We start from the raw sequence: 221,774 nt of genomic DNA, 5'->3' as shown, positions 1-221,774 counted from the left end.
GCAGGTCGAGGACGGGTTCGGCCAGGGCCGGATCCAGGCCAGCGCGCTCGGCGGCGCGATGATGGCCGCGACGGTCGCCGGCGGCAAGTCGATCACCCCGAAGCTGTGGCACGACCTCGACACCGTCGTCGTCAAGGGCTACTCGCCGCCGCCCGCGGCCGTGCTGGGCGAGGTCCGGAAGATGATGCGCGCGGTCGTCACCAGCGGTACCGGCAAGGCGGCGGCGGGCGCCGGGAGCGTGTTCGGCAAGACCGGCACCGCCCAGTTCGGCGACGGGCAGCAGGCCACCGGCTGGTTCGTCGGCTACCGCGGGAACGTCGCCTTCGCCGTCGTCCTGGAGAACTCGAACGACTCGGGACCGGCCGTGCAGCTGGCCGCGAAGTTCCTCAAGGGCGTCTGACGCTTCGGCGGCCACCGAAGCCGGCGGGTCGTACCGTGGGGACATGGAGACGATCGCGTTGGCGGAGGTGGCCGCGGTGCTCGCCGACCCGAGCCGCGCCACCATGTGCCTCGTCCTGCTGGACGGGCGGGCGTGGACGGTCGGCGAGCTGGCCAAGGCGGCCGGGATCGCGCTGTCGACGGCGAGTGAGCACGTCACCCGGCTGGTCGACGCCGGGTTCGTCGCCCGCGTGAAGCAGGGGCGGGCCAGTTACGTCCGGATCGCCGACCCGCGTGTCGCCGAGCTGATCGAGCACCTGGCCCAGCACGCCGAGCACCGGCCGGTGACCGGGCTCAAGTCGTCGGTGCGGGTACGCCGGCTCGGGTTCGCGCGCACCTGTTACGACCACCTGGCCGGCCAGGTCGGCGTCGCGCTGCGTGACGGCATGCTCGCGGCCGGGCTGGTCAGCACCGACGCCGGGCTGACGCTGACCGGCCGCGGCCAGGAGGTGCTCGACGAGCTGGGCGTGCCGGTGCCGGACGGGCGGCGCGCCCTCCTGCGCGACTGTCTGGATTGGACGGAGCGCCGCGATCACCTCGCCGGGTCGCTGCCCGCGGCGTTGCTCGGCAAGGCCGTCGACGCCGGCTGGGTCGCCGCCGAAGGCCATCGCGCGGTGAAGGTGCTGCCCGCGGCGGAGAAGCCGTTCGCCGCGCTCGGCGTCGATCTGGCGTTGCTCCGGCCTTAACACACCGGTTGTCCGACTCGTCCCAGTGGTACACGAAGGAGTTAACCCGGCCGCTTCACTATTCTGAGGGCCCCACAGCACTCGGGAGGGAGGCGGCATGGACCAGCTTCCCGTGCTGCTCGGCGTCGGCGGTGTCGTCCTGCTCGCCTCCGTGCTCGCCGTGCGCGTCTCGATCCGGCTCGGCCTGCCCTCGCTGCTGCTGTACCTCGGCATCGGCGTCGTGCTGGGGGAAGCCGGTTTCGGCATCCGCTTCGACAACCCCGGCCTGACCCAGTCGCTCGGCCTCGCCGCGCTCGTCATGATCCTCGCCGAAGGCGGGCTGACGACCCGGTGGTCGGCGGTGAAACCCTCGCTGGGCATCGGAATCGTACTGTCCACAGTGGCCGTCGTGGTCAGCATCGCGGTCACCGGCGCGGCCCTGCACTGGCTGCTGGGCCTCGACTGGCGGCTCGCGCTGCTGTGGGGCGCGGTGCTCTCGTCGACCGACGCCGCGGCCGTCTTCTCGGTGCTGCGCACGGCCGGGATCGGCAAGCGCCTGGTGGGCGCGCTGGAGCTGGAGTCCGGCATCAACGACGCGCCGGCCTACATCGCCGTCGTGGTGCTGGCCGAGGGCACCACTGTGGACTGGACGCTGCCGTTCCTGGCGGTCTACGAGCTGGCGGCGGGCCTGGCGATCGGGCTGGCGTTCGGCTGGCTCGGCGGCATCGCCCTGCGGCGCGCCGCGCTCCCGGCGACCGGCCTGTACCCGCTGGCCACGGTCGCGGTGTGCGTCGTGGCGTACTCGTCCGGGCAGCTGCTGCACGCGTCGGGCCTGCTCGCCACGTACGTCGCGGCGCTGGTCCTGGGCAACTCGCGGCTGCCGCACCGCTCCGACACGCTGTCGTTCGCCGAAGGCCTGGGCTGGCTGGCGCAGATCGGGCTGTTCGTGCTGCTCGGGCTGTTCGCGTCGCCGAGCCGGCTGCTCGAGACACTGGTGCCGGGCCTGGTCGCGGGCGCCGTCGTGCTGCTGCTGGCCCGGCCGATCTCGGTGGTGCTCTCGATGCTGCCGTTCCGGCTGCCGTGGCGGGAACAGGCGTTCCTGTCGTGGGCCGGCCTGCGCGGCGCGGTGCCGATCGTGCTGGCGATGATCCCGCTGTCGGAGGGCCTGCCGGGCGCCCAGCGCCTGGTCGACGCGGTGTTCGTGCTGGTCATCGTGCTGACGCTGCTCCAGGGCGCGACCCTCGGCCCGCTCGCGCGCTGGCTGGGGCTGTCGAAGAAGTCGGAGGCGTACGAGATCGACGTCGACTCCGCGCCACTGGACGAGCTGGGCGCCGAGCTGCTGCAGGTCCGCATCCAGCCGGGCTCGAAGCTGCACGGCGTCTACCTGTCGGAGCTGCGCTTGCCGGTGGGTGCGACGGTGAGCCTGGTCGTGCGCGCGGGCTTAGGCTTCACACCGCAGAAGACGAGCCGCCTGCAGGAGCACGACCAGCTCCTGGTGGTCACGACGGCCACAGCCCGCGACGACGCCGAGCGCCGGCTGCGCGCGGTGGACCGCGCCGGCCGCCTGGCCCGCTGGCGCGGCGAGTCGGGGATCTGACGCGGTTCGCGGTTTGCTTGGCCGGTGTCCGCTCTGTCTCGCGGCGATGTCGCTCGCTGGGGTGGTTGGTGATCGAGTCGGGCCGCTGGGTCGCGCGGGTCGTGGCTGATCGGATGCTCGATCTTGCCGGTGCGTCTTCCGCGTCGGCTTGCTTGAGATAGGTGGGGCCGGTTGCCTGCTTGGCCGCCGTGCCGTCCGCTGGGCTTGCTTGAGGCGAGTGGGGTCGATCGGCGGGTGGCCCGCTTGGTCGCCATGCCGCCTGCGTCGGCTTTGAGGTGAGCGGGGCCGAGCGCGGATTGCCTGCTTGGCCACTGTGCGGTCCGCTGGGGTCGCCGGCGCTGCGAGTCGGACCGCCGGCTCGTTCGCGGGTTGGGCGGAACCGTGTCCGCTCGGCTCGGCATCGCCGCCGGGCTGTCCGCGTCGGTTTGCTTGAGGTGAGCGGCGTCGATCGCGGGTTGCCCGCTTGGCCACCGTGCCGTCTGCTGCGCTCGGCGGTCGCGAGCCCGGCCGGCCGCGAGTTGTCCACATCCACTCCAGTTGTCCACAGATTTCCGGCACCCACGTTTTTGCAGGTCAGCGGCGGTAGACTGGACAGGGGACGCCCCCCAGGGAGTGGTGGGGGCTGCGTTCGGGCCGGGCGGTTGTCCGGTGCCTGTCCGCTCTTCGCGTCGACCTGGTGATCTTTTCCCGCGAGGGTGAGTGATCCTCACAAAAACCTCACCTGATCTTCCCTGCGTTCCCTCTTTTGGCTTACTCTGCGCTCCATTCATTACCTCGAATGGGCGAACGTAGAGTCAAAGGAGTACGCCGGGTGACGAAGCGATACGTGCGTGGGGCCGGGCTGGTCGCGGGGATCGTCCTGGGTGTGGGGCTCGCCGCCGCTCCGGGGGCGGCCGCTGAGGTGGGGCCCTTTCCGGTGCTGGCGCTGCCGTTCAAGGCCGGCCAGCAGGTGTACTCCGCCGGCATCCACTCCGACGATGGCAGCACCGGCGTCGAGAACGCCCTCGACCTCAGCCCGGCCGACAAGACCGTGCGGGCGCCGCTGGCCGGGACCGTGCACCTGCAGCACTGCGCGGGCGGCGACTGGGTGACCATCGACCACGCCGGCGGCTGGCGGACCGGGTACTACCACATGGAAGGCATCAAGGTCACCGACGGTGAGCAGGTCGAGGCCGGCGACGTGCTCGGCTCGACCGGCAACGCCCTGCCGTGTGGTGGCAGCAGCACCGGGGCCCACGTGCACTTCACACTGTGGACACTGCCGGACGCGGCCGACTGGGACGGTCTCGCCTACAGCCAGGTCTCGACCACCGTCGCGGCGGCGCACGGTGAGCCGATCGACGGGAAGACGTTGGGTGGCTGGCTGTTCACAGCGGGCGCGGACCAGTACACCGGCACCGCGACACACCTCTCGGACCACGCCGTGACGCAGCTCCCGGGCCGTTTCCGCGCGAAGCCCTGACGCTTCTCCATTCCTGCTCGACTTGTGGTCGGTGTCTCAGAATGTGCTGTGGGGGCTGGTCGTCACGCCGATTCTCGGTTACCTTTTGAATCAGGTCATGAGTGCCAGCGTCAAGCCCCGGCTTGCTGGCCGGCAACCCTCCTACCGCGGTGGGGTGCCCCGGGTGAAGACCGGGCCGGTCGCGCCGTGCGACCGGCAAGCGCGGGCCCCTCGCCGGGGCCCCCCGGAACGCCGAGGAGGCTAACGATGACTCTCGCCATCGACCGCACCAGCACACAGACCCAGGAATCCCTTGCGTCCCAAGGTATTCCCACGGTCGCTGGTGCCTCGCTGCGAGTTCCGCTCGTCACCGGCGGAGACATCGGCTACGCCAATCTCGACCACGCGGCCAGCGCGCCCTGTCTCGACGCCGTCCGCGTGGCCGTCGACGAGTTCCTGCCCTGGTACGCGAGCGTCCACCGCGGCGCGGGCTTCGCCTCGCAGGTCTCGACCAAGCTCTACGAGCGCACCCGCGCCACGCTGCGCAGCTTCGTCGGCGCGCGCCGGACCGACACGGTCGTGTTCACCCGCAACACCACCGACTCCTTCAACCTGCTCGCCCGCAGCCTCCCGCCGCGCACCGCGGTGATCGTGTTCGACACCGAGCACCACGCCGCGCTGCTGCCGTGGCAGGGGCCGAACGTCCGGCGCCTGCCGACCCCGCGCACCCGGCTCGCGGCGGTGTCCGCTGTGGACGAAGCCCTCGCGGAATCCCCGCAGGGGCCGCGTTTGGTGGTCCTCACCGGAGCGTCCAATGTGACCGGTGAGCTGCTCCCGGTGGCGGAGATCGCCGCGGTGGCCCGCCGGCACGGCGCCCGCATCGCCCTCGACGCCGCCCAGCTCGCGCCGCACCGCAGGATCGCCATGCAGGACCTGGACGTCGACTACGTCGCCCTCTCCGGCCACAAGCTGTACGCGCCCTTCGGCGCGGGCGCGCTGATCGGCCGCGCCGACTGGCTGCGCGCCGCCCGGCCCTACCTCGCCGGCGGCGGCGCGACCAAGCTCGTCACCGAGGACGCCGTCGTCTGGAACACCGGCCCGGAGCGGCACGAAGCCGGTTCGCCCAACACCGTCGGCGTGTACGCGCTCGGCGTCGCCTGCGAAACCCTGAGCCGCAACTGGGCCGCCGTCGAAGCGCACGAGCAGGCCCTGCTCGTCCGGCTGCGCAGGGGCCTCGAGGGCATCCCGGGCTGCTCGGAGCTGCGGCTGTTCGACGCGCCGGTCGACCGCGTCGGCACGGTCAGCTTCGTCGTCGCCGGCTTCGACCCCGGCTGGCTCGCGGCGGTTCTCTCGGCGGAGTACGGCATCGGCGTCCGCGACGGCGCCTTCTGCGCCCACATCGCGGCCAAGCGCCTGATCGGCGTCACCGGCGGCGAAGGGCAGCAGGCGGTGCGCGTCAGCCTCGGCCTGGGCAGCACCGAGGAGCACGTGGATCGCGTGCTGCTGGCGCTGCGCCAGATCGTCGCCCGCGGCGCGCGCTGGGGGTACACGAAGGCGGGCGGCCGCTGGGCCCCGGTCGGCGACCCGCGGGAGCTGCCGCCGTTCTGCTGAGCGTTAGCCTGGGCCGATGGGGCGGCAGTGGATTCCGTTGGCGTTGCTGGGTTTCGCGGAACTGGTCCTGGTGACGGCCGAACTGTTCCACCGGTCGGCCGTCACCGCGGAACTGACGGCGCGGTTGCCACCGGCGACCGCCGGCTACGTGGGCCTGTTCGGCTTGACGATCGACGGTTACGGCACCAAGGCCCGGTTCCTCAGCCTCGATGACACCGTCGTGGCCTACGCCGGCGGCGCCGGTCCGGCGTGGCAGTACGCACTCATCGCGGCGTTCCTCGCCATGGTGGTCTCCTACGCCGTGGCGGGCGGGCTGCGCGCGAGGACGGTGGTGGCGTCGATCGTCGCCGTCGTGCTCGCCGTCCCGGTGCTGGACCTGCTGCTGTTCAGCCGGTTCGGTCTCGACGCGGCCACCCGCGGCCCCCTCCTGGCGACGCTCGGGCTCGCGCTGGTCGCCTGGTACGAACGCAGTCCGCTGGTGCTCGCGATGGCCGTGGCGCCGGTGCGGTGGCCGTGGTGATCGCGGACCTGCCGGGCGCGCTGATCTCCGCGACCGTGCTCGTGGCCGGGGCGTTCGCCGCTACCCTGCCCCGATGGGGGAGGGACGGCGTTTCTGGTTCCCGCTGGCGGCGCCGGGGTTCGCCCAGCTCGTGATGGCGGTCGTCGCGCCGGTGCCGGCGGCGTACGAGCGCAACTGGTTCCTGATCGCCGTGGCCTTGGTGTTCGCGCTGGTCAGCCTGGTGTTCTCGACGCCGGTGACCGGGGCGCCGAGCGCGGCGGGGGTGCTGTTCGCCGCCGCGTTCGCGGTCCTCCCGCGGCGTCCCCGCGACACTGCCGCCGGGGCACCCTGACCAGGCGTGGACAATGGACCGGTGAGCACCGAGTCCAGCGCTGGAGAACCCGACACCGACGCCGCCGCCGAGGCGGTGCCCGAGCCCGTCCAGGAGACGCCGGAAACCCCGGCGGCGACGGCGGCGACGCTGCCGAAGCGCCGGGTGGGCTGGGTGTTCGCCGTCGCGGTGGTGCTCTGGGCGATCGACCTGATCACGAAGAACCTGGTCACCGCCAACCTGGAGGGCAAGGAGCCGGTCCGGATCCTCGGCGGCCTGATCTACCTGCAGGTCATCCGCAACCCGGGTGCCGCGTTCTCGATGGCCACCGGCATGACGTGGGTGCTGGCGCTGGTCGCGCTCGCCGTCGTCATCGCGATCATCTGGATCTCGCGGCGGCTGCGCTCGATCGGCTGGGCGATCGGCCTCGGCCTGGTGCTGGCCGGCGCGCTGGGCAACCTCACCGACCGGATCTTCCGCGCACCCGGCGGGCTGCAGGGCCACGTCGTCGACTTCATCTCGGCGTTCGCTCCGAACGGCAAGGGCTTCGCGATCTTCAACATCGCCGACTCGGCGATCTGCGTCGGCGGTGCGCTGATCGTGCTGCTGTCCCTGCTGGGCAAGGACTACGACGGCACGTCGACCAAGGACAAGACCAAAGACAAGAAGCAGGCCGAGCCGGCCGCGGAAACCAAGCAGGAGGACCAGGCGTGAGCTCGCGGATGCTCCCGGTGCCCGACGGGCTCGACGGGATGCGGGTCGACGCCGGCCTCGCCAAGATGCTCGGGCTGTCCCGCACGGTCGTCGCCGAGCTGGCCGAGTCCGGCGACGTGCTGCTCGACGGCCACCCGGCGGGCAAGTCGGACCGGCTGGCCGCGGGCGGGCTGCTGGAGGTCACGCTGCCGGAGCCGGCGAACCCGGTGGAGATCGTCGCCGCGCCGGTCGAAGGCATGCAGATCCTGCACGACGACGACGACATCGTGGTGATCTCGAAGCCGGTCGGCGTCGCCGTGCACCCGAGCCCGGGCTGGACCGGCCCGACGGTGGTCGGCGGCCTCGCCGCGGCGGGCCTGCGCATCGCGACGTCCGGCGCGGCCGAGCGCCAGGGCGTCGTGCACCGGCTCGACGCGGGCACGACCGGCGTGATGGTGGTGGCCAAGAGCGAGCACGCGTACACCGTGCTGAAGCGCGCGTTCAAGGAACGCACGGTCGACAAGGGCTACCACGCGATCGTCCAGGGCCACCCGGACCCGACGCGCGGCACCATCGACGCCCCGATCGACCGCCACCCCCGCCACGACTACAAGTTCGCGGTGGTCCAGGGCGGCCGCCCGAGCGTGACGCACTACGAGGTCGTCGAGGCGTTCCGCGCCGCGTCCCTGGCGCACATCAAGCTCGAAACCGGGCGCACGCACCAGATCCGCGTGCACTTCTCGGCGTTGAAGCACCCGTGCGTCGGCGACCTGACCTACGGCGCGGACCCGGTGCTGGCCCGCAAGCTGGGGCTGAACCGCCAGTGGCTGCACGCCAAGACGCTCGGTTTCGCCCACCCGTCGGACGGCCGCTGGGTCCAGTTCGAGTCGGAGTACCCGGACGACCTGGCGAACGCCCTCAAGATCCTGCAGGACGAGAGCTACTAGTCCTCGATCGACCAGATGAGCGTTCGTTCGTCCGGTTCCGGCCGCGGGCTCCAGCGGACCGAAACCACCCGGGTCGTGTCCGGCAGCACGTACACCGTGTGGCCGCCCAGGGTTTCGCCCGGTTTGACGCCGATCTTGTGCGGCGGCCGCGAGGTCAGCGAGACCGGGGCCTTGCCGATCGTCTTGCCGTCGACGGTGAGCAGCTCGAGGTAGTTGTCCGGCAGGGACGCGAACGGGATCGCGCCGCGGTTGGTGATCTCCGTGTGGACGACCACCGAGCGCTCGCCCTCCTCCAGGCGGTAGCCGGCCGCGCCGAACAGGAAGTCCGCCGGGTCCTGGACCTCGAGCAGCTGCACCGTCAGCTGCTCGCCCTCCAGGCCCTGGGTCTCCATGACCTCGCCGAGCCGGCCCTTCTTGCCGCCGGGCGCGCCGGCCGGGCGCGCGGGCTCGTCGCCGCGGGCCCACGACGCCGTCTGCGGCACGCCCCACGTGCTCACCACGGGGTCGGGCCGCGCCGGGGGCGGCGGAGGAGCGAACTGCTGCTGCTGTGGCGGCCGGGGCGGCGGGCCGGGGTAGCGCCCGGACGGCGTGCCCTGGACGTTGTACGGCCCCGAAGGCGCACCCTGAACGTTGTACGGCCCGGACGGCGCGCCTTGAACGTTGTACGGCCCTGAAGGCGCGCCTTGGACGTTGTACGGCCCCGAGGGCACCCCTTGGACGTTCGGCGGTGGCATCGGCACCGGCTGCGACGGCGGGGCCTGGGCCGGGAACTGCTGCGAGCCCGGCGGCCGGTTCGCCCACGACGGCGGCGACGCCGCGATGGCCGCGCGCAGCCCGTTCGGGTCGCTTTCGACGCCGACGAGCAGGGGCAGCCCGCTGCCGGACAGCGCGACCAGCCGGTAGGCGACTTCGCGGGGATCCATGCCGACCTTGGCCGCGAGCTCGTGCACGGCCGCCTTGCCCAGCTCGGCGAGCGCGGCGAGCAGGCGGGTATCCACGGGATCGGTCACAGCCACTCGGTGCACGCTACCGCCTCGCCCGTCCGGTCGCGTCGAAGGCCGTCCGCCCCCGGGCGGCGAGCGCGCGTTCCTGTCGGTGATCTCCGTTAGGGTCGCGAACGAGCACACCATCGACGCTGGGGGTCCTGCCCATGACCGCGGTCACCGAACTCGCCGACGAGTTCGTCGAAGCCCTGTACGCCGCCGATCCGCTGATGCCCGCGCTGCTGGGCACGCGCCCGGCGGAGCCCGGGCTGCCGGACGTCACGGCCGCCGCCGAACGGGCCCACCGCACCCAGCTCGCGGAGTTCGCCGAGCGCGCCCGCGCGCTGGACCCGGCCGGGCTGTCGGCCGAAGACCGCGTCACCCGTGAGGTCCTGATCACGTCGGCGGAAGACCGGATCGCGGCGATCGACTCCCGGCTGACCGAGTTCACCGTGACCGACATGTTCACCGGCCCGGCGGCGATGCTGCTCACCGCGCTGCCGATGACGTCCGTGACCGCGGGGGCGGCGGCCGATGCCCAGCTGGGGCGGCTCGCTGCGGTGCCGGAGTTCCTGCGCCAGGCCGCGCAGCGGCACACCGAAGGCCTGGCCGACGGCCTGACCCCGGTGGCCCGCCTGGTCGAGTCCGCCGTCGCGCACGTGGACCGCTACCTCGCCGACCCGGCCGCCGACCCGCTGCGCCGCCAGCCCGCGCCGGACGAGGAGTTCGCGCGCCGGCGTGACGAGCTGCTCGCCGACGTCGTCCGCCCGGCCTTCGCCGGGTACCGCGAGTTCCTGGTCACCGAGGTGGCGCCGCACGGCCGCCCGGACGACCGGCCCGGCGTGTCGTGGCTGCCGCGCGGCGAGGAGATCTACGCGCGCCAGGCCCGGCTCCACACCACCACCGACCGCGCCCCGGCGGAGCTGCACCAGACCGGCCTGGACATCATCGCCGCGCTCGCCGTCGAGTACCGCGAGCTGGGGGCCAAGGTGTTCGGTACCGGCGACCTCACCGAGATCTTCGAGCGCTTGCGCACCGACCCCGCGTTGCGCTGGACCAGCGGCGAAGAGCTGCTGGAGACGGCCCGCGCGGCCATCACCCGGGCCGACGCCGAGGCGCCGAAGTGGTTCGGCCGGATCCCGCCGCAGCCGTGGACGGTCGAGGCGGTCCCGGAGGACGCCGCGCCCGGCGCGCCCATGGCGTACTACATCCACCCGGCGACCGACGGCTCCCGGCCGGGCATCTACTTCGCGAACACCTACGAGGCCACCGAGCGGCTCCGGCACACAGCGGAGACGACGGCGTTCCACGAAGCCGTGCCCGGCCACCACTTCCAGCTCAGCACCGCGCTCGGCCTGACCGACCTGCCGCTGCTGCGCCGCATCGGCGACTTCACGGCCTACACCGAGGGCTGGGGCCTCTACGCCGAGCGGCTCGCCGACGAGATGGGCCTCTACTCCGACGACGTCGCCCGGCTCGGCATGCTCGCCGGCGACTCGATGCGCGCGGGCCGGCTGGTCGTCGACACCGGCCTGCACGCGCTGGGCTGGAGCCGGCAGCAGGCCGTCGGCTACCTGGTCGAGCACACGCCGATGGCGCGCGTCGAGATCGAGGCCGAGGTCGACCGCTACATCGCGTGGCCGGGCCAGGCCCTGGCGTACATGGTGGGGCGGCTGGAGATCCAGGGCATCCGCGCGGCCGCCGAGCGGCGGCTGGGCACCCGGTTCGACATCCGCGCGTTCCACGACGTCGTGCTGGCCGGCGGCGCGCTGCCGCTGTCGGTGCTCGCGTCGGTCGTCGACGAGTGGGTGGCCGGGCACGGCGACACCGTCGGCGCCCTGGCGGACGAGTTCGTCGCGCTGATGTTCGAGCACGACCCGCTGGCTCCGTCGGTGCTCGGCCTGCCCGGGGACCACGACCGGCTGGCCGACCAGACCCGGGCAGGCCAGGAGCGCTTCCGCGCGGCCTACACCGCGCTCGCCGCGCGGGCCCGGGCCCTGCCGGCCGGGGAGCTGACGCCGGAAGAGGCCGTGACGCGCGAGGTCATCGTCGCCTCCGCCGAGGTCGAGGCCGATCGGCTCGCCTCGCGGATGACCGACATCGCGGTCAGCACCGGCTTCACCTCGCCCGCGCTCGGCCTGCTCATGCAGCTGCCCTTCTACAAGCTGGACGACGAGAAGAAGTCGCGCGGTTACCTCGCCCGGCTCGCCGCGATCGAGCCGTTCCTCGCGGAGCTCACCGAGCGGCAGCGCGAAAGCCTCGCCGACGGCCTGGTGCCGCCGGCCCACCTCGCCCGGGTCGGCGTCGAGTACATCGACCGCTACCTCGGTTCGCCGGACGGCGACCCGTTGAAGGCGGACACGGCCGCGGCGGTCGACGGCTTCGAGGCCGAGCGCGACCGGCTGCTCGCCGAGGTCGTCCACCCGGCGTACGCGCGCTACCGCGACTTCCTGCGCACCGAGGTCGAACCGGCCGGGCGGCCCGAGACGGCGCCGGGCATCGGCCACGTCCCGGGCGGCGCCGAGCGGTACGCCGCGATGATCCGCGCGGAGACGACGACCGAGCGCACCGCGCAGGACCTGCACGACACCGGCCTCGCGCTGATCGAGCAGCTCGCGGGCGAGTACCGCGAACTGGGCGGGAAGGTGTTCGGCACCACCGACCTCGCCGGGATCTTCGAGCGGCTGCGCACCGACCCGGCCCTGCGCTGGCGCGACGGCGACGAGCTGCTCGCCGGCGCCCGCGACGCCATCGCCCGGGCGGAAGCCGTGGCCCCGCAGTGGTTCTCGCGCGTCCCGGCGGAGAAGTGCGAGGTCGCGCCGGTCCCCGAGGCGGACGCCGCGAGCGGCACGATCGCGTACTACCTGCAGCCGTCGCTCGACGGGTCCCGGCCGGGCACGTACTACGCGAACACCTACGAAGCGGACAAGCGCCCGCGGTTCACCAGCGAGGCGATCGCGTTCCACGAAGCCGTGCCGGGGCACCACTTCCAGCTCAGCCTGGCGCAGGAACTGCGGGAGCTGCCGCTGCTGCGGCGGATCGGCATGTTCAACGCCTACGCCGAGGGCTGGGGGCTCTACACCGAGCGGCTCGCTGACGAGATGGGGCTGTACTCCGACGACGTCTCGCGCTTCGGCATGCTGACCCAGGACTCCATGCGCGCGGGCCGGCTGGTCGTGGACACCGGGCTGCACGCGCTGGGCTGGAGCCGGCAGCGGGCGATCGACTTCCTCGTCGAGCACACGCCGATGGCTCAGCTCGAGATCGAGGCCGAGGTCGACCGCTACACGGCGTGGCCGGGGCAGGCGCTCGGCTACATGGTCGGACGGCTGGAGATCCAGCGGCTGCGCGCGGAGGCCGAGCAGGCGCTGGGCGAGCGGTTCGACATCCGCGGGTTCCACGAAGTCGTGCTGGGCCACGGGATGCTGCCGCTGACGGCCCTCGCCAAGGTCGTCGCGGACTGGGTGGCGGGCAGCGCCGAGGACACCCCGGACAGCCTCGCCGACGAGCTGGTCGCGGTGAACTTCGAGCGGCAGCCGGTCTTCCCGTCGGTGTTCGGCCTGCCCGGCGACCACGACAAGCTGGCCGACCAGAGCGCCGAGGCCGAAGCCCGCTTCCGGGCCCGGTACGCGGACATCGCCGCGCGGGCCGAGGCACTCGACGTCACGGGGCTGCCGGCCGCCACGCGGATCACCCGGGAAGTCGTGGTGTCGCAGGCGAAGACCGAGATCGACGTGATCGACTCCCGCCGGTCCGACGTCGCGGTCAGCGACGGGCTCGCCGCACCCGCCCTGGAACTGCTGCTCTACCTGCCGCAGACGGTGCTGGACAACGAGCCGAAGGTGCGCGGCTACCTCAGCCGGCTCGCCGGCATCGGGGACTACCTCGACGCGCTGATCACGCGCCAGCGCGCCGCCGTCGCCGAGGGCTTCGTGCCGCCGGAGTTCCTGGTGCGCATCGGGATCGGCTACGTCGAGCGGTATCTCGGCGCGCCGGCGAAGGACCCGCTGAAGGTGACACCGCCGTACGCGCTCGACGGCTTCGAGGCCGAGCGCGACCGGCTGCTCGCCGAGGTCGTCCGCCCGGCCTACGAGCGCTACCGTGCGTTCCTGGCCGACGAGATCACCCCGGCGGCCCGGCCCGAGACGTCCGCGGGCATCGGGCAGCTGCCCGGCGGCGCCGAGCGCTACGCGGCGCTGATCCGCGCGGAGACGACGACCGAGCGCACGGCGCAGGACCTGCACGACACCGGCCTGGCGCTGATCGAGCGGCTCGCGGGGGAGTACCGCGAGCTGGGCGGGAAGCTGTTCGGCACCACGGATCTCGCGGAGATCTTCGACCGGATCCGGACCGATCCCGCGCTGCGCTGGCGCGACGGCGAGGAGCTGCTGGAAGGCGCGCGCACGGCCATCACACGCGCGGAAGCCGTGGCGCCGCAATGGTTCTCGCGGGTCCCGGCGCAGCAGTGCGGCGTCGCGCCGGTGCCCGAGGCGGAGGCGACGAGCGGCACGATCGCGTACTACCTGGAGCCTTCGCTCGACGGGACCCGGCCGGGCGTCTACTACGCCAACACCCACGAGGCCGAGAAGCGCCCGCGGTTCACCAGCGAGGCGATCGCGTTCCACGAAGCCGTGCCGGGGCACCACTTCCAGCTGTGCCTCGCCCAGGAGCTCACCGGGCTGCCGCTGCTGCGGATCATCGCGCACGTCAACGCGTACGCCGAGGGCTGGGGCCTGTACGCCGAGCGGCTCGCGGACGAGATGGGGCTCTACTCCGACGACGTCTCGCGGCTGGGCATGCTGACGCAGGACTCGATGCGGGCCGGCCGGCTGGTCGTCGACACCGGCCTGCACGCGCTGGGCTGGAGCCGGCAGCAGGCCGTCGACTACCTCGTCGAGCACACGCCGATGGCTCAGCTCGAGATCGAGGCGGAGATCGACCGTTACGCCGCGAACCCGGGCCAGGCGCTCGGGTACATGGTCGGGCGGCTGGAGATCCAGCGGCTGCGGGCCGAGGCCGAGCGGGCGCTGGGCGAGGCGTTCGACATCCGCGAGTTCCACGACGTCGTGCTCGGCAACGGGACGCTCCCGCTCCCGGTGCTCGCCACCGCCGTCGCCGATTGGGTGGCCGCGCGCGCCGCCCGGGACGAGGAGTGACCGTGACCTGGCTCGAACTCGCCGACGACACGCCGTTCGGCCTGGACAACCTGCCCTACGGCGTGTTCTCCGTGGGCGGGGCACCCGAGCGCCGGATCGGCGTGCCGGTCGGCGACTGGGTGCTGGACCTGACCGCCGCGGCGGCGGAGACAGCGGCGTCGTTCGCGCCGCTGCTGACGTCCGGGGTGCTGAACCCGCTGCTGGCCGCCGGGCCGGCGACGTGGCGGGAGGTGCGCGAGAGCGTCCGGGAGTGGCTGACCGAGCCGCGGTACGCCGATCAGCTGCGGCCGCACCTGGTGCCGCTGACCGAGGTGACCACGCACCTGGCGATCGAGGTCGCGGACTACGTCGACTTCTACTCCAGCGAGCACCACGCGCTCAACGCGGGCAAGATCTTCCGGCCCGACGCGGTCGAGCTGCCGCCGAACTGGAAGCACCTGCCGATCGGCTACCACGGCCGGGCCGGCACGGTGGTCGCGTCGGGCACCCCGGTCGTCCGCCCGAACGGCCAGCGCAAGCCGCGCAACGCGGACGCGCCGGCGTTCGGCCCGTCGCAGCGGCTGGACATCGAGGCGGAGGTGGGCTTCGTCGTCGGCGTCCCGTCCACCCTGGGCACTCCGGTGTCCACAGAGGACTTCGCGGCGCACGTGTTCGGCGTCTGCCTGGTCAACGACTGGTCGGCCCGCGACCTGCAGGCGTGGGAGTACCAGCCGCTGGGCCCGTTCCTGGCCAAGTCGTTCGCGACGTCGGTGTCGCCGTGGATCGTGCCGCTCGACGCGCTGGAGCACGCCCGCGTCGCCGGCCCGCCGCAGGACCCGGAGCCGTTCGAGTACCTGCGCGCCAGCGAGAAGTGGGGCCTGGACCTGGCCATGGAGGTCCGGCTCAACGGCCACCTGGTGTCGAGCCCGCCGTTCGCCACGCAGTACTGGACCGCGGCGCAGCAGCTGGCGCACCTGACGGTCAACGGCGCGAGCCTGCGCACGGGCGACCTGTACGCGTCGGGCACGGTGACGGGCCCGGAGCCGCACCAGCGGGGCTCGCTGCTGGAACTGTCCTGGGGCGGCCGCGAACCGTTCGAGCTGCCCGACGGCACCACCCGCACCTTCCTGGAGGACGGCGACGAAGTCGCGATCACCGCAACGGCCCCCGGCCCGAACGGCACCCGCATCGGCTTCGGCGAAGTCCGAGGCACCGTAGTCCCCACCTGACCCCGGACCCGTCACCCGCGTGACCGAACCCGGAACTCGCGTGATCAGAGACGTGACTCGCGTGATCGAACCCGGAACTCGCGAGTCACGGGCTGGATCACGCGAGTTCCGGCCAGGATCACAAGAGATCCGGGCTGGATCACGCGGGTTCCGGGCCGGGTGAAGCGAGTTTCGGTTTGCGGCACGTGAGGCCTGGGCCGTGAGGATTCACCCGCAGTGGTGTCCGGACTGCGGGGGACACCTGCGGATGAGAGGGTCGGCGCGTGCAACGTGGAGCGGTGAAGGCCGTCGTGAGCAGGCCGTTCCGGCGGGCCGGGGCGACCCTGGCGCGGTACCGGGAACGCGACGGTGACCACTACGCCGCCGCGATGACCTTCTTCAGCCTGCTGGCCCTGGTGCCGCTGATCATGGTGGCCGTCTCGGTGGCCGGGTTCGTGCTGGCCGGCGACCGGCTGCTGGCCGCCGAGCTGGACCGGGTCATCGCCGCCTCGCTGCCGCCCGAGCTCGGCGGGCAGGTCACGAACGTCGTGCACACCGTCGTCGGCGAACGCGGGCGGATCGGGATCCTCGCGCTGGCCGTCGCGGTCTACTCGGGCTGGAGCTGGATCAGCAACGTCCGCGACGCCGTCACCGCGATGCTCGGCCAGGAACGCACCCCGCGACCGCTGCTGCGCGGCATCGCCGCCGACGTCGTGGCGCTCGCCGGCGTCGGGATCGCGATGGCCGTCTCCTTCGGGCTCGCGTCGCTCACCGGCGCGGCCGGCGCGTGGCTGCTCGACCTGATCGGCCTGACCGGCGGTTTCGCGCACGTCGTGCTCGTCGCGGGCTCGCTCCTGCTCGGGCTGGCGGCGAACTGGCTGGTCATCGCCTGGTGCCTGGCCCGGCTGCCGCGCCGGGCGCTGCCGCTGCGCTCGACGCTGCGCCCGGCCGGGGCCGCCGCCGTCGGGCTCGGCGCGATCCAGCAGGCCGGCGGCCTCTACCTGCACCTGCTCGGGCGCTCACCGGCCGTCGCGACGTTCGGCACGCTGGTCGGCGTCCTGCTGTTCGGTTACCTGATCGTGCGCTGGCTGCTGATGGTCACGGTGTGGATCACCGTCCGGGACGACCCGCCGGCCGGCACGCTCGGCGCCGACGTCCGGTACGCCGGCACGACGCTCGGGGCCGGCGCGTCGGCGGAGCTGGTGGTCCGCACGCTGACCGGCCGGTAACATCCGCACTAAGCGCTTGCTCACCACAGGAGGACGTCCATGAAGATCGGGACCGCGGTCAGCTACTCCGGAGGCTTCGCCGACAGCGTCGCCGACGTCGTCGAACTGGAGAAGGCCGGCCTCGACATCGTCTTCGTGCCGGAGGCGTACTCCTTCGACGCCGTCAGCCAGCTCGGCTACCTCGCCGCGAAGACCGAGCGCGTGCAGCTCGCGTCCGGGATCTTCCAGATCTACACGCGCACGCCGACCCTGACCGCGATGACCGCCGCCGGGCTCGACTTCGTCTCCGACGGCCGCTTCATCCTCGGCCTCGGCGCGTCCGGCCCGCAGGTCATCGAGGGCTTCCACGGCGTGAAGTACGACGCGCCGCTGGGCCGCACCCGCGAGATCGTCGAGGTCTGCCGCCAGGTGTGGCGCCGCGAGCGCGTCGTGCACGAGGGCAAGCACTACACGATCCCGTTGCCGCCCGAGCAGGGTTCCGGCCTCGGCAAGCCGCTCAAGCTGATCAACCACCCGGTGCGCGAGCGGATCCCGGTGCTGCTGGCCTCGATCGGGCCGAAGAACGTCGCGCTCACGGCCGAGATCGCCGAGGGCTGGCAGCCGATCTTCTTCCACCCGGAGAAGGCCGCCGACGTCTGGGGCGCGTCCCTGGCCGAGGGCCAGGCGAAGCGCGACCCGGCGCTGGGCGAGCTGGACACCTACGTCACGGTCGCGCTGGCGATCGGCGACGACGTCGAGGCGCTGCTGGACCACGTGCGCCCGGTGGTGGCCCTCTACGTCGGCGGGATGGGTGCCCGGGGCAAGAACTTCTACAACGACCTCGCCTGCCGCTACGGCTACGAGGCCGAGGCGAAGCTGATCCAGGACCTCTACCTCGACGGCAAGAAGGCGGAGGCCGCGGCCGCGGTCCCGCTGGAGCTGCTGCGCGCGATCTCCCTGGTCGGCCCGGCGGGCTACGTGAAGGAGCGGCTGGCCGCGTTCGCCGAGGCGGGCGCGACGACGGTGATCGTCAACCCGCTGCAGCCGGGCCGCGAGGGCCGGGTGGCGGCGGTGTCGCAGCTGCGCGAGCTGATCGGCTGACCCCGCGCGCTCAGCTGGGCACGGCGTAGACGGCGACGCGCTGGCTGGTGACGCCGGCGCTGTCGAACGTCCCGTCGCTGGTGATCAGCCGCAATTCGGCCCCGGTGCCCTCCGGGGCGATGAGCGTGCTGTCCGGCTCGTCGGGCGGGAAGACCTCCGTGTGGCGGACGGCGAAGCTGGTGTCGTGGCCGGTTTCGTCGCGCACCACGATCTCCGCGCCGGGCATCAGGGTGCCGAGGCCGGCGAACGCGCCGTTCGCGTAGCCGAAGCCGGAGTGCCCGGACAGCACCGCGACGCCCGGGCTGCCCGGCGCCGGGCCGTCGGCGAACCAGCCGACGCCGTACGCCGTGCCGGGCTGCTCGCGGCGGCCGCCGGCGGCCCGGCCGAGGTCGACGATGTGGTCGAGCGTCTGGTGGAGGTCGGGGATCCGCAGCCCGGCCGGCGGGGCGCCGGACGGCACCGAGGCGGGGCGGCCCGGGTCCGGGGCGCCGGCGGGCAGCGAGGTGTCCGGGGTGAGCACGAAGGTCACGCCGACGAGGACGCCGACGAGCCCGGCCACCACGGCGAGCACCACGCCGACGGGCCGCACGAGCTCGGATCGCCGCTCGGGCCGTTCGCTCACGTTCGCCTGCTCCACACCTGTTCGATGTCTCAACAGTCGCAATCCGCTGAGTGGCGTTACCGAATCGTGTCCAGTGGTGTCGAGGTTCACTCGATTGGGTTATCTGCCTGTGATCTGCGCGTCAGAAAGGCCCGTTGAGAGCGGCAAAATGCGTCAATGTCCGGCACCGTGAGGGGAGATCCGCCAAAATAACTGGTTTCGACCGGTCGGACTGGGGATATTCACCAGGCGGAAGTGAGGTGCGCCGAGCTGTGCGGAAAATCGAAGAGCCGGAAGCGGGCACAGTGGGCGTGCTGGACGTCGGATCGTTCAGCGCCCGGCTGGTGGTGGTGCCGGTCGCCGGCGCGTCCCTCGCGCCGGTGCTCAACCACCAGACGCGCCTGCGCCTGGACCGCGAGCTCGACGCCCGCGGCCGGCTGACCGCCCGCGGCATCGCCTCGGTGACCGCCGCCGTCGCGGCCGGCATGACCACCGCCTACCGCCACGGTGTCAGCAGTGTGTACCCACTGGCGACGTCGTCCATTCGCGACGCGGTCAACTCGGCCGACGTCGTCCGGCACGTCGCCGGCGAGACCGGCGTCGAGCTGCAGTTCCTGTCCGGCCGCCGCGAGGCCGAGCTGGCCTACCTGGCCGCGCGCCGCTGGTACGGCCCGAAGGCCGGGCCGCTGCTGATCCTCGACATCGGCGGCGGCACGGTGGAGCTCGCGGCGGGCTGCGGCGAGCAGGCCACGTTCGCGAAGTCGCTGCCGATGGGCGCGCGTTCCCTGACCCGCGACTGGCTGCCGACCGAGCGCGTCTCGGGCAAGCAGGTGAAGGCGTTGCGCGCGTACGCGCTGGACCAGGCCACCGCCGTGCTGGGGGCCGCGGACATCGCGGGCCACCGCACGGTCGGCTGTTCGAAGGTCCTGCAGCAGCTCGGGCGGCTCGCGGGCGCCCGGCCGGGCAAGTCCCGCGACCTGCGGCTCGACGACCTGCGCGCCTGGATCCCCCGGCTGGCCGCGATGCCGACGTCGAAGCGGGCCGAGCTGCCGGGCATCTCCCGCAACCGCGCCCACCAGGCCCTGGCGGGCGCGATCGTGGCCGAGGCCCTGCTGAGCGTCGCCGGTGGCCAGGTGACGATCTGCCCCTGGTCCACGCGTGACGGCCTGCTGCTGTCCCTGCGCGACGACGCCGCCAAGGGCCACCGCCGCGGTGGCCGCCGCGGCCGGGTGCAGGTCGCCTGAATCCCGCCGTCCCCTGGTCGTGGCCGGGAAAACCGGGTATCCCGGAAGGTATGAGCCAAACGCAGCGGTCCCACGGCAAGGACGACGAAGACGACGAGCTCCTCAAGCTGCCCACCGCCGGGCAGCTGACGCACGACGTGCCCACCACGCCGGACCCGGACGTCAAGCCGGCCGGCACCGAGGAGATCCCCGACCCACCCGGCCGGGACGCGGTGAGTGACCTCCCGCAGTGACCGGTCGCCGGAGTCCGTGAATGCCACATCCAGGGACGAGTGGTCCCTCGATGTGGCATTCACGGACTTTCGAGGTCAGCGGCCTTCGGCGGTGATCGGGTTGGACGGCTCCTCGAACTGACGCAGCTTCGACGTGTCGCGCCGCATCGGGGCGCGGCCCGGTGGCTGGTGCGGCGGGTCGCCCGCGTCGATCTTCGGGATCGCGAGCCGCTGGGGCTCGACGGTGACCGTGACGCGCTCGCCGTGGTGCAGCACCTGCAGCGGCTCACCGGCCAGCACGTGGTAGGTGGCCTGGTCGGGATCGATCTCGACCTGGAACCGCGTGCCGCGGAACATCAGCCGGAAGGTGATCCGGTCCAGCTGCGGCGGCAGCCGCGGCGCGAACGCCAGCACGCCGCCGTGGTCGCGCAGCCCGCCGAACCCGGCCACCGCGCCCTGCCACGCCCCGGCCAGCGACGCCATGTGCAGGCCGTTGCGGACGTTGTTGTGCACGTCGTGCAGATCGGTCAGCGCGGCCTCGGCGAGGTAGTCGTAGGCCAGCTCCAGGTGGCCCACCTCGGCCGCCACCACGGCCTGCGTGCCCGCCGACAGCGAGGAGTCCCGCACCGTGCGGGCCTCGTAGTAGGCGAAGTTGCGCGCCTTCTCCTCCATGCTGAACGAGTCCCCGCACATGTGCAGCGCCAGCACGAGGTCCGCCTGCTTCACGACCTGCTTGCGGTAGAGGTCGAAGTACGGGAAGTGCAGCAGCAGCGGGTAGTGCGCCATGTCGGTGCCCTCGTAGTCCCACTCGTCGTGGTCGAGGAACCCCTCCGACTGCGGGTGCACGCCGAGCTCCTGGTCGTAGGGCAGGTACATCGCCGCGGCGGCGGCGCGCCACGTGTCGAGCTCGACGGTGTCGACCTCGAAGTGCGCCGCGATGTCGGGGTGCCGCTCGCACGACGCCGCGGCCGCCAGCAGGTTCCGGCGCGCCATCAGGTTCGTGTAGACGTTGTTGTCCGCCACCGCCGAGTACTCGTCCGGCCCGGTGACGCCGTCGATGCGGAACGCGCCGTGCCGGTCGTGGTGGCCGAGCGACGCCCACAGCCGCGCGGTTTCCAGCAGCAGCTCGACGCCGTAGTCGCGCTCGAACTCCTCGTCGCCGGTCGCGTTGAGGTAGCGCAGCACGGCGTCGGCGATGTCCGCGCTGACGTGGAACGCCGCCGTGCCGGCCGGCCAGTAGGCCGAGCACTCGGCGCCGTTGATCGAGCGCCACGGGAACGCCGCGCCGCGCAGGCCCAGCTGGTGCGCGCGTTCCCTGGCTTTGTCCATTGTGGAGTGCCGCCAGCGCAGCGCGTCGCGGGCCGCGTCCGGCATCGTGTAGGTGAGCACCGGCAGCACGAACGACTCGGTGTCCCAGAACGCGTGGCCGTCGTAACCCGGGCCGGTGAGGCCCTTGCCCGCGACCGCGCGGCTTTCCCCGCGGGCACCGGCCTGCAACAGGTGGAACAGCGCGAACCGGACGGCCTGCTGCAGCTCGGGATCGCCGTCGATCTCGATGTCCGAGGTGGCCCAGAACTCGTCGAGGAACTCGCGCTGCTCGGTGAGCAGGCCCTTCCAGGTGGTCTGCCGGGCCCCGGCCAGCGCGGCCTCGACCTGCGAGCGCAACGCCGGCACCGAGCGCTGCGCCGACCAGCCGTAGGCGAGGAACTTCGTGATCCGCAGCCGGCCGCCCTTGGGGACGTCGACCGCGACGGTGAGCCGCGCGAGGTCCTCTTCGGAGTGGATCCGGGCGCGGATCCCGTCGTCCACCTCGATCTTGTGGTCCATCGCCGCGGCCATCCGCAGCCCAGAGCGGCGGGTCTGGTGCACCAGCACGGCGTTGTAGTCGGTGGCGCGGTGGAACTCGCCCACCAGCGGCGACTCCAGCGCCGCGGCCACCCGCGGGTCCCGGGTGTCGGACTCGATCGGCTCGTTGGCCAGCAGGTCGGACTGCACGACCAGCTGCAGGTCCTCGTCGAGCGGCTCGACCTCGTAGCGGATCGCGGCGATCGCGCGCTGGGTGAACGACACCATCCGCTCGGTGCGCACGCGGACCCGGCGCCCGGTGGGCGAGGACCACTCGGTCGTCCGGGTCAGCGTGCCGCGGCGGAAGTCGAGCACCCGGTCGTGCGCGGTCGCCGCGCCGTAGCGCATGTCGAGCGGCTCGTCCTCGACCAGCAGCCGGATGATCTTGCCGTCGGTCACGTTGACGACGGTCTGGCCCTCTTCGGGGTAGCCGTAACCCGCCTCGGCGTACGGGAGCCCGTGCTCCTCGTAGAAGCCGTTGAGGTAGGTGCCGGGCAGACCGCGCGGCTCGGCTTCCTCGAGCGTGCCGCGCAGCCCGATGTGGCCGTTCGACACCGCGAAGGCCGATTCGGTGCGCTGCAGGGCGTCGACGTCCATGCCGCGCCACCGCAGTTCCCACGGCGAGCACTCGTACCCGCGTGGTTCGTCGCTCATTCAGTCCTCCAGCAGTTCGGCGAGGTCGTCGACGACGACGTCGGCGCCGTGCGCGCGCAGTTCTTCGGCCTGGTCGGCCCGGTTGACGCCGACGACGTACCCGAACCCGCCCGCCTTGCCGGCCTGGACGCCGGACTGGGCGTCCTCGAACACGGCGGCGTGTCCGGGCTCGACCCCGAGGGCTTCGGCGCCGGCCAGGAACGAGTCCGGCGCGGGCTTGCCCTTGAGGTGCTGCTCCCGGATGGTGAGGCCGTCGACGCGGGCTTCGATGTACTTGCTCAGGTCACCCGCGTCGAGCACCTTGGCGCCGTTCGCCGACGACGTCACGACGGCGATCCGGAGCCCGGCGGCCTTGACCGCTTCGAGGTAGCGGATCGAGCCGGGGTAGGGGCTCACGCCGCGTTCGTCGATGATCTTCAGCACCAGCTCGTTCTTGCGGTTGCCCACGCCGTTGACGGTCGGGGCGTCGACCGCGTCGTCCGGATCGCCTTCCGGCAGCTCGATCCCGCGCGACTTCAGGAATTCCCGCACCCCGTCGGCGCGGGGGCGGCCGTCCACATAGGTCGCGTAGTCCTTGTCCGTGAACTCCTGGAACCCGGCGCCGTCGCGGGCGCGCAGATATTCGTCGAATGTCCGTTTCCAGGCCTCACGGTGGAGAACCGCAGTTCCGGTCAGCACCCCGTCGAGGTCGAAAAGGCACGCGGTGATGGTTTCCGGCAATCCCGTCATGCCCGCACGCTACCGGTCATCGCCGGGGTTCGCGGGCTCTTCGGGGTGCGGTCGCACCCGATGGATGAGTTCGTGCACGGTGGCGTCGGCGAGCCGGTAGCGCACCACCCGGCCGGTGCGCTGCGTGGTGACCAGCCCGTGCGCCCGCAGCAGCCGCAGGGCCTGCGAAACCGCCGTGTCCGTCATGCCCGTGACCGCGGCCAGGTCGGTGACGCTGATCTCCCGCGCGTAGTGGATCGAGACGAGCAGCGCGAGCCGCGAGGGGTCGGCGACGACGGAGAAGCGCTGGGCCCACTCGGCGATGACGGCGCGGTCGCCGAGCCCGTCGGCCGCCGCGGCCACCCGCTCCGGGTCGATCAGCTTGCGGCCGGGGTCGGTGCTCACCCCCGGATGATTCCACCTGGGGTCCGGGCGGACCACCGGTGGCCTGGGTCACGCGCCGCTTGACGCTGCCGGGGGTTCGGACGACGCTGTCGGATTAAGACGCTTGTCATAGTCCGCTCGCCCGAGGAGTCCAGATGACCGATGTCGCCGCCGAGGCCGGGACCAGCTCGAAGACCATCACCTGGCAGGACCCGCTGCCGACCGCCCGGCTCGGCCGCACGATGACCGGCTTCGAGTACCTGACGGCCATCGCCGAGGGCCGCATCCCCGGCCCGCCGATCGCCGCGCACTTCGGGCTGCGCTGGGAAAGCATCGGCCACGGCGAGGTCGTCGCGGTCCTGGAGCCGGACGAGTCGATGTACAACCCGATCGGCATGGTCCACGGCGGCGTCGCGGCCACGATGCTGGACTCGGTGGTCGGCTGCGCCGTGCACTCGACGCTGCCGGCGGGCGTCGGCTACTCGTCGGTGGAGCTCAAGGTCAGCTACCTGCGCGCGATCCACGCGGGCCGCGGCGAGATCCGCGCGACCGGCCGCGTCGTGAAGGAGGGCTCGCGGATCGCCTTCGCCGAGGGCGAGATCCGCGACGCCGAGGGCAAGCTGCTCGCCACGGCGTCGGGGACCTGCGTCATCACGCGCTAGCGAGCTTCCTTGACGTCCCAGTGCTCCACGAGCAGGCCGTTTTCGACACGCAGGATGTCGACGACGGCGTAGCTGCTCCCCGGCAACTGGACGCGCAGGTGCACCGCGACGAGGTCGTCCTCGGCGACGACGTGCTCGATCGTCGTGGTCCCGCCCATCAGCGGCGAGTTCGCCACGGCTTCGGCGAACGCGTCACGGCCGGAGGGGAGGCCGGGGCTGTGGGTGACGAAATCGGGGTGCAGCACGGCTTTCGCGGCGTCGATGTCCTTGTGCACGAACAGGTTCTCGAGGCATTCGACGACGATTTCGCGGGTTTCGCTCATGGCGTTCATGGTCGGCTTTCCGCGGGCGGCCGTCGATTACGCCGGAGGTAATCACCTCGGGGGCCGGCCGCTCTGCCGCGCGGACTTCGCGTCGACTGCCCAGGTGCCCCTCACGGCTCGATAGTCAGGCCGCGCCCACGCGGCGGTCGAAGACCAGGCCTTCGGCCGCCCGCAGGCCCACGCTGATGGCGCCCGTCAGGACCGCGTCTTCGCCCAGCTCGCCCTGGACCACCTTCGGCACCAGCGGCGTGAACGCGCGCAGGGCGCGGTCGATCGGCTCCAGCAGGAGGTCGGCCGCCGTGCCCATGCCGCCGCCCAAGACGATCAGTTCCGGGTCGATCACCGCCGCCACCGAGGCCACCGTGTACGCCAGGCGATCCGCTTCCGTCTCCACCGCGCGGCGGGCGAGCTCGTCGCCTTCGCGGGCCAGGCGGAACACCTCGCGGGCCGATTTCGCGGTGCCCAGGCCGAGTTCGCGCGCGCCGCGCACGACCGACTGGGCCGCCGTCGCCTCTTCGAGGTGGCCGCGGGTGGGCGGCAGGCCCGGGGAGTCGGCCGCGCGGGTGCGGCCGTACGGGAGGTAGCCGATCTCGCCCGCCGCGCCGGTGGCGCCGCGGAACACCCGGCCGTCGACCATGATGCCCATGCCGACGCCGGTGCCGATCGTGATGCAGCCGAACACCGCCACACCCCGCGCGGCGCCGCTTTCGCCTTCGCCGACGGCGGTGAGGTTCGCGTCGTTCTCCACCACCAGGCCCGGGCCCAGCGCGGCCTCGAGGTCGTCGATCAGCCCGGCCCGGCCCCAGCCCGGCAGGTTCGGCGCGTGCCGGAAGCAGCGCTTGTCCGGGTCGGCGACGCCGGGGGAGCCGACGACGCGGACAACGATGTCGGCCGCCGTCAGGCCCGCCTCGGCGACGGCGTCGGCCGCGATCCGGCCGACCGTGGCGACCAGCGTCGCGCCGGAGCGGGCGGAGTTGCGTTCGTCGCGGCGCGCCACGAGCGTCCGGCCGAGGTCCGAGACGGCGACGCGGATGTGCTCGCGGCCGATGTCGACGCCCAGCACGTACCCCGCGGTCGGGTCGGCTTCGTACAGCACGGCGGACCGTCCGGTACCGGTGGAGGTGTGCCCGGTCGGGCGCGCCAGCCCGGCCGCCTCGAGCGCGAGCAGCGCCTGGCTGACCGTCGGCTTCGAGAGCCCGGTGTCCTTCGCGACCTGCGGCCGCGTCGCCGGGCCGCTGCGCCGCAGCAGGTCCAGCACCGCGCGCTGGTTGATCTTCCGCATCCCGGCGGGGGTGCCGACCGTGGGGATTTCTACGCCGGCCACCGGTGCCCGCCTCCTGTTGTCCTCGTGCTCACTGCCAACCTATCCGCCGCGCCGCCGCCGGGGACGGGAATTCCGCCGGAAGGCCGTCCGTTGAGCCGACCATGAGCACTCCGGTACGCGGGCGGGTCCGCGTGGCACAAGGCGCGAAGCGGGTACGGGTGTTCCTCGGCGGGCAGAACGTCGCGGACACGGTGCACCCCCTCCTGGTGTGGGAAGTTCCGTACTACCCCACGTACTACTTCCCACGCGCGGACGTGGAGAGCGGCCTCCTCACCCCCTCCGGGCGGACGTCGCACTCGCCCAGCCGGGGAGAAGGTGTTCTGTCGACGATAAAGGTTGCCGGGTCCGAGGCGGTGGACGGCGCGCTGGAGTACCCGGATTCGCCCATCGAGGAGCTGCGCGGCCACGTGCGGTTCGACTTCGCCGCGTTCGACTGGTTCGAGGAGGACGAGCAGATCTTCACCCACCCCCGCGATCCCGGGGTGCGCGTCGACATCCTGCCCAGCTCCCGGCACGTCCGGATCGAGGTCGACGGCGTGACCGTGGCGGACACCGTCCGCGCGCACCTGCTGTTCGAGACCAACCTGCCCACCCGCTACTACCTGCCGCGCGTGGACGTCCGGATGGACCTGCTCGAGAGGACCCAGACCGTGACGCACTGCCCGTACAAGGGGGCGACGGAGTACTTCTCGGTGACCGGGCACGAGGACCTCGCCTGGAGCTACCCGACGCCGCTGCCGGAGAGCACCCGCGTCGCCGGGCTGGTCGCGTTCCTCGACGAGAAGGTCGACGTCTACGTCGACGACGTCCGGCAGGAGCGGCCCAAGACCAAGTTCGCCTGACCGCTCACGCGTCCGGCAGCCAGTGCCCGTGGAACCCCGCGGGCACCCGCTGCGGCAGGTGGACGGCGGCGACCGGCGCGGCGGCGACGTCCCCGGCGTCGAAGACCACGAGGTCACTGCGGTCTTCGGCGGCGTCGTAGACGTAGGTGAGCAGCCAGCCGTCGCCGCCCGCGGCCGGGACGAACACGGCCTCGCCGGGGGTGCGCCCGGGCGCGAAGACGTGCTGCTCGACGCCGCCGGTGTGCAGGTCGTGGCGGCGCAGGAAGCTCTGCTCGCCGTCGCGCCCGCCCTGCGTGACGTGCCCGAACCGGACGTCGGAGCCGGCGAAGCGGTCGTCGATGCGGGGGAACTCGGCGGGCCGCTCGTCGAGCCGTTCCTCGGTGACGTGGCCGGTCGCCGGGTCGAGCGTCCAGCGCCACAGCACGCCGCGCGCCGGGTCGTGCCCCGCCCACCACAGGTGGTCGTAGCGGACGACGTGCACCACGATCCGGCCGTCGGCGGTGTCGTGCGCGTTGAGCGTGTGGAAGACGTAGCACGGCTCGACGTCGAACCAGCGGACACCGCCGGCCGGGTCGTCGCGGCGCAGCACGCCGAGGCGCGCGCCGTAGCCGGCGTCCCAGCGGTAGGGCATGCCCTGGCCGACCGACGCCGGGTCGAACACCACCGGCAGGTCGTAGAACACGGCGTGCGACGCCGTGAGCGCGAAGTCGTGCATCATCGTCAGGCCTGGCACGTCGATCGGCTGCTTGACCACGAGCTTCCCGCTCGCGTCGGCCCGGTAGTAGCTCACGTGCGGCGCGGTGATGCTGCCGTAGCCGAAGAAGTGCAGTTCCCCGGTGGCAGGGCAGATCTTCGGGTGCGCGGTCATCGAGTCGGCCAGCTCGCCGCCGAAGTCGTACGCGCCCACGGTGTCCAGCTCGGTCGTGATCTCGTACGGCAGCGACGACTCGACGAGCGCGAGCGTCCGGCCGGCGTGGTTGACGACGTGCGTGTTGGCCGTGCTGGTGCGCAGGTTCCGGGAGCCGTCGGCGTTGTAGAGCACGGCGTCGTCGTCGCCGAAGCTCTCGGTGCGCACCCAGCGGTTGCGGTACCAGGCGGCGCGGCCGTGCTCGAGGCGGACGCCGTGGAGCATGCCGTCGCCGGTGAACCAGTGCTTGCTGCCGGTGCGCGGGTTGGGGCCGTTGCGCAGGTACCAGCCGGTCAGCTCGGGCGGCAGCGCGCCGGTCACCGGCAGGTCGAACGCGGTCAGCTCGTCGTGGACGGGCGTGTACGCCCCGGTGAGGTGGAAGTCGGTCGTGGTCATCGGGTCACGCGGCTTTCTGCGCGCGGGCGCGGACGATGCGCGGGTAGCGGACGGTGAAGGCGACGGGGACGGCGAAGCCGAGGACCTTGAGCACGATCAGCGCCGCCGTCGCGTGCGGGGCGTAGTGCAGCAGCGCGATCCCGGCGAGGCCGGTGACGGTGAAGCTCACGGCCCACACGAGCGTGATGATCAGGTTGACGCGTTTGAAGCCCGGGTTGTCCCACAGCTCCGGCGGCGTCATCGTCTTGGCGATGCCGAGGGTGAACGGGCGGCGCAGGAGGATCGAACCCCACGCGGTGAGCGCCAGCCAGGCGTCGGTGAGCGCGCCGGTGTAGGTCTTCAGCGGCGACGCCGGGAAGCTGAACGCGACGACGGTGAGCAGCGCGAAGAAGGCGAGCGCGCTCAGCTCGATGATCAGCGTGGCCGCCTTGCGGCCTTCGCGGCGGGCCACGGCGAGCAGGACGGCGGCCAGCACGAGCCCGGTGAGGGCCGACCAGCGCCAGTCGAACTGGGTCGCGACGACCGCGAAGGCGATCCACGGGATGAAGCTCTTGAGGTAGTTCACGGCCGGTCTCCCCATGACGTTCCAACTATGACATGTCGAAGCTAGAGGGTCATCATTGGACATGTCAAGAGTGGAAGGTAAGATGAGGACATGAGCCTTCGACACGCGGTTCTCGGCATGCTGGACGAGGCGCCGGCCAGTGGTTACGACCTGCTGAAACGCTTCGAGCAGGCGATGTCCAACGTGTGGGCGGCGACGCAGAGCCAGCTGTACGGCGAACTCGGCAAGCTCGAAAAGGCCGGCCTCATCCGGGTCCTCGCCGAGGGCCCGCGCGGGCGCAAGGAGTACGAGATCACCGAGGACGGCCGCGTCGAGCTGCGGCACTGGCTGGTCGAGGTGAAGCCCAACCGGTCCCCGCGCAACGAGGTCCTGCTGCGCGTCTACTTCCTGGGCTCGGTGTCGCCGGAGAAGGCGAAGGAGTTCATCGAGTACATGGGCGAGAACAGCCGCCAGCGCGAAGAACGCCTCACGGAGCTGGAAGCGTCGATCGACTGGGGCGACGACAACGAGGCCCAGTACGGCCGCCTGGTCCTGGAGTGGGGCAAGCGCTTCTCGGCGATGAGCCGCGAGTGGTCCGAATGGGCCGTCAAGCAGATCGAGTGACTCGCGTATAACGCCCTGCACGGCACTGCTTGGCCGGGTCGGCTCCGACGTCGGCTGGACCGGCCGGCGCACTCGCTTGCGCCGTCCGGCACTGTGGCGGCGCACACATTCGGCGGCTTCCGCTGTCATCTCGTCACAGAGATGGCCTGACACGACTACGCCGCGTTGACACCCACCGAGGTCTGGCACCGGTTCGTCGAGCTTACCGCGCGCGGCTCGTCGCAGGACCTGGCCGGGCTCGTCGCCGCGACGACGGCGATCTGGGCCCTCATCGACGACCTCGCCGAAGCGCTCACGACGTCCTATCGGGACACGACGGCGGAAGTGCTGGTGGCGCACCAGAACCGGCGCTCGGCGCTGGTCGAGGCGCTGTTCGCCGGCGGCTCCGCGACCGAGGGCACGCTGTGGGACATCGCCCGCGTGCTCGACCTTTCGCTCGACGGCAGGTTCGTGGTGGTCGCCGCGGAGACCCCGCGGCTGGGCCACGAACCGCTGCCGCAGATCGAGCAGCGGCTGCGCGAACGGCACCACGCGTCGGTCTGGCGTCTCAGCCCGGACCTGCAGGTCGGCGTCGTGTCCCTGCGCGACCCGAGCGCGTCGAAGGCGATCGTGGAGCTGGTCCGCGAGCACCCGGTGGGCCGCGTCGGGATGAGCCCGGTGTTCACCGGCCTCGCCCACACCGCCCGCGCGCTGCACCTCGCGCGGGTGGCGCTGTCGAGCCTGGCGCCGGGCACGCCGTCGCTGGTGCAGTTCACCGAGTCGCCGCTGGCCGGGCTGGTGGCCAGCTCGCCGGAGGCGTCGGTGCAGCTGGCCCACCACGTGCTGCAGCCGATCCTCGACCTGCCGGGCGACGACCGGAACGTGCTGCTGCTGACGCTGCGCGCCTGGTTCGACTGCCAGGGCTCGACGAAGCTGACGTCGGAGCGGATGTTCTGCCACCCCAACACGATCCGCCACCGCTTGCGCCGCGTCACCGACGAGCTGGGCCGCTCCCTGACCGACCCGGCGGACATCGCCGAGCTGGGCGCGGCACTGCGGGCGCTGAACCTCTTCCCGGAAGCGACCCACCTCCCCGCACCGCGCTAGCCGGTCGTCACGGCTTTCAGGTCGCTCCGTGGCGAACGTCGGCGCCCACTAGACGCTTTGACGCGAGCGCCACTTTCCCTAGGAAAGATGCGACACCTCACGTGGGCTTTACATCGCCGTGTTGCCCGGAAGGCTCACGACGCCAGCAGTTCGCGGGTGCGGGCCTGGTCCGCCGCCGAGCCGAAGGGCATCACCAGCAGCTCCGTCGCGCCCGCGTCTTCGAGGGATTTCACCTGGCGCCGCACGGTTTCCTCGTCGCCGATGATCGCGCTGTCCGACGCCTTCGCGTAGCCGTCGCGGTCCAGGACCGCGCGGTACGCTGGGACGCTCGCGGCGGCGCCGTAGGTCTCTTCGACCCAGGCCCGGCGTTCGTCCACTTCGGACGTGACGCAGATCAGCTGCCCGGAGACGATCCGCGACGCGGTCCCCAGTGCCGGCACCACGAACTCGCCGATGGCCCGCGGGCCGGCCCAGGTCGTGATCACGCCGTCGGCCAGTTCGCCGGCCAGCCGCGTCGACTTCGGGCTCACCGAGCCCACCAGCACCGCGGGCCGCCCGGCGCCGGGGGCGTTAACGCCGCCCGCCGCGGTGAGCGTCTCGCCGTGGACATCCGCCTTTTCCCCGCGCAGCACCGGGTTCAGCGCCTGGAGGTACTCACGCAGGTGCCGGATCGGGCGGTCGTAGGAGTAGCCGAACTCGTGCTCGACGATGTACCGGTGGCTCAGCCCGACCCCGAGGTGGACCGGCACGCCGGTGGCGGCCTGCACGGTCAGCGCCTGCGCGGCCATGGTGATCGGGTGCCGCGGGTAGGTCGGCACGACGCAGGTGCCCAGCTCGATCCCGGGCGCGGCGGCGCCGAGCGCGGGCAGCGCGGTGAGGGCGTCCCAGCCGCCGCGTTGCGCCAGCCACAGGGTCTGGTAGCCGAGCTTCGCGGCTTCGCGTGCTTGCGTGGTCATGGCGTCGAAGCCGACGCCGAGTTCGTCGATCAGGATTCCGGTGCGCATGTGTTCTCCCAGTGTGTTCAGTACGCGCGTTCGAGCCGTTTCCGGTCGAGCGCGACGGATTCGGTGAAGAGCGCGATGGCCCGCGGCGCGACCGCCCGCAGCTGCGTCGTCGAGACGGCCACGGGTTCGAAGGCGTGGGCGACGGTGTCGGCGATCAGCGCGGGCTCCGCCGGGGGAACGCCGACGAGGAAGCCGTGCAGTACCGCGCGGTAGGCGACGGCGAGCTCGCGGGCCGGCCGGTCGGTGCGGAGCAGGTCGTTGTCCGCCAGCAGCTCGAGGTACTCGACGAACGCCTCGTCGTGGCGCGGGTCGAGCTTGTCGTGCAGCTTCGGCAGGAGCTTGCCGAGGGTTTCGGTGTCGTCGGCGTAGCCGGCGCGCAGCAGCGGGCGGGCCAGCACGTTCGTGTACTGGACCTCGGTCAGCGTGGCGAGCCGCGCGGCGAGCGGGTCGGCTTCGAGCGCCCGCACCAGGTCTTCGATGCTGCGGACGGACTCCCGCAGCAGGACGGCGAGGAACAGCTCCTCGCGGTTCTTCCAGTGCAGGTAGACGGTCCCCTTGCCGACGCCGGCGCGTTCGGCGACGTCCTCGATCGTGGTGCGCCGGTAGCCGGCGCGCAGCAGCAGCTCGGCGGCGGCGTCGAGGATCCGCTCGGCCCGTTCGGCGCGGTCTTCGGAAGGAGGCATGCGGCCATCATATGACTGAATACGAAATCTGGTCAAACGTCAGGCCGGGAAAACGGCGAGGCGCGCAGCACCCCGCCGTCCCGGTCGGTGGTCGTCAGCCGTCCGACGACCGCTTCCAGAGGTTGATGTCCGCGTCGGTCGCGTGGCCGTCGATCTCGGTCAGCTCCTCGGAGCTGAAGTCGAGGTTGCCGAGCGCGCCGACGTTGTCCTCCAGCTGCTTGACGCTGCTCGCGCCGATCAGCACCGACGTCACGCGGGCGTCGCGCAGCGCCCAGGCCAGCGCGAGCTGGGCCAGCGACTGCCCGCGGCGCCCGGCGATCCCGTTGAGCGCGCGGACGCGGCCCAGCCGGTCGTCGTCGAGGGTGTCCGGGTCGAGCGACTTGCCCTGCGCCGCCCGGGAGTCCGCCGGGACGCCGGTCAGGTACTTGTCCGTCAGCAGACCCTGCGCCAGCGGGGAGAACGCGATGCAGCCCGCGCCCGCGTCCGCCAGCGTGTCGAGCAGGTGGTCCTCCTCGATCCAGCGGTTCAGCATCGAGTACGACGGCTGGTGGATCAGCAGCGGCGTGCCGAGCTCCCGCAGCAGCCGCGCCGCTTCGGCCGTCCGCTCCGAGCTGTACGACGAGATCCCGACGTAAAGCGCTTTCCCGGCGCGGACGGCGCTGTCGAGCGCGCCGACCGTCTCCTCCAGCGGCGTCTCGGGGTCGAACCGGTGCGAGTAGAAGATGTCGACGTAGTCCAGGCCCATGCGGCCCAGCGACTGGTCCAAGGAGGACAGCAGGTACTTGCGGGAGCCCCACTCGCCGTACGGCCCGGGCCACATGTCGTAGCCGGCCTTGGTGGAGATCACCAGCTCGTCGCGGTAGGGCTTGAAGTCGGTGGCCAGCAGCCGCCCGAAGTTCTCCTCGGCCGAGCCGAACGGCGGGCCGTAGTTGTTGGCCAGGTCGAAGTGCGTGATGCCGAGGTCGAAGGCGCGGCGGGTGATGTCGCGCTGGGTCTGCAGGGGCTTGTCGTGGCCGAAGTTGTGCCACAGCCCGAGCGAGATCGCGGGCAGCTTCAGCCCGGACCGCCCGCAGCGCCGGTAGGGGATCGAGTCGTATCGGCCGGAAGCCGCAACATAGGTCACGCGGCCGATGCTAACCGTCCGGGACGCGCTCGCCAGTCCGGTAGAGTCCGGGGTGAGCGAGCGCTTAGGAGGCCATCGGTGGGCACCGGATTCTTCACCTCCGTCGACGACGTGTCGGCGAAACTGGCCGAGGCCGGCTACCTGGCGTCGAAAGCGGTGGCGACCACGGTGTTCCTCGCCGACCGGCTCGGCAAGCCGTTGCTGGTCGAAGGCCCCGCCGGCGTCGGCAAGACCGAGCTGGCCAAGGCCGTCGCCCAGGTCAGCGGCTCGCGGCTGGTGCGCCTGCAGTGCTACGAGGGCATTGACGAGGCTCGCGCGCTGTACGAGTGGAACCACGCGAAGCAGCTGCTGCGGATCACCGCCGGCCGCGACGAGACGTGGGAGGACGCCCGCACCGACATCTTCGGCGAGGAGTTCCTGCTGCGCCGCCCGCTGCTCACGGCGATCTCGTCGGACGAGCCGACCGTCCTGCTCATCGACGAGACCGACAAGGCCGACATGGAGGTCGAGGGCCTGCTGCTGGAGGTGCTCGGCGACTTCCAGGTGACCGTGCCGGAGCTGGGTACGATCACCGCCACGCGCGCGCCGTTCGCCGTGCTGACGTCCAACGCGACGCGCGAGCTGTCCGAGGCGCTGCGCCGCCGTTGCCTGTTCCTGCACATCGACTTCCCGGACGAGGACCTGGAGCGCGAGATCGTCCGGCTCAAGGTGCCCGGCATCGACGACGCGCTGGCGGATTCCGTCGTCCGGGTGATCGCCGCGCTGCGCGCGATGGACCTGCGGAAACTGCCGTCGGTCGCCGAGACCATCGACTGGGCGCGCACGCTGCTCGCGCTGGGCGCGACGACGCTGAGCGAGCAGGTGGTGCGGGAGAGCCTCGGCGTCGTGCTCAAGCACCAGGACGACATCACCAAGGCCGGCGCCGGGCTGCAGCTCGAACAGGTCCTGGACGCGTCGTGACCGGCGGCGTGCCGGAGCGGCTCGCGTCGTTCGTCAAGGCGCTGCGGGTGCAGGGCATCCCGGCGGGTCCGGCCGAGACGGTCGACGCCGCCGCGGCGCTGGAGGTCCTCGGGTTCGACGACCGCGAGCTGGTCCGCGAGGGCCTGGCCGCGGCCCTGGTCCGCCGTGGCGGGCAGCGCGCGGTGTTCGACGCCGCGTTCGACCTGTACTTTCCCGCCGGGATCGGTACGCCCGAACGGGCCCGGTCGGACACGACCGTCGAAGAGCTGCGGGAGCAGCTCGCGGCGGCGTTGACCGCCGGCGACGAGCAGGCCCTGGCGCAGCTGGCCGGGCTCGCCGTCGACATGCTGGGCCAGTACGGCTCGTCGTCCGGACCCGGTGGCGGCTTCTCGGCCCACCAGACCCTCGACCGGCTGCAGCCGCAGACGCTCATCGCGCGCGTGCTCGCGGCGATGCGCGGCGGCGGGGCGCGCGGCGAGTTCACCGACCGGCTCGACCGCGACGAGATCCGCCGTCGCGTCGAGGGCTTTCGCGGCCAGGTCCGCACCGAGGCCCGCCGCCGCGCGGCCGAGGTCCGCGGCCGCGAGCGCGTCGCCAAGCACGCCATCGCGCCCGCGGCGGACCGCGTCGACTTCCTCATCGCCAGCCGCAGCCAGCTCGCCGAGCTGCGGCGCACGATCCAGCCGTTGTCCCGCAAGCTGGCGACCCGGCTCGCGGCCCGCCGCAAGCGCACCACGCGCGGGCAGATCGACCTGCGCCGCACGCTGCGCCGGTCGCTCTCGACCGGCGGCGTGCCGCTGCGCCCGGCGTACCGGCACCGCCGGCCCGGCCGGCCGGAAATCGTGCTGCTGTGCGACCTTTCCGGTTCGGTGGCGGGGTTCGCGAACTTCACCATGCTGCTCGTGCAAGCGCTGCGCGACCAGTTCAGCAAGATCCGCGTGTTCGCGTTCGTCGACAGCGCGGACGAGGTCACGCACCTGGTCACCACCGGCGTCGCCGACCCGGAGAAGCTCGGCGCGCGCATGCTCGCCGAAGCCGCGCTGGTGCGCTGGGACGGCCACAGCGACTACGGCGGCTCGCTCGCGCAGTTCACGGCGAACTGGCTCGACGCGGTCGGCCCGCGGACGTCGGTGCTCATCCTCGGCGACGCCCGCACCAACGGCGGCGACCCGAACCTCGACGCCGTCCGCGCGATCAAGTCGCGCGCCCGCCACGTCTACTGGCTGAATCCCGAGCGGCGATCGCTGTGGTCGACGGGCGACTCGGCGGCGCTGGAGTACGCCGACGTCGTCGAGATGCACGAATGCCGCACGGTGCACCAGCTCTCGACGCTGGTCACCCGCCTGCTGCCGGTGTGAGCCACGCGTCGATGCCGCGCAGCATCCCGGCTTTCGTCGTCTCGGGCGCGAACGACGCGTGCACGCTCGCCCGGGCGAAGTCCGCCATCACGGCGTCGTCGTAGCCGAAAGCCCGTTGGACGCGGGCGTATTCGCCGGCCAGCTGCGCGCCGGTGACCGACGGGACGTCGGTGTTCAGCGTGACCCGCAGGCCGGCGTCGAGCAGCCGGGGGAGCGGGTGCCCGGGCAGCGACGGCACCAGGCCGAGCGTGACGTTCGACGACGGGCAGACCTCGAGGGCGAGCCCGCGGTCGCGGACCTCCGCGGTCAGCTCGGCGTCGTCGAGGACGCGGATGCCGTGGCCGAGGCGTTCGGTCCGGCCGATTTCGAGGGCTTCACGGATGCTGTCCGGCCCGGCGTCCTCGCCGGTGTGGTGCAGCAGGTGGATCCCGGCCGCGCGGGCCTTCTCGAAGAGCGTCGCGAACGGCCGGAGCGAGTGGTTCTCCTCGCCGGCCATGCCGATCGCGAACACGTCGTCGTACTTCAGGGCGAGGGCGAGGGTGCGCTCGGCGCGGTCGACCGACCGGCGGCGGGAGTGGTCCAGCAGCAGCCGCCACTCGATGGCACCGCTGTCCTTGAGTCCTTTGAGGACGGACGCGAGCGGCATTTCCGGGTCGCCCAGGCGTTCCCCGTGGGCGGCCGCGGTGAACGTGATCTCGGCGTAGCGCGTGCCCTGCGCGGCTTCGTCCGCGCAATACTCGCGGGCGATCCGTTCGAAGTCCTCGGGCCGTCGCAGGCACGACCGGATGAGCGTGTTGTAGTCGGCGAAGGCGCGGAAGCCGTCGAAGACCGGCTGCTCGGCCGGGACGTCGACGCCGTTGGCCGCGCCGAGCTCGCGGAGCGTGCCCGGCCGGATCGTGCTCTCCAGGTGGACGTGCAGGTGGGCCTTCGGCAGGGCGGCCAGGTCGCGCATGATCACGAGCGTAGGGGGCCGAGGCCGGCGTCCGCGCGCGAATTTCCGGTCGAGACGCAACTCGTGGGTTGCGTCTGGCGACGTCTCGTGCAACTCTGTGGTTGCACGGGAAACCGACTCAAGGGGATGAAGATGAACCAGGACCAGGTCGAGCAGGAGATCGTGATCGACGCGCCGGTCGAGCGGGTGTGGGCGGTGCTCACCGAGCCGGAGCACGTCGGCCGGTGGTTCGGCGACGGCACGCCGGCGCCGGTGGACCTGCGGCCGGGCGGGATCATCCGCCTCGACCACGGCGACCACGGCACCTTCCCGACCAAGATCGTCGCCGTGGACCCGCCGCGTGCGCTGTCGTACCGCTGGGCCAGCGGGTTCCCGGGCGTGGTCGCCGACGAGGACAACTCGACGCTGGTCGAGTTCACGCTGTCGGCGGAGGGCGGCGGTACGCGGCTGAAGGTGGTCGAAAGCGGCTTCACCACCCGCGCGCCGTCGCCATCGCCGTCGCCGGACGACACCCGCGAGAGCCACGAGCAGGGCTGGACGGCGGTGATCGCCAAGCTCGGGGAGCTGTCCGAGAAACTGGCGGTATGACGACGGAGCCCATCGCGGCCGAAGAGGTCTTCGCGGCCCTGGCCGACCCGACCCGGCGCCGCCTGCTGGAGCTGCTGTCCGGGCGCGGCGACGCGACGGCGACGGAGCTGGCGGCGGACCTCCCCGTCACCCGGCAGGCCGTGGTCAAGCACCTCGCGGTGCTGGATCAGGCCGGCCTGGTGACGGGCCGCCGCGACGGCCGCGAGCGCCGCTACCAGGTTCGGCCGGCCGGGCTGGCGGCCACGGCGCACTGGATGAACGAGGTGGCCGCCCGGTGGTCGTCCCGGTTGTCGGCGATCAAGCGCCTGGCGGAGCAGGCCGAGCAAGACTGACGCCGCCCGCCCGGCCCGTAACTCGCGTGATCGGGCCCGTCACCCGCGTGATTGGGCCCGTGATTCGCGTGATCGGGCCCGGAACTCGCGAGTCACGGCTTCGATCACGCGAGTTCCGGCCCCGATCACGCCGGTTCCGGCTTCGATCACGTGAGTTCCGGCTTCGGACACGCGAGTTCCGGCTTCGGACACGCGAGTTCCGGCTTCGGGCACGCGAGATCGGGGTGCGGGGAGACCGGGTGGTCCGGCGGGCCGGAGGTTTGGCGGAGGTCACACGGGGAACCTCTGGGGGGTTCGTCCGCGTTGTCAGGATGACCGTTACCGATGAGGGAGGACCACCGTGGCTTTCATGCGCAAGCTCACCGTGCTGGCCGGAGCCGCCGGCGCCGCCCGCGCCTACGCCAAGAAGAACCCCGAGAAGGTGAACCAGGCCGTCGGCAAGGCCGCCAAGTTCGCCGACGACAAGACCAAGGGCAAGTACCACCAGCAGATCGCCGGCGTCGTCCGCAAGGTCAGCACGGTGACCGGGCCGGACGGGCGGCCGGGGCCGGCCGCCCGCTAGACCCGGGTCACTCGGCGGACAGGGTTTCGAGCACGCCTTCGCCGTACTTGGCGAGCTTGTTCTCACCGACTCCGCTGACCGTGCCCAGGTCCGCCAGCGACGACGGCCGCTGCGTGGCGATCTGGCGCAGGGTCGCGTCGTGGAAGATGACGTAGGCGGGTACGCCCTGCTCCTTCGCGACGCCGGCCCGCCAGGCTCGCAGCCGTTCGAACAGCGGGGCCGCCTCCGCGGGCATGTCCACCGCGGGGGCGGCTTTCCTGCTGCCGCCACGCGCTTTCGGCGGGGCGGACCGCTCGGGCTCGCGCCGCAGCATGACCTCACGGTCGCCGCCCAGCACCTCGGCGCTCGCCTCGGTGAGCACCAGCGAGCCGTAGTCACCCTCGACGGCGAGCCAGCCCTGGGCGAGCAGCTGCCGTACCACCGCGCGCCACTCCGGCTCGCGCAGCTCGGTGCCGATGCCGAACGTCTTCAGCGTGTCGTGCTGGAACTGCGTGACCTTCGGCGTGGACTTGCCGAGCAGGATGTCGATGACCTGCCCGGCGCCGAACTTCTGGCGGCGTTCGTTGCGCAGCCGCACGATCGTGGACAGCAGCTTCTGCGCGGGGATCGTGCCGTCGAACTTCTCCGGCGGGTTCAGGCACGTGTCGCAGTTGCCGCAGGGCTCGGCCTTCTGCCCGAAGTAGTCGAGGATCTGCACGCGGCGGCATTCGACCGTCTCGCACAGCGCCAGCATCGCGTTGAGGTGCGCGCCGAGCCGGCGCCGGTGCGCGTCGTCGCCCTCGGACGTGTCGATCATCTTGCGCTGCTGCACCACGTCCTGCAGCCCGTAGGCCAGCCAGGCCGTCGACGGCAGCCCGTCGCGGCCCGCGCGGCCGGTCTCCTGGTAGTAGCCCTCCACGGACTTGGGCAGGTCGAGGTGCGCGACGAACCGGACGTCCGGTTTGTCGATGCCCATCCCGAACGCGATCGTGGCGACCACGATCAGCCCGTCTTCCCGCAGGAAGCGCGACTGGTGCTTCGCGCGGATCCGCGAATCCAGCCCAGCGTGGTACGGCACGGCCGGGATCCCGTTCTGCACCAGGAACTCCGCGGTCTTCTCCACCGAGTTCCGGGACAGGCAGTAGACGATCCCGGCGTCACCCTGGTGCTCGGTGTGCAGCAGCTCCAGCAGCTGCCGCTGCGGCGAGTTCTTGCCGACGATCCGGTACTGGATGTTCGGCCGGTCGAAGCTCGCGACGAAGTGGCGGGCCTCGTCGAGGTTCAGCCGGGCCGCGATCTCCTTGTGCGTGGCCGCGGTGGCGGTCGCGGTGAGCGCGATCCGCGGCACGTCCGGCCAGCGCTCGTGCAGCGCCGAGAGCTGCAGGTAGTCGGGCCGGAAGTCGTGGCCCCACTGGGCGACGCAGTGCGCTTCGTCGATCGCGAACAGCGAGATCTTGCCGCGGTCGAGCAACCGCACGGTGGCTTCCACCGAAAGCCGTTCCGGCGCAAGGTAGAGCAGGTCGAGCTCACCGGACAGGAACGCCGACTCGACCTCCTGGCGGGCCGCGTAGTCCTGGGTGGAGTTGAGGAAACCCGCCCGGACGCCGGCGTTGCGCAGCGCGTCGACCTGGTCCTGCATCAGCGCGATCAGCGGCGAGACCACCACGCCCACGCCCGGCCGCACCAGCGCCGGGATCTGGTAGCACAGCGACTTCCCGCCGCCGGTGGGCATCAGCACGAGCGCGTCGCCGCCGGCGATCACGTGCTCGACGATCGCCGCTTGTTCGCCGCGGAAGCTGTCGTAGCCGAACACCCGGCGCAGGGTGTCGAGGGCTTCGGAGTCCGTTCCGGCTTCGAGGTGGGTCTCGGTGGCTGCCACCCGGCCGAGTCTAGAGCCGGGGTACGACAACTTCCGTGCGCCCTCTCCGGCGTGCCGGAACAGGCGCTCAGGCGGGCCGTCCCCGCGGAAGCCGCGTGATCCGCGACCGGACCCGTCCCCGTCACAGCCGGGTGACACACTGGAGCCGATGGACGAGTACTTCCCGGTGACCGACCTGGCCGCGCACTTCGGCGGCGAGTGGCGGCTGGACCGCGAGATCCGCACCGCCGATGGCGAGCCCGCGGGCGAGGTCACCGGCACCGCCACCTTCACCGAAGAGAGCGGCGTGCTCGTCTACCGCGAAGCCGGCGAAATGCGGCTCAACGGCTACACCGGCCCGGTGACGCGCACGCTGCACTACCGGCCCACCGCGCCCGGCCGGGCCGACGTCCACTTCGACCACGGTGGCTTCTTCCACGAGCTCGACCTGCGTGAGGGGCACTGGCGGACCGACCACCCCTGCCGCGACGACCTGTACCGCGGCAGCTACCGCGTGCTCGACGCCGGCCGCTGGCGCCAGGAGTGGGCGGTCCGCGGGCCGGCCAAGGACCACGTGATCGTCACCCGGTTCAGCCGGCCGCCGGGCTGAGCAGGTCGGCCAGGTCGATCCGGCGCAGGAACTCACTCCTGATCCGGTCGCCGACCTCCGCGACCAGCCACCCGCCGTCGTCGGCCGGGTCGATGTGCGTCCGGAACGGCCGCTGCCCCTTGGGGAGGTCCACCACGCGCGCGAGCTCTTCGGCGACCGTCGCGACGTCGGCGCCGGCCGGGGTGATCTCGGCCAGCTTCGCCGCGACGTGGTCGGTCAGGCCCGCGTAGCGCTCTTCGTAGGCGGCCGCGACGTCCGTGTCGGCCGGGTGCCCGGAGTTCGGGAAGTGGTTGGTGCCCGAGGTGAACGCGCCGGGCACGATGATCGCGGTGTCGACGCCGAAGCGGGCCACCTCGGCGGCGTAGGAGACGGCGAGGCTGTCCATCGCCGCCTTCGCCGCGAAGTACGGCGCGAGGTAGGGCGGGGTGCCGCCGCGGACGCTGCTGCTCGACACCCACACCAGCAGCCCGTCGCGCTGCGCGCGCAGGTGGGGGAGGGCGGCGCGGTTGACGCGCTGGGTGCCGATCGCGTTGGTGTCGTACAGCTGCGCGAGCTGCTCGGCGGTGAACGCCTCGGCCGGGCCGAGCACCATGTGCCCGGCGTTGTGCACCACGACGTCCAGCCGGCCGTGCTCGGCGACGATCGACGCGATCGCGGCGTCGGCCGACTCCTGGCTGGAGACGTCCAGCTCGACCGAGCGCAGGTCCGTCTCGTGCTCGCGGGCGAACGCGGCGGCGGCGCCGACCTGCGGCGCGTTGCGGCCGCCGGTGTCGCGCATGCCCGCGTAGACGGTGTGGCCGGCGCGGGCCAGCGCCCGGGCGGAGAGGGCGCCGATCCCGCTGGAGGCGCCGGTGACGACGATGATCATGGCTCTTTTCCTTTCCGGGTAAGGGTTTCTCAGACGATCCCGCCGTTGGCGCGCAGCACCTGGCCGTTGACCCAGCGGGCCGGCCCGGCGAGGAACGCGACGACCTCGGCGATGTCCCCGGGCTGGCCGAGGCGCTCGAGCGGCGGCTGCTTGGCCATCCGGTCGATGGTCTCCTGGTCCTTGCCGTCCAGGAACAGGGCGGTCGCGGTCGGCCCCGGGGCGACGGTGTTCACGGTGATGTCGCGCCCGCGCAGCTCGCGCGCCAGGATCATGGTGATCGCCTCGACCGCGCCCTTGGTGGCGTTGTAAATGCCGTAGCCGGGCAGGTTCAGCCCGAGCACGGACGTCGAGGTCAGGACGACCGCGCCGCCGTCGCGCACCCGCTTCGCGGCCTGCTGGGCGACGGCGAACGTGCCGCGGATGTTGGTGCGGTGCACCCGGTCCAGCACGTCGAAGTCGGTGTCCGCGATCGGCGTCGGCGCGGTCATCACGCCGGCCAGGTGGGCGACGACGTCGACGCCGCCGTAAGTGCGCTCCGCGGTGTCGAACAGGTCCGCGACCGCGTCGAGGTCGGCGACGTCGGCCTTGACCGCGATCGCCCGGCCGCCGCGCTCGGTGATGGCCGCGGCGGCGGCGTCGGCCTCGGTCTGGTTGCCCGCGTAGTTGACGACGACGGCCATACCGTCGGCGGCCAGGCGCTCGGCGACCTGGCGGCCGATGCCGCGGGAGCCGCCGGTGACGATCGCGACGCGGGGTTCGGTGGTGCTCATCGGTGCCTTCTTCCTCTCGGGTGGCGCTGGTAGCGCCGCTTCCATCTTGCTGTTATCGACGATAGCACTCGAACGTTAACGACGCTAGTTGTGAGTTGTTATCGTCGTTACATCGTGGGCGCCTTCCCGGGGTGTGGGCATCCGGCGGTACCGGCATCCGCCGGACGGCCGAATCGGAAGTCCGGGCGCGCCAACGGGTTTCGGAGCCGGTGGGGCGGGAACCCTTGGCATATCGGGGAGCTCGACATCCTTTAAGGAGTTTTGTGCGATGCCCACATGGCTGATCGTCGTGATCGTCGTCGTGGCCGTCGCGGTGCTCGGCGCCGTGATCTGGCTGGTGACGCAGGAGATGCAGCGGAAACGCCTGCAGCAGCGGTTCGGTCCGGAGTACGACCGGACGGTCGAGGAGAAGGACAGCCCGCGGGCCGCGCAGCGTGAACTGGCCGAGCGGGAGCGCCGCCACAAGGAGCTCGACATCCGCCCCCTGTCGGCGTCGGCGCGCGAGCGCTACACCCGGGAATGGGCGCAGGCCCAGGAAAACTTCGTCGACCACCCGGCCGCCGCGGTGGCCGAGGCCGACCGCGTCCTGGTCTCGCTGATGTCCGACCGCGGGTACCCGACCGAAGGCTACGAGCAGCAGCTGGCCGACCTGTCGGTCCGGCACGCCAAGACCCTCGAGCACTACCGCGCCGCCCACGCGACGCAGCACGAGCGCAGCGGCGCGTCCACTGAGGACCTCCGCGACGCGATGGTGCACTACCGCACCGTGTTCGAGGACCTGCTGACCGACGGCTCCGATGGTTCGGACAACGCGGACGCCGCGGCCGACGACCACCACGAGCGCCGCAACGGTCACGACCACAACGGTCACGACCACAGCGAGCACGACCGCACCGCCCAGGACGGCACCGCTGTCGCGGCGGACCGCACCGCCGGTGCGCCGGACCGCACCGAGCACGACCCCAGCGAAAAGGTACGAGACCGCGACGGCGTACAGCCCGAGCGGGAAGCGTCCGCACAGCCGCGGACCGAGTGGAACGGAGGACGCTGACCATGACCGATCACCTCACCCGGCACAGCGCCGAACAGGACGACGACTTCGCCCGCGAGGGTGACGTGCGCGAGACCGGCGCCGGCGGGCTCGCCGAGCACGGCGGGACGGACTTCCGCGAGCCGGTCGCCGAAGACCACGGGGACGACCAGGCCCTGAGCACCGCCGACCTGGCGTCGGCGACCGGCCGGCACGACACCGCCACGGACACCACGGCGGACACCAGTGCTGACACGGCCGCTGACACCACCGCGGGCACCGCTGCCGGCACCACTGCCGCCACATCGGACGCTCGCGCCGACTCGGCGCGGCCGTCGGCCGACGACGGCGCCGACCAGCAGCCGTTGATCGACGAGGAGAAGGTCACGGGCTTCCGCGACCGCTGGCAGGGCGTCCAGACCGGCTTCGTCGACGACCCGCAGAAGGCGGTCCGCGAGGCCGACGAGCTGGTCGCGGGCGTCATCAGCGCGCTGGCCACGACGTTCGCCGAGCACAAGAGCGAGCTGGAAGGCCAGTGGCAGCACGGCGAGCCGGCCACCGAGGACCTGCGTCTCGCGCTGCGGCGCTACCGCTCGTTCTTCGACCAGCTGCTGCCCCGCTAGCCACCACCGGTGCCGGCGTGCATGATCGACGCACGCCGGCACACCGGTGTCCGCGAACGGGGAGGGCAAGCCGATGAACGTGGCCGATCTGCTCACAGACGGCTTCAGCAGGGTCCAGGGCTCCGTGCACGCGGCGGTGGAAGGTCTCACCGCCGAGCAGCTCGGGGCCCGCCTCGACGCAGAGGCCAACTCGATCGCCTGGCTGGTCTGGCACCTGACCCGCGTCCAGGACGACCACGTCGCCGGCGTGGCCGGGACCGAGCAGGTGTGGACGAGCCAGGACTGGCTGACCCGGTTCGGCCTCCCCTTCCCGGCGGGCGACACCGGCTACGGGCACCGCCCGGCCGACGTCGACGCGGTCCGGGTCGAGGCCGAGCTGCTCACCGGGTACTACGACGCGGTGCACGAGCAGACCCTCAAGTACGTCCAGGGGCTCGACGGCCAGGCCCTCGACCGGGTCGTCGACGAGGCCTGGGACCCGCCGGTCACCCTCGGTGTGCGGCTGGTGAGCGTCGTCGACGACGACATCCAGCACGCCGGGCAGGCCCAGTTCGTCCGCGGCGTCCTCGAACGCCGCTAGTCAGTCCTCGTAGCCGTCGCCGCGGTGGTCCGGGAGCCGTTGCGGCCCCGGACCGGCGGCGCCGAGCCGGTCGCCCGGGTTGGCGAGCCGGCACTTCGACAGCGACATGCAGCCACAGCCGATGCAGTCGCCCAGCTGGTCACGCAGCTGGGCGAGCTGCCGGATCCGCGCGTCCAGGTCCTCCTGCCAGCAGCGGGAGATCCGCGCCCAGTCGGCGCGCGTGGGGGTGCGGTCGTCGGGCAGCAGCGCGAGCACCTCGCGGATCGCCGACAGCGGCATCCCGACCCGTTGCGACATCCGGACGAACGTCACCCGCCGCAGCGTGTCGCGGCAGTAGCGGCGCTGGTTGCCGGCCGTGCGCCGGCTGCGGATCAGCCCCTCGTCCTCGTAGAAGCGCAGGGCCGACGCGGGCACCCCGCTGCGTCGCGACAGTTCGCCGACGGTGAGGTCGGGCAGCCTTCGGGCTGTGGCGTTCACCATGCTCCCAGCCAACCACAGCCGCGCGCTTGACTTCAAGCGAGCTTGAAGTCTCATCCTGACCCGGACGGCAACAACGCCGCTGTGTCAAGGAGGAAGCGTGTCCGAAGTTCCGGTACGGGTCGCCGTGATCGTGGGAAGTGTCCGGGAAGGACGGTTCGGCCCGGTGGTCGCGGACTGGCTGGCCGCCGTCGCGGGCGAGCACGGCGGGTTCGACGTCGACGTGGTCGACCTCGCCGAACCGGACCTGCCGCTGGCGATGCCGGCGTTCGGGAGCACGCCGTCGCCCGCGGTGCTCGCCGAGGCCGCCAAGGTGACGCCGCGGCTGGCGGCCGCGGACGCGTTCGTCGTGGTCACCCCGGAGTACAACCACAGCTACCCGGCGTCGCTCAAGAACGTCATCGACTGGCACCGCACCGAGTGGGCCGCGAAGCCGGTCGCGTGCGTCTCCTACGGCGGCATGTCCGGTGGCCTGCGCGCGGTCGAGCACCTGCGCGCGGTCTTCGCCGAGCTGCACGCGGTGACCATCCGCGAGACGGTCAGCTTCCACGGCGCGCACACCCGGTTCGGCGCGGACGGCGTCCCGACGGACGACAGCGCGGGTGTCGCGGCGAAGGCGCTGCTGGACCAGCTGCAGTGGTGGGCGCGCTCGCTATCCGAGGCCCGCGCGGCCCGGCCCTACCCCGGCTGACGCGGGGTCGTTCAGAACGCCTGGCAGGTCTGCGACGGGAGCTGGAAGTCGGAGCCGGCGAGGGTGATGGCGCCGTCGGCCACGTAGCCGCCGTCGGCGACCAGGGCGGCGACCGCGGTGCAGACCAGCTGGTTGACCGCGATCTGCGTGAGCCGCTTCAGCGGGAACGAGAAGGTGATCGTCGTGGGTGTGCCGGAGCTCAGCGTGATCGGGCCGGTTTCGGCCGGGAGCATCGTCGCGTAGCCGTCGGCCGTCTCGGCGTAGGACGGGCCGCCCAGCAACGTCGCCAACGCTTCGGAGACGCCGACCGCGTCACCGGTCGACCGGGTCACCGGTGTCACCCGCCCGTCGAGGACGAAGTACAGCGTCAGGTCGGTGCCGAGCCCGTTCGTCGCCGGGTTCCGCAGGGTCGGCGCGGGGCCGGCGGGGACGACCGGCGTCGGCTTGACGCCGCACGCGCCCACCAGGAGCAGCGCGGCCAGGACGAGGAGCTTCTTCACCACGCCTCCCGGGGCAGGCGCAGCTCGAACCGGGCACCGGTGCCGGTGTTGACCGCGACGATGTCGCCGCCGTGCAGGCGGGCGTTCTCGCGCGCGATGGACAGCCCCAGCCCGCTGCCCTCGGACCGGGCCCGGGCCGTGTCGGCCTTGGTGAAGCGGTCGAACACCCGGGGGAGCACCGCCTCCGGGATGCCCGGCCCGTGGTCGGTGACGGTGAGCACGATGTCGCCGCCCGCTGCCCGCACGGACACCTCGACCGGCGGCGCGCCGTGCCGCAGCGCGTTGCCGACCAGGTTCGCCACGACGATGTCGAGCCGCCGCCGGTCGAGCCGCGCCGTGATGCCGGGCGGCAGGTCGGCGACCACGTCGGCACCGGGCTCCCAGCCCCGCGCGGCGAGGCTGTCGGTGACCGCGGCGGCGACGTCCAGGTCTTCCCGCCGCAGCTCCGCGCGGCCGGCGTCGAACCGGGAGATCTCGATCAGGTCCTGCACCAGCCGGGTCAGCCGCCGGGTCTCGGCCGACACCAGCCGCGCCGCGACCGCGGTGTCCGGTGGCAGCTGGTCGGCGTCCTCGTCGAGGACGTCGGTGACCGCGTTCATCGCGGCCAGCGGGGTGCGCAGCTCGTGCGAGACGTCGGCGACGAACCGGCGCGCCTCGGACTCCATCGTGCGCAGCGTGCCGACCGTGCGCTCCAGTTCCGCCGCGGTGTTGTTGAACGTCGTGACCAGCTGCGCCAGCTCGTCGGAGCCCTTCACCCGCAGCCGCACGTCCAGCTTGCCCCGGCCGAGCTGGCTCGCCGCGGTGTTCAGCGCCCGCACGGGCCGCAGCACCTGGCGCGCGGCCAGCAGCGCCAGCACCACCGCGAACGGGAGCGCCAGCGCCGAGGTCTGCCAGGCTGTGCGGGACAGCTCGTCGATCGCGGCCTGCTGCTGGACCAGCGACACCATCGTGTAGACCTCGATGCCGCTGGTCCGGCCGCTCGTCCCGGTCTGCACCGGTACGCCGACGAAGAACTGGGGGAAGCCCTCGGTGTCGACCCGCTGGAACTGGATGTTCGTGCTGACGGACACGGCATGGCGCAGGTCGGCGGGCACGCTGTCCACGCTGATGCCCGAACCCGAGCGCAGGCCGTGGTAGACGACGACGGCGTTGCTGGACTTGAGCGCCGTGCCGAACGCGTCGAGGCTCGCCTGGGTCGGCGGCAGGGACACGGTCGGCAGGTACGCGACGATCTGGTCGCGCAGCTTCAGCATCGTCTGGTCCTGGAAGCCGCCGAGGATGGCGTTGCGGGCGGAGACGTAGCTGGCGCCCGCCGCGGCGGTGGCGCCGATGATCATGATCACCGCGAACGCCGCGACCAGCCGGGGTCTCAGCCCGGCGAGCCACGACCGGATCCGCGAGGTCACGACCGGCCGAACCGGTAGCCGAAGCCGCGGACGGTCTGCACGTACTCCGGCCTCGCGGGCACGTCCTCGATCTTCGCGCGCAGCCGCTGCACGCAGGCGTCGACCAGCCGGGAGTCGCCGAGGTAGTCGTGGTCCCACACCGACGAGAGGATCTGCTGGCGGCTGTACACCTGCCCGGGGGTGCGCGAGAGCTCCAGCAGCAGTTTGAGCTCGGTCGGCGTCAGCGAGACCGGGGTGCCCCGCTTCGTCACCTCGAGCCCGGCCCGGTCGATCACCAGGTCGCCGTGCCGTTCCTCGGGGGCGGGCTGTTCGGTGGGCCGTTCGCTGACCGCGCGGCGCAGCACGGCGCGGATCCGCGCGTCCAGCACCCGCGGTTCGACCGGCTTGGCCACGTAGTCGTCCGCGCCCGCTTCCAGCCCGGCGACGATGTCGAAGTCGTCGCTGCGCGCGGTCAGCATGACGATCGGGATCGGCCCCGACGCCCGCATCCGGCGGCAGGTCTCGAAGCCGTCCATGCCGGGCAGCATCAGGTCGAGCACGACGATGTCGGGTCTGCGGAGCACGAGCAATTCGATGCCGGCCTCGCCCGACTCCGCGGTGTGCACCACGTGTCCCTGCCGGCGCAGGGCCAGTTCCAGTCCCTCCCGCACCGCCGCGTCGTCCTCTACCACCAGTACCTCGGCCACGGCGCCATTATTCGGAAAACCGCACGTCGTGGCGACTCAGGGCGATCTTGTAGCAAAACCATGACATCGTGCTGACGGGATCTCGAAATGCCGGCTCCAGACTCGGGGACATGGCAGTGATTCTTTTCGAGGCACCCCCCACCGCCCGCCCCGCGCGGCACGCCCTGGTGACCCGGGCCACGTCCCGTACCGCGGTGCTCCTCGCGGGCACGGCCGGGTTCGCCCTCGCCTTCGTCGCGGCCTACCTGCTCTTCGTCCGCACCGAGGCCGGGCGCAGCGTCGAGAACGGCGTCGTCCGCAGCGCCCAGTCCGCGGGCTCCACCGTGAGCTGGGCCCAGCCGCTGGCGGACCTGGACCTGGTGGTCGTGCTCGGCGGCGTCGCGGTGCTCCTCGTGGTGATCTCCCTGCTGCGGCGCCGGTTCGCACTCGGCGTGACGGCCCTGGTCCTGCTCGCGGCCCCGCTGGTGGTGGCGCAGCTGCTCAAGCTGTACGTCCTGGACCGCCCCAGCACCGGCGACCGGCTGGGCGTGGCCGCCCACAACAGCTTCCCCAGCGGGCACGTCAGCGCGGCGATGGCCGTGCTGCTGGCGCTCGCGATCGTCCTGCCCCGCCGCTTCCGCCTGCAGGTCCTGGTGGCCGGCGGGATCGGCGTCGCCTGGGTCGCGGCCGCGGCCGTGGCGCTGGGCTGGCACCGGTTGAGCGACACCGTCGGCGGCTGCCTCCTGGTCGCCGCGGTCACCTGCGCCGGGGCGGCGGTGGTGTCCGCCCGCCGCCCCGACGGTGACCGCGTGCCGCTGGTCCCGGTGCTCTGCGGCCTGCTGGCGCCGCCGGCGCTGGTGCTCGCCGGCTTCGCGGTGCTGGCCACGGCGACGTCCGGCGCGGCCCAGTTCGTCGCCGCGATGGTGCTGGCCGCGCTGTCCGCGATGGCGGTCGTGCTGCTGCTCACGGGCCCGCTGCGCCGCGTCGCGTTCGACCCGGCCGAGAGCCGGATCCGGCGGCTCCGGCGCCGTTGACCCGACGCCGCTGACCCAAGGCCGCTGATCCGCCGGCCAGCGCCCAGCGGCCGCCGCCGGAGCCGCCCAGCCGCCGCCGGAGCCGCCCAGCCGACGGCGGCCGGAGCCGGTGCCGCTGATTCGGCGGCCGGTTCCAGCGGCCGGAGCCGGTGCCCGGGTTCTCCGGCGAGCGGGCGTCCTGCGTGCGTGCGGGCGGGCTGTCCGGCGGGCGTGCTGTCCGGTCGGGCGAGGGAGGACCGGATGTCCAAGGATCCCGGCCGGTTTCGCCCGGCTGCGGCCGAGGTTGCTGCCGCGATTGCGGGCGTCACGCGTGATTCGCGGGGCATCGCGCGTGATCGGGGAGTCATCGCGTGTGATTGGAGGGTCGACTCGCGTGATTCGGGGGTCGACTCGCGTGATTGGGGGGTCGACACGGTGCGTTGGGTGGCGGGCCAGTTTTGGGGGATTGGCCCGCGACAGGCGTTCTTGCGGGGCTTAGCGTCGGGGACATGCACCCGAGGCTGGCCCATGACCTTAACGCTCTGCCTGATCTTCTTGATGCCACGCGGAAACTGGCCGGGGAGGCGCTTGCCGGGCTGGATGGGCGGGCCGCCGCTGTGCCGCCTGGGGTGGCGACGCCGGCTCCGTTGCCGGTCGAGGGGGTCGGAGGACTTAGGGCGTTGGACGAGTTCGCGCAGCGGTGGGAACCCGGGTTCGCCGCCAGTGCCGGGCCTCGTTACCTCGGGTTCGTGACCGGTGGGGCGACGCCCGCGTCGCTGGCCGGGGACTGGCTCACCGCCGCCTACGACCAGAACCCCGCCAGCGGCATGGACTCCTCGGCGCAGGACCTGGAGCGCGAGACCGTCGGCTGGCTCGCCGAGCTGTTCGGGCTCGGCGCGGAGTTCTCCGGCGCCTTCGTCACCGGGGCCACGATGTCCACCGTGACCGGGCTCGCCATCGCGCGGGAATGGCTCGGTGAGCGGGCCGGCGTGTCCGTCACCGACGGCGGCGCCGCCGCGCTCGGTCCGGTCACCGCGCTGTCCGGCTCGCCGCACTCGAGCATCCCGAAAGCGTTGTCGTTCCTCGGGATGGGCCGGTCCGCGCTGCGGAAGGTGCCGGTGCTGCCGGGGCGTGAAGCCGTCGACGTCGCGAAGCTCGAAGCGCTCGACGGCCCGGCCGTCGTCGTCGCCAACGCAGGCACGGTGAACACCGTCGACTTCGACGACCTGCGCGCCATCGCGGCGCTCAAGCGGCGCCACGACTTCTGGCTGCACGTCGACGCCGCGTTCGGCGGGTTCGCCGCCCTGGCCCCGGAGCACGCCGCGCTGACCGCGGGCCTCGACCAGGCCGACTCCGCTGTCGTCGACCTGCACAAGTGGCTCAACGTGCCCTACGACTCGGCCGTCCAGTTCACCCGCCGCCGCGACCTGCAGCTGCGGGTGTTCAGCAACAACGCCGCCTACCTCGGCGAGATCGGCGAGACCCCGGACTTCCTGCACCTGACGCCGGAGAACTCCCGGCGGCTGCGCGCGCTGCCCGCCTGGTTCTCGCTCGTGGCCTACGGCCGGGACGGGCACCGCGAGATCGTCGAGCGCTGTGTCGCGCTGGCCCGGGACCTCGGGCAGCGCCTCGACGGCTCGCCGCACTGGCGGCTGCTCGCGCCGGTGCGGCTCAACGTCGTCTGCTTCACCGCGGCCGGGGACGTGACCCAGGCGCGGATCGACGCCCTCGTCGCCGGGATCGCCGCGGAGGGCACCACGTTCCTGACCCCGACGGTCCACGACGGCCGCCCGGCGCTGCGGGCCGCGTTCAGCAACTGGCGGACGACCGCGGCCGACGTCGAGCGGGTCTTCGCCGCGTTGGAGCGGGTGGCCGCTTAGCTGCGGTCCGACTTCGGCATCAGGTACTTCCACGGCGACGCGCCGGTGCCCAGCTCGCACGGCACGTGCACCAGCGCCGGGCGGCCCGAGGCGAACGCCTTGTCCAGGGCGCCGCGCAGGTCGTCCGGGGTGCGGGCGGTGAGGCCGAGCGCGCCGAACGTCTCGGCCAGCCGGGCGAAGTCCGGGTTGCGCAGCCGCCCGCCCAGCGCCCGGCCCTCGAACAGCCGTTCCTGGTCGAGGTGGACGTTGCCGTAGTAGCCGTTGTCGAACACCACGGCCACCACGTTCAGTCCGTATTGGACGGCGGTGGCCAGCTCCTGCGCGGCGAACATGAAGCCGCCGTCACCGGCCACCGACACCACCGGCCGGCCGGGGAAGGCGGCCTGCACGCCCAGCGCCGTCGGGTAGCCGAAGCCGAGCGTGCCCTGGTGGCCGCAGGTGACGAAGGTGCGCGGGGTGTAGACCTCGAACCCGAAGTAGGACGCGAACCCGACCTGGCAGATCTCCTCGACGAAGAAGCCGTCGCGGGGCAGCACGTCCCGGATCGCGCGCAGGTACTCCAGTTCCGGGCCGACGTCGGAGAAACGCTCGGCAACGTTCGCCTTCAGCTCGGTGAACTCCGCGGTCCGGTCCGTCCGTTGTGGACCGACGGCGGCATCCAGCGCCGCCGCGGCGTCACCCGCGTCGGCGACGATCGCGACGTCCGCCTCCAGCCGGGTCGCCTGCCGCGGGTCGATGTCGAGCAGGATCGTCTTCAGACTCGCGGGTTTCTCCGGCCAGCGGAACCAGGACAGCTCCATCCGCGAGCCGATGCCGATCACGACGTCGGTCTCGGGCCACCGCTCGAACCCGGACACGCAGGTGAAGCCGAGCGGGTGGTCGTCGCCGACGATCCCGCGGCCGCCGCGGAACGGCACCACCGGCGCCTGCAGCCGCTCGGCCAGCGCCCGGACCGCGGCGGCCGCGTGCCGGGCGCCGCCGCCCACCATGATCATCGGATTCTTGGCACCGGCCAGCAGTTCCGCTGCCGCGTCGATGGCCTCCGGATCGACGATCGGGCGGGGAAGCGGCAGTGGTCCGGTTACCTCGGCGGGGGCGCGCAGGCCCAGGACGTCCCACGGGACGGCGAGCGAGACCGGCCGCGGTCGCCCGCCCGCGGCCTCCCGGAACGCCGTCGCCAGTGCGTCCGGGACTTCGGCCGGGTGCTCGACCAGTGCCGACCACTTGGTGATCGTCCGCAGGGTGGCGAGCTGGTCGGGCATCTCGTGCAGGTGCCCGAGTCCGCGGCCGAGGTAGGCGCGCGGGATCTCGCTCGTCAGGCACAGCACCGGCGCGCTGGCCCCGTGCGCCGAGAGCATGGCGGCCGAGGCGTTGAGGACGCCGGGCCCCGGCACCACCGTGTAGACGCCGGTCCGGCCCGTCGCCTGCGCGTACCCGAACGCCATGTAGGCCACGGTCTGCTCGTGCCGCGCGCCGATCACCCGGATGCCGCCGGTGCGGGCCAGGCTGTCGAACAGATCGTAGGTCTGCACGCCGGGCAGCCCGAACACGGTGTCGACGCCGTGGGCGCGCAGCCCGCCGACGATCAGGTCGGCCGCGGTGGGGGAAGGCGGGGACATCGGCATCGGCACGGCCTCCTGGGCGTCGTCCGTCGGCGGAACCATATATGGTTTCCTACATGATCAGCGCCTCCTCGGGAAGACCGGCGGTCACCAAGTCCCAGCTGGCCTACGAGACGATCAAGGCCAGGATCGTCGACGGCCGCTACGGGCCCGGGTACCGGCTGGTGCTCGACCAGATCGGTCGCGAGCTGGCCGTCAGCGCGGTGCCCGTGCGCGAGGCCCTGCGCCGGCTCGAGGCCGAGGAGCTGATCGAGTTCGAGCGGAACGTCGGGGCCCGGGTGATCGCCATCGACCCCACCGCCTACCAGCACGCCATGCAGACGGTGGCGATCGTCGAAGGCGCGGCCACCGGGCTCGCCGCGCCGCTGCTCACGCCGAAGATGCTCGCGCGGGCCCGCGCCCTCAACGACCGGATGCGCCACAGCCTCGCCGAGTTCGACCCGCTCGCGTTCACCGCGCTGAACGCGGAGTTCCACGAGGTGCTCTTCAGCGCCTGCCCGAACCCCAACCTGGTCGACCTGGTGCAGCGCTGCTGGACCCGGCTCGCCGCGGTCCGCGACAGCACGTTCGCCTCCGTGCCGGGGCGGGCGCCGCGGTCGGTGGCGGAGCACGACCGGCTGCTCGACCTGATCGAGGGCGGGAGCGACCCGGCGGAGGTCGAGCAGTACGCGCGGGAGCATCGGCTGGCGACGCTGGCGGCCTACCAGGCCCGGGAGCGCTGAGCCGTTCGCCCGGGGCCTCGGTCAGGCCGGCGGCGGCCGGTGAGTCAGCGAGCCGGGTTGTGGCGTGGCTTGATGCGGACCGCCGGCAGTTCCGGGGCCGGCAGCCGTTGCGGGGTGCCGGTGTAGCCGGTGACGCTGCCGAACTGGTCGGACTCCGCTTGCCACGCCTCGCGGAAGTCCGCGATCTCCTCGTGCGTCCGGCCGACGAAGTTCCACCACATCAGGATCTCTTCGTCGAACGGTGTCCCGCCGAGCACCAGGAAGCGCGCGGGCGTGGACCCGTTGTTGCTCAACGTCAGGCGGCGCAGGCCGGTGCCGACGTAACCCAGCTCCGCCGCGCGGACGGCGGTGCCGGCGACGGTCACCGCGCCGGAGTCCACGAGGACACCGTGCTCGAAGTCCGGGTCGACCCCGAGGGACATGTGGGCGTCCGGGTGCAGCACCAGTTCCGCGCCCAGCAACGGGGTGAACGTCGGGATCGGCGACGTGCGCCCGGCCAGCGACCCGAGGAACACCCGGATCTCCGCGCCCTCGATCCGGTTCACCGACGGCACGTAGTGGTGGAAGCCGCGGGCCGTGTGCCGGTGCCGCTCGGGCAGCGCCACCCAGAGCTGGACGCCGTGCAACGTCTTCGTGGCTGGGGTCGAGACCTCCGAGTGGCAGATGCCGTGGCCGCCGGTCATCAGGTTGAGCTCGCCGGGCCGGACCATCGCGTGCGTGCCGAGGCTGTCGCGGTGCTCGACTTCGCCCGCGAACAGCCAGCTCACCGTCTGCAGGCCGGTGTGCGGGTGCGGCGCGACGTCCATGGCGACGTCTTCCGGGCCGTAGTGATCGGCGAAGCACCACGCGCCGATCAGCGAGCGGGACCGCTGGGGGAGCGTCCGCCGCACGCGCATCGCCCGCGGGCCGCCCAGCGGTACTTCGCGCGGGGTGAGGACTTCCACGGCGGGACGCTGCGGGTCGGCCACCTCGGGCCGGTCGCCGCAGGCGAGCTCGGCGGGGTCGGCCTCGATGTTGCTCATGCCGCCACCGTACTTGCGTTCTGGAGTTGTCAAACACCTCGGCCGCTCAGGCGGCGGGCCGCTGCTCTCCGGTGACGATCGCCTGGCCGGCGGGCGTCAGCACCGCCGGCACGAGCTCGCCCGGCCGCCCGGTGCAGGTCGCGCTGATCAGCCCCAGGTGGGCCAGCGCGTGCGCGGCGAACTGGTCGCCGCACGACAGGCCGTCGATGAAGAGGTCGGGTTCGCTGCTGCACGACACCAGGCCCCTCCCGGCCCCGACGGCCCGCAGCATCGCCAGCATGCGGTGGTTCACCAAGGGGTGCACCGTCGTCCGTGGCTTTCCGTCCCCGTCCATCCCGGCCCCTCCCGCTCGTGGTTCGGCATCGTCCTACTCATGCGTCGAACCAGATGACGGGACTTCGACATCACATCCGGTACCGGCCCGGCCAGAGCGTGTGCCTCATCGTCGCTCCGGCCGGTCCAGCCGGGCTCGACTTCCCGTCGACAGTCGTTCGGAAGGGAGTCGGGAGCGGATGGGTACGGCCGGGCTCAGAAGGGCGGTTCCCCCACCCCGGCGGCCACCGGTTCTGGCATCCAGGCGCCGCCTCCCACGCCGTCGCCGACCCGGACGGCCTTGGTCACCTTCGCCGTGGCGTACCGCAGCGACGGGCCGATCTCGTCGACGTCCAGTTCCAGCACGGTGCGCTTCTCGCCCTCCTTCGTGTCGTACGACCGCTGTCTCAGCCGGCCGTGGACGACCACGCGTGCGCCGCGCCCGAGCGACTCCGCGACGTTCTCCGCGTACTGCCGCCACACGCTGCAGCGCAGGAACATCGCGTCACCGTCGCGCCATTGGCCGGACTCGCGGTCCAGCGTGCGCGGCGTGGACGCGACCGTGAAGTTCGCGACCGCGGCGCCGGCCGGGGTGAACCGCAGCTCGGGGTCCGTCGTCAGGTTGCCGACCACCGTGACCAGCGTTTCGCCTGCCATCGGATCCTCCTTCTCCTCGGGTGCGGGGTGCACCGCTCTCGCCGACGAGCAGAGCACGGGGGACCGACAATTCCGGGCGGAGGCGACGAGTCGCCGTCCCCCGGCCGAGGTGGTTGCATGCCGCCATGCCGACGGCGTTTCAGAAGGAGCTCGTCACACTGGCCCACCGGCTCGCGGACCTGTGCGGGCTGGTCGCGGGCACGCTCGAAGTGGCCACGCGCGCCCTGCTCGAAAGTGACCTCACGCTGGGCGGACGCGTGCGGGAACAGGCCGCGGCGGTGACCGCGCTGGGGGCCGCCTGCGAGGACCAGGCGTGCGCGCTGCTGGCCCTGCACGCCCCGCGCGAGGAGGACGTCAAGGCGGTCGTCGCCGCCGTGCACACGGCCGCGGATCTCACTCGGATGGGTGGTCTCGCGGGCGAGGTCGCGGACCGGGTGCGGCGGGTGCCGGTGGACGCGCGGCCCGCGTTCACGCGGCTGGCCGCGCACGCGGTCGCCGCCGCGCGGGACCTGCAGAAGATCCTCACCGGAGCGGACGCCGGGCTCGCCGAAGCCGTCGAAGGCACCGAAGCGGCCGAGCGGGAGCTGCGCGAGTGGGCCGGGTCGCCGGAGCGGCCGCACGGCGCGGTCGACGTCGTGCTGCTCGCCGCGGCCCACGTCCGGTTCGCCGGGACGGCCGCCCGGATCGCCCGCCGGGCCGGCGGGTTCGCGCGGCTCCCGGCGGTCAGTGCCTAGTGCTCAGCGGCCCTGCTGCGGGAACTCGCCCTGCTGGGGGTTCGGGCCCGGCTGCTGGAAGCCCTGCGGCTGCGACGGGTGCGGCGGCTGGAACCCCTGCTGCGGGAACCCCTGGGACGGGTGCTGCGGGTAGGGCTGCGACGCCTGCTGCTGCGCCTGCTCCTCCTGCGCCTGCAGCCGGACGGCGTCCTCCTTCGGGATCCGGTTCTCGATCCCGCAGAACGTGCACTGCGCCGTGTACTTGACGTGGATCGGGAACAGCGGGATGAAGAAGAGGGTGAACTTCGTGACCGACTTGCGGACGGCGTGCGAGGCGGGGTTGCCGCAGCGGCCGCAGAGGAACGTCGTCATCGCCAGCACGAAGATCCTCGTGCGGTAGCCCCAGATCAGCATCGTCTTCTCTCCTGTCGGTCCTGCGTTCGCCGGGGAGCCTGGCACACCGGCGCGCCGGGCCGTGGAGGTTTCGCCAAACCGGCCGGACGGGTTCCCGGCAAAGCGGACATACGCGTACCCGGAGGGCCGGTTCGCGTACCCCGGGAGTCGGTTCGCGTACCTGGAGGGTCGGCTCGGGGCGCCGGGACTAGATTCACGATCATGCCGAGCGACTTCAGCCTCAAAGCGATGAACGCCGTCCACCGCGGTCTGATCAAGATCACCGGCGGGCGGCTGGGATGGAACGTCTCCATGCCCGTCCTGGAGCTGACCACCGTCGGCCGCAAGAGCGGGCAGCCGCGGTCGGTCATGCTGACCTCGCCGCACCAGGAGGGTGACGCGCTGGTCGTCGTCGCCTCGCGCGGGGGCGACGACACGCACCCCGCGTGGTTCCTGAACCTGCGCGACAACCCGGACGTCGAGGTGTCGGTCAAGGGCGCGCCGCGGCGGCCGATGCTCGCCCGGGTCGCCGACGGCGAGGAGCGGGCCCGGCTGTGGCCGAAGATCACCGCCGAGTTCAAGAACTACGCGGGCTACCAGACGAAGACCGAGCGGGAGATCCCGCTCGTGTTCCTCGAACCGAAGTAGGTCACGACCGGGCCGTCAGGTACGCCGGGTCCGGCCCGGGGATCTGCTGGTCGGGCACCCCGGCCAGCAGCTGGCTCATGGCGTGGAAGTACGGCGGCGCGGCGACCGTGCCGCCGAACGCGCCGTGGCCGCAGTTGCCCAGGTGCACGGGCGTGCCCGGACAGATCTCCCGCGGGTGCGAACCGTCGGCGAACACCATGGACGACACGGCGTAATCGTCGACGCCGCCGACGAACGCGACCGACTCGCTCTGCTGGGTCGTGCCCGTCTTGCCGATGTCCGGGCGCGTCCAGCCCGCCGCGTGCGCGGCCTGGGCCGAGGTGCCGCTCGTGGTGTCCTTGCTCAGGCCCGCTTCGAGCGTGTTCGCGACGCCGGCCGGGATGACCTGTTCGCACGCCTGCTGCGGCACGGACACGGCGTTGCCGTTCCGGTCGGTGACCGACAGGATCGGGTTCGGCGGGCACCAGACGCCGCCGCTCATCAGCGTCGCCGAGACGTTGGCCATCTCCAGCGGGCTGACCGGGCTGTTGCCGAGGGTGAACGAGAGCAGGTTCTGGAAGTACTTCGACTGCGGTTCGTTGTACTGCGGGTTCGACGACTTCGGGTCGGGCACCGCACCCGCGTCGTTCGTCGCGAGGGTGCTGCGCAGCCCCAGCTTCTGCGCCATGTCGAGCACGGCGGGCATCCCGACCTCGTTCTCGAGCCCGACGAACGCGACGTTCGGCGACGTCGCGAGCCCGTCGGCGAGGGTGATCGGGTCGGCGTAGTGGCCGTCGTTGTGGACGGTGTAGCAGGCGGTGTGGCTGTCGGCGTTCGGCGGCGTGAAGCACTGGCTGTCCGGGTTCGGCAGTGGCGTGTCCAGGCCCGCCTTGCCGGTGACCATCGCCGCGGCCGAGGTGAAGATCTTGAACGACGAGCCCGCGCCGAACTCGTTGCTCGCGTCGGCGACGATGTCGGTGGACGTCTCGCCCTTCGCCGGGTCGGTGCCGAAGTTCCGGTTGGCGACCATGGCGAGGACCTGGTGTCCGCCGTCGGTGCCCGGCTGGACGACGGCGAAGGTGTTGGCCACGCCGTCCTGGGTGGTCGGCACGTTCGCGTCGACGGCGTCCTTCGCCACCTGCGAGACGCGGGGGTCCAGCGTGGTCTTGATCGTGTAGCCACCGGTCGCGAGCTGGTCCGGCGTGAAGCCGGCGTGCGCGAGGTAGGTCTCGGCGTAGGTGCAGAAGAACCCCGCGTCCGGCGCCGCGCCCATGCACGTGCCGGACGGCGTGACCGGGCCGCCGGGCAGGAGCCCGAGCGGGGCGTCCTTGGCCGTCGCGGCGTAGGCCGCGGGCAGCGAGCCGTTGGTGACCATGTCGTCGATCACCGTGTTGCGGCGCTGGGTCGCTTTGTCCGGGTGCGAGTACGGGTTGTAGATGCTCGGGTTGTTCACCATTCCGGCGAGCAACGCGGCCTGCGGCACGGTCAGTTTGTCCGCCGTCGTCCCGAAGTACGCTTTTGCCGCCGCGCCGACGCCGTATACGGTTCCGCTGAATTCGACCACGTTGAGGTAACTGGCCAGAATGTCGTCCTTGCTCATCGTGTCGTTGAGCTGGACGGCCATTTTCGCCTCGCGCAGCTTGCGGGCGAGCGAGTCCTCGCGGTCGGCCTGCTGGGCCGCCGGGTCGGTCCGGTCGACGACGTTCACGAGGTAGTTCTTGACGTACTGCTGGGTGATCGTCGACGCGCCCTGCAGCGACCCGCCGGCGCTGTCGTTGACCGCCGCCCGTGCCATGCCCTGCAGGTCGACGCCGCCTTCGGTGTAGAAGCGGCGGTCCTCGACGCCGATGATCGCGGCCTTCATGGTCGTCGCGATCCCGGCCGCGGTGACCGGCAGCCGGTACTGCGAGTACAGCGTCGCGATCGGGGCGCCTTCGCGGTCGGTCACCGTTGTCGTCAACGGCGGATCGGCCGCCGCGAGCTGCGCGGAAATGGCGTCGACGGAATCGCTGACCTCATTCGACAGCAGGCCGGCGCCGATGGCGGCGGGCGCCACCGTGCCGGCCGCCAGAATTCCGGCGAGCACACAAAAACCGACAAAGGGGACCACGCCCCGGCCACGATTCACGGAATCGAGATTAGCCATTTCCGGATAAGGCCTCCGTTCGGTGAGACATGTGCCTCACCGGGCCAACCTGCCGAGCAGGGCCGAAGCGACCGAAATCGCGGCCACCGTCGCTACGACGAGGACTGTGAAGTCGAGCCCGAGGTGGGCCGGGGTGCCGATGAGCAGCCCGCGCAGGGCGTCGACCTGGTAGCTCAGCGGGTTGACGTGGCTGAGCACCTTGAGCCAGCCCGGCATCAGGTCCACCGGGTAGAGCGCGTTCGACCCGAAGAACAGCGGCATCGTGATCGCCTGCCCGATGCCCATCAGCCGTTCGCGGGACAGCACGACCCCGGCGATGACGATGGACAGGCAGCAGAAGAACGCCGAGCCGAGCACCAGCACGACGGCCATCGCGAGCAGCTTCAGCGGGTTCACGGTCAGCCCGACGCCCAGGATCGCGGCGAGGATCAGCACCATCAACGCCTGGACGAGCGCGCGGACCCCGGCCGCGAACGCCTTCCCGGCGACGAGGGCCGCGCGCGGGGTCGGCGTCACCAGGAGCTTGGCGAGCACGCCCGCGTCGCGTTCCCAGATGATCTGGATGCCGTAGAAGATCGAGATGAACAACGCCGACTGCGCGAGGATGCCGGGCGCCAGGTAGTCGAGGTAGGGCGTCGAGCCGGTCGGGATGGCCTTGAGCCGGGTGAACGTCTCGCCGAAGATCAGCAGCCACAGCGCGGGCTGGATCGCGCGGGTGAGCAGTTCGGTCTGGTCGCGGCGCAGCTTCTGCAGCTCCACCAGGCACATCGCGCCGACGCGCGCGGCCAGGATGCGCAGCTGGCGCAGCGGGCCGGGGTCAGCCGAGACGGCGGGCGGTGCGGCGAGTGGCACGGACACTGCGGATCCCTCCTTCTTCACTCGCGAGCCGGTCGCCGGTGACCGCGCGGAAGACGTCGTCCAAAGTGGACTCGGGTCCGAGGTCGGCCTCGAGCTCGGCGGGGGTGCCCAGCGCGCGGATCTTGCCGGTGTGCATCAGCGCGACGCGGTCGCAGTACTGCTCGGCCTCGTCCATGTAGTGCGTGGTGACGAGCACGGTCATCCCGGTCTCGGCCCGGATCTGCGCGATCCGCTCCCACACCGCCGAGCGGGCGACCGGGTCGAGCCCGATCGTCGGCTCGTCGAGGATGAGCAACCGCGGGGAGCTGACCAGGGCCTGGGCCAGTTCGAGGCGGCGGATCATGCCGCCGGAGTAGCCCTTGGCCGTGCGGTCGGCGTCGCCGGTCAGGCCGACGAGGTCGAGCGCGCGCCCGACCTCTTCGGCGCGCCGGGCGCGGGGGACGTCGAAGAGCCGGGCGAACAGGGCGACGTTCTCGCGCCCGGTCAGCGCGCCGTCGGCGGACAGCTGCTGCGGGACGTAGCCGATCAGCCGCCGCACGGCCATCTTCCGGCGGGCGACGTCGAGGCCGCACACCGTGATCCGGCCGGGCCCGGTGGGCAGCAGCGTGGTGATCATCCGCAGCGTGGTGGTCTTGCCGGCGCCGTTCGGGCCGAGCAGGCCGAACACCTCGCCGGGGTGGATCTCCAGGGCGACGCCGTCCACCGCGCGGGTCGCGCCGAAGGAGTGGGTGAGGTCGGTGCACCGCACCGCGGGTTCGGTCACGGCCGCTCCTTAAGGATGCCCATGAGCTTTTCCAGTGCCGGCAAGGCTTGTTCGATCACCGCTTTGTCCTCTTCGGACAGTCCGGTGAGGGCGTCGGCGACCAGGCCGGTCCGGGCGCGGCGCCAGGCGGCCATCCGGTCGGTGGCCGCGGCGGTGAGCTCCAGCCGGGTCGCGCGCCGGTCGAGGGGGTCGGGTTCGCGGTGCAGCAGCCCGGCTTCGACGAGCTGGTTGACCAGGGTGCTGACCGAGTTGGCCGCCAGGTGCAGCTCGCGCGCGGCCGCCGCGACGCCGACGCCGGGGTGGTCGGCGACCACGCGCAGGACCTCGACCTGCGCGCCGGGCAGGGGAAAGCCGGGGACGTCGGCCCGGACCCGGCGGCGCACCACCCGGCGGATGCCCTGGACGGTGCCCAGGAGCCGTTCGGCGAGTTCGGTCATGCGCCCAAAGTAGCTCTGACTCAGAACTATTAGCAATGCTAAATGTCTGGTTGGCGAGAAAGCGGGGGGAAGGTCCGGATCAACGGGGGAGGCGGGCGGCCTCGGCGAGGGCCAGGTCGAGCAGGCCGGGGAACCGCGCGTCGAACTCCTCGCGCCGCAGCGCGTTCAGCCGTTGCGTGCCGCTGTCCCACTGCTTCAGCAGGCCGGCCGCGCGGAGGATCTTGAAGTGCCGCGACGCCGCGGGCTTGCTGACCGGCGGCATGATCGCGCCGCACGACTGGCCGGGTGCGCGGGCGAGCATGGCGATCATAGTCAGCCGGTGCGGGTCGCGCAGGGCCTCGAGCGCGACGCCGAACGAGACGTCCTCGAGCGCCGGGTGCTCGAGCGGGGTCGCGGTGCGGCTGGCCATGGACCGAGTATCCCTCGTGGTTGCGGGTTCGCGGGATCGTGTGCCATGGTCGATGTTAGCTGATTGGTTAACATGAAGGAGTGCTCGCGTGCTCGTCTACCGTCCCGGTCCGGCCGGAAGCCTGGTCCAGCTGGAGGAGCCCGTGCCCGAGCCGCAGCGCGGTGAGGTGCTGGTCCGGGTCCGGGCGACGTCGCTGAACTACCGCGACCTGCTCATCCTGAACGGCGACCACTTCACCACCGGGCCCGGGAACCTGATCCCGGTGTCCGACGCCGCCGGCGAGATCGCCGCGGTCGGCGAGGGTGTCACGCGCTTCGCGGTCGGCGACCGGGTGATCAACACCTTCCACGCGAACTGGATCGGCGGCCGCCTCCCGGCCGCGGAAACCCTGCGGGGGTACGGGAACGCCCAGGATGGCTGGCTCGCGGAGTACCGCGCCGTCTCCGAAAACGCGCTCGTCGCGCTGCCGGAGTCGCTCACCCACGAGCAGGGTGCGACGCTGCCGTGCGCCGCCGTCACGGCCTGGACGGCGCTCCACGGCGGCACGCCGCTGGGGCCGGAAGACGTCGTGCTCACCCTCGGCACCGGCGGTGTCTCGCTGTTCGCCCTGCAGCTGGCGAAGGCGCACGGCGCGCGCGTGATCGCGACGACGTCGAGCGCGGCGAAGGCGGCCAAGCTGACCGAACTCGGGGCGGACACGGTGATCGACTACACCGGGACACCCGAGTGGGGTCAGGCCGTGCTCGACGCGACCGGCGGCCGGGGCGCGGACCGGATCGTCGAGGTGGGCGGGCCCGGCACGTTCGCGCAGTCGCTCGTCGCGGCCGGGACGCACCACGCCGAGATCGCGCTCGTCGGGTTCGTCGGCGCGGGCGGGGCGCCGATCGGCTTCATGGACCTGTTCCGCAGCGGCGCGACCGTCCGGAAGACCTGGGTCGGCAGCCGTGAGGACACCGAGGACCTCGTGCGGCGGCTCGCCGTCCGCCCGATCGGACCGGTCATCGACAGCGTTCACCCGTTCGGGGACGCCGACGCAGCGTTCCGGCACTTCGCGGGCCGGGGGAACTTCGGGAAGGTCGTCATCACGACCCCGTGAAAGGGGTACCGCTGATCGGCTGAACCACTGTGACGTCGACCGTTCGGCGGCACCCCGGCGCCGTTCGCCGCGTGATCGGCCGGTTCCGGACCGGAATCGCCGGGGCGGGGAGCATGCTGTCCTTTCCGACCCCGCGACCCCGCACCTGACGTCCACTGTGGACACTGCCAGCGTGCCCGGCCCGGCGTCATCTCGACCGGAGAATGGACACCCCGCCCGTGACCCTGCTGGACAGCAAACTCGTCCGCTGCTGGACTTCCCGCCCGAACCTGCAGTCCCTCTACAGCCTCGCCGCGGCCGCTCCGCGGGTGCGCGGCGCGCTCGGCCTGATCCCGACCGGCGGCGGCACGCTGAGCTTCAAGGTGGACGGCGACGCGCTGGACCGCACCGAGGCCGAGCTGCTCGCCGCGACGTCGGCCAAGCTGCCGGTGCACCCGCTGGTGACCCAGGACCTCTACGGCCGCTCGACGGTCCGCTGCTGGCGCCGCAACCGCGACCTGCGCGTGCTGACCGGTGACCTGGTGGACGTCGCCGACCGGCTGGCGCGGGCCGGCTACGGCGGCGCGCTGCGCTTCGCGAGCGTCGAGTTCGCCGACCCGGACGGCCGCCGGGACGGCCGGCTGCAGCTGGTGTACCTGTTCGGGCGCGGCACTTTCCACGCCGCGGCGGCGCCCGGGACGGGCACCCTGGACCGCGCGCTGGAGCTGCGCGCCCGGGCCGCGCTGCACGGCTCGCTCCCGTTGGAACCGCACGCGCACCGCCGCTTCGTCGTCTGAAAATTTCGCGTTTGGCGTGGTCACGGGCTTCTGCGAGGATGCTGCTCCGGCCGACCGAAGGAGAGCGCCATGGCTTCCCGTCTGAACCCGTACCTGAGCTTCGAGGACAACGCCCGCCAGGCCATGGAGTTCTACGAGACGGTGTTCGGGGGCAAGCTCACCGTGCACACGTTCGGGTCATTCGGCGCCCCTGACGGGCCGGAGGCCGAGAAGGTCATGCACGCGCAGCTGGACACCGACGGCGGCTACACGCTGATGGCGTCCGACACCCCCGAAGGGATGGAATACCAGCCGGGCACGAACATCACCGTCAGCCTCAGCGGGGACGACGCCGACGACCTGCGGACCTACTGGGACAAGCTGAGCGCGGGCGGCACCGTGACGGTTCCGTTCGAAAAGCAGGCGTGGGCCGACGAATTCGGTTGCTGCATCGACAAGTTCGGCATCCCGTGGATGGTGAACATCGGGCACTAGCCCGATCCGGGGCGTTGCAGCCGGCGCCGTCGTCGGTGACGATGGAGGACCGGCGTGCCCGAGACCGCGCCGGGGCCGAAGGAGGCCCGATGGCGGGTTCCCCCTGGACGTGCGCGCAGTGCGGCGCGGTCAACGACGCCGCCGCGCAGCGGTGCGGCACCTGCGCGAGCCTGGCCCCCGGCCGGGCCCGCGCGCGGGCGCTGTGGGTGCTGCTCACCCTGATGGTGGTCGCCGCCGTCGCGGTGACCGGCGTCCTGCTGTTCGCCGGGCGCCCGAAGTCCTCGCCTGCCGCGTCCGGGCCGTTCCCGCAGTACACGACACCCGCGGTGCCGACGACCAAGACGGTCGTCACGACCGCGAACGGCGTCACCCCGCCCGCTCCGCCCGCGCTGTCCTCGGCGTCGGCCCCGCCGTCGACGTCGTCCACCCCGGCCGGGAAGCCGTGCCCGGGTGACGCCGCCCGCTACCTGCCCGGCGGCGCGGGCACGGCGCTGCTCGTGGGGGAGACGGTCAAGTCCGTCGTCACGGTCTGCAAGACCCCCGACGGCCGGATCTTCTACGACGGCCAGGCCCGCGGGCAGGGGGCGTCGGACGACACCCACATCACGCTGCCGGCCCAGCCATCGGGCGACGGCTTCGTCGCGGTGAACGGCCAGTACAGCTACCAGGTCGGCGGCGGCAGGCTCGTGGTGTCGGACGGCGGCCAGGTGCTCTCGGACGACGAGCTGACCACGGTCGGCTGAGCGCGCGCTCACGATGTGGGAGCGGCGGCGCGCGGCGGGGCTTTCGACGCATCCTGGCGGGTGATCACCCGAGCCGGAACCCCGAGGTAGCGCATGTCTTCTCCGCTGGACAACCCGACCTGGACGTCGCTGGCCGGGCCGCACGCCCGCTTCGCCGAGCGGCAGGGGCGCGTGCTGCGGTACCCGGAAGACGTCGCGCCCTTCCTGGGGCTGCCCGACGACCCCGGGGAGCAGGACTGGCGCGACGTCGCGACGCTGGGCGGGCCCGGGGCGACCGTGGTCGTCGCCTCCACCTTCGCCCGGCCGCCTGCCGGGTGGGAGGTGATCGAGGCGCTGCCGGGGGTGCAGCTCGTCGACGAGGGGGTCACGGCCGCCGAAGACCCGGAAGCCGTGCGGCTGGGGCCCGCGGACGTGCCGGAGATGCTCGACCTCGTCGCGCGGACGCAGCCGGGGCCGTTCCGGAAGCGGACCGTCGAGCTCGGCACCTACCTCGGGATCCGGCGTGAGGGCGCGCTCGTGGCGATGGCCGGGGAGCGGCTGCACCCGCCCGGCTACACCGAGATCAGCGCCGTCTGCACCGACCCGGCGTTCCGCGGGCAGGGCCTGGGGACGCGGCTCGTGCACGCGGTCGCGTTCGGCATCCGCGCGCGCGGCGAGACGCCGATGATGCACGCGGCCGCGCGCAACACCTCGGCGATCCGGCTCTACCAGTCGCTCGGATTCGTGCTGCGGCACCGGCCGGACTTCGTCGCGGTGCGGGTGCCGGCCTGAGTCAGGCGCCGGTCGACGAGCCGGGCCGGACGATCATCAGCACGGTGACCGCGGCCCAGAGCAGGTTGAACACCCCGGTCGTCATGCCCAGCCGGCTCACGGTGCCCGGCGTGGGCGCGGCCAGCTGACGCCGCTGGCCGGGCAGCACCACGAACGCCAGCACGGCGGCCGCGACCGCGGTCAGCCCGATGGACACGATCAGCCACGGGTCGCCCATGACGTGCATGGTGCCCGCGACGCCGAAGCCGAACACCGGCACGGCGACGGCGACGTAGGCGTAGACGCGGCAGATCCGGTGCAGCACGGTCACCGTGGTGAGATCGCCACCGGCGGCGACGCGGCGCACGGCCGCGGGGAACATGCTGGCCGCGACGGCGACCGGGCCGACGGCCAGGATCGCCGCCAGGACGTGCACCGAAAGCAGGAACTTCGACACGGAACTCCTCAGTCGTGCGGGGACGAGCCGAAGTTATCGGCCCGGCCGCGACACCGGGAGTGGCTGGAATGCCAGATAGCGCCGGGATCTGGCCAACGCCCGCCGGGTCAGCCGTCGAGGTCGGCCAGGCCCGCGTAGACGTCCGGCCGCCGGCGTCGCAGCCAGGCCGCCAGGGCCAGCCCGGCGACCAGGGCCACCGCCAGCAGCCACGGCAGCAGGGCGATCGCCGGCGCGTCGGAGCCGGCGAGGGTGGGGAAGTTGAGGATCGCCAGGGTCGTCACGGCGATCAGGCCGAGGCCGCCGAGCGCGGGCGCCACCGCCGTGCGCCAGAGGCGGGGGTCGCGCCGGCGGCGGAAGAACGCGACCACGGCGATCCCGGCCATGGCCTGCAGCGTGATGATGCCCAGTGTGCCGATGCCGGTCATGCTGGCGGTGAGGTCGGCCAGCGGGTCCAGCCCGGCCAGGGCGTAGGCCGCCGCGATCGCCGTGGCGACGAGGATCTGCGTGCCGCTGGCCACGTACGGCGCGCCGTTCCCGGGGTTCGTCCGGCCGAGGACGGCGGGCAGCACGCGGGCGCGGCCGAGCGCGAACAGGTACCGCGTCGCGGAGTTGTGCAGCGCCAGCAGCGCGGCGAACAGGCTGACGACCAGCAGCAGCATCATCACGTCGGTGAGGACGGGGCCCAGGTAGGTGCCGCTGATGGAGAACACGAGGTCACCCGCCGAGAGGTGGTCCCGCGCGGCCGCCCCGGCCTGCTCGACGCCGGTCGCGCTGACGACCGCCCACGTCGTGACCGCGGCGAAGACGCCGATCAGCACGATCGCGGTGTAGGTCGCGCGGGAGATCGTCCGGTGCGGGTCGCGGGCCTCCTCGCTGAACAGGCCGGTCGCCTCGAACCCGACGAAAGCGTTGAAGGCGAACAGGAAGGCGATCCCGGCCGAGCCGGAGAACACCACGCCGGGGTGGAAGGCGTGGACGTCCAGGCCGGTCCGGACGGCGATCGCGACGTCGAGCACGAGCAGGATCGACACCTCGAGCACCAGCGACACCCCGAGCACCTTCGCGCTGACGTCGACCCCGCGCCGCCCGAGCGCGAACACCGCGACGGCCGACACGAGGCTCCACAGCGGCCACGGCGTGTGCCACCCGAAGACCTGCTCGACGACGTTGGCCGTGAAGAACCCGCTCGTGCCGACCGCGCCGGCCACGAAGCAGTTGTAGCCCAGGAGCGCGACGAGCGCCGCGACCAGGCCGAGCGGGCGGCCCAGCCCGCGCGTGACGTAGCCGTAGAACCCGCCCGCGCCGACGACGACCTTGCTCATCTGGGCGTAGCCGACGCCGAAGAGCACCAGGATCACCGCGGCGAGCAGGAACGCGCCGGGCATGCCGCCGCCGTCGCCGAGGGCGATCCCGAGCGAGGCCACGACGATGATGCCGGTGAGCGGGGCGACCGCGGCCAGCACGAGGAACACCACCCCCGGCGTGCCGAGGGCGTCCCGGCGCAGGGCGCCCGCTTCCGATCCGGCCATGGACGTCTCCTCCGCTGCGGCACCGATGCCCCGGCATCGTGCGCCGCGCGGCGGCCCGCGGTCTTGCCCGGCAGCGCAAGGCCGTTGTCGCGGGACGCCTAGCTGGGCACCCACAGGGTGACGCGGGTGCCGCGGCCCGGCTGCGAGTCGACCGTGCCGCGGCCGCCGACCTCGGCCAGCCGCGCCATGATGGACTGGGTGATGCCGAAGCCGGGCGGGCGGTCCTGGACGTCGAAGCCCTGGCCCTGGTCCCGCGCGACCACCGCGATCCCGCCGTCGCGTTCCTCCACGCGCAGCACGACCTGCTTGGTCCCGGAGTGCTTCACGGTGTTGCGCAACGCTTCCCGGACCGCCTCGCACATCGCGGTCCGGCGGTCCTGCGAGAGCTGGTCGTCGTCGGCGAAGTCCGCGGCGACGAGCTGGGTGCGCAGGCCGTCGCGGGCCATCTCGGTCGCGACGTCGGCGAGCTCGACGGCGAAGCCGCGCGACGAACCGGACTGGACGGGCTCGGTGATCTTCCGGCGCAGCTCGGCCGCCTCGGCCTTGGCGACCGAGCGCAGCTCCTTGAGCCGGGCGACGGCCTGCGCGTCGTCCCCGGGGGCCGAGATCGCCAGCGCTTCGAGGGTCTGCAGGACGCTGTCGTGCATGATGCGCCGGGTCCGGTGGCGCTCGGCCTCGCGGCCGCGGCGCAGTCCGATGTCGAGTGCGAACCGGGTGCCGACGCCGAGCAGGATGAGGATGCCCGCGCCGAGCACGATGGCGACCGCGAGCGCGATCATGCAGCCGACCGACCGGGTCAGCACGAGCGGGTCGTCCAGCGGGAGGCCGCCGGCCAGGGTGAGCGCCGAGCGGAGCGGGAGGGCCGCGGCGAACAGCCAGAGCGCCGTCGGGATGCCGGAGGTGCCCGCCCACATCGCGACCGCGCCGACCAGCCACGTCCAGGTGACGTCGACGGCGAACGGCTGCACCGCGGCCGGGGCGCTCACCGCGACGGCGAAGTTGAGCGCCACGCCGATCGCCAGGTCCAGCGCGAGGGCGCGGCCGGTGACGCGGCCCCGCAGGCCGCCGGCCCGCAGCACCCACACCACGGCGGCGGTGTTGACGACGACGGCGAACACCGTGGCCGAGAGCACCGGGCCCAGCCCGAGGGAGCCGTTGGCGGCGGTGTACCCGATGAACACCTTGATGAACGTCGCGATCCGGTAGGCCAGCGGCACGACGACCCAGTAGCGCGAGGCCCGCGCGAGCGTCGCGGCGCCGACCGCGGCGAGGTCGGCCCCGTCGGCGTCCGGGTCCGCCGTCTCCACGGGCGTGCCGTTGCGCAGCAGCGTGCGGACGTACGCGCGCGGCGGCGCGCCAAAGCCCGCCTCGGGCATCGATGTCCCCATTCATCCGGCCGTCCGGGCGGCCTGAGCCTGACAGCGCGGCCAGGGCACAGTCAACCGTCCGGCTGACAAGTCTGCCCTGGTGGACCAAAGCCCGCCGTACGAGCGGGCGGCCGGGACGTGATCAGTAGGTGGCCCCCGCGTGGAATGTGGTGTCCTCGCCGGTGTAGGCCAGCCAGCCCGGCGAGCCGGTGGTGGCGAAGCGGTACCAGGCGCCGTTCAGGTCGTGGGCCAGCTGCCGGGGCGCGTGCTCGCCGAGGAGGCCGCGCGGCCCGGACAGCACGTCGAGCGCGTCGAAGACGAACGGCAGCTCCAGCCCGTGGCACGCGCCCAGCCGGCCGTCCATCAGCGGGGAGCGCCACTCGAACTCGTAGCGGTAGGTGCGCCCGGCGTGGTTCTCGGCCAGGTCCCGCACCGAGTCGCGGAAGACCAGGTCGGTCAGCGCGTCGACGAGCACCTCGCCCGCCACGCGGTCGCCGCCGAGGCCGTAGCGCTGCAGGACGCCGGCCGGGTCGGGGTGCGACACGGCCAGCGACGCGACGGCCTGGTCGTCGGTGACGGCTTCGAGCACGCCGGTCGGCACCAGGTAGAGCCGCATCTCCTCGCGGCAGCTGCCGACGATCAGGTCGACGCCGGCCCCCGCGCCCGCCTTGATCGCCTTGCCCGGGTGCTGCGGCAGCACGTCGTCGCCGACCATCGGCAGGAACGGGCTGATCCCGTAACCGCGGTCGTAACCCAGGGCGTCGCGCAGGTCGGGAGCGCCGCCCGGGCGCAGCACCGCGTCCTGGGCGTCGAGCAGCTGCTCGGTCGACACCTTGCGGAACGCCTCGGCGGTCGCCTCGACGCGCAGCTCGTCGGCGACGACGCGGGCGAGCCGCCGCGCCTCGACGACGCCGCGCACCATGTCGGGATGTCCACTTTGGACGATGGCCCGGCGGAACAGCTCGGTCGCGAGCGGCGAGGCGAGCAGGCACGCGACGCTCACCGCGCCGGCGGACTCGCCGGCCAGGGTGACGTTGTCGGGGTCGCCGCCGAACGCCGCGATGTTCTCCCGCACCCACCGCAGCGCCGCCAGCTGATCGCGCAGGCCCAGGTTCGTCACCCCGCCGTCCAGCGGCAGGAACCCGTCGACGCCGAGCCGGTACTGCACGGTCACCAGGACCGCCCCGGCCCGCGCGAACGCCGTGCCGTCGTAGACCGAGGCCGAGCCGGTGCCGCCGATGAACGCGCCGCCGTGCACGAACACGAGCACCGGCAGCCCGGCCGCGCCGGGGTCCGGCGTCCAGACGTCGACCGTCAGGTACTCCGGCCCCGGCCGCCAGCCGGGGCCGACGACCGGGCTGAGGTCGAGGCCCGGGAAGTCGCGGTGGCGCTGCGGGGCGGTCGGCCCCGGTCTGCGCGCGTCGCGGACGTCCTCCCACGGCGGTGCCGGCACGGCCTCGGCGAACCGCAGCTCGCCCTCGGGCGCGGCGGCGTACGGCACGCCGCGGAACCGGGCGACGCCGGCGGCGGTGAGCTCCCCGCGGACCGCGCCGGACGTGGTGGGGACGACGGGCTCGGTCATGCGGGGGTCCCTTCGTGGAAAACCTTGCCGGGGTTGAGGATCTGGTGCGGGTCCAGCGCCCGTTTGACCGCGCGGTGCAGCTCGAGCACCGCCGGGCCGAGCTCGCGCGTCAGGCCGGATTGCTTGAGCAGGCCGACGCCGTGCTCCCCGGTGACCGTGCCGCCGAGGTCGAGCGCGTCGGCGATGATGTCGTCGAACGCGGCCTGGGCGTTCTTGCGCGCGGTCTCGTCGCCGGGCGGGGTCACCAGCAGCGGGTGCAGGTTGCCGTCGCCGATGTGCGCGATGTTGGCGATCACGACGTCGTGGCGCAGCGCGGCCCGGTCGATCCGCGCGAGCATCTCGGGCACGGCCCGCGTCGGCACGCAGACGTCCTCGGTGAGCACCGGCCCGAGCCGTTCCAGCGCCGGGTAGGCCAGGCGCCGGGCGTCGAACAGCGCGTCCGCCTCGGCCTGGTCGGTCGACTGGGCGGCCCACGTCGCGCCGGCCTGTTCGAAGCATTCGAGCAGCACGGCGGCTTCGTGCTCGCCCTGCGCGCCGGGTGCGTCGGTGCGCCCGAGCAGCACGACGTTCGCGTCGGTGCTCAGGCCCATGTTCTTCCACGCGTCGACCGCGGCGAGGCAGTGCCGGTCGACGAGTTCGAGCGCCGAGGGCAGCACGCCGCGGGCCGCGACCGCCGCGGCGGCTTCCCCGGCCGCGACCGTCGTGTCGAAGTAGCCGGCCACCGTGCGCTCGGCGGCCCGCGCCGGGCGCAGCCGCACGGTGACTTCGGTGATGACGCCCAAGGTGCCTTCGGAGCCGACCATCAGCCCGGTCAGGTCGTAGCCCGCCACGCCCTTCGCGGTGCGGCGGCCGAGCCGGACGAGCTCGCCGGTGCCGGTCACGACCTGCATCGCCAGGACGTAGTCGCGGGTGACGCCGTACTTGACGCAGCAGACGCCGCCGGCGTTGGTCGCCACGTTGCCGCCGATCGTCGACCACGGCGAGCTCGCCGGGTCCGGCGGGTACCAGAGCCCGCGCTCGGCGCAGGCGGCGCGCAGGTCGTCGTTGACCACGCCGGGCTCGACGACCGCGAGCCGTTCCTGCTCGTCGATCTCCTTGATGGCGCGCAGCCGGTCGGTCACCAGCACCACGCAGCCTTCGACGGCGTTCGCGCCGCCGGACAGCCCGGTGCCGGCGCCGCGGGTGACCAGCGGCGCGCCGTGCCGGATGCACTGGCGCACCACGGTCTGGACCTCTTCGGCGGTGTGCGGCCGGACCACGACGACGGGCAGCGCGCAGGGCGCCCATTCGGCCTCGTCGTGGGCGAAGCTGCGCAGCACGTCCGGGTCGCGGACCAGGCGGTCGGCCGGCAGGGCGGCGGCCAGGTCGTCGATCAGCATTCTCGGGGGACTCCTCGGTGTCGCCCGTCAGCCTAGGACTGTGGAGGGGCCGCGTCATGGGCGAATCGGCCCGTGATCGTCGCGGAAGGGTAACGGCGGGGCCGGCTGCCCCGGAGAGGTGAGTCCTGGTGCGCAACTCAGCAGATGGACGTGACTTTCCGGCACCGCTCGGTGACACCACGCGAGGTCGCCGGACCGGCGCCCGGCCGCGATGTGTCCTTTGTGGACACACTCGCCGCCGCACCGCGGAAACGACGACGGCCGCTCCCGGACGACGTCGAGCGTGTCATCGGGGAGCGGCCGCCGGGGTCGTTACTTCGACTGGGCCTCCGCCAGCAGGTCCTCGATGGTGATCGGGATGTGGCGGACCCGGACGCCGGTGGCGTTGTACACGGCGTTGGCGACGGCGGCGGCCATCCCGACCGTGCCGATCTCGCCGAGCCCCTTGGCGCCCACGGCGTTGTGCAGCGTGTCCGGGTACTCGACGAAGTGGACGTCGACCTCCGGGATGTCCGCGTTCACCGGGAGCAGGTAGCTCGCGAAGTCGCCGTTGGCGAGCCGGCCGTTCGCCTCGACCTCCAGGCCCTCGTGCAGCGCGGCCGACACGCCCCAGATCATCCCGCCCATGAGCTGGCTGCGGGCCGCCCGCGCGTTGATGATCCGGCCCGTGTCGAAGACGCCGAGCATCCGCGACACCCGCACCTCGCGCGTCCACTTGTGCACGCGGACCTCGCAGAACTGCGCGCCGAAGGAGCTGAAGGAGTGCTTCGTCAGCTCCTCGCCGGGAGCCGACGAACCCGTCACCTCGAGGGAAGTGCGGCCGACGGCGCGCAGCAGCTCGCCGAACGTCATCGACTTCCCGTCGGCCAGCACGCGGCCGTCGGCGTAGGTGACTTCGGCGCCCGCGAACGGTGCGCCCGGGTCGGCCGCCAGCGCCACCAGCTCGTCGATGGCCTTGGTCGCGGCGATCATGATGGCCGTGCCGACGCTCGCCGTCGCGGTCGAGCCGCCGGAGAGCCCACCCGGCGGCAGCGACGAGTCACCGAGCTTGGGCACGATCTTCTCCGGCGCGATGTCCAGCGATTCGCCGCCCACCAGGGAAAGCACGGTCAGCAGGCCGGTGCCGGGGTCCGCGCCGCTCGTCGCGACGACGGCGGTGTCGTCGGCCTGCAGGGTGATCCCGACGGTCGTCGGGAAGCGCAGGGCCGGGAACATCGCGGTGGCCGTGCCGAGGCCGACCTCCCAGTCGCCGTCGGTGTGCCCGTGCGGCTTGCGGTGCTCCCAGCCGAACCGCTGCGCGCCGATCTGGAAGCACTCGTCGAGGTGCTTGCTCGACCACTGCAGGTCGTGCCCGGGCGGCGCGGTCGAGTTGTTGCGCATGCGCAGCTCGATCGGGTCCATGTCCAGCGCGACGGCCAGCTCGTCGATCGCGCTCTCCAGCGCGAACGACCCGGGTGCCTCGCCGGGGGCCCGCATGAACGTCGTCGGCGGGATGTTCAGCGGCACCACCTTCTGGCTGATGTGCAGGTTGCGGGTGGCGTACCACTCGCGGGACGTGCCGTGCGACGTCGGCTCGACGAACGCGCGGTGGATGTCGGTGCTGCACCAGGAGTCGTGGCGCAGGGCGACGAGCGTGCCGTCGCGTTCGGCGCCGAGCGTCATCTTCTGGACCGTCGCCGCGCGGCCCGCGGTCGCGGTGAACACCTGCTCGCGGGTGAGCGCGGCCTTCACCGGCCGGTCGAGCGCCCGGGCCGCGGCGGCGGCGAGGAACGCCGGCGCCGAGGTGCGGCCCTTGCCGCCGAACGCGCCGCCGACGTACGGGTTCAGCGCGTGCACGGCCGCGACGTCCAGCTGCAGCGCGCTCGCCAGTTCCTGGGCCTGCAGGTGCGCGCCCTGGTTTCCGCTGTAGACGGTCAGCTCGCCGTCGTCCCAGACCGCGACGGCCGAGTGCGGCTCCATCGCGGCGTGGTTCTGGGTCGCCGTGTGGTAGGTCGCTTCGACGATCACCGGGCTCCCCGCCAGCGCGTCGTCGAAGGATTCGACGCCGTCTTCGAGGACCTCGAACGTCGACGGGGTGCCGTCCCGGCCCGGCGGGGCGTCCTCCGCCGCGGCGAGGCCGTCTTCCAGCGACGTCAGCGCCGGCTTGGCGCGGTAGGTGACCTCGACGAGCATCGCCGCGTCGCGGGCCTGCTCGAAGGTCTCCGCCACGACGAAGCCGATCGCCTGGCCGTAGTAGGCGACTTCCTTGTCCTGCATGGGCACCCACGTCTCGCCGAACAGCGGCGAGACCGGGGTGCGCAGCTCCAGCGGGTCGAACGGGGAGTACACGCCGAGCACGCCGGGCGCGCTCTTCGCCGCCGTGACGTCCATGGCTTCGAGCTCGGCGTGGGCGACCGTGCTGAGCACGACGTAGCCGTAGACCATGCCGGGCACGTTGTGGTCGGCGCCGTACTTGGCCCGGCCGGTGACCTTCACCGGCGCGTCGAGACGGGCGGCGGTCATCGGGCGGTCCCCTCGGTCAGCTCGAGCAGGGCGCGGATCAGGGTCCGCTTCAGCAGCGGCACCTTGAAAGCGTTTTCGGACAGCGGCCGGGCCCCCTCGGCCGCGCCGGACACGGCGGCCTCGAAGGTCGCCTGCGTGGCGGGCTTGCCGCGCAGGGCGTCCTCGACGGCGGGCAGCCGCCACGGCACCGTGCCGACGCCGCCCGCGGCGATCCGGGCGTCGGCGATGACGCCGTCCCGGACGTCCAGCGCGACGGCGGCGGAACACAGCGCGAACTCGTAGGACTGCCGGTCGCGCACCTTGACGTAGGTGGAGTTCGCCGCCCAGGCCAGCTCGGGGACGACGACCTCGGTGATCAGCTCGCCGGTGTGCAGGTCGTTCTCCACCTCGGGCGTGTCGCCCGGCAGCCGGTAGAACTCGGCCAGCTTCACCGTGCGGGTGCCGTCCGGGCCGGCCAGCCGCAGCTCGGCGTCGAGCGCGACCAGGGCGACGGCGACGTCACTCGCGTGCGTCGCCGCGCAGGAGTCGCTGCTGCCGAGGATCGCGTGCATCCGGTTGGCGCCTTCGAGTGCCGGGCAGCCGCTGCCGGGCACGCGCTTGTTGCACGGCGTGGCGACGTCGCGGAAGTACGAGCAGCGCGTGCGCTGCAGCAGGTTCCCGCCGATGCTGGCCATGTTCCGTAGCTGCTGCGACGCGCTCAGCAGCAGCGCGCGGGAGATCGCCGGGTACACCCCGGGGTGCGCGGCGATGTCGCTCATCCGCTCGAGCGCGCCGAAGCGCAGCCCATCGGTGGTGTCGATGCCGCGCAACGGGACGTTGTTGATGTCGAGGACGTGGCGCGGGGTGAGGACGTTCAGCTTCATCAGGTCGACGAGCGTCGTGCCGCCGGCGAGGAAGGTGCCGGGCGTGGCGAGGGCGTCGTCGAGGGTGGTCGGCGCGGTCAGCTCAAAGGGACGCATCGACCCGCCTCGCCTGCTGGACCGCCGCGACGATGTTCGGGTAGGCCGCGCACCGGCAGAGGTTGCCGGACATGAACTCGCGCACGTCGGTGACGTCCTGCTCGACGGCCGCGACCGCCGACATGATCTGGCCGGAGGTGCAGAACCCGCACTGCAGCGCGTCCTGGTCCACGAAGGCCCGCTGCACCGGGTGCAGGTCGTCCCCTGTGGACAGTCCTTCGACGGTGGTCACCGGCTGCTGCACGGTGGCGGCGAGGGTGAGGCACGAGAGCACGGGCCGGCCGCCGACGTGCACGGTGCAGGCGCCGCACTGGCCCCGGTCGCAGCCCTTCTTCGGGCCGGTGACGTCGAGGCGCTCGCGCAGCGCGTCGAGCAGGGTCACGCCGGGATCGACGTCCAGGTGCTCGGTACTGCCATTGACTTCGAGTGAGATGTCCACTGGTCTCTTTCCGCGGATCGTCCGGGTGGGGAGCTGGCGGCGTGGTGGGAGCGTGGTGTACCGGATACTCATCCGCTTCACCTTTTCGCGAGGTTAGCGGATTACAATCCGGCTCGCAACGAACCCGAAAGCTGGAGTTGCTCCAGGCCGGGGCGGCGCTGCACTAGATTACCGGCGAACGGATCCACCACCGGGAGGGACGATGACGAGCGGCGCGGCAGGCTCTACGGGTTCCGTCAGCCCCCGGCGCGCCGACACCCGGCGCAACCACGAGCGCATCCTCGTCGCGGCCGGCGAGTCGCTCGCCGCGACGGGCGAGGTCTCGTTCAACGCGATCGCGAAGCACGCCGAAGTCGGCGTCGGCACGGTGTACCGGCACTTCCCGACGCCGGAGGCGCTGATCCTGGCGGTCTACGAACGAGAGGTGCGCCACCTGGTCGACGTCGTCCCGGTGCTGCTGGAGAAGTACGCGCCGGCGGAGGCGTTCCGCGTCTGGGCGACGGACCACCTGGCGCACTACATGATGACGAAACGCGGGCTGGCGGACGCCCTGCGCGCGGCGACGGCGTCACGCGGCGAACTGCCGGCGAGCGCGTACGAAGCGATGGTCGGCGCGGTCTCGACGCTGCTGGCGGCGACCACCGAGGCGGGCGTGGTCCGCGCGGACCTGGATCCGGTGACGGTGCTGCGGGGGCTCGGCGGGCTGCTGCACCTCGACCCGAACGGCCAGTGGCGGCGGGACGCGGCGGCCCTGGCGGATCTGCTGTGGCGCGGAATGGCCGCGCCCGGCGCGGCGGCCCGCGGCTGAAATCCACCGGCATTCACCCGCGGTGAGCTGGGAAATGACAACGGCTGTCCGGTTGGCGTTTCCTGAAACAGCCGAGCCCGGAAACGACCGAGCCGGAATCAGGCGGCCGGCCGGAAGGATATCCACCGGCGGCGAGTGAGCAGTGTCCTCGCCGCCGGTGGATCGGCCTTCGTGATCGCTCCCCAGAGATCGGCCGGCACGGCACTACTTCTTCGCGGCGGCGACCTTCTTGCGCGGCGCCCGCTTGCGCGCCGGCGCCGGGGCGGCGGCCTGCAGCTGCGCCTCGTCGTAGGCGTTGACGATCTCCGAGGACAGGCGGCCCCGCTCGGAGACGTCGTAGCCGTTCTCGTTGGCCCAGGCGCGGATCGCGCGCGAGCGCTCGCGGTCGGCCGAGCTCGCCGCCGTCGACTGGCCGGTCGCGACGCGCACCTTGCGGCCACCGGTCTTGCGGCCCGCCGCGATGAACCGGGAGAGCTCCTCGCGCAGCGCGGCGGCGTTCTCGTCGGAAAGGTCGATCTCGTAGCTGACGCCGTCGAGGCCGAACGGAACGGTGTGGCTGGCCGGGCTGCCGTCGATGTCGTCCAGCATTTCGACGAGGACCTTCTGGGCCATGGGGCTGCTCCTTGAACGTTGGTGTCCGTAGTGCGACTGTGACCGAACGCACGATAAATGCCCGATCCACTGTGGAGCGTAGCAGTCGACATACCGACGCGTACGTTGTCGATCGAATGAGCTAATCAAGTGTCGATATAATTCGCTCTTTGTCTCGGGGAAACGACGGGGACGGCCGGATGCCGTCGTTTCGGTACGTCGAACTCGAGCGAGCGCACATCGGTCCTTTGTGGACCACCGGGCCGTCGTGGTCCGGAATCGCCGACGCCGGGGAGAGCGCGGCGGCTTTCCGCTGATGACGCTGCGGTGAACGGAGAGTGAACAGCCCAACCCGGCGCGTAGGACCGGGCGTCCGGCGACACGCCGCTGTGAGCTGTTGCGCCGAACGGGTGACACCGCCGCGGGCCCGGGAGTGCGGTACGGTCGGCCGGCAGCGGTTCAACCGGCAGCCGTCGCACCCCGAGACCCACGACCCCGTCAGGGGCCGGTGTGGGACTGGACTGGTGCACGAGCGGTTTGGCCTCACGGTTCCCCCAGGAGGCTTCGCCTATGACCATGATTCCGCTGCCCCGGCCCAGAGACCCCGCAGGTCACGCGGCCATCGCGAGTTTCGACGTGCTCACCACCGCCGACGCCGCCGTGCTCTCGGCCACCGGCGAGCTCGACATCAGCGTCACCGATCACCTCGCCGGCCTCATCGAGCGGGAGCTCGCCTTCCGGCCGCGCGCCCTGGTCGTCGACGCCTCGGCCGTGACGTTCTGTGCCGCCCGGGCGCTGACCGTCCTGCTCAACTCCGCCGCCGACGCCCACGCGGCCGGCGTGCCCTTCGCCGTCGTCACCCGCAGCCGCGCGGTGCTGCGCCCCCTGAGCGTGCTCGGGCTGGAGCGCGTCCTGCCGCTGCACGCCGACCTTTCCGAGGCCCTGGCCTGGCTGACGCTGCTGCCGGACCTCACGACCGGCTAGCTCGGCCCCGCTCGCCGCTTCGCACTAGCTCGCCCGCGGGCAGGGCTCTTCCGTCTCCGCGCAGCGCAGGCGGCCCCACACGAGCTTGCCGTCGTCGTGGTGGCTGACGCCCCACGCGAGGCACAGCTGGTCGACGACCCGCAGGCCGCGCCCGCCGTCCCGGCCGGGGACCCGCAACCGCGGTTCCCCGGTGCCGACGTCGGCGACGGCGACGGTCACCTCGCACGGCCCGCAGGTGCAGCGCAGCCGCAGTTCGACCGGCCCGCCCGCGTGCAAGTAGGCGTTGTCCAGCAGTTCTCCGACGATCAACAGCGCGTCCAGCCGATGCAGGTCCCCGAGCGCGGTCATCCGCGACTCGGCCCACATCCGGGCATCGGCGAGACCTGACGGGTCGGTGCCGGCCACGTCCAGGGTCTGCCAGCCTGGCTGGTCCGCCGTGGTCCAGTTCACAGGCACGATGTGACTCCTCCCGAGGGCGCGCACCCGGGGGCGCGACGTCCTCTACCGAGGAGGGTTACCCGGGCCGGCGGCGGTTACCCGCGAATCGGCACATCGGGTTCCGCCCGGGTGACGGCGGACGGGCGGGTCCGCGGGCCGAACACGGCCAGGACCACCGCGCCGACCAGCCAGGTCCCGGCGATGAAGAAGAACACGCTCCGATAGCCGCTGCCGGTGTAGAGCGCGGCCACGATCAGGGGACCCGCCGCGTTCGACAGCCGCCCGAGCCCGTAGGAGACACCGGTGCCCAGCGACCGGCTCCGCGTGTCGAACAGCTCGGGGGAGTAGGCGTAGCCGAGGGCGGTGTAGCCGCGTTCGAACAGGTTCACCAGGAACCCGAAGACCACGATCAGGACCGGGTTGAACGTCAGCCCGTAGAGCAGGCCGCACAGCGCGATGACCGTGCCGAAGGCGACCAGGCACCACTTGCGTTCGAACCGGTCGGTGACCAGGGCGGCCAGGTACGACCCGAGCGGCGCGCCGACGGTCGTCAGGGCCACGTAGAAGACCGACTTCTCGACGCTGAAGCCCTCCTGGGCCAGCAGCGTGGGCGCCCAGCTCGAGTAGCCGAAGAAGCCGATCGTCTGCGTCACCCACACGACGGTCAGCAGCAAGGTGGGGTACAGGTACTTCTTCTGCAGCAGCAAGCGCAGTGGCGCCTTCGTCACCGGAGCTTCTTCGACGGGCGGCTCGGGCTCGGGCAACGGCCCCTGCTCCGCCGCGACCTGCTCTTCGATCTCCCGCAGGATCCGGTCCGCCTCGGCGTGGTCGCCGCGGCTCTCGTGCCAGCGCGGTGACTCCTTGAGGCGCCGGGTGAAGAAGACGAGCAGCACGCCGAGCGCGCCCCACAGGTAGACCAGCCGCCACGACCAGTCGTTGATCGGCACCACCGCGCTGGCGATCAGGTTGGTGACCGGGGTGCCGCAGATGCCGATCACGATCGCGTAGGCCTGGTACTTGCCGCGGCTGGCGGCCGGGTACAGCTCGTTGACGTAGATGACGGCCACGACGGTCATCGCCGAAAGCCCGGCCGAGGTCAGGACGCGGAACACACCGAGGGAAACGACGTCCCACGAGAAGACGGCGGCGAAGGAGAAGACGCCGAACCACAAGGTCGTCCACAGCAACGCGCGTTTGCGGCCCCACCGGTCGGCGAGGCCACTCGCGATGACCGCGCCGAAGAACATCCCGACGAACGACAACGAGGTGACGTAGGCGACCTGGTCGACCGTCACGCCCCACAGCTTGATCAGTTTGGGCGCGGTGGTGGCGAAGCTGTTGATGTCCGCGAACTCGAAGAAGTAGGCGAACGAGACGGCCAGCAGGGTGATCTTGTGGAACCGGGAGATCGGCAGGCGGTTCAGCCGGTTCAGGGAGTTGGCTTGCTGCATGGGAGTTCCTGTCGCTCAGGCGTCAGTCATTGCCGGGCCAGTACAGGTGCGCCGGGTTGGCCACGAGCAGCTTCCGCTGCTGCTCAGCCGTGACCGCCACTTGCGGCACGTAGTCGACCAGCAGGCCGTCGTCCGGCATGTGGCCCAGGAGGTTGGGGTGCGGCCAGTCGCTGCCCCACAGCACGCGGTCGGGGAACTCCGCCACGACGCGCCGGCCGAACGGGACGACGTCGCGGTAGGCGTGCCGCTCGCCGCCGAGGGCGGGCGGCCCGGTGACGGTCAGGCGCTCGGGGCAGCTGACCTTCACCCAGACGTCGTTGCGCTCGACGAACCGCAGGAAGCGGCCGAACTCCCGCCCGCCGACCGGCTGTGTGACGTCCGGGCGGCCCAGGTGGTCCACGACGAGCGGGGTGGGCAGCGAGCCGAAAAACCCTGCCAGCTCGGGCAGGTCGACGCTCTCGAAGTAGAGGACGACGTGCCAGCCGAGCGGGGCGATCTTCTTCGCGATGGTGGCCAGTGCCTCGTGCGGGGCGGCGTCGACCAGGCGTTTCACGAAGTTGAAGCGCACGCCGCGCACCCCCGCGGCGTCCAGTTCGCCCAGCTCGCGGTCGCCGACGTCCGGCCGGACGGTCGCGATCCCGCGCGCCCGGCCGCCCGCCGCGCGGACGGCGTCGACCATGGCGGAGTTGTCCGCGCCGTGGCAGGTGGCCTGGACGATGACGTTGCGTGAGACGCCGAGGTGGTCGCGCAGGGCGAAGAGGTCGTCCTTGCCGCCGTCGCACGGGGTGTACTTGCGTTCCGGCGCGAAGGGGAACTCGGCCTGCGGGCCGAAGACGTGGCAGTGCGCGTCGACGGTGCCGGGCGGCAGCCGGAACTCCGGCTTCGACGGGTGGGCGTACCAGTCGAGCCAGCCGGGGGTTTTCGGTTCGGTCATGGGGCTTCCTCACCGGCCTTGGCGCGTCAGCAGGGCGTCGAGGCGGGGGTAGACGGCACGGGCGTTGTGCTCCCGGATCGCGGCCAAGTCCTTTTCGGACAGTTTCGCGGCCTCGACGTAGCGCCGGGTGTCGTCGAAGTGGTGGCCGGTTGACGGGTCGACGTCGCGGACGGCGCCGATCATCTCCGAGGCGAACAGGATGTTCTTCGCCGGGATGACGTCGAACAGCAGGTCCGAACCGGGCTGGTGGTAGACGCAGGTGTCGAAGAAGACGTTGCCCAGCAGGTGTTCTTCGAGCGGCGGCTTGCCCAGGGCCAGCGCCAGGCCGCGGAACCGGCCCCAGTGGTAGGGCACCGCGCCGCCGCCGTGCGGGATGACCAGCCGCAGCGTGGGGAAGTCCGCGAACAGGTCACCCTGGAGCAGCTGCATGAACGCCGTCGTGTCGGCGTTCAGGTAGTGCGCGCCGGTGGTGTGGAAGGCCGGGTTCACGCTCGTGCTGACGTGGACCATCGCCGGGACGTCGTACTCCACCATCTTTTCGTAGACGGGGTACCACGAGCGGTCGGTGAGCGGCGGCGCCGTCCAGTGGCCGCCGGAGGGATCGGGGTTGAGGTTCAGCGCGACGGCGCCGTACTCCTCGACGCACCGCGTCAGCTCCGGGACGCAGGTGGCCGGGTCGGCGCCGGGGGACTGCGGGAGCATCGCGGCCGGCGCGAACCGCCCGGGGTAGAGCGTGCTGACGCGGTAGCAGAGCTCGTTGCAGATCGCGGCCCACGCCGACGACGTCGCGAAGTCCCCGACGTGGTGGGCCATGAAGGACGCGCGGGGCGAGAAGATCGTCAGGTCGATGCCGCGTTCGTCCATCAGCCGCAGCTGGTTCGGCTCGATCGTCGCCCGCAGTTCGTCGTCGCTGATCCGCAGGTCGGCGCGGTCCGGCGCGGGCCCGCCGGCCAGGGCGGCGACCTGCCGCTCGCGCCAGGCGGCCAGAGCCGGCGGCGCGGTGGTGTAGTGCCCGTGGCAGTCGATGAGCATGACTCGCACCCTAATCGTCGATGAAATTGTTGACAATATCTACGACGAAAAGTTCTGCGGGAAGCGACCAGCGGAGAGGTTCAGTCGAGGTCGAGCAGGGGGGCGGCCATGCGGTCGACGTACGCGCCGAGCGCCTCGCGGTCGGCCGCGGTCAGGGCCTTCGTGCCCACTTTGCCGCGCAGCACGGCGATCCCGGTGATCACCGCGGCCAGCAGTTCCGCGCGCAGCTCGCGGTCCGGGCCGCTCAGGCGCGGGGCCAGTTGCTCGCCGAACGCGCGCTCGATCCGCTCACGCACCACGGCCCGGATCATGTCGTCGTTCGCCGCCGTCACCAGGCCCGAGAGGTCGCCGGGATGCTGGGCGCCGACGTTCAGGGCGCGCTCCAGCAGGGCGCGGGGGAGATCCTTCAGCGGGGCGTCCGCCGTCACGGTGTCGGCCGTGTCCCAGCCGTGGCCCGCGGCCTCGGCGAACAGCTTTTCCTTCGAGCCGAAGTAGCGGTAGACCAGCGCCTGGTTCACCCCGGCCCGTGCCGCGACGTCCCGGGTGCTGGTGCCCTCGACGCCGTGCTCGCTCAGCAGTGTCCGAGCGGCGGTCAGCAGTGCTTCCCGGGTGGCGGCCGCGTCGCGGCGGCGTGCGCGGGGTGCCGCGGTGTCCATCGCCGATCTCCGTTCGTCGGGGTTTTCGCAGTGTAGACCAGCGCAAACGCGCTGTGAGCGTGATCACCGCGGGGTTAAGTAGTCACTCGTTGACTTGGCTTCCGGCACCTGGTTACCGTGTAAGTCGTCAGTTGACTACAAAGTCATCGCATGGAGGTCCCTCGTGTCCGACACCCTCACCGCCCCGGCACCCGCGCACCGCGCCCGGCGCGCGGAGTCGCATCCGACGGCGGTGCTGCTGGTGCTGGCGCTGTCGACGTTCGCGATCGTCGTCATGCAGAGCATGGTCATGCCGATCCTGTCCGGCCTCGCGCAATCGCTGAACGTCTCGATGGCCGACGTCTCCTGGGTCGTGACCGTCAACATGCTGTCCGCGGCGGTGTTCACGCCGCTGCTCGGTTCGCTCGGCGACAAGCTGGGCCGCAAGCGCGTCCTCATGGCGACACTCGCGCTGACCACCCTCGGCTCGGTGCTGGTGGCCGTCTCGACGTCGATGGGCGTCGTGCTGGCCGGTCGCGCGTTGCAGGGCATGGGCTTCGCGGCGATGCCGCTCGCCATCGGGATCGTCCGGTCGATCTTCCCGCCGGAGCGCGTCCCTTCGAGCATCGCGCTGCTGAGCGCACTCACCGGCATCGGCGCGGGCGCGGGCCTGCTCGTGTCCGGGCTGCTGGTGCAGGCGGGCGTGTCGGCGCAGGGCATGTTCTGGATCTCGGCGGCGGTCACCGCGCTCGGCCTGCTCGGCACCGCCGCGCTGATCCGGCTGCCGGAAACGGCCGGCAAGTTCTACGTCGACGTCTTCGGCCTGCTGACGCTCGCCGGCGGCCTGGTCTGCCTGGTGCTCGGCATCAACCGCGGGCCGGCGTGGGGCTGGGGCTCGGCCACCGTCCTCGGCCTGTTCGCCGGCGCCGTCGTGCTGCTGGTCGCGTGGGTGGTCGTCGAGCGGCGCGTGCGCGAACCGCTGGTCGACATCGCGATGATGCGCACGCCGGTCGTGCTGGGCACCAACATCGCCACGTTCCTCACCGGCGCCGGCATGTACGGCGCGTTCATCCTGGTGATCCAGTTCGTCCAGACGCCGGGGCGGTTCGGGTACGGCTTCGGGTCCGACGCGCTCGGCGCGGGCCTGACGCTGCTGCCGATGACCGCGGGCACGCTGCTCGCCGCCGGCGCGGTGTCGGTGCTGATCCGCCGCGTCGGCCCGAAGTGGCCGATGGTGATCGGCACGGTCGTCGCGACCGCGACGTTCGCCTTCCTGCTCGCCTTCCACACCGAGCACTGGCACTTCTACGTCGCGACCGGCCTGCTCGGCCTCGGGCTGGGGCTGGCGTTCGGCGCGATCCCGACGTTGCTCAACAGCGGCGTCACCCCCGCGCAGACGAGCGTCGCCAACAGCGTCAACCAGACGCTGCGCTCGATCGGCGGCTCCATCGGCACGGCGGTGGCGTCGGCGATCCTGGCCGCGACCCTGCTGCCGGGCCTCCCCCTGCCCACGGTCGGCGCGTACACCACCGCGTTCACCGTGTCCGGCGCGATCTGCGTCCTCGCGGTCGTCGCCGCTGTGTTCGTCCCGTACCGGCACCGTGCCGTCAACACCGCCGAGGAGTCGTCATGACGAGGGCCTATCCCTTCAGCGAGCCGGAAAAGCTGGACATCGAGCCGCTGTTCGAGCAGCTGCGCACCGAAGAGCCGCTGAGCCGCGTCACCATGCCCTACGGCGAACCGGCCTGGCTGGCGACGCGCTACGAGGACGTCAAGGTGGTGCTGGGCGACCCGCGCTTCAGCCGCGCGGCGGCGACCGGGCGCGACGAGCCGCGGCTGCGTCCGCACCTGCCGCCGCCGGGCAACATCCTCAGCCTCGACCCGCCGGACCACAGCCGGCTGCGGCGCCTGGTGATGAAGGCGTTCACCATGCGCCGGATCGACGCGCTGCGGACGCGGGCGCAGGAGATCGCCGACGGGCTCGTCGACACGATGCTCGCCCAGGGCCCGCCCACCGATCTGGTCGAGGCCTTCGCGCTGCCGTTCCCGGTGACGGTGATCTGCGAGCTGCTGGGCGTCCCGTTCGAAGACCGCGGCGACTTCCGCGTCTGGTCGGACGCGTTCCTCTCGACGACGAAGTTCACGCCGGACGAAGTCCTCGACGCGATGACGAAGATGAACGAATACATGGCCGGCCTGATCGCGCAGCGCCGGGAGACGCCGCACGACGACCTGCTCGGCGCGCTGGTCGTGGCCCGCGACGAAGACGACCGGCTCTCGGAGGAGGAGCTGCTGTCGCTGGCGCAGACACTGCTGGTGGCCGGCCACGAGACGACCGCGTCCCAGATCCCGAACTTCGTGTACGCGCTGCTCACGCACCCGGGCCAGCTGGCGCTGCTGCGCGCGGACCTGGGCCTGGTGCCCAAGGCGGTGGAGGAGCTGATGCGGTTCGTCCCGCTCGGCACCGGCGCGGGCATCGCGCGCTACGCGACGGAAGACGTCGAACTGGGCGGCGTGACGGTCCGGGCGGGGGAACCGGTGCTGCCCGCGCTGGCCTCGGCCAACCGCGACGGCTCGGTGTACTCGGACCCGGAGGTGCTGGACCTGCTGCGCGGGGAGGCGACGCACATCGGCTTCGGCCACGGCGCCCACCACTGCCTGGGTGCGCCGCTGGCCCGGATGGAACTGCAGGTCGCGCTGGACACGCTGCTGCGGCGGCTGCCGGAGCTGCGGCTGGCCGAGGGCGAGGCCGGCATCGGCTGGAAGCTGGGTCTGTCGACGCGCGGGCCGCTGCAGCTGCCCCTGGCCTGGGGCTGAGCGACCCCGTCCCGCACCCGGCACGCGCCGGGTGCGGGACCGGGCTCAGCGCACCCGCGTGAGCGGGATGCGGTGGAACACGATGGTTTCGTAGGGCCCGGCCGTGCCGGTCTCGTAGAGCAGCCCGGCGGTGAGCGGGTCGGCCTGCACGAGGTCGGAGTACGCCGCGGGGCCGGTGGTCAGCGTCCGGCCCGGGGTCCAGGTGCGCCCGCGGTCGGTGCTCAGCCGCAGCTGCATCACCGTGCGCGTCGCGGGGTCGGAAGGGCCGGAATACAGCAGCAGCCACGGGATCGTCGTCTGCAGCACGCTGCCCTCGACCTTCGTCCCGGACAGCGACGGCTGCGCCCGGTACGGCCGCACGAGCGTCTGGCCGCCGTCCACGCTGTAGCCGTCGACCCGGTGCTCGGCCGCGGAACCCTGGTTGCGGCTGGAGAAGTAGAGCGTGCCGTCGGGCAGCTCCGTCGCCGACGTCTCGTTCGCGGCGACGACGCCGTCGGTGCGGTCGTCGGTGAAGCCGATGTGCCAGGTGCGGCCGTCGTCGTCGCTGTAGAGGTCGTGGCCGCCGTAGTACTTCGCCTCGGTGCCGACGTCGGTGGAGCCGGCCGGTGGCGAGCTGGAGTGGTTGGCGGGCACGACGATCCGGCCCGCGTGCGGGCCGTGCCGCAGCAGCGTGGCGTGCCCGGGACCGGTGGCGTACCACCGCCAGCCGGGCCGTTTCGTGTCCGCGGTGATGTCGCGCGCGGCGCTCCAGGTGCGGCCGTTGTCGCCGCTGCGCTGGACGAACACCCGGCGGGTGTCCTGCTCCGACGCCGCGCCGGTCATGATCTGCTTCTCCGAGACGAGTCCGTTGTGGACGGTCAGGAGGACGAGGTCGTCGTTGCGGGCGAGCACCGGCGTCGGGTTGCCCGCGGTGGCGTCGCCGTTGGTGGTCACCACGGAGAGCGGGCCCCAGGTGCAGCCGCCGTCGCGCGACGAGCGGGACACGGTCTGGATCGCGCCGGAGTCGCCGGCCGAGTCGCGCCGGCCTTCGGCGAACGCCACCAGCGACCCGTTCGCGGCGCGCACCACCGCCGGGATCCGGAAGGTGTCGTAGCCCTCGGTGCCGGAGGTGAACGGCACCGAGGACGCGCATCGTCGGTCGGCGGCCGCGGCCGTTGGGGTGAAAGACAGCCAGACCACGGCCGCGGCCAGCAGGATCGCGCCCGCTCGGCGTTTCGATGACACCGGTTCCGCCTCCTCGCTGAGGGGATGGGGTGGTAGGACATGGGATGTCCGACGTCCTATGACCGACAACCTAGGGAGGCGGTGCGCGGTTCGTCAAGGACTACGCTGAACCCGAGCGCGCACGAGGAGGACCGTGGACCACCGGAAGCACTTCGCCGACATTCACCGGCGTCCCCAGCTGTACGGATTGGACGGCAGCTACCACGACTACTGCACGTACCTGCTCGGTGTGGACGCGGGCCACGACGGCGGACTGCTGACCGGCTTCAAGGAGTCGCTCGTGCCCCGCGTCGGCACCGGCGACAACCTGACCTGGACGTCGCTGGTGCTGTACCTGGCCTTCCCCGGCCGCACGTCGGGGTGGCACGACGAAGCGGCGGGTGACGGCCGTCAGGTCGCGGTCGACCTGCTCTTCACGCTGCTGGACGAATTCCTCGAGACGCGATCCCGGGCGCGCGGCACCGCCGCGATCTTCGCCGGGTACCTGGCCTGGCGCGAAGCCCAGCCGTGGGCGCGCCCCGCGTCACTCGGCCAGGTCGTCCCAGCGGACCAGGATCGCGGCGGCGAGCAGGCCGGCCACGACGATCTTCCCGATGATCAGCAGCGCGCTCGCGCCGGTCACCTGCCCGAGGTCCAGTAGCACCCCGGCGAGGGCCGCCCCGGCGAAGACCTTCGCGCCCCAGCGCCGCCGGAAGCCGACGGCGACCACGCCGGCCAGCTGCACCGCGGAGGCGAGCAACGCCAGCACGAGCAACGGCGACGTCTCGGCACCGTGGTCGATTTCGCCGGCCAGGACGGCGATCTGAAGGACCAGGACCACGGCCGTGCCCAGCCCGAAGAGGACCAGCATCACCGGCAGGAAGACCCGCCCGGCGGTGCCGCCGGTGGCGGGTTCGGGCACACGACGACGAGGCACGGCGAGCCTTCCGCTCCAGCGATCCGGAACCTCCCACCGTGCCGGAAACCGGCGCCGTTGACCATCGGGCATTCGCCGTAGCCGCGGTGCCGGGCGGTCGTACCGCCCGGCACCGGTGGTCACGACGCGCTGCAGAGGGTGCCGTTCAGGGTGAACGCCGTCGGCAGGATGTTCGGGCCGCCGTAGTCGGCCGTGAAGCCCGGGTCCGCGCTCGCACCCGGGGCCAGTGCCGTGGCCGACGTGACCGTCACCGTGGTCCCGGTCTGGGTCCAGGTGCCGTTCCAGCCGCCGGTGAGGTGCTGCCGCGCGGTCGGCCAGGTGAAGGTCAACGTCCAGTTCGGCGCCGGTTCGGTGCCCGTGTTGGTGAGGTGGACGCCGCCGACGAAGCCGCTCGACCAGTCGGTGACGTCGGACATCGTGGCCGCGCACGTGCTCCGCGCCGGCGCCCCCGTGGTGAACGTCAGCGACGGCGACGCCCAGGAGACGTTGCCCGCCGTGTCCCGCGCCAGCACGTTGACCGTGTACCGGCTGCCCGGGACGAGGTTGCCGACGGTGAACGACGTGCCCGCGGTCTCGCCCCACGCCTCGCTGGTCGTGCCTAGGGTCCGGTAGACCTCGTACTTCGCGACCGGGTGGCCGCCCGGCGCGGCCGCGGGCCAGGTGAGCGTCGCCGAGCGGTCGGTGACCTGGCCGGCGGCCACCGGACCGGGTGCGGCCGGTGCTCCGGTGACCGCGGCCGCCGGGTGCAGCACCAGGGTGGTCAGCGAGTACGGCGGCAGCGTCCGGCTCGTGCTGCTGCCGCCGGTGCCCTCCGCGATCGACGTCGCGCCGTTGGTGAAGGTGTACACCTTCGACGCGCTTGCGGCCGGGGCGTAACCGGCGTAGTCGACGGCGACCGTGTGGGCGGTGCCGGGATCCTTGTTGACCAGCAGCACCGAAAGGTCGCCGTCGGGCCGGCGGGCGGCGTGCGCGGTGACCAGCGGCGCGCTCGTGCCGGCGCGGACCAGCTGGTCGCCGGGGCGGGCGAAGAGGCTCAGCATCTTCAAGCCGTAGTAGGGCGCGAAGGGCGTGTTCAGCGGCGGCTCGCAGACGTCGCCCAGGCACGTCGCGCTGGAGAGCATCCCCATGTCCCCGTAGTCGGTATGACCCTCCACTGTGGACACCTGGGACGCGCCGTTGTGCGTGTCCCACCAGTCGACGGTGAACACGCCGTTCTCCAGCATCGTGCTGTACGTCTCGGCGGCGAACAGCGCGCCGGGCTGGGTGTCCATGCCGACCGAGGTGTTGGTCTCGGTGAGCGCGACGCCGATCCGCCCGGGGTTCGCGCCCGCGTACTGCGCGATCTCGCGCCGGACGACGTACATCATGTCGTCCACCTGCTCGGGCTTGGCGAGCGCTTCCGCCGCCGTAGCGCCGCCCGGGTACCAGTGCAGGACGACGAAGTCGACATGGGGACCGGCGATCGACAGCACGGTCTGGTTCCAGTCGGCGGTGTCGCCGTCGCCGACGATGCCGTCGGGCCAGTTCGCCGGGGTCGTCAGCACCGCGCCGATCTTGACCGACGGGTCGACGGCCTTCATGGCCGCGGCGTAGGCGACGACGCCGTCGGCGTAGGCCGTGGGGCTCTTGTCGGCGTGGTTGTCGGCTTCCCAGTTCGCGCCGTAGTGGCCGTTGCCGTACAGCTCGTTGCCGATCTCCCAGTAGCGCGCGCCGTAGCCCTTGGTGACGTTGGCGTACCGGACCCAGTCCGCCGCTTCCTGCGGGGTGCCGGTGCCGTAGTTGGCGATGATGATCGGCTGGGCCCCGGTGCGCCGCGCGCCGCCCATGAAGGTGTCGAAGTCGGTGTCCGGTGCGACGTAGCCGCCCGGCGCCGTGTTGTCCTTCCAGTGGTAGATGTCGCCGTAGGAACCGCCGGGGTAGCGCAACATGCGCACGCCGGCGTCGCCGAGCAGGCCGGCCACGGTGTCGGTGCCGAGCTGGCTGTCCCAGACGGCGTGGTTGGCCCCGAGCGCGGTGTCCGCCACGGTGGCCAGGCCGGCCCGCGCGTTCACCGTGACGGTGACGTCCGGCTCGGCCGCGGTGGCGGGGGCGGCCCCGGCCAGGCCCGCGGCGAGCAGGACCGCCGCGGCCGTGACGGCGCGGCGAAGTGGTCGAGCTGTCATGAAGAGTCCATCCCTCACTCGTCCGGATCGAACAGAATGCAAGATGGCTGAGAGCGCTCCCAGAGAGCGAACCACCGGCGCTGCCGGAAGTCAACGCCGGGACGGCCGGTTCAGCGGGTCGCCGCGTGCTCGCGCGACGCGGTGCGGACCAGACCCGCAGTGGTGCGGGTTCGGCCGTGCAGGCCGAGGACCGGGCGGTGGCGGGCGGTTCAGCGGGCGCTGGTCCGCGCGACGCGGCGTCAACGGGGCCGGCGGCGGTGCGGGTCGGCCGGATTGGGGGCACGGATCGTTGGTGGGGGCGAGGACCCGGCGGTGCAACAGATGCCGGCCGCGGCGTGGACCGGTGGGCGGCGGTGCGGATCGGCCGTGCGGCGGTCGCGCGAGCGAGGTCGGTGTGGCAAGTGGGTTGAGAACCCGGGTGGTTCAGCGGGTCACGGCGTGCTCGCGCGACGCGGCGCGCACCAGGCCGGCGACGGCGCGCGACCGGCTGTGCGGCGGCCACGCGATCACCGTCGTCACGGCGGGCGCGTCGACGACCGGCACGGCGGCGAGGTCCGCGCGCAGGTGGGTGCGGCACGACTCGGCGAGGATCACCGTGGTCCGGCCGAGCGCGATCAGCTGGTAGAGCTGGGTCAGGTTCCGCACCTCGGCCCCCGGCCCGTCCGGGTAGCCGCCGTCGGGACGCGGCCAGCGGGCCATCGGGAGGTCGGGCAGCGCGGCGACGTCGGCGGTCCGGACGTGCGACCGGCCGGCGAGCGGGTGCCCGGCCGGCAGGATCACGACCTGCCCCTCGGTGCCCAGCTCCTCGGTGTCGAACCCGGCCGTCGAGTCGTAGGGCCAGTGCATCAGCGCGACGTCGGCCTGCCCGTCGCGCAACAGCCGTTCCTGCTCGCGGGCCTCGCACAGCAGCACGTCGACGTCGGCGGCGTCCGGCTCGGCGGCGTACGCGGCGAGCAGTTCCTTCAGCAGGTCACCGGAAACGCCGGCCTTGGTGACGAGGACCAGGCCGGTCCGGCCGGTCGCGGCCCGCCGGGTGCGCCGCTCGGCCGCGGCCAAGGCGCCGAGGACGGCGCGGCCCTCGGCCAGCAGCACGGATCCGGCGTCGGTGAGCGTGACCGAGCGGCTGGTGCGCTCGAACAGCGTGACGCCGAGCCGCCGTTCGAGAAGGCCGATCGCGCGCGACAGCGGGGGCTGGGCCATGCCCAGGCGCTCGGCCGCGCGGCCGAAGTGCAGTTCCTCGGCGACGGCGACGAAGTACTGCAGCTCGCGCGTCTCCATGGCCTCACGCTACATCGATACCGGCCGGGTATCGATCGCCGACGCGGATGGTGTTGGTGCCCGGCCGCGGCGCGGCCAAGCTCGAGGCCATGAGTGAAAAGACGATCGCGCTGGTCACCGGCGCCAACAAGGGAATCGGGTACGAGATCGCGGCCGGCCTGGGTGCGCTCGGCTGGAGCGTGGGCGTCGGCGCCCGCGACGAACAGCGGCGCGAGACCGCCGTGGCGAAGCTGCGCGCGGGCGGCGCCGACGCGTTCGGCGTGCCCCTCGACGTGACCGGGGACGCGAGCGTGACCGCCGCGGCCGCGCTGCTCGACGAGCGCTTCGGCCGCCTCGACGTCCTGGTCAACAACGCCGCCGTCGTCGGCGGTTTCCCGCAGGAGCCCACGAAAGTCGGCCTCGACACCGTGCGCGCGGCCGTGGAGACCAACGTGTACGGCGTGATCCGGGTGATCAACACGATGCTGCCGCTGCTGCGCCGCTCGGCGTCGCCGCGGATCGTCAACCTGTCCAGCGAAACCGGCTCGCTGACCCGGCAGTCCGCGCCGGACGCCGACTTCGGGTTCCTGTCCGCCGCGTACATGCCGTCGAAGACGTTCCTCAACGCCGTCGTCGTCCAGTACGCCAAGGAACTGCGCGACACGAACATCCTGATCAACAACGCCTGCCCGGGTTACGTCGCGACGGACCTGAACGGCTTCCGCGGCGTACGCACCCCGGAACAGGGCGCGGCCACGGCGATCCGGCTGGCGACCCTGCCGGCCGACGGCCCGACGGGCGGCTTCTTCGACGACGACGGCGTGGTGCCCTGGTAGCGAACAGGTTCAGCTCGACGCCGGGTCAGGTGCGGTACGGGCCGTGGTTCCCGAGGTCCGGGCTGACCTGCGGGCCGGCGGCGTCCGGGTCGCTCCCGGGGAAACGGGTCCGCGCGCGAGCGTCCTGCCGCCGGCGGACCAGCGCCGACAGCGTCGCCGCGTGCGCGACGGCCAGCAGGAGCAGGAACACGCCGATCCGGCCGACGAGCGCGGGCGCCGAGCCCGACCACCCGGGGCCGATCACCGAGAGCAGGGCCAGCAGGCCCAGCGCGACGAGGTGGAAGACCGTCACCACCATCGACGCCGTCGGCCCGCCGCTGCCGCCGTCCGGGCCGCGCAGGTAGCGCCGGCCGTCGCGGTGGAGGACCTGGCCGTCCGCCACCACGAAGATCAGCCCGATGATCAGGAACCCCAGCAGATCGTTGCCGGCCATGGCCGCCTCCTCGTTTCGGGTGGGGTACCCGCGCACCGCGCCGCGACGGGCCCCGGCCGGGTCGTTCACCGCATCGAGCGAGCACACCACTCGGCGGGCGACCGGGACCGGGTCCGTGGTGCGCCACCGGTCTGGTTCCGCCGGATCACCGCGGGATACAGTGCGCGCGGTTGAGAACGCAGCCACCGGTGGCCCTGCCTGTGCGGGCGCCGTTACGCCTGATCCGGTGGCCTGTGTGCGGGCGGCTTGGTGAGGCCTCATTCGAGAGAGGCTCGATGTCGTGACCGCTCCTTCGGTCGGCTCCACCCGCGTCACGGTGCCACCGCTTTCGCTGCCGCCCGCGGTCAACCGGCTCTCGGTGCTGCTGGTCGAGGACGACGACGGCGACGCGCTGCTGGTCGAGGAGATGCTCGCCGACGTCCCGGTCGAGGCCGAGCGGATCACGCTGCTGCGGGTGGCGACGCTGGCGGCCGCGCTGCCGCACGTCGGCGGCGTCGACTGCGTGCTGCTCGACCTGCAGCTGCCCGACGCGTCCGGCCTGACCGCCCTCACGACGTTGCGCCGGCACAGCCCGGGCAGCGCCATCGTGGTGCTGACCGGGCAGAACGACACCGCCACCGGCGTGGCCGCCGTCGCCGCCGGGGCCCAGGACTACCTCGGCAAGGACCAGGTCGACGGCCCGCTGCTGATGCGCGCCATGCGCTACGCCTGGGAACGGCGGCGAGCCGAGGGCGCCGAACAGCGGCTCCTGGAGCAGCAGCTGCTCGCGGGGGAGAACGCGCGGCTCGAGCGCGGCCTGCTGCCCACCCCGCTGCTCGCCGACGACGGCCTCGGCCTGGCGGTCCGCTACCGCCCGGGCCGCGACGGCGCGTTGCTGGGCGGCGACTTCTACGACACGGTCGAGCTCGCCGACGGCACCGTCGAGGTGATCATCGGGGACGTCTGCGGGCACGGCCCGGACGAAGCCGCGCTGGGTGTGGCGCTGCGGATCGCGTGGCGGGCCCTGGTGCTGGCCGGGCTGCCGGCCACCGAGGTGCTGGCCACGGTCGACCGGGTCTTGGTGAACGAGCGGATCGAGCCGCTGTTCGCCACGGCGTGCATGGTCACCGTGGCCCCGGACCGGACGTCCGCGCGGATGGTGCTGGCCGGGCACCCGCCGCCGTTGCTGCTGGGCGGGGCCGCGCCTGCGGAGTTCCTGGCCTCCGACGGCCTGGGCCCGCCGCTGGGCCTCCCGCTGAAGCGGCCCCGGCGTCAGACCGAGGTCGCGCTGGCGCCGGGCTGGTCCCTGCTGCTCTACACCGACGGCATCTTCGAGGGCCGGTCCGGCGGCGGCGATCGCCTCGGCCGCACCCGGATGGCCGCGCTGGCCGGTGAGCTCCTCACCGGGCCGGGTGACGCCGGTGCGGCGCTGGACGCCCTGATCGGCCGCGTCCAGCAGCTGAACGACGGCCCGGTGGACGACGACATCGCGCTGGTCCTGCTCACCCAGCGGCCCGACGGCGGAGCCCGATGACGCGGGAACGCGCGTCCTGGCCGCTGCGGCGCTGGGCCGGGGTGCTGGCGCTCGTCGAGGCCGTGCTGCTCGTCGGCGCCCTCGCGGGCGGCGCGATCGCGCTGTCCAGCCTCGACGACGCCCGGAGCCGGCTGCTCGACGTGGTGGGGCCGCAGCTGCTGCAGGCCAAGGCCCTCTCGACGGCGCTGGTCGACCAGGAGACCGGGATCCGCGGTTACCTGCTGACCCGGCAGCAGGAGTTCCTCGAGCCGTACCGGGCCGGGCTCGCCGACCAGGACCGGGCGGTGGCGGAGCTGCGCCGGCTGGGCGCGACCCCGGACACCACCGCGGGCCGGGACCTCGCCGCGGTCCTGACCGGCGCCGACGCGTGGCGCGGTGCGGCCCTCGCCCAGGCGGCGCCGGGCGGGCCCGCGCCGACGTCGGGGCAGGTCGAACAGGACAAGAAGCTCTTCGACGCGCTGCGCGGCCGCCTGACCGAGCAGGACGCGCACCTCGACGCCGCCCGGATGGACGCCCGCGCGGACCTCGCGGCCGCGACGAATCTGCTGACCTGGATCCTCGTCACCATCGCCGTGGTGATCGCGGCGGCGTTCGTCCTGCTGTTCGCGGGCCTGCGCCGGGCCGTGGTCGGGCCGATCCAGCAGCTGGCCGCCGCGGTGCGCGACACGGCCGCGCGGGACCTGCACCGGCCGGTGGTGGCGACCGGGCCCCGGGAGGTGCGCCAGCTCGGCGCCGACGTCGACACCATGCGCCGGCGCATCCTCGAAGAGGTGGCCGAGCTGGAGCGGGCCCACACGCTGCTGGAGGCCCGGACGCACGCCCTGGAGCGGTCGAACTCCGACCTGGAGCAGTTCGCCTACGTCGCTTCGCACGACCTCCAGGAGCCGCTGCGGAAGGTGACGAGCTTCTGCCAGCTGCTGGAGAAGCGTTACCACGACAAGCTCGACGAGCGCGGCGAGCAGTACATCGGGTTCGCCGTCGACGGCGCCAAGCGGATGCAGGTGCTGATCAACGACCTGCTGGCGTTCTCCCGCGTCGGCCGCCGCGGTGGCGAGCCGGTGGCGGTCGAGACGGCGGCGCTGGTGGCCACGGCCACGGCGAACCTCGAGAGCGTGCTCGCCGACGCCGGCGCGCGGGTGAGCGTCGCCGACGGCCTGCCGCCGGTGCGGGGTGAGCAGTCGCTGCTGACCGCGGTGTTCCAGAACCTGATCGGCAACGCCGTCAAGTTCCGCGGCGAACGGCCGCCCGAGATCACCGTCGGCGCCGAGCGCGACGGCGCCGACTGGGTGTTTTCCGTGACGGACAACGGGATCGGGATCGACCCGCAGTACGCCGAGCGGATCTTCGTGATCTTCCAGCGGCTGCACGGCCGCGGCGACTACCCGGGCACCGGGATCGGCCTGGCGATGTGCCGCAAGATCGTCGAGCACCACGGCGGCCGCATCTGGCTGGACACCGAAGTCACCGAAGGCACGTGCTTCCGCTTCACCCTCCCCGCACCCGTGGCCCCGGAACTCGCCGGTGCCGTCGACGAAGAACAGGACGCGGCATGACCCAGCCCCCGGAACCGATCGACGTCCTGCTCGTGGAGGACGACCCCGGCGACGTCCTGATGACGCGGGAAGCGTTCGAGCACTACAAGATCCGCAACACCCTGTCGGTCGTCTCCGACGGCGAGCAGGCGCTGCAGTTCCTCCGGCGCGAGCCGCCCTACGAGGACGCGCCGCGGCCCGGCCTGATCCTGCTCGACCTCAACCTGCCCCGGCGGGACGGCCGTGAGGTGCTCGCCGAGGTCAAGGCCAGCCCGGAGCTGCGGAGCATCCCGGTCGTCGTGCTGACGACGTCCGAGGCCGAAGAGGACATCGCGCGCAGCTACGACCTGCACGCCAACGCCTACGTCACCAAGCCCGTCGACTTCGACAGCTTCGTCGAGGCCGTCCGCCAGATCGACAGCTTCTTCGTCACGGTGGTCAAGCTTCCGCACTGAGCCGGTCTTCGAGCACGCCCGCGAGGGCCGCGGCGATGAGCGCGACGGCCCGGTCCTCGTCGTCCGCCAGCCGCCGCAGGACGTCCTTCGCGAGCGCCGGCGGCATCTCGGCGAAGGCCTGGGTCAGGCGGATCCGCACCGCCGAATCCGCGGTGGGCGCGGCCAGCTCGGCGGTCAGCGCGCTCATGATCCGGTCCGCGTGGCCGGCGTCCCGGGACAGCGCTCCGAGGAGCTCGGCCGCCTCGACGTCGTTCGTGCCCTCGACCACCATCGTGACGAGCGTCGGCACGGCCGCGGTCTCGCCGCGCGTGGCCGACGCCAGCGCGGCGTGCCGGCGCACGGCCGGGTCCGGGTCGCCGAGGGCCGCCGTGAGCAACGCGGTCGCCTCGGCGCCGGCGAACCCGGCGATCGCCCGGACCGCGCGCCGCCGGACGTCGACGTCCGCCGAGGTCATGCCGGGCGCCAGGCTCGCGACGCCGTCGCCGCCCGCCCGCGCGAGCGCCCACCGCAGGGCGCCGGCGACGTTCGGGTCGGCCTCGGCCAGGACCGCGCCGGCCAGCAGGTCGGTGGGCAGCGGCACGTCGTCGGCCGGGGCCAGGACGGCCTGCTGCCGGCGCGCGGCACTGGCCGAGTCGAGCCCGCGCAGGAGCTCGATGATGCCCAGGACGTCCGGCCAGCCCTCGGGCGCCGAAGCGTCGACCGCCCGGAGGCGGTCGAGCAGCTCCCGCTCCCGCCGCAGCCGGTCTTCGGTCCGCCGGATGAGGTCGCCGACCAGCGTGGCCGGCGCGAAGGCGGGATCCTCCAGCGCCCGGCCGATCTGGCGCAGCGACAACCCCAGTGACCGCAGGCTTTCCACGTGGAAGATCCGGCGGATGTCCCGGGCCGCGTATTCGCGGTAGCCGCCGACGGTGCGCCCGGTCGGGCGCACCAGCCCGAGGGTGTCGTAGTGCCGGAGCATCCGGCTGCTCACCCCCGAGCGGCGCGCCACCTCGCCGATCAGCACGACGTCCCGCCCGAGTGCTCCGGGCCGAGCGCGACGATCCGCTTCGCCTCGTCGACGCCCGGGTCGAACGCGGCGTCCGGGTCGCGCAGCAGCCGTTCCGTGGCGCGGGCGTGCGCCCGCACCGCCGGGTCGGCACTGGCCAGGCCCGGCCGCAGCGCCGGCTCGACGACGTCGCCGAGCGCGACGAGCGCCCGGCTGAGGCTCAGCCGCACGGTCCGGTCGCCGCGACCGAGCTGCGTGACCAGCTCCGCGGCCAGCGCGTCCCGTTCGCCGTCCGGGACGAGGACGACGGCGGCGCGCCAGGCGCTGCGCGCGACCTCGTCGTCGGCGTCGCGCAGCAGCGCCGGCGTGATCGCGGGCCACGTCGCGCGGTCGCCGATCTTGGACAGCGTGTGCAGCGCCTGGCTGCGGGCCTGCGCGCGCCCGGACCGGAGCTCCCCGAGCAGCCTGGGCACGGTGACGTCCGCCGGGAGCCGGGTCAGGGCCCAGGTGAGCATGTCGCGCACGAAGAAGTCCGGCTCGATCGCGGACCGCGCCACGAGCGTGTCGGCGAAACCGGGCTCGGCGCGCGTGCCGGCCTCCAGGGCCGCTTGCAGCCGCGTCGACGAGTTCCCGGCGCCCAGCGCGTCGAACAGGGTCGGGTTCACGGTGATCACCTCCTGCGCCCAGTGAAGACCTTGTCACGGTGTCAAGGTCAAGGCGCTTGCCAGTTCTTTGACAGGTGTCTATAAAGTGCGGGTGAGCATCGACAGCCGCGACCCGCGGGCCGCCCGGTCGCGGGCGGCGTTGTACGCGGCGGCCGTGCGGCTGGTGTCCGGCCGCGGCAGCGCGAGCGTCCCGGTGACCGACCTCGCCGAAGTCGCCGGCGTCAGCCGTCAGCTCGTCTACCTGCACTTCGCCGACCGGGACGGGCTGCTGGTCGCCGCGGCGCTCGACCTCGCGCGGCGCGAACTGCTGCCTGCCAGGGAGTCCGGGCGCGCCGCGGTGCTCGCCACGGCCCGGCACTTCGCCGCGCACCGCGCGTTCTACCGCGCCCTGCTCACCGGCCCGTGCGCGTTCGCGCTGACCACCGCATTGGGTGAGCTGCTCGCGCCGGTCAACCGCCACGCCGTCCGGGCGCTCTTCGGCGACCGCGTGCCGGCCGGGACGGTCGACGACCTCGCCGTGTTCCTCACCGGGGGCGCCGGCGCGGTGATCAACGCCTGGCTGCTCGGCGCGGAGGAAACGCTCGATCCCGAGGACCTGGCCGACCGCCTCGGCCGCATCCTGCACACCCTCGGCGGACCTTCGGAAGAGGACGCATGACTCATCCCGAGCTCACGATGGAACTGGTGGCCAGGCTGGAGGTGCTGATCGCCGAGCCGATCGACGCCGGGGTGACGCCGGCCGGGCACCGGCGCGTCATCCCGATCACCGGCGGCCGCGTCGACGGCCCGCGCGTCACCGGCGAGGTGCTCGGCATCGGCGCGGACTGGAGCGTCGTGCGGGGTGACGGCGTCGCCGCCGTCACGGCGAAGTACCTGATCCGCACCGACGATGGCGTCGTGCTCACCGTGACCAACACCGGCGCGTTCACCGCGCCGGGGATCGTCACGAGCCCGCGCATCGAAGCGCCCGAAGGCCCGTATGCCTGGCTCAACGACGCCGTTCTCATCGGCACGCTCGTCCCGCTGCTGGACGGCGCGCGGCCGCGCGGGGTTTCGCTGCAGTTCCACCAGGTCCGCGTGAAGTGAGGTCGCCCGTGTCGATCCTGTCGATCTTGTCGAAGCCGTTCGTCGCAGACGGGGTGGCCCGCCTGCTGGGGGCCGCCGCCACACGCGCGATCAAACCGCGTCCGCTGTTCCCCGAGATTCCGGGCCGCACCGGCGAAATCACGGTCCCGACCCGGCACGGCCCGATGGCCGCCACCCTCTACCGCCCGCCGGGAGACGCCCGCGGCGTCTACGTCAACGCCCACGGCGGCGGGTTCGTGATCGGCGCCCCGATCGGCGACGACCCGCTGTGCCGGTACCTCGCCGAGCACGCCGGGGTGTTCGTGGTCAACGTCGACTACGCGCTCGCGCCGGCCCGGCGGTTCCCCGTGCCGTGCGAACAGGTCCACGACGCGCTGACGTGGGCGGCCGCACCCGAGCGCGAGTGGGCCGGCGGCCGGCTGTGCGTCGGCGGCCAGAGCGCCGGCGGCTCGCTCGCGGCCGCGGCGTCCCGGCTCGCGCTGCGCGACGGCGGTCCGGCGATCGCGTTGCAGGTGCTGCACTACCCGCCGCTGGACCTCGTCACCCCGGCCGCGGCCAAGCCCGCGCCCCGGGGCGCGGTGATCCGGCCGTGGATGGGGGAGGTCTTCGACACCGCCTACATCCCCGACGCCGCCCGCCGCACCGACCCGCTGGCGTCGCCGGCGTGGGGGAGCAACGGCGACGGCCTGGTGGGCATCGCACCCGCGTTGGTGATCACCTGCGAGTACGACCGGCTGCGCGCCGAAGCCGTCGCCTACGCGGCCAAGCTCGCGGAAGCCGGCGCACTGGTGGAGCACTACGACATCCGCGGCGTCGACCACGGGTACGACCTCATGGCCGGCGACCCCGAGCTGGTCCGGCGGGTCTACGCGTTCCTCGCCCTGCACGTCGAACGCGCGGTGACGGCCTGAGCGGTGTCCTCAGGGCACCACCAGCACCGGCCAGTGGCCCGCCCTGATCAGCTTCGTGGCCACCGAACCCGCGAAGCGGTGACCCGCCTTCTGCGACGCGCCGACGACGACCGTGTCCACCTGGCAGCGGTCGGCGGTGTCGCGCAACGCCGTGTACGGGTCGCCGAACATCTTGAGGAGCGTCACCGGCACCTCGAGTTCTTCGGCGCCCGAACGGATCTGGTCGCGCAGCTCGGTGTAGACCTGCCACGTCGTGTCGTGCTCGACGGCGGCGGCGACCGGCGGCCCGAGGGTCGTCAGGGCCGAGTGCCGCGCGATGAAGGCGACGATCAGCCGGCCGCCCTGGCGTCGCGTCAGGCCGAAAGCGTAGGCCGCCGCCCGCATCGCGGTGTCGGAGCCGTCGACCCCGGCCAGGATGGCCCGCGCCGCCGGGCCCCGGCGCGGACCGAACCGCTCCACAGTGGACTCGAAAGCACTGGACTCGAAGGCACTGGACCCGGACGCGTCGAGCTCGGCGGGGCTCATCGTGGCCACCTACCCCGCGACCGGCTCTTCGGTCTTCTGCTCGACGTCGATCGTCGTGCGCAGGGTGATCGGCTTGAGCAGCAGCGCCGCGATCACGCCGACGACCGCGACCGCGGCGGAGATCAGGAAGATGTGCGCGGTCGCGTCGCCGTAGACGGTGTGGACGACCGCCTGCACCTGCGGTGGCAGGGCTTTGAGGTTCAACGCGCTGACGCTGCCGGTCGACGCCTGGCCCGCGGGCACGTGCAGCGCCGCGGACAGGTCTGCCGTCACCCGGTTCGCCAGGACGGCGCCCAGCACCGAAATGCCGATGGTGCCGCCGAGCGACCGGAAGAACGTGACCGACGCGCTCGCCGAGCCGAGGTCGCGCAGGGGCACGTCGTTCTGCACGGCCAGCACGAGGTTCTGCATGGTCATGCCGACCCCGACACCGACGACGGCCATCGCGACGCCGATCAGCCACAGTGACGTGGCGTGGTCGACCAGGCCCAGCACGAGGAACCCGGCCACCAGGATCACGCTGCCGGCCACGATGTAGGGCTTGATCTTGCCGGTGCGGCTGATCAACCGGCCGGAGACGGTCGAGGAGACCAGCACACCGGCCATCATCGGCATGGTCAACAGACCGGCCTCCGTGGGCGAGAAGCCGCGGCCGATCTGGAAGTACTGGCCGAGGAACACCGCGCCGCCGAACATCGCCATGCCGACCGCGAGGCTGGCGATGATCGCCAGCGCGGGGGTGCGCTGGACGACGATCTTCAGCGGCACCACGGGTTCGCGGACCTTCAGCTCCACCAGCACGGCCAGCGCGAGGAGCACGAGACCGCCCGCCACCATCACGGCGGTCTGCCAGGAGCCCCAGGCGAACGTGTTGCCCACGAAGGAAACCCAGATCAGCAGGACGCTCACGCCGGCGGCGATGAGGCCGGCGCCGAGGTAGTCGACCCGGACGTCGTCGCGGCGCACGGTCTCCAGCTTGAGCGTGCGCTGCAGGACGACGAACGCGAGCGCCGCGATCGGCACGCCGACGAAGAAGCACCAGCGCCAGCCGAGCCACGGCACGTCCACGATCAGGCCGCCCAGCAGCGGGCCGCCGACCGTGGCCACCGCCATGACGGCGCCGAGGTAGCCGTTGTACCGGCCGCGTTCCCGTGGCGGGATGATCGCCGCGATCACGACCTGGACCAGGGCCTGCAGGCCGCCGACGCCGATGCCCTGGAACGCGCGGGCGGCGATCAGCTGCCCGGTGTCCTGGCTGAAGCCGCTGATCGTCGACCCGGCCACGAAGATCACGATCGCGACCTGGACCAGCGTCTTCTTGTTGAACAGGTCGGCGAGCTTGCCCCAGATCGGGGTCGTGGCCGTGGCCGCCAGCAGCGTGGCCGTGACCACCCACGTGTACTGGGTCTGGGTGCCGTTCAGCGAGCCGATGATCAGCGGCAGCGAGGTCGAGACGACCGTCGAGCTGATCATGGCCACGAACAGCGCGAGCAGCAGCCCGGACAGCGACTCCAGCACCTCGCGGTGCCGCATCGCGCCCGCCTCGTTTCTCTCCGCTTTCACAGGACTCCTTCACGTCTCCGTAAATTATTGCCCACTGTGCAAACTTGCGCAATGGGCAATGCGAGCCCGTCGTTAAGCTGACGGCATGGACACCCTCGACACGCTGCGCACGCGCAAGAAGGCGGCGACGCGGCAGTCGCTGCACGAGGCGGCGCTGCGGCTGGCGGTGGAGCGCGGCCTCGACGGCGTCACCGTCGAGGACATCGCCGACGAGGTGGGCGTGTCCCGGCGGACGTTCTCCAACTACTTCGCGAACAAGGAAGACGCGATCCTGCACGCCGACCGCGAGCGGACCCGGGAGCTGGTGGCCCTGGTCGAGAGCCGGCCGGCCGGCGAGGAGCCGTGGGCGGCGCTGCGGGCGGCGAGCCGCGGGCTGTACCAGGCGCGGCCCGTGCCCGACCCCCAGTGGGTGGCGCAGCTGCGGCTGCTCCGGCGGCACCCGTCGCTGCTGGCGCGGCAGGCCGGCGACCAGATCGCCCTGGAACGCGACCTCACGGCGGTGCTGCTCGCCCGCCGCGGCGGCGTCGACGACGAGCTGGCCCGCCTCATGACGGCGACGTTCCTCGCGGTCGTGCGGACCGGAATCGTGCGGTGGCTGGAAGGTCCGGGCGAGCAGCCGCTGGCCGAGGTCGTCGACCGCCTGCTGAGGCGCGTCCAGCTGCGCTGAGCACCGGCCGCCCGCGGTGTCGAATGGCGGCGTACGTGTTCGTGGTGGAGGTGAGGCCGGTACCCACACACCGCTCGTGAGGAGAACGCCATGACCGCCACGTACTTCCGGGAGCACGTGGCGATGCTGGCCGCGAGCCCCGCCGAGGTCTCCGATCCGTGGGTCACGAGGATGCGGAACGGCCGCACGCAGGAGCTGGTCTACCGGCCCACGGTGCACGCCGCCTCACGGTGATGGTCCGGTTCGCGAGTAATCGCCGGTCGTCCGGGTAACCCCGGGAGGAGACGCAGTCGTCGGCTCCCCATCGCTCGGCAAAGGACCTCATGGACGACCCGGACCATTCCACTCGTGAATACCGCTTCGAGGCCGGTGCCGTACCCGACCTGGCGGCCATGCGGGGGTGGTTGCGACGCGTGCTCGCCGGCGCCTCGCCCGACGGTGTCCAGGACGTCCTGCTGCTGGCGACCGAGCTGGTCACCAACGCGCTGGATCACGCCCACGGCGTGCAGGCCCTGCGCGTCCGGTACCGGGCTCGCCGGTCCCCGGTCCGGCTGGAGGTCGACGACTCGCGGCCGGACCTCGGGCTCCGGCTCGGTGGGTCGTCGCCGGACGACACGCGGGGGCGGGGGCTCCTGCTCGTCGACGCGGTCAGCCGCCGGTGGGGCGTCGTCACGCACGGCACCGCCGGCAAGACGGTGTGGGCCGACGTCGTCGCCGGCTGAGCCGCGCGTGCTCCGGGCGTCACGGGCAGGTGATGACCTGGCCGGCGTAGGTCAGGCCGGCGCCGAACCCGAACAGCAGCACCGGTGCGCCGGCCGGGATTTCCCGTCGTTCGAGGAGTTTCGAGAGGGCGAGGGGGATGCTGGCGGCGGAGGTGTTGCCGGATTCGGCGACGTCGGTGGCGACGACCGCGTCCCGGGCGCCGATGTCGCGGGCGAGGGCGGCGATGATGCGCGTGTTGGCCTGGTGGGTGACGATGCCGCCGAGGTCGCCCGGATCGATCCCGGCCTGGGCACAGGCTTTCCGGGCGATCGGCGCGAGTGCGGTCGTCGCCCAGCGGTAGACCGCCGCGCCTTCCTGGCGGAAGGTGGCCGGCAGGCTGTGCGGGCCGGGTGAGCCGAGGGTGATGCTCTGGCCTTTGGCCGGGTTCGAGCCCCAGACGACCGGTCCGATCCCGCCGATCCTGTCGATCCCGTCGGCCGCTTCGACGAGCGCGGCGCCGGCTCCGTCGCCGAAGATGACGCAGGTGGAGCGGTCGGTCCAGTCGAGGAAGTCGCTCATCTTGTCGACGCCGACCACGATCGCGCGCTGACTCGCTCCCGCGCGGATGGCGTGGTCGGCGGCGGCCAGGGCGTAGGAGAATCCGGAGCACGCGGCGTTGAGGTCGAACACGCCGGGCTCGGCGATCCCGAGCCGCTCGGCGACCTGGGCGGCGACGCCCGGCATCCGGTCGAAGGTGGTGCAGGTCGCGACGATCACCAGGTCGACGTCCGAGGCGGTCCGCCCGGCCCGGCGCAGCGCGTCGCCCGCCGCGGCGGTGGCCATGTCGGCGACCGACTCGCCGGGGGCGGCCAGGTGCCGGGTGCGGACGCCGACGCGTTCGGTGATCCAGGCGTCGGAGGTGCCCAGGGCGGCACTCAGCTCGTCGTTGGTCACAAGACGGACGGGTTGGTAGTGCCCGAAGGACACGGCTCTGGTGCCGGGGTTGGGGGGTGGTCACGAGGTGGTTCGTGACGGCGAGCGGAACGGTTTGCGTTGCGCGGCCGGGAATCAGGTGGCTTCCATGTCCACACCGGACACTTTGGCCGTAAGCGGCACGGCCGGCACAACCGGCTCGGCCGGAGCCTGCGCCGGATCCAGGACGAACCGGGTCAACGCGGCGCGGGGATCCATGCCCCGCAGCTGATTGAGCTCCCGCAAGGGTTTGCGCAGCTGCTCGAACTCGGGCCCGACCTCGTCGGTGATCTGCTGCTGCATCGCGCCGAGGGCGTTCTTGCCCTTCACCACGGCTTTGCGGACGGTGGTGAGCGCGCCGGGCAGCCGTTCGGGGCCGATGATGAACAGCGCGGCCACGAGCAGGACGAGCAGGTGCTCGGCGCTGAGTCCGAACATCGTGATCTCCTTTCCGGACAGGACGCGGTGGGTGCCGGATTCCCCGACGGAACCCGGCACCCGCCGCGGCCGGTGCTCAGTTGGCGGCGCTGGTGTTCACTTCGCCGTTGACGCCCTTGGGGAAGAATCCGCCGGAGGTGGCGGCCTTGTTCGTCAGGTACACGATGTTGAGGACCTGACCGGGTGAACGGCTGTAGGCGATGCCGTTGGCGTCGGTGGGGACGATGTTGGCGTTGCCGTGGCTGTCGATGACGCCCTGGTCGTCGTCGGTGGGCCCGTCGAGGCTGTCCCGCGCGTTGGACAGCTTCACGCTGGCTTCCCGGAGGTCGCGGCCGAGCAGGCCGAGCCCGAGGATGCCTTCGCTGTGCTGGTAGAGGGCGCTGCGGATGTTGGCCGCGTGGTAGGCCTCGACGGCGAGGATCCCCGCCGCGGCTTCGAGGTAGGTCTTGTTGGTGATCAAGGGCGCGGCGCCCTTGTAGGCCGTGACGCCGACGTCTTCGAACAGGAACGCGGCGAGCAGGAAGTTCTCCTCGCACGCGAAGGCGTCGAAGCTGCGGCCGGGCTTGACCAGACCGGCCGCCTGGGCCGCGGCGGTGAAGCTGGACTGCAGGTCGATCGCGGGCCGGCTGACGGCGGCGGAGCCGAGGGCGGAGCGCAGGAACTGGACGTGGGCCTTCTCGTCGCCGGCGATCTCCTGCGCGTACTGCTTGGCGGCCTTGGTCTTGAACTTCACCGCGCGGCCGCCGGTGACGCCGCCGCGGGTGCCGGTGCCGGTGGTCATCGCGTCGGCGAGGCCCTTGCCGGTGACGGCGTGCAGGTAGAACTCGGCTTCGAGGTACTCGAGGTTGAGCGCGAAGTTGAGCACCGCCCCGTCGCTCACCCCGCTCGCCGCGGCCGCCGCGGCGGCGGCCGGTCGTGCGGTGGCCGCGGACGCGGTCCCGGCGGTGAGACCGCCGAGCGCACCGGCGCCGACGACACCGAGGCCGGTCATGCCGGCGGCCTTGAGGAAGCGGCGGCGGTCCTGGTCGTTCTCCGCGCTCCGGTTGATCATCGAAGCGGCGTAACGCTTGCCAAACACGGACGAACTCCTCCCCGCCCGCGCAGGGCGGGCGTAACCCATCGTCGGATTCCCGGCGCTGGGCGGATCCTTCGTGGACCTTCCCCTTTCGGGGCCGCGCCGATCGCGGATTGGTGTGGATCGCCGGATCGGGTGATCGTCTTCCACCGAGGTGTCGGATCGGGAAGACCGGGTACACCACCGGCAATTCGGGCGATACCGTGACAGCGGGAGGAAACGACGTGACGACCGGAGTCTTCGCTGTCCCGGCCGGGCTTGACGCCGCCCGGCCGGTCGCTCTGGTGTACCGGGTGGCCCGCCGGACGGGTGCGTCCCGCCGGGCCGCGCGCCGGCTGTGCGTGCGGCTGCTGCCCGTGGTGCCGGGCGAACCCGCCGCGGACGTGGCTTCCGCGCGCAGGATCCGGGTGCTGGTGGTCCGGGCGCTGCGGGCCGAGCTGGCGCCGCGGTGCGACGCGGCGCTGCTGGAGGCGGCCGTCGCCGACGCCGTCCTGCTGGACGAAGTGGCGTTGTTGCCGCCGCGTCAGCGGTTCGTGGTCCGGGAGATGGCGCTCGAACGTCGCTCGCTGGCCGAGGTCGCCGCGACGACCGGCTGGACCCGGGCGCAGGTGATGCGCCTGCTCAACGCGGGTCTGTCGTCGATCACCACGCGTGTCCACATCGGTCACCTGCCCCGGCAGGCGAGCACGACCTAGCGGACTCCGTGCCTGCCCAACGGCACGAGGCCCTCCGGCGTGCCGGAAGGCCTCGTGCGGTGACCTAAAAGGTCAGTGGGGCAGGTGGAAGTCGTTGCCGGAGCCGATGGACAGGTGGCTCAGGTCGGCGCCGATGGAGCCGCTCAGCGCGCCGTCGCCGATGTTGCCGACGACGTCGTGGACGTCGGAGACGCCGGAGAGGTTGCTGTGCGAGGCGATGTCGCCGACGTGGCTGGTGACGTCGCCCAGGTGGGTGGTGACGTCGCCGAGGGTGCCGTTGTGCGAGACGTCGCCCAGGTGCGCGGTCGCCTGGTTCACGACGTCGCCGACGGTGTGCTCCAGGCCGGTGTTCGCGCCCAGCGAGCCGGTGAGGTCGCCGATCGTCGAGCCGACGCCCTGCGCGCCGTCGACGGCCGAGGTGAGGCCGGAGATGTTCTGCAGGCCCGAGGTGAGGTTGCCGCCGTCGAGGGCGCCGGTGACGTCGCCGCCGGCCACGTGCCCGGTGACGTCGCCGACCGCGCCGGTCACGGTGGTGACCGGGTCGAGCTGGCCGCCACCGACGTGGTCGATGCTGCCGGCGAGGTCGCCCGCGGCGGAGAACGGGTCGGTGATGTTCTGGGTGAGGGCGGTCATCCCGCTCACCGCGCCGAGCACGTTGTTCTCGGAGGTGGTGTCGCCGAGGGCGAGGTTCTGCGTGAGGGCCTTGAGCTGCTCGATCGCGCCGGCCTGGCCGGTGATGGAGCCGAGGTCGAGGCCGTTCTCGCCACCCAGGTTGCCGACGGGCGCGAAGTCGAGCACGAGCGGGAGGATGTCGTGCAGGTCGGCGCCGGAGATGTCGCCGAGGCCCGCGTCGTTCAGCGTCTGCTGCGGGTCCTGGCCGAACGAGCCGCGGGCGGACGGGTCGTTGAGCAGGTTGAGCGTGAATTCGTACAGCGACTGCGCGGGGTTCATCGACCAGGCTCTCTGTGGGGGACAGGTGACGTCGCCGATCACGGGGATCATCGACCGCACCGACGCTAAGGCCGGGCCGGTGGCGGCCACATCAGGTCTGACGCCTAGTCACGATCTTGACCACCCCTGAGGGGGACGCCTCAGCCGTTAGGGGATCGGGCCCCGGTGTGGTCTGGGTCTCGTCCGCGAACCCGGGGTCGAACCGCCCATCTGCGCGCCCCTGCTGGCCCGAACCTCTTGCGGTGACCAGAACGGGTCGCCGGGTTCGGAGGTGCGACCGTCGTGAAGGAGCTGCTGCCCACGCAGCTGCGTGACCTGCTGACCGGGATCGCCACCCGTCCGGCCGACCCGGTCCGGGTGATCCTGTCCGGTCCGCCCGGCCACGGGAAGTCGACGATGCTGAGCGCGATCGGCCGGCACTACCGCGACGCCGGCGTCGCGGTGATCGGCCGGGACGCGCTCGCCGAGCGTCCGGTTCCGCCCGGCGCGGCGATCCTGCTCGACGACGCCGACACCCTCGACGGCGCGGCCCGCGCCACCCTCGTCGGCTTGGCCGGGGCGACGGACCGGCTGGTGCTCACGCACACGCCCGGCGCGTCGGGCGCCCTCGCCGCGGAGCTGATCCTCCCCGGCACCCGCCACATCCGGCTCACCGCGTGGACCGCCGACGACATCGCCCGGTTCGCCCAGGAGACGCTCGGCCGGTCCCTCACGCGCGATCAGGCCGCGTCGGCTCAGCGGGCCACGGCGGGACTGCCCCGGCTGGTGACGCACTGGCTGCGGCTGTCCGGCGCGGGGGAGCTCATCGACGAGCTGCGCTCGGAGCTGGACCTGCTCGGCGAACCGGGCCGGACCTACCTCGTCGTGGCCGGCGCCGGGAGCGGCCGTGACCTCGAGCTGCTCGCGGCGGCGCTGGACCTGGACCGCGACGACGTCTCCGCGGTCGTCACCCGGGTCCGCGCCGCCGGGCTCCTGGCGGCCGGCGACAGCGTGCCCCCGCTCGTCGTGCGCGCCCTGCGCGAGCACGTCGGCGTGGACCGCCAGCTCACTGTGCTGGTCCGGATGCTCGACGTCCTGCTGGCCGCCGGGCAGCCGGTGCTGCCGGTCGCCCGCGAACTGCTGCGCCTGGGGGCCGCGGGCGAGGTCGTGCGGGCCGGGCTCGAGGCCGCGGCCGCCGAGGCGCTCGCCGGCGATCCGGCGCTCGCGGCCGACCTCTACGCCGCCGCGGCTCGCGGCGGCAGCTCACGGACGCGGCTGGCCCACGGCTGGGCCGGCGCGTCCGTCCGCGCGGGACGGCTCGACACGGCACTGGCCCTCGGCGACGAGCTCCTGAACTCCGCCATGCCCGAAGACCGGACGCGCGGTGCGCTGGTCGCGGGGACGGTCATCGCCCGCCGCGGCGACCTGGCCCGCGGCGCCGAGCTGCTGCGCTGGTCGGGGGAGCCGGGCGCGAGACGGCTGGCCGATCTGGCCGGCATCGCTCTCGGCGAGGCGAGACCCGGCGAACCGGAGGCCGCCGGGCCGCTCCCGGCCTACGGGCACGTCGCCGGGCAGCTGCTGGACGGGATCCGGGAGTCGGTGTCCGGCCGTCCCGAAGCCGCGCTGGCGACACTGCTGGCCGCGGCCGACTCCGCGGCGGCCGGCGGCACCGGTCACCTCCTGCCGGACTCCCCGGCCGCGCTGGCCGCCCTGGTGGCGGTGCACGCCGCCGAGTTCGACCTCGCCCACGGCGTCCTCACCCGCGCCGCGGGCGGCGACCGGCACACGCTCCTGCTCGGCTGGACCGCGATGCTCCGCGGCGACCTGGCCGCCGCCGGAACCCACCGCGCGGCCGTGCGCGGCCCGCTGGCTCCACGCGACGAACTCTTCCTTCACGCCCTCGAACTCGGGCTGGCGCGGCGCAGCGACACCCCGGACGCGGTCCGCGCGCGCTGGCCCGCGGCCTACGAGGCGATGATGCGCCAGCCGGTCGACCTGTTCACGCTGCTGCCGCTGGGCGAGCTGCTCGTCGCGGCGGCGCGGGTCGAGGAGAGCTTCCGCGTCGCGTCCCACCTCGCTCGTGCCGTCGCGCTGCTGGAGCGGCTCGGCTCGCCTGCTCTGTGGTCGGCGTGGCTGAACTGGTCGATGTTCCACGCCGCGGTCGTCACCGGGGACCGCGAGACCGCCCGCGAGACCCTGCGCCCCTTCGCCTCGGCGACCGGACGGCTGGGGCCGGCTCTGGCCGCGGCCGGTGACACGTGGCTCGCCGTGCTGGGCGGCACCGTGGACGGCGACGCCGTGCTGGCCGCCGCGGAGCAGTTGCACCGCGCCGGGCTCCGGTGGGACGCCGCGAGGCTCGCCGGGCAGGCGGCGATCCGCGCGACCGACCGCACCGCGATGGTGACGTTGTTGCGTGCGGCCAAGAGATTCTCGGCCGGGGGCACCGCCACGCCGGCCACGACGGACACGGCGGCCGCGACCACGCTGACCCCGCGCGAGCGCGACATCGGCCGGCTGGTCGTCGAGGGCCACACCTACCGCGAGATCGGGGAACAGCTCCACATCTCGGGCAAGACCGTCGAGCATCACATGGCCCGCATCCGCGGCAAGCTCGGGGTGACCGGCCGGCGCACGATCGCGACGGTGCTGCGCGGCATGCTGGGCGAGACGGTCTGACCGCTTGCCGGGCGCGGAAATCGCGTCGGGGAGGGCCGGTCGCCGCCACGGCCCTGGAGTGATCCGGCGGTGGCGACGACCGGCGGAACGCCGCCGCTTCGGCGTTCCCCGGCGGCGGACTCGTGCAATCCGCCGTCAGGCTTTCGGGCGCGCTTGTCCAGCGCGCACAACGCGACCGCCGCAGCTCCGGTCGTCACCGGGCTGCGGCGGTCGTCGTCACCGGGCCACCCGCAAGGGAGGTAGTGGCGGCCCGGAAGTGCTTACTGCTTGTTGGTGCCGGGGGTCAGCACCTTGTCGATGACGAAGACGGTGGCGTTCTTGGTGGGGATGTTGCCACAGAGGATCTTCGCGCCGTTGACGGTCATGTTGTCGCCGGTGCCTTCGATCTTCAGCGGGCCACCGGCGGTGTTGAGCGAGTCGAGGGTGCCGGCGGCGGCGAGGCCCTTGGCGTCGTAGCGCTTGCCGACGACGTGGTACTGCAGGATCGGCGACAGCTCGGCCGGCTTCCCGGCGAGCTCGTTGAACTTGGCGTCACCCAGCGCGGCGAAGGCCGGGTCGGCCGGGGCGAACACCGTGATGGCGGGGGCGCTGTTGAGGGTGTCGACGAGGTTGGTGGCCTTGACCGCGGCGACCAGCTTGGTCAGCAGCGGGTTCGTCGAGGCGGCCGAGGCGACCGGCTGCGGGCCCATCGAGTCCAGCGAACCCGGCGCGGAGCCCTGCGGCAGCTGGGAGCAGGCCGGACCGAAGACGTCGGCGTTGGTGGTCATGCCGTCGGCGGCGGCGGCCGCGCTGGTCGTGGGGGCGGCCATCGAGGACGACGGGGCCGGGGCGCTGGAGCTGCCCGAGGAAGCGGTGTCGCTGCTGCCACACGCGGTCAGGGCCAGGGCGGCAGCCGCGGCGATGCCGATGCCGGCGACACGAAGCTTGGTCACAAAGATCACTCCTATTGAGCGGCTGAAGCAGTCCACTGTGGACTACCTGGTGCCGGTGGTCCGGCCCGACCGCCGGAACGTTTCGGCGGTTCGTCGTGCTGGGATTCGCGGCCGTCGCGCCGGCGGACGGGTCCGGTCGCACGATTTACCCGATCAGGTGAACGGACGTGCTTCCGGAACGCCCGCCGACGAGACCACGGCGTCCGGTGTGGACCGTGCTCGCCGGAAACTCCGCTCGTCACCCACAGGCGTGGTCCACGCTCCGGCGCCCGTCTTTCACTCGCGACTGCGGCGAACGACCAGTGATCCCGCCGGGATCGAATCCGTTGTTCGTTCGAGGAGAAGGAGATCCACCGTGAGCACACTCCGCCGTCGCGTCCTGGCGACCGCCGCACTGCCGGCCGCGGCACTCGGCTTCCTGCTGATCGCCCCGGGAGCGGCGTCCGCCTCCACCACGACTCCGCAGGTGACGGCCGCGGTCGCCGATCACCACCACCACGACCACGGCCTGAACCTGAGCATCCTGCTCGGCCTGCGGATCACCGGCGGCCACCACGGTCACGGCGGTCACGACGGTGGCTGCGACGACGGCCTGCTCGGCGGCGGTGGCCTGCTCGACCTCGGCTGAGCTGTTCCTCGTACCCCGGAACGGGCGGGGCACCGGATACCTCCGGTGCCCCGCCCGTTTTGTCGTCGGCCGGAACGCGTTACCGGGGAAGGCTGCAGCGGCAGCCGCCGCTCGCGTGGCAGATCATGCCCTCGGTCTCCGGGATCCGGCTGTAGCGGGTGCCGTCGTCGAACTCGACCTCGATGATGTCGAGCGGGTCGACGTCGCGGACGGTGCCGCGGCTGGCCCGGCGCGCGCCCGTCGCGGGATCGGGTGCACTGAACACGACGACCCGGTCACCGCGGTGGAAGTGGTTCCACTCCCAGCCGTTGAGGTCGTACCACGTCCCGGTGAACGCGCGCGAGACCATCGACACCGGCAGGTCGAGCGTCATCGCCACCCGGATCATCGCCTCCGGCGGAATCAGCTCGGCGGGCCGTTCGCCCGGCCGGAGCCAGTCGCCCAGGGAGGGCAGACCGGCCGACGCCGCGATCGAGCGCGGCGACCGGCCGGGTTGGTGGCGGTCCAGCAGCACCGCGACCCGCGTCCGTTCCATCTCCGCCTCCTCCCCACCGGGATCCAGTATTCCGCATCTGCGGGTCGAAGAGATCTTTCGAACCGATAACGCGGCAAAAAGTACCCACCTGGAGCCGCGGCTGCCGCGAATGACCGACGCAGGCCCTCGGACGACGGGCCGGGGACTTCGGAGGAGTGCGGCGATGTGGACCTTGATCCTTATCGGTTTGCTCGGCGGGTTGATCACGGGGGTGTCGCCGTGCATCCTGCCGGTGCTGCCGGTCGTGTTCTTCGCCGGTGGAGCCAAGAAGACGGCCGACGGTGAGCCACCGCCGGAGCAGGACGGGGGCGTCGCCCTGGCCACCAGGAAGCAGCAGCGGGCCCGCAACCGGCGGCCCTACGCGGTGATCGGCGGGCTCGTGCTGAGCTTCACCGTCTTCACCCTGCTCGGCTCGTTGCTGATCAAGGCGCTGAACCTGCCGGACGACATCCTGCGGATCGTCGGCCTGGTCGTGTTGTCGGTGGTCGGTCTGAGCCTGCTGATCCCGCCGTTGGAACGCTTGCTGGAGAAGCCGTTCTCGAAGCTGCCGCAGCGGAAGGTCAACCCCAACGGCGGTGGTTTCGGCCTCGGGCTGGGGCTCGGGCTGCTGTACGTCCCGTGCGCCGGGCCGGTCCTGACGGCGATCACGATCGCCGCGGCCAACGGGAAGATCGGCGTCGAGACCGTTGCTCTCACCGTGTCCTTCGCGATCGGTGCGACGGCGCCGTTGCTGGTGTTCGCGTTGGCGGGGGCCAAGATTTCGGAGCGGGTGAAGTTCTTCCGCAAGAACAACGGCAAGGTCCGCGCGATCGGCGGGGTCGTGATGCTGCTGCTCGCGGTGGCGTTGTACTTCGACCTGCCGTCGCTGCTGCAGACCAAGCTGCCGAACTACACGGGTGCGTTGCAGGAGAAGGTGGAGGGCAGCGACGCGATCAGCAAGCTGCGGCTGTCGAACCTCGGTGACGCGAGCAACCAGGCGCTGGACAAGTGCGCGAACAACGACCAGGGTCAGCTGCGCGACTGCGGGCCGACGCCGGAGTTCGAGAACATCGACGCCTGGATCAACAGCTCGCCGCAGACGATGGCCGGGCTCAAGGGCAAGGTCGTGCTGGTCGACTTCTGGACGTACTCCTGCATCAACTGCCAGCGCAGCATCCCGCACATCAAGGACCTCTACTCCCGTTACCAGGCCGACGGCCTCGAGGTCGTCGGCGTGCACACGCCGGAGTTCGCGTTCGAGCACGACAAGGGCAACGTCGAGGCCGCGACGAAGAAGTTCGGCATCACCTACCCGGTGGCGATCGACAACGAGACGAGCACGTTCAACAACTTCCGCAACCAGTACTGGCCGGCCCGCTACCTGATCGACGCGACCGGGCAGGTCCGGTACTTCAAGCTCGGTGAAGGCGACTACGACCAGACGGAGAACCTGGTCCGGCAGCTGCTGCAGCAGGCCAAGCCGGGCGTGGCGCTGCCGGCGCCGGGGGACCTGCCCGACACCAGGCCGACGGACGAGCGCACGACCCGCGAGACGTACCTCAGCCGCGGTGAGCTGCCGAAGACCTACGCCCCGGGCGGAACCCCGCTGGCGCTGGAGAAGGAAGCGACGTACGCGTTCCCGCCGGCGGTGCCGGACGGCAAGGTCGCCTTCGCCGGCAACTGGACGATCGACTACGAGAAGTCCACAGCGGGCGCGGGCGCGGAGGTCCGCCTCGGCTACACGGCCAGGAGCACGAACCTGGTGCTGGCGGGCGAGGGCACGGTGACGATCGCGAACGGCGACGGCCCGTCACGCACGATCAAGGTGTCCGGGACGCCGAACCTGTACCGCTTGACGCAGACGCCGGACCTGCACACCGGCCAGCTGACGTTGACGCTCAGCCCGGGTCTGCAGGCGTACTCGTTCACCTTCGACTGAGCACGCGAGGACCACGGAAATGCTTGAGGGACAAGAAGAGACGCAGGACCTGATCATCGTCGGGTCGGGTCCTTTGAGGAGAAGCCATGTTGGAAGTCACTGACGCCAGTTTCGCCACCGACGTCCTCCAGAGCGAGAAGCCCGTTCTGGTCGACTTCTGGGCGACCTGGTGCGGGCCGTGCAAGAAGCTCACGCCGGTGCTCGAAGAGATCGCGGCCGAACAGAGCGACGTGACGTTCGTGAAGCTCAACGTCGACGACAACCCGGACACCGCCCGCGATTACCAGGTGATGTCACTCCCGACACTCATCCTGTTCCAGGGAGGCAAGCCGGTGAAGCAGATCGTGGGCGCGAAGAAGAAGGCCGCACTGCTGTCGGACATCACCGGCGCCCTGTAGCCGCGCCCGTCATCCGCATCGGGTCCGCGGCACTGGCGGGGGCGGGCACGGCATCGGCAGGCACGGAAGCCGGTCCCGCCCAGTCCTGCGAGATCGGCGCCACGTACTCGACAGCGCTGTAGTCCGCGAGCGGGACTGTCCGACGGGGTACAAGGTCACCCTCTGGGGCGTGTTGACCCGCTAGCGGCGGCAGGCCTCGACCAAGACGGCGGGCACGGGCACGGTGTCAGGTGCCGATCGCCAGCAGGACGACGTCGTCCTCGTGGCCGGCCGGCTCCACCATGTGTGCCAGTGCGGCGTCGGCCACGGACTCCGGGGCTTGGCCGGCCAGCCGGGCGAGCAGCGTGCGGAGGCGGTCGATGGCCTGGTCGAGGTCTTCGCCGCGGCGTTCGATGAGGCCGTCGGTGTAGAGGAAGACCAGGTCGCCCGGCTCCAGGGTCCGTCGCTGGTCCGTGCGGTCGCGGGTCCGGAAGCCCAGGTGGCTGAAGAGCGCGTCGTGCTCGGTGAGCAGCTCCGTGCGGCCGTCGGCGTGGACCAGGATCGGGGGCGGGTGGCCCGCGTTGGTGCTCGTCAGCCCCCAGCGGCCGGTGCCGTCCGGGCTCAGGTGCGCGTGCAGCAGCGTGCCGCTCGCGGGGATGTCCAGCCCGGTCAGGGCGGCTTCCAGGGCTTCGACGGTCGCGGCCGGGCCGGCGTCGGGCAGGTTCCACGCGGTCTGGCGCATCATGCTGCGGACCTGCCCCATCAGCGTGGACGCGTGGACGTCGTGGCCGGTGATGTCGCCGACCGTCACGGCCAGGGCCGGCGCGCCGGGGAGCGGGACGGCGTCGTACCAGTCGCCGCCGACTGCTTCGTCGGCCTCGGACGGCCGGTAGCGGGCCGCGAGCCGCAGGCCGGGCACCGACGGCAGGTCCGTGAGCATGGCTTCCTGCAGCTCGCGGGCCACGCTGATCCGCCGCTCGAGCTGGCGGACGCGCTCGAGGGCCTGGGCGGTGTAGGTGGCCAGGGTGGTGATCACGGCGCGCTCGGCGCTGTCGAGCGTGTGCGGCCGGTCCCAGCCGAGGGTGAGGACGCCGAGGACGTCCCGGTCACCGACGAGCGGTGCGCAGGCCGTCGCGTGCAGGCGCAGGTCGCGGTAGAGCCGCCCGACGGCGTCGGGGAACTCCGCGTCGATCGCGGCCGGGTCCTCGTAGCACAGCAGCCGTCGTTCGCGGAACGCCTTCGCCGTGGCCAGGGCGGCGTCGGCCCGGAAGACGCCGAACTCGGTGTCGGCGAGGGCCGGGCGGCCCGGCTCGGGCACCCGGCGCAGCATCCCGCCGGGCTCGGCGACGACCAGCCCGATGTAGGTCGGCCGGTGCTCGGCGGAGACGAACCAGCTGATCTCGTGGCGGATCTGCTCCAGCGTCCGGCTCCCGGCCAGCCCCTGTGCGGCGCTGAGCAGGATCTCGTTGCGGGCGTGGGCGCGGTCGAGCTGGGTGGCCAGCTCGTCCCGGCGGTCGCGGTCGCGCTTGCTCTGCCGGGTGGCCAGGCGCAGGCGGATCTCGGTGGCGCACATCGTCGCCAGGTCCGTCAGCGTGGCGATCTCGTCGCCGGTCCAGGTCCGCGGCCGGGTGTCGATCGCGCACAGCGAGCCGAGCACGTGGCCGTCGGTGTCGGTCAGCGGGATGCCCGCGTAGGCGACGACGCCGAGGTCGGGGATGGCCAGGTTGTCGCTGGTCAGCGCCACGGTGCGGGCGTCGGTGAGCACGAGCGGTTCCCCGGTGATCACGACGTGCTGGCAGAACGAGTGGCTGAGCGGGGTGTGGCGGGCGGTGGCCCACGGCTCGGGGAGCCCCTGCATGCCGGGGAAGACCTGGCGGTCCGGCTCGACCAGCGACACCAACGCCACCGGGACCCGCAGCTGCACCCGGACCATGGCGGCGAACCGGTCCATCGCGCTGTCCGCGCGGGCCGAGAGCCCGCTGTCGTGCAACGCGCCCGTCCGCCCCGGGTCGCAGAGGACCAGGTCGGGTCTGCCGTCCGGCACCGGGCTCGCCTCCCCGTCTCCGGTCGGTCCGGAGCACCAGGACAGCGTAAGTGGTGGGCCCGGGCGGACCGGGCGAGCGGGGCACCGGATCGCGGTACCCCGCTCGCCCGCCTCGCTGTGACGACGGGTCCGGTCAGGCCAGCGGGAGCCGCGCCACGGCGGCGGTGGTCGGCTGCGGCGAGCCCGCCGCGGGCTCCGTGGTGATGGCGACCCGGTCGGTGTCGCCCGGCAGGACCGCGCCGAGCGTCCCGTCGCCCGCCGGCAGCAGGCCGGCGGACTGCGGACCGCGCGGGCCGATCAGCCAGACCTGGTAGGCGTGCCCGGCGTCGAGCGCGGGCAGCCCCGGCGCGGTCACGACGACCCGGCCGAGTGACCGCGAGAGGGTCGCGGTGGCCGCGCCGGCCCGGACGGTGACGGCGTCCGAGGCGTTCTGGACCTGGGCGGACCCGGCGACCGGAACGGGTGTGGTGCCGGTCTGCGACAGGCCGATGCCGACGCCGCCGACCAGGATCGCGGCGGCGGCCGCGACCGACGCGGTGACGATCGTGGCGCGCTTGCGCCACGTCCGTCGCGCGGCGGCGGGTGCCACCTGGGGCGGGAGCTGCCGGGTTTCGGCGACCGCGGTGAGCACCCGGCTGCGCAGGCCGTTGCCGGGGACCGCGGTCATCGCGGCACCGAGGCGCGCGGCGGTCTCCCGGAGCTCACGGACTTCCGCGGCGCAGGTCCCGCACTCGGCCAGGTGACGGTCGAAGGCGGCGCGTTCGAGGTCGGTGACGGCGTCGAGGACGTACGCACCGGTGAGGGTGTGGGCTTCGGCGGTGGTCATCGGGTCGCTCCCAACGCGTCCCGCAGGCGGATCATGCCGTCGCGCATGCGGGTTTTGACGGTGCCGATCGCGACGCCGAGCTTTTCGGCGACCTCCCGGCAGGTGAGTCCGTGGAAATAGGCGAGCAGGATCGACTCCCGCTGCAGATCGGTGAGCACGCCCAGCGCCTGCCGGACCAGGTCGCGGTCCACAGTGGACATCGTCGACTCGGCGACGTCGTCGTACGGGCGTCGCATGTCCAGCAGGTCGGATCGTTCCTGCCGGTTGCGGGCGGACTGCTCGGAGCGGACCCGGTCGATGGCCCGGCGGTGGGCGATCGTCAGCGCCCACGTGCTGACCTTCGCCCGCGCGGAGTCGAACTGGGCGGCCTTGCGCCAGATTTCGAGCAGCACCTCCTGGGTGACCTCTTCGGACTGCGCGCGGCTGCGCAGGACCTGCATCACGGTGCCGAAGATCGGGCTCACGAGCTGGTCGTAGAGCAGCGCGAAAGCCTGCTCGTCGCCCAGCGCGGATCGCCGGAGGAGTTCTTCGGGCGTGGCGGGCGCGTTGTCCGGGTGGGTGCCGGTGGGTCGATGGAGGAGGGTTACGGTGGTGGCGCGTGCGGCGGCGGCCATGAAAATCCTTCCCGGCCGGAGCCGAGCCTGTGACGCAGTGGATCGCTGCGAGCGGCCTGTCTTCAGATGTTCGAGGTCGACCCCGGTGCGTATTGGTCGTTGTTTCAGCTGAGCTTCCGGCGCCCCTTTCGGGTGATCGTGGGTGTCGGGAAGGTCACGGCACCAATACGCTGGGCGGGTCAGAGCCGAACGCTGGGTATGACCGCAACGGAACTGGCTCGCCCCGAGACACCCGCACCACCGGGGAAGACGCGGCTGCGGTTTTTCGCGGCCGCTTTCACCGGCGTCCTCGCCCTGGCCGCCGCGCTGGCGGTCGGGCACCTGGTCGCGGGGTTCATCAGCATCAACGCCTCGCCCTACCTGGCGGTGGGCAACGGCGCCATCGACCTCACGCCGATCGAGCTGAAGGACTTCGCCGTCCGCACGTTCGGCACCTACGACAAGCTCGTGCTGCTGGGCAGCATGGCCGTGGTCATGGTGGGGGTCGCCGCGCTCGCGGGTGTCCTTTCGCGACGGTCGCCGGTGCCGGGCACCGTGCTCATCGCCGTGTTCGGCCTGGTCGGCGCGTTCGCCGTCTACCAGCGCCCGGACCTGAGCGCGGTCGCGCTGCTGGCCCCGGTCGCCAGCCTGATCGCCGGCGTCGCGGTTTTCCTTCTCCTGCACCGGATCGCGCCGCGCGTGTGGCGCGACCCGGAGACGGACGAGAAGACCGGCACGTCCCGGCGGCGGTTCCTGATCGGCGGCGCGGGTGTCGTCGTGGGTGCCGGCGCGGCCGGTCTCGGCGGGCAGCTGATCAGCTCGTCCCGTGACGCCACCGCGTCCCGTGAGGCGGTCGGCAAGCTCGTCCCGGCGCGCACGGCGCCGATGATCCCGGCGGACGCCGACTTCGCCAAGCTGGGCACGCCGCCGTTCCTGACGCCGAACGACAAGTTCTACCGCGTGGACACGGCGTTGTCGGTGCCGCAGGTGCGGACCGAGGACTGGAGCCTGCGGCTGCACGGCATGGTCGGCCGCGAAATCCGCTACAGCTACAACGACATCCGCAACCGGCCGCTGGTCGAGCGCACCGTCACCATGACGTGCGTGTCCAACGAGGTCGGCGGGGACTACGTGTCGACGTCGAACTTCATCGGCGTCGACCTGGCCGACCTGTTGCAGGAAGCCGGCGTGGAACCCGGCGCCGAGCAGCTGTTCTGCACCAGCGTCGACGGCTGGACGTCGGGCACGCCCGTCGCGGCCGCCCAGGACCGCGGCCGCGGCGCGATGCTCGCCATCGGCATGAACGGCGAGCCGCTCCCGCTGGAACACGGTTTCCCCGCCCGGCTCGTCACGCCCGGTCTGTTCGGCTACGTGTCGGCGACGAAGTGGGTCGTGGACATCGAGGTCACGACGTGGGCCGCGCGTCAGGCCTACTGGCTCAAGCGCGGCTGGAGCAAGGAAGCGCCGATCAAGACGGAGTCGCGGTTCGACTCGCACCGCGGGTTCGCCAGCGTCCCCAAGGGAAAGACGCGCGTCGCGGGAGTCGCCTGGGCGCAGCACACCGGGATCGAGAAGGTCGAGGTGCGCGTGGACCAGGGCCCGTGGCAGCAGACCACGCTGTCGCAGGAGGTCAACCTCAACACCTGGCGGATGTGGTGGACCGAGGTCGACCTGCCCGCCGGGGTGCACCAGGTGTTCTGCCGCGCCACCGACAAGTCCGGCTACACCCAGACCGACATGCGCGCGGGCACCGTTCCCGACGGCGCGACCGGCTGGCACAACGTCACGTTCACGGCCGCCTGAGAAAAACTTCCCCGAAACCAATCCGGTTCCCCGGGGGTTCCGAATCACCAGCAACAAGACGGAAACCGCTGAAGTTCCGTTTCCACCGCGTAATCCTCTGGAGTGAATTCATGAGCAAGCTTCGTATTGCCGGAATCGGTCTCACCGCGGCTGCCGCCCTGGCCCTGACCGCGTGCAGCGGCAGCGACACCGCGTCGTCGGGCAGCTCCAGCGCCCCGGCCCCGGCTCCGACCTCGTCGGCGGCCGCGCCGTCCTCCAGCGCCGATGCGGGTGCTTCCGATGGCATGACGACCAACGCCGACGTTTTCGGCCCCGCCTGCAGCCAGCTGCCGCAGGGCTCTTCGCCCGGTTCGCTGGACTCGATGGGCCCGCAGCCGGTCGCCTCGGCCGCGTCGACGAACCCGCTGCTGACCAAGCTGGTCGCCGCGGTCAAGGCCACCAACCTCGTCGACACCCTCAACAGCGCCCCCGCCATCACGGTGTTCGCCCCGGCCGACCCGGCCTTCGCCGCGCTGGGTGACGCCAAGTTCAACGAGCTCGCCGGGAAGCCGGCCGAGCTGTCGCCGATCCTGCAGTACCACGTCGTCGGCAAGCGCTACGACGCCAAGGGCCTCGCCGCCGCCGGCACCCTCGACTCGCTCAACACCGCCGGTGGCCCGCTGAAGATCGAAGGCACCGGCGACAACATGACCGTCAACGGCGCGAAGATCCTCTGCGGCAACATCCCCACCAAGAACGCCACCGTCTTCGTGATCGACAAGGTCCTCACCCCCGGCACCAACAAGTAAGCTTCTTCAGCCGGTCGTCGCCGTAGCCGAATCTCCATGGCTACGGCGACGACCGGTTTTCCGCGTTCGGCGGCAGCACCGGGGAAGCGGGCGGGCTCCACTTCTCTTCGATGCGGCCGAAGTGCCAGACGGCGAGGGCGGCCAGCCAGGTGACGACGAAGAGCCCGACGATCAGGAAGCCGATGTGGTCGAGGTCCACGTGGGCGACGACGGCGACCGGGCCGGTGATGCCCAGCTTGTCCACGAGCAGGGACAGCAGCTCGATCGTGCCGACGATCAGGGCGACCGCCACCGAGAGCGCCGTGATCACGAGGTTGTAGAAGATCTTGCGGACGGGCCGCGCGAACGCCCAGGCGTAGGCGAAGTTCATGAAGCACCCGTCGATGGCGTCGAACAGGGTCATGCCGGCGGCGAACAGCACCGGCAGCACCAGGATCGCGTACCAGGGCAGCGAAAACGCGGCCGCGCCCGCGGCGAGCACCAGCAGGCCGATCTCGGTGGCCGTGTCGAAACCGAGTCCGAAGAGGACACCCACGGGGTAGCTGTGCCACGGCTTGCGCACCGCTTTGGTGACGCCGCCGAGGATCCGGTTCAGGAAACCCCGCTTGTCCAGCTGTTGCTCCAGTTCCGCCTCGTCGAAGTCGCCGCGTCGCATGCTCCGGAAGACGCGGAGGATCCCGCCCAGCACCACGAGGTTCAGGATCGCGATCACGTACAGGAACACCCCGGAGACCGACGTGCCGATCAGCCCGGTCGTCCGGTGCAGGGCGGATCCGTCGTCGCCCACCTGGCCGGCGAGCGCGCGAACCCCGAGTGAAAGCAGCAGGCACAGCAGGAAAACGACCGTCGAATGGCCGAGGGAAAACCAGAAACCGACCGACAACGGCCGTTTTCCGTCGGCGATCAGTTTGCGGGTGGTGTTGTCGATCGCGGCGATGTGGTCGGCGTCGAACGCGTGCCGCATGCCGAGCGTGAAGGCCGTGACCCCCAGTCCCAGGCCGAACACCCCGGACGTCCCGAGTGCGTAGTGGCGGGGTGCGACGACCAGGCCGAGCACGCCCCAGCCGACGAGGTTGAGTGCCAGGATGACCGCGGCCATACCCGCGATCGATGCGCGGTCGCGGCGGGACAGGGCGCGCCGGATGGTGGTGTTCTTCGGGATCGCGCTCATCGCCGCCTCGAGTTCGGGGGACTTCGGGGGACACGGTGGAGCAGGGAATATCGGTGACACTAGACAGATGAACAGGTCGAAAGCAACGGCCGGAATGTTCACCTGTTCGGGAGTGAACCGGACCACACACGGCTCCGAATGGGATCGTGCTTGCCCGGAAAAACGGGCCCGGAGGCTGTTTCCGCATCGGGCGGGAACGACCCGGAACGGCACCGGCGACGGTGCCGTCGGTGAAAGGTCTGCTGCATGCCAGTACTGCTCCCGTCCCGCCGGACCCGGCGTGTGGGCCTCTCCCTGCTCGCGGTGGGGAGTGTGGTGCTCACGAGCGCGCTGATCGGCCTGGGCACCGATCTCGCCGCCGCGTCGAGCCACCGCGAGGCGCCGCTCATCGCCGGGGACCCGCCGGTCGACAACACCGACGTCTACGCCTTCGTCAGCCCGGACAAGCCGGACACGGTCACGCTGGTCGCCAACTGGTACCCGTTCGAGGAACCCAACGGCGGCCCGAACTTCTACCCGTGGGCCACCGACGCCCACTACGACATCAACATCGACAGCGACGGCGACGCCAAGCCGGACCTGACCTACCGGTGGACGTTCAAGACCGACGACCGCCGCGGGAAGTCGACGTTCCTCTACGACAACGGCCCGGTCACCTCGCTCGACGACCCGAACCTGTTGTTCCGCCAGAGCTACGACCTGGACGTGATCGACAAGTACGGCCGCTCGAAGAACGTCGTGCACGCCGGCAAGACCGCGCCGTCGAACACCGGTGCGGCGTCGATGCCGAACTACGGCGCATTGCGCGATCAGGCCGTGACGAACCTGCCCGGCGGCGGCAAGAGCTTCGCCGGCCAGGCCGACGACGCCTTCTTCCTCGACCTGCGCGTCTTCGACCTGCTGTACGGCGGCAACCTGTCCGAGGTCGGCCAGGACACCCTGCGCGGTTACAACGTCAACACCATCGCGCTGCAGGTGCCGAAGTCGGCGCTCGCGTTGAACGGCAACGCGGCCCGCAACCCGGTGATCGGCGTGTGGAGCGACACCGAACGGCAGTCGCTGAGCATCAAGACGCCGGGCAAGAACACCCAGGCCGGCCCGTACGTCCAGGTCTCGCGCCTGGGCAACCCGCTGGTCAACGAGGTCGTCGTGCCCGCCGGGCTCAAGGACAAGTTCAACGCGCTGACCCCGGACCAGGACCACAACGTCCCGGAGCTGGTCGACCGCGTGACCTCGCCCGAGGTGCCCAAGCTGATCCAGGCCATCTACGGGCTCCCGGCCCCCGCGACCCCGCGCAACGACCTGGCCGAGATCTTCCTGACCGGCGTCACCACCAAGGCCGGTGGCCCGATCAAGGCGGACCTCAACTCGCAGCTGAACAACGCCGACGTCAACGCCAAGAAGTTCACGCCGTCGGAGATGCTGCGGCTCAACACCGCGGTGCCGGTCGCGGCGAACCCGAACCGGCTCGGCGTCCTCGCCGGTGACCTGCAGGGCTTCCCGAACGGCCGCCGGCTCACCGACGACGTCGTCGACATCGAGGTCCAGGCGCTCGAAGGGGCCGCGCAGACCGGCGTCATCGTCCCGGCACTGGCGACCGGGGACAAGGTGAACGCCAACGACGTGCCGTTCGGGAGCGCCTTCCCGTACGTCGCGCTGCCGCACAACTCCGCGGTGAACGCGGGCGGTGGCGGCGGAGGCGGGGCCGTCGGTGGAGGTGCCACGTCCGGAGGAGCCGCCGGTCCCGCTGCCGGCACCCCGTTCCCGGTCAAGCCCGCGCTCGGCGGCCTGGCCGCCGCGGTGCTGCTGGGGTCCGGCGTGTGGTTGCTGCGCCGCCGTCCCGGTACCGCGGTCGAATAAGTCCACCGACGCCGGTGGCGGGTGCTCGGCACCCGCCACCGGCGTCCGGCCGTGAGGTCCCCGAATGTCCGAACGCTCCACCCGGTCACGCCGGATCCTCGCCGTCGTCGTGCTGGCCGCCGGTGCGGTGGTGCTCGTCGCCAGCGTGTCGGCCGGTCAGTCCACGCCCGCCGCGGGGCCGGCGCCGGTTCCCGTCGCGCAGGACACGCTCGCCCACAGCATCGGCGTCGCGCAGGACAAGCTGCGCCGGACGCCGCAGGACCCGCTCACCTGGGCCCAGCTGGGCAGCGCCTACGTCGAGCAGGCCCGGATCACCGCCGACCCCGCCTACTACCCGAAAGCCCAGGGCGCGCTGGAGAAGTCCCTGCGGCAGCAGCCCGACGGCAACGGCCCGGCGCTGATCGGGATGGGCGCGCTCGCCAACGCCCGCCACGACTTCGCCGCCGGCAAGACCTGGGGTGAACGCGCGGAAGCCGCGTTGCCCGACACCGCCGAGTCCTACGGCGTGCTCGCCGACGCGCTGACCCAGCTCGGCGACGCCGGCGCGGCCACCGACGCGATCCAGCGGATGCTCGACCACAAGCCCGGCGTGTCCTCCTTCACCCGCGCCTCCTACGACCTCGAGCTGCACGGCCGGGTCGACGACGCGCGGGCGGCCCTGCAACGCGCGGTCGCCGACGCCACCAGCCCCAGCGACGTCGCCTTCTGCCGCTACTACCTCGGCGAACTCGCCTTCAACTCCGGCGATCTCGACGCCGCCGCGGCCGAGTACGACCAGGGGCTGGCCGTCGACGCGCGGAACGTCTCGCTGCTGGAGGGCCAGGCCAAGGTCGCCGCCGCGCGCGGCCGGGTCGACGACGCCCTTGCGGGCTACCGCGACATCGTCGCCCGGGTGCCGCTGCCGCAGTACCTGCAGGAGTACACCGACCTGCTCGTCGCGGCCGGCCGCGGGCCCGAGGCCGAGCAGCAGTTCGCGGTGCTCGACAGCCAGCAGCGGCTCTTCGCCGCGGCCGGGGTCACCGACGACCTGACCGCGTCCGCCGTCGCCGCGAGCCGCGGCGACAACGCCGGCGCGCTGGCGCACGCGCAGGCCGAATGGGGACGCCGGCAGAACGTGCTCGTCGCCGACGCCCTCGGCTGGGCCCTGCACCTCAACGGCCGCGACACCGAGGCGTTGACCTACTTCGACCGCGCCGCCTCGCTCGGCGGGCGCACCGCGACGTTCGCGTACCACCGGGGCATGACGCTCACGGCGCTGGGCCGCAACGCCGACGCCGTCGCCGCGCTGTCGGACGCGCTCGGCACCAACCCGTACTTCTCCCCGCTCGGCGCCCCGGACGCGCGCCGGACGCTCGACCGGCTCAAGGCGGCGCGGTGAAACGGCTCGTGACCGTCCTGTTCGGGCTGCTGGCGCTCGCGCTCCTCACCGCGCCGGCCGCGGCCGCGCACCCGCTCGGGAACTTCACGGTCAACCACTACGACGGGCTGACGCTGCACCCGGGCACGCTCGACCTGCTGTCCGTTGTGGACAGTGCGGAGATCCCGACGGTCCAGGACAAGCCGGCCGTGGACACCGACCACGACGGCGTGGTCAGCGCCGCGGAGTCCGCTGCCCGGGCCGCCGTCGACTGCGCGGCCCTGCTGTCGGCCACACCCGTCACGGTCGACGGCCGGCTCGTGCCGCTGACACTGAACTCCAGCACCCTGGAGTTCCCGCCGGGCCAGGCGGGGCTCGCGACGAGCAGGCTCACCTGCGCGATGTCCGCGCCCGCTCGGCTGGACCGGGCCGCGACGCTGACGATCCGCGACGGCTTCCGCACCGACCGGATCGGCTGGCGCGAGATGACAGCCGTCGGCGACGGCGTCCGCCTCCCGGCCGACGGGCTGCCGACGTCCAGCGTCAGCAACGAATTGCGCGCCTACCCCGACGACCTGCTGGCCGACCCGCTCGACGTCCGCGAGGCCACCCTGCGCGTCGAACCCGGGGCCGGCGGGGGTGCCGCCGCCGACGTCGCCCCGCACCTCGGGCCGCTGGACGCGGTGGTCGGCACGGTCACCCGGACGTTCACCGACCTGGTCGGCACCGACGACCTGACCCCGGCGGTGGGCGCGCTCGCCGTGCTGCTGTCGCTGCTCCTCGGCGCGTCGCACGCCGCCCTGCCCGGGCACGGCAAGACGCTGATCGCCGCTTACCTGGCCGGGAAGCGCGGGTCGACGCGGGACGCGCTGGTCGTCGGCGCGACGGTGACGGTGACCCACACCGCCGGGGTGCTGCTGCTGGGGCTGGTCATCAGCGGGTCGAGCGCGCTCGCGGGGGAGAGCGTGCTGAGCTGGCTCGGGGTGGCGAGCGGGCTGCTGGTGACGGGCATCGGCGCTTGGCTGCTGGTGTCGGCGCTGCGCAACCGCGCGAAGCAGGTGCAGGAGGAACCGGTCCTGGTCGGTGCCGTCGCCGGAGCGGGAACGCACGGTCACGGCCACGGGCATGGGCACGGCCACGGGCATGGGCACGGACATGGCCACGGTCATGGGCAAGGCTTCGGGCGTGGGGGACTGATCGGGATGGGGGTCGCCGGGGGACTGGTCCCGAGCCCGTCGGCGCTCGTCGTCCTGCTGGGCGCGGTCGCGCTCGGCCGGACGTGGTTCGGCGTCCTGCTGGTCTTCGGTTACGGGTTCGGCATGGCGGCCACCCTGACCGCCGTCGGCCTGATCCTGGTCCGGCTGCGCGACCGCCTGGAGACGATGCGCCGCATGGACCGGCTGCGGGCCCGGGCCGCCCGGTTGTCCGGCTGGATGCCGGTGCTCACCGCGACACTGGTGCTGGTGGTCGGGCTCGGCCTGGCCGTCCGCGCCGCGACGGGAAACGGATGACGATGCGCGCGATCGCCGCACTGGCCTGCTTTCTCCTGCTCGCCGGGTGCTCGGCCGCCCGGCCCGATCCGGGGCCGGTGTTCGACAACGAGGGCAACCAGCCGGTCGGCTGCATGAAGCACCAGCCGGCCGGTCCGGGCGCCCGCTACCGCGATCCGGCGCAGGTCCGGACCGACGAAACCCTGCCCCTGCTTCGGTATTACACCGCCAACGGGCGGAAGCCGTACTGCGACCGCGCGGCGCCGTCCGACGCCGACCGGGCGTGGGCGGGGGTGTACGTCACCCTGGGTGCCGACCGCGCGAACGTCGCGGGCGTCCTGGGCTGACGGCCCTCAGCGCGGGATCAGCTCCCGGAGCTTGGCCGCGGCCAGCCGGACGCGCGACTTCACGGTGTTGACCGGAATCCCCAGTGCCGCGGCGATTTCCCGGTAGGACATCCCGTCGATGTAGGCCCGCGTGAGCAGGATCTGCTGTTCCTTCGGCAGTTTCGCCAGCGCGTCCCGGAGCCGGCGGACCTCGGCTCCGGTGAGAGCCTGCTCGCTGGGATCGGGCTCGGTCGGGATCAACGCCTGGCGGGCGACCAGGTTGTCGCGTTCGCGCGCCGCTTGTGCCGCGCGCACCCGGTCGACGGCCCGCCGCCGCGCGATCATCGTGACCCAGCGGGCGCCGGTGCCCTGCGCGACGTCGAAGCGGGCCGCCGTCGCCCAGAGTTCGAGGAACGTCTCCTGGGTGACCTCTTCGGACTGCGCGTGGTCCTGCACCACGCTGTACACGATGTGGAAGACCAGACCGAAGAATTCCCGGTACAACCGGTCGAAGGCGGAACGGTCTCCGCACGCCACCCGCTCGAGCAGTTCTTCCATGGCCGCGATTCCTGTCTCGGCAGTCTGAACGACAGAACGTGAACTCGTTTCGAGCAGCGGGGGCCGGGCTGCCTGTCCATGAAGCGTTCGAGGCATTGGCGCGTCGAGCTTGGTCCGGGCCGGCGCCGCGCGACGCGTGGACGGACCGGTGCTGCGGCTACTGGGCCATCAGAGTGATCCTCGCGGGGATCGGGTCAGGGGATTTCTCACCCTGATCCGCGTTTCGCCGCAGGTGGTGGGGGATGAGCCCGGAGATTCCGCGCGCTCGGGCGGCCGGCCGGGTCGCCTTGCCGGGTGAACCCGATCGGGTGGGCCTCCGAACCATGGTGGTCGGTGGACACCGATCCGAGATCCGGCCGAGGCGGTCCGACCCGGGGTGCGCGGCAACCGGTGAGGTTGCCGCCGCCCTCGGGTGATCGCCGGTTTCGCTGACTTTCTTCCTTGCTCCGGCCGGATCTCACCAACGAGCCTGCTCGGCTTCGAGCCGGACGCAGCGCGCAGAGAGCGTGGTGTCGAATGCGATCTTTCAGGAACGACAGGGTTTTCGGCGGTAAGCCGGTGCTGGGTATCGCCACCGAGACCGACCGCCGGGCCTTCCTCCGGATGGCGGGTCTGGTCGGAGTCGGCGCGACCCTGGTCGCGGGCGGCCTGGGGTCGGTGGTGACCGCGGCGATCGCCGCGCCGGCCGCCGGCGACGCGGGCGATCTCGAGATCCTCAACTACGCGTTGACACTCGAGTACCTGGAGTCGGACTTCTACACCACGGGGCTGGCGAAGAAACTCGTCAGCGGCCGTGAGCTCGAGCTGATCACCGAGATCGCCGACCACGAGAGCGCGCACGTCACGGCGGTCACGGCGCTGATCAAGCAGCTCGGCGGCACCCCGGTCGCCAAGCCGGCGATCAAGTACCCGGACGAGACGTTCAAGGACAAGGCGGGTTTCCTGAAAGCCGCGTCCACCTTCGAAGAAGTCGGCGTGACGGCGTACCACGGTCAGGTCGGGCTGATCAAGAGCGGTGACGTGCTGGGCGCGGCCGCGTCCATCGCCGGTGTGGAGTCGCGGCACGCGGCCGTGCTGGCCTCGCTCATGGGCGGCGCGCCGTTCCCCGCGCCCATCGAGAAGCAGCGGACGAAGGACGAAGTCCTCGCCATCGTCAAGCCGTTCCTCTCCTGACTTCCCGACCTCGTAAGGAAAGCACTCATGAACAGGCGTGATCTCATCCACGGGCAGGCCACCGACGTCTCGCCCCAGCTGGCACTCGGCGCGCTCGGCAACCGCTGGGCGCTGGCCCAGGCCGGCGACTTCGGCAGCGACCTCGACGTCCTCAACTACGCGCTGACGCTGGAGTACCTGGAATCGGCGTTCTACGTCCAGGGCAACAAGGCCGTCGCCCTTTCCGGGGCGGAAGCCGACTACCTCAAGCAGATCCAGTCCGACGAGGAGTCGCACGTCACGACCCTGACCGCGACGATCAAGAAGCTGGGCGGGACCCCGGTCGAAGCGCCGATGGTGAACTTCGGGGCCGCGTTCGACAACCGCATGAGCTTTCTGACGGCCAGCCACACCTTCGAGAACGTCGGCGTCGGCGCGTACCTCGGTGCGGCGGGCTTCGTCAAGGACAAGACCATCCTGCAGGCCGCGGCGGGCATCTTCGGTGTCGAAGCCCGGCACGCGGCGATCGTCGGGAACCTGCTCGGCCTGCCCGCGAAGGGCGGGGTCTTCATGGGCAACACCGAGACGCCGAAGGACAAGGCCACCGTGCTTGCCGCCGTCGCGCCGTTCCTGGTCGCCACGCCGACCGTGCCGAAGGGCGCGCCGGCGATGGGGGCGGGCGGGGCGAGCGACGACCAGACCGGCGTCGCCCTCACGGCCACCGGAGCGGTCCTGGTCGCCGGCGCGGCGGCGGTCGCTGTGAGCCGCCATCGCCGTCCAGGCGACGACGAAGAAACCCGTGGCTGACCCGGTTCCCGAGCCCGGCGGGCGTCAAGCCGACGCCCGCCGGCGCCGCCGCGTGCTCCTGCCGGCGCTGGCGGTGGTGCTGGCCCTGACCGGCGGCGGCCTGGTCTGGGCCGGCGTCACCCACAAGCCCGGCCAGGCCCCCGTGGCCGCGGCCGGCAGCGTCCCCGCGCCGACCACGACGACCACGACGACCCCGCCGCCCACCACCGGCCGCCCGGCCCCCCGCCCGACGGTGCCGTTGCCCCGGTCGACACCGGTCTCGATCCAGGTGCCCAGCATCGGTGTGGACAGTTCGCTGCTGTCGCTGGGCCTCAACCCCGACCGGACCGTCGAGTCACCCAAGGACTTCAGCAGGGCCGGCTGGTACGACTACGGCCCGACCCCGGGCGAGGCGGGCGCCTCGGTCATCCTGGGCCACATCGACTCCTATCGCGGCCCGGCCGTGTTCTACCGGCTGTCCAAGCTCACGCCGGGGGCCCAGATCAACGTCCGCCGCAGCGACGGCAAAACGGCAACGTTCACGGTCGACGCCCTGAGGCAGTACCCGAAGAGCCGATTCCCGGCCGAGGACGTCTACGGAGCGGTCGAGTACGCGGGTCTACGCCTGGTCACCTGCGGCGGCGAATTCGACCGGGCGGCGCGCAGCTACCTGGACAACATCGTCGCCTACGCACACCTCACGGGCACGAGCTGAGCAGCCCGACGCGAATCGGTACCCGAGGTCGTTCGTCCACACAGGACCGTGACGGATGCCTCGGCGCTTGTGTCACGCCTGGACCAGCCGGATGCTACGGGCGTAACGTGCGCGGAATGGGCGTCGAACCTCGTGGCCGCCCGGCACCCCGGCTCCGCGCCGTCGGCCGGCAGTGACCGGCTCGTTCTGGTGGGACCTGCTGATCGGCGCCGCCGTCGCGCTCGTGCTGGCCTGGCTCGCGCTGATCGTCGCGCTCGTCGTCGTCCGGCCGCGGGGCGGTCTCCTGCGCGAGGCCCTGCGGCTGCTGCCCGACGTACTGCGGCTCATCCGGCGCCTGGCCGCGGACCCCGCCCTGCCCCGCGGCGTCCGGATCCGGCTCGGCCTCCTGCTGGTCTACCTCGCCATGCCGATCGACCTGATCCCCGACTTCATCCCGGTGCTCGGCCACGCCGACGACGCCATCATCGTCACGGCCGTCCTCCGCGGCGTCGTCCGCCGCGCGGGGCTCGACGCCGTGCGCGCCCACTGGCCCGGCACCGACGACGGCTTCGCCGCGGCGGCCCGCCTGGCCGGAATCCGCACCCCGGCGAACTGAACGTTCCGCTCGTGCGGGGACGGTCGCCGTTCGTCCGTGATCCGGTACCGGTCGTTCGCGATCGGTTGCCAGGTCCGGCGCGGGGCGAAGAAGGTTGCGGGGAAAGCCGAGCTCGGGAGGGACATGTTCGTTCACTGTCTCGGAGTCGCGGCGGGCGGCGGATATCCGCAGTGGAACTGCGCGTGCGCCGGCTGCCGGAAGGCCCGTGCCAAGCCCGAAGCCGCGACGACCCACGCCGGGATCGCCGTCTCCGGAACCGGTGAGCGGTGGTTCCTGCTGAACGCGACCCCGGACGTCCACCACCAGATCGCGGCGGATCCCGCGCTGCACCCGGGCCCGGAAGTCCGCGAAACGCCGGTGGCCGGGGTGCTCCTGACGGACGCGGAGTTCGATCACACGATCGGCCTGCTGGTGCTGCGGGAGGGGTCGGCACTGACGGTGTACGGGACTTCGCCCGTGCTCGAAGCGCTGACCACGTCCTTCCCGGTCCGGGACCTGCTCAGCGATTACGCGGACCTCTCCTGGTCCCGGCTCGACACCGGCCTGCCCCTGGACCTGGACGACCGGTTGCGCGTGACGGCCTTCCCGACCGGGTCCAAGCCACCTCGCTACGTCGGGCGTCCGTGCGCCTCGGCCGAGTGGGAGGTGGGCTTCCGCCTGGAAGACCGGGTGACGGGCGGAACCGTGGTGTACGCGCCGACGCTGCCCCGGTGGGACGCGGCGTTCGCCGAGCAGGTGGCGTCGGCCGACTGCGTCTTCCTGGACGGCACGTTCTGGACGGACGACGAAATGTCCGGCCAGAGCGCGGGAAAACGGACCGGGCGCTCGATGGGACACCTGCCCGTCGGTGGCGCCGACGGCTCCGCCCGCGCGCTGGCCGCGCTGCCGGCGAAGCGGAAGATCTACACCCACATCAACAACACGAACCCGATCCTCGACGAAGAGTCCCCGGAGCGACGCCGGCTGACGGACCTGGGCATCGAGGTCGGTCGAGCCGGCCTGGAGGTGGAAGTGTGAACGCCTGGTCCTCGGAAGCGACGGAGGAGTTCGAAGCGCGGCTGCGGTCGATCGGGGAGAAGCGGTACCACCACCTGCACCCGTTCAACGAACGGATGCACGCGGGCTCGCTGACCGAAGAGGAGTTCCGGGGGTGGGTGCGGAATCGCTTCTACTACCAGGTGAACCTGCCGGTGAAGGACGCGTTCATCCTGACCAAGCTCCCCGACCGGGACGACCGGCGGCGGTGGATCCAGCGCATCATCGACCACGACGGGCGCACGGGGGACGAGGGCGGCCTCGAGAAGTGGGTCCGCCTGGGCGAAGCCGTCGGGTTGACCCGCGAGCAGCTGTTCGACGACGACACGGTGCTGCCCGGCGTGCGCTTCGCCGTGGACGCCTACGTGGACTTCTGCCGCCGGCGGCCGTGGCTGGAGTCCGTGGCGTCGGCGCTGACCGAGCTGTTCGCGCCGGATCTGCTCAGCCGCCGGATCACCGACGTCGAACACCACTACCCGTGGATCGCGCCGGAAGGCCTGGACTACTTCCGGGCCCGGCTCACCCAGCAGCCGAAGGACATCGCGCACCTGCTCGAACTGGTGCTCAACCACGCGATGTCCCGGGAGCAGCAGGACGCCTGCGCGCGGGCGCTGGAGTTCAAGTGCGACGTCCTCTGGAGCCTGCTCGACGCCGTGCAGCTCGCGTACGGCAAGAGGTCGTGATGGACACCGGCGACCTGACGGCCACGCCCCGGCTGGCCACCAAGGCGGTGCTCAAGCACGACAGCGTCCGGGACGTGGAGCTGCTCCTGCTGCCGGAACGGGTCGTGCTCCTGAACAAGTCCGGCGCGGCGATCCTGGGACTCTGCGACGGCAGCCGGACCGTGCGGCAGCTGGTCGAGCGGCTCGAGCACGACTTCGAGGCGACCGATCTCACCAGCGACGTCATGGCGTTCCTCCAAGACGCCAGCGGCCGGGGCTGGGTGGTGGTCAAGTGACCGCGCCGCCGCCCTACGGCCTGCTGGCCGAGGTCACCCACCGGTGCCCGCTGCACTGCGTCTACTGCTCGAACCCGCTGGCGCTGCTCGATCGGCAGGACGAGCTCGGCACCGAGCACTGGCTGCGGGTGCTCGGCGAAGCGGCCGGGCTCGGCGTCCTGCAGGTCCACTTTTCGGGCGGGGAACCCCTCGTCCGCGGCGATCTGGAGACGCTGGTCGCCGAGTGCCGCCGCCTCGGCCTGTACACGAACCTGATCACCAGCGGCCTCGGGCTCACCGAGCGCCGGGCGGAATCGCTCGTCGCGGCGGGGCTCAACAGCGCCCAGCTGAGCATCCAGGGTGACGCCGCCGAGGCGACGGACCTGATCGCGGCGAGCAAGCGCTTCGACAAGAAGGAGGCGGCCGCGCGCGTCATCCGCGACGCCGGGCTGCCGCTGAACATGAACGTCGTCCTGCACCGGCTGAACCTGGACCGGCTGGACGCGATCATCGACGTCTGCGTGAAGTGGGGCGCCGAACGGCTGGAGCTCGCCAACGCCCAGTACTACGGCTGGGCGCTGCGCAACCGCGAACCGCTGATGCCGAGCAAGGCCCAGCTGGACGAGGCGGTCGGCGTCTACGCCCGCCGGAAGGCCGAGCTGGCGGAGCGGCTGGAACTGCTCTGGATCCTCCCGGACTACTACGAGACCTACCCCAAGCCGTGCATGGGCGGCTGGGCGCGCACGGCGCTGACCGTCGCCCCGGACGGCGTCGTCTACCCCTGCCCGGTGGCCGCCGGGATCACGACGATGGAGTTCGCTTCGGTGCGCGACCACGACCTCGCGTGGATCTGGACGAAGTCGGCCGCGTTCGAGGCGTTCCGGGGCACGGACTGGATGCCCGACCCGTGCCGGAGCTGCCCGCGCAAGGAGCTGGACTTCGGCGGCTGCCGGTGCCAGGCCTTCGCGTTGACCGGCGACGCGGGCCGCACCGACCCGGTGTGCAAGCACTCGCCGGACCACCACCTGGTGGCGGACGCCCTGGACCGGGCCAACCAGGAAGATCCCGGCGGGCGGCTCGTCCACCGCAGGCCGACGGTTCCGGCGCGCGAGCGGTAGTCCCATTCGTGGGCCGCGGAGCGCCGTTCGGCACCGGTTGCCGACCGCTGGTCCAAGATCGGTTGTAGCGCCTCCACCGGATCCCAGATGCTCTTCGATGTCCGCGAAAGAGGAGGAAAACATGCAGTGGGAAACTCCGGAGTACACGATCGTCGAGGTGTGCGCTGAGGTCACCGGCTACTTCTACCGGGGCTGACAGCAGAGTCCCCGCGTCGGCGTGAGGCCCCGGCTCCCGGGGCCTTGCGCCACCCTGATCACTCTCACGAGGTGGTTCGAGTGACGCTTGAATTCCTTCCGCTGATCGCCCTCGCCTTCGGTCTCAGCCTCGACAACTTCCGCTCGTCGATCGCCATCGGCACCATCCCGTTCGGCTGGCGGCGCGCTCTGCAGGTGGCCCTCGTCTTCGGCGTGTGGGACGCGGTGGGGCCGCTGCTGGGCGGATTCCTCGGCCACTTCCTGGGCGACTTCCTCGGTGACTGGGCGGAGTACATCGGGGCGGCCGCGCTGGGGTTGTACGGGGTGTACTTCATCGTCGGGGCGATCCGGCACCCGGAGCCGGAAGACATGGACCACCCCTGGGTGACGCTCTTCGGGATGCCGCTTTCGCTGAGCATCGACAACTTCATCGCCGGCACCAGCCTGGGCATCGCCGGGTTCTCGCTCGTGGTCCCGATGCTGGCCTTCGGCGGCATGACCGTGATCATGTCGTTCGCCGGCCTGTACGTGGGGCGGCTGGCCGCCAAGGTCGTCCGGGTCCGGTCCGACCTGTTCAGCGGGATCGCGCTGCTCGGCGCGGCGATCCTGCTGCCACTGGCCTTCGGCTGAACCGTGGGTGACACCGGATGCCCGAGAACCCCGACACCCACGTCTACCGCACCTACGACGAGGTCCTGGGCACGACCCGGGCGGCCCGGCGGCGGAACCCGCCGGTGGCGAGCGGCGACGCCAACGACTGGTGGCCGCACCGGGTCGACCTGACGGCCCTGCGCCGGCGCCCGCCCGCGGACTTCGGCTACGCCGCGGAATTCGCGACCGTGGACCTCGGCGAACTGGCGCGGGACGTCGACGACATGCTGACGACGTCCCAGGACTGGTGGCCCGCCGAATTCGGGCACTACGGCCCCCTCGTGCTGCGCATGGCCTGGCACGCCGCGGGCACCTACCGCGTCAGCGACGGCCGAGGTGGTGCAGCCGCCGGGATGCAACGCTTCGCCCCGCTGAACAGCTGGCCGGACAACCGGAACCTCGACAAGGCGCGCCGGTTGCTGTGGCCGGTCAAGAAGAAGTACGGCCGCCGGATCTCCTGGGCGGACCTGATGGTCTTCGCCGGCAACCGGGCACTGGAGTCCATGGGCTTCAAGACTTTTGGGTTCGGCGGTGGCCGCACCGAGGTGTGGGAGCCCGACGAGACGTACTGGGGTCCGGAACGCAAGTGGCTGGCCGAAGAGCGCTACAGCGGCCTGCGCGAGCTCGACGAGCCCCTGGCCGCCACCGAGATGGGGCTGATCTACGTCGATCCGCAGGGCCCGGCCACCAACCCGGACCCGCGGCTCGCCGCCCGCGACATCCGGGAGACCTTCCAGCGGATGGGGCTGGGCGACGAGGAAACGGTGGCGCTCATCGCGGGCGGGCACACCTTCGGCAAGACCCACGGCCCGGCGGAGCCGAACGCGGTCTGCGGGCCCGAACCCGAGGCCGCGCCGCTCACCGCGCAGGGCCTGGGCTGGACCGGCCGGCACGGCAGCGGCATCGCGGCGGACACGGTCACCAGCGGGCTGGAGGGGATGTGGACGCGCACACCCGCCCGGTGGGACCACACGTTCTTCGAGACGCTCTTCGCGTACAAGTGGGACGTCGAGCTCAGCCCGGCGGGCCTGTGGCAGTGGATCCCGGCCGACGGCCAGGGCGAGGGCACCGTGCCGGACCCCTTCGACCCGGACGTGAAACACCACCCGGTCATGCTCACCACGGACCTCTCGTTGCAGGAGGACCCGGTCTACGCGGCGATTTCGCGGCGGTTCCTGGAGCACCCGGACCAGTTCGAGGACGCGTTCGCGCGGGCCTGGTTCAAGCTGACCCACCTCGACATGGGCCCGCGCCGGCGGTACCTGGGGGCGCTCGTCCCGGCCGAACCGCTGATCTGGCAGGACCCGGTGCCGTCGGTGGACCACGAACTCGTGGACGCCGGCGACGTCGCCGCTCTCAAACGCGAGATCCTCGGCTCCGGCCTCACCACCACCCAGCTCGTGGCGACGGCGTGGGCGTCGGCTTCGACGTACCGCGACAGCGACAAGCGCGGCGGCGCGAACGGCGCGCGGATCCGGCTCGAACCGCAGCGCGGCTGGCCGGTCAACGAACCCGGGCAGCTGAACGTCGTCCTGCCCGCGCTGGAGGCGATCCAGGAGCGGTTCAACGCCGCCCAGCCGGGGGACAAGCGGATCTCGATGGCCGACCTGATCGTGCTCGGCGGGTGCGCCGCGGTGGAGCACGCCGCTGGCCACGAGGTCGACGTCCCGTTCCGCTCAGGGCGCACCGACGCGACCCAGGAGTGGACCGACGTCGAGTCGTTCGGCGCGTTGCAACCCTGGGCGGACGGCTTCCGGAACCACCTGCGCGACGGCTTCCGGTTGCCGCCGGAGCACCTGCTGGTCGACCGGGCGAACCTGCTGACCTTGAGCGCTCCCGAGATGACCGTGCTGCTCGGCGGGCTGCGGGTGCTCGGCGTCACCCACCGGCGTTCTCCGGTGGGGGTGCTGACTTCGGCGCCGGGGTCGTTGACGAACGACTTCTTCGTCAACCTGCTGGACATGGCGACGGTGTGGGCGCCGAAACGGGACGGGGCCGACTGGAGCGCGATCTACGAGGGCCGCGACCGGGACACCGGCGAGGTGAAGTGGACCGCGAGCCGGGTCGACCTCCTCTTCGGTGCGCACTCCGAGCTGAGAGCGCTTTCGGAGGTGTACGCGAGCGACGACGCGGGCGGGAAGTTCGTCCGGGACTTCGCCGCGGCGTGGGTGAAGGTCATGGAACTCGACCGGTTCGACCTGCGGTGAACGGTACCTCTCGCCGGGCGAACGGTGGGGCCGGGCTGTTCTGTGGCAACGGATATCGTGCGGACGGGCCCGGAGGTAGAGTCCGAACGCGTTGCAGGACAACAGAAGTCCGAAGCACCTGTAGGAGGTGAGGTCCGATGACGACTGCCCAGGAACGAGAAGACCTCCTGGTCGAACTCCGCGGACAGAACAAGGCGACCATCGGTGCCGTGCTCGGGTCCGGCACGATCGCCAAGGCGACCGAGCGTGCCGACGGGACGATGGAAGCGACCATCCGGATCCGTGAGGACGCGATGGCGTGGGAACCCGGGGTGCTGATCATGCCGCACTCCGGCGTCCTCGAGCTGACGATCATCAACGACGACAAGAACACCCACGCCTGCTTGCTGCCCAGCAACGGGGACAAGCAGTTCATCGGCCTGCTGAACCATTCGAAGGGCAGCGCGACCCTCGAACTGGACGGTCCCGGCTGCTACTGGTACGGCTCGCCGGCCGGCAACGACGAGGGCCGGGGCCTGACCGCCGCCATCGTCGTGACCGGCGAAGTGCCGCCGGAGGCCAAGCTCGACCGACCCGCCCAGCCGCGGCCGTAGAAAGGCAGGAACCACCATGACGATCGAATACCTCGACGCCGGCAAGGCGATCGACCACGGCAAGCTGTCCAACCTGCCGCACCGCGCGCCGGACGTGACGCGCGGCCTCGGCTACGAGCGCATCCTCCAGGCGCGCAGCGAATCGCACAACTGGATCACCTACTACGGCGACTACGACGGCAAGCGGCACAGCCTGCTCGAGGAGATCAACGCCGGGAACGTCAAGGACCTGAAGGTCGCCTGGATCTTCCAGGCGGGGGCGAGCGGAATGATCGCCTCGACGTCGACCTACGCGTTCGAGGCCTGCCCGCTGGTCGTCGACGGCGTCATGTTCGTCACCGGCTGGGACGGCTGGCTCTGGGCGCTCGACGCGAAGAGCGGCGAACAGCTGTGGCGCTACAAGCACGCGATCCCGATCGACGTGACCCTGTGCTGCGCCAACGTCAACCGCGGCTGCGCGGTGGCGAGCGGCAAGGTCTACATGGTGACCCAGAACGCCCAGCTGGTCGCGCTCGACGCCACCACCGGGCGGAAGATCTGGCAGAAGCCCATCGGTGACGTGCGGGCCGGCGAGAGCGCCACGATCGCCCCGCTGGTCATCAAGGACACCCTCATCACCGGGTCCTCCGGCGGCGAGTACGGCGTCCGCGGCCACATCGACTGCTGGGACCTCGAGACCGGCGAGCGGCGCTGGCGCACCTACACCGTGCCGAAGCCGGGTGAGCCCGGCTCGGAGACCTGGCCCGCCGACGGCGAAGCCTGGCAGCGCGGCGGCGCGAACCACTGGGTCACCGGAAGCTTCGACCCCGAGCTGAACCTCTACTACGCGGGCACCGGGAACCCGGCTCCCGACTTCGACGGCGAGGTCCGTGAGGGGGACAACCTCTACACCGACAGCGTGGTCGCGCTGGACGTCGACACGGGTGAGATCCAGTGGCACTACCAGTTCACCCCGCACGACCTGTGGGACTACGACTCCACGATGGAGATGACCCTGTTCGAGCGGGACGGCAAGAAGCTGCTGGCCCACTTCGACAAGAACGGGTACATGTTCGTCCTCGACCGCACCAACGGCGAGCTGCAGCACGTCACGCCGTTCGTCGACCGGATCGACTGGGGTGTCATCACCCGCGACGGCAAGGTGACCGCGCGGAAGTACCCGGACAAGGAAGGCGAGCCCTGCCACTTCTTCCCCGGCCCCGCCGGCGCGAAGGAGTGGACGCACGCGTCGTACAACCCGGACCACGACCTGTTCTACGTCCCGGTGGCCGACGTGGGCGCCACCGCCACCCGGCGGCGTCGCGAGTTCAAGGAGGGCATGCCCTACTGGGGCGCCGCCGTCGAGGTCGACATCGACGACATGGCCGGCTCGGTCAGCGCGTTCGACTCCCACGGTGAAGAGAGGTGGCGCCACCGGCTCGACAGCATGCCGATGGCCGCGTCGACCCTCAGCACCGCAGGGAACGTCGTGTTCGCCGGTACGCCCGCAGGCGATTTCCTGGCGCTGCACGCGGAAACGGGGGAGAAGCTCTGGAGCTTCCAGTGCGGCTGCGGTCACCACAGCAGCCCGAGCACCTACAGCGTCGAGGGCAAGCAGTACATCGCGGTGCCGGTCGGCTGGGGTGGCTGGCTCGAGGGCATCGTCCCCGGCATGTCCGGTCAGGGGCACGGTGCCGCGCTGATCGTCTTCGCCCTGTGACGGGAACCCACCGCTGACGTGGCCGGGCCGTCGCCACGGCGACGGCCCGGCCACGGGACCGAGGTGATGTGATGGACCAGCCGTCGATACCCGGGAGTGTGCGGTTGCCGTGCCTGTACTGCGGCGAGCGCTACGGGCCCGACGACGTCGCGCGGCACACCGAGCCGGTGCGCTGCGGGCGCTGCATCACGTGCGTCGACAAGCCCGCGTGCTTCGACTGCCGCCTGATGTACTGCGTTTGTGACGTGCACCGGTACCGCGGCTGACGAGCGCCGGTCAGATCTCCAGCGCCCGGCGCACGGTCGGGGCGTTCCGCCGGGAAACCGGCACCATGGTCTGGGCGTCGTCGTCCATGACCAGGAACAGCTCGCCCTTGTGCCGGCGCTCGACCTCCCGGATCCGGCTGAGGTTCACCACGTACTGGCGGTGCACCCGGAGGAACCCGGAATCGGTCAGCTCGGCTTCGAGCCGGTCGAGGCCCGGCGAGGCGGAGCGCAGCAGTCCCTGGTCGGTGGACAGCCAGACGTCGTTGCCGTCCGACTGGGCGAAGGAGACTTCGGGCAGCCACAGCAGGACCATCCGGTTCTCGCGGGTCGCGACCATCCGGTGCGGCTGCACGTGCGGCGGCACGTCCTCCTTCGCCCGGGGCAACGGATCCCCCTCGGCCACACCGAACGAAACGACGTTGCCGACCAAGTGCCCGGACAGGAAGACCGGCTGGAAGCTGATCGACGTCGGTTCGCTGGCGAGCCGGGTGGAGATCTGCGTCGAACCGGCCCAGTCGGGATTGCGCACCGCCTGCGCGGCGGCGTACTTGGCGGCCCGGATGAACTCCGGCAGCTCCGGTTTCCACCGCACCGCGGGATCGGGCGCCGGTGTGGAGCCCGGGATGCCGAGGAGCACGCCCGCCGTGTCGTCGGCGAGCACGACCCGGCCCGCGGCGTCCACGGCCGCGAGCGCCGCGCTCGAGCCCGACCTGACGTGGCCGAAGGCGGCCATCAGCTCGGCGCCGTCGTCCTTGGCGCGCCGGCGCAGGATGCGCTGGGTCATCGTGGCGGCGTTGCCGAGCCAGGCCCCCACCGTGCCGGGGAGATCGCCGCGCCAGCACGAGATGTTGAGCACGGCGACCGGTTCCCGGGTCACCACGTCCCGTACCGCCACCCCGGCGCAGGTCCAGTCGTGGAACGCCCGGCACCAGTGCTCGGCGCCGCGGATCAGCACCGGGGCGTAGGACATCAGCGCGGTACCCATGCCGTTCGTCCCGGTGGCGCCCTCGGACCAGCAGAACCACCGGGCCAGGTTGGCTTCCGCGGCAACGTCCTGCGTGGCCTGGTCACCCCATTGGGCCAGCACCCGGCCGGTGCCGTCGGTGATGGTCACGATGCCGCCGAGGGTGCCGACCTCGTGGGCCAGCGAGGCGGCGCGGAAGCCGAGTTCGGCGAACACGACGTCGTGCTCCGGCGCGTGGCCGACCTCCGCGACGGCCGCCGGGGCTTCGGTCAGGCCCGGGTCGACCCGGTACTGGTCCCGGCACCGGTGCCAGGAGATCGCTATCTCGGGCCGCACCCCGCTGAGGTCGTCCCCGCCGCGCGCGAACCGTTCCCACGCCTGGTACACCGTCGCGCCGCCAGGGCCGCGGGAGCCCGGGTCGAGCCGGCGTACCTGTGCCATGGGGAGACCGCCTTTGGTCTGTCGGGCCCGGGCGCGGCGATTGGCCTTCGTAGCAAGCTAAACCGGGTATCGGATCGAGGGCAAGCCGCGCGTGATGACCGCGGGCGAACGTCCCACGAACGGTGGTGCGGCGATGACGGGCGGCGGCCGTTCACCCACCGGCGGTCGGGACGGCGGTTGGCCACCAGCCGGGCATATGCTCGGAGCCTGCCCGGAATTCTTCGTCAGCCCACCCGTCCGGCCGGGTAGTTCTACAGCGAAGTGGCCGAACGGCGTGGACAAGTCGTGAGACCTTTCGCCCGGCGACAAGGAGGTCGCGATGACCGGGAGAGTGCCGCCACTGGTGATCGCACCGAGCCGGCCCGGGTCCGCCGGCTCCCTGATGGCCACCTCGTCGGCGAAGGAAGTGGCCCGGGCGTGGGAGGACTTCGCCGGGGGCGAAAACATCGAAACGGGCGTCCGGCCCGAGATCCTCGCCTCGTGGTACCGGTGCCGGGATCGCTACGACGTGGACCGCGCGCTGGACGTCGCGCCGGAGGCCCGGGGCGACGAGGGCCGGCGGAGCGACACCGGCGTGATCTTCACCGCGCTCGGCGGCCTCGGTGCGCTGGCCGGGCAGCAGGTGGAGCGTGACGGTGCCGTCGTCACCGTCACGGACGGGGACGGGCGCGTCCTCGGCGCCTGGGGCGACCCCACCGCGCAGCGGCGCGCCGAACTGCACAACCTCGCGCCGTGGTCGTCTTGGTCGGAGGAGTGCACCGGCACGAACGGGATGGGGACGTCGCTCGAGGTGTCCGGTCCGGTGACCGTGACGGGGCCGGAACACTGGTGCGAAGCGTTCCACCAGTGGGCGTGCGCGGGCACCTCCATCCGCGACGTGGTGACCGGTGCGCCGGTCGCGTCGATCAACATCTCGCGGTGGAACGCGTCGCTGTCCGAGCGCGTGCCGCCGTGGTTGACGCAGGCGGCCGCGTTCGTGGAACAGGAGATCTACCGGCGCGCCATCTACGAAGCCGACAAGGTCGTCGCCGAGTTCACCAGGAAGTGCGCGCACGCCGGTGGTTCGTTCCTGGCGGTGGATCGCGGGGGAAACGTGCTCGCCGCGAACGCATCGGCCGTCGCGATGCTCGGGCTGACCGGCGAAGCCCGCATCGTCACGGGGGTGACCGAACCGGCGCGGCGGTGGACCCCGGACATCACGGGTCTGCCGGAAGTGCTGCGGTGGGCGAAGGACCGGGCGCGGGGAAGCGCCGAGTGGAGCGGCCACGCCCGGCTGCCGGTGCGTCCCGGTGAAGAGCCCACGCCGGTGACCATGCGGTCCGTCGTCGACGCGAACCACGTGGTGGGCATGCTGTGCGCGTTCGGGGTGCAGGAGGGGGAGGCCTACGGGGGAGGCGCCGACGACGTCGTCGGACCGCTGCCCCGGTGCGTCATCGGGATGCGCAACGACCGGCTGGTCCTGCTGGCCCCGTCGGAGATCCGCTACGCCGAGGCCCAGCGGAACATCGTCTGGCTGGTCACGGAACGGGGCCGGATCCAGGCCGCGACCCGCGGCCTGGACAACGTCGAGCGGTCCCTGACGTCCTACGGATTCCGCCGGGCGCACCGCCGTTTCCTGGTGAACCTGCGCCGGGTGGCGGAAGTGGAGCGGGGCATCAAGGGAGAGCTGTTCCTGATCATGGACTCCCGGACCCACGAGCTGGTCCCCGTTTCCCGGCGCCACGCCCCGGACCTGCGGCGCATGCTGGGAGTGTGACCAGCGGGAAAGCGCTTCCAGTACCACGAGACGACGAGGTGCCGTCCCCATGGCCGCTAGAGGATGGTTCCAGCGGGAGCACAACGCGGATGCCCCCGAGCTGCCCGAACTCCGGCGCCTGACCGTACGCGAGTGGCTGCGCGGACGCCTGACGGACCACAGGCGTGCGAAAGCCGCCTGCAACGCACTGTGCGAGCACGACGAGAAGACGGCGCCGTGCTGGATCTGTTCCGTGCGGTACTGGTGAACTCCCCGGCACGGGAGACAGCGCTTTCACCGCCGGTGTCGGCGAGGTCCGGGTGCTCGGTGGCCACCAGGCCTGCGCCCGGAAGACTTATCTGTACTCCGGTCGGGGTCGAGTTGTCGCCAGAACATGACCTGCTTCCTGCCTCGGCCCTGCAGGGCTGCCCAGCCCGTCTGCTGGTGGAAAGCGTAGAGGTGCCCCCGTGCGCGTTCGATCGTCTCGAGGGCCTCGGTCGCTTTTGCCCACGGCGTCGAGGGTGCCGTCGCGGAGGGTCTCCCAGAGCCGGTCCCGCAAGATCTGCCGCGAGGTCGCATCGGCCTGCACCGGGATGAGTAAACCGGCCGAAAACGGGAAGACCCAACCATGGCTCACGACTTCAAGAAGGGCGATCGGGTCCGCTGGGACGCGGGCAACGAGAGTTCGACGGACGCCCCGCAGTTCCTGGTCCGGAGCGAGAAGACCGGGCGCACCGCCGTCCACCGGCCGGACGCTGTCCACCCGGCCTGACCACGCGACATCGTCGAGAGAGCGGAGCGGACATGAGTGCCGAAGACAACCAGATCGTCACCGATATCGCGAAGAAGGTCGGTACGGCGATGATCACCACCCATCAGGCCGACGGCAAGCTGGTGAGCAGGCCGATGACCGGTCAGCGGGTGGAGTTCGACGGGTCGGCGTGGTTCTTCGTCGCGAGAAGCGCCGACATGGTGGCCGAGGTCGCTCGCGACAGCCGGGTCAACGTCGGTTACGCCGGTTCCGGTTCGTGGCTGTCGCTCAGCGGTGCCGCGTCCGTGGTGGACGACGTCGCCCGGAAGAAGGCGCTGTGGAACGAGTTCGTCGAGGCGTGGTTCCCGGGTGGTCCGGAGGACGCGGACGTCGTGCTGCTCAAGGTGGACGCGCAGTCGGCGGAGTACTGGACGACCCCCGGCGGCAAGCCGCGGGCGTTGTTCGAGATGGCCAAGGCGCGGGTCACCGGGTCGGCTCCTGACCCCGGCAGCAACGAAACCGTCGATCTGTAGGATTCAAGCGAGGAAAGCCGTGACCTGCCCTGACGGGCTGGTCACGGCTTGAGTTCCTCGGCGGTCAGGGGTGCAGGACGACCTTCGTCCAGCCGTCCTCGCGCTTGTCGAAGTGCTCGTACCCTTCGGCGGCCTGGTCGAGGCTGAGCTCGTGCGACACCAGGAATCCCGGCGTGGCGATGCCTTCGGTGATCAGATCCCGCAGCTGCGCGTTGTACTGCTTGGTGTTGCACTGGCCGGTACCCATGGACTGGCCCTTGAAGAAGAACGTGCCGTAGTCGAACGCCAGCTTGCCCTGCTTGGCGAGTTCACCCTCGGCGCCCGGGTCCTGCGGCACGTAGACGCCGACGACGCCGATGCCACCGGTCGGCTTCACCGCGGCGACCAGCTCGTTGAGCACGATCTCCGGCTGCTCGATGCCGTCGGCGCCGTGGGCCTGGTAGCCGACCGCGTCGACGCCGCGGTCCGCGCCGCCGTCGGTGAGGTCGGTGAGCTGCTCGACGGCGTCGCCGGCGGAGCGGTCGACGGGGATCGCGCCGAGCTGCTCGGCGAGCTTGAGCCGGTCGGGCTGCTGGTCGACGACGAAGACGCGGGACGCACCCTTGATCTTGGCGGCGTGCGCGGCCATGAGCCCGACGGGCCCGGCACCGTAGACGACGATGGTCTCGCCGGGCTGCATCTTGGCGAGTTCGACGCCGTGCCAGCCGGTCGGGAAGATGTCCGAGAGCATCGTGTAGTCGAGTTCGTGGTCGGCGCCTTCGGGCAGCACGAGCGCGTTGAAGTCCGCCCACGGCACGCGCAGGTATTCGGCCTGGCCGCCGTTGTAGGGGCCCATGCTGGCGTAGCCGTACGCGGCGCCCGCGCTGCCCGGGTTCGCGCGCAGGCAGAAGCCGGTCAGGCCCTTGAAGCAGTTGCCGCAGGTCCCGCACGCGATGTTGAACGGCAGCGAGACGCGGTCGCCGACCTTGATCCGCTCGACGGCATCGCCGACGGACTCGACGACGCCCATGTTCTCGTGGCCGAGGACCTTGCCTTCTTCGACGTCGGTGCGGCCTTCGTACATGTGCAGGTCCGAGCCGCAGATGTTGGTCGTGGTGATCCGGACGATCGCGTCCTTGGGGTCCTCGATCCGCGCGTCCGCGACGTCCTTCACGGTGACGTCGTACGGTCCTTGGTACACCAATGCCCTCATGGGAGACCCTCTTTCCCGATCTTGGTCGTACCCCCGGATTCCCGGGACGCCCGATCGGAAACCTCGCGGGGCTTCGGGAAGCCGGGTACCGCGCCACCCTGCGCCGGCGTTCCGAGGCAGCAGACAAGGAGTCCCGCGGCGGCGACCCGCAAGCCGAGGCGAGCACGTGACTGCGTCTGCTCGGCCGCCCTCCAGGCGAGCTGGGCTCCTCTTGCCGTGGCGTAGGCCATGGCCCAGAGCCTCGCCCGCCGTGCTCTCGCGCAGCCGGACGTGTCGATTCCGGAGCTGCGGCAAGCCTTGACCTGCTCGGATTAGAACAAATGATCGACATCACGATGTCCTATATGGACGCCTCGCCGACTCTCTGCGGTGCGGCGCAACGAAGTTCGTGGTCACCAGGTTTGGAGATTCGGCCGTTCTGGTAATACTCTGTGTGACGTCGGCCAGTACGGGCCTGACGAGTTCCACTTTGGAGGACTGGAATGACGAACAAGGCCCAGCTGATCGAGGCTCTGTCGGAGCGCTTGGGTGACGACAAGAAGGTGGCTGCGCAGGCTGTCGACGGTCTGGTGGACATCATCATCCGGACGGTCAACAAGGGCGAGAAGGTGAACATCACCGGCTTCGGTGTCTTCGAGAAGCGCGCCCGCGCCGCTCGCACCGCGCGCAACCCGCGCACCGGTCAGGCCGTGAAGGTCAAGAAGACCAACGTGCCCGCCTTCCGCGCCGGCACGACCTTCAAGGACGTCATCTCCGGCGCGAAGAAGCTGGCCAAGGCCGCGCCGGTGAAGCGCGCTACGGCGGCGTCCACGACGACGCGCGCGTCCGTGGCGAAGGCGTCGGCCCCGGCGAAGGCCACCAGCACGCGGGCCACCACGCCCCGTGCGGCCGCGGCGAAGCCGGCCACCGCCCGCGCGACGGCCACCCGCACGCGCGCCACCACGGCGAAGCCGGCCGCCACCAAGGCGGCCACCGCGGCCAAGGCGGCGACCGCCACCAAGGCCGCCCCGAAGACCGCGGCCGCCAAGGCCGCCCCGGCCAAGGCCACCGCCGCCAAGGCCACCACCACCCGGGCCAAGGCCGCGGCCAAGCCGGCCGCCACCAAGACCGCGGCGGCGAAGAAGCCCGCCGCAGCCAAGGCCCCGGCCAAGCGCACGTCGGCCGCCAAGAAGTAGGCTCACTGACTCGAATGCCGGAAGGGCCCCGCACACCTCGTGCGGGGCCCTTCCGCATGTCCGGGATCGTGAGTCCGAACCACCATCTACGACGGATGCAGTGTGCGCTTCAGGGCGATGGTCACGACGGTCCGTCGTACGGCGCCGGCTCTGCGGCCTCGGTGTAGCCCAGATCGAGCAACCTGGTCCGGAGAGCGACGAAGTTCTCATCGGGCCGACGCCTGCTCAGGTTTCTCAGGGCGTCGAGCGCGACCCGGGCGTTGTGGTGCTGTTCCCATCGTTCGCCTTTCCTGGTCGGGAAGTCCGGTGACGCAGGCCCACCGGCCGGCGGCTGCAGCCCGAAGGCGCTTGTAGTCGGCGACCGGGTCGCCCCCGCCGAGTCTCGCGCCTACCTGGGCCGCAAGCTGGCCGGTCAGGCCCACCTGGCCGATGAGGTCGCCGATCTGGCCGGCGAGCTCGGCACCTGCCACTGGCGTTGGCCCAAGCCGCGGTGTACCTCCTCGACCGCCAGATTCCCTGCTCGGAGTACCGCCGCAGGTTCGCGCGGCGAAAGCTGGAAGCGGTCCTGCCCGACCGCCACAGCTTGCCCGGCGACCACCAGGCGACGGTGGCGGCGACCTGATGACCTGGCACGTTCGCCTTGGCGGAATCGCCTTGGCGATGCAGCAGTGGGAGCCGTTCCGGTGGAGGCACACGACGACCGCGATCTACCAATCGGCCGATGCGCGAAAGTCGATGTCGTCGTTCCTGGCGGCGTTGTCGGAGCTCCGTTTGGTTGGAAACCCGGAGCCGCGCGCTGCCGCCGAGGAGATCACAGCCATCTTGGGTGAGCTGTTCACGGTCCTGCCGACGTCGAAGAAACCAGCGGAACGAGAACTGCAGATCGAAGTCACGGCGCAGTGGATGCTTCGACTGGGTGAGGCACAGAAAGAATTCGTCCTGGCCGCGCGCCGTGACCTCGGGTTCGCGAAGAAGTTGCGTAGGCACTGGTGGGAGCTGTGGCGTCCGAGAACCGTCGAAGGCTGGCCAGGTGGCTGGCCTGGACCGACCGTGACTCTGCTGGCGCAGAACAAGCCTGGCACCGATGGCTCCAGCTCAAAGACGATCGAGGGTGGCGCTAGCTGATATCGCGTCGCTCCTCGCCGATTTCAAGTCGCAAATGCGAGTCGCTGACTCTGGGCGAGGCAGAGCATGTATTCGAAAGTGCAATATTCGTCGCAAGCGACCGCGCTGCCGAATCCTCACTTCAGCAGCGGCTGTTGCGCTCAGTGTCCGTTATTGGCGCCGGCCGGTCCGCGAGCGGGCCGCCTTCGCGAAGCAGGTATCCGAGCTGCTCGAGCGGCTCGGGCACGAGGCTGTACCAACTCCACGTGCCGCGGCGCTCCCGCGTGAGGACGCCGGCGGTGACGAGAACCCGCAGGTGGTGGCTCAGTGACGGTTGCGGCATGTTGAAGTCCTCGGCGAGGTCGCAGAAGCACGCCTCGCCGCCCGGTGAGTGCCGGATGAGGGAAACGAGCCGAATTCGGACCGGGTCGGACAGTGCCTTAAACAGCTTCGCGGCCGCCTCGGCCTCGGTGTCGGTGACGACGGCGGCGGGCTCGGCCAGCAGGAGGGTCACCGCGACCGGCTTGGACCGGACGTGACCGTTGTGCGCGGCCATGGCTCCTCCTCAGCGGCTGGGTGATCTCGATCGTACCTCAGCTGGATTGACAAGAGTCGATCCAAGCGTCTTCAATTGCATCGGCAGACTTCGATCCAGGCCGGTTCGCTCGAGGAGAGCCATGACGCACGCCACGGACGGCCTGCCCACACGCGAGGTCGGGCTGCAGCTGGACCGCATCGCCGACGAGCTGGCCGACCGCTTCCATGGCGTCTTCGGCCGTGAAACCGTCGAGCTCTTCGTCCGCGAGACCTACGACCTGCTCGCCGAGAACGCGACAGTTACCGTCCACCTGCCCGCCCTGACTGCCCGGTTCGCTCGCGAGCGGCTGGTCGACCTCGGCCGGGCCGAGGGGCTGACGCAGGTGACCGTGCCGCAGGTGCTGTTCCTCTGCGTTCACAACGTCGGCCGCTCCCAGATGGCCGCCGCCCTGCTCGACCACCACGCCTTCGGCCGGGTCAGCGTGCGTTCGGCCGGCTCCCAGCCCAAGGGCGAGATCCCGGAGATCATCACCGCGGTACTGCGGGAGCTGCACGTTCCGCTGGAGACCGCGTACCCGAAGCCGCTGACCGACGAGGTGCTGCGTGCCTCCGACGTGGTGATCACGATGGGCTGCGGCGACGCCTGCGCGATCTACCCGGGCAAACGCTACTTGGACTGGGACATCCCCGACCCCGACGGCGAGCCGCTGCACAGGGTCCGCCGGATTCGCGACGAGATCGACCGCCGGGTCCGCGGTCTGCTTGACGAGCTCGGCAACCAACCCTGACACCGAAAGGACCGTTCATGTCCCGCACTCCCGAGGTGCTGTTCGTCTGCGTGCACAACGCCGGCCGCTCCCAGATGGCCGCCGCGCTGCTGCAGCACTACGCGCTCGGCCGGATCGCCGTGCGCTCGGCCGGCTCCGAACCGGCCGACAAGGTCAACCCCGCCGCCGCCGAGGCGCTCGCCGAGTGGGGCCTGGACATCGCCGCCGAGGTTCCGACCAAGCTGTCGACCGAGGACGTCGAGGCCTCCGACGTCGTGATCACCATGGGCTGCGGCGACACCTGCCCGATCTTCCCCGGCAAGCGGTATCTGGACTGGCCCCTCGACGACCCGGCCGGCCAGGGCGTGGACGCCGTCCGCCCGATCCGCGACGAGATCGACCGCCGCGTCCGCGGCCTGCTCGCCGAACTCCTCGACGCCTGACCACCCCACAACGACCTCTGGAGGCACGGTCCGTGACCGAGACCGCCGACAAGACCGCCACCCCGGCCGACGCCGACGTCCTGCACCGACTGTCCTTCCTCGACCGGTTCCTGCCGGTGTGGATCATCGCCGCGATGGCTGTCGGGCTGTTGCTCGGCAGCGTGATCCCCGGTCTGCAGGGCGTGCTGGAGGCCGTGAAGATCGGGCAGGTGTCGCTGCCGATCGCGCTCGGCCTGCTGCTGATGATGTATCCGGTGCTGGCGAAGGTCCGCTACGACAAGCTCGACACCGTCACCCGCGACAAGCGCACGATGGTCCTCTCGCTGGTGCTGAACTGGGTCCTCGGCCCGGCGCTGATGTTCGCGCTCGCCTGGCTGCTGCTGCCAGACCTGCCCGAGTACCGCACGGGTCTGATCATCGTCGGCCTGGCCCGCTGCATCGCCATGGTGATCATCTGGAACGACCTCGCCTGCGGCGACCGCGAAGCCGCCGCCGTCCTGGTCGCGCTGAACTCGGTGTTCCAGGTGATCATGTTCGGCGTCCTCGGCTGGTTCTACCTGGACCTGCTGCCCGGCTGGCTCGGCCTCGACACGACCAGCGTCAGCTTCTCACCCTGGGGGATCGCCCTGTCCGTCGTCATCTTCCTCGGCATCCCGCTCGCCGCGGGCTACCTGTCGCGGCGGATCGGCGAGCGCAGCAAGGGCCGTGAATGGTACGAGGGCAAGTTCCTGCCCAAGATCAGCCCGATCGCGCTCTACGGGCTGCTGTTCACGATCATCGTGCTGTTCGCACTCCAGGGCGAGACCATCACCTCGCGGCCGCTGGACGTCGCCCGGATCGCGCTGCCGCTGCTGGCCTACTTCGCGATCATGTGGGGCGGCGGCTACCTGCTCGGCAAGGCCTCCGGCCTGTCCTACGCGCGCACGACGACGCTGGCGTTCACCGCCGCGGGCAACAACTTCGAGCTCGCGATCGCCGTCGCCATCGGCGTGTTCGGCGTGACCTCCGGCCAGGCGCTGGCCGGGGTGGTCGGGCCGCTGATCGAGGTGCCCGTGCTGGTCGGACTGGTGTACGTGAGCCTGTGGCTGCGCAAACGCTGGGTCGAGAAGACCCCGCAACCGAAGTGACTCCTCGACGCAGGTAGTGGTCATCGGCGGCGGCCAGGCCGGCCTCGCCGCGGGCTACTACCTGTGCCGCACCGGGCTCGAATTCGTCATCCTCGACGCCCAGGCCACGCCGGGCGGGGCCTGGCAGCACGGCTGGGACTCCCTGCGCCTGTTCTCCCCGGCCCAGTTCAGCTCACTGCCTGGCTGGCCGATGCCGCCCTACCCCGGCGAGTGGTACCCGCCGGCGACGCACGTCGTCGACTACCTCGCCGCCTACGAGAAGCACCACGACCTCCCGATCCGCCGCGCGGAGACGGTGACCGCGGTATCCCGTCGAGATGGTGGCCTGCGGGTCGCGACCGACTCGGGCGCCTGGTCGGCGAGCGCGGTCATCAGCGCCACCGGCGCCTGGTGGCGGCCGTTCCTGCCGCTCGTGCCGGGCAGTTTCGCCGGCCGCCGGCTGCACGCCGTCGACGACCGGAACGTGGACGAGTTCACCGGGCAACGCGTGGTGGTCGTGGGCGGCGGCAACTCCGGCGCGTAGATCGCCGCCGACCTCACCACCACGGCCGAGGTCACCTGGGTTACCGGCGCGCGCCGCGGTACCTGCCCGACGAAGTCGACGGGCACGCCCTGTTCGACGCGGCCACCCGGCGCCGCCGAGCCCTCGACCGCGGCGAAGCCGACACTGGCGGTGTCGCCGCGCTGGGCGACATCGTCGCGCTGCCGCCGGTCCGGCGGGCCCGCGACGCCGGCCTGCTCGCCGCGCGACCGATGTTGATCAGCTTCGACGAGCACGGTCCCGTGTGGAGCGACGGCACCCGGCTGCACGCGGACGCGGTCATCTGGTGTACCGGATTCCGCCCGGCACTGTCCCACCTCGCCCCGCTGCGGCTACGCAACGCAGGCGGCCGGATCGCCACCGACGGGACGCGCACGGTCGACGAGTCTCGGCTGCACCTGCTCGGTTACGGCGACTGGACCGGCCCGGCCTCGGCCACGCTCATCGGCGTCGGCCTGACCGCCCGAGCCGCCGTCGCCGACATCGCGAACCTCGTGAAAACCGACTCCTGACGAGAAGGGCACAGCCATGACCCGAGTTCTGGTGATCGGAGGCAGGGACGCCGGGATCAGCGCGGGCCTGCGCGTCCACGAACTCGCCCCGGACGTGCGGCCGCTGCTGGTGGTCGCCGACGAATACCCGAACGTAGCGGGCGCCGTTCTCGCGGGCGAACGCGCACAGCCGGACGTACTCGTCGTTGTCGGCCAGGGAGTTCAGTGTGCACAGCAGTCCCTGCAGGAGGCCGGCCGCGGCGAGCTTGCGGACGTTGGCGACGGTCATGTCGAACGAGTCGCGGTCGCCGCGGAACAGTCCGTGGGACTCAGCGGCGAACCCGTCGAGCGAGACGTTGACATGGACACCGGCGGTGGTCAACTGGCGGATGAGCTTGTCGTCGAGTTCGGTGGCGTTGGTGCAGATGCCGACGTCGATCCCGGCGTTGCGGAAGGCGTGCACGATGCCGAGGAAGGATCGGCGGGGCGCTGCGCTGGTTCCACGGTGGAATCCTGGTGCTCGGGTACGTGGTGATCGTGGTGTTGGTCCTGCAGGAGTTCTGGAGCTACTGGCGCACGCTGCTCTGACGGTTCGAGCTCCGGGAGCAACGTCCCCGGGGCTCGATTCGGTGGGCGGTTCGTGCCGGCGAATGAGAAGACGTGATCGGTGACGGTCGCGGTCTGGTCGTCCGGCCCGGCCGCACGGCGGCAGCCGCAGCACGCAGGATCGCGGCGCGGTCCAGGGTGAACGGTGCAGCCGGGCGTGGAGCGTCCGTTCCGGCAGGCTGACCTCGCGGACAGTCGTCCGCACCAGCTGTCATCGTCGCGCATCGACGTCGCGCGGGCTTGGGAGCTGAGGGGCGGCCCGACGACCGGTTTGCAACAGGGCTCCCACCGTCCGCACGGCGCGTCGAACAGTCGCTTCCGGTTCACGCGCGCACCTCGTGACCGGCTGGACGACGCACGCGTCGCCGGACGACACTGGTGCGATGGCGACCGTGTACAAGAACCCCAGTGGCGAGCGCGCGGTGCGGCAGTGGTGTTCGCAAGCGCTGGTGCGAGCGGACTTCCCGCTCACAACCACGATCGTGACCACCAGTGCCGGCCGGGTCGCGCTCACCGCGGCGGGGTCCGGTGCGCCGCGGGTCGTCCTTGTTCCGGGCACCGGGTTCAACGCCTCGGCGGCCCTGCCGTGGTTGCGGGCCTTGTCCGGCCACTGGACGACCACAGTCGTGGATCTGCCGGGGCAGCCTGGGCTCAGCGACCCGTACCGGCCCCGAGGGGCCCGGCTTTCCTGGTATGGCCGGGTGCTGGACGAGATCCTGGCGGTGATGGACGTCGACGGTGCTGTGCTGGTGGGAAACTCCCTGGGCGCGGCGGTCGTTCTCGCTGCCGGCTCGCCCCGGATCGCGGCGCGGGCGCTGGTATCGCCCGCCGGCTTCATCCGGCTCGGCGTGGACCCGGCGCTCGCACTGGCTTCGGCCAGGTGGCTGCTGAGGCCTACGGCCGGAAACACTCGCCGCATGCTTCGGCTGTTCGTCGGTCCCGGCGAGGAACCGCCGCGGACCGAGGTCGAGTGGATGGCTCTGATGGCGGCGTGTTGCCGTACCACGCTGGCCCCGCCACCGCTGCCGGCCGAGCTGCTGGCCCGTCGCGCCGAACTGCCTTGCGTCGTCGGTGTGGGGGAGCACGACCGGTTCCTGCCACCGCGTCGGCTCGCTCCGGCGGTGCGCCGGACCATGGGGCTCGACCTCCGGGTCTTTCCCGGCGCCGGCCACCTCACCACCCCGGCGCATCTCGACAGGGTGGTGGCCTTGGTCGCGGAAGTCGCCGAGCCGCTCGTCCGCTGAGCTGGACAGAAGCTTTCCGTCCTCAGCGGACGGTCAGGGGAACCGCGCCATCGCGAGGGACCGACACGGCGTGGCACAGGACGAATTCCTGTCCCGTCCGCCGGTGGCGAGCGTCAAAGACACAACGCCCAGTACGTCGTCAGGCGGCTGCTGGTGGTCCGGTTCCGCTACCAGTTCAGCGCCGCGGTCATCGCCTTGTCGACGATGGGTGACAGGGTCGTCATGAAGCTCGCGGTGACGTGGTTGTCGTCCATGTACACCAGGACGTTCCCGACCACCGGCCGGCAGAGCGCGCGGCCGCAGAAGTAGTCGCTGAAGTCGAGGAACGACACGTTCGACGGGACGTCCGCCAGCTTCTCGTACGGCGGCGACGGCGCCAGCAGCTGCGCGCGGGACACACCGCAGTCCGGGGACTTGATCCCCTTGGCTTCGACGCACGCCGGCGGGGAGAACCCGAGTCGCGGGTTGTCGCGCACCGCCACCACGGGGATGCCGGCCTGGCCGAGGTTCGTCCACTGGTCGACGAAGCCCTGTGGGGTCTGCTCGGTCAGGCCTGGCCGGACGTCGCGGGTGGACAACGTGAACACGGCGTCCGGCCGCATCGCGACGATCTCCCGCTGGGCGGCGGCGTTCCAGGCGAGGCAGCCGGGATCGCCGGGCATCGCGTCGGCGGTCGTGGAGAACGGACAGGCGCCCTTGAGCATGAACGTGATCTGGTAGTTGTGCTGCTGCGCCAGGGGTTTCAGTGCGGCGAGGTACTGCTGGATGTGCGAGTCTCCGACCGCGACGATCCGTTTCGCCGGGGTGCCGGTCGTCCTGCTCGTGCACATTTCGAGTTCGGCGTCGAGGCGGGATTTCACGCAGTCGGCATCCGCGATGCCGCCCCAGTCGTTCGGGACGGCGATCATCGGGGGCACCACGGTGGCGCTGGGCGCGGCCCGCTTCGGCTCCGGGGCGCGGGCGAGGGCGCCTGGGTGCTCGTCGTCGTCCAGGGCGATGGTGAAGTCGGCCTTCTTCGTGCTGACGACCTGCCAGGTGCCGGCGATCACCAGGAGCGGCAGCAGTGCGGCGACGCCGAACCGGTAGGCACCCCAGGGGGTCCGGGTGCCGATGGCCGAGGCGCGAACGAGGGATTCGACGAAGTGGTACGTCAGCGCGGCGAGGCCGACGGAGACGGCGATGACGAACGCGCCGCCGAGCAGTCCGACCTCCTCGCGGTGGCGGGCGACCAGGTAGAACAGCAGCACCGGCCAGTGCCACAGGTACAGCGAGTAGCTCAGGTTGCCCAGGTATTCGAACGGCCGTGACGCCAGGATCCGGTCGGCGCCGGCGCGGCTGCCGGTCGCCCCGGCCAGGATGACCAGCGCGGCGGCCACCGTCGGCCAGAGCGCGGCGTAGCCCGGGAAGACGCTGCCGACGTCGAGCACGATTCCGCAGACGACCAGCCCGGCCACGCCGAGCCAGCCCGCCAGGACCCGCGACCACCGCGGCAGGACGATCGCGTCGATCCCGAGGGCGAGGAGACCGCCCAGGGCGAACTCCCACACCCGGGTCAGCGAGTGGAAGTACGCCAGCGGCTGGTTCACGGTCGTCAGGTGTACCGAGTACGCCAAGGACACCGCGAACAGCGCGGCCAGCGTCCCGGCCAACGTCGCGCGCAGGGACCGCCGGAGCCGGACGGCGGCGAAGGCCACGACGGCGACCAGCAGCGGCCAGACGACGTAGAACTGCCCCTGGATGGACAGGGACCAGTAGTGCTGGACGACGCTCGCGGTGTTGTGCTGCGCGAAGTAGTCGACCGAGTCGGCGGCCAGCCGCCAGTTCTCGACGTAGAGCGCGGAGGCGAACACCTCCTTGATCGTCTGGAACCACCGGTCCTGCGGCAGCAGCAGGATGCTCAGGCCGACGACGGCGAGCAGCACGGTCAGTGCGGCCGGGAACAGCCGCTTGATCATCCGGCCCCACATCGGCCGGAACTCGATCCGGCCGCGGCCCGCCGCGCGGAACAGCTGCCCGGTGATGAGGAACCCGGAGATGAGGAAGAAGACGTCGACGCCGCCGGAGATCCGGCCCAGCCACACGTGGTAGACGACGACCAGCACGGCCGCCAGGGCCCGCAGCCCCTGCAGCTCCGGACGGTATTTGCGCACCTGCGCCGACGCGGCGGCCGAACCCGCTTCAGCGTCGATGACGGCGTCGTCGGCCGGGCGTGGTCGCATCGTCGTACCTCGGGATGAGCGGGGGTGGGGTGGGGCGATCCGATCACACCTTCCTGTGAGAACGCGTCGGAGAGCTGTGCGCCAGCTGTGAATCGGCCATCGCGGACGAATGGGAGGTCGGTGACGACTGGGCCACTTTGGCGTTCCCGTCGAGGTCAGGGCCACCCACGACGTTCGACGCGGGTATCCGGCGGCAGGGAGCCGGGTGACGGCCGCCACACCACGGTGGGGAGCGTCCCCCGGTTTGCCCCGGCCGCCTCTTTGCGGCATCTTTACGCGCAGGAGTGCCGGGAAGTCTGGTCGGCCGGTCCGCGCCCATCCCGGGCGGTGGGCTGATTCACCGACCGGAGGAGTTCGATGGCACTGATCCTCGCCTTCGGCGTCGTGCTGTTGATCAGCGTGTCGCTGTCCGGCGTCGCCGCTCGCACGATCCTGTCCACGGCTCTGCTGTTCCTGCTGGCCGGAGCGCTGATCGGGCAGGGCGGTCTGGGGCTGGCCGAGATCGGGCCGCGGGATCCGCTGGTGACCGTGCTGGCCGACATCGCGTTGTTCACCGTCTTGTTCACCGACGGCCAGCGCGCGAGCCTGCCCGCGCTGCGGGAGGGCTGGCGGCTGTCCGGCCGGGCCCTCGGGCTGGGTATGCCGCTGACCATGATCGGCGTCGCCGTGCCGGCGCACTTCCTGGTCGGCCTGGACTGGCCGACCGCGTTGCTGGTCGGCGCGATCCTGTCGCCGACGGACCCGGTGTTCGCCGCGGCGATCGTCGGCCGTGACGACGTGCCGCTGCGGTTGCGGCGGCTGCTGAACGTCGAGTCCGGGCTCAACGACGGCTTGGCGCTGCCGTTCGTGCTGATCTTCTTGGCCACCGCCGCGCACACGGAGTCGGATCTCGGCACGGTCGCGATCGAACTCGTGCTCGGGCTGGTGCTGGGCGTCGCGGTGCCGGCGCTGGTGTGTCTCGCGTGGCGGTTGAAGGTGCTGACTGCCGAGCCGCGGCTGCAGGCGCTGGGGCCGCTCGCGATCGCGGTGATGCTCTACGCGGGCTGCCACCTGACGCACGCGAACCCGTACTTGGCCGCGTTCGCCGCGGGCTCCACACTCGCGACGCTGGACAAGGTCGCCGCCGAGCACTTCGAGCCGCTGGGCGACCTGCTGTCCGAGATCACGAAGTTCGCCGCACTGCTGGTGTTCGGCGCGCTGATCACGCCGGACCGGCTGTCGCACCTGAGCGTCGGGGCGTGGGTCGTCGCGGTGCTGTCGATCGTGCTGGTCCGGCCGGCCGCGGTGCTGCTGTCGCTGCTGCGCACCCCGATGTCGGGACGGGAACGCTCGACCGCGGCGTGGTTCGGGCCGAAGGGGTTCGCGTCGGTGGTCTACGGGCTGCTGGCCCTGCAGTCCGGGATTCCGGACAGCGAGCTGGTGTTCGACCTGGTCGCGGTGACGATCGCGCTGTCGATCGTGCTGCACTCCTCGACCGACGTCCCCATCGCGAAGATGTTGCGGGTCGAGCCACCGGACAACCTGCCCACCGGGCGTGCGGCCCGGGACGAGGACCGTCAAGAAACCGACAGGAGAAGCCCATGAACCCCGGCGCCCCCGCCTGGGACGTCGTACGCTGGCCCGATGCACGCCCTCGAGATGGCCGAGGAATACCCGGTCGTGGAGCTGGACTCCGACGCCCTGGACGCCGCGCGGCTGCTGGCCGAGCGGCGGCTGCCCGGCCTCGTGGTGACCGACAAGACGGGCTGCCCGCAGTCGGTGCTGCCGGCTTCGGAGGTGGTGCAGTTCCTCGTCCCGAATTACGTGCGCGACGACCCGTCGCTGGCCGGGGTGCTCGACGAGTCGATGGCCGATCGGGTGGCCGACAAGCTGAGTGGCAAGACCGTGCGTTCGTTGCTGCCGGAGAAGGCCACGGAACTGCCCCGGGTGAACGCGGACGACACCCTCGTCGAGGTCGCGGCGATGATGGCCCGGCTGCGGTGCCCCCTGGTCGCGGTCATGGAGGACCGAACCCTGATGGGCGTGATCTCCGCGTCCCGGCTGCTGGAGCTGGCGCTGACGCCGCGCTGATCACCGCGGGGGTGGCGGCATGAGCGCCGCGATCGCCGTCACCGTGTTCGTGGTCGCCTACCTCTTCATCGCGACCGAGAAGATCCCGAAGATGGCCGCGGCCCTCGGCGGTGCCGGGGTGGTGCTCGCGCTGGGCGTCAGCGGGTCCGACGACGCGTTCTTCTCCGAGGACACCGGCGTCGACTGGAACGTCGTCTTCCTGCTGCTCGGCATGATGATCATCGTCGGGATCCTGCGCCGGACCGGGGTCTTCGAATTCGTCGCCATCTGGGCGGCCAAGCGGGCCAAGGGGTCGCCGCTGCGGGTGATGATCCTCCTCTGCCTGATCACCGCGGTGGCTTCGGCGTTCCTGGACAACGTCACCACCGTCCTGCTGATCGCCCCGGTGACGCTGCTGGTCTGCGACCGCCTCGACATCAAGCCGGTCCCGTTCCTCATCGCCGAGGTGCTCGCGTCCAACATCGGTGGCACGGCGACGCTGATCGGTGACCCGCCCAACATCATCATCGGCAGCCGGGCCGGGCTGTCGTTCAACGACTTCCTGGTCAACCTGACCCCGATCGTGGCGATCGAGCTCGTCGTGTTCGTCCTGGTGCTGCCTCGCCTGTTCCGGGGCTCGTTCACCGTCGACCCGGCCCGGGTGGCCGACGTGATGGCGTTGAACGAGCGCGAGGCGATCCAGAAACCCAAGCTGCTGCTCAAATGCGGCATCGTGCTGCTCGCGGTGTTCGCCGGGTTCGTGCTGCACTCGGTGATCCACATCGAGCCGTCGATCGTGGCGCTGCTCGGCGCCGGCATCCTCGTACTGATCTCCGGAACCGAGCCGGAGCAGTACCTCGCCGGTGTCGAATGGGAAACGCTGCTGTTCTTCGCCGGCCTGTTCATCATGATCGGTGCCCTGGTCAAGACCGGGGTCATCGGGACGCTCGCCGGGCTCGCGGCCGACGCCACCGGCGGCAACGCCCTGCTGGCCGTGATGTTGATCCTGGTGGTCTCGGCGGTGCTGTCCGGTGTCATCGACAACATCCCGTACGTGGCGACGATGAGCCCGCTCGTTCTGGCTCTCACCAACGACATTCCGGACCCGTCGCATTCCGAAGCACTGTGGTGGTCGCTGGCGCTCGGTGCCGACTTCGGCGGCAATATGACCGCGGTCGGCGCCAGCGCGAACGTCGTCATGCTCGGCATCGCCGCCCGGTCCGGTTCGCCGATCTCGTTCTGGGAGTTCACGAGGAAGGGAGCGGTTGTCACCGTGATCACCGTGCTGGTGGCCGCGCCTTATCTGTGGTTGCGCTACTTCGTCTTCGCGTGAGCGCGGAGATACACTGACCGACTCTCGGTTGCCGGAGGTTTCGTCATGGATCACCTCGTCGTCGCGGTGGGTCTCATCGCGGTGTTCGCATTGGCTGTGCTGGCCATTCGCCTCGCGCAGCGGCGGCAGAAGTAGCCAAGACCCGGCGGATCGCAAGGTGACCGTTCAGGTGCCCGGCCGTCCGGCTGCGGAAGGCCGGGCATCGACCGGCGCGGACAGTGGCCGCTCCGCCGGGCAACGCCCCAAGACCGTACTCGCCCGTTGAGCGAAGGTGCCGACCGGATCCGTGCGGGCGTCCGACGGTCGAGGTCGTTGCCAGGGACCTGCGATCCCGGCGCGGAGTGTTCCGCCGGTGTCGGCAGCGAGACGGAGATCCTGTTTCGCGCGATGAGGAGGAACGGTGACGTTGTGGTTGCCCGCGCGTTCGGTCGTCGCCGGGTTCGACGGTTCCGAGCAGTCGTGTCGTGCCGTCGGCTGGGCCGCGGCGCAGGCCGATCGGTGTCACGGTGTGCTGGTGGTCGCCGGGGCGATCGACTGGGGTTGGCCCGCGGGGCGCTTCCCCGAGACCGCGATCGCTTCGCTCAGTGGCGGCGCCGACCGGCTCCGTGAGAGTGGGAAGGTCCGGCTCGAGGAGATCGTGGCCGACCTGCGGGATACCCACCCGGAACTCGATGTCCGGGACGTGCTGCTCGGAGAGCAGCCGGCTCGCGCCTTGTCCGGCTTCGTGACGAAGGTCGATGCCGCGATGCTCGTGATCGGCCCGCCGGGGAAAACCTTTTGTCGCGCATGGTGTTCGGCTCCACCGCGACCGAGCTCACCCGGGTACCGGCCCGGCCGGTGGTGGTCGTGCGCGGTTCGCAGGATCCTTCGGTGAGCCGTGGCCCGGTGATCGTGGGGCTCGACAGGGCTTCCGGCAACGGCGCGGTCCTGGAGTTCGCGTTGGAGTTCGCGTTGGAGTTCGCGCAGCGCCATACGGCGCCGGTGCACGTCGTACACGCGTTGGGGGACCGAGGTTTCGGGCACTTGCGACGACGGGCCGCCGACCGGGAGGCGATCATGGCCGAGCTGACGGAGTGGTCGGGGGCCTACCCGGACGTCCCGTTCGAGCACGTGGTCGTCGCGGACCGGCCGGAACGCGCGCTTCTCGCGTGGGCGTCGCGAGCGGCCTTGCTGGTCGTCGGCAGCCGTTCCCGCAGCTCCTTGCGCAGACCTTTGTCCCGCTCGGTGCGCCGAGTGGTGCTGCACCGCGCGGCGTGCTCCGTGAGCGTCGTGGGTACGGCCGGCTGAGGAACAGCCTGGGTCACTCTTCCGCGTCGGCCGCGATGTTGCGGATGCCACGGGGACGTCCGGAACGCACCCACAGCCAGTACAGCGCGGCGGCGATCAGCAGGGCGGCGGCGATGGACACGATCGGGTCTCCCCGGGTGAGGTTGACCGCGAGGGTGAATCCGACCGCGAGCGCACCGGCGAAGTTGATCACGAGGAAGGTGATCCGCCGCTCCCGCCAGGAGAACCGGGCCATCGCGAGCAGCCCGGCGAGGAAGCTGACGAACACCGACGCGGCGTAGAACAGGACGAGCTCCTGGTCCCGGCCCCCCGCGGCCGCCGTGACGAGCGCGGCGGCGGCCATGAAGACCACCACGCCCCAGTACGGCGTGTGGTGGTGGTTGGTCCGGCCCAGCCACCCCGGCAGGATCCCGGTGCTCGTGCCGTCGGCGTGCCGGCGTCGCGCGAGGGCCTTGAACAGCCCCGGCCCGGCCTGGAAGGACGAACTCGCCGCCGACAGCAACAGCAGCGCGGTGGTGAGCTGGAACGCCGCGAACACGGGAGTGGTCGTCGCGGCCCGCGCGAGTTCGGCGATCTGGGTGGTGTCCTGGTGCGGGACGCCGATGCCGAGGCGGACGGCCTGGGCGGTCAGGCCGAGCGTGATCGTGCCGACCACGCCCAGGGTCAGCCACAGGGTGACCCGGCCGAACCGGCGCCGCCCGGGGTCGTCGAGCTGGCCCAGCTGCGCGATCGCCGAGGAGGGGGCCTCGATCCCGGTGGCCAGCGCCATCGCCACCGGGAAGGCCAGGGCCACGGCGACCAGCGGTGAATGGCCGGGATCCGGGGCCGGCCCGGTCGCGGGTGCCGCGTCGGCGAAGAAGGCGGAGATCAGCACGACGACGGCGAGCGCGATGAACCCGACCGTCATGACGGCGAACACGGTGCGGCCCAGGTGCCCGAACCACGTCCCGCCGGCGACACCGACCACGAGTACCACCGCGATGATGACGCGCCAAGGGGCGAGCGCCGGGAAGAAGGCGATCACCGCGGAGGCGCCGGCGGCCGAGCTGATCGCGATGGTCAGCACGAAGTCGACGATCAGGGCGCCGATCGGCACGAAGGCCGTGCCTTCGCCGAAGGCTTCCCCGGTGGCCGCGGCGGCGCCCCCACCCTGGGGGTAGCGGGCGACGAGCTGGCTGTAGTTGACGATCACCAGGACGACGATCGCGACCACCAGGGCCATCGTCGGCAACAGCAGGGCGAGGTCGCCGTGGAGCGCGCGGAGCGCGGCTTCGATGGCGTAGGCGACCGAGGACACCGGGTCGGCCATCACGGCGAACGCGAACAGCAACGCGCCGCGGCTGTGCGCCCCAGGGGCACGCCGGCCCTTCAACTGCGTCAAGCCGGGCCGGCGGTTCTTTACGGACTTTCAACGCTGCGGGCATGCCCACCCTGGCCGGTCACCAACCGGATCCGGTCGGCCCCGCGCGCATCTTTGCGCCATCTTTACGCGTAGGAGCGCCGGGAAGCCCGGTCGGTCCTGCGCCGTCCGGCGTGATCAGAGGGTGCCGGTGATCGCCTGCAGCCCGAGACTGCTGGTGGCGACCGCGATCCACAGCAGCGCGCCGAGCAGCAACGGCCGCGGTCCGGTTCGCACTCACCGCCGACTTCTCCGCCCGCGGCTACCGGCTCGTCCTTCAGGCCGGCGCGGAACGGTCGGTGTCCGCGATTTCCTGAGTTTCGCCGAGGGCGGGCTGTGTTGCTTGCCGTGACAGCACTCTCTTGCGGCGGCGTGCGTCCCCGGCGAGGGAGTGTCCACAAGAGATCCTTGCGGCTTTCTTACCGGTGAACGCCGACCACGTCCCGGGTGCCGGGGCGGCGTTAGTGTCGCCTGATGGCAGGTGACGGTTCGCTACACGAACGAAAGCCGGAGGACACGCACACAGTTCCCATCGGCGAGGAGCCGCGCTACGGCTTTCCCCGCAAGCTGTGGCGGGCCGTGGAACGGCGTCGCCCACCAGGGCTCGGTGCGACCAAAGCCTGGCGCAGTCCCCTGCGCGGGCCGTGGCTGACGTCGGTGTTCGGTGCTGTTCTCCTGGCCGCGCTGCCGCTGGTGATCATCACCGGCCTGCTGGACTTCATCGCCTACGGTCCCCAGTTCGGCCAAGCCTTCCCCGGCAACGTCGGCTGGCTGCACCTGCCGTACTTCGACTGGCCGACCCGCCCGTCCTGGCTGTTCCGGCTCACCCAGGGCCTGCACGTCGGCCTGGGTCTCGTCGTGATCCCGGTCGTCGTCGCCAAGCTGTGGTCGGTGGTGCCGAAGCTGTTCAGCTGGCCGCCGGCGCGGTCGATCGCGGAGATCGTCGAGCGCCTGTCGTTGCTGTTGCTGGTCGGCGGCATCCTGTTCGAGATCGCCACCGGGGTGCTGAACATCCAGTACGACTACCTGTTCGGGTTCAGCTTCTACACAGCGCACTACTACGGCGCCTGGGTGTTCACCGCCGCCTTCGTGGTGCACGTGACGCTGAAGCTGCCGAAGATGGTGCGCGCGCTGCGGTCGCGTTCCCTGCGCGCGGAGCTGCGGACGTCGCGGGCGGACACGCGGCCCGAGCCGCCCGACGAGAGCGGCTTGGTCGCCGCCGTGCCGCGCAAGCCGACGCTGAGCCGCCGGGGCGCGCTTGGTCTCGTCGCGGGCGGGTCGGCGTTCGTCGCGGTCCTGACCGCGGGCCAGACGGTCGGCGGGTTCACCCGCTGGGCCGCGTTCCTGCTGCCGCGTGGCCGCTCCTACGGCAGCGGCCCCACCGATTTCCAGATCAACCGCACGGCGAAGGCCGCGGCCATCACCGTCGCGCAGACCGGGCCGGGGTGGCGCCTGTCGCTGCTGGGCGGGCCGCGGCCGGTCCAGTTCGACCGGGCCTCGCTGGCCGCCTTGCCCCAGCGCACCGCGGAACTCCCGCTCGCGTGCGTCGAGGGCTGGTCCAGTACCCAGACCTGGTCCGGGGTGCCGCTGCGGGACCTGGCCGCCCTCGCCGGCGTCCCGGCGCCGGTGACGGCCGTGGTCCGCTCGGTCGAGCGGTTCGGCGCGTTCAACCGGGCCACTTTGCAGGGCAACCAGGTCCTCGACCCCGACGCGTTGCTCGCGCTGCGGGTCAACGGCGCTGATCTGAGCCCTGACCACGGCTTCCCGGCCCGCATCATCGTGCCCGCGCTCCCGGGCGTCCACTGCACGAAATGGGTCGGCTCGATCGAATTCCGGGCGGTGTGACGTGCGCGCGATGACCAGAGCGGCCAAGGCGTTCTACGGCGCGAGCCCGTGGCACCTGGTCGCCCTGCTCGGCTGTTTCGCGGTCGCGGGCTACGCCGTCACCAGGGTTCTCGACGACCCGCTGGCCCTGGTCATGCTCGCGTGGTTCGTGGGCGCGGTGATCGGGCACGACCTGATCCTGTTCCCCGTCTACGCTCTCGCCGACCTGTCGCTGGCGGGTGTGCTGCGGGCAGGGAAGGCGCCGGCGCGGGTGCCGCCGGTGAACCACATCCGGATCCCGGTGCTCGCCACGGCGCTCACGTTCGTCCTGTTCTTCCCCGGCATCATCCGCCAGGGCAGCGAAACCTACGCCGCGGCCACCGGCCTGACGCAGGAGCCGTTCCTCGCCCGGTGGCTGGTGCTGGTCGGCGTCATGTTCGCGACCAGCGGGCTCGTGTACGCAATCCGGGTCCGCGTCGCCCACGCACCGGACCGTCGCAGCCTCGCCCTGGCCCGCGACCGCGTCCGGGACGGCGAACGTGTGCTTGTCGTGTCCGCGGTACCCGGGTCGGAGCCGGACGCCGTCGGCACGGCCGACGCGCTCTACTACCGCGACGTCGACGGCCACTGGGCCCGGGCCGGCTGGGAGGAACTGTCCACTGTGTACGAAGAAGCGGTCCGGAACCTGCTGGTCGTCGAAGGTTTCCCCGGTGGGGAGATCGGACGTGTGACGCTGGAGCCGGCCGAGACGTCGCGGCTGGCCGATCTGGCGCGGACGCAGATCGCCGCCAGCCTGATCAGTACGCAGGCCGTGGACCTGACGGGCGACGTCCGAGCCCTGATCAGCGCGTCCCGGCGCGCGGCTGACGGCCATCTGGTGTGGCACGTCCAGCTGAACGGGCCAGATGCTCCCACCGAGCACCGGGATGCCCTGGTCGACGACGCGATCACCCGGATGGCGACCGATCTGGGGCTGGCCGAGCCCCGAACCACCAGCGGACACCCTGAGCACGACGGAGGAGGCGACCGCGCGTGACCACGATCGCCCTGGTCACCGGCGGCGTCGCCGGCGTCGGGATGGGTTACGTGCTGCAACGCGCTCAGCTGTGTTTCCGCGCCACGTTCTCCGGCGTTCTCGAGAGACGGTTCCTGCTGGGTCGCGGCTGGCTCCTGGGTGTGGCGATCGGCTCCGTGGGGTTGTCGGTGCTGTTCCTGACCCCGCTCGGCGACGGCTTGAACCGGGGCCTCCCGTTCGCGCCGGTCGCCGATGTGGTGGGTGGTGTGGTGATCGGCGTCGGGATGGCCGTCGCCGGGACGTGCGTCTCGGGGCTGTTCTTCAAGCTCGGGTCGGGCATGCTCGGCTGCCTCGCCGGGCTCGGCGGCTGGGCGGCCGGTGAGCTCGCCGCCCGGCAGGTGGTGCTTCCCGGGCCGACTGTCCTGCCGGTGGGAGCCGGAGCCACGTTCCCCGCCTTGCTCGGCGTCCCTCGGCTGGCGTTCGCGGTCGTGTTCCTGGCGGTCGTGGGTGTGGTCCTGTGGCGGTGGCGCGCCGCGGAGCGTCCGCGGCCGGGGCAGTGGGACTGGCCGGTCGCCGGTGTGGCGCTCGGCGCGGTGACGATCGCGGGCTGGGTGCTGGCCGGTGTCGGTGGCGCGGGTTTCGGTCCCAGCACGGTCGGTGCGGTGGCCGGTTTTGCCGCCGGTGCGCCGAACTGGTGGCTGACGGCGTTCCTGCTGGGCATCGTCGTGGGCGCCGCGGTCGCCGCGCGGGTCAGCGGGGAGTTCCACGTCCGTGGGGAACGTCCTGTCCGCTACGTCCGGCTGGTCGCCGGCGGTTTCCTGCTCGGTGCGGGTGGCTGGGTCGCCGGTGGCTGCAACCTGGGTCACGGGCTCTCGGGCGTGGCGCAGCTCAACGTGGCGTCGTGGGTCGTCGTGGCCGCCATCCTCGGCGGGATCGCGCTCGCGCGAGGTGTGCGGGCCGTGGTCGTCCGCTCGGCGAGCCGGACCTGACAGGCCGCGGCCGGCTCACCCGGGCGTGCCCGTAGCCGCCCGTTCCTCGGCGTCGGCCAGGGCCTGGGCCGCGGTGACCAGCCCGAGATGGCTGAAGGCCTGCGGGAAATTGCCGAGCAGGTCGCCGGTCTCGCCGTCGACCTGCTCGGCGAACAGCCCGAGCTCGGTCGCGCACTGGGTGGCGCGGTCGAGGACGGCGCGGGCCCGGTCGGTCCGGCCGGTGACGGCCAGCGCGTGGGCCAGCCAGAACGTGCACAGCACGAAGGTGCCTTCGGCGCCGCCGATCCCGTCGTGCCCGCGGTAGCGGTAGAGCAGGCCGGACCGGTCGGTCAGCTCGCGCTCCACGACGTCGATCGTGGCGAGCAGCCGGGCGTCATCGGGGGCGAGGAACCCGGTCGTGGCCAGCAGCAGCGCGGAGGCGTCGAGGGCGCCGGAGCCGAAGAACTGGGTGAACGCGCCGACCTCGTCGTTCCAGCCCTTGGTGAGGATCTCTTCCCGGATCTCGCCGCGGACGGCCGACCACGCGGCCACGGTGTCCTCGTCCAGGTGCAGGAGTTCGCGCATCGCCAGGCCCCGATCGAGCGCGACCCAGCACATGAGCTTGCTGTGCAGATAGGGTCGCGCCGGGCCGCGGATCTCCCAGATGCCCTGGTCGTCGTCGGTCCAGCTGGCGGCTGCGGTCCGCACGGCGGCCACGAGGAAGCCGCGGGTCGCCGCGTCCAGGTCGCCCAGCTGTTCGCGCAGGGTGTGCGCCGCGTCCAGCAGGGCCCCGTAGACGTCGAGCTGCCGTTGGCGCCAGGCGTCGTTGCCGACCCGCACCGGACTGCTGCCCCGCCAGCCGGACAGGTGGGGCAGCTCGCGCTCGGACAGGTCGAGCTCGCCGCCGATGCCGAACATGATCTGCAGGTCCAGCCCGCGGTCGAGCTGGGTGGACGCGGCCGTCGCCAGGAAGTCGAAGAACCGGCCGGCTTCGTGCGGGCAGGCGGCGATCCACAAGCCCTGCAACGTCATGCTCGCGTCGCGCACCCACGTGTAGCGGTAGTCCCAGGTGCGGCCGGTGCCGATCCCTTCGGGAAGGCTGGTCGTCGGCGCGGCCACCAGCGCTCCCGTCCGCGCGTGGGTCAGGCCCTGCAGGACGACGCCGCTGCGGTGCACCAGTTCGCGGTGCGGACCGTCGTAGCGCTGGTGCAGGTCCGACCAGCTCCGCCAGGCCGACTCGGTGGCGGCGAGAGCTCGGCGCACCTCGCGGGCACTCCACGGCGCCGGCTCCGGATCCCAGGCGCCGGCTTGCGTCAGAGCGAACGCCAGGTCTTCGCCTTCGTTCAGCGTGAACGTCGCCGTCGCGGTGGGCGTCACGCAGTCCATGGGCAGCCGGGTGCTCAGTACGGTCACCGTCGCGCCGCCGTGGGCGACGACGCCGTGTGACGTGGTGGCGAGCCGGGGGTGGATCAGCCCGAACTCCGGGCGTGGGGCGAACTCGATCCGCACCCGGACCGTTCCGCGGACGCAGCGGGCGAGCCTGAGCAGGACCCCGGGCGAGTCGTGCCCGAGCTGGTGCCCGTGGGCGTGTTTGCCCAGCGCCAGCGCGTCGGTCACGACCAGGGTTCCCCCGGGCGTCTCCCAGGTCGTGTCGAGCACGAGCCCGGAGGCCGGTAGGCCCACCGGGTCGCCGAGCCGCCGGCGGCCGGTGCGATCAGGAAGTGTCCCGCGGTGTCGTCGAGCAGCCGCGCGAGCACCGGTGCGCTGTCGAACCGCGGGAGGCACAGCCAGTCCACCGACCCGCCGCTGGTGACCAGTGCGGCCGTGCCGCAGTCGGACAGCAGCGCGTGCTCGCGCAAGGGTGTGTCGCTCATTCCGGACCTTCCCGGTTACGGCCGCGTGCCGACACTCAATTCCGCGACCGTTCATGAATGGAGTTCGTTCCCGCGGCGGTGCGGGGTCGCATCGCCGGAAATCATCATCGATCACCCTATCGGCAGCGCCGCCCCGAAAACGTTTCCGCGGGCTCGCCGTCATCACGGCGTAAGAGTTTGCGGCACCGGAGGTTCATCGTCGGTGCAAGGCGTCCAGCACGGTGTCCAGCAGCCCAGCCGGCAGCGACTCCGGCGCGCCCGGCCGGACGGCGTGCCGGCGCTCGGTGAGAGCGATGGTGGCGCGCAGCTGGGCAAGGTAGGCCGCGCAGTTCTCGCACAGCGCGAGGTGCTCGCGCACCCGGCGATGCTGTCGCGGGCTCAGCGCTTCGTCGAGGTAGGCGGTGAGCAGGCCCACGAGCCGGCGGCAGGTCACGGCGTCGGCGCGGTTCACGAGATCGTCCCTTCGGTTTCCGCGGCCAGGTGCCCTTCGATCGCGGCGCGCACGGTGGATCGCGCCCGGTGCAGGAGGACGCGCTGGTGGTTGGCGGTGATCGCGAGCAGGTCGCACACCTCGTCGGCGTCGCAGCCCAGCACGTCCCGCGCGGTGATCACCTGCTGCTGACGGCGGGGCAGCGTGGCGATCGCCGAGTCGATCACGGCTCGCAGGTCGGCCGCCTGCAGCCGCTCGCCGGGGAGCAGATCCCACCGCGGGAGCGGGCAGATCCAGCCACGAGCGCTCCCGGCGGTCCGTGCCGGGTGGAACCGGGCCGGGTCGACGGACGGCGCGTGATCTTCGCGCCACACCTCGGTGAACGGCAACGCCCGGCGTTCCCGTTTCCCGGCGTGCCACGCCGTGCGCACCAGGATGTGGAACACCCAGGTGCGCAGGCTCGACCGGCCTTCGAACCGGTCGAGCCCGGTGAGCACCGCCAGCCAGGTGTCCTGCACCACCTCCTCGGCCACTTGGCGGCTGGGGACGTGGGTGACGGCCAGCCGCAGCATCGCGGGGGTCCACCGTCGCACCAATTCGGTGAAGGCGAGTTCATCACCGGAGCGCAATCGTCGAATCAGCAACCGTTCTTCGTCGACCTGTTCCACTACCACAGGGAGGCCAACGCGGCCGGGACCCGGATTGGTGGACGCCGGGCCGGGTGGTTATTTCCCGGTAAGAGTTCTTACGGCCGCCGCCGGACGGGCCCGCCGGCTGTAATGCCACGCGAAGCGGGGCCACTAGGGAGGCGCAACGGATCGTTTTCTCTTATCCGGAGGTCATGATGAAGAAGATCCCTTTGCCCGGAAACCGCCGGCGGGTGCTCGCCGCGGCACTGCTGACGGCCGCCGCGACCGGGCTGACCGTGACCGGCGGGGCCGAGGCGAGCGGCGGGCCGGGAGGCGGCGGATCGGACGGCTTCACCACCGACATCGTCAGCGCGATCGCCGTGAACCCCGGCAACGAGACCGTGACGCTGCCGCTGCTGCAGGGCAGCCACAACGGACAGCCGGTGTACTACGTCGTCACCGACGACTCGAACCAGGCCGACGCCGCCGCCCGCGGCGTCGACTACGCACCCAAGCTGGCGCACGCACTCGGTACGGCGGCAGTGCAGACCGTCTCTGTCGCGAACGGCGTGGTGCAGTTCCCGGGGATCGTCGACTTCGCCCCCACCAGAGCCGTCACACCCGGGCCGGCCGGCAACGAGTTCGCCGGCGGCAGCTACACCCCCGGCGCAAACGGGGACGGTACCTACAGTCCGCTGATCACCACCGGCAACGGCACTGTCCTCAACGCCAGCCAGATCGCCGACGCCAGCGGCGTGCACGACTCGGTGATGTCCATCGACTACGCCCGCCACCAGGTCACCTTGCGGTCGTTCTTCGGCTTCTGGAACGGCCACCGCACGCTCTACCTGCACCTCGACGCCTCATCGCCGGTCGTCGCCGCGGCCGAAGGATCCACCTACGCCCCGAACCTCGACGCGGCACCCGCCCCGGGCTCCAACGACCCGGACACCTCGGCGCGTTCGGCGATCATCCCGGTCGTCAACGGCGCGGTCGGCACCGGCGACCCGAACCGGCAGGGCCTGAACTCCGCGCTGCGCGGCGAAGGCGACCCGGACAACATCAACCAGGAGATCCCCGGCCAGGGCAACGGCCGCTACAGCCCGGTCTGGGACGTCACTCCGCTGAACTGGACCCAGGCCGCCATCGACTCTGGCCGGCGTGTCCTGCTGACCAGCGCGAGCCAGGTCGCGGGCGCGTTCGCGCACGGCTGGATCACCAGCGCCGGCACCGGTCCGGCCAACGCCGGGCTCAACGGACTGCGGTCCGGCCCGTTCATCTCCAACTGTCCCATCGTCGCCGTCGCCTGACGCGCCGAGCCCTGCGAACCCAGGAGCACGAAATGCGTGAACCCTTGTCCCGGCTGGTCCGCACAGCCGCGTTGGTGTCGCTGGTCGGCGGCGGGATCGTCCTGTCGGCCGGCCCGGCGTCGGCCCTCGAACCGTCCGAGAGCGAAGTCCTGCCCAGCGCCATCTCCTTCGACGGCCACGCTGGCCTGCCGCCGTCCACCGCGCAGACCGTCACGTTGCCGCTGCACGTCGGCACCGGCCCGGACGGCCGGCTCGTCTACTACATCGTCACCGAAACCTCCAGCGCGGCCGACGCGGTCGACCGCGGCGTCAACTTCTCCCCGAAACTGGCCAACGCCCTGGGCACGCCGGCCGTCCAGTCCACCGGTACCGATCGTCTCGGCCGGGTGCGGTTCAGCGGCACCGTCGACTTCAGCCCCACCCGCGCCGTCACGCCCGGAGCCGCGCCGACCTACTTCCCGCCCACGTCGGCCACACCGGGAGCCGTCGGCGACCCCGGCTACAGTCCACTCACGACGGACGGCGACGGCGTCGTGGTCAACATGCCCCAGGTCGCCAACTCCTCGGGCCAGAACGACAGCGTGGTATCCATCAACAAGGTCACGCTCCGGGTGACCCTGAGCCTCTTCGGCGGCTTCTACGACGACCACCCGGTCCTCTACATCCGCACCGAAGCGTCGGATCCTCTCCTCGCCGCCATCGAGTCGAGCACCTACGCACCCAACCTGAACGCCGCGCCGGGACTGGCGAGCGACGACCCCGCCACCTCGGCGCGGGAGGCGATCGTCCCGATCGTCAACGGTCCCACCGGGATTGGCAACCCGCAACGGCAGGGCCTGAACTCCGCGCTGGCCGGCGAAGGCGCGCCCCTCAACATCATCCAGGAGGACCCGGCCCCGCCCGGCGACGACTCGAGCCCGTTCTACAGCCCGGTCTGGGACGTCACCCCCGGCGTGTGGACCGACGCCGCGATCACCTCGGGCGCACGCACCCAGCTGCGCAGCATCACCGAGGCCGAGCAGCAGGCCCACGACGGGAACCTGATCAGCTTCGGCAACGGCCCCCGCAACGACCACGTCGATCTCAACGCCGCACAGTTCGTTTCGTTGTGTCCCGTCATGGCGGTCCTGCCGATTCCAGGCATCTGACGTCCGAATCCTTGCCCATCCCTGCTCTCTATGGAGGTTTCCGATGACTCAGCCCACACAACCGGACCGGACAGCGAAACCGCGTCGCGCGGAGGGCGCTGACCGCGGCCACCGCCCTCGCGGCCGCGGCCGCGGCCGGCTTCAGCGTTCTCGCGGCAGGCCCGGCGTCAGCACTGGGCGGTGAGACGTTCGGCTGCCAGATCCCTCCCGGCCCGGCCGGCTCCTACAGCTCGAACTGCCACAATAGTGCCAAATGGCACCACGGCGGGTTGCCGGATCGAAACCTGTCCGGTGACGACTTCATCCCCGTGTCCGTGACCCTGACCCAGGGCTCGGCAGCCGAGACCCTGACCGCATACGCCACGATCATTCCCGTGTGCGGCAACGTGTACTGCTGAGCAGAAGAAGATTCCGCTGCGGACGGAACAACTGTGATGGCGGGTCGCGGCCCGCCATCACAGGGTCGCACGATGGGACGGGCCGGCTACCAGTTCGTCAGGATCAGGTGGTTGACCAGCAGCGCAGTGACTGCTTGAGCGGCGAGCCACCATCGGCGAGAAACCGGTGGGCAGGGCTGTCGCGGGGAGCAGTCACACCCCGAACGGCAGCCGGATCCGCTCCGCTTCGGCCTTGTACAGCCCCGAGACGTCGGCGAACACGACCACCACGACGGCGGCGAGCACGATCAGGACCAGCTGGTCGTTCAGCAGGGCGCGCTTCGGTCCCGTGTGGACGGTGACCGCGGCGGTGCGGCGGATCCCGGCGACGACGGCCGGACCGCACGCGATCAGGAAGGCCGCGACGTCCGCCCACACCCAGTACGAGTACGGCCGCAGGTGGGCGATGCCCTGCTAGTAGCGTTCGACCACGAGGTGGTACCCGTCGAGTCACCAGAAGCCGGCGAAGGCGAAGACCGCGACCACGAGCAGCGCGGCCGGAACAACTACCGCGGCCACTTGCCAGCGCCTGCCCGAGACCAACACGGCGAGTGCCACGAGCCTGAGCAACACCAGCCCGTAGGACAAGAAGACGCCGAATCCGAGCAGCAGCCCCCCGCACGCTGCGGCAGGCGCCGCGTGCCGCCTGCCGTTCGCGAACCCGGCCGCCGCGAGAGCCAGGAGCGCGATGCCGGTCGCGGTGACCCCGGCGAAGAGGCCGTCCGCCGACGCGCCGATCCACACCGCGCCCGGCGTCAGCACGGCCCGCGGATTCTCCTCGCTCATCGTGGAGAACCTAAGGTCGCCGGCGGCGCATCCGTCCGAGACTGATCCATTCCGTCACGAGACGGTAAGAACTATGTCATTTGCGGTGGCCTAGAGTGCGTACGCGAATACCTGACTTTCCCGCACGCGAAAATGCCGATTGTCCGGATGCACGGAATACCCATTTGTGCCCAGGTGCAAGCTGCGGTCGCAGCGGCATCGAATGACGACTATGACCAGGATGTGGACGTGACAATGCCGGATGTGGTGCTGCTGGTCCTCGCGAAAGCGCCGTGCCCTGGACGGGTGAAGACCAGGTTGTGCCCGCCGGCGACGCCCCGGCAGGCCGTGCGGATCGCGGCGGCCTCCCTCCTCGACGCGCTGGAGGCCGTGCAGGCTGTCGAAAGCGCGCAGCCGGTCGTGGCGATCACCGGTGACTTCGCGGACGGCGAGTCCGCCGACGAGCTGCAGTCCGCAGCGAACGGTCTGCCGCTGATCCGGCAGCGAGGCGAAACCTCGGTGCTGGTCGACCGGTGTCGTCGCACATTGCTCGGACCCGATGTGGACGCTCTGCTGGGGCGCGCCCTGGATGGCGGGTGGTGGATCCTGGGCCTGCACGATCCGGTCGCGGCCACGGCGGTCGAACCGGTACCGATGTCGCAAGTGGACACCGGAACGCGGACGCGGAAGGCGTTGCAAGACAGCGGCCTTCGTATTTCCGACGCGCCGATTCTGTCCGATGTGGACACGATCGCCGACGCGTTCGCCGTGGCCGATCCCGTGCCGGCGTCAAGGTTCGCCGCGGCCGTGCGGGAGGTGTCGTGAACACGCCGGTGCGCCAGGCCGGCTGCACGCACGAGAAGTCCTTCGATCCCGCCTTGCGCGGTGATAAGACGTTCTTGGAGCTGGACGACGGCAGGACAGTGCGGCTGAGTGCTGGACGCTGGTCGCGTTCGGCCTGTCGTGGTGACCGTTGGCTGCTCGATCGGTGCTGGGGCACCACTGTGGACCTCGGCTGCGGGCCGGGCCGGCTCGTCGCCGCTCTGGTCGAACGCGGCCTCCCAGTACTCGGCGTGGACGTTTCGGCGCTCGCGGTCCGGCACACTCGCGATCGCGGAGCGCCCGTGGTGCAGGCCGATCTGTTCACCGCACTGCCCAGGGAAGGCGAATGGGCCACGGCCTTGCTGGCCGATGGCAACCTCGGCATCGGAGGTGACCCACTGCGGCTCCTTCGCCGGGCGCGGGCGCTGGTCCGTGCCGGTGGGCAAGTCCTGGTTGAACCAACCGCGTCCTGGAGCGGGCACTGGCAAGGCCAGGCGCGTCTGGGCGATCACGACGGTTCGCCCGGCGGCTGGTTCCCGTGGTCAGTGCTCGGCCTCGACGCACTGGGATCGCTCGCCGCTCCCGCCGGCCTGCGGCTGGTGGAAACCCACCGTGGCCGCCGGCGGCAGTTCGCTCGATTCGTGCGCACCGCCGAGGAGCCACGACCGTCCTGACGGATCGGGCGATCTTACGGCGCGCTTACCGAACGCTGCGGCGGCCGCTCGGTGCCGCTCGGGTGCCTAGGGTGGGCTTTCTTCGTAGGAAAGAGGTTTCGGTGCGTCTCGTTCCGTGGTGCCTGGCTGTCGTCCTCCTCGCCGGCTGCTCGGGTCCGGTCGCGGACAAGCCCGCCGAGCTGCCGCCCGCGGCCGAGCCCGCCGCCGCTCCCGGGGTGGCCCGGCCCCCGGCCGGCCAGGTGCTGCCGATCGGCGCGTCCCCCGAAGGTGTCGTGGCCGACGCGCGCACGCACCTGGTCGCGGTCGGTGTCCGCGAGCCGAACGCGCTCGCCCTCGTCGACGCGCGGACCGGGCAGGTGGTGAAGCGGGTGCCGCTGCCCGGCTGGCTGCGGCACCTGCAGCTGGCCGGGCCCGGTGGGCCGGTGCTGGTGCCCGACGAGACGTCGAACTCGCTGCTGACCATCGCCCTGCCCGGTGGTGAGGTGACCACGACGGTGGTGACCGGGGTGGTCCCGCACGACGCCACCCGGGCCGCCAACGGGTCGTACTTCGTGGCCAATGAGCTGGGCAAGAGCGTCGTCGTCGTGCGCGACGGGCGCGTCGTGCACACCTTTTCCGACGTCACCCAGCCCGCCGGGCTCGCCGCGGTCGGCGACCTCGTCGGGCTGGTCGACGTCCGGCAGAACGACCTCACCGTCTACGACGCGGGGGCGTTGCGGCAGGTCGGGCGCGTGCCCGCCGGGGCGGGGCCCACGCACGTGCTCGCCGACAAGCGCGGGCACCTCGCCGTGGCCGACACCCGCGGCAACGCCGTCCTGCTTTACCGGCTCACGCCGCGGCTCGAGCAGATCGGGAAGCTGGCGCTGCCGGGGACGCCGTACGGGATCGCCTACGACCCGGTGCGCGACCGGATGTGGGTGACGCTGACCGCGCGCAACGAGGTGGTCGGCATCGACCTCTCCTCGGGTACGCCGACGGAGGTCGTGCGGCTGCCGACGGTCCGGCAGCCGAACACGGTCGGTGTGGATTCGTCGACGGGGCGGCTGTTCGTCACCGGTACGGCCGACGGTGTCCTCGAGCTGATCGACCCACGCTGACGGCCGCCTTTACCGAACCCGAACACAACACTGATCGGGCTCTGTGGTCGCGGCCCTAGCGTGCAGGCATGTCTTACCGTGCTCGTCTGCTTCTGACCTTTGCGCTGGTCGTGGCGCTGGCCTCGACCGCCGCGGCCTGCACCACCGACAGTTCTCGGCCCGCCGCCGTTTCCGGGGCGGCGGGCAGCAGGCCGAACATCGTCCTCGTGCTCACCGACGACCTGTCGATGAACCTGCTGCAATATCTGCCGCACGTGCAGGACATGGCCCGCAATGGCACCAGTTTCGCCAACTACACGGTCACTGATTCGCTGTGCTGCCCGTCGCGGTCGTCGCTGTTCACCGGGATGCTGCCGCACGACACCGGCGTGTTCACCAACGGCGGCGTAGACGGCGGCTACGGAGCGTTCCACGGCCGCGGCGACGACAAGTCGACTTATGCGACGACGTTGCAGCAGGCCGGGTACCGCACCGCGATGATGGGTAAGTACCTCAACGGCTACGACCCCAAGACCAACGGGGTGCCGCCGGGCTGGAACGAGTGGGACGTCGCCGGCAACGGTTACGGCGAGTTCAACTACGACCTCAACGAAAACGGAACGATCAAGCACTACGGCAAGGCGCCCGAGGACTACCTGGTCGACGTGATGGCGGGCAAAGCCGCGCAGTTCGTCACCGATACGGCTGCCGCGCACACGCCGTTCGCGATCGAGCTCGCCACGTTCGCCCCGCACGGCCCTTACACGCCGGCGCCGCGCGACGCCGACGCCTTTCCCGGCCTCACCGCGCCGCGCGGGCCGGCGTTCGACACCCTGCCGTCGTCGGCTCCGCCGTGGCTCGCGTCCCGCACACCGTTGACGGACAAGGAAAAGAAGGCCATCGACAAGGCGTTCCGCAAGCGCGCGCAGGCCGTGCAGTCGGTGGACAAGATGATCGGCACGGTCCAGGACGCGCTGGACAAGGCCGGCGTGCGCGGCAGCACGGACATCGTGTTCACCTCGGACAACGGCTATCACATGGGGGAGTACCGGCTGACCCCCGGCAAGCAGACGGCGTTCGACACCGACGTGCACGTGCCGCTGGTGGTCGCCGGACCCGGTATCCCCGCCGGCGTCACGGTGAACCAGCCCGTGGAGAACATCGACCTGCGGCCGACGTTCGAGGCACTGGCCGGTGCTCCGACGCCGGCGCAGGTGGACGGCGAGAGCTTGGTGCCGCTGCTGACCGGGGCGACGCCGGGGGCGTGGCGCACGGTCGGGCTGGTCGAGCACCACGGTCCGGACTTCGACAAGACCGACCCGGACAAGCCGAAGAAGAACAGCGGCAACCCGAGTACCTACGAGGCGATCCGCAGCGCCACCTACACCTACGTCGAATACACCGACGGCACCAAGGAGTACTACGATCGCGGCACGGATCCGCAGGAACTGCACAACACCGCGGCCCAGCTGCCGCCGGACACGGCGAAGCAGCTGCACGACACGCTGCAAGCCATGATCTCCTGCCACGGAGCCACTGCCTGCCGGCACTGATCGAGTAACAGGGTCCGGGCATGTCGCAGCCGAAGGGCTCCAGCGTGACGGCTTCGGCCTCGGGCTCCGATGGTGGTGAGCTCTGGGTCTGTCAGTGGGGCTCGAACACCGCGATGATCATCCGCGGGACGGTACTTCATTCCAGAAGGTCTTGGTGGGCGCTGTTCCCGGTAGCCGGTTGGCCGTCGGCTTGGCAGGCGATCACCGCCGGCGGATACCTTCGGTGGTGTGGACGGTCCGCAGCGATTTCATGAGCGGTGAGCGGCGAGGATTCAGTGTCCTGCTAGGGCCGGCACGGCCGGATGCGGCCAGCCCTGCAGGCCCAACCGCTCGTCGCGACGGTAGAGTTCCACGCCGGCGTGGGTGTACGGCACGGTGTTCTCGGGGAGCGAGTCCTTCGGGAACCAGGCGATTTGCGAGCACTTGTGCGGCTCGGCGTTGCGCGGCTCTCCTCGCCAGCGCCGAGCGCGAAAGAAGAAACCGACCCGAGCCTGACCTTCGGGGTTGCGGTAGTGGACGGTGGTGACCATCTCGAGGTCGTCGCGATCCAGTTCGACGTCGATTTCTTCGCGGGCTTCGCGGATGATGGCTGCGACCATGTACTCGTCGGCTTCCAGCTTGCCGGAAGGCAGGTTCCATTGGCCGTCGGCGTATCCGGTGCCCTCGCGCCGGGCGAGCAGGACTTGCTCGTCACGATCCAGAATCCCGAAGGACGAGCGCAGCGAGATCAACAAGCTGGCCGCGCCGACGCCTGCCCAGCCGACGCCCGAACCAGAGGCAGCAAGCAACGTCGTCGCGTTTCGGTCGCGCCGGAAGCCTGCCTAGCTGCCGCTGTCCCGCGACGAAAAGCCCGACCCCACCGAAGTTAGACCGGGGTCGGGCGTTCTCGCGTCTACGGGCCGTCTAGGACGGCGGAGCAAGCCGCTTCGCGCGCTCCGTCAGCGACGCCTGTCGCTCTTGCTCAGCGCGCTTTTCCTGGTCCTCGGCCGTCTTTTGCGCCTGCCGCTCAGGAATGATGGTCTCGATGTAGATCTGGTTGGCGCGCTCGACGATTGCGTCTACCTCGGCAACGGCACCCTCAAGATCATCATCAGACTCGATGTTGAACCAGACTGTTGGATCCGAGATCGTGCCTGGGTGTCCGGCGCGCTTCACATTCAATCGCACATCGATCGATCGGCGGATGCCTTGCTGTGCCTTGTCTGCCCGATTGAACGACTGAATCCAGTCGCTATCTGGCCACGCGCTGAGCGTAAAGCTCACCTGCGCCGAGCCATTGGCGCCTCTGGCGTGTGGCTCTGGGTGCGCCGATCGTTTGATCGGCTCGAACTCGTCAGTCACAGCTTCATCGACTCCTCACACTCCCTGCCCTCCCCACCGGGCTCATCGTCGCACGCCTGTTCGAGTCAGCCAGTGGACACGCCGACGCTGGCTTATGCGGCATCGCCTTCGGCCTTAAAGAGTGCGGACGAGAGCCGGTAGAGTTGAGGGCTCGCGTTCGAGTCCTTCTCCACGACACCCTGGGCGATCAACGCTTTAAGCGTCAGGTGCACATTGGGCTGTTCGCGGTTCATGTTGCGCGCCAACACGCCCATGTTCGTCCACTCCGGGTAGTACGAAGCCATGTGCTCAACAAGCGTTGCTTGTGTTGGCCCGAGGGACGGGTGGAGAGCGCGAGCGCGGATGACAGCTTCTTCGGGGGTGGTCGTCGGTGCCTCTGACCCCTTATCTTGGCTTAGAGCTACAGCACGCTGACGGAACACGGCGCTAGCCGCGTCAAGCGCATCGGCGCAGGTCCTGAGGAACAAAACGTCCGGAGTCATGGCATCTCCCTTGCTTGACTATAAACCCCAATATATGGCCCTATAGCGACTTTCGTCAAGCATGGAACCGGCCCGGACACTTCAACCGATCGGGGGTCGGCGGAAGGTTCCGGGCCGGACGACACAACGTGCGGGACGCTGTGCCGGGCTAGTTCGGCCGAAGTGGCCGGATGCTGACCGGGGTGCGGCCATCGAGCGGGATGCGGCAAGCCGGGGGCGCGGGGATGAGGTTCCGGGGCTCCGCAGGCGAACCGGGGCGCGGCCGGGATAACACGGCGCGCAGGACCCACGCGGCCGACTTGTCGTCGCCGTACACCCACGTCACGCACTCCGGTGCGAGCACGTCCGTCCGGTAGTCGGCGGGAGTGCGGTAGGCGACGGCGGACTGTTCGTCCCGGATGATCACGACGTCGGCGCAGTCCTGCCACGCGAAGTGTGCCGCCATCCACTCCGGCCGCCGACTGTCCCGCCCGTCAAGGTGCAAGATCCACCGCTCCTGCCGGAGCTTCTCCAGCCAGTAGTCGACTTCGCCCTTCATCGCTCTGCGCTCGCAAGTTCGATCACGCAGAGCAGTCAACCGTCAACCCGGCGTGGCAGGGTTTGCAGAGTGCTATCCCTGTCCGCTCGCTAGGCGCTGGGCGCCATCCCGAACCGGTGCCGGAGGCTCCCCAGTTCCCATGCCTTGCGTCGTGCGCGGCCCTCCAGAGTCTCCAGCAGGGCGCGCGCTACGGGGTCGTGCCGGATGCGTTGGGGAGCGATCCGGTCCGCTGTGTCGAGATGGCGGAGAGCCGCGTTATCTCGGTCGCCTTCGGCCTGCGCATAGGCACGGGCGAAGTCGAAGTGCAAGGCCGCGCGGCGGTCGGCGGTGTCCAGCCCGTCGAGGTGGCCGGGAATCTGTTCGAGGTCTTCGGCCGCCTGCGGACCGCGCTCCAATTCGACGGCGACCGAAAGAGACCAGGCGCGCACGTTCGCCGGACCAAAGCTGAACCATAATTGGTTCTGTTCGCCAGTTCGATCGGCCAGTTCGCTTGCCATTTCGAGGTGGCTTAAGGCTTCGTCGGAGCGCTGATCTTTCGCGGCCATCTGGGCGGAGGAGAGGTGCAGCATTCCGGCTGCCTGGGCGCTGGAGGTCTCCGGGGCGGACGGGTCCGCGTACTCCTCGATCCCATCCAGCCCGCCTGCCGCTACTTGCTGGGCGCGTCGCCGTGCGCCGAGACGGCTTAGGGCGCTGGTGCTCGTCATGGCGGCGAAGGCGCGTAGCGCTGGATCTTCGGCCCGGCTGGCGGCATCCTCCGCACGTCGGGCCGCGAGCACGGCCAAGTCAAGGTTGCCTAAGTTCCGAGCGACGCCGGACGCGACGAAGCACGCTTCGGCGAGCGCAGCCAGCGCCTTTCGGCGTGAATCGGATTCACCAGTGACGGATGCTATATGTAGCTCAACGAGGAGTTCGCCCAGCTCATGGCCGGCCATGGAATACAAATTGTTGGCGGTGTATTCGTTGGCTTTCGCGGCTAGCTCGGCCAATTCGTGAACCGGGCGCGCGGGCAAGTCGGGAACGTCGTCAAGTGTCGCGTCATACAACGCCACAGAGATAGCGGGCAGCGTGGCCAGCGCGTCGGCGCTGTCCCGGTCCGCCGGTAGATAAGGCTGGCCAGTGAGGTCTGACACCGAGCAACCGAGAGCGTCGGCAAGGTTCTCCAGCAACCCCCGGCGCTCGAAATGCCGCTTGCCGGTTTCGAGTTGAGAGAGGTACGGCTTGCTGATCCCGGCGAACCCGGCCGCTACGTCCAGCGACAGGCCGCGCCTACGCCGGATCATCCGAACCCGCTGGCCGATCTCTGACGGCAGCGGAGCGGGCTTCTTCGGTGCCATGTCGGCCGCCTTTCCGCGTGTGGGCGTCGCCACTAACGGTACCTATGCGACTGGGCGCGTGCGGAATGCGGAGGCGCTGGCCTGACGGCTGCCTCACCCCCGAATCCGACCGGTTCGGGGGCGGTTCGGGGATTCGATCTTCAGAGCGACCAGAGTGGACCTTTGAGACCGGGTCTGACCAGGCGTTTTGCGAGTGCCCCCGGTGAGATTCGAACTCACACTGGACGGGTTTTGAATCCGTTGCCTCTGCCAGTTGGGCTACGGGGGCTTGGCACGGTGACTCTACGGGATCACCGCACGCGGGGCGTGGTCGGGGGCGGGGTGTCGCGCTGGCCACTACGTGGTGAACGCCATCTCTTCAACTGGATCGTTCCCGGTAGGCTTCAGGCTTCGCGGAACGCCGCGAAACCGAACGTTCCGCCGAGTCTTCAGGAGGACCCCGGTGACCGATCAGGCTACCGAGGCCAACGGTGCCGCCACCGTGCCGCAGCGTCGGGTGCTCGTTGCGGAGGACGAGGCGCTCATCCGGCTGGACCTCGTCGAAATGCTGCGTGAAGAGGGTTACGAGGTCGTCGGTGAGGCAGGGGATGGCGAACAGGCCATCGCGCTGGCCACCGATCTCAAGCCCGACCTCGTGATCCTCGACGTCAAGATGCCCAAGCTCGACGGCATCGAGGCCGCGTCGAAGATCACCGGCGATCGGATCGCGCCCGTCGTGATCCTGACCGCCTTCAGCCAGCGTGACCTCGTCGAACGGGCGCGGGACGCGGGCACCATGGCCTACCTCGTCAAGCCGTTCGCGAAGCGTGACCTCGTGCCGGCCATCGAGCTCGCCGTCAGCCGGTTCTCCGAGCTGCAGGCCCTCGAAGCGGAGGTCGCCGGCCTCACCGACCGGCTCGAGACGCGGAAGGTCATCGACCGCGCCAAGGGCCTGCTGATGAGCCGGCAGGGCTTGACCGAGCCGGATGCCTTCCGGTGGATCCAGCGCACCGCGATGGACCGCCGGACCACGATGAAGGCCGTCGCCGAGGCGGTCGTGGAGAGCATCGGGACCTAGAAACGACGGCGGCCGGCAGGCAGAATCACGTGAGTGAAACTCCGCCTGCCGGCCTTCGTCGTCCTGGGACTGGTGCTGGGACTGGCGGCGGGCTGCACCGCCGCCGAGCCGAGCGCCCCCGCGCCGACGACCTACGAGCTGCCGCCGCGTCAGGTGCGGCCGGACGAGACCGCGCTCAAGGTGCCGCCGGCGAAGAACGGCGACACCGAGTTCGATCTGATCGGCTTCGCCGCGGGGCTGCCCAGCATCACCGGCAGCCACACCGAAATGCCCGCCAAGGGCCAGTACGTGCGGCTGCGGCTCGTCGTGACCAACACCGGCACCTCGAGCGTCCTGTTCGACACGATGCGCCAGCTGCTCGTCGACGACCAGGGCGCCACCCACCCGCCGGACGAGCAGGCCATGCTGATCAAGCGCCAGCCCGCCCAGTTCGACCTCGGGCACAGCGTGCGCGTCGAGTTCGACCTCTACTGGGACATCCCCAAGGGCGCCAAGCCGGTGGCACTCCGGGCCTTCGGCGGCCCCACCATCACCGACATGAAGAACGTCAACGGCACCGACATCAAGCTGTGAGAAAGGGCCCGGTCGCGAAGACCGGGCCCTTCTCGGAACAGCTGTCAGACGCCGAGGTCGCCACCGAGGTAGGCGGCCCGCACCTTCGGGTCGTTCAGCAGGTCGGCCCCGCGGGCGCTCTGGACCACACGGCCCGTCTCGAGCACGTACGCGCGGTCCGACAGCTTCAGCGCCTGCTGGGCGTTCTGCTCGACCAGCAGCACCGTGGTGCCGCGCTTGTTGATCTCGCGGATGATGTCGAAGATCTGCGCGATCAGCATCGGCGCCAGGCCCATCGACGGCTCGTCGAGCAGCAGCACCTTGGGCTTCGTCATCAGCGCACGGCCGATGGCGATCATCTGCTGCTCGCCGCCCGACATCGTGCCGCCGAACTGCGTCTTGCGCTCGTTGAGCCGGGGGAACAGCTCGTAGACCTCGTCGAGGTCGCCCTGGAGCTCGTCCTTGCGGGTGTAGGCACCCATCAGGAGGTTCTCCTGCACCGTCATGCCGGGGAACACGCCCCGGCCTTCCGGCGACTGGCCGATCCCGAGCAGCACGCGCTTGTGCCCCGGGGTCTTCGAGATGTCCTGGCCGTTGAACACGATCCGGCCGCTGGTCAGCGGACGGAGGCCGGAGATCGTCTTGAGCGTCGTGGTCTTGCCGGCGCCGTTGGCGCCGATGAGGGAGACGATCTCGCCCTCGTCGACCTGGATGCTCATGCCCTTGAGGGCGGCGATCTTCCCGTAGTGGACGTTGATGTCCTCGACCTCAAGAAGCATCTTCGGACACCCCCAGATACGCCTCGATCACCTTCTGGTTGTTCTGCACCTCGTGCGGCAGCCCTTCTGCGATCTTCTGGCCGAAGTCCAGCACGGCCAGCCGGTCGCTGATGTGCATGACCAGGCCCATGTCGTGCTCGATCAGCAGCACGGTGCGGCCGTCGTCGCGGATCTTGCGGATCAGCTCCTGCAGGGCGATCTTCTCCGCAGGGTTCATCCCCGCGGCCGGTTCGTCGAGCAGCAGCAGCTTCGGGTCGGTCGCGAGCGCCCGCGCGATCTCCAGCCGGCGCTGGTCGCCGTAGGAGAGGTTCTTCGCGACGTGGTGCTCGACCCGGCCGATGCCGACGAAGTCGAGCAGCTCACGCGCCCGGTCCCGGCCGTGCTTCTCTTCCTTGCGGTGCGTCGGCAGGCCGAGCACCGCGCCGATCGCGCCCGTCTTGTGGTGCGCGTCCGCGCCCACCATGACGTTCTCCAGCGCCGACATGTTGTGGAACAGCCGGATGTTCTGGAACGTCCGGGCGACGCCGCGCTTGGCGACCTTGAACCGCTTCATGCCGTCGATGCGATCGCCGTCGAAGCGGACCTCGCCCTCGGTCGGCGAGTAGACGCCGGTGACCACGTTGAACACCGTGGTCTTGCCGGCGCCGTTCGGGCCGATGAGGGCGAAGATCTCGCCCTCGTTGATGCTGATGTTGACCTCGCGCAGGGCGGTGACGCCGCCGAACCGCATGGTCACGTTGTCGAACTGGAGCAAGGGGCTCACTTGGTCACCTCCGCCGAGGCCTCGGAGTCGGGGCCGGCCACTTCGGCACCCATCGCGCCCATGCCGCCGGTTCCTTCCCGTAGTTCGGCCTTCCGCTGCCGGGACGGCAGGATGCCTTCCGGCCGCAGCGCCATCATCAGCACCAGCACGGCGCCGAAGACGAAGATGCGGTAGTCGGCGAAGTCCCGGAACCGCTCGGGCAGCCACGCGACGACGAACGCGCCGAGGATGACGCCCGGCAGGTTGCCCGCCCCGCCCAGCACGACCGCGGCCAGGATGGTCGCGGACAGGATGAACGGGAAGTTGTTCGGCTCGACGAAGACCGCCTTGCTCGCGTAGATCGTGCCGGCGAAGCCACCGATCATGGCGCCGATGGCGAAGGCGAGCAGCTTGAACTTGAACGTCGGCACGCCCATCAGCTCGGCCGCGTCCTCGTCCTCGCGGATCGCCGCCCACGCCCGCCCGACGCGGCTCTTGTTGAGCCGGATCGAGAAGACGACGACGAGCACGATCGCGAACAGCATCAGGTAGTAATACGGCGCCGGGTCGAGGAAGAACTCCATGCCGAACAGCGGCTCCGGGTGCGGGACGTTCGTGATGCCGCGCGCGCCGCCGATGGCGTCGGTGTTGTTCGCGGTGATCCGGACGATCTCACCGAAGCCCAGGGTGACGATGGCCAGATAGTCACCCCGTAGCCGTAGTGTCGGGGCGCCGAGGATGACGCCGGACACCGAGGCCAGGAAGATGCCGAGCACCACCGTCGGCCAGAACGACCAGCCGTACTTCGTGCCGATCGCCGCCCACGTGTAGGCGCCGATCGCGAAGAACGCGACGTACCCGAGGTCCAGCATGCCGGCGTGGCCGACCACGATGTTGAGGCCGACCGCCAGCAGGATGTACGTCCCGATCGGGAAGATCAGGACCGTCGTCCAGTCCGAGTCCGGGGACATGAACGAGCCGATCCACGGCGCGGGCAGGATCAACGCGAACACGATCACCAGCAGGTAGACGCCGTAGCGCTGCCACTGGGGCGCGTCGGCCCACCAGTCCCGGGTGCCGTCGATCGGGTGGAACCCCCGGCGGGCCGGTGATTCGTTTCCGTCTACCACTTCGTCGCCTTTCATACGCGTGCCCGCTGCAGCGATTCACCGAGAATGCCGGTGGGCCGGAACATGAGCACGAGCACCAGGATCACGAAAGCGGTGACGTCCTTCCAGGCCGAGCCCAGGAAGATGGAGCTCCAGTTCTCGACCAGGCCCAGCACGATCCCGCCCAGCAGGGCGCCGCGCAGGTTGCCGATACCGCCGAGCACGGCGGCGGTGAACGCCTTGATGCCGAGCAGGAACCCGATGCGGTAGTCGGTGTTCTCGTATTCCATGACGAACAGGGCGGCGGCGACGCCGGCCATGGCCCCGCCGAGCAGGAAGGTGATGCGGACGATCCGGTCGATGCTCACGCCCATCAGGACGGCGGCCTCGGGGTCCTGCGCGGTGGCGCGGATACCGCGGCCGATCCGGGTGCGGCGCACCAGCTGGTCGAGCACGACCATCACGATGACCGCGCCGATGATGACGAAGACGTGGTCGGTGCGCACGACGCCGTTGCCGATGCGGAACAGTTCCTCGTGCGGGATGAACCGGGGCGCGGACTGCTGCACGCGGCCGGACTTGCCGAAGACGTCCGGGATGACGATGAGCGCGAACAGCTCCTGCAGGAACAGCGACGCGCCGATGGCCGAGATCAGGGCGGCGAGCCGGGTCGCGCCCTTCTTGCGCAGCGGCCGGTAGGCGACCTGCTCCAGCACGATCGCCGAACCGCCCGACACGAGCGCCGAGACGACGATGAGCAGGACCAGGATGCCGATCATCGAGAAGACCGTGAACGGCGCCGCCGGCGCGATCGTGATGAGGATGAACAGGGACGTCATCGTCCCGATCATGAAGATTTCGGAGTGCGCGAAGTTGATCAGCCGCAGCACGCCGTAGACCATCGTGTAGCCCAGGGCGATGAGCGCGTAGATGGAGCCGGCTACCAGGCCGCCGATGGTGCTGCCCAGAAACTGGCTCTGCAGATCTTGGAACATGACGTAGTTGCCTTACCTGACGGGGCGAGGATGGTCGCCACATTGGCGGAGAGCGGGGGTGCTGTGGCCGACCACAGCGCCCCCGCTCCCGTTAGGTGTTTCTACTGCTCCGTCAGCCGGTGATCTTGGCTTCGGTCGAGGCGCCGAGGTTCTTGATGACCCCGCCCACGACCTGGTACACGTAGATCGCGTTGGTCTGCGGCTCGCCGTTGTCCTTGAACTTGATCTGCTTCGACGCGCCCTTGAAGTCCTCGGTCTTCAGGAAGTCGTTGATCTTCTCGCCGGTGGTGTTGCCCGCCTTGACCGCGTTGATGATGGCGGTCGCGGCGTCGTAGCCCTCGGTCGCGTAGATCGCCGGGTCGACGTTGAACTTCGCCTTGTACTTGGTGGCGAAGTCGTTGCCCGGGGCACCCGCGTCGGGGATGTTGCAGGGGCAGCCGACGACGGCGCCTTCGGCGGCCGCGGCACCCGCGCCCGAGACCAGCTGCGGGTCGAGCGAACCGTCACCGGTGGCGAAGACGGCCTTCACGCCGCCGTCGCGGAGCTGCTTGAGCAGCCGGCCGGCCTGGGCGTAGTAACCGCCGTAGGTGATGACGTCCGGGTTGGCCGCCTTGACCTTCTGGACGGTCGAGGAGTAGTCCGACGCGTCCTTGGCGAACTTGTCGCGCTCGGTCGTGATGCCCTTGTCCTTGAAGGTCTTCTCGAACGCGTCGGCCAGGCCGACGCTGTACTCCTGGTCGTCCGAGAGGACGTACGCGTTCTTCGGCGACTTCGCCGTGATGAGGAAGTTCGCGATACCGGGGCCCTGGTCGTTGTCGTTCGCGACGACGCGGTGCCAGTACTTCCAGCCGTTCGCGGCGAGACCCGGGTTGGTCGCCGACGGCGACACGCTCGGGACCTTGCCCTGCTCGAGGACGCCGCCGACGGCCTTCGACTCACCGGAGAAGGCCGGGCCGATCAGCGCGGTGATCTTGTCCGTGCCGATCGCGGTCTGCACCAGCGAGGTGGCCTGCTCCGGCTTGCCCTGGCTGTCGTAGTTCTTCAGCTCGAGCTTCACCGAAGGATTCGTGGCGTTGTACTCGTCGATCGCGAGCTTGGCGCCGTTGTTGGGCGGGATCACGATCCCGGAGTTCTCCCCGGTCAGGTCGCCCATGAACCCGATCTTCAGCGTGCTGCCGTCACCGCTGCCCGACGAGCTGCTGCCGCCGGCACAGCCCGCCAGCGCAAGCGACGTCGCCGCCGCGAGGGCGAGGACCCGTCCAAAACGCACTCCTGACACCGACTACCTCCCATGACCAACCACCGCCGGTAGGCGTTGCCCCCGACACAGGGGCTAGGTTAGGGCAGGAAGATATCCCTCTCGCCCGTCATGTGCACAGGCGGCCTCACTACTCTGTGTCCACATCGTGACGATCGCAACCGACACGAATTGCACGAAAAGCCGAACAACGTTTCGCTTCAAGGTCGTGCTGGTCACGCAGAGAAGTCAACTATCCACGTCCACCGGACGAATGGATGACGGCCGTGTTTCCGCCGTATGTCGTCGCCCATTTCCCGGGCCGGTGCGTGGCCGGTTTCCCGGGCGATCCGCCGTTGCCCCGCGCGGGCCGGGCGCCGTCGCCGGGATGCACCTTACGTCCGGTTCGCCCGGCCCGGCGCACCGCCCCCGCCGCAGGTCTGCCCGAAAGGCTTCCCGCCCGGGAACTCCTGTCACAACCACCGGTTGTCGTCGACGCCGGAAAGGCTGTTGGACCCACGCGGGCGTCCCGCGGTTCGCTGGGCGCAGACCAGCGGAACAAGGGAGAACAGATGCGGATCGCGGAGCTCGAAGTCGTCGAAGGGGTCGCGGCGGGGGTGCCGTTCGTGGCGTTGCCGCCGGCGGACCCGGCCGCGCCGGCGGCGCTGCTGGCCGGCTGGCACCTGATGGAGCCGCCCGCGAGCGAGCGCGCGCTGGCGGCGGCGCTGCCGATGGCGGGACTGCAGGCCTGGCGGGTGTACTTCGGGCTCCCGCTCACCGGGGCGCGGCTGCCCAAAGGCGGGCCCGCCGAGCTCTTCCGGCTGGCGAGCGAGGACGCCGTCCTCAACGTCTTCGAGCCGGTGACCGACCAGGCCGCGGGGGAGTTCCCGGCGGCGCTCGCCGCACTGCGCGACCGGCTGCCGGGCGCGGACGGCCCGCTGGGCGTCTTCGGCGGCTCGGCCGGCTCGCTGGTGGTGCTGGAGGTGCTCGCCCGGGGAGACGCCGACGTCGCCGCCGGCGCGGTCGTGAGCCCGGTCGCCCAGCTGGCGCCGGTCATCGGGCGCAACGAGCGGCTCTACGACGTCACCTACCCGTGGAGCGCGCGGTCCCACGCGGTCGCGGCGCACCACGACTACGTCAGGCGGGCCGCCGAGCTCTCGGCGCCGCTGCTGATCGTGGCCGGGTCGGCCGACGACATCGCGGTCCGCGAGCCCGCCGCGGCCCTGCGGGACCGGCTCGGCGACCGGGCCGAGCTGGTGACGATCGAGGGGATGGGGCACGAGTTCGCCGAAGCGCCGGGGCTCGACGCCGCTCCGCAGACCGCGGACGCGGCCCGGGTCGACGCCGCGTTCAGCGCGTGGTTCGGTCCGCGGTTGCGACGCTGAGGTCGCCTTCCGGCAGCCAGGCGCGGTCGGGGTCGTAGGCGCACCAGTCCTCTTCGCGGCCGGTGCGCCAGGCCAGCGTCAGCAGCCGCCGCAGCGCCGGGCGCGCCTTCCCGCGCCGCCAGACCAGCGACCACGGGAACAGCGGCGACGGCTCGAACGGCAGCACCTTCAGGTCGAGGTCGGGCGCCAGCTCCATGTCCGCACCGGCGAGGGTGACGCGCCGTTTGCCGTAGCGCGTCTGCTCGAGGGTGTGCCGCAGGTCGTAGCTGACGCCGGAGTCGTCGATCGGCACGCCGAACGTGCCGCACAGCTCGGCCACGTACGACTGCCATTCGGCGGCCCCGCCGTGCCCCGGCAGCCAGATCCCGTCGGCGCGCAGCTCGTCGAGGGGCAGCACGTCCAGCACGGCCAGCGGGTGTTCCGGGGCGAGCAGCGCGACCAGCGGTTCCAGCCGGATCGGCCGGTGCTCCAGCTCGTCCGGCAGCGGCTTGCCGAACCCGGTGACCCGGCCGACCGCGACGTCCAGCTCCCCGGACAGCAGCGGTTCGACGGCGTGCGCGAACCCGCCGCCGGCGATCCGGTCGATCCGCAGCGCCGGGTCGCGCTCGGCGAGCCGGCGCAGCAGGAACATCGGAGCGAGCCGGAAGTCGACGACGTCCAGGCGCAGCGGCCGGTCGTCGGCGCCCATCGCGGCGACCGCGGCGTCGGCCACCCGCAGCAGCTCGAGCGCGTGCGGCAGGAACCGCTCGCCGTCGGCGGTCAGCTCGACCGACCGGTTGGTGCGCAGGAACAGCGGCACCGCCAGGGCGTCTTCGAGCTTCCGGATCCGCTTCGACAGCGCCTGCTGCGTGAGGAACAGCGTCTGCGCGGCGCGGCCGAAGTGCCGCAGCTCCGCGGTGACGGTGAACGCCCGCACCTGGGCGATGTCGAGGTCCACGGCTCAGGAGCCCGGCGGGCGGTCCCGGACGACGCAGGTGAGCCGGGCGGTGCAGGTGCGGCGGCCCTCGTCGTCGGTCAGGACGATCTCGGTGGTGATGGTGCCGCGGCCGACGTGCAGCGGCGTCGCCACCCCGGTGACCTTGCCCGAGCGGACGGCCCGGTGGTGGGTGCAGGACAGCTCGAGGCCCATCGCGGCGCGGCCGGGGCCGGCGTTCAGCGCGGCGACCGTGGAGCCCAGCGCCTCGGCGAGCACGGCGTTGGCGCCGCCGTGCAGCAGGCCGTACGGCTGGAGGTTGCCCTCGACCGGGATCGTGCCGACCACGCGCTCGGGCGTCACCTCGATGAGCTGCATCCCGACCTTGTCGTTCAGCTGCTGGTCGGCCGCCGCCGGGTCGATGCCCGCCAACCGGTCCACGTCGATGGGGGCGGGTCGTTCCGTCACTCACTGCTCCTCTGTCGATGCGACACGTAAGGGTCGTCGCCAACATGGCGATGATGCCTTGTTCCAAAGAGTGTCGTACCCCCAGCCTAGACTCGGGCACGTGAGCCCGAGTGAGAAGACGACCGTTGCCAACGCCACAGGAACCACTGCAGTCGCGGAGCGGCCGAAGCTGCTGCTGATCGACGGCCATTCGATGGCCTACCGCGCGTTCTTCGCGCTGCCCGCCGAGAACTTCAGGACCAAGACCGGGCAGGTCACGAACGCGGTCTTCGGGTTCACGTCGATGCTCATCAACCTCCTGCGCGACGAAGCGCCGACCCACCTCGCGGTGGCGTTCGACCTCTCGCGCAAGACGTTCCGGTCGGAGACCTTCGCCGACTACAAGGCGAACCGCAGCGCGACGCCGGACGAGTTCCGCGGCCAGGTGGACCTGGTCCGTGAGGTCCTGGACGTGCTCGGTATCCCGTCGCTGACGAAGGAGAACTACGAAGCCGACGACATCATCGCCACGCTCACGACGCAGGCCACGGCCGAGGACTTCGACGTCCTTATCTGTACCGGCGACCGCGACGCGCTGCAGCTGGTCACCGAGCACGTCACCGTGCTCTACCCGAAGCGCGGCGTCTCGGAGATGACCCGGTTCACCCCGGAGGCCGTCGAGGAGAAGTACGGGCTCACCCCGCGGCAGTACCCGGACTTCGCGGCGCTGCGCGGCGACCCCTCGGACAACCTGCCGAACATCCCCGGCGTCGGCGAGAAGACCGCGGCCAAGTGGATCAAGCAGTTCGGCTCGCTCGACGACCTGATCGACCGGGTGGACGAAGTAAAAGGCAAAGCGGGGGAGGCCCTCAGGGCGAACCTCAGCTCGGTGCAGCTGAACCGCCAGCTGACCGAGCTGATCCGCGACGTCGAGCTGGAGATCGGCCCGGGCGGGCTGGAGCTGCGCCCGTGGGACCGCGAGGCCGTGCACGCGCTGTTCGACGAGCTGGAGTTCCGCGTGCTGCGGGACCGGCTGTTCGCGACCCTGCAGAGCGCCGAACCCGAGGCCGACGAAGGGTTCGAGGTCTCGGGTGACGCGCTGGCCCCCGGCGCGCTGGCGGCCTGGCTCACCGCGCACGCGGGCCCGGCCGAGCCGGTGGCGCTGTCCTTCCGCACCATGGGCACCTCGGTCCGCTCCGACCTGCGCGCGGTCGCCTTCGCGACGGCCGACGGCGAAGGCGCCTACGTCGACGTCACGGCGATGGACCAGGCCGACGACGCGGCGCTCGCCGCCTGGTTCGCCGACCCGAAGATCCGCAAGACCGGCCACGACCTCAAGGTCGCGCTGCACGCGATCCACGCCCGCGGCTGGGCGCTCGCCGGGCTCGCGATGGACACCGCGCTGGCTGCGTACCTGGTGCGGCCGGGGCAGCGCACGTTCGACCTGGACGACCTCGCGCTGCGCTACCTGCACCGCGAGCTGCGCTCGGAGACCGACGGCGGCGACGGGCAGCTGTCGCTGCTCGACGGCGGCGCCGAAGGCTTGGAGCAGAAGGAGATCCAGGAGGAGCTCGTCAAGGCGCGGGCCGTCTTCGAGCTGGCCGGCGCGCTCGACAAGGAGCTCGACGAGATCGGCGGCGCGAAGCTGCTCGCCGAGCTGGAGCTGCCGCTGCTGGAGGTGATCACCGCACTGGAGGTCGCCGGGGTCGCCGTCGACCTGGAGCAGCTGACCACGCTCGAAGCGCACTACCTGAGCCGCGTCACGCAGGCCGCCGAGGCCGCGTACGAGGTCATCGGCAAGCAGATCAACCTCGGTTCGCCGAAGCAGCTGCAGGTCGTGCTGTTCGACGAGCTCGGCATGCCGAAGACCAAGCGCACCAAGACCGGCTACACGACCGACGCCGAGGCGCTGCAGGGGCTGTTCGAGAAGACCGAGCACCCGTTCCTGCAGCACATGCTGGAGCACCGGGACGCGACGAAGCTGCGCACGACGGTCGAGGGGCTCATCAAGTCCGTCGCCGACGACGGCCGCATCCACACCACGCTGCTGCAGACGATCGCGGCCACCGGGCGGCTGTCGTCGACCGAGCCGAACCTGCAGAACATCCCGGTCCGCACCGAGGAAGGCCGCCGCATCCGCGACGCGTTCGTCGTCGGCTCGGGGTACAGCGAGCTGATGACCGCGGACTACAGCCAGATCGAGATGCGGATCATGGCGCACCTCTCGCAGGACGCCGGCCTCATCGAGGCCTTCAACAGCGGCGAGGACCTGCACACGTTCGTCGCGTCGCGGGCGTTCTCGCTGCCGCCGGAGGAGATCACGCCGGAACTGCGCTACCGCGTCAAGGCGATGTCGTACGGCCTCGCGTACGGGCTGTCGGCCTACGGACTTTCGGCGCAGCTGCGGATCTCGACCGACGACGCCAAGTCCCAGATGGAGGCGTACTTCGACCGCTTCGGCGGCGTGCGCGACTACCTCCACTCGGTCGTCGGCGTCGCGGCGAAGAACGGCTACACCGAGACGGTCTTCGGCCGCCGCCGCTACCTGCCGGACCTCAACAGCGACAACCGCCAGCGCCGCGAGATGGCCGAGCGGATGGCGCTCAACGCCCCGATCCAGGGCAGCGCGGCCGACATCATCAAGGTCGCGATGCTCAACGTCCACCGCGAGCTGGTCAAGGCGAAGCTCGAGAGCCGGATCCTGCTGCAGGTGCACGACGAGCTCGTGCTCGAGGTCGCCGAGGGCGAGCGCGAGGAGCTGGAGAAGCTCGTGCGCCACGGCATGGGTTCGGCCTACGAGCTCGCGGTGCCGCTGGAGGTCTCGGTCGGCTACGGCCGGTCCTGGAACGACGCCGCGCACTGACGTTCCCCGGCGAACCCCGCACCGTCCGGTGCGGGGTTCGTCCACGTCCGGGTGACGTCACCTACGCTGCGTCGCCGTCGGAATCACCGGGTCGTGGGGCGGGATTACTCGGCCGGACGGCGCCGCGCGCCGGTCCGCCGGACGAAGCTGGGTGGCCCGAACGGCCCACCGGGCCCGGCCGAAAGGACCACCATGGCCACCGATTTCCAGCGGCGCAAGATCTCCGGCGTCTTCGGCGCGATGGACGCCGACGCCGACGGCTACCTCACCGAGTCCGATTTCCGGGCGCTCACCACGAGATGGCTCGACCTGCGCGGCACCGACGACAGCACCGCCGAGGGGCAGAAGCTCGCCGCCATCATGATGGGCTGGTGGGGCACGCTGCTCGCGGCGTCGGACCGGGACCGCGACGGCAAGGTCACCCTCGACGAGGTCCTCGACGTCGTCGACGACCTGCCCAAGACACCCGCCGCGGTCACCGGCACCGCCGACGCGATGTTCGAAGCCGTCGACGAAAACGGCGACGGCGCCATCTCCGCGGCCGAGTACCGGCAGCTGATCGAAGCCTGGAACGGCACCGAAACCCCGACCGACGAGGTCTTCGCCCACCTCGACCTCGACGGCGACGGCCGGCTCTCCCGCGAGGAGTTCACCGGGCACTGGCTGGAGTTCTGGGCGGGCGACGACCCCGCCGCCCCGGGCAGCTGGGTTTTCGGCCGCGTGTGATCCGTTCACCGGGACGCCGCTGCGCCGAATGGCGGATGCCGTCCGGCGCAGGTGTTACTGCTGGGTAGCGGGTCCCGCGCCGACGCGAGCCGATCACGGCGTAGGGTCCGCCGAATGGGGTTCGAGCGTGAGCGACGACGCTGGCGGGTCCGGCTGCACGACGAACTCGGCCGGCTGTGCGGCGCGGGCACGGTACTCGACGAGTACCACGTCCTCACCAGCGCGCACGTCGTCGAGACCGCCGGTGGCGCGCGATCCGCGTTGAGCGTCGACTTCGTCGGCCTGGCCGAGGCGTTGCCCGGCACGGCCACCGTCGTCGAAGGGTGCTGGGTGCCCTCCGACGGCGGTGGCCGTGGCGACCTCGCCCTGCTGCGCCTCGAACGTCCCGAGTCCCGCGTGTTCCGCGCGCCGCTGCACCGGATGCCGCTCGGGGAGCACCAGCTCGTGCGCGCCTTCGGTTTCCCGCCCGGCTCGGTCGGTCGCTGGACCCACGCCCGCCTCGGCGGCGCCGAACACCCCGGCGGCCCGGGCGGCGAATGGATCCGGTTGCTGCGCACGGCCGAGGCCGAGTCGCTCGGCCCCGGGTTCGGCGGCACCGCGGTGCTCGACGAAGCGACCGGGCACGTCGTCGGCATGGTCGTCGGCAAGGACACCGGGACCTGGATGATCCCCGTCGAGACCATGCTCGGGCACCTGCCGCAGCTGAGCATCTGGACCTCCGGCGGCCCCGCCGTCGACGCCAGTTTCTCCCGCCCCGTCGGCGAAACCGTCGACGTCTCCTTCGTGCAGCGCGTCGTCGACTGGTTCGCCAAGGCCGAGCCGGGCGCCGTCTGGGTCGTCGACACCGGCGAGGCCGGCTCGCCGGTCGCGGCGGCGCTGCGCTTCGGCATCGTGCTGGCCGACCGCGAACGCTCGCTCGGCGTCCCCGGGCTGCCGCCGGCGCTCGGCCAGATGCCCCCGGCCGGCAGCGTCGACCTCGCGGTGGACGCGACCGGCCGCACCGCCGACGCCGTCCGCCACCGCATCGAAGAACGGCTCATCGGCGGCGTCGCCGGCCGCACGCTCGTCGTCGACGCGATCGACGACTCCGCCGAACCGGACCGGCTCGTCGGCGAGGTGCTCGGCCCGCTCGCCGGCCGCGCGGCCGAGCTCGGCATCCGCCTGCTGCTGGGCTTCCGCGAGGAGTCCTCGCCCGGGGTGGCGGCGGTGCGGGCGAGCACGGAGCGGGCCCGCCCGGCGACCGACGACCTCGCCGGCCGCCTGGACGTCCTCACCCAGGCCGTCGAGGAGCTCGCCGAGATCGAGGCCTACCAGCTGCGGGTGGCGACGCGCTTCACCGGCGTCGCGATGCTGCCCGCGCGGGCCCACCGGCTGCGCGGCACGCTCAAGCAGCTCCGCTCGGCGGAGGTCGACGGCGACGCCGAGTGGGTCGAGCGCCACATCGACGGCCACGAGCACGCGGTCGCCCCGGCGGTCGAGGACGGCCGCCGCCAGCGCGCGGTGCTCGACGGCCTCGTCGCCCGCCGCGAGGAGCTGCGAGCCCGCCTGGCCGGCGACAACGAACTGGCCCGCGAACACGGCGTCGCGACCGACCCGGAACTGGAGCAGGTGTACGTCCCGGCGAAGCGCCTGCTGATCGACGGCCCCTGCGAACTCACGGCGGCGGCCACCGCGGTCGACACGTACGCGGCCGCGGTCCGCGCCCGCATCGAAGACCGCTGACCGCCCGCTTTCCGCTCGGCGCAAGGAAGTCCGTGAATGTCGCATTGAGGGACGTAGTGTCCCTCAATGCGACATTCACGGACTCGCGGAGCCGGAACTGTCGGTGCCCGGCGGTAGCGTGGAAAACGGGGGCGCCCCCGCGTGGCGGCTGGCGAAGCGTGGCCAGCGGCGGTCCACGCCGCAGTGCGGCACCGCGCGTGGGCCGCGCGGCCCAGGCGCGGAGGTGAGCCGGCTACTTGCGGCCCAGGCCGCGGATCAGCACCATCACCGCGTCCCGGACCTCCGCCCGCGTCCGCTCCGGGCCGAACACCTGCCAGTCCAGCGCGACCACCAGCATCGTGCCGAACAGCCCGGCCGCCGCCGTCGGGATCTGGACTCCCTCCGGCAGCCGTCCGGCCTCCTCCAAGCGGGAGAGCTGGCTCTTCACGATCGAGATGATTTCCTCGCGCAGCAAGGAAAGCGTGCCGTGCCACTGGCCGGGTGTGCGCCACAGCTCGCTCACCAGGATCTGCGAAAACCCCGGATACCGGGCGATGAACTCCAGCGTCACGTCGACCTGCGCTTCGATCACGTCGAGCGGATCGGCATCCGAAACCGCGTCGCGCAGCCGCCCGGCGAGCGTGTCGACGCCGTAGCGCAGGAGGCCGTCGACCAGGCCGTCCTTCGAACCGAAGTTGTAGTAGACGGTGCCCTTCGCGACGCCCGCCTCGGCGGCGATGTCGTCGACGGTGAGGCCCACCAGGCCCCGGCTCTTCGCGAGCCGCAGCGTGGCCTCGAAGAGCTTCTGCTTGGTCCCGCCGCTCACAGGCTCAGCTCGGGCTTGAGCGCCGACACCGTCCAGACCCGGCGTTTGCGCGCGGCCAGCGTGGACACCAGGATCCCGCCGGCCAGGTAGGCCAGCAGCACGCCGATGTCGCCGAGGATCTGCACGGTGGCGCCACTGTAGAACAGGTGCCGGAAGCCGTCGATCGCGTACCCCATCGGCAGCACGACGTGCAGCGGGTACAAGGCGTCCGGGATGGTCTGCCACGGGAACGTGCCGCCCGCGCTGACCAGTTGCAGCACCAGCAGCACCAGGCCGAGGAACTTGCCGACCGCGCCGAAGAACGCGTTGAGCGCGTGCACCACCGAGGTGAACGTCAGCGACACCAGCACCGCGAACCCGATCGCGCCCAGCGGGTGCGCGATGTGGATGCCGACCAGCCACGTCACCGCGCCGAACAGGACGATCACCTGCGCGATGCCGAGCAGCGCCGAGGACAGCCAGCCGCCCACGGCGACCCGGAACGGTGACGCGCCGGCGGTCAGCGCGCGCGTCGAGAGCGGGCGCAGGATCAGGAACAGCACGAACGCGCCGATCCAGGTGGCCAGCGAGATGAAGAACGGCGCCAGGCCCGCGCCGTACGTCCCGGCCGACGCCTCGCCGTTGGCGTTGACCGCCACCGGGTCCGCGATGGTGTTGGCCGTCGCCGCGCGCGTCGGGTCGTCCGGGTTCGGGATCTCCTTGAGCCCGGCCGAAAGCCCGTCACGCAGCTTCACCGCGCCGTCGGCGAGCTGGTTCGTGCCGGTGACCGCGGTCTTCTCGCCGTCGTTGAGCTTGGCGGCGCCGTCCTTGAGCTGGTTCGCGCCGTCGGACGCCTGCGCGATGCCGTTCGCCAGCTGCGGCGACGCGGCGGCGAGCTTGGCCGCGCCGTCGGACACCTGCTTGGCGCCGTCGGCCAGCTTCGCGAGATCCCCGTTGGCCTGCTGGATCTTGCTGTTGGCCTGGTCGACGGGGGAGCGCAGCTGATCGGCCTTGGCGAGGATCGCCGTGACCTGCTCCTCCGGCACCCCGGCGTTGCGGAGATCGGTCTGCAGCTGCGTGCGGTAGCTGTCGAGCTTGCCCTGGATGTCGGACGACGCGGTCGCGGCGACGGACGCGGCGTCGGCGACCTTCTGGTCCCCGGCGGCCACCTGCGAGGCACCGCCGGCGAGTTTCTGCGTCTGGGACGGCAGGTCCGCGGTGCTGCTCTTGAGCGTGCCGAGGCCGGTGGCGAGCGTCGAGGAGCCGTCGGCGAGCTGTGCCGCGCCACTCGCGAGCTGCTGCTGGCCGGACTTCAGCTGCGAAGCGCCGTCCGCGAGCTGCGACGCGCCGGTCGACGCTTCCTGGATCTTCCCGTAGATGGTGGAGAAGCCGACCAGGAACCGGTCCGCGGCCTCGCTGCCGACCTTCTCCGCGATCGTCTTGCGCACCTGCTCGGCGACCTGCTTCGCGATCGTCCCGGACAGGTAGTTGTTGGCGTCGTTGGTGGTCAGCGTGATCGTCGCCTGCTGCGGCTGGAAGTTGCCCACCGACAGCAGCGCGGCGGAGAAGCCGCTCGGGATGCCGATCGCGAAGGAGTACTTGTCGTCGCGGACGCCGTCGCGGGCGTCCTGCTCCGACACCTCGTGCCACTGGAACGTGCCGGACTTGACCAGCTCGTCGGTCACCTCGCGCCCGACGTTGCGCTGCTGCCCGGCGGAGTCCTGCGCGCCCATGTCGCTGGTGAAGACGGCGGCGGGCAGCTTGTCCAGCCGGCCGTACGGGTCGTAGTTCGCGTAGAGGTAGAAGGACGCGTACAGCAGCGGCACCAGCACGAGCGCGACCAGCGCCAGCTTGGGCATCGTGCCGGTGGACAGCCGCCGCAGTTCGTTGCGGGCGATCCGGAAGGCGTTCATTCGGAAACTCCGTCAGTGACGTTCCCCGGGCTCACAGGGAGCTCTTCGGTCGGTTGGGGGAGTTCGGGAAGGCAGTGCTGCGGCTCCGGTTGCTCGGCCGAGCCGATGCGCGCGGGGGTGAAGGGCAGCGCGGACGCCGGCGTCGTGGCGGTCAGCACGACCACGGCCAGGCCGCGTCCGGCCTGCTCGCGGGCCAGCCCGGCCCAGCTGCCGACGTCGCTGGTGTGCCGGTCGGGGGTGTCGAGCACGAGGACGCGCACGCCCTTGCGCGCCGCGGCCAGCTCGGTGAGCAGCCGGGTGCGCAGGGCCGGGGCGAGGTTCTCGAACCGGGTGCCGGCGTACGGCGCCGCGTCGTGCTCGGTGAGCCAGCGGGCGACGTCCTCCTTGCCCGCCGGGCGGTGGGCCAGGGCCAGCTCCTCGCCGACGACCACGCGCAGGGGCAGCGCGTCGTCCGGCTCGCTGACCTCGGGCGCGTCGACGACCGCGACGAGCGCGGGCAGACCGGCGTCCGAGCCGTCGACCGTGACCGTGCCGGTGCTCGGCTTGAGCCGCCCGGCCAGCGCCAGGCCGAACGCGGTGACGCCGACGCCGGGTTCGCCGTGCACGATCGCCAGGTCGCCCTCGCCGACGGTCAGCGAGGTGGGCGGTAACAAGGTGCCGTGGTGCCCTTCGAGGGACACCCGATCGGCTCGGACCTGCACGGGGACTCCAGCGTGGAAGACTTTTGAACTGACCGGTCAGTTCAAAAAGCTAGCCCTCGCGGAGGTGCGGAGCAAGATCACCGGACGCACGTCACACCAGTGGGTGACTCACCGCAGCGCGGCCGCCGGCCGCACCTCCCACGTCGTCCACAGTGGACGATAGCCCTGCCGGTGCCAGAACACCGAAGCCAGCGGGTTGGTCGGGTTGTAGTAGAGGTACGTGCCGGTCGCGCCGCCCGCGTGCAGCTCCCGGTGGACGCGGGCCATCAGCGCCCGGCCGACGCCGCCGCCCCGCTCGCCGGGCGCGGTCACGACGTTGTTCACATAACCCCAGCGCCCCGGCGGGAGCAGCTCGGCCGCCGCGCCGCCGGGGGTCGCCTCGACCCACGCGCAGTGCGCCATCGCGCGCACCTCGCCGTCGTCCTCGGCCAGCCAGACCAGCGGTTCTTCGGCGTCGAGGGCCTCGCGCAGGGCGGGCGCCAGCAGGCCGGCGGTGTTCGCGCGGCGGGGCGCGGCGACCAGGCCGGTGTAGTCGAACGTCGCCGTCGCCAGCTCCAGCGCCACGGCGAAGTCGGCGGGCCCGGCCCGGCGGACGGTCGCCGCGGGGTCCGGCGCGGCCGGGGGAGCGGTCCGCACGCCCAGCGCGCCGAGCGGGACCAGGCCGTGGTCGAGGAAGGCGCGGATCGCCTCGGCGTCCCGGCTGGGCCAGACGACCACGCACGCCGAGTCGTCGCCGGTGGCCTCGCTCTCGAGCTGCCCCTTCAGCGCGCGCAGGAGCAGGTCGGCGCCCTCGGTGCCGGTGTCGCCCAGGTAGGGGAACAGCTGCCAGGTGTCGGCGGCCGACCACAGCGTCGCCGCGTCGCCGGGGCCCAGCCGGTGCCGCTGCAGCACGCCGGTGACCTGGGTGCCGTCCGCCGTCGCCGCGTCCAGCCGCAGGCCCTCGGCGGGCGGCGCGGCGGGCGGCAGCAGCGCGTCGACGGCCGCGAAGCGTGCCTTGTGGGCAGCGAGCAGCGGCTCGGCGATGTCCATGGTTCCCCTCTGGTCGTCGGTCAGGACCAGGCCGGTCGCCGGATCCACATCGTCCACAGTGGACGATAACCCTGCCGGTGCCAGAACACCGGGGAGAGCGGGTTCGCCGGGTGGTAGAAGAGAAAGGTACCGCGCACCTCGTACGAGAGCAGGGTGCGATGGGCCGCCGCCATCAGCGCCCGGCCGACGCCGCCGTCGCGCGCCGCGGGCGCCACCGACAGCGTGTCGACGTAGCCCCAGAGCCCCGGGAGCAGCCGGCCGTGGATGCTGTCACCCGGCGCCGGCGAGGTCAGGGCGCAGGCGGCCATCCCGGCCGGCACACCCTCGTCCTCGGCCAGCCAGGCCAGGCCGCTGAACCGCTGCGCCCGGACGACCTCCGCGCGCAGCCGGGCCCGCGCGTCCGGCCGCGGCACGGCGGTGCCGACCAGCGACGTGTAGCGCCACTCGGCCAGCCGCAGCTCGGTGAGCGCCTCGACGTCGCCGCTGCCGGCCCGCCGGACGCGCACCCGCGCCGGGCCCGGGTCCGGCGGCGGCTCGACGGGCCGGACGGCCAGGCAGGTCATCGGCGCGAAGCCGTGCGCCAGCAGGACGGCGGACGCCTCGTCGTCCCGGCTCGGCCAGGTCAGCATGCAGCCCGAGTCCGGCCCGCTGCCCGACCCGCGCAGCCGCTCGCGCCACGCGCCCAGCAGCGCCGCGAGCCCCGCCGCGCCGGTCTCGCCCGGCACCGCGGTCAGCTCGTGGATCTCCGCCGGACCCCACAGCGCGGGCCACGACGCCGGCGCGTGCACGGCGTGCGTCAGCAGGCCGCCCGCCTTCCGGCCGCCCACGGTCACCAGCAGCGGCTCGCTCGTCATGGGCGGGGCCGCGATCGGCGGGAGCTGCGGGTCGAGCGCGGCGAACCACGCGTTCTGCTGGTCTTCGAGGGACGTCACGAGCGGTGCGTGCGGAAGATCGCGGTGCCCGGGAACAGCCGGCCGCGCAGCGGGCTCCACTGGCCCCACGGCCGCGTGTGCCCCGCCGGCCACTCCGGCTCGACCAGGTCGGTGAGGGTGAACCCGGCGGCGGCCAGCGCGCGCACGTAGTCGCCGAGGGTGTGGTGGTACTCGACGTAGGTGGCGGTGCCGTCGTCGTCGACCTCGACGTAGGGCGTGCGGTCGAAGTACGGCTGGGTGACGGTGAGCCCCTGCGGGCCCGGGTCGTCCGGGAAGATCCACCGCATCGGGTGCGTCACCGAGAACACCCACGGCGCGCCGGGCCGCAGCACCCGGTGGACCTCGGCGAACACCGCGTCCACCGACGCCACGAACGGGATCGCGCCGAACGCCGAGCAGGCCGCGTCGAAGCTGCCGGAGGCGAGCGGCAGGTACTCGGCGTTCGCCTGCACGAGCGGCACGGCGACGCCGGTGCGCGCGTTGCCGGCCTGGGCGTGGCGCAGCATGCCGGCGGAGAGATCGGTCGCGACGGCGTCGGCGCCCTGGGCGCGCAGCCAGCGCGCGCACGCCGCCTGGCCGCAGCCGACCTCCAGCACGCGCTTGCCGCGGACGTCGCCGAGCAGCCGCGCCTCGTCTTCCCGCACGCCCTCCGGGCACCAGACGAAGTCGGCGTCGCCGAGGAACCCGCCGTGCTCGGCCTGGTAGTCGTCGGCGTCGGCGTCCCACCAGGCGAGGTTCGCGGCCGCGGCCTCCGGCCCGCCGACCTCGCGGTAGGCGACGGCGGTCGTGCCCAGCCGGTGCTCGGCGGCGTCGTGGCGCCCCGGCGCGGCGGGCTCGTTCGGTGGCATGATGGTGTCTCCGGTCCCGGCCGCCGGCGGCTGCCCTGCTGCCTGCTCCACCCGCGTCCTCCAGCCTGCGATTTGCCTTCGCGAGGACCTTAGCGATCGCCGGGGGACCCTGATTGTGCCGCCTAGCGACTGCCGCGTAGGATCAGTGTTAGCGCAGTGGGTTCGCGCTGCCTTCCGCTCAGCTTCGTCTCGGGCTCGGGTCGCGCACCGTTTGCGGGTCATGCCGCGGTCGTTCACTGGTGGACGTTTGCTCGCAGGGTCGTCGCATGCTCCCAACAGCCCATCGCGCCGACAACTGCCAACCCTCGATTCCCATCCACCGGAGCAACCCGCCTAATGACCATCGACACCGTCACCGCCCCGACCGCCCCGAACGCGGCCCCTCAGGTCGCCATCAACGACATCGGGTCGGAGGAAGACTTCCTTGCGGCTATCGACAAGACGATCAAGTACTTCAACGATGGCGACATCGTCGAAGGCACCATCGTCAAGGTCGACCGCGACGAGGTCCTGCTCGACATCGGCTACAAGACCGAGGGCGTCATCCCCTCGCGTGAGCTCTCCATCAAGCACGATGTCGACCCGGCTGAGGTTGTCACCGTCGGCGATGAGGTCGAAGCCCTGGTCCTCCAGAAGGAGGACAAGGAAGGCCGTCTGATCCTGTCCAAGAAGCGCGCGCAGTACGAGCGCGCCTGGGGCACGATCGAGGAGCTCAAGGAGAAGGACGAGCCCGTCAAGGGCACCGTCATCGAGGTCGTCAAGGGCGGCCTCATCCTGGACATCGGCCTGCGCGGCTTCCTGCCCGCGTCGCTGGTCGAGATGCGCCGCGTCCGCGACCTGCAGCCCTACGTGGGCCGCGAGCTCGAGGCGAAGATCATCGAGCTGGACAAGAACCGCAACAACGTGGTCCTGTCCCGCCGCGCCTACCTCGAGCAGACCCAGTCCGAGGTGCGCAGCGAGTTCCTCAACGCGCTCGCCAAGGGCCAGGTCCGCAAGGGCGTCGTGTCGTCCATCGTCAACTTCGGTGCCTTCGTGGACCTGGGTGGCGTCGACGGCCTGGTGCACGTTTCCGAGCTGTCCTGGAAGCACATCGACCACCCGTCCGAGGTTGTCGAGGTCGGCCAGGAGGTCACGGTCGAGGTCCTGGACGTCGACATGGACCGCGAGCGCGTCTCGCTGTCGCTGAAGGCGACCCAGGAAGACCCGTGGCGCCAGTTCGCCCGCACCCACGCGATCGGTCAGATCGTGCCGGGCAAGGTCACGAAGCTGGTTCCGTTCGGTGCGTTCGTGCGCGTCGAAGAGGGCATCGAGGGCCTGGTCCACATCTCCGAGCTGGCCGAGCGCCACGTGGAGATCCCGGAGCAGGTCGTCCAGGTCAACGGCGACGTCATGGTCAAGGTCATCGACATCGACCTCGAGCGCCGTCGCATCTCGCTGTCGCTGAAGCAGGCGAACGAGGGTGTCACGCCGGACACCGAGTTCGACCCGACCCAGTACGGCATGGCCGCCGAGTACGACCCCGAGGGCAACTACATCTACCCCGAGGGCTTCGACCCGGACACGCAGGAGTGGCAGGAAGGCTTCGACAAGCAGCGTGAGGAGTGGGAGCGTCAGTACGCCGAGGCCCACACTCGTTACGAGGCCCACATGAAGCAGGTCGTGAAGGCCGTCGAGGCCGACGCGGAAGCCGCCGCCGACGCGGCGACCGGCATCGAGGGTGGCGCGGAAAGCTACACCTCGGGCTCGGCCCCGGCCGACACGAAGAGCAGCGGTGGCACCCTCGCCTCCGACGAGCAGCTCGCGGCTCTCCGCGAGAAGCTCTCCGGCGGTGCGTGAGCACTAGCTCTCTGAGCTGAAACCCCAGCGAACCCCGGTCCGGAAACGGCCCGGGGTTCGCTGCGTTCCGGCCCTGACCCGGTTCCGCGAGTCACGCCCCGGATCACGCGAGTCACGGCCCCAATCACGCGGGTGACGGCCCGAGTACGCGAGTCCCGGCTCTGATCACGCGGGTCGCGGCCTGGATCACGCGAGTTCCGGCTCCGATCACGTGGGTCGCAGCTCGAGTACGCGAGTCTCGGCTCCGATCACCCGAGTTCCGGCCTCGGTCACGCAGGTCAGGCCCCGAGTAGGCGAGTTCCGGCTCCGAACACGCGAGTTCCGGTCTCGATCACGCGGGTCGCGGCCCGAGTACGCGAGTCTCGGTCCTGATCACGCGACTTCCGGTCCCGATCGCGCCAGTTCCGGTCCTGATCACGCGAGTCGCGGCCTGAGTCACGCGGGTCCCGGTCCTGATCACGCGAGTTCCGGCTCCGATCACGCGGGTCGCGGGGCCGGACACGCGAGCCGTCCGCCGGTTCGAGCAGTCTCGCGCCGTCCGTCGGCCCGGACCGGCCCCAGCCTCGCGCCGGCTCGCCGGCCGCGGTCGTGAGGTCAGTGGTTGCGCAGGCCCAAGCCGGTCGTCATCGCTGTGACGCCGCGGCGGTAGACCTCTGCGTTCGCCTCGTCCGTCGGCGGGATGAACCACTCCGGCAGCGCCGTCCGGGAGGCGAGCATCAGCTCCGCGCCGACCAGGCCGTGCATCGTCGTCCACAGGTGGTACGCCGCCGTCCGGGCGTCGACGGCCGGGGGGCTGATCCGCTGGACCCGGTCGATGAACAGGCCGAACGTCGTGCGCACCACGGCCGAGCGCAACGCCGGGTCGGGGTCGAACCCCGGGATCGGGCGCTCGAACATCAACGCGTAGCGCGCGGGGCTTTCGCGGGCGAAACGCCGGTAGGCCATCGCCAGGTCGAGCAGGTCCGCGAAGCCGTCGGGACCCTCCGGTGGCAGCGCCTCCAGCATCTCGCGCAGCGAGTCGAACGTGCGCTCGTACAGCGCGTCGAGCAGGCCGTCGCGGCCGCCGAAACGGGCGTACACCGAGATCGTCGACGCGCCGGCGGCCTCGGCCACGCCGCGCACCGTGAGAGCCGTGACGCCGCGGTCGAACAGCACCGACAGCGCCGCGTCGAGGTAGCGCTCGCGGTGTCCCTGTTCGACGGGGCGCATCGAGACGTGCCTGGTGGCCACGGCGCACCCCCTTCGCAGCAGCCGCGCACGACGGCGTTCGGGTTACTCACCCGCAGCAAAAGATACGATATCCGCAGCGTCTTGGGAATGCGCCGGATGTCCGGATGTGCGGCATTCCCGTCCGATGGGCACCGGTCGAGCCGCGGCGAACCCTGGCAGCGTCGGAAGCACCGACGAAAGGGCTTCCCGATGACAGACACCACCACCGTCCCCGACACCGAGCTGGCCCGTGAAGCCGCCGAGCTCGTGCGCGACACCGCCGGCCCGCTCCTGTACGACCACTCCTCGCGCGTCTACCTGTTCGGCGCGCTGCAGGGCCGGCGCCGCAGCCTCGCCTTCGACGCCGAACTGCTCTACGTCGCGGCCCTGTTCCACGACCTCGGCCTGGTCGAGCGCCACCGCACCGACCGCCGCTTCGAGCTCGACGGCGCCGACGAAGCCCGGCGCTTCCTGCTCGGCCACGGCATCGACGCGGAACGGGCCCGGATCGCCTGGACGGCCATCGCGCTGCACACCACCCCCGGGATCCCCGAGTACATGGAGCCGGAGGTCGCGCTGGTCACCGCGGGGGTCGAGTACGACGTCCTCGGCGTCGGCTACCACGACCTGCCCGCGCGCGACCGTGCCGCGATCGTCGCCGCGCACCCGCGGCCGGACTTCAAGCGCCGCATCCTCGCCGCGTTCACCGACGGCATCCGTGACCGGCCCGACACGGCGTTCGGGAACGTCAAAGCCGATGTGCTGGCCCGGTTCGTGCCAGGCTTCGAGCGGCAGGACTTCGTCACCACGATCTTGGACTCACCCTGGGAGGACTGAACCGGATGGAGCACCCCGAGCCCGGCACCGTCGTCGTCACCGCGACCGGCGACGGCACCTACACGCAGCAGGTCAGCACGGCGGGGCACACGCTGCTGGTCGACGAGCCGGTGTCCGTCGGCGGGGCCGACGCCGGCCCGAACCCGTACGAGCTGCTGCTCGCGTCGCTGGGGTCGTGCACCGCGATCACGCTGCGGATGTACGCCGACCGCAAGGGCATCCCGCTGGTCGCCGCGACGATCCGGTTGCGACACGAGCGGATCCACGCCGAGGACTGCGAGAAGTGCGAGACCGAGCACGGGATGCTCAGCCGCATCACCCGCGAGATCGAGCTGGCCGGCGACCTCGACGACGACCAGCGCGCCAAGCTCATGCTGATCGCCGACAAGTGCCCGGTGCACCGGACGCTGTCGTCGGAGATCGTGATCGAGACGCGCGAAACGGGCCGCTGAGCAGGGCCGTCAGGCGGCCTGCGCCGTGACCGGCCGCACGGTGGCGACGCCGACGGCGGGGACCCAGATGCGTTCGAGCGCGGCCGCGCGGGCCTTGCGGCGGAGCCCGGCGAAGCTGTGCTTCGCCGGGACCAGCAGGGTGCTCAGCCACGTCCGCCGGTAATCCTCCAGGGCCGTCGCCACGGAGTGGTGAACCAGGCAGTGCACCAGCCCCGGCGAGCCGAGCCGGTGCCTCCCGACGTGCTTGCTGTCCGCCATCGTTCCTCCGTGTGGGCGACCCTCGTCGCGGCGCACGGTACGCATCTGCACCGATGAAGGTGAGCAAGAAACGCGGCGTGTCCACATTTCGGTTGAGTCACGCGTCACGATCGGCTTGCGGATCACCCGTCCGTGTGTTTCGTGTTAAGCGGGCCGGACATCGCCCTTCACACACAGGGTGCCGAACGGGATCCACGTGCTGCCCACCGCGCAGAGCGCGCGCTGCGGCGTGTACCGGCAGGTCACCTGCACCCGGCGGACGCCGGACACGCACTGCGTCACCGCGACGCCGGCCGGCGGCGTGGCGGCCGCGACGTCCGGCACGGTCAACGCGAGCCCGCCCGCGCACAGCACGGCCGCCGCCGGCCTGCCGATGTCCGTCATCCTCATGAGCCCTCCCTCGATGACGCGAGCCGGAAGACCCGCTGCCGGGGGCGTCGGAAAACGATTACCCGCGTTACGGGCGCCAGCGGCGTGTCACGCGAATGGCCCAGACCGCCGCCGAAGTCCGCGGGCGGCCGCCGGGGGAGCTTGGCTAGGGTGATCGGCATGTTGCGTGTGGGGTTGACGGGTGGGATCGGGGCCGGCAAGTCGACCGTGGCGAACCGGCTCGCCGAACACGGCGCCGTGCTGGTGGACTCCGACAAGATCGCCCGCGAGGTGGTCGAGCCCGGCACCGAGGGGCTCGCCCGGCTCGTCGAGGAGTTCGGCCCGGAGATCCTGGCCGCCGACGGTTCGCTCGACCGGCCGGTGCTCGCCGCCAAGGCGTTCGCCGACGACGAGTCGCGCCGCCGGCTCAACGCGATCGTGCACCCGCTGGTCGGGGCCCGCACCGGTGAGCTGATGGCCGCCGCCGCGCCGGACGCGATCGTCGTGCACGACATCCCGCTGCTGGTCGAGGGCGGGCTCGCGACGGCGTACCACCTGGTCGTCGTGGTCGACGCGCCCGTCGAGGTGCGGGTCCGGCGGCTGGTGTCGGCGCGCGGGATGGCCGAGCCCGACGCCCGCGCGCGGATCCGGGCGCAGGCGAGCGACGAGCAGCGCCGCGCCGTCGCCGACGTCTGGCTGGACAACGGCGGTGCCGAGGACGCGGTGCTCGCCGACGTCGACGCGCTGTGGGCGGACCGGCTGGTGCCGTTCGAGGCGAACGTCCGGCTGCGCCGGCCGCGGCCCCCGGTGTCGCCGAAGATCGCCGGGTACGACCTCACCTGGCCGCAGCAGGCCGAGCGGGTGCTCGCCCGCGTCCGCGCCGCGAGCGGCGAGCTGGCCCGGCGCGCCGACCACATCGGCTCCACCGCCGTGCCGGACCTGCCGGCCAAGGACGTCCTCGACCTCCAGCTGACCGTGTCCACTTTGGACGACGCCGACAAGCTCGCCGAGCTGCTCGCCGACGCCGGTTTCCCGCGCCTGGCCGGGGAGTGGGTCGACGACGCCCAGGACGGCGAGGGCACCTGGCCGAAGCGGCTGCACGTCGGCGCCGACCCGAAACGGCCGGTGAACCTGCACGTCCGGTCCGTCGAGACGCCCGCGTGGCGGCTCGCGCTGCTGTTCCGCGACTTCGTGCGCGCGCACCCGGACGAGCGCGACGACTACCGCGACGTGAAGCTGCGGCTGGCCGACGCGCACGCCGCCGACGGCAACGTCGCGGCCTACGCCGACGAGAAGCAGGACTGGGTCAACGGCGCGTTCGTCCGGGCCCAGAAGTGGGCCGAGACGACCGGCTGGACGCCCTAGGACCCGAGCAGCCCGCGTTCGAACGCGACGGCGACGGCGGCCGCGCGGTCCTTCACCCCGAGCTTCGCGTAGACGTGGATCAGGTGCGTCTTGACCGTCGCCTCGCTGATGAACAGCTTCTTCGCCGTCTCCTTGTTCGACGAGCCGCGCGCGACCAGCGTCAGCACCTCGAGCTCGCGCTGCGACAACGGTTCCCGCGCGGGCCGGCGCATCCGGCCCATCAGCCGGCCGGCGACGGCGGGGGAGAGCACGGCCTGCCCGCGGGCCGCCGCCCGGACCGCGCGGAACAGCTCCTCGCGCGGCGCGTCCTTGAGCAGGTAGCCGGTCGCGCCCGCCTCGATCGCCGGCAGGACGTCCGAATCGGTGTCGTACGTCGTGAGCACCAGGATCCGCGCCGGGTTCCCGAGCCGCGCGAGCTCGCTGATCGCCGTGACGCCGTCGGTGCCCGGCATCCGCAGGTCCATCAGCACGACGGCGGGCCGCAGCCGCTCGGCCAGGGTGACGGCTTCGGCGCCGTCGGCCGCCTCGCCGAGCACCTCGAAACCCTCTTCGCCGTGGGCGGGTTCCGCGGACAGGATGCCGCGCAGGCCGTCCCGGACGATCGGGTGGTCGTCGGCGATCAGCACGGTGATCGTCATGCGGGAGCCTCCGGGAGCAGCGGGACGGCGGGCAGGGCGACGGAGATCGCGGTCCCGGCGCCGGGCTCGGACTCGACGTGAAGCGTACCGGCGAGCCGCCGCACCCGGCGGCGCATGCCCGGCAGCCCGAACCCGCCGTCCCCGGTCGCGGGCTCGAAACCGGCGCCGTCGTCCCGGACGTCCAAGGTCACTTCGCCGTCCATGTACGACAGGGTGAGACCGACCCGGCCCGCCGCCGCGTGCTTGTCCACATTGGACAGGGCTTCCTGGGTGATCCGCAGGATCGTCGCCTCGATCTCCGGGTGCAGCCGCCGCGGGTCGCCGGTGGTGGTGCACGTCGCGGGCACGCCGGTCCGCTCGCTCCACCGCGCCGTGACGTCGGCCAGCGCGTCGGGAAGCGTTGCGCCGTCGAGGGGTTCGGGGTGCAACGCGCGCACCGAGCGCCGCGCGGCCGTGAGGTTCTCGCGGGCGAGCGCGGTCGCCGAGTCCAGGTGCCGCTGCCACTCCGCCGGCTGCTCCTTGGCGAGCGCGGCGGCTTCCAGCTGCGTGATGATGCCGGTGAAACCCTGCGCCAGGGTGTCGTGGATCTCCTGGGCGAGCCGCTGTCGTTCGTCGAGCATCCCGGCTTCCCGGGCCTGGCTGAGCAGCTGCCGTTGCAGGCCTTCGTTCTCGGCGTGCGCGGCGGCCAGCTCGTCCAGGGTGCGGCGGCGCTGCTCGTTCTGCCGGGCGACGGCCGTCGACAGCAGCCCGCCGCCCCCGATCGCGACGGTCTGCACGATGGTGATCGTGATCCAGAGGCCCGGTCTGTCGGCCAGGGCGTGGAGCGGCCCGCCGTTGCCGAGGGTGTTGATCAGCAGCGACGTCGCCGCCAGCGCGAGGAAGGCGAGCCAGGTGGGCCGCACCTGCATCGCGGCGAGGAACGCGTAGATCATGAAGATGAGGAACGTGACGTCCCGGGCCTCCAGCACACTGCCGAACCCGATCACGCCGAGGAAGGTGACCAGGGCGAACACCGGGTGCTCGCGCAGCCGCGCCGGCGCGAGCAGCACCGTGCCGAGCACCCAGAGCGCGGTCGCGGCGACCAGGACGCCGGTGCTCGCCCACCAGCGGCCGTCGTGGCCGCCGACGCCGAGGCTGCTCGCGGTCGCGATCGCGAGCAGGACGCCGGGGACGTACCGCTCGACCCGGCTCAGCCACGGTTGCCAGCCGGTCGGTTCCTGCGCGGTGAGCGGCGGCCACAGCGGCCGGTTCCAGTCGAACCCGGCGCTCACGCCCGGAACCCCGGCCCGATCGCGGCCCGGCCGCTGAGCAGCCGCGCGGTGGTCACGGCGTTCATCACGCTCCTGTCGTTCGCCGGGCCGGGCTTGCGCCGCACCCTACGGGCTTCACGTGTGCGTGTTCGTCAGCTTCGGCCACAGCGTGGGCCACGGCTCGGTGCGGCCGGTGGCCAGCCACATCGGCTGCCCGGCGAAGTAGCTCGGCTTCGCGTCGCCGGTGTCCACCTCGCCGAGCGGCCGGAGGCCGGCGAAGTGCCCGAGCAACGGCCGCGGGTCGGCCCCGACGTACAGGACGTCGGTCGCGTCGCCGGCCGGCACGACCAGGGTCGCGTACCCGCGGTTGCCGCTGGCCGGTTCCGGCAGCCCGAGGTCACGGCCGTAGCGGTCGAGCGCGCTCGCCTCCCAGTACGACTCGGTCACCACCGCGGTGTGCGCCTTGCCGGGCAGCGCGGCGAACGTCGTCGCGACCGACCGGGCGCCTTCGGGCCAGCCGATCTCCGCGAACGCGAACACCGGCGCCGGCAGCGCCGGGTGCTCGGTCAGCCAGGCCCGCGGCCAGACCGGCAGCGCGCCGGGCACGGCGAGCAGCGCCGCCACGACGTAACACGGCCACGTCGCCAGCCACCGCCACCGGCGTGACGGCTCCCGGCGTTCGAGCGCGACCGCGGCCATCGCCCAGCACACCGGGAACATCCCGGCGACGTAGTAGTTCCGGCCGTTCACGGCCAGGAACACCACGGTCAGCGCGACCGCCGTCCAGCCGAGGAACCGGAGTTCGCGGCTGCGCAGGAGCCGCCACAGGCCGTAGCAGAGCAGCACCGCGCCGACCGGGAGGCCGGCGACGAGCAGCACCTCCGGCAGGAACAGCACGCGCCCGCCCCAGGTGTCCGCGACCTCCTGGGAGATCGCCGCGCCCATGCCGAGCTGCGGCCAGCCGCGCGCCGCCTGCCAGAGCAGCGTCGGCACCAGCGCCACCACGGCGATCGCGGCGCCGGCCCACAACGCGGGCCGCCGCAGCAGGTCCCGCGGGCCGCACACCAGGATCGCCACGCCGGCGGCGAGCCAGAACCCGCCGATGAGGAACTTCGTGTACAGCGCGAGCGCCGTCACGACCCCGGCCCACACGAGCAGGCCGTCGGCGCGGGTGCGCAGCCAGCGGACCAGCAGCCACAGCAGCAGCGTCCAGAGGAACGGGTCCACTGTGGACGTCGCGAGGTAGTGCCCGCTCGCCAGGAACTGCGTCGACACCGCGAAAGTACCGGCGGCAAGCGTTTGCGCCTTCGCCGCGCCGCCGAGTTCGCGGGCGATCAGCGCGGTCAGCACGACGCCGGCCAGCATCGCCAGCATCGCCGGGATCCGCAGCACGAACGGCGTGTGGCCGAGCGCGTCCATCGTCCGGGCGAGCAGCGGCAGCAGCGGCGGCTGGTCGACGTAGCCCCAGGCCAGGTGCCGGCCCGCGGCGAGGAAGTAGAGCTCGTCGCCGAAGTAGCCGTAGCGGTTCGCGGTCAGCGCAAGCGGGACGGCCAGCATCGCGGTGACGACGGCCAGCGGGACACGCGCGATCGGGGCGACGGGCCGGCTCCGGGCCGGTGCGGGCGCGGTCGTCACACCCATCGGAACACCCGCGTCGCGATCGCCGTGCAGACGACGGCGAAGGCCGCCATCGCCCCGAGCTGCAGCAGCTCCGGCGCGTCGCCGGCCCAGGTGGCGCGCAGCGCGTTGAGCGTCGCGCCGAGCGGCAGGACGTCGGCGACGTGCTGCGGGAACGGCGGCAGCTGCTCCTTCGGCACCCACACCCCGCCGAGCGCCAGCATCGGGAAGAACAAGGCCGAGCCGATGCCGCTGGCCGCGCGGCCGGTGGGCGCGAGCGCCGCCACCAGCAGCCCGACCGAGAACAGCGCCGGCGCGCCGAGCACGAGCGAGAGCAGGAACCCGGCCGGGTTGCCCGGCAGCGCGATGCCGAGCGCGAGCGTGCCCACCCCCACGATGAGCACGACCACCACGACCACCGCGGCCAGGTTCACCAGCAGCTGCGCGGCGAGCAGCCGGCTCGGCGGCACCGGGCTGGCGGAAAGCCGTTTCAGCAGGCCCTTTTCCCGGTAGGTGCCCAGCGCGTTCGGGAACTGCGTCAACGCCAGCATGGCGATCAGGATCGTCACGGCCATCGGCGCGATCACCGTGGCCAGCGCGCTGTGCCCGCCGTACTTCGGGTCCGGGGCGTTCGCGCCGGGCATCAGCCCGAACACCAGCAGCAGCGCGAGCGGGATGCCGACGACGACGGCCGGAGCGCCCGGGTCGCGCAGGAACACCTTCGCCTCGGCGGTGGTCAGCTTGGTCAGGACACTCATGGTTTCCCCCTCATTCCGGCTTGTGGCCGGTCAGCGCGACGAAGGCGTCGTCGAGACCGGCCTGCTCGACGCGCAGGTCCCCGGCGATCACGCCGAGCCGGGCGAGCAGCGACGTCACGGCGTGCAGCACATTGCCCCGGCCGGTGACCACGACCTGGCCGCCGTGCCGTTCGACGCGGCGGACCTCGGGCAGGGCCTCGAACGCGGCCGCGTCGACGGGGCCCGACGGCCGGAACCGGACGACCTGCTCGTCGTCCACCCCGGCGACCAGCCCGGCCGGCGTGTCGAGCGCGACGACGCGTCCGGCGTCGATCACCGCGATCCGGTCGCAGAGCCGCTCGGCCTCGGCCATGAAGTGCGTGACCAGCAGGATCGTCACGCCCTGGTCGCGCACGGTCTCGATCAGGTCCCACGTGTCGCGGCGGGCCTGCGGGTCGAGGCCGGTGGTCAGCTCGTCGAGCACCGCGACCTCCGGGCTGCCGATCAGCGCGAGCGCGATGGACAGCCGTTGCTGCTGGCCGCCGGAAAGCTTCTTGTACGCGGTGGTCCGCTGCTCGGTCAGGCCGAGCGTGGCGAGCAGCCGGCCCTGGTCCGCGGGTTCGCGGTAGAAGCCGGCGTAGAGGTCGAGCAGCTCGCCGACCCGCAGCTTGTCCTGCAAGCGGCTCTCCTGGAGCTGGACGCCGACGCGCTGGCGCAGCTCGGCGCGGTCGCGGTGCGGGTCGAGCCCGAGCACCGACAGCGTGCCGCTGTCGGGCACCCGCAGCCCTTCCAGGCACTCGACGGTCGTGGTCTTGCCCGCGCCGTTCGGGCCCAGGATGCCGAAGATCTCGCCGCGCTCGACGTCGAACGAGACGTCGTCGACCGCGACCTTCTCGCCGTACCGCTTGTGGAGGTGCTCGACCTGGATGACCGGCATGCCGCCGTCCCCTCTCGATCCGTTGTGCGAACGGATCGAGCGTCCCGCGGCGGCGGGGGCCGGCGAATCGTCGGGACGGCCGGGATCGGGTCCTCCACCGGAGGACCCGGCATCCACCGGATGGTGGACCCGGTGGCCCTTAGGGGTGCCGCCGCCAGGTCAGCGTGACGTCCTTCGTGGCGAGCCAGGCGGCCAGGTCGTAGCCGTGCGAGGCCAGCCCCTCGATCGCCGCGTAGGTGGTCTCCAGCGCGGCCTCGGCCTCGTCGGCCGTGACGAGGCCCGCGGTGCGGGCTTCCAGCAGCTCGTCGGTGTCGATGGTGCGCAGGGAGAGCTTGTCCTTCAGCACGATGTCGACGTAGAGGTCGGTGGCGATCCAGCGGGGGCCGTCGCGGTTCACGCGGACGACGTCCAGGTAGAAGTCCTGGTCGCGTTCGTGGCCGGGGGAGAACCAGAAGTCGGTGACGCGCAGGCCGAGCTCCGGCAGCAGCCACGACTCGAGGTAGTGGAACTGGGCACGGCCCGGCGCCGGGCGGGCGAGGTACAGGCCGAACGGTTCCTCGCGGAACTCCTCGACCTCCCGGCTGATGCCCTTCGGGTCGATGTTCGTGCGCGCGGCCGGGTCGAAGATTTCGACCTTGGGCGGGTGCAGTCCCGTCATGGCCCCATCCTGCCCGCAACCGAGCGGAACCCGGTCACGAATCGCGAACGGCGGCGGTGCGAGCCACACGTTCGGGCTAAGGTGCGCCGACGACCGGGGGAACCGAGGGGACTGGGGATGTTCGGGATCATCAGGCCGTGCCGGCACCGGCTGTCCGGTTCGTTGCACGCCGACTGGGTCGCGCACCTGTGCGGGCTCTGCCTCACGCTGCGCGACGAGCACGGCCAGCTCGCGCGCGTCGTCACCAACTACGACGGGCTGCTCATCTCGGTCCTCGTCGAGGCCCAGACGCCGCGCGCGGACGGGCGGCGCGACGCGGGTCCGTGCCCGCTGCGCGGCATGCGCTCGGCGTCGGTGGCCCGCGGCGAAGGCGCCCAGCTGGCCGCGGCGGTGTCGCTGGTGCTGGCCGCGGCGAAGGTCGGCGACCACGTCGAGGACCGCGACGGCGCGTTCGGCAGGCGCCCGGTGGCGGCGGCCGCCCGCCGCGTCGCGTCTCGCTGGGCGAAGCAGGGCAGCCGCACGGGCGGCCGCGTCGGGTTCGACACGACGGTGCTGACCGAGGCCGTCGACCGCCAGGGCGAGCTGGAGCGGGCGATGCGCCCGGGCGACTCGGCGCTGCTGGCGACCGAGCCCGCGGAACTGGCCACGTCGGCGGCGTTCGCCCGCACGGCGGAGCTGGCCGGACGGCCGGGCAACGTGGCGCCCCTGGCCGAGGCGGGCCGCCTGTTCGGCCGCGCGGCACACCTGCTGGACGCGGTCGAGGACCAGGCGGCGGACGCGGCGGCAGGCGCGTGGAACCCGTTGCCGGCCACGGGAACGGACCTCGTGGAGGCCCGCCGGCTGTGCGACGACGCGGTGCTGGGGGTGGAGCTGGCGCTGCGGGAGGCGGAGTTCGCCCAACCGGCGCTGGTGCACGCACTGCTGGTGCACGAGCTGAGGCAAGCGGTCCGCCGCGCCTTCGGCCACGGCTCGGCGCACGACCACGACCGCGGCTTCCGGCAGCCCGCGGACGGTGGAGATTCGTCCGGTCCCGGTGGGCGGGGCCTACTGCTCACCGACGGCCACGACCTCCGGCCGGGCGGTGCCGCCGGGCAGCAACCGCCGCCGGGGTGGATCGGGCCGGGGCCGCGTCCTCAGCAGCATCCGCACCAGCCGCCGGGGCAGCCGCCGCCGCCTGGAGGCCCGCAGTGGGGCGGCGGTCCGAGCGGTCCCGGCCGGCCGGGAAACCCGGGTGGCCCGGGTTGGTCCGGAAACCCCGGCGGCCCAGGTGGTCCTGCCGGACCCGGCGGTCCCTGGGGTCCGGGCGGACCCGGAGGCCCAGGCGGTCCGGGAGGTCCCGGCGGACCCAACGGCCCGGGCGGACCCGGTGGTCCGGGAGGCCCCGGCGGCCCGGGTGGACCTGGCGGCCCCGGCGGGCCGGATGGGCCCGACGGCCCGGAACCCGAGCCCCTCGACGGCAAGGGCGGTGGCCTCTGGGTCCCGAAGTTCGTCGTGCCCCCGAAGAAGCGCAACTTCTTCTTCGGCTGCGCCGTAGCCTCCTACATGTGCTGTACCTGCCAGTTCTGCTGCCGGGATCCCTATCCCGGGCCGTGGAGCGGGAAACCGTCGGCGACCGGCGGCTGCGACTGCGATTGTGACTGCTGCGACTGCTGTTCCTGTTGTGACTGCAACTGCTGAGGGGAACCGTGATGACCGAGCCGATGGACCAGCTGCACGACCGCGGCCGCGCCACCTTCGCGGGGCTGGTCGAAGGCGGCGAAGCCCGGCTCGACGCCCTCTTCGCCACCGTCCCGGCGCTTGGTGAGCTGGCCGTCGGCACGGTCTACGGTCACCTCCACGAGCGCCCGGCCCTCGACGCCCGCACGCGCGAAGCCGCCACCCTCGCCGCGATCGTCGCGGCGGGGATGGTCGGGCCGCCGCTGAGCGTGCACCTCCGCACCGGCCTGGCGTCCGGGCTGTCGCCGGCCGAGGTGGGCGAGATCGTGGTCCAGACGGCCGCGTTCGCCGGCTTCCCCCGCGCGGTTTCCGCGGCCGACCAGCTGAACCGGCTCTTCGAAGGCCACGGCCTGCCGATCCCGCCACCGGCGTCGGCCCGCGAGGTCGTCCTGGGGTACCTGGAAGCGCCGGGCGCCGAGGTCGCCGAGGTGCTCGCGGAGTTCCCGCGCACCGAGGTCCAGGCGACCGGGCCCGACCGGGTGCTGGTCTCGTGCTTCGGCCCCGGGCCCGCGCCGGGCGCTGTCGTGCACTGCGTGGTGGCCGGCGGTGAAGTGGCCTTCGCGACGGTGTTCCGACCCCGCTGACCAGGGCCGACGGAAATTGTCGGTGCCGAGGCTTACTCTGGTCGACGTGGCTTTCGCAACCGAACACCCCGTGCTGGCGCAGTCCGACTTCCGGCCCGTCTCGGAGATCCCCCGGGAAGGCGGCCGGTTCGAGGTCGTCAGCGACTACCAGCCCGCCGGTGACCAGCCGGCGGCCATCGACGAACTCGAACGGCGCGTCAACGCCGGCGAGAAGGACGTCGTGCTCCTGGGCGCCACCGGTACCGGCAAGTCGGCGACGACAGCTTGGCTGATCGAGCGCGTGCAACGGCCGGCACTGGTGATGGCGCCGAACAAGACCCTCGCCGCGCAGCTGGCGAACGAGCTGCGCGAGCTGTTCCCGCACAACGCGGTCGAGTACTTCGTCAGCTACTACGACTACTACCAGCCCGAGGCGTACATCGCGCAGACGGACACCTACATCGAGAAGGACTCGTCGATCAACGACGACGTCGAGCGGCTGCGGCACTCGGCGACGATGAACCTGCTGTCCCGGCGTGACGTCATCGTGGTCGCGAGTGTGTCCTGCATCTACGGCCTGGGCACGCCGCAGTCCTACCTCGACCGGTCCTCGAAGCTGAAGATCGGCGAGCGGCTCGACCGGGACGTCTTCCTGCGCGCGCTGGTCGACGTGCAGTACACGCGCAACGACATCGCGTTCGCGCGCGGCACGTTCCGCGCGCGCGGCGACACGGTCGAGATCATCCCGGCGTACGAGGAGCTCGCGATCCGCGTCGAGTTCTTCGGCGACGAGATCGAGAAGCTGTACTACCTGCACCCGCTGACCGGCGACATCGTCAAGGAGGTCGACGAGGTCCGGATCTTCCCGGCGACGCACTACGTCGCGGGCCCGGAACGCATGGAGAAGGCGATCAAGAGCATCGAGCAGGAGCTCGAGGATCGCCTGGCGGAGCTGGAGAAGCAGGGCAAGCTGCTGGAAGCGCAGCGGCTGCGGATGCGCACGTCCTACGACATCGAGATGATGCGGCAGGTCGGTTTCTGCTCCGGCATCGAGAACTACTCGCGGCACATCGACGGCCGCGGCGCGGGCACCGCGCCGGCGACGCTGATCGACTACTTCCCGGAAGACTTCCTGCTGGTCATCGATGAGTCGCACCAGACCGTCCCGCAGATCGGCGGGATGTACGAGGGCGACATGTCCCGCAAGCGCAACCTGGTCGAATACGGCTTCCGGCTGCCGAGCGCCGTCGACAACCGGCCGCTGACCTGGGAGGAGTTCTCCGACCGGATCGGGCAGACGGTGTACCTGTCGGCGACGCCGGGGCCGTTCGAGATGGGCCAGGCGGGCGGCGAGTTCGTCGAGCAGGTGATCCGGCCGACCGGCCTGGTCGACCCGAAGGTGGTCGTGAAGCCCACCGAGGGCCAGATCGACGACCTGGTGCACGAGATCCGGGAGCGCGCGGAGAAGGACGAGCGCGTCCTGGTCACCACGCTGACGAAGAAGATGTCCGAGGACCTCACGGACTACCTGCTGGAGCTGGGCATCCGGGTGCGGTACCTGCACTCCGAGGTGGACACGCTGCGCCGGGTGGAGCTGCTGCGGCAGCTGCGGGCGGGCGACTTCGACGTGCTGGTCGGCATCAACCTGCTGCGCGAGGGCCTCGACCTGCCGGAGGTGTCGCTGGTGGCGATCCTCGACGCGGACAAGGAAGGCTTCCTGCGCAGCGGGACGTCGCTGATCCAGACGATCGGCCGCGCGGCGCGCAACGTGTCGGGCGAAGTGCACATGTACGCCGACAAGATCACCGACTCCATGCGGCACGCGATCGACGAGACCGACCGCCGCCGTGAGAAGCAGGTCGCCTACAACGTGGAGCGCGGGGTCGACCCGCAGCCGCTGCGGAAGAAGATCGCCGACATCCTCGACCGGGTCTACAGCGAGGCGGAGGACACCGAGCAGGTCTCGGTCGGCGGCTCGGGCCGCAACTCCTCGCGCGGCAAGAAGCCGGAACAGGGCGACCGGGTGCGCAGCTCCGGGATGCTGGTGGACAAGGACGTCTCGGCGATGCCGCGGGCCCAGCTCGCGGACCTGATCCAGCAGATGACCGACCAGATGATGCAGGCGGCCCGTGACCTGCAGTTCGAGCTGGCGGCCCGCCTGCGCGACGAGGTCCAGGACCTGAAGAAGGAGCTGCGCGGAATGGACGCCGCCGGCATCAAGTAGCCGGACACGACACCAGCGGGTGGCGGTTGTCGCCCGGGCCGAACAGTGCTCGCCCGATCGAGCATTACACCCCGGTTGGTACGCTTCCACCATGGCGATGAACATCAAGGACCCGGAGGCCGAGCGCTTGGCCGCCGAGGTCGCCGCACTGACGGGTGACACCAAGACCGGTGCCGTCCGCGAAGCCCTGCGCCTGCGCCGTGACCAGCTCATGGCGCGGGACAACACCGAACTGCGGCTGAAGCGGATGCGGCGAGTACTGGAAGAGGAGATCTGGCCGTTGATCCCGCCTGAGGAGCTCGGGAAGCCGATCCCGAAGGACGAGTGGGAAGAGATTCTCGGGTTCGGGCCGGGTGGCGTGTGATCATCGACAGCTCGGCCATTGTGGCGATCCTGCGCCGGGAACCGGACCACGAACGACTCGAGGAGCGCCTCGCGGAGGCGGACTCGGCCAGGATCGGCGCGCCGACTCTCGTCGAGGTCGGCATCGTGCTCACCACGAGGCTCGGCGCGCGGGGCCAGCTGGTGCTCGCCAGGTTCCTCCAGGACAACCACATCGCGACCGCACCTTTCACCGATGAACACGCGGAGGTGGCGATCGAAGCGTTCAAGCAGTACGGGAAGGGACACCACCCGGCCAAGCTGAACATGGGCGACTGCTACAGCTATGCCACCGCCAAGGTCGCCCGGGAACCGTTGCTGTGCATCGGCGACGACTTCCCGCAGACCGATCTCGAGCTGGTGAAGCTCGGGTCGTGAACATCGAAGCCGTGGTCGCGTACTGCCTGGGGTTGCCGGGCGCCGAGGAGACCTATCCGTTCGGTGACCACGTGCTCGTCGCGAAGGTCGGCGGCAAGGGGTTCGCCTTCATCGGCCAGGAAGAGCCCGGCAGTGTCGCCGTCAAGTGCGGGGCCACCCGGGAAGAAGCGGCCGAACTGCGTGAGCGCCACCCCGAGGCCGTGACCGTGATGGACTACCTCGGCCGGTACGGCTGGAACCGCGTCCGGCTCGGTGCCGGGGTGTCCGACGCCGAGCTGGAAGAACTCCTCGACGCCTCCTACGAGGCCATCGTGAAGAAACTGCCCCGAGCCAAGCGGCCCTGAACTCAGTCCGGCACCGGCGCGTTCTCGTCCGCCTGCAGCATCCCGAAGATGTTGCCCTCGGTGTCCTTGCAGTACGCCAGCCACCCGACACCCGGGACGGGCTGCTTCGCGAGCGCCAGCGTCCCGCCCGCTCGCGCCACTTCGCCGAGGGTGTCGTCGACGTCGGCGACGTCGATCGTGTTGACGAAACCGTGTACCGGCCCCGAATCCGCGGGTGCCGGACCCTGCCGCGGCACCAGGCCGCCGTCGATGCCCTCGCCGTCGCCGGTGGAGATCATCCAGTACGGGACCTCGCCCCAGCGTTCGAACTTCCAGCCGAACACCGCGGTGTAGAACGCCACCGCGCGCTCGGGATCGGCCGCGTGGATCTCGAAGTGGATCGGACGAGGCATGCTCGCCTCCTCAGGCCGGGTCGGCAGGTGACGGGAGACTACGCCTGCCGGCCCGGTTTCGGGAGGTCAGAGCCGTGGGTGCCCCGACAGGGTGAGATCGGCGTCGAACTCCGGGAAGCCGGCCGGCGCGCTCCGGGCGCTCTGCGCGGACGCGGCCGGGGGCAGCCCGGCCCAGCGCCGGACCGTCGCGGTCGCCGCGGCGGCGTCGGCGGCGGGCAGCTGGGCGATCCTCGAGCCGTGGTTGCCGCCCGGGACGTAGTAGCGGTACGAGTCCCGGCTGCCGAAGCCGAGCTCGAACGGCTCGGCGCCCCACGGGTCGTTCGAGCCGTAGACGAACAGCAGCCGCGTGCCGCGCGACTTCACCCAGAAGTCGACGTCCGGCATGGCCAGGTAGTCGAACCGGGGCAGGCGGACCGAGCTCGGCACGAACGTCTTCGGCTGGTCGGCGCCCGGGTAGCGCAGCAGGTCGCGCAGGTAGCTGTCGTACGCCTCGGGCGCGCCGAGCTGGACCGCGGCCTGGTAGTAGTACGGGATGTAGGGCGAGAGGTCCTGGTCGGAGTAGGTGTTGAGGCTCTCCACCCGCTCGTACCAGGCGTAGACGTCGGCCGCGGGCGCGCCGGGCTTCGGCACCGTCGCGCAGTCCGCCTGCGTCTGGTACTGCCAGAACGCGAAGTACGAGTCGATCACCGAGATCTCGAGGGACTTGTCGGCCGAGCCGACGATCGAGAACGTCAGCCCCCGCTTCGCCGCGTCCACCGCGGCGATCGCGCCGAGCTCGTCACGCCGCTTCAGCGCGTCGCGCTGGATGGCCTTGAGCGCGTCGCGGCAGCCGGGATCGTTGCCGACGCGCGAGAGGAACTTGTTGTAGACGTCGATCGGGTCGATGACGTCGTTGGGCGCGACGTAGGGGACCGTGCCGTCGACGTCGTCGGGGAAGAAGCGCCGGAAGTACGTCGCGGTCATGCCGCCCTTGCTGCCGCCGGTGGCCAGCCACTTGCCCGGGTAGATCGCCTTGAACGCCTGGACGGCGCTGTGCTCGTCGGCGGCGGCCTGCCAGATCGTCAGCTGCTGCGCCCAGTTCTCCGGCTGCGGCCGTGACGGCGTGAAGTAGCGGTACTCCATCGAAAGCTGGTTGCCGTTGACGATCTGCGTCGGCTCCGACCGGTTCGGCGCGGTGCTGACGTTGTAGCCGCTGGTGAAGGTGACCGTCGGGGCGGCGAAGTCGCGGTGCAGCAAGGTGAACCGCTGCTGGAACGTGCCCGCGCCGGGGTGGCGGTGGTCGGCGGGCTGGGTGAAGGTCAGCTCGAAGAACCGGAACCCCGCCGGCGCCGGGTCCTCCTTGACGATCGTCAGGCCGGGGATCCCCCGCAGGGCCGCTTCGATGTCGGTCGCCGCGCCGGCCGACGGCGCGAGGCCCGTCAGCGCGGCCAGTGCCAGCACGGCCGCCGAACAGGCGGTGAACAGTCTGCGCATGAAGCACCTTCCCCGGCTTCGGACCACTGCGTGGGACCCTCACAGAACCGGCCGGGGTGGGCAATCGGCTGACTGGGCGCACCCTTCGCCGGAAACCGACTTTCGGCGGGTACCGCGGCTCCCGGGTGGCGTCCTCGCCGCTGCGCAGTCGCGCGCATTGTGCAAGTTGTCCGGGTGATCGGCGCCACGTTACCGTCCGGATCCAGAAGGCACCGGCATCGAGCGAGGGGTCCGCCATGAAGGTTTCCGACTGCCCGACCACCCAGGTCGAGGTCCGCATCGAGGCGTCGCCGGCCGAGGTCTGGCACTGGCTGCTGGACGTCGACCTGCCGGCCCGCTTCTCCACCGAGTTCCAGGGCGGCGGCTGGCTCGAAGGCAGCGCGCCCGGCCTCGGCGCCCAGTTCCGCGGCCGCAACTCCCACCCCGTCGCGGGGGAGTGGGAGACGGTCTCGACCATCACCGGCTTCGAGCCCGGCCGGCTCTTCGCGTGGGCCGTGATGGACGTGGCCGACCCGGCCGCGTCGTGGAAGTTCCAGCTGGTCCCGGACGGCGAGGGCACCATCCTGCGCCAGTGGGCCCAGATCGGCCCGGGCCCGTCCAACCTGACGACCATCATCGGCTCGATGCCGGAGCACGAAGAAGAGATCGTCGCGATGCGCCTGGGCGAGCTGCACGACAACATGCAGCGGACGGTCGAAGGCATCAAGTCCCTCGCCGAGTCCGGCGTCCGCGCGGTCTAAGCGCGGCTGTCCAGCACCTTGTCCACATAGGACTTGACGGCGCCGAGCGCCTCGGGCGCCCGCCACATCCGCTCGATCCGCGGGTCGTCGGCGTGGCGGTACTCCGCGATCCGCTCGTGGTAGGGCTGCCGGATCTGGGCCTTGGTGTGCGCGAACGGCTCGGCGGGCAGGTCGCCGAGCCGGGCCGCGATGGCGACGGCCCGCTCGAGGACCTCCTCCGGCGGCGCGAGTTCGTCGGCCAGACCGCGGGTGAGCGCGTCCTCGCCGCCGACGGTCGCGCCCGAGTAGGTCAGCGACGGCAGTGGTGTCGTGCCGTACGCGCAGCGGAGGATCTCCAGCGCGGCGAGCGGGAACGGCAGCCCGACCAGAGGTTCGGTGACGCCGATCCGGCCGGGCCCGGTGGTGAGCACGCGGTGGTCGCACGCCGCGGCGAGGACCGCGCCGCCGGCGATCGCGTGGCCGTTGAGCGCCGCGACGACCGGACGCGGGAAGCCGAACACCGCCAGCAGCGCGTCCGACAGCAGCGGCAGGAACTCGGACACGTACGCGGCGCCGCCGTCGCTGATCCGCCGGAGGTCGGCGCCTGCGGAGAAGATGCCGCCGGTGCCGGTCAGCACCACCGCGCGGGCGGCGCCGGCTTCCTCCAGCCGCAGCACGAGGTCCGGCACGAATCGGTGTCGAGGGTGTTGCCCTTGCCGTGGTCGATCCGGAGCACGGCGACGTCGGACTGGCTCTCCAGGGTGATCGGCACGGCCCGACCGTACCGCGCCGGGACGACCCCGGCCGAGCGGAAACCGCCCGGCCGGGCCGCCTCAGCTGGTGATGTCCTTCGTGGCGAACCGGCGGCCCGCGTAGAGGAAGAACACCGCGCCGTAGATCGTCGCCGACAGCAGGCCGCTGGCCAGGTTCGTCCAGTCGACGTCGGTGGAGATCAGGTCCATCCAGGAGAACCCGTAGTGCGTCGGCAGGTAGTTGCGCAGACCTTCCAGCGCCGTGATCTGGTCGAGGATCTGCGACAGGATCGCCACCAGCACCGCGCCGCCGACCGCGCCGAGCGGGGCGTCGGTCGTCACGCTCAGCGCGAGCGCGAGCCCGGCCACCCAGGCCAGCTGCAGGATGATGTACACAGTGGACAGTGCGATGGCGAGCAGGCTGTCGCCGAAGGACACCGCGTCGCCGGTCGGGCTGATCGCGTCGCCCGCGCCGTACCAGATGACGCCGACCCCGAGCGAGACGAGCGGCAGCAGGATCAGCGCCGCCGCCGACAGCAGCCCGGACACGATCGCCTTCTGGCGCAGCACCCGGTGCCGCGGCACCGGGATCGCCAGCAGGTACTTCAGGCTCGACCAGGACGCCTCGCTCGCGATCGTGTCGCCGAAGAACAGCGCGACGATCATCGGCAGCAGGAACGTGCCCGACACGAACAGCGCCAGCACCACGAAGTTCGGCGCGCTGGCCGTGGCCAGGTCGACGAACCCGCCGCTGCGCCGGTTCGGGTTCGACTGCCCCGCCTCGAACGCGATCACCAGGATGAACGGCAGGATCGCGACGAAGCCGAGCAGCAATTGCGTCCGCCGCCGCTTGAGCTGACGCCGGAGTTCGACGCCGAGCCCGAGCGTCCGCCGCGCGGAGTAGCCCGCGACGGCGCCGTCCGGCCCGACCCCGGCGTGTTCGCTCGAGGCGAGGTCGCTCAGCTCGTCCAGCGCGTGCGGGTCCGTGTGGACCCCTGAGTTCGAGCTGTTCACGACTGGTCTCCCACCAGTTGCAGGAACGCGTCTTCCAGCCGGCGCCGCGGCCCGGCCTGCTCCACGGCGACCCCGGCGCGGACCAGGGCCGCGACCGCTTCGGCCCGCGGCAGCCCGTCGAGATCGGCGTGCACGAGATCGCCTTCGACGTCGACCGTGCTGACCCCGGCGATCGCCTTCAGCGCCGCGGCGGCCGCGGCCGGGTCGTCGACCCGGAACGTCGCCTCGCCGCCGGCCGCGG

At 71.7% G+C, this 221,774-nt stretch carries 226 protein-coding genes, 1 tRNA gene, 3 pseudogenes and 1 riboswitch (2 of these 231 only partly in view); of the genes and pseudogenes, 122 read left to right on the top strand and 108 right to left on the bottom strand.

Annotated elements, in window-relative coordinates; translation table 11 throughout:
* The 9 genes from OG439_RS23185 to OG439_RS23145 form a co-directional block, all read left to right on the top strand.
* Positions 1-400, top strand: the end of a protein-coding gene (locus tag OG439_RS23185; protein ID WP_326951428.1) for a penicillin-binding transpeptidase domain-containing protein. It extends 1,229 nt beyond the left edge of the window; the window shows 400 of its 1,629 coding nt (coding positions 1,230-1,629); the start codon falls outside the window, past its left edge; it ends in the stop codon at positions 398-400.
* Positions 401-443: 43 nt separating this feature from the next.
* Complete coding sequence (locus OG439_RS23180) at positions 444-1,124, top strand: ArsR/SmtB family transcription factor (RefSeq protein ID WP_326951427.1); 681 nt, start codon at positions 444-446, stop codon at positions 1,122-1,124.
* A 97-nt stretch (positions 1,125-1,221) separates the two neighbouring features.
* The gene (locus OG439_RS23175; protein WP_326951426.1) at positions 1,222-2,700 is read left to right on the top strand and encodes a potassium/proton antiporter; all 1,479 of its coding nucleotides are present in this window, start codon (positions 1,222-1,224) and stop codon (positions 2,698-2,700) included.
* 811 nt (positions 2,701-3,511) lie between these two features.
* Complete coding sequence (locus OG439_RS23170) at positions 3,512-4,162, top strand: M23 family metallopeptidase (RefSeq protein ID WP_326951425.1); 651 nt, start codon at positions 3,512-3,514, stop codon at positions 4,160-4,162.
* 93 nt (positions 4,163-4,255) lie between these two features.
* Positions 4,256-4,370, top strand: a riboswitch (SAM riboswitch).
* A 38-nt stretch (positions 4,371-4,408) separates the two neighbouring features.
* Entirely contained in the window at positions 4,409-5,752 is a 1,344-nt protein-coding gene (locus tag OG439_RS23165; RefSeq protein ID WP_326951424.1) for an aminotransferase class V-fold PLP-dependent enzyme, read from the top strand.
* A 16-nt stretch (positions 5,753-5,768) separates the two neighbouring features.
* Positions 5,769-6,272, top strand: a complete 504-nt coding sequence (locus OG439_RS23160; RefSeq protein ID WP_326951423.1) for a hypothetical protein — start codon at positions 5,769-5,771, stop codon at positions 6,270-6,272.
* 73 nt (positions 6,273-6,345) lie between these two features.
* Positions 6,346-6,603 (top strand): hypothetical protein, encoded by a 258-nt coding sequence (locus OG439_RS23155; protein WP_326951422.1) that lies wholly within the window; start codon positions 6,346-6,348, stop codon positions 6,601-6,603.
* A 75-nt stretch (positions 6,604-6,678) separates the two neighbouring features.
* On the top strand, positions 6,679-7,296 hold the full coding sequence (gene lspA / locus OG439_RS23150) for a signal peptidase II (protein WP_326951596.1): 618 nt from the start codon (positions 6,679-6,681) through the stop codon (positions 7,294-7,296).
* Complete coding sequence (locus tag OG439_RS23145; RefSeq protein ID WP_326951421.1) at positions 7,293-8,222, top strand: RluA family pseudouridine synthase; 930 nt, start codon at positions 7,293-7,295, stop codon at positions 8,220-8,222. The genes lspA and OG439_RS23145 overlap by 4 nt, the downstream gene beginning before the upstream one ends.
* Here OG439_RS23145 and OG439_RS23140 read toward each other — a convergent pair.
* A complete protein-coding gene (locus OG439_RS23140; RefSeq protein ID WP_326951420.1) occupies positions 8,219-9,238 on the bottom strand; it encodes an AsnC family protein in 1,020 nt (339 codons plus the stop codon). The genes OG439_RS23145 and OG439_RS23140 overlap by 4 nt on opposite strands.
* Before the next feature lie 134 nt (positions 9,239-9,372).
* On the opposite strand from OG439_RS23140, the gene OG439_RS23135 reads away from it, so the two are divergent.
* The 4 genes from OG439_RS23135 (at position 9,373) to OG439_RS23120 (ending at position 17,857) form a co-directional block, all read left to right on the top strand.
* Complete coding sequence (locus OG439_RS23135; RefSeq protein WP_326951419.1) at positions 9,373-14,361, top strand: DUF885 domain-containing protein; 4,989 nt, start codon at positions 9,373-9,375, stop codon at positions 14,359-14,361.
* Positions 14,358-15,569 carry a fumarylacetoacetase gene (gene fahA, locus OG439_RS23130; protein WP_326951418.1) on the top strand — a complete coding sequence of 404 codons (1,212 nt, stop codon included), beginning with the start codon at positions 14,358-14,360 and terminating at the stop codon, positions 15,567-15,569. Before OG439_RS23135 ends, fahA begins: the two co-directional genes overlap by 4 nt.
* A 278-nt stretch (positions 15,570-15,847) precedes the next feature.
* Entirely contained in the window at positions 15,848-16,777 is a 930-nt protein-coding gene (locus OG439_RS23125) for a YihY/virulence factor BrkB family protein (protein WP_326951417.1), read from the top strand.
* A 39-nt stretch (positions 16,778-16,816) separates the two neighbouring features.
* Positions 16,817-17,857, top strand: a complete 1,041-nt coding sequence (locus tag OG439_RS23120; RefSeq protein ID WP_326951416.1) for an LLM class F420-dependent oxidoreductase — start codon at positions 16,817-16,819, stop codon at positions 17,855-17,857.
* A 10-nt stretch (positions 17,858-17,867) separates the two neighbouring features.
* Here the strand turns inward: OG439_RS23120 and OG439_RS23115 are convergent, their stop codons facing one another.
* Complete coding sequence (locus OG439_RS23115; protein ID WP_326951415.1) at positions 17,868-18,479, bottom strand: class F sortase; 612 nt, start codon at positions 18,477-18,479, stop codon at positions 17,868-17,870.
* A gap of 251 nt (positions 18,480-18,730) precedes the next feature.
* On the opposite strand from OG439_RS23115, the gene OG439_RS23110 reads away from it, so the two are divergent.
* Positions 18,731-19,702 (top strand): Ppx/GppA phosphatase family protein, encoded by a 972-nt coding sequence (locus OG439_RS23110; RefSeq protein WP_326951414.1) that lies wholly within the window; start codon positions 18,731-18,733, stop codon positions 19,700-19,702.
* Positions 19,703-19,752: 50 nt separating this feature from the next.
* Positions 19,753-19,935 (top strand): hypothetical protein, encoded by a 183-nt coding sequence (locus tag OG439_RS23105; RefSeq protein WP_247054502.1) that lies wholly within the window; start codon positions 19,753-19,755, stop codon positions 19,933-19,935.
* 75 nt (positions 19,936-20,010) lie between these two features.
* Here the strand turns inward: OG439_RS23105 and OG439_RS23100 are convergent, their stop codons facing one another.
* The 3 genes from OG439_RS23100 to OG439_RS23090 are packed head-to-tail and all read right to left on the bottom strand — an operon-like array spanning position 20,011 to position 23,526.
* Entirely contained in the window at positions 20,011-22,413 is a 2,403-nt protein-coding gene (locus OG439_RS23100) for a glycoside hydrolase family 65 protein (RefSeq protein WP_326951413.1), read from the bottom strand.
* The gene (locus OG439_RS23095) at positions 22,414-23,142 is read right to left on the bottom strand and encodes an HAD family hydrolase (protein ID WP_326951412.1); all 729 of its coding nucleotides are present in this window, start codon (positions 23,140-23,142) and stop codon (positions 22,414-22,416) included.
* 9 nt (positions 23,143-23,151) lie between these two features.
* On the bottom strand, positions 23,152-23,526 hold the full coding sequence (locus OG439_RS23090) for an ArsR/SmtB family transcription factor (protein ID WP_247054496.1): 375 nt from the start codon (positions 23,524-23,526) through the stop codon (positions 23,152-23,154).
* 134 nt (positions 23,527-23,660) lie between these two features.
* On the opposite strand from OG439_RS23090, the gene OG439_RS23085 reads away from it, so the two are divergent.
* A complete protein-coding gene (locus tag OG439_RS23085) occupies positions 23,661-24,167 on the top strand; it encodes a PaaI family thioesterase (RefSeq protein ID WP_326951411.1) in 507 nt (168 codons plus the stop codon).
* Here OG439_RS23085 and OG439_RS23080 read toward each other — a convergent pair.
* Together OG439_RS23080 and OG439_RS23075 are read right to left on the bottom strand one after the other, a co-directional pair.
* On the bottom strand, positions 24,164-24,490 hold the full coding sequence (locus OG439_RS23080) for a nuclear transport factor 2 family protein (RefSeq protein WP_326951410.1): 327 nt from the start codon (positions 24,488-24,490) through the stop codon (positions 24,164-24,166). The genes OG439_RS23085 and OG439_RS23080 overlap by 4 nt on opposite strands.
* A 124-nt stretch (positions 24,491-24,614) precedes the next feature.
* On the bottom strand, positions 24,615-25,814 hold the full coding sequence (locus tag OG439_RS23075; protein WP_247054490.1) for an ROK family protein: 1,200 nt from the start codon (positions 25,812-25,814) through the stop codon (positions 24,615-24,617).
* 101 nt (positions 25,815-25,915) lie between these two features.
* Between OG439_RS23075 and OG439_RS23070 the strand changes: the two genes are divergently transcribed.
* The gene (locus tag OG439_RS23070) at positions 25,916-26,656 is read left to right on the top strand and encodes a DUF427 domain-containing protein (protein ID WP_326951409.1); all 741 of its coding nucleotides are present in this window, start codon (positions 25,916-25,918) and stop codon (positions 26,654-26,656) included.
* A gap of 4 nt (positions 26,657-26,660) precedes the next feature.
* Here OG439_RS23070 and OG439_RS23065 read toward each other — a convergent pair whose 3' ends face one another.
* Together OG439_RS23065 and OG439_RS23060 are read right to left on the bottom strand one after the other, a co-directional pair.
* Positions 26,661-27,959: a carotenoid oxygenase family protein gene (locus tag OG439_RS23065; RefSeq protein ID WP_326951408.1), complete on the bottom strand. Its 1,299-nt coding sequence runs from the start codon at positions 27,957-27,959 to the stop codon at positions 26,661-26,663.
* A 4-nt stretch (positions 27,960-27,963) separates the two neighbouring features.
* A complete protein-coding gene (locus OG439_RS23060; protein ID WP_326951407.1) occupies positions 27,964-28,539 on the bottom strand; it encodes a hypothetical protein in 576 nt (191 codons plus the stop codon).
* Positions 28,540-28,614: 75 nt separating this feature from the next.
* Here OG439_RS23060 and OG439_RS23055 point away from each other — a divergent pair, with 75 nt between their 5' ends.
* Positions 28,615-29,127 carry a PadR family transcriptional regulator gene (locus OG439_RS23055; RefSeq protein WP_326951406.1) on the top strand — a complete coding sequence of 171 codons (513 nt, stop codon included), beginning with the start codon at positions 28,615-28,617 and terminating at the stop codon, positions 29,125-29,127.
* A 174-nt stretch (positions 29,128-29,301) separates the two neighbouring features.
* Positions 29,302-30,213: pseudogene (locus OG439_RS23050) on the top strand (PucR family transcriptional regulator); the annotation flags it as partial.
* 134 nt (positions 30,214-30,347) lie between these two features.
* On the opposite strand, the gene OG439_RS23045 reads toward OG439_RS23050, so the two are convergent.
* From OG439_RS23045 to mgrA, 3 genes are all read right to left on the bottom strand, one after another.
* Positions 30,348-31,217, bottom strand: a complete 870-nt coding sequence (locus tag OG439_RS23045; RefSeq protein WP_326951405.1) for a TIGR03564 family F420-dependent LLM class oxidoreductase — start codon at positions 31,215-31,217, stop codon at positions 30,348-30,350.
* 17 nt (positions 31,218-31,234) lie between these two features.
* On the bottom strand, positions 31,235-31,900 hold the full coding sequence (locus tag OG439_RS23040) for a TetR/AcrR family transcriptional regulator (protein WP_326951404.1): 666 nt from the start codon (positions 31,898-31,900) through the stop codon (positions 31,235-31,237).
* A 94-nt stretch (positions 31,901-31,994) separates the two neighbouring features.
* Positions 31,995-33,023: an L-glyceraldehyde 3-phosphate reductase gene (gene mgrA, locus OG439_RS23035; RefSeq protein WP_247054469.1), complete on the bottom strand. Its 1,029-nt coding sequence runs from the start codon at positions 33,021-33,023 to the stop codon at positions 31,995-31,997.
* A 78-nt stretch (positions 33,024-33,101) separates the two neighbouring features.
* Between mgrA and OG439_RS23030 the strand changes: the two genes are divergently transcribed.
* Together OG439_RS23030 and OG439_RS23025 are read left to right on the top strand one after the other, a co-directional pair.
* Positions 33,102-33,983 carry an AAA family ATPase gene (locus OG439_RS23030; RefSeq protein WP_326951403.1) on the top strand — a complete coding sequence of 294 codons (882 nt, stop codon included), beginning with the start codon at positions 33,102-33,104 and terminating at the stop codon, positions 33,981-33,983.
* Positions 33,980-35,341, top strand: coding sequence for a vWA domain-containing protein (locus tag OG439_RS23025; protein WP_326951402.1), 1,362 nt, complete (start codon positions 33,980-33,982; stop codon positions 35,339-35,341). Before OG439_RS23030 ends, OG439_RS23025 begins: the two co-directional genes overlap by 4 nt.
* Here the strand turns inward: OG439_RS23025 and add are convergent.
* Positions 35,319-36,293 (bottom strand): adenosine deaminase, encoded by a 975-nt coding sequence (gene add / locus OG439_RS23020; protein ID WP_326951401.1) that lies wholly within the window; start codon positions 36,291-36,293, stop codon positions 35,319-35,321. The two genes, OG439_RS23025 and add, sit on opposite strands and share 23 nt — an antisense overlap.
* 132 nt (positions 36,294-36,425) lie before the next feature.
* On the opposite strand from add, the gene OG439_RS23015 reads away from it, so the two are divergent.
* The 3 genes from OG439_RS23015 to OG439_RS23005 all read left to right on the top strand — a co-directional run bounded on the left by OG439_RS23015 (position 36,426) and on the right by OG439_RS23005 (position 37,775).
* Positions 36,426-36,881: an SRPBCC family protein gene (locus OG439_RS23015; protein ID WP_326951400.1), complete on the top strand. Its 456-nt coding sequence runs from the start codon at positions 36,426-36,428 to the stop codon at positions 36,879-36,881.
* Positions 36,878-37,213, top strand: coding sequence for an ArsR/SmtB family transcription factor (locus tag OG439_RS23010; RefSeq protein ID WP_326951399.1), 336 nt, complete (start codon positions 36,878-36,880; stop codon positions 37,211-37,213). The genes OG439_RS23015 and OG439_RS23010 overlap by 4 nt, the downstream gene beginning before the upstream one ends.
* A 349-nt stretch (positions 37,214-37,562) precedes the next feature.
* The gene (locus tag OG439_RS23005) at positions 37,563-37,775 is read left to right on the top strand and encodes an antitoxin (RefSeq protein ID WP_442788184.1); all 213 of its coding nucleotides are present in this window, start codon (positions 37,563-37,565) and stop codon (positions 37,773-37,775) included.
* 7 nt (positions 37,776-37,782) lie between these two features.
* Here OG439_RS23005 and recQ read toward each other — a convergent pair whose 3' ends face one another.
* The gene (gene recQ / locus OG439_RS23000) at positions 37,783-39,633 is read right to left on the bottom strand and encodes a DNA helicase RecQ (protein WP_326951397.1); all 1,851 of its coding nucleotides are present in this window, start codon (positions 39,631-39,633) and stop codon (positions 37,783-37,785) included.
* A 148-nt stretch (positions 39,634-39,781) separates the two neighbouring features.
* On the opposite strand from recQ, the gene OG439_RS22995 reads away from it, so the two are divergent.
* Entirely contained in the window at positions 39,782-40,222 is a 441-nt protein-coding gene (locus tag OG439_RS22995) for a DUF6314 family protein (protein ID WP_326951396.1), read from the top strand.
* Here the strand turns inward: OG439_RS22995 and OG439_RS22990 are convergent.
* Both OG439_RS22990 and OG439_RS22985 read right to left on the bottom strand, forming a co-directional pair.
* On the bottom strand, positions 40,203-41,090 hold the full coding sequence (locus tag OG439_RS22990) for an SDR family oxidoreductase (RefSeq protein WP_326951395.1): 888 nt from the start codon (positions 41,088-41,090) through the stop codon (positions 40,203-40,205). The genes OG439_RS22995 and OG439_RS22990 overlap by 20 nt on opposite strands.
* A 29-nt stretch (positions 41,091-41,119) precedes the next feature.
* Positions 41,120-41,860, bottom strand: a complete 741-nt coding sequence (locus OG439_RS22985; protein ID WP_326951394.1) for an SDR family oxidoreductase — start codon at positions 41,858-41,860, stop codon at positions 41,120-41,122.
* Between the two features lie 268 nt (positions 41,861-42,128).
* Between OG439_RS22985 and OG439_RS22980 the strand changes: the two genes are divergently transcribed.
* The 3 genes from OG439_RS22980 to OG439_RS22970 all read left to right on the top strand — a co-directional run bounded on the left by OG439_RS22980 (position 42,129) and on the right by OG439_RS22970 (position 44,093).
* On the top strand, positions 42,129-42,911 hold the full coding sequence (locus OG439_RS22980; protein WP_326951393.1) for a hypothetical protein: 783 nt from the start codon (positions 42,129-42,131) through the stop codon (positions 42,909-42,911).
* A 2-nt stretch (positions 42,912-42,913) separates the two neighbouring features.
* Entirely contained in the window at positions 42,914-43,513 is a 600-nt protein-coding gene (locus OG439_RS22975; protein WP_326951392.1) for a hypothetical protein, read from the top strand.
* 73 nt (positions 43,514-43,586) lie between these two features.
* Positions 43,587-44,093 (top strand): mycothiol transferase, encoded by a 507-nt coding sequence (locus tag OG439_RS22970; RefSeq protein WP_326951391.1) that lies wholly within the window; start codon positions 43,587-43,589, stop codon positions 44,091-44,093.
* Here OG439_RS22970 and soxR read toward each other — a convergent pair whose 3' ends face one another.
* Positions 44,094-44,573, bottom strand: coding sequence for a redox-sensitive transcriptional activator SoxR (gene soxR, locus OG439_RS22965; protein ID WP_247054440.1), 480 nt, complete (start codon positions 44,571-44,573; stop codon positions 44,094-44,096).
* A gap of 97 nt (positions 44,574-44,670) precedes the next feature.
* Here soxR and OG439_RS22960 point away from each other — a divergent pair, with 97 nt between their 5' ends.
* Positions 44,671-45,261, top strand: coding sequence for an NADPH-dependent FMN reductase (locus OG439_RS22960; protein WP_326951390.1), 591 nt, complete (start codon positions 44,671-44,673; stop codon positions 45,259-45,261).
* Between the two features lie 11 nt (positions 45,262-45,272).
* On the opposite strand, the gene OG439_RS22955 is transcribed toward OG439_RS22960, so the two are convergent.
* The 3 genes from OG439_RS22955 to OG439_RS22945 form a co-directional block, all read right to left on the bottom strand.
* Entirely contained in the window at positions 45,273-45,761 is a 489-nt protein-coding gene (locus tag OG439_RS22955; protein WP_326951389.1) for a hypothetical protein, read from the bottom strand.
* On the bottom strand, positions 45,758-47,098 hold the full coding sequence (locus OG439_RS22950; protein ID WP_410620000.1) for an ATP-binding protein: 1,341 nt from the start codon (positions 47,096-47,098) through the stop codon (positions 45,758-45,760). The genes OG439_RS22955 and OG439_RS22950 overlap by 4 nt, the downstream gene beginning before the upstream one ends.
* Positions 47,099-47,163: 65 nt before the next feature.
* Positions 47,164-47,853, bottom strand: a complete 690-nt coding sequence (locus OG439_RS22945; protein ID WP_326951387.1) for a response regulator transcription factor — start codon at positions 47,851-47,853, stop codon at positions 47,164-47,166.
* Between the two features lie 110 nt (positions 47,854-47,963).
* On the opposite strand from OG439_RS22945, the gene OG439_RS22940 reads away from it, so the two are divergent.
* Positions 47,964-48,866, top strand: a complete 903-nt coding sequence (locus tag OG439_RS22940; protein WP_442792319.1) for a phosphatase PAP2 family protein — start codon at positions 47,964-47,966, stop codon at positions 48,864-48,866.
* A gap of 659 nt (positions 48,867-49,525) precedes the next feature.
* Positions 49,526-50,725 (top strand): pyridoxal phosphate-dependent decarboxylase family protein, encoded by a 1,200-nt coding sequence (locus tag OG439_RS22935; RefSeq protein ID WP_326951386.1) that lies wholly within the window; start codon positions 49,526-49,528, stop codon positions 50,723-50,725.
* Here the strand turns inward: OG439_RS22935 and OG439_RS22930 are convergent.
* Complete coding sequence (locus OG439_RS22930) at positions 50,722-52,389, bottom strand: thiamine pyrophosphate-dependent enzyme (RefSeq protein ID WP_326951385.1); 1,668 nt, start codon at positions 52,387-52,389, stop codon at positions 50,722-50,724. The two genes, OG439_RS22935 and OG439_RS22930, sit on opposite strands and share 4 nt — an antisense overlap.
* A 2-nt stretch (positions 52,390-52,391) precedes the next feature.
* Here OG439_RS22930 and OG439_RS22925 point away from each other — a divergent pair, with 2 nt between their 5' ends.
* Positions 52,392-53,069, top strand: coding sequence for a GntR family transcriptional regulator (locus tag OG439_RS22925; RefSeq protein ID WP_326951384.1), 678 nt, complete (start codon positions 52,392-52,394; stop codon positions 53,067-53,069).
* Positions 53,070-53,113: 44 nt separating this feature from the next.
* On the opposite strand, the gene OG439_RS22920 is transcribed toward OG439_RS22925, so the two are convergent.
* From OG439_RS22920 to OG439_RS22910, 3 genes are all read right to left on the bottom strand, one after another.
* Positions 53,114-54,091, bottom strand: coding sequence for a pirin family protein (locus OG439_RS22920; protein ID WP_326951383.1), 978 nt, complete (start codon positions 54,089-54,091; stop codon positions 53,114-53,116).
* Between the two features lie 46 nt (positions 54,092-54,137).
* Complete coding sequence (locus OG439_RS22915; protein ID WP_247054422.1) at positions 54,138-54,425, bottom strand: hypothetical protein; 288 nt, start codon at positions 54,423-54,425, stop codon at positions 54,138-54,140.
* A gap of 194 nt (positions 54,426-54,619) precedes the next feature.
* A complete protein-coding gene (locus OG439_RS22910) occupies positions 54,620-55,060 on the bottom strand; it encodes a single-stranded DNA-binding protein (RefSeq protein ID WP_326951382.1) in 441 nt (146 codons plus the stop codon).
* A gap of 125 nt (positions 55,061-55,185) precedes the next feature.
* Here OG439_RS22910 and OG439_RS22905 point away from each other — a divergent pair, with 125 nt between their 5' ends.
* Positions 55,186-55,794: a PhoU domain-containing protein gene (locus OG439_RS22905; RefSeq protein WP_326951381.1), complete on the top strand. Its 609-nt coding sequence runs from the start codon at positions 55,186-55,188 to the stop codon at positions 55,792-55,794.
* Between the two features lie 3 nt (positions 55,795-55,797).
* Here the strand turns inward: OG439_RS22905 and OG439_RS22900 are convergent, their stop codons facing one another.
* A complete protein-coding gene (locus tag OG439_RS22900; protein WP_247054416.1) occupies positions 55,798-56,187 on the bottom strand; it encodes a zinc-ribbon domain-containing protein in 390 nt (129 codons plus the stop codon).
* 201 nt (positions 56,188-56,388) lie between these two features.
* Between OG439_RS22900 and OG439_RS22895 the strand changes: the two genes are divergently transcribed.
* Positions 56,389-56,814, top strand: coding sequence for a nitroreductase/quinone reductase family protein (locus tag OG439_RS22895; protein ID WP_326951380.1), 426 nt, complete (start codon positions 56,389-56,391; stop codon positions 56,812-56,814).
* A gap of 1 nt (position 56,815) precedes the next feature.
* Here OG439_RS22895 and OG439_RS22890 read toward each other — a convergent pair whose 3' ends face one another.
* The 5 genes from OG439_RS22890 to OG439_RS22870 form a co-directional block, all read right to left on the bottom strand.
* Positions 56,816-58,939: a transglycosylase domain-containing protein gene (locus tag OG439_RS22890; protein WP_326951379.1), complete on the bottom strand. Its 2,124-nt coding sequence runs from the start codon at positions 58,937-58,939 to the stop codon at positions 56,816-56,818.
* A 36-nt stretch (positions 58,940-58,975) separates the two neighbouring features.
* Positions 58,976-59,797: an ABC transporter permease gene (locus OG439_RS22885; RefSeq protein WP_326951378.1), complete on the bottom strand. Its 822-nt coding sequence runs from the start codon at positions 59,795-59,797 to the stop codon at positions 58,976-58,978.
* Positions 59,757-60,560, bottom strand: a complete 804-nt coding sequence (locus OG439_RS22880) for an ABC transporter ATP-binding protein (protein ID WP_326951377.1) — start codon at positions 60,558-60,560, stop codon at positions 59,757-59,759. The genes OG439_RS22885 and OG439_RS22880 overlap by 41 nt, the downstream gene beginning before the upstream one ends.
* A complete protein-coding gene (locus OG439_RS22875; protein ID WP_326951376.1) occupies positions 60,557-60,997 on the bottom strand; it encodes a MarR family winged helix-turn-helix transcriptional regulator in 441 nt (146 codons plus the stop codon). Before OG439_RS22875 ends, OG439_RS22880 begins: the two co-directional genes overlap by 4 nt.
* Positions 60,998-61,076: 79 nt before the next feature.
* Complete coding sequence (locus OG439_RS22870) at positions 61,077-61,406, bottom strand: ArsR/SmtB family transcription factor (protein WP_326951375.1); 330 nt, start codon at positions 61,404-61,406, stop codon at positions 61,077-61,079.
* Positions 61,407-61,494: 88 nt separating this feature from the next.
* Here OG439_RS22870 and OG439_RS22865 point away from each other — a divergent pair, with 88 nt between their 5' ends.
* The 5 genes from OG439_RS22865 (at position 61,495) to OG439_RS22845 (ending at position 65,266) form a co-directional block, all read left to right on the top strand.
* Positions 61,495-62,502 carry a zinc-dependent alcohol dehydrogenase family protein gene (locus tag OG439_RS22865; RefSeq protein ID WP_326951374.1) on the top strand — a complete coding sequence of 336 codons (1,008 nt, stop codon included), beginning with the start codon at positions 61,495-61,497 and terminating at the stop codon, positions 62,500-62,502.
* A gap of 203 nt (positions 62,503-62,705) precedes the next feature.
* A complete protein-coding gene (gene pspAB / locus OG439_RS22860; RefSeq protein WP_326951373.1) occupies positions 62,706-63,278 on the top strand; it encodes a PspA-associated protein PspAB in 573 nt (190 codons plus the stop codon).
* 69 nt (positions 63,279-63,347) lie between these two features.
* On the top strand, positions 63,348-63,752 hold the full coding sequence (locus OG439_RS22855; RefSeq protein ID WP_326951372.1) for a VOC family protein: 405 nt from the start codon (positions 63,348-63,350) through the stop codon (positions 63,750-63,752).
* A gap of 89 nt (positions 63,753-63,841) precedes the next feature.
* Positions 63,842-64,495, top strand: coding sequence for a hypothetical protein (locus tag OG439_RS22850; RefSeq protein WP_326951371.1), 654 nt, complete (start codon positions 63,842-63,844; stop codon positions 64,493-64,495).
* A gap of 93 nt (positions 64,496-64,588) precedes the next feature.
* Positions 64,589-65,266, top strand: a complete 678-nt coding sequence (locus OG439_RS22845) for a GNAT family N-acetyltransferase (RefSeq protein ID WP_326951370.1) — start codon at positions 64,589-64,591, stop codon at positions 65,264-65,266.
* 1 nt (position 65,267) lies between these two features.
* On the opposite strand, the gene OG439_RS22840 is transcribed toward OG439_RS22845, so the two are convergent.
* From OG439_RS22840 to OG439_RS22805, 8 genes are all read right to left on the bottom strand, one after another.
* Entirely contained in the window at positions 65,268-65,702 is a 435-nt protein-coding gene (locus tag OG439_RS22840) for a hypothetical protein (RefSeq protein ID WP_326951369.1), read from the bottom strand.
* Positions 65,703-65,809: 107 nt separating this feature from the next.
* Entirely contained in the window at positions 65,810-67,231 is a 1,422-nt protein-coding gene (locus OG439_RS22835) for an APC family permease (protein WP_326951368.1), read from the bottom strand.
* Positions 67,232-67,329: 98 nt separating this feature from the next.
* Positions 67,330-68,607: a sensor histidine kinase gene (locus OG439_RS22830; RefSeq protein WP_326951367.1), complete on the bottom strand. Its 1,278-nt coding sequence runs from the start codon at positions 68,605-68,607 to the stop codon at positions 67,330-67,332.
* A gap of 133 nt (positions 68,608-68,740) precedes the next feature.
* A complete protein-coding gene (locus OG439_RS22825; RefSeq protein ID WP_326951366.1) occupies positions 68,741-70,180 on the bottom strand; it encodes a carboxylesterase/lipase family protein in 1,440 nt (479 codons plus the stop codon).
* Complete coding sequence (locus OG439_RS22820) at positions 70,177-71,559, bottom strand: FAD-binding oxidoreductase (RefSeq protein ID WP_326951365.1); 1,383 nt, start codon at positions 71,557-71,559, stop codon at positions 70,177-70,179. Before OG439_RS22820 ends, OG439_RS22825 begins: the two co-directional genes overlap by 4 nt.
* 312 nt (positions 71,560-71,871) lie before the next feature.
* Positions 71,872-74,061, bottom strand: a complete 2,190-nt coding sequence (locus OG439_RS22815) for a xanthine dehydrogenase family protein molybdopterin-binding subunit (RefSeq protein WP_326951364.1) — start codon at positions 74,059-74,061, stop codon at positions 71,872-71,874.
* Positions 74,058-75,020, bottom strand: coding sequence for an FAD binding domain-containing protein (locus OG439_RS22810; protein WP_326951363.1), 963 nt, complete (start codon positions 75,018-75,020; stop codon positions 74,058-74,060). Before OG439_RS22810 ends, OG439_RS22815 begins: the two co-directional genes overlap by 4 nt.
* Positions 75,007-75,459 carry a (2Fe-2S)-binding protein gene (locus OG439_RS22805; RefSeq protein ID WP_247064444.1) on the bottom strand — a complete coding sequence of 151 codons (453 nt, stop codon included), beginning with the start codon at positions 75,457-75,459 and terminating at the stop codon, positions 75,007-75,009. The genes OG439_RS22810 and OG439_RS22805 overlap by 14 nt, the downstream gene beginning before the upstream one ends.
* A gap of 202 nt (positions 75,460-75,661) precedes the next feature.
* On the opposite strand from OG439_RS22805, the gene OG439_RS22800 reads away from it, so the two are divergent.
* Positions 75,662-76,267, top strand: coding sequence for a TetR/AcrR family transcriptional regulator (locus tag OG439_RS22800; protein WP_326951362.1), 606 nt, complete (start codon positions 75,662-75,664; stop codon positions 76,265-76,267).
* Positions 76,268-76,471: 204 nt separating this feature from the next.
* Here OG439_RS22800 and OG439_RS22795 read toward each other — a convergent pair whose 3' ends face one another.
* Positions 76,472-76,879: a histone-like nucleoid-structuring protein Lsr2 gene (locus OG439_RS22795; RefSeq protein ID WP_247054381.1), complete on the bottom strand. Its 408-nt coding sequence runs from the start codon at positions 76,877-76,879 to the stop codon at positions 76,472-76,474.
* Between the two features lie 549 nt (positions 76,880-77,428).
* On the opposite strand from OG439_RS22795, the gene OG439_RS22790 reads away from it, so the two are divergent.
* Positions 77,429-77,842, top strand: a complete 414-nt coding sequence (locus tag OG439_RS22790; RefSeq protein WP_326951361.1) for an STAS domain-containing protein — start codon at positions 77,429-77,431, stop codon at positions 77,840-77,842.
* Positions 77,843-77,866: 24 nt separating this feature from the next.
* Here the strand turns inward: OG439_RS22790 and OG439_RS22785 are convergent, their stop codons facing one another.
* The 5 genes from OG439_RS22785 to OG439_RS22765 form a co-directional block, all read right to left on the bottom strand.
* A complete protein-coding gene (locus OG439_RS22785; RefSeq protein ID WP_247054377.1) occupies positions 77,867-78,298 on the bottom strand; it encodes an ATP-binding protein in 432 nt (143 codons plus the stop codon).
* A gap of 77 nt (positions 78,299-78,375) precedes the next feature.
* Positions 78,376-79,731, bottom strand: coding sequence for an MFS transporter (locus OG439_RS22780; protein ID WP_326951360.1), 1,356 nt, complete (start codon positions 79,729-79,731; stop codon positions 78,376-78,378).
* Between the two features lie 22 nt (positions 79,732-79,753).
* Positions 79,754-80,665 (bottom strand): amidohydrolase family protein, encoded by a 912-nt coding sequence (locus OG439_RS22775; RefSeq protein ID WP_326951359.1) that lies wholly within the window; start codon positions 80,663-80,665, stop codon positions 79,754-79,756.
* A gap of 9 nt (positions 80,666-80,674) precedes the next feature.
* Complete coding sequence (locus OG439_RS22770) at positions 80,675-81,697, bottom strand: amidohydrolase family protein (protein ID WP_326951358.1); 1,023 nt, start codon at positions 81,695-81,697, stop codon at positions 80,675-80,677.
* An 80-nt stretch (positions 81,698-81,777) separates the two neighbouring features.
* A complete protein-coding gene (locus OG439_RS22765) occupies positions 81,778-82,353 on the bottom strand; it encodes a TetR/AcrR family transcriptional regulator (RefSeq protein ID WP_326951357.1) in 576 nt (191 codons plus the stop codon).
* Positions 82,354-82,516: 163 nt separating this feature from the next.
* On the opposite strand from OG439_RS22765, the gene OG439_RS22760 reads away from it, so the two are divergent.
* Positions 82,517-83,965, top strand: a complete 1,449-nt coding sequence (locus tag OG439_RS22760; protein ID WP_326951356.1) for an MFS transporter — start codon at positions 82,517-82,519, stop codon at positions 83,963-83,965.
* Positions 83,962-85,149 (top strand): cytochrome P450, encoded by a 1,188-nt coding sequence (locus OG439_RS22755; RefSeq protein WP_326951355.1) that lies wholly within the window; start codon positions 83,962-83,964, stop codon positions 85,147-85,149. The genes OG439_RS22760 and OG439_RS22755 overlap by 4 nt, the downstream gene beginning before the upstream one ends.
* Before the next feature lie 45 nt (positions 85,150-85,194).
* On the opposite strand, the gene OG439_RS22750 is transcribed toward OG439_RS22755, so the two are convergent.
* A complete protein-coding gene (locus OG439_RS22750) occupies positions 85,195-86,373 on the bottom strand; it encodes a sialidase family protein (protein WP_326951354.1) in 1,179 nt (392 codons plus the stop codon).
* Positions 86,374-86,506: 133 nt separating this feature from the next.
* Between OG439_RS22750 and OG439_RS22745 the strand changes: the two genes are divergently transcribed.
* The gene (locus tag OG439_RS22745) at positions 86,507-87,013 is read left to right on the top strand and encodes a hypothetical protein (protein WP_326951353.1); all 507 of its coding nucleotides are present in this window, start codon (positions 86,507-86,509) and stop codon (positions 87,011-87,013) included.
* Here the strand turns inward: OG439_RS22745 and OG439_RS22740 are convergent.
* The 3 genes from OG439_RS22740 to OG439_RS22730 all read right to left on the bottom strand — a co-directional run bounded on the left by OG439_RS22740 (position 86,897) and on the right by OG439_RS22730 (position 90,729).
* Entirely contained in the window at positions 86,897-87,274 is a 378-nt protein-coding gene (locus OG439_RS22740) for a hypothetical protein (RefSeq protein ID WP_326951352.1), read from the bottom strand. The genes OG439_RS22745 and OG439_RS22740 overlap by 117 nt on opposite strands.
* Positions 87,275-87,408: 134 nt before the next feature.
* A complete protein-coding gene (locus OG439_RS22735) occupies positions 87,409-89,451 on the bottom strand; it encodes a cellulose binding domain-containing protein (RefSeq protein WP_326951351.1) in 2,043 nt (680 codons plus the stop codon).
* 423 nt (positions 89,452-89,874) lie between these two features.
* Positions 89,875-90,729 carry a LysR family transcriptional regulator gene (locus OG439_RS22730; protein WP_326951350.1) on the bottom strand — a complete coding sequence of 285 codons (855 nt, stop codon included), beginning with the start codon at positions 90,727-90,729 and terminating at the stop codon, positions 89,875-89,877.
* Positions 90,730-90,818: 89 nt separating this feature from the next.
* On the opposite strand from OG439_RS22730, the gene OG439_RS22725 reads away from it, so the two are divergent.
* Entirely contained in the window at positions 90,819-91,544 is a 726-nt protein-coding gene (locus tag OG439_RS22725; protein WP_326951349.1) for an SDR family oxidoreductase, read from the top strand.
* 25 nt (positions 91,545-91,569) lie between these two features.
* Here the strand turns inward: OG439_RS22725 and OG439_RS22720 are convergent, their stop codons facing one another.
* Positions 91,570-91,977: a hypothetical protein gene (locus OG439_RS22720; protein ID WP_326951348.1), complete on the bottom strand. Its 408-nt coding sequence runs from the start codon at positions 91,975-91,977 to the stop codon at positions 91,570-91,572.
* A gap of 316 nt (positions 91,978-92,293) precedes the next feature.
* On the opposite strand from OG439_RS22720, the gene OG439_RS22715 reads away from it, so the two are divergent.
* From OG439_RS22715 to OG439_RS22705, 3 genes are read left to right on the top strand one after another with little or no spacing between them, the layout of a single operon-like run.
* Positions 92,294-93,490 (top strand): PP2C family protein-serine/threonine phosphatase, encoded by a 1,197-nt coding sequence (locus tag OG439_RS22715; RefSeq protein WP_326951594.1) that lies wholly within the window; start codon positions 92,294-92,296, stop codon positions 93,488-93,490.
* On the top strand, positions 93,487-95,043 hold the full coding sequence (locus OG439_RS22710) for a sensor histidine kinase (RefSeq protein WP_326951347.1): 1,557 nt from the start codon (positions 93,487-93,489) through the stop codon (positions 95,041-95,043). Before OG439_RS22715 ends, OG439_RS22710 begins: the two co-directional genes overlap by 4 nt.
* Positions 95,040-95,477: a response regulator gene (locus OG439_RS22705; RefSeq protein ID WP_326951346.1), complete on the top strand. Its 438-nt coding sequence runs from the start codon at positions 95,040-95,042 to the stop codon at positions 95,475-95,477. Before OG439_RS22710 ends, OG439_RS22705 begins: the two co-directional genes overlap by 4 nt.
* On the opposite strand, the gene OG439_RS22700 is transcribed toward OG439_RS22705, so the two are convergent.
* A complete protein-coding gene (locus tag OG439_RS22700; protein WP_326951345.1) occupies positions 95,461-96,480 on the bottom strand; it encodes a HEAT repeat domain-containing protein in 1,020 nt (339 codons plus the stop codon). The two genes, OG439_RS22705 and OG439_RS22700, sit on opposite strands and share 17 nt — an antisense overlap.
* Positions 96,474-97,136 carry a HEAT repeat domain-containing protein gene (locus OG439_RS22695; protein ID WP_326951344.1) on the bottom strand — a complete coding sequence of 221 codons (663 nt, stop codon included), beginning with the start codon at positions 97,134-97,136 and terminating at the stop codon, positions 96,474-96,476. Before OG439_RS22695 ends, OG439_RS22700 begins: the two co-directional genes overlap by 7 nt.
* A gap of 82 nt (positions 97,137-97,218) precedes the next feature.
* Between OG439_RS22695 and OG439_RS22690 the strand changes: the two genes are divergently transcribed.
* From OG439_RS22690 to OG439_RS22680, 3 genes are read left to right on the top strand one after another with little or no spacing between them, the layout of a single operon-like run.
* Positions 97,219-97,785 carry a TetR/AcrR family transcriptional regulator gene (locus tag OG439_RS22690; RefSeq protein WP_326951343.1) on the top strand — a complete coding sequence of 189 codons (567 nt, stop codon included), beginning with the start codon at positions 97,219-97,221 and terminating at the stop codon, positions 97,783-97,785.
* Positions 97,782-98,213, top strand: a complete 432-nt coding sequence (locus tag OG439_RS22685; protein ID WP_326951342.1) for a DUF3237 family protein — start codon at positions 97,782-97,784, stop codon at positions 98,211-98,213. Before OG439_RS22690 ends, OG439_RS22685 begins: the two co-directional genes overlap by 4 nt.
* Before the next feature lie 26 nt (positions 98,214-98,239).
* Positions 98,240-99,124 (top strand): alpha/beta hydrolase fold domain-containing protein, encoded by an 885-nt coding sequence (locus tag OG439_RS22680; RefSeq protein WP_326951341.1) that lies wholly within the window; start codon positions 98,240-98,242, stop codon positions 99,122-99,124.
* A 9-nt stretch (positions 99,125-99,133) separates the two neighbouring features.
* Here the strand turns inward: OG439_RS22680 and OG439_RS22675 are convergent, their stop codons facing one another.
* Both OG439_RS22675 and OG439_RS22670 read right to left on the bottom strand, forming a co-directional pair.
* On the bottom strand, positions 99,134-99,649 hold the full coding sequence (locus OG439_RS22675; protein WP_326951340.1) for a universal stress protein: 516 nt from the start codon (positions 99,647-99,649) through the stop codon (positions 99,134-99,136).
* A 9-nt stretch (positions 99,650-99,658) separates the two neighbouring features.
* A complete protein-coding gene (locus OG439_RS22670) occupies positions 99,659-101,182 on the bottom strand; it encodes an MFS transporter (RefSeq protein ID WP_326951593.1) in 1,524 nt (507 codons plus the stop codon).
* Between the two features lie 115 nt (positions 101,183-101,297).
* On the opposite strand from OG439_RS22670, the gene OG439_RS22665 reads away from it, so the two are divergent.
* The 3 genes from OG439_RS22665 to OG439_RS22655 all read left to right on the top strand — a co-directional run bounded on the left by OG439_RS22665 (position 101,298) and on the right by OG439_RS22655 (position 102,601).
* Positions 101,298-101,879: a TetR/AcrR family transcriptional regulator gene (locus OG439_RS22665; protein ID WP_326951339.1), complete on the top strand. Its 582-nt coding sequence runs from the start codon at positions 101,298-101,300 to the stop codon at positions 101,877-101,879.
* Positions 101,880-101,969: 90 nt separating this feature from the next.
* Positions 101,970-102,113, top strand: coding sequence for a hypothetical protein (locus tag OG439_RS22660; RefSeq protein ID WP_326951338.1), 144 nt, complete (start codon positions 101,970-101,972; stop codon positions 102,111-102,113).
* A gap of 89 nt (positions 102,114-102,202) precedes the next feature.
* The gene (locus tag OG439_RS22655) at positions 102,203-102,601 is read left to right on the top strand and encodes an ATP-binding protein (protein ID WP_326951337.1); all 399 of its coding nucleotides are present in this window, start codon (positions 102,203-102,205) and stop codon (positions 102,599-102,601) included.
* A gap of 19 nt (positions 102,602-102,620) precedes the next feature.
* Here the strand turns inward: OG439_RS22655 and OG439_RS22650 are convergent, their stop codons facing one another.
* The 3 genes from OG439_RS22650 to OG439_RS22640 all read right to left on the bottom strand — a co-directional run bounded on the left by OG439_RS22650 (position 102,621) and on the right by OG439_RS22640 (position 105,069).
* Positions 102,621-103,568 (bottom strand): beta-ketoacyl-ACP synthase III, encoded by a 948-nt coding sequence (locus OG439_RS22650; RefSeq protein WP_326951336.1) that lies wholly within the window; start codon positions 103,566-103,568, stop codon positions 102,621-102,623.
* Positions 103,569-103,649: 81 nt separating this feature from the next.
* On the bottom strand, positions 103,650-103,991 hold the full coding sequence (locus OG439_RS22645) for a Sec-independent protein translocase TatB (protein WP_326951335.1): 342 nt from the start codon (positions 103,989-103,991) through the stop codon (positions 103,650-103,652).
* Between the two features lie 76 nt (positions 103,992-104,067).
* Positions 104,068-105,069, bottom strand: a complete 1,002-nt coding sequence (locus OG439_RS22640) for a ferritin-like domain-containing protein (protein ID WP_326951334.1) — start codon at positions 105,067-105,069, stop codon at positions 104,068-104,070.
* A 221-nt stretch (positions 105,070-105,290) separates the two neighbouring features.
* Between OG439_RS22640 and OG439_RS22635 the strand changes: the two genes are divergently transcribed.
* On the top strand, positions 105,291-105,761 hold the full coding sequence (locus OG439_RS22635; RefSeq protein ID WP_326951333.1) for a hypothetical protein: 471 nt from the start codon (positions 105,291-105,293) through the stop codon (positions 105,759-105,761).
* 72 nt (positions 105,762-105,833) lie between these two features.
* On the opposite strand, the gene OG439_RS22630 is transcribed toward OG439_RS22635, so the two are convergent.
* The gene (locus OG439_RS22630; protein ID WP_326951332.1) at positions 105,834-106,712 is read right to left on the bottom strand and encodes an IniB N-terminal domain-containing protein; all 879 of its coding nucleotides are present in this window, start codon (positions 106,710-106,712) and stop codon (positions 105,834-105,836) included.
* Positions 106,713-106,994: 282 nt separating this feature from the next.
* Here OG439_RS22630 and OG439_RS22625 point away from each other — a divergent pair, with 282 nt between their 5' ends.
* A complete protein-coding gene (locus OG439_RS22625; RefSeq protein ID WP_326951331.1) occupies positions 106,995-109,367 on the top strand; it encodes a LuxR C-terminal-related transcriptional regulator in 2,373 nt (790 codons plus the stop codon).
* 260 nt (positions 109,368-109,627) lie between these two features.
* On the opposite strand, the gene OG439_RS22620 is transcribed toward OG439_RS22625, so the two are convergent.
* Complete coding sequence (locus OG439_RS22620; RefSeq protein ID WP_326951330.1) at positions 109,628-110,299, bottom strand: fasciclin domain-containing protein; 672 nt, start codon at positions 110,297-110,299, stop codon at positions 109,628-109,630.
* Between the two features lie 355 nt (positions 110,300-110,654).
* On the opposite strand from OG439_RS22620, the gene OG439_RS22615 reads away from it, so the two are divergent.
* On the top strand, positions 110,655-110,927 hold the full coding sequence (locus OG439_RS22615) for a hypothetical protein (protein WP_326951329.1): 273 nt from the start codon (positions 110,655-110,657) through the stop codon (positions 110,925-110,927).
* Between the two features lie 79 nt (positions 110,928-111,006).
* On the opposite strand, the gene OG439_RS22610 is transcribed toward OG439_RS22615, so the two are convergent.
* On the bottom strand, positions 111,007-111,462 hold the full coding sequence (locus OG439_RS22610; RefSeq protein WP_326951328.1) for a hypothetical protein: 456 nt from the start codon (positions 111,460-111,462) through the stop codon (positions 111,007-111,009).
* A gap of 163 nt (positions 111,463-111,625) precedes the next feature.
* On the opposite strand from OG439_RS22610, the gene OG439_RS22605 reads away from it, so the two are divergent.
* Both OG439_RS22605 and trxA read left to right on the top strand, forming a co-directional pair.
* Positions 111,626-113,380, top strand: coding sequence for a cytochrome c biogenesis protein DipZ (locus OG439_RS22605; RefSeq protein WP_326951327.1), 1,755 nt, complete (start codon positions 111,626-111,628; stop codon positions 113,378-113,380).
* Positions 113,381-113,466: 86 nt separating this feature from the next.
* On the top strand, positions 113,467-113,778 hold the full coding sequence (gene trxA / locus OG439_RS22600; protein ID WP_326951326.1) for a thioredoxin: 312 nt from the start codon (positions 113,467-113,469) through the stop codon (positions 113,776-113,778).
* Between the two features lie 226 nt (positions 113,779-114,004).
* Here the strand turns inward: trxA and OG439_RS22595 are convergent, their stop codons facing one another.
* From OG439_RS22595 to sigK, 3 genes are all read right to left on the bottom strand, one after another.
* Positions 114,005-115,801 carry a GAF domain-containing SpoIIE family protein phosphatase gene (locus OG439_RS22595; protein ID WP_326951325.1) on the bottom strand — a complete coding sequence of 599 codons (1,797 nt, stop codon included), beginning with the start codon at positions 115,799-115,801 and terminating at the stop codon, positions 114,005-114,007.
* 133 nt (positions 115,802-115,934) lie between these two features.
* Positions 115,935-116,627, bottom strand: coding sequence for an anti-sigma factor (locus OG439_RS22590; protein WP_326951324.1), 693 nt, complete (start codon positions 116,625-116,627; stop codon positions 115,935-115,937).
* The gene (sigK, locus tag OG439_RS22585; protein ID WP_326951323.1) at positions 116,624-117,241 is read right to left on the bottom strand and encodes an ECF RNA polymerase sigma factor SigK; all 618 of its coding nucleotides are present in this window, start codon (positions 117,239-117,241) and stop codon (positions 116,624-116,626) included. Before sigK ends, OG439_RS22590 begins: the two co-directional genes overlap by 4 nt.
* 198 nt (positions 117,242-117,439) lie before the next feature.
* On the opposite strand from sigK, the gene OG439_RS22580 reads away from it, so the two are divergent.
* Positions 117,440-119,023 (top strand): molybdopterin-dependent oxidoreductase, encoded by a 1,584-nt coding sequence (locus OG439_RS22580; protein ID WP_326951322.1) that lies wholly within the window; start codon positions 117,440-117,442, stop codon positions 119,021-119,023.
* A 110-nt stretch (positions 119,024-119,133) separates the two neighbouring features.
* Positions 119,134-119,811: a fasciclin domain-containing protein gene (locus OG439_RS22575; RefSeq protein ID WP_326951321.1), complete on the top strand. Its 678-nt coding sequence runs from the start codon at positions 119,134-119,136 to the stop codon at positions 119,809-119,811.
* A 40-nt stretch (positions 119,812-119,851) separates the two neighbouring features.
* Here OG439_RS22575 and OG439_RS22570 read toward each other — a convergent pair whose 3' ends face one another.
* Positions 119,852-120,982, bottom strand: a complete 1,131-nt coding sequence (locus OG439_RS22570; protein WP_326951320.1) for a HoxN/HupN/NixA family nickel/cobalt transporter — start codon at positions 120,980-120,982, stop codon at positions 119,852-119,854.
* A 246-nt stretch (positions 120,983-121,228) separates the two neighbouring features.
* Between OG439_RS22570 and OG439_RS22565 the strand changes: the two genes are divergently transcribed.
* The 4 genes from OG439_RS22565 (at position 121,229) to OG439_RS22550 (ending at position 126,036) form a co-directional block, all read left to right on the top strand.
* The gene (locus OG439_RS22565; protein ID WP_326951319.1) at positions 121,229-122,842 is read left to right on the top strand and encodes a DUF4331 domain-containing protein; all 1,614 of its coding nucleotides are present in this window, start codon (positions 121,229-121,231) and stop codon (positions 122,840-122,842) included.
* Positions 122,843-122,906: 64 nt separating this feature from the next.
* Positions 122,907-124,220 (top strand): tetratricopeptide repeat protein, encoded by a 1,314-nt coding sequence (locus tag OG439_RS22560; RefSeq protein ID WP_326951318.1) that lies wholly within the window; start codon positions 122,907-122,909, stop codon positions 124,218-124,220.
* Entirely contained in the window at positions 124,217-125,710 is a 1,494-nt protein-coding gene (locus OG439_RS22555) for a nickel/cobalt transporter (protein ID WP_326951317.1), read from the top strand. Before OG439_RS22560 ends, OG439_RS22555 begins: the two co-directional genes overlap by 4 nt.
* Entirely contained in the window at positions 125,707-126,036 is a 330-nt protein-coding gene (locus tag OG439_RS22550; protein ID WP_326951316.1) for a hypothetical protein, read from the top strand. The genes OG439_RS22555 and OG439_RS22550 overlap by 4 nt, the downstream gene beginning before the upstream one ends.
* A 6-nt stretch (positions 126,037-126,042) precedes the next feature.
* Here OG439_RS22550 and OG439_RS22545 read toward each other — a convergent pair whose 3' ends face one another.
* Complete coding sequence (locus OG439_RS22545) at positions 126,043-126,573, bottom strand: sigma-70 family RNA polymerase sigma factor (RefSeq protein ID WP_326951315.1); 531 nt, start codon at positions 126,571-126,573, stop codon at positions 126,043-126,045.
* A gap of 516 nt (positions 126,574-127,089) precedes the next feature.
* Between OG439_RS22545 and OG439_RS22540 the strand changes: the two genes are divergently transcribed.
* From OG439_RS22540 to OG439_RS22475, 14 genes are all read left to right on the top strand, one after another.
* Positions 127,090-127,746, top strand: coding sequence for a ferritin-like domain-containing protein (locus OG439_RS22540; RefSeq protein ID WP_326951314.1), 657 nt, complete (start codon positions 127,090-127,092; stop codon positions 127,744-127,746).
* A 27-nt stretch (positions 127,747-127,773) separates the two neighbouring features.
* On the top strand, positions 127,774-128,532 hold the full coding sequence (locus tag OG439_RS22535; RefSeq protein ID WP_326951313.1) for a ferritin-like domain-containing protein: 759 nt from the start codon (positions 127,774-127,776) through the stop codon (positions 128,530-128,532).
* Positions 128,525-129,226 carry a class F sortase gene (locus tag OG439_RS22530; protein ID WP_326951312.1) on the top strand — a complete coding sequence of 234 codons (702 nt, stop codon included), beginning with the start codon at positions 128,525-128,527 and terminating at the stop codon, positions 129,224-129,226. Before OG439_RS22535 ends, OG439_RS22530 begins: the two co-directional genes overlap by 8 nt.
* Before the next feature lie 172 nt (positions 129,227-129,398).
* The gene (locus OG439_RS22525; RefSeq protein ID WP_326951311.1) at positions 129,399-129,821 is read left to right on the top strand and encodes a YkvA family protein; all 423 of its coding nucleotides are present in this window, start codon (positions 129,399-129,401) and stop codon (positions 129,819-129,821) included.
* 123 nt (positions 129,822-129,944) lie between these two features.
* Complete coding sequence (pqqB, locus tag OG439_RS22520; protein ID WP_326951310.1) at positions 129,945-130,838, top strand: pyrroloquinoline quinone biosynthesis protein PqqB; 894 nt, start codon at positions 129,945-129,947, stop codon at positions 130,836-130,838.
* On the top strand, positions 130,835-131,539 hold the full coding sequence (gene pqqC / locus OG439_RS22515) for a pyrroloquinoline-quinone synthase PqqC (protein WP_326951309.1): 705 nt from the start codon (positions 130,835-130,837) through the stop codon (positions 131,537-131,539). Before pqqB ends, pqqC begins: the two co-directional genes overlap by 4 nt.
* On the top strand, positions 131,539-131,814 hold the full coding sequence (gene pqqD, locus OG439_RS22510; RefSeq protein ID WP_326951308.1) for a pyrroloquinoline quinone biosynthesis peptide chaperone PqqD: 276 nt from the start codon (positions 131,539-131,541) through the stop codon (positions 131,812-131,814). The genes pqqC and pqqD overlap by 1 nt, the downstream gene beginning before the upstream one ends.
* Entirely contained in the window at positions 131,811-132,911 is a 1,101-nt protein-coding gene (pqqE, locus tag OG439_RS22505) for a pyrroloquinoline quinone biosynthesis protein PqqE (RefSeq protein WP_326951307.1), read from the top strand. Before pqqD ends, pqqE begins: the two co-directional genes overlap by 4 nt.
* A 97-nt stretch (positions 132,912-133,008) precedes the next feature.
* On the top strand, positions 133,009-133,107 hold the full coding sequence (pqqA, locus tag OG439_RS22500) for a pyrroloquinoline quinone precursor peptide PqqA (protein ID WP_326951306.1): 99 nt from the start codon (positions 133,009-133,011) through the stop codon (positions 133,105-133,107).
* Positions 133,108-133,187: 80 nt separating this feature from the next.
* The gene (locus OG439_RS22495) at positions 133,188-133,736 is read left to right on the top strand and encodes a manganese efflux pump MntP (RefSeq protein ID WP_326951305.1); all 549 of its coding nucleotides are present in this window, start codon (positions 133,188-133,190) and stop codon (positions 133,734-133,736) included.
* 17 nt (positions 133,737-133,753) lie between these two features.
* A complete protein-coding gene (gene katG, locus OG439_RS22490) occupies positions 133,754-135,964 on the top strand; it encodes a catalase/peroxidase HPI (RefSeq protein ID WP_326951304.1) in 2,211 nt (736 codons plus the stop codon).
* Positions 135,965-136,101: 137 nt separating this feature from the next.
* A complete protein-coding gene (locus OG439_RS22485) occupies positions 136,102-136,557 on the top strand; it encodes an MSMEG_3727 family PQQ-associated protein (protein ID WP_326951303.1) in 456 nt (151 codons plus the stop codon).
* Positions 136,558-136,573: 16 nt separating this feature from the next.
* Positions 136,574-138,256: a PQQ-dependent dehydrogenase, methanol/ethanol family gene (locus OG439_RS22480; RefSeq protein ID WP_326951302.1), complete on the top strand. Its 1,683-nt coding sequence runs from the start codon at positions 136,574-136,576 to the stop codon at positions 138,254-138,256.
* A gap of 71 nt (positions 138,257-138,327) precedes the next feature.
* Positions 138,328-138,522 (top strand): recombination activating protein 1, encoded by a 195-nt coding sequence (locus tag OG439_RS22475; protein ID WP_326951301.1) that lies wholly within the window; start codon positions 138,328-138,330, stop codon positions 138,520-138,522.
* Between the two features lie 10 nt (positions 138,523-138,532).
* Here OG439_RS22475 and OG439_RS22470 read toward each other — a convergent pair whose 3' ends face one another.
* Positions 138,533-139,927 (bottom strand): DNA-binding protein, encoded by a 1,395-nt coding sequence (locus tag OG439_RS22470; RefSeq protein ID WP_326951300.1) that lies wholly within the window; start codon positions 139,925-139,927, stop codon positions 138,533-138,535.
* A gap of 319 nt (positions 139,928-140,246) precedes the next feature.
* Between OG439_RS22470 and OG439_RS22465 the strand changes: the two genes are divergently transcribed.
* From OG439_RS22465 to OG439_RS22450, 4 genes are all read left to right on the top strand, one after another.
* Entirely contained in the window at positions 140,247-141,683 is a 1,437-nt protein-coding gene (locus tag OG439_RS22465) for a DNA-binding protein (protein WP_326951299.1), read from the top strand.
* A 49-nt stretch (positions 141,684-141,732) separates the two neighbouring features.
* Positions 141,733-141,930 carry a hypothetical protein gene (locus OG439_RS22460; RefSeq protein ID WP_326951298.1) on the top strand — a complete coding sequence of 66 codons (198 nt, stop codon included), beginning with the start codon at positions 141,733-141,735 and terminating at the stop codon, positions 141,928-141,930.
* A gap of 360 nt (positions 141,931-142,290) precedes the next feature.
* Entirely contained in the window at positions 142,291-142,434 is a 144-nt protein-coding gene (locus tag OG439_RS22455) for a hypothetical protein (protein ID WP_326951297.1), read from the top strand.
* Positions 142,435-142,466: 32 nt separating this feature from the next.
* Positions 142,467-142,946 carry a pyridoxamine 5'-phosphate oxidase family protein gene (locus OG439_RS22450; protein WP_326951296.1) on the top strand — a complete coding sequence of 160 codons (480 nt, stop codon included), beginning with the start codon at positions 142,467-142,469 and terminating at the stop codon, positions 142,944-142,946.
* Between the two features lie 64 nt (positions 142,947-143,010).
* Here the strand turns inward: OG439_RS22450 and OG439_RS22445 are convergent, their stop codons facing one another.
* Positions 143,011-144,138, bottom strand: coding sequence for a glutathione-independent formaldehyde dehydrogenase (locus OG439_RS22445; protein WP_326951295.1), 1,128 nt, complete (start codon positions 144,136-144,138; stop codon positions 143,011-143,013).
* Positions 144,139-144,620: 482 nt separating this feature from the next.
* On the opposite strand from OG439_RS22445, the gene OG439_RS22440 reads away from it, so the two are divergent.
* Positions 144,621-145,313, top strand: coding sequence for an HU family DNA-binding protein (locus OG439_RS22440; protein WP_326951294.1), 693 nt, complete (start codon positions 144,621-144,623; stop codon positions 145,311-145,313).
* Between the two features lie 621 nt (positions 145,314-145,934).
* On the top strand, positions 145,935-146,438 hold the full coding sequence (locus OG439_RS22435) for a hypothetical protein (RefSeq protein ID WP_326951293.1): 504 nt from the start codon (positions 145,935-145,937) through the stop codon (positions 146,436-146,438).
* 121 nt (positions 146,439-146,559) lie between these two features.
* Here OG439_RS22435 and OG439_RS22430 read toward each other — a convergent pair whose 3' ends face one another.
* The gene (locus OG439_RS22430; RefSeq protein ID WP_326951292.1) at positions 146,560-146,973 is read right to left on the bottom strand and encodes an ArsR/SmtB family transcription factor; all 414 of its coding nucleotides are present in this window, start codon (positions 146,971-146,973) and stop codon (positions 146,560-146,562) included.
* Positions 146,974-147,094: 121 nt separating this feature from the next.
* On the opposite strand from OG439_RS22430, the gene OG439_RS22425 reads away from it, so the two are divergent.
* From OG439_RS22425 to OG439_RS22405, 5 genes are all read left to right on the top strand, one after another.
* Positions 147,095-147,742 (top strand): arsenate reductase/protein-tyrosine-phosphatase family protein, encoded by a 648-nt coding sequence (locus tag OG439_RS22425; RefSeq protein ID WP_326951291.1) that lies wholly within the window; start codon positions 147,095-147,097, stop codon positions 147,740-147,742.
* Between the two features lie 17 nt (positions 147,743-147,759).
* Entirely contained in the window at positions 147,760-148,164 is a 405-nt protein-coding gene (locus OG439_RS22420) for an arsenate reductase ArsC (protein WP_326951290.1), read from the top strand.
* 32 nt (positions 148,165-148,196) lie between these two features.
* Positions 148,197-149,291, top strand: coding sequence for an ACR3 family arsenite efflux transporter (gene arsB, locus OG439_RS22415; RefSeq protein ID WP_326951289.1), 1,095 nt, complete (start codon positions 148,197-148,199; stop codon positions 149,289-149,291).
* Between the two features lie 16 nt (positions 149,292-149,307).
* On the top strand, positions 149,308-149,814 hold the full coding sequence (locus OG439_RS22410) for an NAD(P)-binding domain-containing protein (protein ID WP_326951288.1): 507 nt from the start codon (positions 149,308-149,310) through the stop codon (positions 149,812-149,814).
* Positions 149,815-150,044: 230 nt separating this feature from the next.
* The gene (locus OG439_RS22405) at positions 150,045-150,344 is read left to right on the top strand and encodes a hypothetical protein (RefSeq protein WP_326951287.1); all 300 of its coding nucleotides are present in this window, start codon (positions 150,045-150,047) and stop codon (positions 150,342-150,344) included.
* Here OG439_RS22405 and OG439_RS22400 read toward each other — a convergent pair.
* Complete coding sequence (locus OG439_RS22400) at positions 150,274-150,786, bottom strand: radical SAM protein (protein WP_326951286.1); 513 nt, start codon at positions 150,784-150,786, stop codon at positions 150,274-150,276. The genes OG439_RS22405 and OG439_RS22400 overlap by 71 nt on opposite strands.
* 526 nt (positions 150,787-151,312) lie before the next feature.
* Between OG439_RS22400 and OG439_RS22395 the strand changes: the two genes are divergently transcribed.
* Entirely contained in the window at positions 151,313-152,173 is an 861-nt protein-coding gene (locus OG439_RS22395; protein WP_326951285.1) for an alpha/beta fold hydrolase, read from the top strand.
* 167 nt (positions 152,174-152,340) lie between these two features.
* Here the strand turns inward: OG439_RS22395 and OG439_RS22390 are convergent, their stop codons facing one another.
* Positions 152,341-154,392: an acyltransferase family protein gene (locus OG439_RS22390; protein WP_326951284.1), complete on the bottom strand. Its 2,052-nt coding sequence runs from the start codon at positions 154,390-154,392 to the stop codon at positions 152,341-152,343.
* A 357-nt stretch (positions 154,393-154,749) separates the two neighbouring features.
* Between OG439_RS22390 and OG439_RS22385 the strand changes: the two genes are divergently transcribed.
* The 5 genes from OG439_RS22385 to OG439_RS22365 all read left to right on the top strand — a co-directional run bounded on the left by OG439_RS22385 (position 154,750) and on the right by OG439_RS22365 (position 159,061).
* On the top strand, positions 154,750-155,976 hold the full coding sequence (locus OG439_RS22385) for a cation:proton antiporter (RefSeq protein ID WP_326951283.1): 1,227 nt from the start codon (positions 154,750-154,752) through the stop codon (positions 155,974-155,976).
* A gap of 39 nt (positions 155,977-156,015) precedes the next feature.
* Positions 156,016-156,462 carry a CBS domain-containing protein gene (locus OG439_RS22380; protein WP_326951282.1) on the top strand — a complete coding sequence of 149 codons (447 nt, stop codon included), beginning with the start codon at positions 156,016-156,018 and terminating at the stop codon, positions 156,460-156,462.
* 19 nt (positions 156,463-156,481) lie between these two features.
* Complete coding sequence (locus OG439_RS22375) at positions 156,482-157,774, top strand: ArsB/NhaD family transporter (protein ID WP_326951281.1); 1,293 nt, start codon at positions 156,482-156,484, stop codon at positions 157,772-157,774.
* 400 nt (positions 157,775-158,174) lie between these two features.
* Positions 158,175-158,648 (top strand): universal stress protein, encoded by a 474-nt coding sequence (locus tag OG439_RS22370; protein ID WP_326951280.1) that lies wholly within the window; start codon positions 158,175-158,177, stop codon positions 158,646-158,648.
* Complete coding sequence (locus OG439_RS22365) at positions 158,645-159,061, top strand: universal stress protein (RefSeq protein ID WP_326951279.1); 417 nt, start codon at positions 158,645-158,647, stop codon at positions 159,059-159,061. The genes OG439_RS22370 and OG439_RS22365 overlap by 4 nt, the downstream gene beginning before the upstream one ends.
* Positions 159,062-159,074: 13 nt before the next feature.
* Here the strand turns inward: OG439_RS22365 and OG439_RS22360 are convergent, their stop codons facing one another.
* A complete protein-coding gene (locus OG439_RS22360) occupies positions 159,075-160,442 on the bottom strand; it encodes an amino acid permease (RefSeq protein ID WP_326951278.1) in 1,368 nt (455 codons plus the stop codon).
* A 492-nt stretch (positions 160,443-160,934) separates the two neighbouring features.
* Between OG439_RS22360 and OG439_RS22355 the strand changes: the two genes are divergently transcribed.
* Genes OG439_RS22355 through OG439_RS22345 form a run of 3 tightly spaced genes read left to right on the top strand, consistent with a single transcriptional unit; the run spans position 160,935 to position 164,288 of the window.
* Positions 160,935-162,305 carry a molybdopterin-dependent oxidoreductase gene (locus OG439_RS22355; protein WP_326951277.1) on the top strand — a complete coding sequence of 457 codons (1,371 nt, stop codon included), beginning with the start codon at positions 160,935-160,937 and terminating at the stop codon, positions 162,303-162,305.
* Between the two features lie 10 nt (positions 162,306-162,315).
* On the top strand, positions 162,316-163,320 hold the full coding sequence (locus OG439_RS22350; protein WP_326951276.1) for a hypothetical protein: 1,005 nt from the start codon (positions 162,316-162,318) through the stop codon (positions 163,318-163,320).
* Positions 163,317-164,288 (top strand): YeeE/YedE thiosulfate transporter family protein, encoded by a 972-nt coding sequence (locus OG439_RS22345; RefSeq protein WP_326951275.1) that lies wholly within the window; start codon positions 163,317-163,319, stop codon positions 164,286-164,288. The genes OG439_RS22350 and OG439_RS22345 overlap by 4 nt, the downstream gene beginning before the upstream one ends.
* A 15-nt stretch (positions 164,289-164,303) precedes the next feature.
* On the opposite strand, the gene OG439_RS22340 is transcribed toward OG439_RS22345, so the two are convergent.
* From OG439_RS22340 to OG439_RS22325, 4 genes are all read right to left on the bottom strand, one after another.
* On the bottom strand, positions 164,304-165,884 hold the full coding sequence (locus tag OG439_RS22340; protein ID WP_326951274.1) for a glycoside hydrolase family 15 protein: 1,581 nt from the start codon (positions 165,882-165,884) through the stop codon (positions 164,304-164,306).
* Positions 165,881-166,141, bottom strand: coding sequence for a trehalase-like domain-containing protein (locus OG439_RS22335; RefSeq protein ID WP_326951273.1), 261 nt, complete (start codon positions 166,139-166,141; stop codon positions 165,881-165,883). The genes OG439_RS22340 and OG439_RS22335 overlap by 4 nt, the downstream gene beginning before the upstream one ends.
* Before the next feature lie 193 nt (positions 166,142-166,334).
* Positions 166,335-166,592 (bottom strand): anti-sigma factor family protein, encoded by a 258-nt coding sequence (locus OG439_RS22330; protein ID WP_326951272.1) that lies wholly within the window; start codon positions 166,590-166,592, stop codon positions 166,335-166,337.
* The gene (locus OG439_RS22325; protein ID WP_326951271.1) at positions 166,589-167,239 is read right to left on the bottom strand and encodes an RNA polymerase sigma factor; all 651 of its coding nucleotides are present in this window, start codon (positions 167,237-167,239) and stop codon (positions 166,589-166,591) included. The genes OG439_RS22330 and OG439_RS22325 overlap by 4 nt, the downstream gene beginning before the upstream one ends.
* Positions 167,240-167,415: 176 nt before the next feature.
* Here OG439_RS22325 and OG439_RS22320 point away from each other — a divergent pair, with 176 nt between their 5' ends.
* A complete protein-coding gene (locus OG439_RS22320) occupies positions 167,416-168,510 on the top strand; it encodes a hypothetical protein (RefSeq protein ID WP_326951270.1) in 1,095 nt (364 codons plus the stop codon).
* 32 nt (positions 168,511-168,542) lie between these two features.
* Positions 168,543-169,658 (top strand): DUF7482 domain-containing protein, encoded by a 1,116-nt coding sequence (locus OG439_RS22315; protein ID WP_326951269.1) that lies wholly within the window; start codon positions 168,543-168,545, stop codon positions 169,656-169,658.
* Positions 169,659-170,142: 484 nt separating this feature from the next.
* Here the strand turns inward: OG439_RS22315 and OG439_RS22310 are convergent.
* Positions 170,143-170,866: pseudogene (locus OG439_RS22310) on the bottom strand (hypothetical protein); the annotation flags it as partial.
* 249 nt (positions 170,867-171,115) lie between these two features.
* Between OG439_RS22310 and OG439_RS22305 the strand changes: the two are divergent.
* From OG439_RS22305 to OG439_RS22290, 4 genes are all read left to right on the top strand, one after another.
* On the top strand, positions 171,116-171,685 hold the full coding sequence (locus OG439_RS22305) for a TIGR04282 family arsenosugar biosynthesis glycosyltransferase (RefSeq protein ID WP_326951592.1): 570 nt from the start codon (positions 171,116-171,118) through the stop codon (positions 171,683-171,685).
* A complete protein-coding gene (locus OG439_RS22300) occupies positions 171,682-172,356 on the top strand; it encodes a class I SAM-dependent methyltransferase (RefSeq protein WP_326951268.1) in 675 nt (224 codons plus the stop codon). The genes OG439_RS22305 and OG439_RS22300 overlap by 4 nt, the downstream gene beginning before the upstream one ends.
* Before the next feature lie 101 nt (positions 172,357-172,457).
* A complete protein-coding gene (locus tag OG439_RS22295; protein ID WP_326951267.1) occupies positions 172,458-173,453 on the top strand; it encodes a YncE family protein in 996 nt (331 codons plus the stop codon).
* Between the two features lie 68 nt (positions 173,454-173,521).
* A complete protein-coding gene (locus OG439_RS22290) occupies positions 173,522-174,985 on the top strand; it encodes a sulfatase family protein (protein ID WP_326951266.1) in 1,464 nt (487 codons plus the stop codon).
* A 272-nt stretch (positions 174,986-175,257) separates the two neighbouring features.
* Here OG439_RS22290 and OG439_RS22285 read toward each other — a convergent pair whose 3' ends face one another.
* The 6 genes from OG439_RS22285 to OG439_RS22260 form a co-directional block, all read right to left on the bottom strand.
* Positions 175,258-175,719 carry an NUDIX hydrolase gene (locus tag OG439_RS22285; protein WP_326951265.1) on the bottom strand — a complete coding sequence of 154 codons (462 nt, stop codon included), beginning with the start codon at positions 175,717-175,719 and terminating at the stop codon, positions 175,258-175,260.
* Positions 175,720-175,888: 169 nt separating this feature from the next.
* On the bottom strand, positions 175,889-176,326 hold the full coding sequence (locus OG439_RS22280; RefSeq protein WP_326951264.1) for a hypothetical protein: 438 nt from the start codon (positions 176,324-176,326) through the stop codon (positions 175,889-175,891).
* 92 nt (positions 176,327-176,418) lie between these two features.
* Positions 176,419-176,808, bottom strand: a complete 390-nt coding sequence (locus tag OG439_RS22275; RefSeq protein WP_326951263.1) for a hypothetical protein — start codon at positions 176,806-176,808, stop codon at positions 176,419-176,421.
* 148 nt (positions 176,809-176,956) lie between these two features.
* A complete protein-coding gene (locus OG439_RS22270; RefSeq protein ID WP_326951262.1) occupies positions 176,957-177,346 on the bottom strand; it encodes a hypothetical protein in 390 nt (129 codons plus the stop codon).
* 89 nt (positions 177,347-177,435) lie between these two features.
* Complete coding sequence (locus tag OG439_RS22265; protein WP_326951261.1) at positions 177,436-178,680, bottom strand: helix-turn-helix domain-containing protein; 1,245 nt, start codon at positions 178,678-178,680, stop codon at positions 177,436-177,438.
* Positions 178,681-178,874: 194 nt separating this feature from the next.
* Positions 178,875-178,948 (bottom strand) — tRNA-Leu (locus OG439_RS22260).
* Positions 178,949-179,122: 174 nt separating this feature from the next.
* On the opposite strand from OG439_RS22260, the gene OG439_RS22255 reads away from it, so the two are divergent.
* Complete coding sequence (locus tag OG439_RS22255) at positions 179,123-179,737, top strand: ANTAR domain-containing response regulator (RefSeq protein WP_247054229.1); 615 nt, start codon at positions 179,123-179,125, stop codon at positions 179,735-179,737.
* 33 nt (positions 179,738-179,770) lie between these two features.
* Complete coding sequence (locus tag OG439_RS22250) at positions 179,771-180,310, top strand: DUF4352 domain-containing protein (RefSeq protein WP_326951260.1); 540 nt, start codon at positions 179,771-179,773, stop codon at positions 180,308-180,310.
* 44 nt (positions 180,311-180,354) lie between these two features.
* On the opposite strand, the gene OG439_RS22245 is transcribed toward OG439_RS22250, so the two are convergent.
* From OG439_RS22245 to OG439_RS22225, 5 genes are all read right to left on the bottom strand, one after another.
* The gene (locus OG439_RS22245) at positions 180,355-181,068 is read right to left on the bottom strand and encodes an ABC transporter ATP-binding protein (protein ID WP_247054225.1); all 714 of its coding nucleotides are present in this window, start codon (positions 181,066-181,068) and stop codon (positions 180,355-180,357) included.
* On the bottom strand, positions 181,058-181,831 hold the full coding sequence (locus tag OG439_RS22240) for an ABC transporter ATP-binding protein (RefSeq protein ID WP_326951259.1): 774 nt from the start codon (positions 181,829-181,831) through the stop codon (positions 181,058-181,060). Before OG439_RS22240 ends, OG439_RS22245 begins: the two co-directional genes overlap by 11 nt.
* Entirely contained in the window at positions 181,828-182,955 is a 1,128-nt protein-coding gene (locus OG439_RS22235) for a branched-chain amino acid ABC transporter permease (RefSeq protein ID WP_326951258.1), read from the bottom strand. Before OG439_RS22235 ends, OG439_RS22240 begins: the two co-directional genes overlap by 4 nt.
* Complete coding sequence (locus OG439_RS22230) at positions 182,952-183,914, bottom strand: branched-chain amino acid ABC transporter permease (protein ID WP_326951257.1); 963 nt, start codon at positions 183,912-183,914, stop codon at positions 182,952-182,954. Before OG439_RS22230 ends, OG439_RS22235 begins: the two co-directional genes overlap by 4 nt.
* Positions 183,915-184,026: 112 nt before the next feature.
* Positions 184,027-185,184, bottom strand: coding sequence for a branched-chain amino acid ABC transporter substrate-binding protein (locus tag OG439_RS22225; RefSeq protein WP_326951256.1), 1,158 nt, complete (start codon positions 185,182-185,184; stop codon positions 184,027-184,029).
* Positions 185,185-185,723: 539 nt separating this feature from the next.
* Here OG439_RS22225 and OG439_RS22220 point away from each other — a divergent pair.
* On the top strand, positions 185,724-186,536 hold the full coding sequence (locus OG439_RS22220; RefSeq protein WP_326951255.1) for an alpha/beta hydrolase family protein: 813 nt from the start codon (positions 185,724-185,726) through the stop codon (positions 186,534-186,536).
* Here OG439_RS22220 and OG439_RS22215 read toward each other — a convergent pair.
* Positions 186,502-187,473: a LysR family transcriptional regulator gene (locus OG439_RS22215; RefSeq protein ID WP_326951254.1), complete on the bottom strand. Its 972-nt coding sequence runs from the start codon at positions 187,471-187,473 to the stop codon at positions 186,502-186,504. The genes OG439_RS22220 and OG439_RS22215 overlap by 35 nt on opposite strands.
* 3 nt (positions 187,474-187,476) lie before the next feature.
* On the bottom strand, positions 187,477-187,917 hold the full coding sequence (locus tag OG439_RS22210; RefSeq protein WP_326951253.1) for a PaaI family thioesterase: 441 nt from the start codon (positions 187,915-187,917) through the stop codon (positions 187,477-187,479).
* Between the two features lie 100 nt (positions 187,918-188,017).
* On the opposite strand from OG439_RS22210, the gene polA reads away from it, so the two are divergent.
* The 3 genes from polA (at position 188,018) to OG439_RS22195 (ending at position 193,207) form a co-directional block, all read left to right on the top strand.
* Complete coding sequence (gene polA / locus OG439_RS22205) at positions 188,018-190,759, top strand: DNA polymerase I (RefSeq protein WP_326951252.1); 2,742 nt, start codon at positions 188,018-188,020, stop codon at positions 190,757-190,759.
* A 192-nt stretch (positions 190,760-190,951) separates the two neighbouring features.
* Positions 190,952-191,485 (top strand): EF-hand domain-containing protein, encoded by a 534-nt coding sequence (locus tag OG439_RS22200; protein WP_326951251.1) that lies wholly within the window; start codon positions 190,952-190,954, stop codon positions 191,483-191,485.
* A gap of 114 nt (positions 191,486-191,599) precedes the next feature.
* A complete protein-coding gene (locus OG439_RS22195; protein WP_326951250.1) occupies positions 191,600-193,207 on the top strand; it encodes a S1 family peptidase in 1,608 nt (535 codons plus the stop codon).
* Positions 193,208-193,439: 232 nt separating this feature from the next.
* Here the strand turns inward: OG439_RS22195 and OG439_RS22190 are convergent, their stop codons facing one another.
* The 6 genes from OG439_RS22190 to OG439_RS22165 all read right to left on the bottom strand — a co-directional run bounded on the left by OG439_RS22190 (position 193,440) and on the right by OG439_RS22165 (position 199,414).
* Complete coding sequence (locus tag OG439_RS22190; RefSeq protein ID WP_326951249.1) at positions 193,440-194,012, bottom strand: TetR/AcrR family transcriptional regulator; 573 nt, start codon at positions 194,010-194,012, stop codon at positions 193,440-193,442.
* Complete coding sequence (locus OG439_RS22185; protein ID WP_326951248.1) at positions 194,009-195,904, bottom strand: YhgE/Pip domain-containing protein; 1,896 nt, start codon at positions 195,902-195,904, stop codon at positions 194,009-194,011. The genes OG439_RS22190 and OG439_RS22185 overlap by 4 nt, the downstream gene beginning before the upstream one ends.
* Positions 195,901-196,605, bottom strand: coding sequence for an ABC transporter ATP-binding protein (locus OG439_RS22180; protein WP_326951247.1), 705 nt, complete (start codon positions 196,603-196,605; stop codon positions 195,901-195,903). The genes OG439_RS22185 and OG439_RS22180 overlap by 4 nt, the downstream gene beginning before the upstream one ends.
* 108 nt (positions 196,606-196,713) lie before the next feature.
* Entirely contained in the window at positions 196,714-197,634 is a 921-nt protein-coding gene (locus OG439_RS22175; protein WP_326951591.1) for a GNAT family N-acetyltransferase, read from the bottom strand.
* Positions 197,635-197,654: 20 nt separating this feature from the next.
* A complete protein-coding gene (locus OG439_RS22170) occupies positions 197,655-198,566 on the bottom strand; it encodes a GNAT family N-acetyltransferase (RefSeq protein WP_326951246.1) in 912 nt (303 codons plus the stop codon).
* A complete protein-coding gene (locus tag OG439_RS22165; RefSeq protein WP_247054195.1) occupies positions 198,563-199,414 on the bottom strand; it encodes a class I SAM-dependent methyltransferase in 852 nt (283 codons plus the stop codon). The genes OG439_RS22170 and OG439_RS22165 overlap by 4 nt, the downstream gene beginning before the upstream one ends.
* A gap of 336 nt (positions 199,415-199,750) precedes the next feature.
* Here OG439_RS22165 and rpsA point away from each other — a divergent pair, with 336 nt between their 5' ends.
* Complete coding sequence (gene rpsA / locus OG439_RS22160; RefSeq protein ID WP_326951245.1) at positions 199,751-201,250, top strand: 30S ribosomal protein S1; 1,500 nt, start codon at positions 199,751-199,753, stop codon at positions 201,248-201,250.
* A 594-nt stretch (positions 201,251-201,844) separates the two neighbouring features.
* On the opposite strand, the gene OG439_RS22155 is transcribed toward rpsA, so the two are convergent.
* Complete coding sequence (locus tag OG439_RS22155; RefSeq protein WP_326951590.1) at positions 201,845-202,459, bottom strand: TetR/AcrR family transcriptional regulator; 615 nt, start codon at positions 202,457-202,459, stop codon at positions 201,845-201,847.
* Between the two features lie 210 nt (positions 202,460-202,669).
* Here OG439_RS22155 and OG439_RS22150 point away from each other — a divergent pair, with 210 nt between their 5' ends.
* Together OG439_RS22150 and OG439_RS22145 are read left to right on the top strand one after the other, a co-directional pair.
* Positions 202,670-203,296, top strand: coding sequence for an HD domain-containing protein (locus OG439_RS22150; RefSeq protein ID WP_326951244.1), 627 nt, complete (start codon positions 202,670-202,672; stop codon positions 203,294-203,296).
* A gap of 5 nt (positions 203,297-203,301) precedes the next feature.
* Positions 203,302-203,748 carry an OsmC family protein gene (locus OG439_RS22145; protein WP_326951243.1) on the top strand — a complete coding sequence of 149 codons (447 nt, stop codon included), beginning with the start codon at positions 203,302-203,304 and terminating at the stop codon, positions 203,746-203,748.
* Between the two features lie 9 nt (positions 203,749-203,757).
* On the opposite strand, the gene OG439_RS22140 is transcribed toward OG439_RS22145, so the two are convergent.
* The gene (locus OG439_RS22140; RefSeq protein ID WP_247054187.1) at positions 203,758-204,006 is read right to left on the bottom strand and encodes a hypothetical protein; all 249 of its coding nucleotides are present in this window, start codon (positions 204,004-204,006) and stop codon (positions 203,758-203,760) included.
* A 144-nt stretch (positions 204,007-204,150) separates the two neighbouring features.
* Positions 204,151-204,396: a hypothetical protein gene (locus OG439_RS22135; protein WP_326951242.1), complete on the bottom strand. Its 246-nt coding sequence runs from the start codon at positions 204,394-204,396 to the stop codon at positions 204,151-204,153.
* Between the two features lie 159 nt (positions 204,397-204,555).
* On the opposite strand from OG439_RS22135, the gene coaE reads away from it, so the two are divergent.
* Positions 204,556-205,740, top strand: a complete 1,185-nt coding sequence (coaE, locus tag OG439_RS22130; RefSeq protein WP_326951241.1) for a dephospho-CoA kinase — start codon at positions 204,556-204,558, stop codon at positions 205,738-205,740.
* On the opposite strand, the gene OG439_RS22125 is transcribed toward coaE, so the two are convergent.
* The 6 genes from OG439_RS22125 to OG439_RS22100 all read right to left on the bottom strand — a co-directional run bounded on the left by OG439_RS22125 (position 205,737) and on the right by OG439_RS22100 (position 211,577).
* Entirely contained in the window at positions 205,737-206,378 is a 642-nt protein-coding gene (locus OG439_RS22125) for a response regulator (RefSeq protein WP_247054180.1), read from the bottom strand. The genes coaE and OG439_RS22125 overlap by 4 nt on opposite strands.
* Positions 206,375-207,649 (bottom strand): sensor histidine kinase, encoded by a 1,275-nt coding sequence (locus OG439_RS22120; RefSeq protein WP_326951240.1) that lies wholly within the window; start codon positions 207,647-207,649, stop codon positions 206,375-206,377. Before OG439_RS22120 ends, OG439_RS22125 begins: the two co-directional genes overlap by 4 nt.
* A gap of 114 nt (positions 207,650-207,763) precedes the next feature.
* Positions 207,764-209,269, bottom strand: coding sequence for a glycosyltransferase family 39 protein (locus OG439_RS22115; protein ID WP_326951239.1), 1,506 nt, complete (start codon positions 209,267-209,269; stop codon positions 207,764-207,766).
* Positions 209,260-210,003: an ABC transporter permease gene (locus OG439_RS22110; RefSeq protein ID WP_326951238.1), complete on the bottom strand. Its 744-nt coding sequence runs from the start codon at positions 210,001-210,003 to the stop codon at positions 209,260-209,262. Before OG439_RS22110 ends, OG439_RS22115 begins: the two co-directional genes overlap by 10 nt.
* A 10-nt stretch (positions 210,004-210,013) precedes the next feature.
* Complete coding sequence (locus tag OG439_RS22105; RefSeq protein ID WP_326951237.1) at positions 210,014-210,919, bottom strand: ABC transporter ATP-binding protein; 906 nt, start codon at positions 210,917-210,919, stop codon at positions 210,014-210,016.
* A gap of 139 nt (positions 210,920-211,058) precedes the next feature.
* The gene (locus tag OG439_RS22100) at positions 211,059-211,577 is read right to left on the bottom strand and encodes a DUF402 domain-containing protein (protein ID WP_326951236.1); all 519 of its coding nucleotides are present in this window, start codon (positions 211,575-211,577) and stop codon (positions 211,059-211,061) included.
* A 117-nt stretch (positions 211,578-211,694) separates the two neighbouring features.
* Here OG439_RS22100 and OG439_RS22095 point away from each other — a divergent pair, with 117 nt between their 5' ends.
* From OG439_RS22095 to OG439_RS22070, 6 genes are all read left to right on the top strand, one after another.
* Entirely contained in the window at positions 211,695-213,254 is a 1,560-nt protein-coding gene (locus OG439_RS22095) for a DUF5685 family protein (RefSeq protein ID WP_326951235.1), read from the top strand.
* Positions 213,255-213,265: 11 nt separating this feature from the next.
* The gene (locus OG439_RS22090; protein ID WP_326951234.1) at positions 213,266-213,877 is read left to right on the top strand and encodes a carboxymuconolactone decarboxylase family protein; all 612 of its coding nucleotides are present in this window, start codon (positions 213,266-213,268) and stop codon (positions 213,875-213,877) included.
* A 46-nt stretch (positions 213,878-213,923) separates the two neighbouring features.
* A complete protein-coding gene (gene uvrB, locus OG439_RS22085; protein WP_326951233.1) occupies positions 213,924-216,080 on the top strand; it encodes an excinuclease ABC subunit UvrB in 2,157 nt (718 codons plus the stop codon).
* 91 nt (positions 216,081-216,171) lie between these two features.
* Positions 216,172-216,444, top strand: a complete 273-nt coding sequence (locus tag OG439_RS22080; RefSeq protein WP_326951232.1) for a type II toxin-antitoxin system VapB family antitoxin — start codon at positions 216,172-216,174, stop codon at positions 216,442-216,444.
* Positions 216,441-216,839, top strand: coding sequence for a type II toxin-antitoxin system VapC family toxin (locus OG439_RS22075; protein ID WP_326951231.1), 399 nt, complete (start codon positions 216,441-216,443; stop codon positions 216,837-216,839). Before OG439_RS22080 ends, OG439_RS22075 begins: the two co-directional genes overlap by 4 nt.
* Complete coding sequence (locus OG439_RS22070) at positions 216,836-217,183, top strand: MmcQ/YjbR family DNA-binding protein (RefSeq protein WP_326951230.1); 348 nt, start codon at positions 216,836-216,838, stop codon at positions 217,181-217,183. The genes OG439_RS22075 and OG439_RS22070 overlap by 4 nt, the downstream gene beginning before the upstream one ends.
* 2 nt (positions 217,184-217,185) lie before the next feature.
* Here OG439_RS22070 and OG439_RS22065 read toward each other — a convergent pair whose 3' ends face one another.
* The gene (locus OG439_RS22065; protein WP_326951229.1) at positions 217,186-217,575 is read right to left on the bottom strand and encodes a VOC family protein; all 390 of its coding nucleotides are present in this window, start codon (positions 217,573-217,575) and stop codon (positions 217,186-217,188) included.
* 66 nt (positions 217,576-217,641) lie between these two features.
* On the bottom strand, positions 217,642-219,048 hold the full coding sequence (locus OG439_RS22060; protein WP_326951228.1) for a S28 family serine protease: 1,407 nt from the start codon (positions 219,046-219,048) through the stop codon (positions 217,642-217,644).
* 236 nt (positions 219,049-219,284) lie between these two features.
* On the opposite strand from OG439_RS22060, the gene OG439_RS22055 reads away from it, so the two are divergent.
* A complete protein-coding gene (locus OG439_RS22055) occupies positions 219,285-219,788 on the top strand; it encodes an SRPBCC family protein (protein WP_247054153.1) in 504 nt (167 codons plus the stop codon).
* Here the strand turns inward: OG439_RS22055 and OG439_RS22050 are convergent.
* From OG439_RS22050 to OG439_RS22040, 3 genes and pseudogenes are all read right to left on the bottom strand, one after another.
* Positions 219,785-220,539 (bottom strand): annotated as a pseudogene (locus OG439_RS22050) (enoyl-CoA hydratase/isomerase family protein). The gene OG439_RS22055 and the pseudogene OG439_RS22050 sit on opposite strands and share 4 nt — an antisense overlap.
* A 61-nt stretch (positions 220,540-220,600) precedes the next feature.
* Positions 220,601-221,533 (bottom strand): ABC transporter permease, encoded by a 933-nt coding sequence (locus OG439_RS22045; RefSeq protein WP_326951227.1) that lies wholly within the window; start codon positions 221,531-221,533, stop codon positions 220,601-220,603.
* Positions 221,530-221,774, bottom strand: partial view of an alpha/beta fold hydrolase gene (locus OG439_RS22040; RefSeq protein WP_326951226.1) — the final stretch only. Its footprint extends 2,617 nt past the window's final position; the window shows 245 of its 2,862 coding nt (coding positions 2,618-2,862); its start codon lies beyond the right edge, outside the window — the gene reads right to left on this strand; its stop codon occupies positions 221,530-221,532. The genes OG439_RS22045 and OG439_RS22040 overlap by 4 nt, the downstream gene beginning before the upstream one ends.

The organism is Amycolatopsis sp. NBC_01307 (assembly GCF_035975215.1).
Classification (GTDB): domain Bacteria; phylum Actinomycetota; class Actinomycetes; order Mycobacteriales; family Pseudonocardiaceae; genus Amycolatopsis.
Note: the sequence above shows the minus strand (reverse complement) of the source record. Positions and strands in the feature narration are given on the sequence as shown.

Bases quoted from the DNA above. Each gene is read 5' to 3' on its own strand.
- OG439_RS22775 (WP_326951359.1), bottom strand. From the start codon at position 80,665: ATGACCGAACCGAAAACCCCCGGCTGGCTCGACTGGTACGCCCACCCG.
- OG439_RS22875 (WP_326951376.1), bottom strand. From the start codon at position 60,997: ATGACCGAACTCGCCGAACGGCTCCTGGGCACCGTCCAGGGCATCCGC.
- OG439_RS22835 (WP_326951368.1), bottom strand. From the start codon at position 67,231: ATGGCCGGATCGGAAGCGGGCGCCCTGCGCCGGGACGCCCTCGGCACG.
- pqqA (WP_326951306.1), top strand. From the start codon at position 133,009: ATGTCCGCGAAAGAGGAGGAAAACATGCAGTGGGAAACTCCGGAGTAC.
- OG439_RS23165 (WP_326951424.1), top strand. From the start codon at position 4,409: ATGACTCTCGCCATCGACCGCACCAGCACACAGACCCAGGAATCCCTT.
- OG439_RS22440 (WP_326951294.1), top strand. From the start codon at position 144,621: ATGACGAACAAGGCCCAGCTGATCGAGGCTCTGTCGGAGCGCTTGGGT.
- OG439_RS22375 (WP_326951281.1), top strand. From the start codon at position 156,482: ATGAGCGCCGCGATCGCCGTCACCGTGTTCGTGGTCGCCTACCTCTTC.
- OG439_RS22100 (WP_326951236.1), bottom strand. From the start codon at position 211,577: ATGACGGGACTGCACCCGCCCAAGGTCGAAATCTTCGACCCGGCCGCG.
- OG439_RS22115 (WP_326951239.1), bottom strand. From the start codon at position 209,269: ATGGGTGTGACGACCGCGCCCGCACCGGCCCGGAGCCGGCCCGTCGCC.
- OG439_RS22895 (WP_326951380.1), top strand. From the start codon at position 56,389: ATGCCGAGCGACTTCAGCCTCAAAGCGATGAACGCCGTCCACCGCGGT.
- OG439_RS22220 (WP_326951255.1), top strand. From the start codon at position 185,724: ATGCGGATCGCGGAGCTCGAAGTCGTCGAAGGGGTCGCGGCGGGGGTG.
- OG439_RS22055 (WP_247054153.1), top strand. From the start codon at position 219,285: ATGAAGGTTTCCGACTGCCCGACCACCCAGGTCGAGGTCCGCATCGAG.
- OG439_RS22975 (WP_326951392.1), top strand. From the start codon at position 42,914: ATGACCGATCACCTCACCCGGCACAGCGCCGAACAGGACGACGACTTC.
- OG439_RS23040 (WP_326951404.1), bottom strand. From the start codon at position 31,900: ATGCCTCCTTCCGAAGACCGCGCCGAACGGGCCGAGCGGATCCTCGAC.
- OG439_RS23135 (WP_326951419.1), top strand. From the start codon at position 9,373: ATGACCGCGGTCACCGAACTCGCCGACGAGTTCGTCGAAGCCCTGTAC.
- OG439_RS22730 (WP_326951350.1), bottom strand. From the start codon at position 90,729: ATGGAGACGCGCGAGCTGCAGTACTTCGTCGCCGTCGCCGAGGAACTG.
- OG439_RS22095 (WP_326951235.1), top strand. From the start codon at position 211,695: ATGTTCGGGATCATCAGGCCGTGCCGGCACCGGCTGTCCGGTTCGTTG.
- OG439_RS22780 (WP_326951360.1), bottom strand. From the start codon at position 79,731: ATGCAGCAAGCCAACTCCCTGAACCGGCTGAACCGCCTGCCGATCTCC.
- OG439_RS22770 (WP_326951358.1), bottom strand. From the start codon at position 81,697: ATGCTCATCGACTGCCACGGGCACTACACCACCGCGCCGCCGGCTCTG.
- OG439_RS22460 (WP_326951298.1), top strand. From the start codon at position 141,733: ATGGCCGCTAGAGGATGGTTCCAGCGGGAGCACAACGCGGATGCCCCC.
- OG439_RS22275 (WP_326951263.1), bottom strand. From the start codon at position 176,808: ATGACTCCGGACGTTTTGTTCCTCAGGACCTGCGCCGATGCGCTTGAC.
- OG439_RS22655 (WP_326951337.1), top strand. From the start codon at position 102,203: ATGGACGACCCGGACCATTCCACTCGTGAATACCGCTTCGAGGCCGGT.
- pqqB (WP_326951310.1), top strand. From the start codon at position 129,945: ATGTTCGTTCACTGTCTCGGAGTCGCGGCGGGCGGCGGATATCCGCAG.
- OG439_RS22765 (WP_326951357.1), bottom strand. From the start codon at position 82,353: ATGGACACCGCGGCACCCCGCGCACGCCGCCGCGACGCGGCCGCCACC.
- OG439_RS22200 (WP_326951251.1), top strand. From the start codon at position 190,952: ATGGCCACCGATTTCCAGCGGCGCAAGATCTCCGGCGTCTTCGGCGCG.
- OG439_RS22455 (WP_326951297.1), top strand. From the start codon at position 142,291: ATGGCTCACGACTTCAAGAAGGGCGATCGGGTCCGCTGGGACGCGGGC.
- OG439_RS22575 (WP_326951321.1), top strand. From the start codon at position 119,134: ATGAGCAAGCTTCGTATTGCCGGAATCGGTCTCACCGCGGCTGCCGCC.
- OG439_RS22890 (WP_326951379.1), bottom strand. From the start codon at position 58,939: ATGGCTAATCTCGATTCCGTGAATCGTGGCCGGGGCGTGGTCCCCTTT.
- OG439_RS22535 (WP_326951313.1), top strand. From the start codon at position 127,774: ATGAACAGGCGTGATCTCATCCACGGGCAGGCCACCGACGTCTCGCCC.
- OG439_RS22230 (WP_326951257.1), bottom strand. From the start codon at position 183,914: ATGTTCCAAGATCTGCAGAGCCAGTTTCTGGGCAGCACCATCGGCGGC.
- OG439_RS22570 (WP_326951320.1), bottom strand. From the start codon at position 120,982: ATGAGCGCGATCCCGAAGAACACCACCATCCGGCGCGCCCTGTCCCGC.
- OG439_RS22950 (WP_410620000.1), bottom strand. From the start codon at position 47,098: ATGATCATCGGCGCCACCGCCGCGGCGGGCGCCAGCTACGTCTCCGCC.
- OG439_RS22065 (WP_326951229.1), bottom strand. From the start codon at position 217,575: ATGCCTCGTCCGATCCACTTCGAGATCCACGCGGCCGATCCCGAGCGC.
- coaE (WP_326951241.1), top strand. From the start codon at position 204,556: ATGTTGCGTGTGGGGTTGACGGGTGGGATCGGGGCCGGCAAGTCGACC.
- OG439_RS22150 (WP_326951244.1), top strand. From the start codon at position 202,670: ATGACAGACACCACCACCGTCCCCGACACCGAGCTGGCCCGTGAAGCC.
- OG439_RS22425 (WP_326951291.1), top strand. From the start codon at position 147,095: ATGACGCACGCCACGGACGGCCTGCCCACACGCGAGGTCGGGCTGCAG.
- OG439_RS22420 (WP_326951290.1), top strand. From the start codon at position 147,760: ATGTCCCGCACTCCCGAGGTGCTGTTCGTCTGCGTGCACAACGCCGGC.
- OG439_RS22755 (WP_326951355.1), top strand. From the start codon at position 83,962: ATGACGAGGGCCTATCCCTTCAGCGAGCCGGAAAAGCTGGACATCGAG.
- OG439_RS22905 (WP_326951381.1), top strand. From the start codon at position 55,186: ATGCCGACGGCGTTTCAGAAGGAGCTCGTCACACTGGCCCACCGGCTC.
- OG439_RS23060 (WP_326951407.1), bottom strand. From the start codon at position 28,539: ATGGGGAGACCGGCCGTGAACTACCTCAAGAGCTTCATCCCGTGGATC.
- OG439_RS22090 (WP_326951234.1), top strand. From the start codon at position 213,266: ATGACCGAGCCGATGGACCAGCTGCACGACCGCGGCCGCGCCACCTTC.
- OG439_RS23005 (WP_442788184.1), top strand. From the start codon at position 37,563: ATGCGCAAGCTCACCGTGCTGGCCGGAGCCGCCGGCGCCGCCCGCGCC.
- OG439_RS22195 (WP_326951250.1), top strand. From the start codon at position 191,600: ATGGGGTTCGAGCGTGAGCGACGACGCTGGCGGGTCCGGCTGCACGAC.
- OG439_RS22270 (WP_326951262.1), bottom strand. From the start codon at position 177,346: ATGAAGGGCGAAGTCGACTACTGGCTGGAGAAGCTCCGGCAGGAGCGG.
- OG439_RS22560 (WP_326951318.1), top strand. From the start codon at position 122,907: ATGTCCGAACGCTCCACCCGGTCACGCCGGATCCTCGCCGTCGTCGTG.
- OG439_RS22110 (WP_326951238.1), bottom strand. From the start codon at position 210,003: ATGAGTGTCCTGACCAAGCTGACCACCGCCGAGGCGAAGGTGTTCCTG.
- OG439_RS22660 (WP_326951338.1), top strand. From the start codon at position 101,970: ATGACCGCCACGTACTTCCGGGAGCACGTGGCGATGCTGGCCGCGAGC.
- OG439_RS22980 (WP_326951393.1), top strand. From the start codon at position 42,129: ATGCCCACATGGCTGATCGTCGTGATCGTCGTCGTGGCCGTCGCGGTG.
- OG439_RS22820 (WP_326951365.1), bottom strand. From the start codon at position 71,559: ATGCTGATCGACGACCTGGCCGCCGCCCTGCCGGCCGACCGCCTGGTC.
- OG439_RS23180 (WP_326951427.1), top strand. From the start codon at position 444: ATGGAGACGATCGCGTTGGCGGAGGTGGCCGCGGTGCTCGCCGACCCG.
- OG439_RS22305 (WP_326951592.1), top strand. From the start codon at position 171,116: ATGCCGGATGTGGTGCTGCTGGTCCTCGCGAAAGCGCCGTGCCCTGGA.
- pspAB (WP_326951373.1), top strand. From the start codon at position 62,706: ATGGACACCCCGCCCGTGACCCTGCTGGACAGCAAACTCGTCCGCTGC.
- OG439_RS22810 (WP_326951363.1), bottom strand. From the start codon at position 75,020: ATGCGTCCCTTTGAGCTGACCGCGCCGACCACCCTCGACGACGCCCTC.
- OG439_RS22060 (WP_326951228.1), bottom strand. From the start codon at position 219,048: ATGCGCAGACTGTTCACCGCCTGTTCGGCGGCCGTGCTGGCACTGGCC.
- OG439_RS22335 (WP_326951273.1), bottom strand. From the start codon at position 166,141: ATGAGCGACACACCCTTGCGCGAGCACGCGCTGCTGTCCGACTGCGGC.
- OG439_RS22480 (WP_326951302.1), top strand. From the start codon at position 136,574: ATGACGATCGAATACCTCGACGCCGGCAAGGCGATCGACCACGGCAAG.
- OG439_RS22435 (WP_326951293.1), top strand. From the start codon at position 145,935: ATGACCTGGCACGTTCGCCTTGGCGGAATCGCCTTGGCGATGCAGCAG.
- OG439_RS22670 (WP_326951593.1), bottom strand. From the start codon at position 101,182: ATGCGGCACCGCGAGGTGCTGGAGTCGCTGTCCGGGCTGCTGCTCGCG.
- OG439_RS22900 (WP_247054416.1), bottom strand. From the start codon at position 56,187: ATGCTGATCTGGGGCTACCGCACGAGGATCTTCGTGCTGGCGATGACG.
- OG439_RS23070 (WP_326951409.1), top strand. From the start codon at position 25,916: ATGAGCACTCCGGTACGCGGGCGGGTCCGCGTGGCACAAGGCGCGAAG.
- OG439_RS22830 (WP_326951367.1), bottom strand. From the start codon at position 68,607: ATGCCCGAGGCGGGCTTTGGCGCGCCGCCGCGCGCGTACGTCCGCACG.
- OG439_RS22850 (WP_326951371.1), top strand. From the start codon at position 63,842: ATGGCGGGTTCCCCCTGGACGTGCGCGCAGTGCGGCGCGGTCAACGAC.
- OG439_RS22920 (WP_326951383.1), bottom strand. From the start codon at position 54,091: ATGAGCAACATCGAGGCCGACCCCGCCGAGCTCGCCTGCGGCGACCGG.
- OG439_RS22185 (WP_326951248.1), bottom strand. From the start codon at position 195,904: ATGAACGCCTTCCGGATCGCCCGCAACGAACTGCGGCGGCTGTCCACC.
- OG439_RS23015 (WP_326951400.1), top strand. From the start codon at position 36,426: ATGAACCAGGACCAGGTCGAGCAGGAGATCGTGATCGACGCGCCGGTC.
- OG439_RS22350 (WP_326951276.1), top strand. From the start codon at position 162,316: ATGACCAGAGCGGCCAAGGCGTTCTACGGCGCGAGCCCGTGGCACCTG.
- OG439_RS22385 (WP_326951283.1), top strand. From the start codon at position 154,750: ATGGCACTGATCCTCGCCTTCGGCGTCGTGCTGTTGATCAGCGTGTCG.
- OG439_RS22465 (WP_326951299.1), top strand. From the start codon at position 140,247: ATGACCGGGAGAGTGCCGCCACTGGTGATCGCACCGAGCCGGCCCGGG.
- OG439_RS22610 (WP_326951328.1), bottom strand. From the start codon at position 111,462: ATGGAACGGACGCGGGTCGCGGTGCTGCTGGACCGCCACCAACCCGGC.
- OG439_RS22630 (WP_326951332.1), bottom strand. From the start codon at position 106,712: ATGAACCCCGCGCAGTCGCTGTACGAATTCACGCTCAACCTGCTCAAC.
- OG439_RS23175 (WP_326951426.1), top strand. From the start codon at position 1,222: ATGGACCAGCTTCCCGTGCTGCTCGGCGTCGGCGGTGTCGTCCTGCTC.
- OG439_RS22915 (WP_247054422.1), bottom strand. From the start codon at position 54,425: ATGGACGGGGACGGAAAGCCACGGACGACGGTGCACCCCTTGGTGAAC.
- OG439_RS22565 (WP_326951319.1), top strand. From the start codon at position 121,229: ATGCCAGTACTGCTCCCGTCCCGCCGGACCCGGCGTGTGGGCCTCTCC.
- OG439_RS22540 (WP_326951314.1), top strand. From the start codon at position 127,090: ATGCGATCTTTCAGGAACGACAGGGTTTTCGGCGGTAAGCCGGTGCTG.
- OG439_RS22590 (WP_326951324.1), bottom strand. From the start codon at position 116,627: ATGACCACCGCCGAAGCCCACACCCTCACCGGTGCGTACGTCCTCGAC.
- OG439_RS22910 (WP_326951382.1), bottom strand. From the start codon at position 55,060: ATGGCAGGCGAAACGCTGGTCACGGTGGTCGGCAACCTGACGACGGAC.
- OG439_RS23080 (WP_326951410.1), bottom strand. From the start codon at position 24,490: ATGAGCGAAACCCGCGAAATCGTCGTCGAATGCCTCGAGAACCTGTTC.
- OG439_RS22380 (WP_326951282.1), top strand. From the start codon at position 156,016: ATGCACGCCCTCGAGATGGCCGAGGAATACCCGGTCGTGGAGCTGGAC.
- OG439_RS23010 (WP_326951399.1), top strand. From the start codon at position 36,878: ATGACGACGGAGCCCATCGCGGCCGAAGAGGTCTTCGCGGCCCTGGCC.
- OG439_RS22390 (WP_326951284.1), bottom strand. From the start codon at position 154,392: ATGCGACCACGCCCGGCCGACGACGCCGTCATCGACGCTGAAGCGGGT.
- OG439_RS23095 (WP_326951412.1), bottom strand. From the start codon at position 23,142: ATGACGGGATTGCCGGAAACCATCACCGCGTGCCTTTTCGACCTCGAC.
- OG439_RS22395 (WP_326951285.1), top strand. From the start codon at position 151,313: ATGGCGACCGTGTACAAGAACCCCAGTGGCGAGCGCGCGGTGCGGCAG.
- OG439_RS22605 (WP_326951327.1), top strand. From the start codon at position 111,626: ATGTGGACCTTGATCCTTATCGGTTTGCTCGGCGGGTTGATCACGGGG.
- OG439_RS22175 (WP_326951591.1), bottom strand. From the start codon at position 197,634: ATGGACATCGCCGAGCCGCTGCTCGCTGCCCACAAGGCACGCTTCGCG.
- soxR (WP_247054440.1), bottom strand. From the start codon at position 44,573: ATGGTGAACGCCACAGCCCGAAGGCTGCCCGACCTCACCGTCGGCGAA.
- OG439_RS22985 (WP_326951394.1), bottom strand. From the start codon at position 41,860: ATGAGCACCACCGAACCCCGCGTCGCGATCGTCACCGGCGGCTCCCGC.
- OG439_RS22165 (WP_247054195.1), bottom strand. From the start codon at position 199,414: ATGCCACCGAACGAGCCCGCCGCGCCGGGGCGCCACGACGCCGCCGAG.
- sigK (WP_326951323.1), bottom strand. From the start codon at position 117,241: ATGGCCGCCGCCGCACGCGCCACCACCGTAACCCTCCTCCATCGACCC.
- katG (WP_326951304.1), top strand. From the start codon at position 133,754: ATGCCCGAGAACCCCGACACCCACGTCTACCGCACCTACGACGAGGTC.
- OG439_RS22795 (WP_247054381.1), bottom strand. From the start codon at position 76,879: ATGGCCCAGAAGGTCCTCGTCGAAATGCTGGACGACATCGACGGCAGC.
- OG439_RS23085 (WP_326951411.1), top strand. From the start codon at position 23,661: ATGACCGATGTCGCCGCCGAGGCCGGGACCAGCTCGAAGACCATCACC.
- OG439_RS23045 (WP_326951405.1), bottom strand. From the start codon at position 31,217: ATGCGCACCGGAATCCTGATCGACGAACTCGGCGTCGGCTTCGACGCC.
- OG439_RS22580 (WP_326951322.1), top strand. From the start codon at position 117,440: ATGACCGCAACGGAACTGGCTCGCCCCGAGACACCCGCACCACCGGGG.
- OG439_RS22320 (WP_326951270.1), top strand. From the start codon at position 167,416: ATGAAGAAGATCCCTTTGCCCGGAAACCGCCGGCGGGTGCTCGCCGCG.
- OG439_RS23155 (WP_326951422.1), top strand. From the start codon at position 6,346: ATGGGGGAGGGACGGCGTTTCTGGTTCCCGCTGGCGGCGCCGGGGTTC.
- OG439_RS22970 (WP_326951391.1), top strand. From the start codon at position 43,587: ATGAACGTGGCCGATCTGCTCACAGACGGCTTCAGCAGGGTCCAGGGC.
- pqqD (WP_326951308.1), top strand. From the start codon at position 131,539: ATGGACACCGGCGACCTGACGGCCACGCCCCGGCTGGCCACCAAGGCG.
- OG439_RS22800 (WP_326951362.1), top strand. From the start codon at position 75,662: ATGACGAGCGGCGCGGCAGGCTCTACGGGTTCCGTCAGCCCCCGGCGC.
- OG439_RS22815 (WP_326951364.1), bottom strand. From the start codon at position 74,061: ATGACCGCCGCCCGTCTCGACGCGCCGGTGAAGGTCACCGGCCGGGCC.
- OG439_RS22315 (WP_326951269.1), top strand. From the start codon at position 168,543: ATGCGTGAACCCTTGTCCCGGCTGGTCCGCACAGCCGCGTTGGTGTCG.
- OG439_RS22645 (WP_326951335.1), bottom strand. From the start codon at position 103,991: ATGTTCGGACTCAGCGCCGAGCACCTGCTCGTCCTGCTCGTGGCCGCG.
- OG439_RS22790 (WP_326951361.1), top strand. From the start codon at position 77,429: ATGACCATGATTCCGCTGCCCCGGCCCAGAGACCCCGCAGGTCACGCG.
- OG439_RS22930 (WP_326951385.1), bottom strand. From the start codon at position 52,389: ATGGTTCCGCCGACGGACGACGCCCAGGAGGCCGTGCCGATGCCGATG.
- OG439_RS22105 (WP_326951237.1), bottom strand. From the start codon at position 210,919: ATGCCGGTCATCCAGGTCGAGCACCTCCACAAGCGGTACGGCGAGAAG.
- OG439_RS23100 (WP_326951413.1), bottom strand. From the start codon at position 22,413: ATGAGCGACGAACCACGCGGGTACGAGTGCTCGCCGTGGGAACTGCGG.
- OG439_RS22145 (WP_326951243.1), top strand. From the start codon at position 203,302: ATGGAGCACCCCGAGCCCGGCACCGTCGTCGTCACCGCGACCGGCGAC.
- OG439_RS22355 (WP_326951277.1), top strand. From the start codon at position 160,935: ATGGCAGGTGACGGTTCGCTACACGAACGAAAGCCGGAGGACACGCAC.
- OG439_RS23065 (WP_326951408.1), bottom strand. From the start codon at position 27,959: ATGACCACGACCGACTTCCACCTCACCGGGGCGTACACGCCCGTCCAC.
- OG439_RS22125 (WP_247054180.1), bottom strand. From the start codon at position 206,378: ATGACGATCACCGTGCTGATCGCCGACGACCACCCGATCGTCCGGGAC.
- OG439_RS22265 (WP_326951261.1), bottom strand. From the start codon at position 178,680: ATGGCACCGAAGAAGCCCGCTCCGCTGCCGTCAGAGATCGGCCAGCGG.
- OG439_RS22550 (WP_326951316.1), top strand. From the start codon at position 125,707: ATGACGATGCGCGCGATCGCCGCACTGGCCTGCTTTCTCCTGCTCGCC.
- trxA (WP_326951326.1), top strand. From the start codon at position 113,467: ATGTTGGAAGTCACTGACGCCAGTTTCGCCACCGACGTCCTCCAGAGC.
- OG439_RS22675 (WP_326951340.1), bottom strand. From the start codon at position 99,649: ATGAGCCCCGCCGAGCTCGACGCGTCCGGGTCCAGTGCCTTCGAGTCC.
- OG439_RS22235 (WP_326951258.1), bottom strand. From the start codon at position 182,955: ATGAAAGGCGACGAAGTGGTAGACGGAAACGAATCACCGGCCCGCCGG.
- OG439_RS22430 (WP_326951292.1), bottom strand. From the start codon at position 146,973: ATGGCCGCGCACAACGGTCACGTCCGGTCCAAGCCGGTCGCGGTGACC.
- OG439_RS22545 (WP_326951315.1), bottom strand. From the start codon at position 126,573: ATGGAAGAACTGCTCGAGCGGGTGGCGTGCGGAGACCGTTCCGCCTTC.
- OG439_RS22685 (WP_326951342.1), top strand. From the start codon at position 97,782: ATGACTCATCCCGAGCTCACGATGGAACTGGTGGCCAGGCTGGAGGTG.
- OG439_RS22140 (WP_247054187.1), bottom strand. From the start codon at position 204,006: ATGGCGGACAGCAAGCACGTCGGGAGGCACCGGCTCGGCTCGCCGGGG.
- OG439_RS22720 (WP_326951348.1), bottom strand. From the start codon at position 91,977: ATGGCCGGCAACGATCTGCTGGGGTTCCTGATCATCGGGCTGATCTTC.
- rpsA (WP_326951245.1), top strand. From the start codon at position 199,751: ATGACCATCGACACCGTCACCGCCCCGACCGCCCCGAACGCGGCCCCT.
- OG439_RS22825 (WP_326951366.1), bottom strand. From the start codon at position 70,180: ATGACCGAGCCCGTCGTCCCCACCACGTCCGGCGCGGTCCGCGGGGAG.
- OG439_RS22135 (WP_326951242.1), bottom strand. From the start codon at position 204,396: ATGAGGATGACGGACATCGGCAGGCCGGCGGCGGCCGTGCTGTGCGCG.
- OG439_RS22155 (WP_326951590.1), bottom strand. From the start codon at position 202,459: ATGCGCCCCGTCGAACAGGGACACCGCGAGCGCTACCTCGACGCGGCG.
- OG439_RS22990 (WP_326951395.1), bottom strand. From the start codon at position 41,090: ATGATCATCGTCGTCACCGGCGCCTCCAGCGGGATCGGCGCCCTCTCC.
- OG439_RS22735 (WP_326951351.1), bottom strand. From the start codon at position 89,451: ATGACAGCTCGACCACTTCGCCGCGCCGTCACGGCCGCGGCGGTCCTG.
- OG439_RS22665 (WP_326951339.1), top strand. From the start codon at position 101,298: ATGGACACCCTCGACACGCTGCGCACGCGCAAGAAGGCGGCGACGCGG.
- OG439_RS23055 (WP_326951406.1), top strand. From the start codon at position 28,615: ATGAGCCTTCGACACGCGGTTCTCGGCATGCTGGACGAGGCGCCGGCC.
- OG439_RS23120 (WP_326951416.1), top strand. From the start codon at position 16,817: ATGAAGATCGGGACCGCGGTCAGCTACTCCGGAGGCTTCGCCGACAGC.
- OG439_RS23160 (WP_326951423.1), top strand. From the start codon at position 5,769: ATGGGGCGGCAGTGGATTCCGTTGGCGTTGCTGGGTTTCGCGGAACTG.
- OG439_RS22925 (WP_326951384.1), top strand. From the start codon at position 52,392: ATGGTTTCCTACATGATCAGCGCCTCCTCGGGAAGACCGGCGGTCACC.
- OG439_RS22725 (WP_326951349.1), top strand. From the start codon at position 90,819: ATGAGTGAAAAGACGATCGCGCTGGTCACCGGCGCCAACAAGGGAATC.
- OG439_RS22450 (WP_326951296.1), top strand. From the start codon at position 142,467: ATGAGTGCCGAAGACAACCAGATCGTCACCGATATCGCGAAGAAGGTC.
- OG439_RS22080 (WP_326951232.1), top strand. From the start codon at position 216,172: ATGGCGATGAACATCAAGGACCCGGAGGCCGAGCGCTTGGCCGCCGAG.
- OG439_RS22940 (WP_442792319.1), top strand. From the start codon at position 47,964: ATGGCAGTGATTCTTTTCGAGGCACCCCCCACCGCCCGCCCCGCGCGG.
- OG439_RS23105 (WP_247054502.1), top strand. From the start codon at position 19,753: ATGAGCCAAACGCAGCGGTCCCACGGCAAGGACGACGAAGACGACGAG.
- OG439_RS22245 (WP_247054225.1), bottom strand. From the start codon at position 181,068: ATGCTTCTTGAGGTCGAGGACATCAACGTCCACTACGGGAAGATCGCC.
- OG439_RS22485 (WP_326951303.1), top strand. From the start codon at position 136,102: ATGACGACTGCCCAGGAACGAGAAGACCTCCTGGTCGAACTCCGCGGA.
- OG439_RS22475 (WP_326951301.1), top strand. From the start codon at position 138,328: ATGGACCAGCCGTCGATACCCGGGAGTGTGCGGTTGCCGTGCCTGTAC.
- OG439_RS22705 (WP_326951346.1), top strand. From the start codon at position 95,040: ATGACCCAGCCCCCGGAACCGATCGACGTCCTGCTCGTGGAGGACGAC.
- OG439_RS22290 (WP_326951266.1), top strand. From the start codon at position 173,522: ATGTCTTACCGTGCTCGTCTGCTTCTGACCTTTGCGCTGGTCGTGGCG.
- OG439_RS22445 (WP_326951295.1), bottom strand. From the start codon at position 144,138: ATGAGGGCATTGGTGTACCAAGGACCGTACGACGTCACCGTGAAGGAC.
- OG439_RS22470 (WP_326951300.1), bottom strand. From the start codon at position 139,927: ATGGCACAGGTACGCCGGCTCGACCCGGGCTCCCGCGGCCCTGGCGGC.
- OG439_RS22710 (WP_326951347.1), top strand. From the start codon at position 93,487: ATGACGCGGGAACGCGCGTCCTGGCCGCTGCGGCGCTGGGCCGGGGTG.
- OG439_RS22855 (WP_326951372.1), top strand. From the start codon at position 63,348: ATGGCTTCCCGTCTGAACCCGTACCTGAGCTTCGAGGACAACGCCCGC.
- add (WP_326951401.1), bottom strand. From the start codon at position 36,293: ATGCGCGACCTGGCCGCCCTGCCGAAGGCCCACCTGCACGTCCACCTG.
- OG439_RS22870 (WP_326951375.1), bottom strand. From the start codon at position 61,406: ATGGCCAGCCGCACCGCGACCCCGCTCGAGCACCCGGCGCTCGAGGAC.
- OG439_RS22405 (WP_326951287.1), top strand. From the start codon at position 150,045: ATGTTGATCAGCTTCGACGAGCACGGTCCCGTGTGGAGCGACGGCACC.
- OG439_RS22845 (WP_326951370.1), top strand. From the start codon at position 64,589: ATGTCTTCTCCGCTGGACAACCCGACCTGGACGTCGCTGGCCGGGCCG.
- OG439_RS22995 (WP_326951396.1), top strand. From the start codon at position 39,782: ATGGACGAGTACTTCCCGGTGACCGACCTGGCCGCGCACTTCGGCGGC.